The organism is Rufibacter radiotolerans, from assembly GCF_001078055.1.
Taxonomy (GTDB): domain Bacteria; phylum Bacteroidota; class Bacteroidia; order Cytophagales; family Hymenobacteraceae; genus Nibribacter; species Nibribacter radiotolerans.
Genome location: NZ_CP010777.1, coordinates 3,790,753 through 4,021,438 on the forward strand (window position 1 = coordinate 3,790,753; position 230,686 = coordinate 4,021,438).

Sequence of the window (230,686 nt, forward strand, 5' to 3'; positions counted from 1 at the left end):
GCGTAGCCTTTTTTGCCCGGCAGTTCGGTTTCTCCTACCAGCAGGTCACCATCAAGAACGCCAAGACCCGCTGGGGAAGCTGCTCCGCCACCAACAACATCAACCTGAACCTGCACCTCATGCGCCTTCCCGCGCACCTCTCTGACTATGTGATCCTGCATGAACTGGCCCACACCGTAGAGAAGAACCACGGCCCCCGCTTCTGGGCCCTGCTAGACAAGATCAGCGGCGACGCCAAGGGACTTGATAAGCAATTGAAGGCGTATCGGTTGCAGGTGATTTAGGGTGAGAGGCTTTTTAGGCCTGTTTTGGAAAAAAGGGGCAATAAACGGAATTGATCTGCAGGAGTGTGTCATCCCCCTACCCCCTTCAAAGGGGGACGAGGAAGAGGTTCTCCTGTGTAAACACCCCTCTTCAGAGCTTCGCTCGCTGCCTCAAACTCTCGTTTGGGCAATCCTCAAGGGGAGAGTCTGTGCTTAGTAGGCGGCTCTGCGTTTTGAGGCTGTTTTGATGAAAACGTGCCCAAAACATAAAACCCTCATTCCCCTGCATTCCCCGATTCCAGTCTTTACTCCGAGCGCCTCGCTTGTGGCCCTGCAATAGCTCTAGCTAAGAGAAGAAGGCAAGTCTAGGCCGCAAGGGCAGTGCGAGGGGGAAAGACGGGGCCTCGCGGCCGTGAGCGCTCGGAGGGAAGAGATGGAACAAGACAGCATAAGGACTCAGGCATAGACGGTTATTTCAAGGCGAAAGCAAATTCTTTATCCTAAGACTCTCGCCGCTAAGGTAAAAGCAATCATAATTCAGTTTTCAGTCTCTTTCCCAAAAAACACCCTCAAAACGCACATCCCTGCCTTCGCCCAAAAAGGCAAAAAGAAAGGCAGGAGGAAAATCCCCCTGCCTTTCTAAGAAAAAATGAGCAATCGTTAAGAAAGGGTTAACTCGCCTGACGCATGGTATGGGTAGAGACATACTCCACAAAGTCACCCACGGTGTTTAAGGGCACCTCGTCTGGAATCACAATTTTGAAGCTCTTTTCCAGCTCCAGGATAATGTCCACCACGTCTACGGTATCAAACCCAAACTCTTTGCTAAGATTAGCGGAAGCCCGAAGCCGGGAGGCTTTGATCTCCTTAGTCTTGCTGATTATTTTAACTACCTCTTTGGTGATGGAGGGGGTATATACAGGTATCATATGTGTAAAAAATAAAATTCCAATCTCAAACTAACCTACCAAAACAGCCCCTTTGCGGCGTTTGGCGAGTACCCGGTCTTTGATTTTCTCATTGATCAGGTACATCATAGGCACTACCAGCAAGGTCAGGAACGTGGCAAAGCTCAACCCGAAGATGATGGTCCAGGCCAGGGGTCCCCAGAAGGTCACGTTCTCGCCCCCTAAAAAGAAATGCGGATCAAACTCCGTGAAAAGGGTGAAAAAGTTGAAATTCAAGCCAATGGCCAGCGGGATCAAGCCCAGGATGGTGGCCGTGGCGGTGAGCAGCACCGGGTTCAGACGTGTCTTCCCGGCCATCACAATCGCCTCTTTCAGCTCCATTCCCTCTCCCATGAGCACATCGGTGAATTCCACCAGCAGAATGCCGTTCTTCACCACAATCCCGGCCAGGGCAACCACCCCAATACCGGTCATCACAATGGACATGTCCATATTGAAGACAGAGAACCCGAGCAATACCCCTATCACCGAGAAAATAACTTCTGATAAAATTATCAAGGGCTTGGAAACCGAGTTAAACTGCATTACTAAGATCAAGAAGATCAAACACATAGCCGCCAGGCCGGCCAGGGAAAGAAAATCCATGGTTTCTTTCTGGTCTTCCTGCTCGCCACCCATTTTAATCTCATAGCCCTCTGGCGCAGGAAATCTGTTGAGCGCCGTCTGGATGTTGGCCACCACTTCATTGGGGTTGTAGCCGCCCAGCACGTTAGAGGAAAGGGAGATCACCCGCTTGAGGTTCTTGCGCTTGATGCCGCCGTAGGTGGTGGAGTATTTGATGGTAGCCACCGAGGAAACCGGCACCTGCCGTACCCTACCGGAAGCATCTCTAAAGGTGAGCACCATGCCCATAAGCTGGTCAATGTTCTTGCGGTACTGCTCAGAAAGCCGTACCTGGATAGGGTATTCCTCTTCGTCCTTCTTGAACTTGGAGGCTTCCTTACCATAAATGGCCGTGCGGAGTTCTGAACCAATCTGAGCAGTGCTCAGGCCTTCGCGGTTGGCCCGCACCCGGTCAATCTCCACGGTGATCTCGGGGTTCTTGTCTTCCAGGTCGGTGCGCAGGTCTTCAATGCCAGCAATCTGCGCCGAGTCCAGGTAGCGCTGCACTTGTTTGGAAACCTGAATCAGGCCTTCAAAGTCTTCGCCGGCAATCTCCACCAGAATAGGCTTGCCCACCGGCGGACCGTTCTGCTCCTGCTCCACAGTGATCTCGGCGCCCGGAATCCCTTTCACCGCCTCCCGGATATCATCCAGGTACTTGGCGGTTTTAATGCCGGGCTCGCGGTCCTGGTACTCCACAAATGCCACCGTCACGCGGCCTTTGTTAGACTCAGCCTGCTGGCTACCCGACTGCGGGTCGCCGGCCCCAACGGCCACGTTGGAGATAACAGATTCCACGTTGGGGTTCTTCTCGCCTACCACCTTAAAGACCCGCTTCTCTACCACTTGCGTGATGGAGTCGGTCACGGACTGGTCGGTGCCTACGGGCATGGTGATATAGGTGTAAATGAAGTTAGGGTCGCCGCTCGGGAAAAACACCACTTTGGGGGACCTAAGCGCGGTAAGCACCACCGAAAGAATCAAGAGCCCTACCACAGAAGCCAACACGCCATATGGCCGCTTGCCTACCAGCATCCAGCGCAGCAGGCGCTCATACCGGCTCATGAAAGCCGGCAGCACCTTGCGTTGGAACTTGTTGATCCAGCCGGTGAACACAAACTTGTTCAGGGCCACAAAGGCCATGAGCACCAGCACCAGATTGCCTATTCCAATCCAGCCGCCGGCAAAGCTCACCATGGCAATTCCGCCCATGATGAATATGGCCCGCCGGAAGTTCTTGCGGTCTTTGACCGGGTCGCCCTCGCGGCGCATAAAGGAAACCGCAAACACCGGGTTAATAATAAAGGCCACCACCAAAGACGCCAGCAGGGTTAAGATAAGCGTGATAGGCAGGTAGAACATAAACTCGCCCACAATGCCCGGCCAGAAGGCCAGCGGCAGGAAAGGCGCCACCGTGGTGAGCGTACCGGCCAGCACCGGCAAAAACACCTCACCGGCGGCTATCTTGGCAGATTTGAAGATGTTCCAATTGGTGTCATGGTAAATACGGTGAGTGTTCTCAATCACCACAATGGCGTCATCTACCACAATGCCCAAGGCCAGCAGAAAAGAGAACAGCACAATCATGTTCAGAGAGAAGCCGATCATAGGCATGATCAGGAACGCGATGAACATGGAAATAGGCACCGACAGCCCCACGAACAAGGCGTTGGTGGTGCCCATGAAGAACATCAGAATAAGCGTTACCAGAATAAACCCGATGATGATGGTGTTGATGAGGTCATTGAGGGTGTGGCGGGTGCTGGTGGATTGGTCACCGGTCACGGTGATCTTCAGGCTTTCGGGCAGTTGGGTGCCGTGGGCCTCCTCAATAATGGCGTTGATTTTGTCTGAGGCCTCAATCAGGTTTTCGCCGGCCCGCTTGACAACATTAAGGGTGATCACCGGCTGGTTGTCTAGCCGTGCAAAGCTTTCTCTTTCCTCAAACGTGTCTAGCACCTGGGCTATGTCTCTGAGGTAGATGTTGGCTCCGTTCAAAGACTTCACCACAATGTCTCCTATGGCTGTGGGGTCTGTGTACTGGCCTACCACGCGCACCGCCCGTTTCATGTCCCCTACCCGCACGGTACCCCCGGAAAGGGTCATGTTCTCGGTGGCGATGGCGCGAGCCACGTCATCAAAGGTCACCTGGGCCACCTGCATCTTGTACATGTCCAGGTTGATCTGCACCTCTTGCTCCAGGGCGCCCACAATATCCACGCGGGTAATCTCGGGCAGGGCTTCCATGCGGTCCTGCAGGTCCTCGGCAAACTGTTTCAGTTTCTCGGCGCTGAAGTTACCGGAGAGGTTCACGTACATGATGGGCATCTCAGAGAAAGAGATCTCTTGCACGTTGGGGGCCTGGTCCAGGTCGGTGGGCAGGTCGGTTTTGGCTTTGTCTACGGCGTCTTTCACGCGCTGCTTGCCCACTTCCACGTCCACATCGGTGTTGAACTCCACGTTGATCATGGCAAAGTCCTGCATGGAGGTAGAGGTCACCTTTTTTACCCCGTTCAGGGACTTGATCTGCTTCTCAATGGGCCGCGTCACCAGGTTTTCCATGTCTGAGGGCGAGGTGCCGGGGTACACCGTGGTCACGATCATGGTAGGGATCACAATATCCGGGAAGTTCTCTTTCTGCAGCTTATTAAAGGCCAGAATGCCCGCAATGGTGATGAGCAGCGTGATAAAATAAATACTGGTACGGTTATCTATGGCCCAACTGGTGGGCTTGAAATCATGTACTTTCTCTGACTGTTCCATAAAATGTGCTGTTTGGGCCAGGCCCGATAAATGGAGGAGCTTAGCGTGAGAGGATGGCCGCTCCAGGAAACGTCCTTAGAAATTCACCGGCTGCCCCTCGGTCAGGTTCTGGGCACCGGTTTTGATCACCTGGTCATTGGCCTGCAGCCCCGTGAGGACTTCCACCTGGCCGTTGTAGGAGGTACCGGTAGTGATGTTGCGCTTGACGGCTATGCGTTGGTTTCCCTTCTGCTCTACCACGTAGATAAAGTTGCCCTGCTCGTCTTTCTGCACAATGTCCAGCGGCAGGGTAAGGGCATTCTCCTTCACGTAGTCCTGAATGCGCACCACCGCCACCATGTTGGGCCGCAGGTTTACCTTACCTTGCTCAGACGGCTTCACGCCCAGCTCCACGGTAAAGGAGCGGTTAGATGGGTCAATGTTACTGCCTACCACGCGCACAGTGGTCATGATCTCCTGGTTCAGGTCTGGGAACAGCACCAGGGCGTCATCGCCTTTCTTGATGTTGCTGGCGTAGGCCTCAGAGACCTGGGCCACAATCTTGCCGCTGCTGGCGTTCACGATCCTGATAATGCCCACACCCGGCGCCACGGCTTCCCCTGATTTAGGAAGAACCTCGTCTACTTCCCCGGAAATAGGGGCCTTGATGATGTACTGGGCCCGGGTTTCCTGCAGGGTGGCCAACTGGCGCTCCAGGCTCTCCACATTGTTCTTGGCCTGCAGGAACTGAATCTCTGTGCCTATTTTCTGGTCCCAGAGGTTTTTCTGCTTTTGGTACACGGTGCGGGCCAGGGCCAGGTTGGGCCGAAGGGCCGCTATCTGCTGGTCCAGCACCCCGGCATCAATAGTGGCCAGGGTCTGACCCCTGCTCACGCGGTCGCCGGCATTCACGCGCATGCTGGTCAATACCCCTGGCACTTTGGCGCTCACCATCACGTTCTGGTCAAAGTCCACGTGGCCCTGCACCTCCAGGTAATGCCGGAAGATTTGCGGCTGCATTTTCATGACCGTTACCGGTACCGCCGCCACCTTAGGGCCTTTGCCTTCTTTCTCCAACTCTTTCTCCAGTTTGGCTATTTCAGCGGACAGCTCGGTTTGTTTAGTTCTGAGGTCAGCCAGCTGCGTGGTTTTATCTTTCTCCCCGCAGGCCGATGCCAGCAGCGCCAGCGCCAGGGCCGGAAGGAGTAATTGCTTTTTCATAGAAAAGATGCGTGAGGTTTTCATTCTTCTGGTTATTTCAAGAGTAAGGCGCCGGAGGCCCGGTCTGCGTCTACCTGGGCAATAAGGGCATCATACAGGGCGCTGTAGTAATTGGTCTGGGCGGCCCGCAGGTCAGTTTCGGCGGTGATCACCTCTAGGTTGGAGCCCACGCCTTCCTGGTATTTGATGCGGGAGATCCGGGCAATTTCGGCGGCCAGGTCCAGGTTTTGCCGCTGAGCCCTGAGCACACTTAAGGTATTGGCCACGGTGGCGTCAGACTGCTGCAGTTCCAGGTCAATGGACTGCTTCAGTTGCTCAAAGCCCAGTTTCACGTTCTCCAGCTCAATTCTGGACTGCTGTATCTGGTAGCGCTTGCGCAGGCCATCAAAAATGGGCACCTGCAGGCCAACGCCCACCACGCCAAAGTCAAACCAGTTGCGGGTAGTAGTGTTGTTGGCCCCGGCCCGCACGTCCAGCAATCTGGCTAGGGAGTTACCCACCCCGTTGTAGCCGTAATTTGCGCTTAACACCAGGCGCGGCAAGAAGCCGGCCTTGATGTTGCGCTGGTCCAGTTGGGCCAACTCGCGCTGCGTCTCCAGAATAGAGAATTCTATGCGTCTGGCGTATTGGAATCCCTGGTAATTGAGTTTAGGAGTGGTATTCTCCAGGGAGCTTTCGTTGAGAGGATCTGTGAGCACGATGGCCTGTTGCTGGGGCATGCCCATCTGGAACTTGAGTAGTTGTTCGCTCAACACCAATAGCCGCTGGGCTTTGTCTTTGTCAATTTTGAGGTTATTGTAGCTTACCCGCAGGCGGTCCACGTCCAGCTTCTCCACAAACCCGTTTTGGTTCATGATGGTGGTCTGGCGCAATAAGGTATCTAAGCGGGCCAGGTTCTGGTCCAGTAGTTTCATCTGCTCGCGGGCCACCAACACGCTGTAGTAGGCCTTGCTCACCTGCTCTGCCGCCTCAATCTCGCTCTGCTGGGTGTTCTTGCGCGAAAGCTGGGTATAGGTAGAGGCCGCCTTAAGGCCAATCAGGTAAGAGCCGTCAAACAGAAGCTGTGAACCGGAAAGCGCCGCAGACCCGGTCCAGGGCTGCACAAACGTGATGGCCTGGGGCCCAGACATGCCCTCGGGTACCGTATAGGTAGGGTTGAGTACAATGTCCTGCCCGGAGTTCAGCTGCTGCTGGGTAATGGTGAAGGGGTCCAGGGTGCCGCCGCCGCCAAACGCACTAAAGTCCACGATGGACTTCTGCTGAATGAAGTTGTTGTTGATGTCTACCCCGGCATTTACCTGCGGCAACCCGATGGCTCGTATCTCTCCTACCCTGGCCTTGGCAATCTGCTCCTGGTTGCGCAGCACTTTCAGGCTGGGCCGGTTTTCCAGGGCGTACTGAATGGCTTGCTGCAAGGAAAAGGCCTGCTCCTGCGCCAAGGCGGGCGTGGAAGCCACTAGTGAAAGGAACAGCCCGCCCAACAGAAGCCAACTGACCGTGATTTGCTTTTTCATAGGTACTTACTCTTCTTCGGTGATCTGTTTGTATTGATTGATGAGCTTATGCCCCTTTAGGGTGGCCAAGCCCAGCACAAAATGCTCCAGCAGGGCTATCTGCACCTTCTGCAGGTCAAACTGGGTGGCGGGGTAAATCTCTGAATTGAAGCCTAACTCCACTTCGGCCAGCCGCAAACGGGCTACAATCTCCACGTCAATATCTTCTCTGAACAGTTTTTCCCTTATCCCCCGCTGAATGTGGTCTTTGGTCTGCTTTAAGAAGAAACTGTCCTTATGTTCTTTCCAGAGCTGCCAGGTCTGCGGATGGTATTTCTGAAGGTCGTAGAAAATAGTAGGGTGTACCTGCCGCATCAAGCCACGTACCATCTCTACTATCTGAAACATGGCTTCCATGGCATTGTTTGCCGTATCCAGGGCCACACAGCAGGTGCTCTCCATGCCCGTGATGTGCTGGTGCATGCCTTCGTACACCAACTCATCCTTATTAGCGAACCACTTGTAAATGGTCTTTTTAGACACACCCAGGTGCGCGGCTACATCATCCATAGATACGGCCTTAATTCCCCGCTGGAAGAAAAGCACCAAGGCCTCCTGCAATATTCTCTCTCTTATTTCCATGCTAACTGCTACTCCGTGGCAAACCTACTGGAAACTATTTTTGTTTCCAAAGTTTCCATTGATCTTTATTGAGGCTCAATTAATCTTGACTGAGTACCGGATGGATTTTTAAAGCGGAAAGCTACTGAAGCAATGACAGCACTGCGCAGGGAATCTGACCAGGGACGGTATTCCCATTCTGAACAGGTCAAAATACTGGATGAACCCAAAAGCGTTTTTGGCTTGATTTTGAGAAAACAGGCCAAAAACGGAAATCAAATACCCAACACGCTTTTCAGACGGGCGTAGCCGCTTTTGCTGAGCGGGACGCGGGTGCCGCTTTTGAGCAGGGCCACGTGCGTGTCCTTCTCCAGAGGCTCAATGCGGGTGAGCTGGGGCAGGGCAATCATATACGACCTATGCACGCGCACAAACTGCGCCGCGTCCAGGGTGTTCTCATAATAGCCCATGGTCTTTTTCTTTAGAAAGCACCCGGCGGCGGTGTGGATCTTGACATAGTCATCATAGGCCTCCAGGTACTGAATCTCCTGCACCGGAATGATCCTGATGTCACTGTTTACCTTCACTACTATGCGCAGTTGCTCCTCAGGCTGTTTTTGGGTGACTTCCTGCAGTTGTGTAGTAGTCTTCTCTGCGGCTGGCTGGCCCTGTTTCTGGCGCCATTTCTGGATGGCGGTGTCAAACCGCTCCTGCGTGAAGGGTTTGAGCAGATAGTCTATGGCGTTGGCCTCAAAGGCCTTGATAGCGTACTCGTCAAAGGCGGTGGTGAAGATGACGCCGGGCGCGTGCTCCACCAGTTCCAGCATCTCAAACCCGTTGATCTTGGGCATCTGTATGTCCAGGAAAATCAGGTCAGGTTGGTGCTGCATGATGGCTTTCACGCCCTCAAAGCCGTTACCGCATTCCTGCACCAGGGTAATGTCTGGGTGATTAAGCAGGTACTCACAAACAATGGTGCGGGCCAGGGGCTCATCATCAATAACCAGACAGGTAATCATATACTTTGCGGAATTTTAACGGTGGTGATAAATCTGCCTTCGTGTTGCTGGGTGCTCACTAAATCCTGCCGGCCAAAAAGCAGATACAGGCGGCGGCGCACTGAGTCCAGCCCGAAGCCCGTGCCCTGTTTAGGCGATAAAAGGCTGGCCTCAAACGGGTTCTCCGTGGAGACAATCAATTGCCCATCCTCGCAGCGGGCCGTGATTTTGATGAGCGTGTCGCCCAGCGTGTCATAGAGGCCAAACTTGATGGCGTTCTCCACAATGGGCTGCAGCAACAGGTACGGCAGTTGCAGATGCTTGCATATTTCTGGGCATTCTACCTGGGTCTGCAGCCTATGCCCGAACCTCACTTTTTCAATCTCCAGGTAAATCTGCAGGTGGTGCAGCTCATCTGCCAGGGGAATGAGCGTCTGGCCGTCTTTGCGCAGCGTGCCCCGCAGGAAGTCTGATAATTGCTGCACCATCTGCTTGGCCTGGTCCGGCTTGGTTTTCACCAGCGCACTGATGGAGTTGAGGCTGTTGAACAGGAAGTGCGGCTGCAGTTGCTGCCTTAGCGTGAACAGTTCGGCTTCGCGGGCCATTTTCTCGGTGGCGGTTTTGCGCTCTTCGGCCTGCCGTTTCTCTTTGGTGTAGTACCAGAGCCAGTTCTGCAGCACAATGAACAGGATCATGAGCCAGGCAAACGCCACCCGCACCGGGTAGGACTGGTGTACAAAGGCCTGGTACTCTACTTGCCCCTCCAAGAGCCCATCTACGCCCATCTGGCAAAACCATACCATGATGGCGGCCAGGGCTGCGCTCCAACCCAACAAATAGGCAATCTGCCGGGGCTCTGGCTGGTAATACTTAAGCGACGTGGCCATGACGTAGCCGCTGCCCAGCAACAGCCCATTGGTCAAAAGCGCGTCTACCACCACCGGCTGGCCCCTAAACCCGAACTGGTAGAGCACCAGCGTCTGCACCACCGCCCATAGAAGGCCCCAGCCCAGGTACAGCAGAATGATTTTAAACGAAGGCATGGCGTCTGTTCGGGTAATAGTTAGCGGCGGCAAGTTGACGGACAGGTCCATAGGGCGCAACCGGGCTGCAATTAATAACTTTTGATGTCAATTCCACCAAAGATGACGGTTCCTTTCAAGATGAGCACCTTGTCCCCCTGCATGGAAGGGCGTATCATGGAGCGTTTCTCGTCAATCCCGCCAAAAATGCAGGCTACCTCTGAGCGCACTTTCCAATCGGCCGGAATCACCAGGGTGGTGCCGCCAAACATTATGGTCACGTCTATCACCACTTCGCCCTGCAGGTCGGCGTGGGCCAGGTTATACTCGGCGCCGCCGAAAAACGTGGTGATCTGGCCGCCCCTAAAGCTTTTGGTGATAATGCTCTTCTTGATGCCGCCAAACACCGCGGTGCCATTGATGTAATCGTCTTTTGACACCGTGGCGGGGTCCATCACCCCTTCTGAGGCAGGTGTGGCATAAGAGGAGGTATAGGTATTGCCAGGGTAGGCCTCCGGCAAGGGCTGGCTTGGGCTTTTCCAGCCTTTGCCCGGCGAATGGTGCCGCGGGCGCAACATCATGAACAATCCAAACCCGATCAACAGAACGGGCCAGAAATACGGCTTTATGTTGAAGGCAGGGAAAATATCTTCCATCAGAAAGAGTGACCCAATGGCGAAAGGAAAAATCCAGCCGATGTTGCGGAAATTATGCTTAAAGCCGGTGTATAAGCCTATCACAATCAACAGCATCTTCCAGGAGAAAAGCCAGTAAGGCACATTTAACACATAGAACTCCCGGGCCAACAGGGCCAAGCCCACAATGACAATGAGCAATCCTGCCATTACCCGGCCGCCGTTGTTCCTGGATGGCTCGTAGCCACTGTAGTTTGGTGAGGTGTTTTCGTTGTTCGTTTCCATAGTTGTACTTGATTGATAGACCAAATGTAGAGGGTTGGTGCCGCGGCCGCAACGGCTATTAGGCTAACTCTGGAAGAAAGTAGGTGAATGGAGGGTTTTGGTAGGTGAATGGCGAAAAGGTTTTTAACCGACGCAGGGGAAGGCAAATTAAAAACCGTTTTGGGCCTGTTTTCCGGAAAATAGCCCTAAAACGCCACCCTGGATTCTGCGCGCAGCGGGACTCTCCTGGCAAGACGCAGAACTATGCTGTCATTCACGGTTAATCTTTATCTTTGCGCTATGCTATTGGAGAACATTAAACGGCTGACCCAAGAGGTGGAAGCCTATGCTATAGAGAACAAGGAACACCTGGAGGCCTTCCGGAATACGTTTGTAAGCCGCAAGGGCCAGATTGCTGCCCTGTTTGACGAGATGAAAACCGTGGCGCCCGAGCAGCGCAAGCTGGTGGGCCAGGAACTGAACCAGCTCAAACAGCTGGCGCAGCAGAAAATGGACACCGCCCAGGAGGCCCTGGAGCAGAACGCCACGCCAGATGCCCTGGCCGGCCTGGATTTCACGCTGCCGCCGGTACCTAACGCCCTGGGTACGCGCCACCCGCTTTCCCGCGTGCGCGAAGACATTATCCGGATTTTTGAGCGGATTGGCTTCAACGTGTCAGAAGGCCCCGAGATGGAGGACGACTGGCACAACTTCTCGGCCCTCAACTTCCCTGAGAACCACCCTGCCCGCGACATGCAGGACACGTTTTTCCTGAGCAAGAACCCCGACATGCTGCTGCGCACGCACACCAGCAGCGTGCAGGTGCGCGTGATGGAGCACCAGAAACCGCCCATCCGCACACTATCTCCGGGCCGCGTGTTCCGCAACGAGGCCATCTCGGCCCGGGCGCACTGCGTGTTCCACCAGGTGGAAGGCCTGTTTGTGGACCGGGGCGTGAGCTTCAAAGACCTGAAAGACACCTTGTATTACTTTGTGCAGGAGTTGTTTGGTGCAGACACCCAGATCAGGTTCCGCCCGTCTTTCTTCCCGTTCACCGAGCCCTCTGCCGAAATTGACATCACCTGCCTTATCTGCAAGGGCAAGGGCTGCAATATCTGCAAGCACAGCGGCTGGGTAGAGATTGGCGGCTCAGGCATGGTAGACCCGCAGGTACTGGAGAACTGCGGCATTGACTCCAAGGAATTCTCGGGCTTTGCGTTCGGGATGGGCATTGAGCGCATTACCATGCTCAAGTACCAGATCAAGGACCTGCGCCTCTTCACTGAGAATGATGCCCGCTTCCTGCGCCAGTTTGAGGCGGTGTAACAAGGCTACGGCGGAATAGAATTCCGTTTTGGGGCCGTTTTCTGTAAAACGGCCCCAAAACGGAATTTTTTATTTTCATTCTCAAGCACTTACTAACTTTTTATAAATTTTTCTGCACCAATGCTTGCGTAATGTCGCATTAGCCCCTACTTTTGCATCATCATTCAAGACCACCCGGTCTAGATGGTAAACTCCTCCTTAGCTCAGTCGGTTAGAGCACATGACTGTTAATCATGGGGTCCTTGGTTCGAGCCCAAGAGGGGGAGCTTCTTAATCAGCCACTTACGAGATAAAACTTGTAAGTGGCTTTTTTGTTTGCATACATTTTGCACCCGCTGTCCTGGAATGAGCCTTGGACAAGAGGCTCCCGTTTCCTAATCCATTGAACCCTTGCCCGAAGAAGCTTAAAGGGTAATACCAGCCTCCTGGGGCCGTCGCCTTTGGCCTTGCTTGCCCCTCTGTGGGTACACACATCCCCCATGATAGCCCTGGGTCTGCCCCAAGCGCTTCCATCTTTTTCACCTTCAGCCACGCGTGTGGGTTCCTTCTATGGCAAAACCAAGGCTGGTGTCCCCCATCTGTTTATCCAGGGCACCTACCAGCCACCCGGAAACGACGGTTACAGGTAGTGTTTCCCGTGCCCACCAATGACTTACCATGCAAGCTTTTCCAAACAGGTTGCTAAACTGAATCAATAAAGCAGCAACTAAATCAAAACCTCCCCGGTATTCTAAAAGGACCTGCAGCCCTTACCTACAGGCTTCATTTTAACACGGTTATCAATTTGAGGGGTGCCTTGCTACCCTGGTTGACTTAATACAGGAGTTATGGAGAGACCGATTTTACCATATCCAGAACTTTAAATCCAAAGAAGGTGCGTGGGGTATTCACAAAGCTGTGGGCAGTTATTGTTCTTATACTATTCCCCCTGGCAAAACTGTGTGCCCAGGAAAAACGCGACCTTGATTTTTACTTGAACGCCGGCCTGGCCAACAGCCCGATGCTCTTGGACAGCGCCAACCAACACAGCTCTAATCTACTGGACAGCCTTAGAATATTAGCTGGCTTCCGGCCGCAGGTTACCTCCACGGGCAATATCATGGTGGCGCCGGTGGCCGGGAAATTTGGGTATGACAGTGCCATTACCAACGGAGCCAACTATTCTGGCGTGGTCACGGTGGAACAGCCCCTGTTTAACGGCCGGCCGCGGCGGGTGCAGTTCCAGAATATCACGTTACTGAACCAGGCCTTGCGGCTGAATGTACAGCTCTCGGAAATGGACCTGCGGAAAAGCATCACGGCCCAGTATATTACCACTTACGCTGACTACAGCCAACTGGAATTTAACCGGGATTTGCTGAAGATCCTGCAGAGGGAGCAACCGGCTTTAAAGAAACTGGTGCAGAACGGCGTGTACCTGCAAACCGATTACCTGAACCTGAACGTGAGCATTCACACCCAGATGATAGCCATAAAGAAAGCCGCCCTTCTGTACCGCGACGATTTGCATGCGCTGAACCTTTTGTGCGGCATAAACGACCGGTCAGAAGTTATTCTGCTTAAACCGCAACTGCCCGTGAGGAATACCTTTCTGGTGAGCCGGTCGCCGCAAATGCTGCGTTTGAGAATAGATAGTTTAAGGCTGCAGAATGCCCGCGAGCTGCTTGACCTGAATTACCGGCCCCGGCTGAGCGCTTTTGTGGATGGAGGGGTGAATGCCATAAACCCGCGCAACATCCCGCACAATTTCGGGACCAGCTTTGGGCTTAGTTTCATGGCCGTTATCTATGATGGCCGCCAGCGGCGCCTGGAATACAGCCGCCTTAGGCTCAGGGAAATCACCCGCCAGAAGTACCGCGATTTTTATGTAAGCCAATACCAGACCCAGGTTAACCAGTTGCTGGACCGCCTGAAAGCGACCGATGACCTTTTAAACGAAATACGCGCACAGATTGACGCCCAGCAACGCCTGATCAATATATACAAGGTGGAAATAGCAAATGGCCTGGTCAGGTTCACAGACTTCATCCTTAATGTGACCAACTATACTACCACCCGCAATGACCTGGTGCAGGCTGAGAACGACCGGCTGCAGATCTTAAACGAACTCAATTACCTGAAATGAAAAACCACCTCCCTTTTTTCGCGTTTCTGCTTCCGTCTCTGCTGGCCGGCTGCACCCAGACTTCGCCTGAAGAGGAAGGCGCCGATAAAGAAGTAAAAACACCCGTACAGGTCATAAGGGTGGAGCATTTGCCTATCTCCGAAACCTTTACCTTGTCGGCCACCTCGGTTTACCAGAGAAAAAACATCATAAAATCAAATGCGCAGGGGTATCTCAAGAAAATTTACGTGGGCCTGGGTGATTTTGTGAATGCCGGGAAACCGATGTTCTTGCTGCGCACCAAAGAGGCTGAAGTATTGGGAGAACTCGCTAGCAAAGACCCCATGCTGGCTTCTTTCAGGGGCGGCATAACGGTGAAAGCGCCGGTTTCTGGCCACGTGCGCGAAATCAATTTCCAGGTGAACGATTATGTGAACGACGGCGACCAGTTAGCGGTAATTGCCGACGGAAGCAGTTTCGTCTTTATCCTGGACGTGCCTTTTGAGTACAACCAATTTGTAAAGCCCGGCACCAGTTGCACCATCCTTTTGCCTGACTCCACTAAAATGCCCGGAAAAATCACCTCCAGCCTGGGTTTGGTAGACCCCGGTTCGCAAACCCAAAGCTTTGTAGTGGTGCCGCAAACCAACCGCCGCCTACCAGAAAATTTACTGGTGAACGTGCGGCTTACCAGGCAGGAAAAAAAACGAGGCCAGATAGTAGACAAGACCGCTGTGCTTTCAGATGAGACCATGGAGAATTTCTGGGTAATGAAACTTATAAATGACTCTACGGCCGTAAAGACCCCGGTGAAAAAAGGCATCGTTTCAGGGAATAAAATAGAGATCCTTTCGCCCATATTCAAACCCACAGACCGCTTGGTATCCACCGGAAATTATGGGCTGCCTGACACCGCCCTGATAACCGTACTCAAGCAGCCATGAAAGATTTCTTCCTTAGGTATAAAAACCCGGTAACGGTTATCCTGACGATTGTTCTGGCCGGGGGCGTCTTTGCGTACACCCGCATGCAGACCTCGCTTTTCCCGGAGGTTACGTTCCCCAAAATAAAGGTCATTGCCGACAGCGGTTTGCAGCCGGTCAGCAAGATGATGATCACCGTCACCAAGCCCCTTGAAAACACCATCAAGCAAGTGCCAGACCTACACCTTATCCGTAGCGTCACCAGCCGGGGCAGCTGTGAGATCTCTGCCTTTATGGACTGGAACGTAAACGTGGACCTGAGCAAACAACAGGTAGAATCGGCTATTGCCGACGTGAAAGCGGCCTTGCCCCCCGGCACAGATATCACGGTTGCCAAAATGAACCCAAGCATTCTTCCGGTAATGGGTTACGTGATTGACGGGCCTGGCCGCAGCCCCATAGAACTGAACCTGATTGCTAACTATACCGTGAAACCGTTTATTTCACAGGTAGAGGGCGTTTCTGAGGTACGGGTCACGGGCGGCAAGACCAAGGAATTTGTGGTGGAGTTGGAGCAACAGAAAATGAGTTCCCTAGGGCTTACGCCCACCGCCATCTCAGACGCCTTAAGCCATACCAATTTCCTGACCAGCAACGGGTACCTATCAGATTACGACCGGCTTTACCTTTCCACCACCAACGCGGCCATTGAAAACCTGGACGACCTGCAAAACCTGGTGATCAGCAATGACGGCAAACGCATAGTCAGGCTCAAGGATATTGCCCAGGTAAAAGTGGAGGAGCAGGTAGAATACATCAGGATAAATGCGAACGGCAAGAAAGCGATCCTCATTGCGGTCTTAAAGCAGCCGAACTCCAACCTGATCGCCATTTCCAATTCAGTAGAAGCCAAGGTAAAGACCCTGAATAACCGCATTCTACCCAAGGGCGTCAGGCTTACGCCCTATTATATTCAGGCAGATTTCGTGCATGACTCCATCAGGAGCGTTACTGACAGTTTGCTCATTGGCTTGCTGCTGGCCATTTTGGTGACGGTAATTTTCCTGCGCTCGCTCAAATCCAGCATTGTTATACTAGTCACCATCCCGCTCACGCTTTCGCTTACCCTTATCATAATGTACGTGCTGGGGTATACCTTCAACATCATGACCCTGGGGGCCATTGCGGCAGCTATAGGCCTGATCATAGATGATGCCATTGTGGTGGTGGAACAGATCCACAGAACGCATGAAGAGCATCCAGAAACCCCCACGCGTGACCTGCTCTCTAAAAGCGTCCGTTACCTGTTGCCTGCTATGGTTGGTTCTTCCATGACCACCATTGTCATCTTTTTCCCATTCGTTTTACTTTCTGGCGTGGCCGGGGCCTACTTCAAGATCCTGACGAATACCATGATCATTACCCTGGTTTGCTCCTTTCTGGTTACCTGGCTGGGGTTGCCTGTGGTTTACCTGCTTTTATCCGGAAAGAGTAATAAAGTCAAACCCGCCGAAACCCAGAAGCCGGGCAAATGGATCGCGTTTTTTATGCACCATTCCATATTGAGCATCAGTTTTACCATTGTCCTAATTGGGGTGGTGGTGTTGGTGGCCCCCTTGTTGGAAACGGGCTTTTTGCCCGAAATGGACGAAGGATCCATCGTGATGGATTACACGTCGCCGCCCGGCACTTCCCTAGACGAAACGGACCGGATGCTCCGCCAGGCGGAGAAGATCATCGTAAAAGTGCCGGAAGTAGAGAGCTATTCCCGGCGCACCGGCACCCAGATGGGCTTTTTCATCACTGAACCCAACAGCGGCGATTACCTGATCCAGCTCAAAAAAGACCGGCAGCGCTCTACCAATGACGTAATAGATGAGATCAGGAAGGGCATAGAAACCACGCAGCCCGCCCTGGTGATTGACTTTGGTCAGGTGATAGGCGACATGTTGGGAGATTTGATGAGCTCCACCCAGCCAATAGAGGTAAAGGTCTACGGAGACAATCAGCAACTGCTGCAGAAAATTGCCAGACAGGTAGCATCCATCACCGAACACGTAAAAGGTACCGCTGACGTTTTTGACGGAATCGTGATCGCCGGTCCCTCGGTGAACATCCGTCCCGATAACCAACTGCTGGCCAGGTACCAGTTAACCCCCGCTGATTTTCAGTTTCAGCTACAGGCCCAGCTGGAAGGCAACGTTATAGGCAATATCTTTGAAAAAGAGCAGCAAACCAATGTCCGCCTGAAATACCCATATCCCACTAAAACCTCGCTGAATACCCTGGAGAACGGCCAGATTTTCCTTCCCAACGGCAAGCTTAAACCCATTTCAGAGCTAGCCACCATCCAAATTGAAACCGGCAGCGCAGAGATAGAGCGGGAAAACCTGCAATCCATGATCCCCGTTACGGCCCGCCTGGATAACAGGGACCTAGGAAGCACCATTGCCGAAATTCAGCAAAAAATCAACGAGCAGGTCCATTTGCCCAAGGGCTACCATATTGACTATGGCGGTGCTTACCAGGAGCAGCAACAATCTTTCTCTGAGCTCCTCATGATCCTGGTTGCGGCCGCCTTATTGGTTTTTGCCACTATCCTATTTCTTTTCCGCGAAGTTAAAGTTGCCTTTCTGATCATTTGCATTGCCATTTTAGGCATTGCCGGAAGTTTGTTGGCGCTCTACCTTACCGGCACCGCCTTGAATGTGGGCAGCTATACCGGCCTCATTATGATCATCGGGATTATTGCCGAAAACGCCATTTTCACGTTCCTTCAATTCCAGGAATCGCGGCAAACCAGCAGTATGCATGATGCTATTGTATATGCCATTTCCACGCGGCTCCGGCCTAAACTAATGACTGCCTTCGGAGCCATTATTGCCCTGATGCCCATTGCCCTCGGCATTGGAACTGGCGCTCAGTTGCACCAACCTTTAGCCATTGCCGTAATTGGTGGTTTTATCATTGCGTTGCCGTTGCTGCTAATTGTGTACCCCACCTACTTACTTCTGCTTTTCAGGGAAAAAGAGGAAGACCAAGAAAATATCCCTCTCTAAAACACCACATGGGGAAAGCCCTATGCAAAGCTTCCGTTTTAAGGGTATTTTCCTGAAAACACCCTTAAAACGGAAGCTACTTACGGGGCTCCCGCCTCAGGAATCGCATAAGACAGCCCTTGGGAAAAACCTAAACTACCTATTCTGTGAAACAGGAAGGCCAAGCCCCTCTAGGGCCTGAAACTCCAGCGTTTTTCACGCCACGGTAATCGTCTCGTCTATATACACATCCTGCACCAGGTTAAGCAAATCCACGCCCTCTTCAAACGGCCGTTGGAACGCCCTGCGCCCTAAGATTAAACCAGTGCCGCCAGCCCGTTTGTTGATCACCGCCGTCCTAACGGATTGCTGCAGGTCAGAGGCGCCCTGCGATTCACCGCCGGAGTTGATGAGGCCGGCGCGGCCCATGTAGCAGTTCAGGACTTGGTAGCGGCAGAGGTCAATGGGGTGGTCTGTAGTAAGTTTATCATACATGGCGGGGCTCCACTTGGAGAAATTAAGCGCCTTAAAGCCGCCGTTGTTCTCGGGTAGCTTCTGCTTGATGATATCTGCCTGCAGGGTTACGCCCAGGTGGTTGGCCTGACCGGTTATGTCGGCGGCTACGTGGTAGTCTTTTTCTGCGGTTTTAAAGGCATTGTTGCGGGTGTAGCACCACAAGATAGTGGCCATACCCAATTGGTGCGCCCGCTCAAAGGCTTCGGCTACCTCTACAATCTGCCGGTTAGAGTCTTCAGACCCAAAATAAATAGTAGCCCCTACCGCCACGGCGCCCAGGTTCCAGGCCTCCTCCACCGACCCGAACATGATCTGGCTGTATTTGGTGGGATAGGTGAGTAACTCGTTGTGGTTGATCTTGACAATGAACGGGATTTTATGCGCGTACTTGCGGGCCACCATGCCTAGATTCCCGAAGGTGGTGGCCACCGCGTTGCAGCCCCCTTCCATGGCCAGTCTGATCACATTCTCCGGGTCAAAATACATAGGGTTGGGCGCGAAGGAGGCCCCGGCCGTATGCTCTATGCCCTGGTCAATGGGAAGAATGGACAGATACCCGGTTCCGGCCAGGCGGCCATGGTTGAAAAGCGTGGCCAGACTTCGGAGTACCGGTACTGGCCGGTTAGATTGCTGAAAGATCCGGTCAATAAAATCGGGCCCGGGCAAGTGGAGCTGCTCTTTGGGAATAGCCGTGGCGGTGTACTCCAGCAAATCCTCGGCCTCTTTGCCTAATAACTCATCAATGGTATAGTGTAGCATGGCGACTGGTGGTTAGGTGGTTGTATGTAATTCCCTGAGAATGCTCTATTGTTAGGTCTTGATCTGTTTCCGGAGCAACTGGGCGTTAATGGCCACTACCACGGTGCTCATGCTCATAAGAGCCGCCCCCACGGCCGGCGACACCATAATGCCCTGTTTGTAAAGCACCCCCGCCGCCAACGGAAGCGCCACCACGTTATAGGCGGTGGCCCAGATAATATTCTGGATCATTTTGCGGTAGGTGGCCTTGCCGAAGAGAATGAGCGAGGCGATGTCCTGGGGGTTGCTGTTTACCAGAATGATGTCGGCGGTCTCGGCGGCTACGTCTGTGCCGGAGCCTACGGCGATGCCCACGTCTGCCTGCGCCAAGGCTGGCGCGTCATTCACGCCGTCGCCGGTCATGGCCACAAATTCGCCCTGGGCCTGCAGTTCCTTGATCTTGTCCTGCTTCTGGTGGGGCAGCACGTTGGCCAGGTACCCATCCATCTGCAGGGCCTCACTCACGCTTTGTGCCACGCGGGCATTATCCCCGGTCAATAGCAGGTTCTTGATGCCATTCTCTTTCAACACCTGAATCGCCTCCGCAGACTCCGGCCTGATTTGGTCCCTCAGACTTATAAAACCAGTTACTACACCGTCTATCAGCACATACACCACCGTCTCTACTCCTTCTTCAGCGTTACTCACCGGCACCTCAATGCCCATTTCCTGAATGTAGTTAGGGCCTACCACCTTTAGCTCTTTTCCTTCCACCTGCCCCTCCAGCCCTTTGCCGGGCAGATAGTTGAATTGTTCTGAGGCGGGAATCGTGATACCATCCGCCTTGGCCCGTTTTAAAATACCCTGCGAGATGTAGTGCTCTGAATTCTGCTCCACCCCTGCCGCCAGCCGCAGCAACTCCTGTTCAGGGACCGCAGGCAGAAAGGAAACCACGCGGGCTACTTCATGCGCGCCCTGGGTGAGCGTACCGGTTTTATCAAAGATGATGGTCGTGATCTTGCGGGAATTTTCAAAGGCTGTGCGGTTCCGGATGAGTAACCCGTTCTTAGCTGAAATAGCCGTGGAGATGGCCACCACCAAAGGCACGGCCAGGCCCAGGGCATGGGGGCAGGAAATGACCATTACAGTTACCATGCGTTCCAAGGCGAAAGCCAGTTCGGCACCCAGAAAGAGCCAGATGGCAAAGGTAGAAAAGCCCGCCAGCAGGGCGATATAGGTAAGCCAACGGGCGGCCTTGTCGGCCAGGTGTTGCGTAGCCGACTTGGTTTTCTGGGCGTCTTGTACCAGATGGATAACCTTGTTCAGGTAGCTTTCCTCGCCGGTGTTCTGGACCCTCACCCGCAGCGCCCCGTTACCGTTCAGGGAACCGCCTATCACTTTCAGGCCCTGGCCTTTCTGTACTGGTTTGCTCTCCCCGGTGAGCATGCTTTCATTTAGGTAGCTTTCCCCTTCTTCAATTAGACCGTCGGCGGGCACTTTCTCGCCGGGCTTCACCAGAATCAAGTCATCTCTTTTCAGGCTTCCCAGAGGCACGTCCATAGTTTGGTCGCCCTGCACCAGGTGGGCAGTGGAAGGCATCAGGCTCACCAACAGCTCCAGGGCGCGGGAGGCGCCCAGCACCGATTTCATCTCAATCCAGTGCCCCAGCAGCATGATCACAATAAGCGTGGCCAGTTCCCAGAAGAAGTCCATGCCCGGCAACCCGAACACAACGGCCGTACTGTACAGATAGGCCACCGTAATGGCAATGCCAATGAGGGTCATCATGCCGGGGGCGCCTTTTTTCACCTCGTCTTTTAACCCGGTCAAAAAAGGCCAGCCCCCATAGAAGAAGATGATGGAGGACAGCGCAAAGGCAATGTACATGTGGTACGGCACGTCTAGCCTATACCCCAGAATATCCTGCACCATGGGGCTGATTACTATCACGGGCAAAGACAGAACAAGTGAGACCCAGAACCTTTTCCGGAAATCGGCAATCATCATGGCGTGGTGGTCGTGTCCCTGGTCACCGTGCCCCGGCGCTTCCTTCGCTTCCGGCGGAATGGCCTGATCATGTGCATGCAAGGTTTTTTCGGCCAGATATTGTTTCTCCTGGTCAGGAGCTTCTTTCCCCGAGGGCTGCGCTGACGCATGGGTATGATGGGAATGCTCCATGGGGTACTATGTTTTGTGGGCTTCTTTGCGTTCGGGCACTGTTTTAAACCGTCTAACCTTTGGGAAAGACCCAAGTAAGGCCAAGCGTTTTGGGCACGTTTTGGCCAAAACAGCCCTGAAACGCCATTTCATCTGCTCCTTCTTTTACGGCGGCACGCGCAATTGGTGCGTGCATTTTGCCGGTATTGCACCATTTGTGAGGCGCCTTTGCTGCAGCCTTTGTTAGCAAGTGCCGGGCCAAGGTATAAAATCAATAAGGCTAGCAAGAACTACCGTTAGCAGGGACCGTATAAATTTATAACTGCTTAAAATTTAAGCACCTACACACTTTATCAAGCAACTATACACCTTATACTTAACCAACTATGAAAAACTACCTTTTAGATTTAAAGCTTCCCGCAATTCTGCTGGGGGCCAGTCTGGTTTTTGGGGCCTGTAGTAAAGAAAAGACCACCGAAACCACCACTACTAAAACTACCGAAGAAACCATGGATGACGACATGGGCATGGACATGGACAGGGACAGCATGAAAATGGGCTCTAATGAGATCATGGACAAGATGCATGACCACATGGAGTCTATGCGTAAGCTTAAACTGACCGGAGACCCAGACAATGACTTTGCCCTGATCATGGCCGAGCACCATAAAGGCGGCATTGAAATGGCCGAAGAGGAAGTGGATGAAGGGAAAGACACCATGCTGGTGAACATGGCCAAAAGAAGCATTACTATGCAGAAAGACGAGCGGGAAAAACTGGAGGACTTCGCCGATGATCATAAACCCGCTTCCCGGGATACCTCTGCTACTATGAAACTCATGCAGCCCATGAAAGACATGATGGGCAAAATGGACCATAGCAAAACTGGCACCACCGACTACCACTTTGCCAGTCTGATGAGCATGCACCACCAAAGCGGCATTGACCTGGTAGACGCTTACCTGAAACAGGCCAAAGTGCCCGCCATGAAAACCATGGCCCAGAAAATAAAAGATGAACAGCAGAAGGAAAAGAAAAAACTGGATGCCTGGCTGGCCAAACAGCCTAAGTAGAACTTACCTCTTTCCTGAAAACGGGCTTGCCCGGAAGAAAACGCATAAAGCATTTCTTCCGGGCAGGCCCGTTTCTATTTTGGCATCCTGCTCTAAAGGCAGGGTGTAAGAACAGGTTTCTACAGACTAACCGGCACGGAGATTTTCACCTTCTCCCAGGTCATGTCTATAGAGCCCTTGGTATCGCTTTCCGGGGTGATCTCATACCGCAAGCGTTCCTGTTTCTGAGCCGTTTTGGTGGGTTTAACCGAAATCCGGACCAGGTCTTCTTTTTCAGAATACTTATCTGCCAGGTGCTGTTCCCAGTTCTTATTGATAATTACCGTCCATTGGTCTCTGCCGGGTATGGTAAACAAAGCGTATTTGCCGGCCGGAATCTGCACGCCACCAATGGTGATGGGGCCATCGATCTGGAGGCTGGTAGCGGAGTGGGCCCCAGTTACCCAAACGCGGTCATAGGCCACCAAGCCGCCCCAGATCATACGGTTACGGACCGCCGGTGAGTGGTAATTCACCTGTAGGTTGGTAGTACCGATTTTTCCCGTGGCTACGGCTTTCAGGCTGCCTTTGAGCGTATCTGCCTCTGGCTGCACCTGAATGACTACCGCACCAGAATCTACCGGAAAGGCCTGGGTAGTAGTTACAGAATCTGCTGTCTGGGATTGGGGAACCGTGGCAGGCACCTGGTTGGCGGCAGGTTTCTGCTCACAAGACAGAAACGCAAGGCTTAACGCCGTGAGCAAAACAGGGAAAGTGGTTTTAGAATACATCATTTCAGGTAGAAGGAGTGGAAGATATAGAATAAGGTAAAAGGAAAAATGCTTCTGAAAAAATTAGTGGCCATGGCCTGCCATGGGGTCGGTGCCTTTCTTTAAAATATATTCGCTGTTCAATAGATACGTACCGCGCACCACCACCTTTTCATTGGTATAGAGGCCGTCCAGCACTTCTACCCATTGTTTGTTTTCGGTGCCCAGTTCCACCATGCGTGACTCAAAACCGCCCTTCTTGTTCTCTATCCAGACCATGGGTTTCTCCCCGGGCACAACAGCAGACTTGGGTACCATGAGCACGGCGTCCGCCTGATTCCGGAGAAGCACGTAGGCCAGCATGCCGGGCTTCAATTTACCGGTTGTGTTAGCAACTTTAAAGGTAACCAGATTTAGCTGTTGGTTCTGCTCCAGCACCGGGTTATTCTGCACCAGTTTCCCGGTGAGCGTGTCCTGCGGGAACGCCTCAGGCACAATGCGTACCTGGGCCTCTTTACCCAGCGTGGCTCCCTCACCTGGGTAGAGCTGGGCCTGCACCCACACCGAGGTCAGATTTGCCACTTGCAGCACCGGCGTTCCCTCGGCCACGTAGCTGCCCTCTGCCTGTAAGATTTTCAGTACCGTGCCTGCCACCGGGCTGTAAAACGTAATGCGGGGGCTGGCTTTGCCCCTTTTGGCCAGTTGGTTGATTTGGGCGCTGGTCATGCCCCAGAGCTGGAGCTTTTGACGTGAGGCCGCCGCCAGTTGCTGGCGCATGCCGCCCAAGGCGATTCCTTCCTGCCGAAGGGCCAGCAAATATTCCTGCTGCGCGGCCAGCAACTGCTCACTGTACAGTTCATAGAGCGGTTGACCTTTCTGCACCCGCTCCCCGGTAGTTCGCACCAACAGACGGTCCAGCCGCCCTGCCACCCGCGCCGTCACAGACTCCACGGCGTTTTCATCCATCACCACCTTGGCGGTAAACGTAGACATACCGCCTATCTGGCCGCCCTTGATCTGGTATACCTCAATATTGGCCAGTTTGCGTTGCTGGTCGGTGAGCATAAGGCCTTCGTCTGAGTTGCTTTGCGCGCCGCTCACCTTTATAAGGGTCATGTTACAGACGGGGCAGACGCCCGGCTTGGCCGACCTTACTTGCGGGTGCATAGGGCAGGTATAGTATTCATCACTAGAGGCGTGCTCTTCTCCATTTTCCCCTTTGGTACACATGGAGAACATAAACACCCCCGCCAACATGATCATTAAATATCTCAGCTGCTTCATCCTTACTGCGGTTTAATAAAAGATTCACTGTCTGTCATATAGCCCGCCTCTTTGGCCACGCGGGCATTCTCAGGCAAACCGGAAAGAATCTGGACAAAGCCTCCGCTCTCCTGCCCCACTTGTACTTCCTGGGCCTGAAAGGTAAAGGAGTGGGAACCCACCGGATCTTTCCTGACCCACACAATAGACCGTCGGCCCAGGCTCCAGACCGCCGAGGCGGGCACCACCATCATGTCCTTTCCCTTGCCCGGTGCAATGGTAGCCTGCACCAAGGCATTAGGTTTGAGCTTCGGCCCCGGATTCTCCAGGTACACCCGCACCGATACCTGGCTCTGCCCCTCCCTCACCACGGGTTCCAGAAAGTTCACCTTGCCCGTAAGCGTCTGCCCAGGCAATAGTAGTGAGGTAAGCGTTACGGCATCTGCTACCCCTATTTCGGCGGTGGCATTGGCCGGAATGGTTAAAATGGCCCACACGGTTTTCAGGTCATTTACTGTAAACAAGGCCTGCCCTTTGGTGAGATACTGCCCTTCGCGCAGCGCATTTTCAGAGGCCCCGGCAGAAGCGGAGGAAGTGGTTGCGGGACCTGCTCCTCCACCCATGCCGCCCATCCCGCCGGCTTCTGCAGTAGGAGCCGGCCCGCCGGTAGCTTGCGCATTGGCCGTGGTTTGACCAAACTGCAGGTAGCCCTCAAAAGGGCTGAACACCGTGATCTTGGTCTGCGGCTTGCGGGTTCTTTCCAGGGTACTGAGCTGGGCGGCGGTTAAGCCCAGCAACCTAAGCCGCTTGCGGGCCTGTTCTGCCAGGCCTCGGTCACCGGCGTTCAGCACAAACAGAAACTCCTCTTGGGCAGTCAGCAACTCCGGGCTGTAAAGCGTAAGAATGGGTTGCCCTTTCTTGACCAAGGTATAGTTGTATTTCACGAACAGCTCCTCAATGCGGCCCGGAAAATAAGCCGACACCACGTTGTTGCGGCGCTCATCAAAGGCAATGGTTCCCTGCACCTGCACCGGTTTATCCAGGGCGTTGCGGCTGGCCTTTACCGTGGCCTGCGAGGAAACCACCACGCCATTGGGGTCGGCGGTGAGCTGCTCCAGCACCTTGTCTTTGGGTTCCAGGTTCATGTGGCAGATAGGGCACTGGCCGGGTTTATCACTGATGACCTCGGGGTGCATGGGGCAGGTGTAGGCATCGGCGGCGGCCGCTTGGGTACTGCCGGCGTGGTCTTCGTGACCGCTTTCCTGCTTTTGGGTGCAGCTGAAAGCTGTTAATAGCACCAAAGCCAGCAGCAGATGTATTCCTCTATTTCTCCAGTTCGCGCGCATATTCCACCTCCAGTCTTAATGCTTTGTCAAGCAGTGTGTAATAGTCCATTTCCTTCATCTGCCACATTTCCCAGGCCTCCAGCACCACAAACAAATTAGCGGTGTTCTGTCGGTAGGCCAGCAGGTTCACGTCCAGGGCCTTGCGGTAAGCGGGCAGCACCTTTTGCCGGTAGTTCTGTAACCGCTCCCGCTCCAGTTTCCACATGGCCTGTTTTTCCGTGGCCATCCGGCGCTGCATCACCTGCATGGTTTCTTTTTCCCGCTGCATGGCCAGAATGTCCAGTTCCATGCCTTTCACCTCGGCCTTGTTCATTTTATTAGCCCAGGGCATGAACGGCAAAGACACCATGACCATGGCCGAATACATAGACTCCATGTTGAACATTGGCATGTGCTCAAACCGCACGCCAAACTCTGGCCGTAGCTCAGAGCGCATGACCTCCTGGTTGGCCCGCATGGCTTGAATGGAAGCTTCCATCACGGCTATGTCACTGCGCGAGGTAGTGGTATCTGCCAGCAGAAAGGCAGCCAGCCCCAGGCTGGGCTCCTGGAGCGTATCTACCACAAACTCCTGGTCTACCGGGCGCCCCATGAGCGTGTTCAGGCCCAAGGTGCTTTCTATAATCATTTGCTTTTGCGCCAGCCGAAGGTTCTGTAGTTCCTGCAAGCGGGCGCGGGCGCTGTAAATGTTATTGAGTTGCGCCTGGTTGTAGGCATACTGGGCTTCTGAACTCTTAATGAGTAAGTTTAACACCCGTTCACTCTTACCAATCACCTGCAGCATTTTCTCACTTACATAGCGGGTAAAATACAGCTGCCGCACTTCGGCGCGCAGTTCATTCTGGGTCCATTTCTGCTGTTGCGCAATGGCCGGCACCTGCGCCTGCAGGTACCGTTCCTTGGCCCGCTGCTTGGCCCGGCTGGGGATCATCTGCTCTACCCCAATCATTAAGCCAGACTGGTTTTCCATAATGGGCATGTCAATCATTTTGGGGTCATAGGGCAGGCGACTCAACCCAACGGTAACCTGGGGCGGCATCCAGCTGCGGGCCCCGGCCACGCGGGCTTCAACAGCCTGGCGGCGGTAGTCATACTGCTTTAACTGCGGATAATTCTGTTCCATTTGCAACAGGGCTTCCTCAAGGGTAAGCACTGGTTTCTCTGTTATCTGGGCCATGGCGCTGGTGGTAACCAGCAAGAGCAGCCACAGCAGAAGGTTTTTGAGTAGATACTTCATTTCTGGTAATTTGAATGTTTTGGTTCCCATGGCGTGGTTATTCTTTAATGTCCAGGAACTCTACCCTTCCGGTTTTCTTCAGTTCATATTCCTTTACCCACAAATAAATGACGGGCAGCACAATAAGCACGTAAATAGTGGATGTAATCAGACCGAAGACAAACGGAATGGTGATAGGCCTGATCACGTCTGCCCCCACCCCGGTAGTCATCAAGACAGGCATTAACCCAATCATGTCGGCCATCACGGTCATGAGTTTAGGCCGTACCCGCAGCACAGAGCCCTCATACACAGATTCGCGCAGGTCTTGCGGCGTGATGGGCTGCGTCTTTTTGCGCTCATTCAGCCGGAGAATAGACTCATTTAGGTACACCAGCATGAGCACCCCCGTCTCCACGGCCACCCCAAACAAGGCAATAAAGCCCACGGCCACCGCCACCGAGAAGTTCACCTCAAAGAAGTACAGCGAGTACACCCCGCCAATAAGCGCCAGCGGCATACTGGACAACACAATCAGCATTTCTTTCCAAGAGTGGAAGGTCATGTAGAGAATAAGGCAAATAATGAGCAGCACCCCCGGGATAATGAGTTGCAGGCGTTTTTCGGCGCGTATCTTGTTCTCGTATTGGCCGCTCCACTCCAGGTAATAGCCCTTGGGCAGCTTCTTGATGTGGTCTGCCACCCGTTGCCGCGCGTCTTCCACCACGTTGCCCATGTCCCGGCCCCGCACGTTGAACAGCACCGTTCCGCGCAGCATGGCATTCTCAGAGCTGATCATGGCCGGCCCGTCGGTCATCTTGATATCGGCTACCGCCGATAAAGGAACGGGGCCAGCCTGGCGGGTCTGGATGAGCGTGCGCTGGATCTCAGAAATATCATTCCGGAAATCCTGGGCCAGGCGCACGTTAATGGAAAACCGCTCGCGGCCTTCAATGGTGTTGGTGAGGCTCATGCCCCCCAGGGCGGTTTCAATCACCTGGTTCACCTCGTCCAGGCTTAAGCCGTAGCGGCCCAGCTGGTCCCGCTTTACCTGAATGTCCAGGTACTTGCCGCCGGTCAGGCGCTCGGTGTACAGGTCGGTGAGGCCTTCCACGCCTTTAAGGGCTTTTTCAATGTCTACGGAAAGCCGGTAGAGCGTGTCAAGGTTGTTGCCGTACACCTTCACGCCCACGTCTGTCCGGATGCCGGTGGCCAGCATGTTAATGCGGTTAATGATGGGCATGGTCCAACCATTGGTCACCCCGGGTATGCGCACCTTTTCGTCCAGCTCAGCAATCAGTTTTTCCTGGGTCATGCCTTCGCGCCATTCAGCCCTTGGCTTCAGCAGAATAATGCTTTCAATCATGCTGATGGGCGCGTTGTCTGTGGCAGTATTGGCCCGGCCGGCTTTGCCCAGCACGTTCTTTACCTCCGGCACAGATTTGATGAGGCGGTCCTGCACCTGCAGAATGCGCTTGGCCTCGGCATTGGACACGTCGGGCAAGGTGACCGGCATGAACAGCAAGGACCCTTCATCCAGGGGCGGCATAAACTCACTGCCAATGTTAATGATCACCGGGATACTGCCCAGCACCACCAGAAGGGAAACAGCCAGCACGGTTTTCTTCCAGCGTAGCGCCCACCTGATCACCGGGCCATAGAGCCGGATGAAGAAACGGGAAAGCGGGTTCTGGCTTTCGGGGCGCAGGCGGCCTTTCATGAGCAGGCGCATAAGCAGCGGTACCACAAAAATGGCCGTGATGGCAGAGCCGATCATGACAAAGGTCTTGGTTAAGACCAGCGGCGTAAACAGCTTTTCTTCCTGCCCGGTCAGAAACAGCAGTGGCGCGAACGACACCAGCGTGACCAGGATGGAGAAAAACACGGCGCGGCCTACCCGGCGGGCGGAGGCTTCAATGATTCGTACCCGTTCGCCTTCCGGCATGTCACGGGTGTGTCTGGGTTGGTAGTTTTTTGGTTCAGTCTCCATTAGCTTACCCCCTCCCCTTCAGATAAATTACGGTAGGCGTTTTCCACCATCACAATGCCCGCGTCTACCAGGTCACCAATGGCCAGGGCCACCCCGCCCAGAGACATGATATTGGACTCCACGTTAAACAGATTCATTAAAATAAAGCCTATTAATACTGACAGCGGAATGGTGATAATGGCTACCAGCGCGCTTCTGAAATGGAACAGGAAAACCAGGATGACAAAAGACACCACCAGGATCTCCTCAATCAGGGCTTCGCGCAGGGTAGCCACCGCCGCCTCAATCAGGTCACTGCGGTCATAGACCACTTTGAATTTTACGCCCTTGGGCAGCCCTTTCTCTACCTCGGTCATTTTGGTTTTCACCCTGTCAATCATGGCCCGGGCATTTTCGCCGTAGCGCATGACCACAATGCCGCCCACTACCTCGCCCTCGCCGTTTTCTTCAGTGATGCCCAGCCGAAGTTCGCCACCCGTCTGTACCGCAGCCACGTCTTGCATGGTCACCGGCACGGAATTAAAGGTGCCCAACGGGATCTTTTTGATGTCTTCAATGCTCTGGATGTAGCCCAGCCCCCGGATGAGGTAACTGGCCCCGTTCACCTCAAAGGTGCGGCCGCCCACGTCATTGTTGTTGGTTTGCACCGCCTGCAGCACCGTAGAAAGCGGAATGTTGTAGAAATTGAGCTTATGGGGGTCTATGGCAATCTGGTACTGCTTCTGGAAACCGCCAAAGGAGGCTACCTCGCTTACCCCTTGCACGTTCTGCAGCGCAAACCTGATGTACCAGTCCTGCAGGGTGCGCAGCTCGGCTAAGTCATAGCCGGGGGCGTCCAGGGTGTACCAGAAAATATGCCCTACCCCGGTGCCGTCGGGGCCCAGGGTGGGCACCACCTGCTCGGGCAGCAGGCGCTGCGCGTAGTTCAGGCGTTCCATGACGCGGGTGCGGGCCCAGTAGATGTCAGTATCATCATTGAAGATCACAAACACAAAGCTCATCCCGAACATGGAGTTGGCCCGGATGCTCTTCACCTCCGGAATACCCTGCAGGTTAGACACCAGCGGATAGGTGACCTGCGCCTCTACCAGCTGCGGGCTGCGGCCCATCCACTCGGTGTAGACAATCACCTGGTTCTCAGAAAGGTCCGGAATGGCGTCTACCGAGTTGGTTTCCAGGGAATAAAGTCCCCAGCCAAACAACACAGCCGCCACCGCCAGCACAGTCAACCGGCTCCGGATGGAAAACGAAATTATTTTTTCAATCATAAAAGACTTCCTTACCCAGCTGGGAGGCGGCAGGCCGCGGCGCTGGAGTGTTCTGAAAATGAAAAATGCAGGCTTTGCTTCTCCTTCATCGGCGGGGCCGTCACCTTTTTAGGGAAACCGGACAACTGGAAATAGAGGAAAGGGGCAAAAGCGCGCCTGGGCCGTGGAGGACCCAGGCAGCAGATTACCAAAAGCAGCAGCAGAGGAATATAGGCCCGGGCCAGGTTAGCCAGGTAGAGCTAAACCAGAAATGTCAGGGCGTACAGAAGCGGCCGCTTCAGGCGAGAAGCGGAAATTAGATAAGGAAGTTCTGATAGAGAATGCCCAGGGTTCTGCCGGAGACGGGCGGCGGCAAGGAACTATGGGGCAGTTTTTCCAGGAGAGCGGGCCAGATGTGCTCTGGGAAGGTGGCCAGCACCAGGGGCTGTTTCACGGCCTTCTGGGCCAGCTGTTGGGCAGGCGCGTACTGGTGGCTTGCCTGGGTGAACACGGCTTGCGGCAAGGCGCAGGTCATGTCTTTGCAGGGTTTCTTAGGGGTTTTGGCGGCCTTTCCGCAGCAGCAATCAGAAGAGGCCAGCAGCGAGAAAGAAGCATCCTTTTCGCCGGCGCAATGCGACAGGTCCACACGGAAGCCGAAAGAGGCCCACAAGAAGGCCACTATCAAACTCAGGTGCATACTTTTTCGCAGCGTCTGCATATAGATGTGGTTCACTGTCAAAACGTTTCCGATGGGGCAGGGTTGCACCTACCGGATTTTGCGCTTACAAAAGTAGCTTTCTTCTCTGGGCTGGCTGTTATAAAATTAAGGTTAAATTTTACACAACTCTGTTCTTTTCAGCAGGAGCCTGCGGGCCTTTGGTCTGGCCCGCTGTTTTACGCCTGTTTTTCTGAAAACAGCTCTAAAACGGGTTTCGCCTTGGCCTTGCCCCATAAACCGCTGGCTCGCGTTTTAGCCCTGCTTTCAGGAAAACGGCCTCTAAACGCACAGGCGTTTCTGAGGCTTGCGGCGGACCAGATGCGTTAAAAAAATCTGCTTCGGGCTTTTAGCCCTGCTAGCCTCCCTTTCCCAACCAGGCCACCATAAGGTGAAGCACCCGGCGCCTGCTCTGTCTAAATTTTTGATGGCTGCTTTGAAAACAGATGCGTAAAAACTCTAAGGATTTCGCATTCCATTCTATACGTTCACTAACCAATATTTTTATGGCAATTACACTTAAACCTCTCAAAGACCAAGTGATTGTGATTACGGGCGCCTCCAGCGGCATTGGGCTGGCCACGGCCCGGGCGGCCGCTAAAAAGGGCGCTAAACTGGTGCTGGCTTCCCGCAACCGTGAGGCGCTGGAAGAAATTGTAGAGCAGATTACGCAGAAAGGCGGCGAGGCCATTCATGTGACCGCAGACGTAGGAAAGCAGGAAGATGTGCAGCGCATTGCTGATGCCGCCATCACCTACTTCGGGGGCTTTGATACGTGGGTGAATGATGCCGGGGTTTCCATTTACGGCCGCCTGCAAGAGGTCACCGACGAGGACAACCGCCGCCTGTTTGACACCAACTTCTGGGGCCTGGTATACGGCTCCCTGGCCGCGGCCAAGCACCTGAAAGCCCGCGGCGGCGCCATCATCAACATAGGCAGCGTGCTCTCAGATGTGTCTATCCCGCTGCAGGGTATGTATGCCTCCAGTAAACATGCCGTGAAAGGCTTCACCGATGCCCTGCGCCAGGAGCTGGGCGAAGAAGACGCGCCTATCTCGGTGACGCTCATCAAACCTACCGGCATCAACACGCCTTACCCGCAGCACGCCCGCAACTACACCGACCATGAGCTCACCCTGCCGGCCCCGGTCTATGCCCCCGAAGAGGTAGCCAATGCCATTTTGCACGCCGCCACCCACCCAGAACGCGACATCCTGATTGGCGGCAGCGCCAAGATTATGAGCTCCCTGAACAAGTACGCCCCCGGCGTGATGGACTGGGTGAATGAGAAAACCATGACCGAGCAGCAGATGCGTAATGAACCGGCCCGCCACAAGGAAGGCTCCCTGCACCAACCCGGCCACGACGGACGCGTGCACGGCAACTATGAAGGCCACGTCATGAAAACCAGTCTCTATACCCGAGCCTCTATGCACCCACTGCTCACGGGCGCCGTACTGGCCGTGGCCGGAGCGGTGACCGCCGTAGCCCTGCGTGACAATACCCGCCTGAAAAAGAACGGGAACGGCAATTACGTAATCTAAACATGCTCTATCTGGGCAGTCTCCCTTTTAAAGGTCTGCCGCTGAAGCTTCTATAACCACAAAGACATAAGTTTCTTTTTGGTTATAGAAGCTTTTTTCATGATGTACACGTATAGCAATAATCTAACATTTCATAAAAATAATTTAGTCTTGCCTACCCGATAGGGCATGACCTCTTTTTAATATATACAAAATAGAATATTAACCAACGGCTCACCGGTTTACCCGGTATGGCCTGTTTTAAAAAAACGGTACATGGAGCTGAGGAAGAAAATGAATGACAAAATTTCAACCATAGCCGCCGTTGCAGATCAATTGCCGGGGGTGGTTGTCATCCATAATATACAGGATAACCTCAAAGTGGAATACATGTCTCCCTTAGGGCTTCGCCAGATAGGCGTGACCCTGGAAGAGCTGCAACAAATGGGCCCTGAGTTTCATACCCGTTTTTTCAACCCCGTAGAATCTGCGGAGTATGTCCCTAAGCTCATCCATGGCCTGCTGGAGCGGAACAGCGAGCATGAAATCATTTCTTTCTTTCAGCAGGTGCGCTTTCACGAACAGGAAGACTGGATGCTGCACCTGAGCACCATCAAGATCTTCATGCGCGATGACGCCGGAAGGCCCTTGCTCACCATCACCATTGCCATGTGCATAGACCCCATGCACCACCTCACCGCCAAGGTAAACCGAATACTGGAAGAGAACACCTTCCTGCGCCAGCACTACCAGCGGTTTTCGCACCTGGGCCCCAGGGAGCGCGAAGTATTGAAGCTGGTAGCCCTGGGCAAAAGCTCCCTGGAGATTGCCCAGGACATGTTTATCTCAGAGAAAACCGTGAACACCCACCGCCGCAACATCAAAGTAAAACTAAACGCCCACACCTCCTTTGAACTCTCGCAATACGCCCGAGCTTTTGATTTGATTTGATGGTTGTGGGAGTGGGCCAAGTGGTGCGTTTGAAAAGCGGGAGCCACGCGTGTTCCGTTTTAGGCCCGTTTTACGGAAAACAGGCTTAAAACGGAATATAGATTACCAAGCCCATTACAGCCTACTAAGCGCAGACTTTCCCCTTGAGGATTGCCCAAACGAGAGTTTGAGGCAGCGAGCGAAGCTCTGAAGAGGGGTGTTAACACAGGTGAGGTTGTTTAGAAGAGTGAGTCTCCTGATATATGAAATTCGAAAGTCACGGAAGTAAATCCGCGCCAAGGAAGAGGGGCCATTGGCACAGACACTCGCAGGAGCTGCGCGCACTACAAGGCAAGATCTGAGGCGGCAGGGCAGTTCTAACTTTAACCTAACCTCATTTTTAGAATACAGGTTGAACCCAATTGTGGTTGTCGGTGAGAACACCAAAAACGGCGGGCGGTATTGGGCCTCAAAGGCAGGAAGCACGAAGAACGCTCTTCCGGATTTGCAATCCGGAAGTTCCGAAAGGGGGATTTGTAATCCCCCTGGGTACAGGTTCCCGGTTTCCGGCAGGCGGATTACAAATCCGCTTTTCAATCATTCGGGATTGCAAATCCCGAACAGCGAGGGCTGAGAGAAGCAGAATAACATAGATAGTTGTGGGCCAGCAAGTGCCAATACGCCTCTCAAGTGCCAATACGCCTCTGCTGCACTCGCTGCCTCAAACTCCCGTTTGGGCAATCCTCAAGGGGAGAGTCTGCGTTTAGTAGGCGGCTTTACGTTTTGAGCCTGTTTTCTCAAAAATAGGCCAAAAACGCACTTTCAACACCCAGTGATTTCCTTCTTACAACAACCCTCTTGCTTTAAACTCCAGGTACTTGTTCACGGCGTTGACGGTGAGTTTTTCTGGGGGTGTGAGGATGGAGTGAATGCCGTGCATGGTGAACTCCTTTACAATCTGGCGCTTCTCGTAGGCGAATTTCTCGGCGGCGGCTTTCAGGTAGATGTCCTCCAGGTTGGAGGCGGGTTGCTGGAGCAGGTCCTGGGTCTCGGTGTTCTCAAAGAAGATGACCAGCACCAGGTGGTGGCGGGCCAGTTTGCGCAGGTAGGGCAATTGGCGCTGAGCGCCGTTCAAAGTTTCAAAATTGGTGAATAGCAGAAGAAGGCTGCGCTGTTTAATCTTGGAACGCACGGTGAGGTACAGCCGCTCAAAGTCGGTTTCCTGGAACTTGGTTTGCTGGTTGTAGAGCAGTTCCAGGATCTTCTGTAGTTGGGTGCTTCGGCGCTCTGCTGGTAGCATAGAGCCGATGTGGCTGGAGAAGGTAATCAGGCCGGCCTTGTCTTCTTTCCGGAGCGCCACGTTGGACAACACCAGCGACGCGTTAATGGCGTAGTCCAGCAAACTCAGGCCCGCGAAGGGCATTTCCATGACCCGGCCTTTGTCTATGAGGCAATACACCTGCTGTGATTTTTCGTCCTGGTAGTGGTTCACCATGAGTTCATCGCGGCGGGCCGAGGCTTTCCAGTTAATGGTGCGCTGGTCATCGCCGGAGACGTAAGACCTGATCTGCTCAAACTCGGCGCTGTGGCCTACCTTGCGCAGTTTCTTAATACCAAAAGCCGACAACTGCTGACTGGCTGCCAGCAGCTCATACTGCCGCATCTGAATAAATGACGGGTACACCGGCACCTCCTGCCCCTGCCCAAATTTGTAGCGCCGGCGGGCCAGCCGCAGCGGTCCGTCCACCAGCACGTTGGTGGCGCCAAAGGAATACACACCCCGCTGCGTGGGCCGCAGGTGGTATTCTATCACGTGGGTTTCATTGGTGGGCACCTGCACCTTAAAGCTGGCATCGCGCTTCTGGAACTGGAAAGGTAGCTCCTCAATTACCTCCAGGTGCACTGCAAAGCCATAGCGGTTCTCCACGTACAGGTACACTGGGTTTTCGCTGCCGTTGGAGAGCTTGCTCTGCATGCTTCTAGAGGAGACCACGCCCTGCGGCTGCCGGAAAAGCGCCACTAGGTCTACCCCCACAAACAGCACCAGCACCCCAAACAGCACCTTCACCAAAAACAGCAGCGCCGGGAAAAAGAAGGCCAGCACAAACAAGCCTATCGCCGCCAGGGCCGCATAGAAAAAGTAGCGGGTAAAATACAGGCCTTTGAGAAACGACACTATCTGGGCACCTCTGTTTTCTGAATGATCTGTTTCACCACGTCATCGGGCGTAGCCCCTTCCATTTCGCGCTCAGGCGTAAGCAGAATGCGGTGCCTAAGCACTGAGGGTGCCAGTTCCTGCACATCCTCGGGGGTCACGAAGGAGCGGTTCCGGATGGCGGCCAGGGCCTTGGCGCTGTTGAGCAAAGCCAGCGAGGCGCGCGGCGAAGCACCCAGGTACAGTGATTTGTTGGCGCGGGTCTGCACCACCAGGTGAGCAATATACTCCAGCACCTTCTGGTCTACGTGCACGCTTTTCACCTGCCGCCGGAGCTCCGATATCTGCGCGGCGTTCAGGACCGGCTGTATCTCTTCCAGGTCGCGGGCCAGGGCGGGGCGATGGTGATGGACGCCTAAGATGGCCACCTCCTCCTCTAGCGTTGGGTACTGCACCAGAATCTTGAACATAAACCGGTCCAGTTGGGCCTCGGGCAGGCGGTAGGTTCCCTCCTGCTCAATGGGGTTCTGGGTTGCCAGCACAATAAAGGGATCAGCCATGGCGTACTGGGTGCCGTCATGGGTGATCTGCTGCTCTTCCATCACCTCAAACAAAGAGGCCTGGGTTTTGGCGGGAGCCCGGTTGATCTCGTCAATCAGGATGATGTTGGAGAACACCGGGCCCTGCTTGAACTGGAACGTGGCCGTACCCGGATGAAATACCGAGGTTCCCAGCACGTCTGAGGGCATTAAATCTGGGGTGAACTGAATGCGGTTGAACCCTACGTCAATGGTGCGGGCCAGCAGTTTGGCGGTGAGCGTTTTGGCAATACCGGGTACGCCTTCAATAAGCACGTGCCCATCGGCCAGAATGGCCACCAGCAACAGGTCAATAAACGGCTCCTGGCCGATGATGCGCTTGCCTAGTTCTTCTTTGATCTGCTGCACGGCCTGCTGTAACGCAGAAAAATCTGCCTGGGGGGCCAGGGCTATGGCGGTTTCTTCTAATGGTTCCATCATGTTGGGTTAGCGGCTGGCTTGCCGGTAAAAGCTTTCTAATTTTTTATTCAATTGCCACAGGATCTGCTCCTGAAGGCTGTCTGAGGACTTCACGTGCCGGATGATCCGGAACAACTCGGCTATTTCCTTTTCTTCTACCCCAGATTTGTGGGCGATGCGGGTCTCCAGGTCCTGGTCCAGGGTGCTGGTGGCCTCAAAGTAGTGCAGGCGCAGGTACTCCAGAAAGTAGTTCACCTTCTTCTCGGCTATGACGTGGTGGTCACGGTGGTTGAAGTAGAGGCTGCCAATGACCTTCACAAATTCCAGGGTGGTGTTTCTGGGTTTCTCCAGAATAGGGATGATGCGCTGGGTGCGCTTGCTTTCAAACAAGACAAACAGTAGCAGGCTGCCCAGGGCAATGTAATATGCCCAAGTCAAGGCCTCATGCTCCAGCAGCACCCGGAACACTGAATTTTCACCCACGGGGCCCTGCTTCTGGTACTCGTCCCACCAGACGGGGGCCACCGGCAAATGCGACAAGGCCTGGGCGGCATAGGTGCTTTCCTGCGGAGAGATGACGTAGTAATTGGTAAAGGCCAGCGGCACCGAGCTCAAATAGAAACTGCCTTTGCCGTAATGAACTTGCACAAAATTGGTATCGCCGGCAGTGTTGCGGCCCAGCACGGTGGTTTTGAAGGCCGAAGAATCCAAAGTAATAGTGTTGTCTACTTTCTCCCAGGCGTAATACACCGGTTTATTGTTCGCCAGCTGCGGGTGCGTGAACACCAGGCCCAGGGAGTCTTGCTTTGTTTTTTTAGAGAACCTGGTCTTCACCCCCAGCGCTTTCTCCAGCCGCGACGGAAAACGGTGCGCACTAATGAATACTTGGCCTCCCCTACCCGCGAAACGCAGCAAGGCCTGCAGGTCCTGGCTCCCTAGTTTCATCTCTGAGTTGACGAACACGTAGTTGACCTTGGTGGCGCCGCTGTCCTTTTTCTGCGCTTCTTTCTCTTCTACCTGGTTCACTACCGGCAGGCGCACCATGCTCACCGGCTGGTTTTTGAAAAGGTCTGGCAGCACCTCATACAGCACATAGGTGCCATAAGGGATCTTGTCTTTGTTGGAGAAGGTCTCTTGCCAGCTGATGGGTTTGGGCCGGTAATACTCCACCGCCACAAAAGCCGCAAACAGCACCCCTAAGGCCAGCGCGTAGGTTCTATAGCTCTTCATGCGGCCACGGGTAATGAGCGATTGAACTCCTGAAACGCCTGGCGCACCACCTGGAACCGCTGCTCACTGAGCGCCGAGCCACCGTACCACACATACTCAAACAACTGCGTGATGTGCTCAAAGGGCCGACGCAAGGCTGGGTTCCTGAGTTCAGAGACGTAGCTGCGGTTGGTTTTGCCCGGGTTCCATTGGATCAGTTCCTGGTCGGTGAGGATCTTGAGGGTGCTCAGGTAATGTAACCTAATGGCACGGCGGTAATCTCCCTGGGCCTCGGCTTCTTCTATGAGGGCCTTGAAATCTATCTCATGAATATTCTCGCGGTAGGTTTCAAAAGCAATAGCGGCGGCCGGGGCCTTGCGGGAGAACAAACCCACAAAGTCTACTTTAAACAGCTTAAGCACCACATATAAGGTAATGCCAATGGCGAAGGCGTAGATCACGTATTTCCAGAAAGATTGAAACGACCGGGCCTCCAGCACCCGGTTAATGAACTGGCCTATGCGCTGTAGCCAACGCTGCCAAAAGGAAAGATCGGGCCGCAGATCCTGCTGGTACTGAAAGTCCCGGCTTTCGCGCAGCTCCTTCAGTTTGGCTGCGTCTGGATACCGCAGTTGCAGGGGCGCAGGCGTAGTAGTTACTGTCTGGGCAGGCGCCGCCACGGCGGTTCCCGCCCAAAGGGAACCACTCAATACCAGCATCAGAAAAAACAGGGGAAAAGAAAACCGCACAAACGTCATCATTAATGGTACTCGGCGCCAGCCACGGCCTCGGGGCGGGCCCCAATCTGGTTGACCTTTTCCAGATAGCCCAGGCCTTCTTTTTTCTCTACCAGGTCATAGTACAAAAATGCAATGGCGGTAATGTAGATGACGTAGAGCAGCAAACTGAGAACGGTGGTAAAGGAGCTGGCAATGATCAACAGCAGATCACTGTCGCCGCCCGGAAAGGGCAGGTGCAGAATCCGGAACACGTACACCACAATGGCCGGCAAAGAGGCCACAAATCCTATGACTCCCTGGATAATCAACACCAGCATCAGAAACCCGAAGGAGGCCCACCAGTTGCCTTTGATCAGGTGAAAGCAGCGCTCCACGGCTTCCATCAGGTTTACCTCTTCGCGCAGCATCACCAGGGCGTACATGCTCAGGGCCACCGACACGTAAATGCCGGGCAAAACCAGCAACAGCGTAGCCAGCAGCACCAGCACCAGCAACCCTATGGAAGAATACAGCAAGGAGATGAAATGCGTTTTGATATCATCCCACACCTCCTGGGTTTCTACCTGACCGTCCTGGTCCTGGTACCGGATCATGTAAGAATACACGGTAAGCATGAGCAGCACCACCCCTACCAAAGAGAAGAAAATGCTCACCCAGTAATGCAGAGAATTAATGCTGTTGGCAAATGACCAGGCCCCCAAAGAGTCATGCCGTACCGCCCCGGTCACCTCGGCCAGTTGGCGGCTCTGGTAGATACCCGAGAAGATACCGGCCAGCAGGGCGAACGGCACTACAAACACCAGCATCAGGCGCAACAGTGGTTTCAGGTTCTGCCGCAGAAACCCAAAAGTGGCGTTTATCTTCTGCCCCAGATCCCGCTCCTCTCTAAACTCAATCAAGTGGTTTCTCATAGATGGCTTTGGCTTGCAGCCGATACGGATAGTAAATAAAATAGAACACGATAAAGGCCGCGGAGCCCAGGATAATACAAAGGCTGGCGTACAGCGGCATGCCGGTGTGGCGGGTCACAAAGCCTTCCAGAAAACCGGCGGTAATAAAGATAGGAACCAGCCCCACCACCAGCTTTAGGCCCTGTTTGGCCCCGCGCCGGAACGACTCCAGCCGGGAGAAGGTCTTGGGAAACAGCAGGCTGTTGCCCATCACAAAGCCGGCGCACCCGGCAATGACAATAGCGGAGATCTCCAGGGTGCCATGAATCCAGATGGTGAGCGCCGAGGTGAGCAGCAGGCCGTGCTTGTAGAAAAAGTACTGGAACGCCCCCAGCATGATGCCGTTCTGCAGGAGAATCCAGAACGTACCCACGGAGAACAGCGCGCCCAGCACAAAGGCGGTAAAGGCCACCTTTATGTTATTGATGGTGATGTACAGGAACATGCTGGTCTCCTCCTGTTTCTTGTACACCGCCATGGGGTCGCCTTTCCTGATGTTGGCCAGCGTTTTGTTCACGTAGTCATCGCCCATGATGAGGCGCACAAAGGTGTCATCATAGGCCGCCGAGAGGGCGCCCAGGGCGCAGGCCACGGCAAAAATGAGGAAGGCATAGAACAGCTGCCGGTGGTGCATTTTCATAAGCAGGGGCAGTTCCTGTTTCCAGAAAAGTACAAAGCGGTTGGTCTTCTCTTTCTTGTTGCGGTAAATGGCCTGGTGAATCTTGCCCGTGAGGCTGTTGAGGTACTCGGTGTTGTCTGAGTCTGGGTAGAAGGTGCGCGCGAAGGAAAGGTCGTCGGTGAGCTCTATGAACCGGTGGGCCAGTTCATCTGGGTTGGACGTGGGCTCTGTGGCGTACCGTTTCCATTTAGCAGTATTCTGTTTAATAAAAGCGGCCTCGCGCATGTACCTGGTTTTGTTTCCTTCCAAATATATCTAACTTAGGCTATTTATTAAAGCCCCTTGCTTACAATTTATTAAAGCGCACTGCTTACAATTTCTGATGGATACCATTAAAATAAGAACCACCCAGAACGTAGAGGTGGAATATGCCATTGCCAGCATTGGCGACCGCATTCTGGCCTATCTGGTAGACGGCGCCATTTACCTGGGCTGGATCATTGTCTTCGCGCTGGCCAACGTCTACCTGGGGCTATCTGGGGTTTGGTATCTGGCGGTTCTTATCCCTATCATGTTTTACCACCTGCTCTGCGAGATCTTTATGAACGGCCAGAGCCTGGGCAAACGCGCCATCGACCTGAAGGTGGTCAAGCTCTCGGGCCATGCCCCCTCGGTGGGGGATTACCTGCTGCGCTGGGTGTTCCGGTTACTGGACATCTCCTTGCTCAGTGGCTTTGTGGCCATTATCACCATTGCGGTGAACGGCAAAGGCCAGCGCCTGGGCGACATTGCCGCCGGTACCAGCGTAATCAAAACCACACCCGTACGCCGCCGCAACGCCTTTCAGGTGCAACTGGAAGACAACTACACCATAGTGTTCCCAGAGGTAGCCGTGCTTTCAGACAAAGACATGGCCCTGCTGCGCAAACTCCTCTTCAAAGCCATCCAGTACAAGAACGAGACCCTGCTGCACCGCATTGCCGAACGCGCCAAAGAAGTGATGGAGGTAAGACCAGAGATGAGCGACCGGGATTTTTTAAAGACGGTGATCAAAGATTACCACCATTTGACGGCAGGGGTGGAGGCGTGAATTAGTTGTTAGTGGTTAGTTATTAGTTGTTAGGGGGAGGTGTTTTGGGTGAGTTTTTAGAAAAACGGGCTTAAAACGCCAAATGGTTTTCAAACATATCCATGTAGGGACAGGGCTTGACCTGTCCGTGTCTCCCGATGCAATACCGCCCCTTCCCTCCTACACCCAACCAAACGCCACTGTCAAAACCCGCAAACTATTTTCAAATAACCGGTACCGAAATTTGGGGATTGGAATGTGTGGAATCTGGAACGCCGGTTACATCCAAAAAGCCAAATGCGTTTTGGGCCTGTTTTTCAGAAAACAAGGCCAAAACCCACGCATTTCAGATCGTAGGGACAGGGCTTGACCTGTCCGTGGTTCTCGCCGTAGCACCGCCAGCTCTGCCACTATCAGTAAAATGAACTCGGGAATGCGCGGATCAGGAACGCGTGCGGACAGGTCAAGCCCTGTCCCTACAATCGGGAATTTTGGGAAAATGTTGGAATCCGGAATGCGCAGATCAGGCATGCGTCACGGACAGGTCAAGCCCTGTCCCTACATGGGTGCGTTTCGGGGCTGTTTTTGCCAAAACAGGCCCGAAACAACTTGCTCTAACAACTAATCACTAACAACCAACCCCTACCTATTTCAGGGTATATTTTCAACAGCCCCCTCCTTCTTACCCGGTTCTCCTAAACTTTCAATATCTTCGGATTCTTATATTACCCCTGTTACCTCCCGCTTACCGATGGCCAAAAAGAACACCCCCAATACCCCGCCCAAAGGCGATATAGATTTTGAGAAAGAACTATGGGACGTAGCCAACGAGCTGCGCGGCGCCGTAGCCGAGAACCAGTACAAAGACTACGTACTCTCCCTGCTATTTGTGAAGCACCTCTCTGAGCGCTTTGAGATACGCAAGCAGGAAATACAACTTTCCTTCTTTGAGCCCGAATCTGAGTACTACAACATTGAAGCGCACCAACAGTCTGAGGTGCTGGAAGATGAGCTGGAGTACCAGGTCAAGAACGCCTACCGCCTGCCCACCCACGCCACCTGGGACTACCTGCGCGAGAACGCCGAGCAGGACGACATCAAGGTAAAGGTAGACCAGGCCTTCGTGCTGATTGATGAGCTGCTGGCCAAGCGCAACCCCGACTACAAAGGCGTGCTGGAGCCTATCTTCGTGAAGAGCCAGCTCTCGCCTACGCAGGTGGCGGGGCTCATTAACCTGTTCTCCAAAGAGAAGTTCTCTGAAATTAACAACCCCGAGAGCGACATCTACGGCCGCGTGTATGAATACTACATAGGTAAGTTTGCCATGGCCGAAGGCTCCGGTGCGGGGCAGTTCTTCACGCCGGGCAGCGTGGTGCGTTTGCTGGTAGAGATGCTGGAACCGCTCAAGGGCCGCATCATGGATCTGGCCTGCGGCAGCGGCGGCATGTTTGTGCAGAGCCTCAAGTTCCTGCAGGCGCACGGCGGCGACAAGAACGACATCTCCATTTACGGGCAGGAGCGCTACGAGGGCACCCTGCGCCTCTGCAAGATGAACCTGCTGCTGCGCAACCTCTCCTTTGACGTAAAGCTGGGCGACTCCTTGCTGCACGACCGCTTCTCCGGCCTGAAGGCCGACTACGCCCTCATGAACCCGCCGTTTAACATCTCTAACTGGCACCCCGAGCTGCTGCCCGACAACGACCCGCGCCTCTTCGGGGCCAAAGACACGTTTACCACCCCCGGCAACGCCAATTACATGTGGTTCCAGACGCTGTGGCACCACCTCTCTGCCCGCGGCACTGCGGGTGTGGTGATGGCCAACGGCGCCATGACCACCGGTAGCGCCGGCGAGAAGAACGTGCGCGAGCACATGATTACCCAAGGCATGGTAGACTGCATCGTGCAGATGCCAGACAAGCTGTTCCTGACCACCGGCATACCCGCCTGTATCTTTCTATTGAGCAAGAACCGCGACGGCCACGACGGCGAACACCGCCAACGTAAAAACGAAATCCTGTTCATAGACGCCCGCAAACTGGGCACCATGGCCAGCCGCCGCCTGCGCGTATTTGAAGACGCAGACGTAGCCCGCATTGCCGAGACCTACCACCAATGGCGCAACTTGGGCGGAAACTACACAAATATAGAAGGCTTCTGCAAGGCCGCTACCTTAGACGAGGTGGCCGCCAACAACTACGTGCTCTCGCCGGGCCGCTACGTGGGCTCCGAAGCCGAGGAAGATGATGGTGTTCCGCTTGAGGAGAAGATGCAGAAGTTGACGGAAGAGTTAATGATGCAGTTTGATGAGGGTACTATTTTAGAAGAAAGAATCAAAAGGAATTTAGCAACGATTAGATTTAATAATTAATTTAATTAAAAAATATTAATAATGATACCACCCCATGATAATGCTGCTTATGCGCTAGAAGGAAAAGTATTGAATGGCAGATGGAAAGTTCTTAAACGTATAGAACCTAAGCCAGGTGCTACAGGAGGAAATTTTAGTGTTTGTTATCTAGTTAATGACGGTGAAAATGACGCATTTTTAAAAGCATTAAATTTTAAAGGATTTTTTAATGGGCCTAATATTAATATAATAGATGTAATACAACAACAAACACAAGCTTTCCAATTTGAAAAAGATTTATTATTAAGGTGTAAGAAAAACCGTTTATCTAAAGTTTCGACAATTCTTGATGAAGGTCAAGAATATGTCAGCGGCTTTACAATTGGACAGGTTCCATATTTAATATTTGACTTAGCTGATGGTGATATAAGATCAAGAATAAATTTTAACAACAACCTTGAGATAGCTTGGAAATTAAAGTCTTTAAGAAATGTAGCAACAGGCTTAAAGCAATTACACCAAGTTGAAATTGGCCATCAAGATTTAAAGCCTTCAAATATACTTTTATACGACAATGGAATAACATCTAAGATTGGTGATTTAGGCAGATCGCTTTGCGCTGACATAGTTGCACCACATGATAATGGAGGGCATTTTACGGGAGATTACTCATATGCGCCACCAGAATTTTTGTATAGATACATTGAGCCAGATTGGAAAAAACGCACTCAAGCTACAGATATATATTTATTTGGAAGTCTTATTGTTTTTTATTTTACAGGAACCAATATGACAGCCTTAATTGGAAATAATATTGATAGGCAATTTTTATGGACATTCTGGGGAGGAACTTTTGACCAAGTTAAAGATTATTTGAAAGAGGGTTTTTATAATGCGTTAAAAGAATTTCGTTTATCTATTCCTGATCCAGAATTAAGTACAGAACTTTCTAAAATAGTAGAGTATTGTTGTTTTCCAATTCCAAGTGAAAGAGGGCATCCAAAAGCTATTACAGAAAGAGGTAATCAATACGATTTTCATAGATTTATATCTAGACTTGATTATTTATCTAAAAAGGCTGAATTTAAACTATAGAAATGGCAATAATTTACGAATATGAAGAACGTAGAGTTATACCTAACTGGCGTGACTTTAAAAGAACATTGCCTTTAGGGGAATTAGAAAACAGAAACAATCCGAATCCGATAAATATTGATATTTCGAGAGCAATTAATGACTGGAGATTAGAACCAAATTTAGGAATTGCGGCTGACTTAATAAACGCTTCATTTATATCTGGTAAAACAAATTTTCCTGAGATAAACGAAGCAATAAAATTTATTACGGAAAATAAAAGTAAGTCTTCAAATTCTTTAACAAGTCTAGCAAACAGAATTAATAATATTCAAACTAATTCTATAGAAAGAGAGGGTTTTGATAGTAAACTAGACAGTAAAGCAAATTCAATAATAGATCTTCAAACATACACTAACAATGATGCTCTTTACAAATTAATACACAATACTAAACTAAGAGCTCAAAAAAATTTAAAAAATCCCATAACTTGGGTAGAACTTTCAAGGTTATATTCATTCTTCAGCAAAGAAATACAAGCTGAAAAAGCAATGGTGATTGCTTTAAATTTAGCACCAAATAATAGATATGTTTTAAGATCGGCAACGAGATTATTTGTGCATTTTGGAAAATACGAAAAAGCTCTTTATTATTTAAGAAAAAGTGAAGCAACAAAGCATGACCCATGGCTAGCATCAGCACATATAGCAACTTCTTCATATCTTAATAGATACTCACCTTTAATAAAACCTGGCATTGGGTTAATCAATTCCAAAAATTTTTCAAATTATGAAATCACGGAATTAGCTAGTGCATTAGGCACATTAGAATTTGGAGAAGGTTCCTATAAGAAATCAAAAGCCTTTTTTGATATATCACTAAAATCACCAAACGATAATTCACTCGCTCAATTTGAGTGGGTTTCTAAAGAGGATACTAGATTTAGTTTCAATCCACTCCACTATTCTAATGTAGCTAATCCTTTTGAGGCTTTTGCATATGAAAATTTTGAAAGAGGAAATTGGCAGGAAGCATTTGATGATAGTATCAAATGGTTCTTAGATATGCCTTATTCCAAAGGCCCTGTTTTGCTCGGTTCATATTTAACTTCTACATTTTTAAAGGATATTGATGCGACAATAATGCTTTGTGAAGCTGGGTTAAAGGCCAATCCAAATGATCCTTCAATTTTAAACAATTTGATATATGCGCTTATTGGAGCAAATAAAATTGAGGAAGCTGTTCCACATGTTCTTAATTTACATAAAGCAAAAATAGATGATTTACCAGATGAGACTAAAATTACATTACAGGCAACATTTGGGTTAGTATATATAAGTTTCGGTGATATCGAACTTGGTAGTAAGTATTATGAAACTGCAATCAATAATGCTGAAAGGATAAATAGCAAATACTTGAAAGACTCAGCAATACTTAATTTCACTAAAGCTTTGATAGTTAACGATTTACCTCAAAAAGACTTCTACTTTAATTTGGCATCAGAAATTAAACCTGATCCAAAACATACAGATTTAAAAAGCATGAAAGAAGAAGTAATAAGATTATATAATCTCTTTAGGTTTAAATTATAGAATGACCACCTGGAAAAAATATAAACTTGGCGATTTAGTAACCTTTCAAAGAGGTCATGATTTACCTGTTAGCAAATTTGAAAATGGAAATTATCCTGTTGCTGGGTCTAATGGTATTATTGGCTATCACAATTCTTATACAGCTAAAGGTCCAAGCCTAACATTAGGTAGGAGCGGTAAAATTGGAGGTGCACACTATTACGAATCAGACTTTTGGGCTCATAATACAACATTGTATGTAAAGGCTTTTCATAACTCTGACCCAAAGTTTATGTATTACTTGCTTAAGTCAATAGACTTAACAGGGCATAATTCAGGTAGTGCTGTTCCAAGTTTAAACCGCAATTTTATAAATCCTATTGAAGTCTTAGCCCCAGATCTTCCTACTCAACGTCTCGTTTCAGAAACCTTATCTTCCCTTGATGACAAAATAGAGCTGAACCGCCGCATGAACCAAACTCTGGAACAAATGGCACTAACGCTCTTCCGACATTATTTCATGGTTAATATTAATGAAGAAAATTTGCCAGAGGGATGGAAATTGGGGAAAATAATAGACCTTTTTGAGCTTCAAAGAGGCTATGATTTACCTGCACCTAAGAGAACTGCAGGCTCTGTACCTGTATTTGCTGCTGGTGGTTTAAATGGATTTCATAACGAAGCCATGGTGAAAGGGCCAGGAATAACAACAGGCCGAAGTGGTGTCATCGGCAACGTATATTATATCTCAGAAGATTTCTGGCCTCTGAATACTTCTCTTTTCATCAAAAGATATAACGCTTCTACTCCTTTACATGCTTTTTATGTATTGAAGTTTACAGACCTTAAGGGTTTAAATACTGGATCTGCAGTACCAACACTAAACAGAAACGAAGTTCACTCTTTAGAAGCCATTGTTCCTTCTAAAGAAGCAATCATCAAATTTGAAGAAGAAGCAAAATTGGTCTTTCAGAAAATCAGACATAACGAGAAGGAAATAGATAAACTTACCCAACTCCGTGACACCCTCCTTCCCAAACTCATGTCGGGAGAAATTGATGTAATGCGAACCCAACCGGAAGCCCTGCATGAGCCAGTACTTAGCTGAGAGTGACATAGAGGAGGCGGCCATCGCCTGGCTGCTGGAGCAGGCGCCCTACACCTACCAACACGGCGCCGAGATAAAGCGCGACCAGAGCAAGGTGGTGCTGGAAGACGCGTTTGCCGCCTACCTGCAACGCCGCTACCCGCAGGTGCCCGAGAAGGTGCGCCAGGAGCTGAAGCAGGAGTTCCTCTACAACCCCGGCGCAGACCTGCCCCAGCGCAACCACGCCTTCCACCTCAAGCTCAGCAAAGGCCTCAGCAAAACCTGGAAAGACGAGCACGGCCAACCCCAGTTCGGCCACTTCTACCCCGTTGACTATGACACCCTGGAGAACAATGACTTCAGGGTAGTGAACCAGCTCACCACTGTAGGCAAAGGCAAACGCCGCCCAGACCTTATCATCTTTGTGAACGGCCTGCCGCTGGTGCTCTTTGAGTTCAAAAACCTGTTCAACCAGGACGCCACCGTAGAGGCCGCCTTCAACCAGGTGCAGCATTATACCCTAGAGATTCCGGCAGTGTTTGAGTACAACGCCCTCACCGTGGTCTCTGACGGCCAAACTACCCTGCACGGCATGTTCAGCAGCGGTCTGGAGTGGTACGCCGCCTGGAAAAGCATAGACGGCCGTGCCGTGGTAGACAACGGCTTCGCGCTGGAAACGCTCATCAAAGGCCTGCTGGTGCCGCAACGCCTGCTCCAGTACGTGCGCCACTACATCTTCCATGAGCTGGACAAAGGCGAGCTCATAAAGAAAGGCGCCAAGTACCACCAGTTCTACGGCATCCAGTACGCGCTGCAGGAAACCCTCAAGAGCGTGCGCCCCAACGGCGACGGGCGCATTGGCGTCATCTGGCACACCACCCGCTCGGGCAAGAGCATCACCATGGCCATTTACACCGGCATTCTGCGCCAGCTGCCCCAGCTCCGGAACCCTACCATTGTGGTGCAGGTAGACCGCTTTGACCTGAACCGCCAGCTCTTCGAAGATTTTGTGGCCGCCAAAGACCTGGTAGGCGACGTAAGCATCGCCAACACCACCGATGAGCTGCGCACCCTGCTCAGCGGCGAGGGCGGCGGCGTGGTGTTCAGCACCGTGCAGAAGTTCAACCTCAAAGACACGGCCACTGGCCGCGAGCTGGAGCACCCCGTCCTGAGTTCCCGCGACAACATCATTGTCATTGCCGATGAGTGCCACCGCACCCAGTACGGCCTGGTGCAGGGCTTTGCCAACAACCTGCGCCGCGCCCTGCCGCAGGCCAGTTTCATTGGCTTCACGGGCACGCCTGTAGACAGCAAAGACGCCGACACCGTGGCCGTGTTCGGCGACATCATCCATACCTATGACATCCGGCAGGCCACCGAAGACAAAGCCGTGGTGCCCATTTACTACGAGCCGCGCCTGGCCAAGCTGCACCTGGGCAACGCCCAACTAGAGGAAGAAGCCGAGGAAATCACCGGCGGTCTGGAAGAAAACGACAAGAACAAGATTCTATGGGCCGCCATGGAAGACGCCGCCGGTTCTCAGGAGCGCGTGGCCGCCATTGCCCGAGACATTCTGCAGCATTACACGGCCCGCAACGCCAGCCTGAGCGGCAAGGCCATGGTGGTGTGCATGAGCCGCCGCAACTGCGTGAAACTCTATGACGCCCTCACCGCCCTGCCCGGCTGTCCCGAAGTAGCCGTCATCATGACCACCAACATTGCCAAAGACCCCATTGCCTGGAACCCGCACGTGCGCACCAAAGAAGCCATGGAAGGCATCAAGACCCGCTTCAAAGACCCCGATGATAAACTGCAACTGGTGATTGTGCGCGATATGTGGCTCACCGGCTTTGACAACCCCGCCATGCACACGCTCTACGTAGACAAAGTGATGACCGGCCACAACCTCATCCAGGCCGTGAACCGCGTAGCCACCGTCTTCCGGGACAAACCCAGCGGCCTCATCGTGGACTACATCGGGATAGGTGACCGCCTGCGCGATGCCACCAAGAAATACACCGGTGCCGGCGGTTCGGGTGCCGTGGCCTTAGAGATAGAAGAAGCCTTCTCCTTCACCCAGGAAATCATTGAACTGCTGCGCGAGCAACTGCCCCCTGATTTCACCTACCATACCTGGCTGGCCTTGACCACTCAGGAGAAATTTAAATTAGTAGCGCTGGCGACTAACTTTCTGGTCTCTGATGATGAACTCTGCAAGGCATTTATGCTGAACGAGAAGAAACTCAGCAGCCTCGCCTCTATCGTGAAAAACCATGCGGCCATTAATGACATTGCGGTAGACATCCTCTTCTTCCAGCACGTGGGCGCCGCGGTGCGCAAGGTAAAGTACCCCACCACCAACATCAAGAAAAGCCAGGAGCAGATTAAAAACCTCATTCACCGCAGCATTGAATCTGAAGACGTGGTAGACGTGTTCCAGATGGCCGGCATAGAGCGCTTTGACATCTCCATCATCAATGACGAGTTCCTGGCCACCGCCAAGGAACAGAAGACCGGCAACGAACTCAAGCTTGAACTCCTGCGCCAGATCATGAACGACGAGATCAAGGTCCGGTCCTCCAATAACCTTATCAAGTACCGCAGGCTCAAGGAAGAGGTAGAGAAGATCATCGCCGACTACCACGCCCACTTCTTTGACAGCCTGGTGGCCATGGAAAAGATACGGGCCGTTGCCAAACAATTGCAGGAAGAAGACCAGCGCCGCACCCAACTGGGCCTCACCCAGGAAGAAGAGGCCTTCTACGAGATCCTGGCCAACCACCCTAACGCCGTGCAGGACTTCGAACTCATCAAAGAGCTTGTGAAAAAAATCCTGGCCGAGGTCAAGAAAAGCGCCTCCCAACCAGACTGGTACAAGAAGGATGACACTAAAGCCCAGTTAATGCTGGCCGTGAAAAAGGTACTGCGCTTTAAAGTACACGCAGACCTGCAGGAGATCCTGGATGAGATCATGGAGCAGGCCGAGGAGCGGTATAAGGTGTGGGCGTTTGGGGTAGCGTAAAAGCCAGGAGGAACAAGTTACGACCTTTCCTCCCTACTTGATCAGATAAACCGCTCAATTCATGGGGCCGGCCTCCGGTTAGTGATCCCCAATTGGGGCCTTGCCAGGGAATACAGAGAATAGAAAGCAGTCAGGGAAGGCGGGCGGTTAAGTAAAGTAAGCAATGTGGTTCTAAAGTAGGCCGTTGGTGGTGAGCAACGGAAGGCCGTGCAGGCTTTTTGTCTACTGGTAAATGAAAAAGGTAACCGCTTTTCTTCCGGCATTGGTTTGTTTTGATATAGAGGCATTTGCCATCATTAATTCCCTTATTTTTAGCTGATAATCCTGGAGAACTCGAAGTCACTTACTAAATGACAACACCTGTACGCGCAGTAAAACAAACCATAAAGAAAGGCCCGTTCTGGTTCATCCTTTTTCTGTTAGTACTAGGCACCGTGCTAAACGCCCACGCCCAGGAGGCCCCCTTCAGGAAAGGGGTGAATCTTACGGGCTGGTTTCAGGCCAACAGTGCGAAGGAGATTTCCTTTTCACGCTACACCAGGCAAGACTTTGAGCAAATCAAAAGCCTTGGGGTTGATGTAATCCGGTTGCCCATTAACCTACACGGCATGACCAAAGGGGCGCCAAATTACACCCTGGACCCGCTGTTCCTCACTTTCCTGGATGAGGCCATTGGCTGGGCCGAGGCCCTGGATCTGCATCTCATTCTGGACAACCACTCCTTTGATCCCCTTGATAACACGCAGCCTGATATAGAGTTGATACTGGAGAAGGTCTGGCCCCAGATGGCGCGGCGCTACAGAGACCGGTCAGACAAGATCTATTACGAGATTCTGAATGAACCCCATGGCATTGCCGATGCCACCTGGGGCGCCATCCAGGGCCGTATTATCCAGGCCATCCGGAAGGAAGACACCAGGCACACGCTTATTGTAGGCCCTTCTAATTTTAACAGCTACGCCAACCTGGCCCAGCTGCCCGCGTACCCAGACAACAAGCTTATCTACACGTTCCACTTTTATGACCCGTTTCTCTTCACCCACCAGGGAGCCAGTTGGGTAGCGCCCTCTATGGTGCCGCTGGCCAACATGCCCTTCCCCTACCGCGCCCCGGACATGCCCGGCCTACCGGCTAACTTCAGGGGTTCCTGGATGGAAAGTGCCTATAACAACTATGCCCAGGACGGCACGGTGGCCAAGGTGAAACAACTTTTAGACATTGCCGCCCAGTTTAAGCAAACCCGGAAAGTACCCCTTTTCTGCGGCGAGTTTGGCGTGTTCATGCCCAACAGTCGGCCCACCGACCGCGTGTTCTGGTATGACACCGTGCGCCGCTACCTGGAGGAAAAGGGCATTGCATGGACTAGTTGGGATTACCACGGCGAGTTCGGGTTGTTTTCCCCCGGCGGCTCAGACCAGTTCCAGCATGATTTGAACGTGCCCCTGCTCCAGGCCCTGGGCTTTACCGTTCCAACCCAAACACCCTTCGTGAAGCAGCCCGAAACTGCCGGCTTCGCCCTCTACTCAGATTACCTGGGCCGGGGAATCATGAATGCCAGCTACGGAAATGGCCCGATAGACTTTTACTTTGACCAGAAACCCAACAATGGCCGTTACAGCCTGCTCTGGACCGGCGCCGACCAATACAGCAGCATCGTCTTTGACTTTAAACCAGACAAAGATCTGTCCACCTTAAAGCAGCAAGGATACGCCCTGGATTTCATGTTCCGGGGCACGGCGCCGGCCACCAGCGTAGACATCCGGTTCATTGACACCAAAACCACGGCGGCCAACGACCACCCCTGGCGCTCCCGCGTGACCCTCAATGCCCAGTCTGTTCCCTTTGACGGCCGCTGGCACCATGTACGCCTGCCTCTGAGTTCTTTCACAGAACAAGGTTCCTGGGACAACAACGCTTGGCATAACCCCGAGGGTAAGTTTGACTGGGCTAACATTGACAAAATGGAGATTACCGCCGAACACGGCGCCCTGGGCCAGGCCAAACTCTGGTTTGACAACATTTACCTTTCCAACCAGGACACGGCCCAGGTCCATGACCCTACGGTATTGGGGGTGGAAAACCTTAGGTCTTCGGTATCTCCGGTGAAAGTGCACCCCAACCCTGCTTCCGGGTACCTGCTCCTAGAAACTTCCTTGCCGGGCAACCTGGCGGTAGAGATGAGCAATGGCGTAGGCGCCGTGATATACCAAAACCGGTTTCAGCAGCCGCTTAAAATTTCAACTGCTTCTTTTCCTGCCGGGACCTACCTGCTCAAGGTGACCCAGCCCAACGGGCAATACGCTATCCATAAAGTGCTGGTGCAGCGGTAGGGAAACTGTCTTTTTTGGGGCTGTTTTTGAGAAATCAGCCCCAAAACGCCTTTCAAAAATTAAGTTATGCTTATTTCTGGCTTGTACGCCGGCTGTTTTTTTGATCAGGTCCACTTCTTTCTGGTGGCAAGGGGGAAGACTTTCTGAAAAATTTCATGGGCATTTCCTGCGCTTCGCCCAGATAACCCAAGCCTTTTCGAACTTTCCTGGCTGCTGGACGTTCTAGAGAGGCACACCCACTGGGCAGCGCGCCACCTTTGCGCTTTAAGACAAGTTTTATCCCTTTCATCGTCTTTTCGGCAGACCCAGCTTCTCTCTTTTTCCATCTTTCTTGCGGCTTTCGGCCTGTTTCAGGCTACAGCCTACCTGCAGGCTATCCTGGGCCGCGGTTCTTTTGAATCCTTTTATGAATTATACCCTCATCCTTGACAGTGCTACCACGGTAGACGAAATTCCCGAATATTGGACACCCCAGGACTACATTCAGCTGTTGGAGAAATTCAATTTCCCTGATGCCGCCTCGGCAAGCCCAGAATCACTGCCCGAACTGCTGGCCATGGCCATCACGGACTTTGAGCCCAATGTGGCTGCGGCCCTGGTGCTGGAATACAAACTGTCTGAGCAGCTGAACGAAGGGCAGATCCACCAGATCTCCAACGACATGCTGCTGGACAAAATCTCAGAGGAGTACCCGGATATTAGCCTGCATGCCCCTTTGTTCCACATTAACCAGTTGCTGTACAAGGCGTTCAACGGCAAATTCCCCAACGCCAAAGCCACGCTTATCCAGTTCACGGCCACGCCCGAAGACCCTGCCCATGACGCCCCGCTCTCCAAAGAGGGCGCGTTGCGGCTATTTGGCCAAGGGCTGTCTGAGAGTAACTTAATCAAGCGGTTGTTTGGCGAGCAGATGGCAGGCACGGTAGCTTTCACAGAGGCGGAAGACATTGTCTGGGAGTTGCAGAACACCGGCAACAACACCTATTCCCTGCTTACCTCGGCATACTGGCTCAGCAAAGATGACCTGGTGGCCAATGAGTTTAAGGGCGCTTATGACCCAGCCCCGGTTCCGGAAGAAACCGTTTAAAATCACTTTTACCGGGGCGATGCCTCTCTCTTTACATACAACACATCAGGCTGAAAGCAAGCTTTGCCCGCGGCCTGGTACCATTCATTATATTTAAAACAAAAGACGATGTCAACACAAAACAATAAGCAATTCGGCGTGTGGTTAGATTCAGTTCAGGCCACTGTAGTAGGTAGAAAAGACGTAGACTCTGGTGAGTTTGTAGTGCTGGGCCATGCCAAGAACCAAGGCCAGGGCAGCAATTCTAACGAGAACACGGCCCACAATGCCGAGCAAGGATTACAGCAGAAGTTCTTCAAGGAGATTACGGCTCTCATGCAAAACGCCGAGGCCATTCACGTAACGGGCACCGGCATCACGCAGGAGCAATTCATTAAGTACCTGGCAGAGCAGGCCCAATTCAAAAACACCCAAGCCCAGGAAAGCACGTCTAACCACATGTCTGACGAAAACCTTTTAAAATATGTGACCGAGCAGTTCAACTAGGACTGTTCACGTAACGTTATAAAAAAGCGGCTTCCTGAAAAGGGAGCCGCTTTTTTTCGTGATGCGAGTGTAGGGACAGGGCTTGACCTGTCCGTGCCTCCCGAAGGACTGCAGCCCCTTTGCCACTATAATAAAATGATCTCGGGAATGCGGGATTCAGCAATGCGATGACCAGGAATGCGTGCGGACAGGTCAAGCCCTGTCCCTACGGTCGTGTGATGCGGGAACCGTGTTGATCAGGAATGCAGGGATCAGGAATGCGTGCGGACAGGTCAAGCCCTGTCCCTACTTTATCTATAGAAACGGTCTGCCAGCCAATTGGCGGGGTTGTTCTCTATGTATTCTTTGATGTTGTGAAATCCTTTTTCATCTCTGATGATATGGTCATGAAACGATCTTTGCCAGGCAAATTCTATCAATCCAGCCAACCGTATTAATCTAGACGAGTTACTTTTATACGCCCCCATTATCTGGGAAATAGATTTAGTTTTAGTGCCACGTAGGGACAGGGCTTGACCTGTCCGCACGCATGCCCGGTCCTCGCATTCCCGGATCCCCGCATTGCTGGTCCACGCCTGCCCGGCAAACACATTCCCAGTCTTCATCTACCCCTCTGTCAATATCACTTCTTAATTCCTCCCTACTCAAAATATCCCTATTTACCCCTATCTCCTCGTTTGCCGGGAGGTCATTTTTTATTTCCAGGAGACCGTGCATATGATTGGGCATGACCACGAAGGCATGTGACCGCAGGTAGGGAAATTTATGCAACATTTCCAGCCATTGGCGCTCTGCTATCTTCCCATAGGGATTTAGGTTTATCTGTTCATTTAAAATGTTGCCAAAGGAACAGGCCATGGTCTGCACGCAGGACGTCACAAAGTAGAAGGCGTTGGTGCTGTAATTAAAGCCAGTGAGTCTGTTCTTTTTCCTGTGTGGCAGCATGGGAGACTGAATCATGTAAGAAAGTTTTCCATACGGGAAATAGGCCAGGGAGATGGAAGTGCCAGTGCGTGGAATGCGGGATTTATAATGCGATGGTTCGGGAATGCGTGGACCAGGAATGCGAGAATTAGGAATGCGTGCGGACAGGTCAAGCCCTGTCCCTACAGGAGCGCCGTTCACACCAAAAACCAGAAAAGCGTTCCAGAGCCGTTTTTAGAAAAACAGCTCTGAAACGCTTTTTCAATCAATTCCCTGCCGGGTTACTTCTTCGCTTGTACGCCGGCTACGCTTTTAATGAGGTCTACTTCTTCCTGGCGGTAAGGGGTGCCGTCTTTCCGGAAGATGTCATGGAACCAGACAGTGGGCTCAGCGGTGTAGTTCTTGTCCCAGCTGTCCCAGGGGTAGATAGTCTGGGTTTTACCGTCCACAAAGCCCCAGTTAATCATGCCTACGTTGTGCTTTTTGGCGATGGGCAGGGCGCCCTGGAAGGTGCTGCCGTTCGGGCGGGCCATGTACTCGGTGCAGATCATGGGGCGGCCGTAGCGCTTGAGCCAGTTAATGCGTTGCTCCAGTTCCTCGGGGCCGTCATAGTTATGGAAGGTGATGATGTCAGACTCGGCTACCATCAGTTTTTGCATGGCGGTTAAGGAGTCATGGGTGGCCCAGTTGCCCATCCAGACGCCAGAGGTCACGGGCTGCGAGGGGTTCATGGCGCGGGCCCAGGTAAAGGATTTTTTGAGGAGCGGCAACACGTAGTCCAGTTTGTTGGGCAGTTCCTGCTTGCCGTAGGCCGAGCCTTTGTTGAGGTTGTAGGGTTCGTTCCAGATGTCCCAGGCCAGCACGCGCTTATCGTTGGCAAACTTACCCATTACCCCTTTCACGTAGCGCTCCAGGCGCGGGTACTGGGTAGAATCCTGCAGGCCGGCCGACCCCGGGCTCTGCACCCATCCCGAGTTATGCACGTGCGGCCGGGGTTCGCGCTGCTTGCCTATTTGGGGGTTAGGGTCCCACACGGAGTCAAAGATCACCAGCATAGGTTTTATGTTGTGGCGCTGCGCGATGTTCAGGAACGTGTCCAGGCGCCGCAAAAAGCCCACCGAATCCTGCTCCCAGAGCAGGTCATGCAGGTACACGCGGGCGGTGTTCATACCAATAGACTCGGCCCAGCCCAGCTCGCGGGCAATGGTGGCTGTGTCAAAGGTTTCGGCCTGCCACATCTCCAGCTGGTTAATGGCGGTGCTCGGTGAGAAGTTAGGCCCAATCAAGTAGTCCTGCTGGCCATACCACTCGTTGGCTTTCTCTTTGGTCCAGATAGCGCGGGGTTTTACTACCTCTTTCTCGGTGCCGGTCTTGAAACAGCTTTGGGTGAGCAGGCAGCAAAGCGCGGCCCACAAATACAGGTTCTTCAGGTTCATAGGGAATGGGTTGCGTGGTAAGGTATTGTTTTGGTATAAAGGCTGATGGGTAAGGTAACTGATGTAGCGGCTCACCTTGGGTTTCCGTTTTAGGGTTGTTTTGGGGAAAACGGCCCTAAAACAGGTTTCCAGGATCTGCTCTGTTACATAATTACAAAGGCGGCCCAAAACTTCCTACCGCTGGCGCCGGCCAACCCGTTCTCCCCTCCAAAAATCAACAATAGTTACAGCTTTTTACAACCTCGTTATATGGTTTGCGGCCCCTCTTAAGCGATTCGGCTACTTTCCTTCCATCGCTTCTATTACATTTGCCACCGGAGAATAAACAAGGAACAGACGCATTTCTGCCGGCGCACCGCCTGACACCTCTGTGTTTTTGACGTAATCGATTACGTTCCTTTTCCGGGGAATCATCGCCTCTGCCCCTCTTTCTGTGGCTATGCCTGTGCTCCTTCCCTTTTAAAGAAAGCAAAACGCAAGGCCTTGTATTGGGTAAATTTGGCAGCGAAGGGCCTTCACAAGCCCACATTGTTACCATTCCTGAAACCAATGAATAAAATTCAGGCTATTTGCACCATTGATCAATAAAATTCTATATTTACGTAATCGATTACGTTACATGGCCCGAACCACTATCCATGATATAGCCAAAGAGCTGCATACTACGGCAGCCACGGTTTCGCGCGCCTTAAATGACCACCCCTCCATTAGCGCCGCCACCAAGGAGACGGTGAAAGCCACCGCCCTGCGCCTGAACTACCAGCACAACCGGGCCGCCTCTTCGCTGCGCTCCGGCAAAACCTATGTGATTGGGGTGTTGATTCCCAGCGCCGAGGTCAGCTTTTTCGGGTCGGTGATACACGGCATTGAGAAGATTGCCAAAAGCCAGGGGTATAACGTGCTCCTGTTCCAGACCAATGAGCAGTATGAAGACGAGGTACAGGGGGTGCAGACCCTGCTGCAGTCTAACGTAGACGGTATCATTGCCTCCATCTCCAAAGAGACTATTCAGTATGACCATTTTCTGGAGGTAAAGCGGCGCGATATCCCCTTGATCTTGTTTGACCGCTCCCTTGAGGGTTTGGACGTACCGAGTGTGATGATCAATGACTACAAGGGGGCCTTCATGGCCACCGAGCATTTGATTGAACAGGGGTTTACCCGCATTGCCCATATCTCGGGGCCGCAGCACATCAGTATTTTTCATGAGCGCCTGAAAGGCTACGTAGACGCCCTGGCCGCGCACGGCATGAAAATAGACGGCGACCTGATCATGTACGGCAAGGTGACCATAGACTCGGGCCGCACCTGCGCCGAGCAGTTGCTGCAGTTGCCCTCGCCGCCAGATGCTATTTTCGCCGCCGAGGACTTTACTGCCCTGGGGGCTTTGCAGGCTATTAAGGAAAGCAAGTGGCCCAAACCCGGCCAGATAGGGCTGGTGGGCTTCGCGAACGAGGCTTTTAGCGCCTACATCACGCCCAGCCTCACCACCATTGACCAGCAGACGGCCTTAATGGGCGAGGAGGCCGCCAAAATTTTCATGGACCTGAGCCAGAAAGGCAAGAAACCCGATCTTCCGCCCCAGAAGATAGTACTGGAGCCGCTTCTGGTCCAGCGGGAATCTTCTATAAAGAGGAAACCAAAAAAGAAGAGTATACCCTAAGTTTTTTATCTTTCACGGTCATTACCATCACCTACTTACCCTCAACCTTTTTTTAGAACTTAAACTAACAAACCAACTCGTCACACCTTTACATTTTTATGGGACTAACTTATCTTGATTACATCATTTTCCTGGCCTATTTCTTTATAGTGTCGGGGTACGGGTACTGGATCTACCGGCAGAAGAAAGCCGACCACATGGACTCCAAGGAGTACTTCCTGGCCGAGGGCTCCCTTACTTGGTGGGCCATTGGCGCCTCTTTGATCGCCTCTAACATTTCTGCCGAGCAGTTCATTGGTATGTCCGGTTCGGGGTTTGCCATGGGTCTGGCTATCTCCACGTATGAGTGGATGGCCGCCGCCACCCTTATTGTGGTAGCCGTGTTCTTCATTCCTATCTACCTGAAGAACAAGATCTACACCATGCCCCAGTTCCTGTCGCACCGCTACAATGACTCAGTGGCCACCATCATGGCGGTGTTCTGGCTGTTGGTGTACGTATTCGTGAACCTTTCCTCTATCCTGTATCTGGGGGCATTGGCCATTCAGACCATCTCGGGAATTGACTTCTATTATTGTATGTACGGTTGCGCCATCTTCGCTATTTTCATTACCCTGGGCGGGATGAAGGTGATTGGCTACACAGACGTAATTCAGGTATTCGTGCTGGTATTGGGTGGTTTGGCCACAACCTACCTGGCCCTGGACCTTGTGTCTGACCAAATGGGCGGTTCCGGTGCCTGGGACGGCCTGGTGTACCTGCGCCAACAGGCCGGTGACCACTTCTCCATGATTCTTTCTGAAGGCGAGATCATGATCCCGAATGGCGAAGGCGGCACCCGCGATGCCTACATGGACTTACCTGGTCTTTCTGTACTGATTGGCGGTATGTGGATTGTGAACCTGAACTACTGGGGCTGTAACCAGTACATTACCCAGCGTGCCCTGGGAGCCGACCTGAAAACCGCCCGTAGCGGTCTCTTGTTTGCCGCTTTCTTAAAGCTGATGATGCCTATCATTGTGGTATTACCCGGCATTGCCGCGTATGTGTTGCACAAGAACGGAATGTTCCAGGCTGAAATGGCCAACGAACTGGGTCATGTGAAACCTGACCACGCTTACCCTGTGCTGTTGAACCTGTTACCTACAGGCTTGAAAGGTCTTTCCTTTGCCGCCCTTACCGCTGCTATTGTGGCGTCTCTGGCCGGTAAAGCCAACAGTATCTCTACTATCTTCACTCTGGATATCTACCGGAAGTTCTTCAACAAGAATGCCTCTGAGAGACGTCTGGTGGGCTTCGGGAAAATCACCGTGGTGGTAGCCTTTATCATTGCCGTGTTGGTGGCCCCGGTGTTGCGTAACCTGGACCAGGCGTTCCAGTACATTCAGGAATACACCGGCTTTATCTCTCCGGGCGTGTTTGCCATCTTTATTCTGGGCTTCTTCTGGAAGCGTACCACTTCTCCAGCGGCTTTGGTAGCGGCGGTGATTACTATTCCGCTTTCCACGTTCCTGAAATTCGCTTTCCCAGAAATTCCGTTCCTGGACCGTATGGGTATTGTGTTTGTGGTGTGTATTCTCCTTATGGTGATCATCACCCTGCTGGATCCTAAGAGCAAGAACAACCCTAAAGGCCTGGAAATTGATTCTTCCATGTTCAAGACTACCACCGGGTTTGCCATTGGCTCTATTATCATCTGCGGTATTCTTGCGGCCCTTTACATCATTTTCTGGTAGGTGCCTCCGCTAAAAGAAATTATATAACGTTTACGCTAAAGGCACCGCATTTACCCAAGTGCTGTGCCTTTAGCGCTTAAAAGAGAAATTATGGTCCAAGACATTGTTACAAAATTCAAGGAAATATACCGTCAGGAACCGGTGGTGGTGCGCTCACCCGGCCGGGTGAACCTCATTGGCGAACACACAGACTACAACATGGGCTTTGTGCTGCCGGCCGCCATCAATAAAGAGATTTACTTCGCGCTGGCGCCAAACGGCACCAACACCATGCGGGCCCATGCCTATGACCTGGAAGAAACCGCTGAGTTTGACCTGAACCACGTGCAGCGTTCTGAGATTGGCTGGGCCAACTACCTGCTGGGCGTGGTGGCTCAGCTGCAGAAAGCGGGCCATGACGTGCCGGGCTTTGACGTGGTGTTTGGCGGCAACATTCCCATTGGGGCCGGCCTTTCCTCGTCGGCGGCGGTGGAGTGCGGGCTGGCTTACGGGCTTAACTACCTTTTCGCCTATGGCATTGAGAAGTTTGACCTGGTCAAAATGGCCCAGAAGGCCGAGCACGAGTACGCGCTGGTGATGTGCGGCATCATGGACCAGTTCGCCAGCATGTTTGGCAAGCACAACCACGTGGTAAAGCTGGATTGCCGCTCTTTGGAGTATAAGTATTACCCCCTGGAGATTGACGACTACCGCATTGTGCTCTGTGACACCCAGGTGAAGCACTCCCTGGCCTCTTCTGAGTACAACACCCGTCGCCAGGAATGTGAAACCGGCGTGGCCATCCTGCAGAAGCATTACCCAGAAGTACACAGCCTCCGTGACGTGACCCTGGAGATGCTGGCCCAACACCAGGCCGAGTTTGACCCTACCGTGTACAAACGCTGCACCTACGTGGTGCAAGAGAACCTGCGCGTAGAGGAAGGCTGCAACGACCTGGAGCGCGGTGACCTGGAAGCCTTCGGGCAGAAGATGTACGCCTCCCACCAAGGCCTACAGCATGACTATGAGGTAAGCTGCCCTGAGCTGGATTTTCTGGCCGACCTGGCCAAGGAATCTGACGCCGTGCTGGGTGCGCGCATGATGGGCGGCGGTTTTGGCGGCTGTACCATCAACATCGTGAAACTAACCCACCTGGATGCCTTCACCCAAGACATGACCAAAGCCTACAAAGAGAAGTTCGGGATTGACCTGAAAACCTACGTGGCCGAGATTGTGAACGGCAGCAGTCTGGTGCCCATTGACTTCTCCAAAGCCAGCGCTTAAACCTATTTTTAAAAGCCCTCCCCGCTTGGCAGGGAGGGCTAAAACTCTATTCACGCTTATGAGCGCATTTGACATCAACGAACACTCGCACCGCCGGTTCAACCCCTTGTTGGGCGAGTGGGTGCTGGTATCGCCGCACCGTTCCAAACGCCCTTGGCAGGGCCAGCAGGAGGCCGCCGAGAAAGACACCCGCCCGGCCTATGACCCTGGCTGTTACCTCTGCCCCACCAACGTGCGCGCCAACGGTGAGACCAACCCAGATTACCCGTCTACTTTTGTGTTCGTGAACGACTTCGCGGCCCTGCAAACCGACAGCCATACCGGTGAATTCACCAAACCAGGTTCTCTGTTACAGGCCCACAGCGAGCGCGGCCTCTGCAAGGTGATCTGCTTCTCGCCTCGCCATGACCTCACGCTCTCAGACATGGAGGTTTCTGAGATCAGGAAAGTGGTGGACCTCTGGCAGCAGGAATACCTGGAACTGGGCGCCCTGGACTACATCAGTTACGTGCAGATCTTTGAGAACAAGGGCAGCGTGATGGGCAGCAGCAACCCGCACCCGCACGGCCAGATCTGGGCCCAAAGCTCGGTGCCCGGCGAACCCGCCAAGGAAACCGATCAGCAGGAAGCCTACTTTAAACAGAACGGCCGCAGCCTTTTGGCAGACTACCTTAAAGAAGAGCTAGAGGCCAAAGCCCGCATTGTGGTGGTGAACGAGCATTGGGTGGCACTGGTGCCTTTCTGGGCCATCTGGCCCTTTGAGACCATCATCATCCCGCGCCGGCATTTTCAGCACCTGGGCCAGATCACAGACGCAGAGAAAGACGGCTACGCCGATATCATGAAAAAGCTTTCGTCTGTTTATGACCGCCTATTTGACACCTCGTTCCCGTACTCGGCGGGCATCCACCAAAGCCCGACGGATGGGCAGGACTACCCCGGCTGGCACCTGCACATGCACTTCTACCCACCCCTGCTCCGGTCGGCCACGGTTAAGAAATTCATGGTAGGCTACGAACTCCTGGGCGACCCGCAACGTGACATTACCCCAGAAAGTGCCGCCGAGCGCCTGTGGGCTTTGCTGTAAACCTGTTTTGGGCCTGTTTTGAGAAAAACGGCTCTGAAAACGGTTACGTGGTTCCTGTAGGGGCACTCCCTTGTGGTTGCCCTTGCACCAGAGCACCGCATTAGGGCAACCACAAGGGAGTGCCCCTACTTTTCCATAACTATCGCTCTACAAATAAGCAAGCGCAGAAATACCTGAGACTCAAACACTCAGGCGTTTCTGCGTTTGGCGTTTCAGGGGCGTTTTCAAAAAACTGGGCGTAAAACAGAATTTCTCTGCATCTGAAAGAGATGGTGGCCGTACATATCCCTCCAATTCAGACACACCCTCTTGTATGACCATATCTTTTTACGGCGCGGCCCAGGCCGTGACCGGAAGCAAGCATTTAGTTACCCTTGAAAACGGCAAACGCATTCTGCTGGACTGCGGTCTTACCCAGGGCATGGGCGACAAAACCGAGGAACGCAACCGCTCCTTTGACTTTGAGCCCGAGAACCTTTCCTGCTTAATTCTTTCCCACGCGCACATTGACCACTCCGGCCTTATCCCGCGGCTGGTGCGAGAAGGGTACACTGGCCCGGTATACTGCACCCCACCTACTCTGGAGCTTTGCGAACTGCTTCTGAGAGACAGCGCCCGCATTCAACAAAGTAACTGCAACAGCGCCAATGAACCGTTGTACACCGAGGAAGACACCGAGAAGGCCCTGCAACAGTTCGTGACCGTGCCCTATGACCAGCCTTTTACCATAGACGAAGACATTGAACTGCTCTTCACCGATACCGGCCACGTGCTGGGCAGCGCCGCCATCAACCTGAAACTTCAGGACGACGGCCGCGAGCGCACCCTCTGCTTCAGCGGGGACATTGGTCGGTTCGCTAACCGTATTCTAAATCCGCCGCAGGCGTTCCCGCAAGCGGAGATCATTATCTGCGAGTCTACCTACGGCAACCGGGTGCATGACAGCCTGGAGAACACCGAGGAGCGCCTGCAGAAGATTGTGCAGGAGGTGTGCGTGGAGCGGCAAGGCAAACTGTTGATCCCGGCGTTCAGCATTGGTCGCACGCAGGAGCTGATCTACTCGTTGAACTACTTAGCGGAGGAAGGCCGCCTGCCCGAAGTGAAAGTGTTTGTGGACAGTCCGCTCTCTGTATACGCTACAGATATCATGCGCGAGAACCCGCAGTACTTCAGGGAGACCATGCAAGAGTATCTCAAGGAAGACCCAGACCCCTTCGGGTTTCCGCAGCTGACCTATATTACAGAGGTAGATGACTCTAAGGAACTGAACAAGATAGAGGAACCCTGCGTGATCATCTCCTCCTCGGGCATGATGGAGGCGGGCCGCATCCAGCACCACCTCAGAACCAACCTCCCCGATGCCAACAGCGCCGTGCTCATCACCGGTTACTGCGAGCCCTCCACCTTGGGCGGCAAGCTCATGAACGGCGCTGAGAAGGTCTACATTATGGGCGATGAGGTAGACGTGAAAGCCGAGATGCTCATCATGAAGGAATACAGCGCCCACGCTGACTACGGCGACATTGCCAAGTTCCTCCACTGCCAGGACAAAGAGCAGATCCAGCGTATCTTCCTGGTACACGGTGAGACCTCTGTGATGGGCCAACTCAAGGAGGATTTGTCTGAATTGGGCTACCGGAACATTGAGATCCCGGAGTTCAGGTTGTCTTACGTGGTGTAGGATTTTTTTACCATGGATTCTCCCTGCTGCTTCTATATAATAAGAAGTGTTAGTAACTCTATATATAAGGAGTGCATTTTGAGGCTGTTTTCAAGAAAAGGGTTTAAAACGATTAGTCAGTAACAATGCTGTAATGCGGGTCTTTGAAGGCATAAAAATCAATGGTACCCATGGTAATTAAATTAGGGCCAGCCACAAGTCTTGGCTGACTAAGATGCATTTACTTGCCTACCTTTCGTTAGGGCCCCAGTGAGTTTGTAAGGGCTTCTATACTCTAACATATCGGCTAAGCGAATGTCCTAGAAACCAATTATTACTTTATGCCGCTCAAAAAAGACAAAGGCCACCTCACTAAAGGTGGCCTTTGTTACTCCTATATAAGAAGGCACTTATTTCTTTACAATACGGGTAGTGGCTTTGCTGGTGGCGGTTTGTACCTGCAGATAATAGATACCTGCGTGCTGACCGGCCAAGTCTAACTCAATGCCTTTGCCAGCGGCCAGTTGTACCTCTTGCTTCAGGACCACACGTCCGCTGCTATGGAACAATGTTACTGCCGCTGTGCCAGTAGTTTCAGTTATGTTCACGGTCACTTTGCTGGTAGTTGGGTTAGGATATACTTCCAGCGCCGTTTTTACGCTTGTTTTAGTATCTGCCGCTTTTACAGCAATTACTTTTGAGTATTCAAATTTTCCGTCAAAGTCTACTTGCTTCAGGCGGAAGTAAAGTGTTTTAGTGGCTGCAGCTGTAACAGCGGCTTTGTAAGACTGAACAACAGAAGTAGTTCCGTGGCCTTTTACTCTCTCACCTACTGCCTGGAAAGCTTTTCCGTCTTCGCTCTGCTGCACTTCAAAGTAATCATTGTCTTTTTCAGAAGCAGTGGCCCAGGCCAGGTTCACTACGTCACCAGCTCTTTTGGCGGAGAAGGAGGTTAGGGTAACGGGGAGGGGAACAGGAGTCGATGAGCCAGTAACTGAAACTGTAAAGTTATCTATGGCAAGATCATCTTCATTTCCTGAGCTGTTTGTGTGAGCATCTACAACTCTTATGAAGAGTTCTTGACCAACAAGTAATTTAAAGTTGCTGATGGAGGTTGAAATATTAGGTTGGGCCAACACAAATGCTGTGGTTCCGTTAGAATTATTAATTGAGGTCCATGATAAGGCAGTATTCTCAGGATTAGTCAAATCTTTGCCTATTGCATAACTAAGAGTTAAGGTTTGAGGGGTAGGGTTAGATTTAGTAAAAATAGCTTTAATCAAAAAATTTAAACTTAACCCGGTTATATCTTTAGTGGTATTGTTTTTAAAACGCACCCCATAAGTAGTTGTACCTCCCTTTGCTCTAAATCCTATTGCTTTATCAGTATTTATATCTAAGCAGGCAAATGTATTTGTTCCGCTGCCACTTAATTTACCACTTTGTGTAGTCATCCCCACTATTGTAGCTGGAATTGCTGTATCCATTCTAGCATACCAGCCTTGAAGAGTAACACCATCAGACCAATTTGCTGAAACGCCTGATGCAGGCAGAGCATCAAAATTCTGGGTATAACTTCCAGTAAGAGGTAAATCAACCTGTGCATTTGCAACCATCTGCAGAGAAAGCAAACACACTACCAACACCAGAACCTTACAAGATGAGTACAAGTTTTTCATAAGAGAGTTTAGTTAAGTTATTCCTTTTTGTATTAACCAATTATTTACTTGAAATAACCTTACAAAGATGAGGAAGAAAAAACGTCAATTCACATTAAGAAAGCATGTAACTATTTCAATTATTAAAATTGACGAATATTAATAACATAAATTATAAATCGAAATATTCACATTCAGTATATCTACTAAAACCTTAAAAATTAACTGTATGTATATATCCAAAGGCCATTAATATAGAATTTTCATATTAAATAATACAAAGAAACAATATGTATTCCATAGCAAGGACACTAAAAATTATTGAAATATTGCATATAAATTCTTTTAATAATGCATAACCTTTTTCAAAGAACCTATTTTATATACAATCCTATAGTTAACTTTATCTATAAATTATCCATATTTTAACAAGCCATACAAGAAACTCTTGTTGGAAGAGGAGCAAGAAGTCCATCTTTAAAGGTCAGATTATAGAAGGAACCAGCTCATCAGCGATCTCACTTCTACCCAGAAGCAACTACTCCAAACCTAGCTCCCTACTATTTTGACTGGCGCTGAACAAAAAAAGCGGGGACTGCTTTTCACGCAGTCCCCGCTTTAATCTTGACTAATAACTATTGCTTTACCACGCGAGTAGTAGCTTTAGAAGTAGCCGTCTGAATCTGAAGGTAATAAACACCAGGCGCTAGGTTTCCTAAGGAGAAATTAACTGGCTGACCAGCCTCTACTTGTATTGATTTTTGGAGCACTGCTTTGCCGCTGCTATGAAATAAGGTCAAAGAGGCTGCGCCGCTTAAATCTGTAGAGGTTACCACCGAAACATCACCAACCGTTGGGTTAGGGTACACTGCTAAGGTCGCTTGGGCCTCTTTGTGGGCAGTGGCCTTTACCGCTATTACTTTAGAGTATTCAAACTTGCTATCAAAGTCTACTTGCTTGAGGCGGTAGTAGATAGTGCCTGATCCAGAGGCCGCGTCTAAGAAGCTGTAGTCAAGGCGAAGGCTGCTTGTCCCATTGCCAGCCACCTTGCCAATGGCATGGAAGTTCTTACCATCCTTGCTCCGCTCCACTTGGAAGTACTCGTTGTCCTTCTCAGAGGCCGTAGACCAGGAAAGCTTAACAGAACCATCAGCTTGCTTTCCGGTGAAGGAGATCAATGAAACAGGGAGAGGAGTAACAGGTTTTGTGATGGCAGCAGTTGCAGTAGCTACAGAGTTCAGGAAATAATTCCCTGCATCATTACCCGCCAATGAAGCACCACTTAATGTAACAACTTTGTTAGTACCTATTTCAGGAGTATCAAAGGTGGCAGTTCCGCCAAATAAGCTAACATTATCTCCTTCAAGTTGTCCGGCAACAGATCTAGAAACAACTTCTGCTGCTGTTGTTCCATTATACTCTTTGTCTTTTGCTATAAAGAAGCCCACAATTCCTTTGGGGGTGATGGCGGCAGAGGCACTAGGCACAGTTGTACCAGCAAGTGTGTAATTACCTAGATCATTGTTTCTTAAAGAGATGCCATTGATATTAATAGTTTTGTTCGAACCCGCGTTTTTGTCTGAAAATTCTGCCACAGAGTAAACTACAGATAAATTATCTGCAGGGTATTTGTCAGACGATAGAGTGACGGCGGCGATTCTTGAACCATCATACTCCTTGTTAATACCAACAGCTGTCAAAGTAAGAGACTTAGGGTTAATAGCCGCACTTAAACCCGTTGGCTGAACAAGGGTATAATTATCTTTTGCATCACCCTTAAGTGTGCAATTGGAGGCGCAGCTGATACCAATTCCTACATTCACAGAGCCAAATACGCCTGTTCCTATAAAGGCTACATCATCTCCAGTTAAGGCGTTTTGCAAAGTACCTGTGATAGTGGTAGCATTTGTGCCATCATACGTTTTGGATACAGCAGCAGGGCTAGAAATGGTGAGTAACCTTTTATTGATAGTAAGGCTTGCAGGAGTTCTTGTTCCGCTAACGCAACCTAATTCATTTATAGCTTCTGCATAATAAGTGAAGGTTCCAGCAGTGGTTTGGTTTACTAGAAAGGAGGTAGAGTTGGTCGCAACTCTATTGGTGCCTGTAGCATCACTATACCAGTTAACAGTATAACCTGCAGGCACTGTTACTTGCAGCGTTTTATTTGGATTAACTTCTCCATACGTGAAAGATCTGTTAGTTGGATTTGTAGGAGCAGCTGTCGTGCCATAAACTGTAAAGGCAGGTGATGCCCCTGTCCCAATTGCACCAATAGAAGTAGGGTTAACAGATACAAGAGCGATAGTATAAGAACCACTTAAGTTATTTGGAAGCGTTATTGTCCCAGATAACTGGTTTGCATATCCGCCCGTCCCAACAGAAAAACCACTGTAAGGATTTCTATTCAAAGTACCAACTAACGTGTAAGGAGCTGCCCCGCCCGCAGCACTTACATATACTTGAAAGGAAGATGTTTCTGAATAATGGGATGAAGAATTTCCGTTTCCGTTTTGATTGGTGGCTGTAAATGCAATAGTAACAACTGATCCTGCACAAACTGGATTTGGCGTAACCCCATTAACCTGAATGGTTTGAGCTTCTGAGTTAAAGCTAGCTGTCAAAGACAATCCTACTATTATAAAAGTAGCAAGAATCTGGTTTGAAAAAGAGTTTTTAGCAAAAGAGGAAGTTCCTGATTTTGCTTGGCGCACTATCTCCAAAGCAAGCAAACACACTACCAGCAAAAGATCTTTAAAAGATGAGTACAAGTTTTTCATTGGTTTTTTCTTTAAATAATTTTGATTTTGTATTTAGTTCTTATTTTTTAGAAACTACTTTACAAAATTGAAGATTATTCTAAATCAATTCCCAACTTCTACTTGTATAAACATTCTTATATCAATAGACATTCTAGTTATTTTACATTATATTTAACTTAAAATATTTATAATTAATATTTACCCTTATCCTTCCCATAGACGCCTTTTACGCGTTTCTACTTATTGCTTAACATAAAATTTTACATCTTAATTTTCTAATAACCACCAGTTCTAAATCGATAGAAAATTAATAATTAATTATTTTTTGACAATTTTTTATTTTATTATTTATATACATATTTATAGTTTTATAAATATTGTCATATTAAATTTATCTTTAAAAATATAAATTGTCCTAACCTATGGCAACTTCTCTAGTATATGCTGATTATCAAACTTGATTATCGAACTTGATTATCGAACTGAAGTCAGTCCTACCATAACTGTGAAGGTCATGGTTACCTTGAGGAAGAAAAAGGTGCTACTCTAAATATCTCGCTATAATTAAGGGTCCTTTGTATACTGGACAGCTTTATTCCCCTTGGAAAGTCAAGCGCTTAATTATGAATGCTATATCATAGGCATCTAAGTTCTCTCTAGGATCTGGTTGCATTAACTGTTAAAGCTCTTTGTTCAGCCTTACTCCACTTAATCTCTCTTATAGCCTATTTCATTTTAAGGTAGTATGAGCTACCCTTTAAAGGAACGCACCAAGAGTATTCAAAGGATTCAATAGATGAAGGGCACAAATAGGCCAAATAGTTTTTACGCCCTACTTGAAGTTATTCAGAATAGCCATAGAGCATAAAATTCTGGCATACATCAAGAAATTCATATATTCATACTTTTATATATCTAATTCATTATCAAGGCGTAGTACCATCAAATTATCAAAAATATCATGTATTTTTTTGAAACCTTTTGAACCTTAAGGAAAAGTGGGAGGTTACGGATATGCACAGCACAAGGTTGCGCTTTCGTCTTCAACTAAAATTGAATGTCTATGAAAACATCTAATTTCAAAAAAGCAGTATCATTCTTTGCTCTTGCTTCCGCCTTCACCATGGCTGGTTGCCAAAAAGAAGAGATTTTAGAGGAAACTTCCGCTTCTCCAGCAGCTTCTGGAACTACTCAAGCTGTTTCCGGCAAATACATTGTTATTATGAAAAATGGCAATGCTACAAACGTCCAGGAGCAAAGAAACCGCTTATTACAGAAATTAGGTATTAATAGTGAGCGCATAAGTGACGTCTTTAATGGCGCATCAGATGGCTTTACGGGAAACCTCAGCAAAGAGGAAGTACAGCAATTGAAACAAGATGGCGATGTTGCTTACGTAGAGCAGGAGCAAGCCATTAATCTTGAAAAAACAACCGCTACCCTTTTCTCTACCACTTCCACTACTACTTCCACTTCGGGCCAAACCATTCCCTGGGGCGTTGCCCGCGTAGGCTACGGTGACGGTACTGGCAAGACAGTCTGGGTAATTGACTCAGGCGTGCAGTCTAACCACCCAGACCTGAACGTAGACAAAACCCGCAGCAAATCCTTTATCTCAGGCGATCTTTCTTATGAAGACGGCTATGGCCACGGCACCGCAGTAGCCGGTATTATTGGCGCCAAAAACAACAGTGAAGGCGTAGTAGGTGTAGCCGCCAATGCTTCTATTGTAGCGCTTAGAGTATTTGACAACACTGGTTACGGCACGTTAACCCGCATTTACTCTGCTTTGAACCACGTGTATAAATATGGCAAGGCTGGTGATGTAGTAAACATGAGCCTTGGAGTTGCTGCCTCTACCTTGCTAGATGACTTGGTGAAGAAAGTAGCCGCCCGTGGTATTTTTGTAGCTGTGGCCGCCGGTAACAGCTATACCAACTGCTCTAATATTTCTCCTGCCCGTGTGGTTGCCTCTAATGTGTATGTGGTTTCTAACATGACCTCACTCTCAGCTTTCAACCCTACTTCTAACTTTGGAGCTTCTGTAAACGTGGCAGCTCCTGGTACAGACGTACAGATGACCTGGAAAGGTAGCGGCTACGCAACTGGTAACGGTACTTCCTACGCAGCCCCTCACGTGGCCGGTATCCTGGCCATGACCGGCGGAAGAGTATCAAGCCAAGGATTGGTAACTGCAGACCCAGATGGCAAGCCAGATCCAATCGCGCTTAAATAACCTCTAAGGTGTTATATAAAAAGAAGGGCCCATCTCCAGTGAGATGGGCCCTTCTTTTTATATAACACCTTCACTAGCAACCTAGAGAGGGCTTAACAGGAGACCTGCCTTTACAAAAACGCAGGGAGCTTTTGGTTCTGTTTTTAACCTTTTTAGGCCAAATAGAGTATTCAAAATATACAATGGCTTTTGAATGACAGGAGCCTCCTTTGATTTTAACCTACTACTATGAAAAATTTACAAGCATATTTCGTCGCCCTAATGGCCGTCCTGACCATGACCCTCTCCAGCTGCGATATCGTGGGCGATATTTTTGAGGCTGGCATGTGGACCTCCGTGATCATTATTGTGCTGGTGATCTTATTGATCCTTTGGCTTTTCCGCAAAATAAGAAGATAGGTTTCAGACCTATTTTTGAAAAAACAGGCTTACAACAGAAAGGCCACCCTGGGAACAGGGTGGCCTTTCTGTTGTAAGGATTGGGCTTAACCTCTTATTGCTTTACTATCCTGATCACTTCTTTTGAAGTGGTGGTTTGCACCTGCAGCAAATAGAGACCCGGTTTTTGACCAGACAAATCCAGCTCTACAGGTAGGCCCTGGATCAATTCCAATTGCTTTTGAAAAACCGCTTTCCCTGCTCCCTGGTAGACTACTATGGTTGTGGGGCCAGAAACAAGATTGCTTACCAACTGTACTTTCCCATTTACGGTAGGGTTTGGCAAAGCCGAGAGTTGCTGCACTTGCTGAGTCTGAGTTTTGACCGGATTCACAGCTACTACTTTAGAGTACTCAAAACCGCCGTCATAATCTGTTTGCTTTAACCGGAAGTAAGTAGTCTGGCTATTGGTATTTGGCAAAAGGTAGCTATAGGTTAGGGCTACTGCGCTGGTGCCGCCGCCTTTTATGGGTTGGCCTACCGGCTGAAAGGACTTCCCGTTCAGGCTTTGCTCCAGGGTAAAGAACGCGTTGTCTTTCTCAGAGGCTGTCGCCCACAGGAACTGCACCTGCTGGCCTACCCGCTTGGCCTGGAAATAGGTAAGCTCCACTGGCAAAGGGGCAGGAGCGGTCTCGGTTAAGTTCGCGCTTGGCTCTGCTACGGCAAATGGGGAAAAGGAGGTAATACCAGATCTGGTAACAGAGTAGAGACCGTTTCTAAGCGCCACTTTCCCGGCGGTACCCTTGTCCCATTTTTGGTTGTAGTAGTGAAGCAGGTGCGCGCTATCAGCGGCAAAACCCAGTGCCATATCATCTGCGTTCCAGGTGAGGGTCATGGCCAGGTTGGTACCACCAGCGGTATGCTCATCAACTATCCAGGTTTTGCCTACTACTTTACTGTTAAGCAGGAACCCTCCAGGCAGGTTGTTCTCATAAGTGGTGTAGATACCTTCTATCACTTTCACACTAAAGGTATCTGCCACACTACTGGCATTAAGCTTCAGCTTCACGGGAAGCGCCTTTAGCAGACCCACCGGAAAAACTGCGCTATCCCCTGGGGCTAACTTCATTTTCAGGCGGCCTTTCCCGTTGGTCACCACAAAACTGTTCACATCATATTTCACAGCCTTCTTGCTATCCTGCAGTACCACATCAAAATCGCCGGCTTCCAGTCTGGCCCCGTTCCGTAGCTCTAACTCCCCTTGTACTACCACCCGTTGGCTTAGCTTTTTCACGTTTCCGCCAGCCCCGTCAATCAACAGGTTACCGTAAGAGCCCAGCTTTACCAGTTGGTTGCTCTTGGCATTGTAAATGACGGTACTGTTCAGGTTCACTTGCCCCAGCGTTGGGACTACTTCACTGGTAATGGTCACGGTAGCTGCCGCGGCAATATCCATCACCCCCGCCTCTAGCCTTACATTCTCAGGAATTGTAAACTGGATAGGCGAGCCCGTGCCAATCACCACTTTAGAAGAAGTTGGCAATACCAGATGGCTAGTGAGTACATGGCTTCCGGTAAGCGGTGCCTGCACCACAAAGGTTTGGTAAGGATCTGAAAAAGAAACCGGGGCCGTTCCGTTTCCGGTTACCTCTGAGTTCCAGGCCGAGATGTTGCTCAATTCACGGCCAGTAGAAGAACTGCTGTAAAAGAACTTTTCAAAAGAGGTAGTGGTAAGCTGGAAATTATCAATGGCAAGTAAGTCTTTGCCGTTTGTTTTGTCATCTATCCAACGGATGGCCAACTCCGCCTCAGGCGCCAACGTGATTCCGCTCAGCGCTAGGCTTACATTGGTTTTATTGGCAGAGGCTGTTCCATCAAGGGTAGCGTTAAGGTTAGCAGATACGGGGGAAACCAATGTGGAGAGTGACGTCCAGGCACCTGCGGCGGCTCCTTTAGGGGTAATGCGGTACTCTACCATTAAGCTGGAAGCAGAAGGCCCCGCATACCATTGCTGTAAATCAAACCCAATTCCTATCTGTACTAAAGGGCGGTTGGTGGCATTTAAAAAACGGACGCCATAGGTAATGGGCTCACTGCTGGAGGCATAGCTTCCCAAGGACCGTTCTGAGGAGTTGGCGGTGGCACCAACACTTTTAAGGCCTTTATCAGAAAGAGTGCCTTGATTAATTTCAATGATAGAAGCGTTAACCCCACTCACCATGGCGCTCCAGCCAGGTATGGTTATTTCATTCTGCCATGTCTTAGAGGTTACGGTTCCATTGTCAGTGGAAAGCAACCGGGGTAAGGCATTAAAGTTCTGCGTGTACGAAACTCCTGGGCTGGTGATAGAAATGGCCTGTGAAAAACCAAAGGGAACAAAGGAGAGAAAGGTAAAGGCACTTAATAAGGCCACCCGAAGGTAGCGGGAAAAGGTTGTCATCGGTAATCTTGTGTAATCGTTGTTTTTTTGCTGTCTTGTCCCTACAAAGGTAGACGGGACAATCCGTCCAATTCAATAGGCCAGCCCCTTGCACTCAGCAAAGCAAAATCCTACGGTTACCGTGTAAAGTTCAAACAAATTTAGAGGGTAAAAATACTGGAAGACGAACCGTATGATTTGGGAGATGAACAGGTCGGTTTCCCCGATGAACTAGATGGCTGATAGAAAATCTACTCAGGATTGAGGAATAAGAAATGTAGGTACATTTTTAAAAAATTTAATATTATGAGTTCTATCCAACATCTTTTTCCAACAATCCATATAATGATTTAACAATATTAGAATAATACAAACCATTTTACCTACAAATTCATATAAATAGTACTTATACGGAGGAATACTACGCGATTCTCTCCATACTGTATTCCTTGTTCTCACGCTTTCAGAGCCGTGCAATAACCCAATGAAAGTTCTGCCCAGGTTATTAAAGTGCATAAAAAAAAGGCCTCTGAATAGAGGCCCTTCTTCATGACTTTAAGACAATAGGTTATCGTTTGGATTTCTGCGGCATGGTACCCAGTAGCCAGTCCCACAGAGGCGAAGAAACGCCATAGGCTCTCTCCGGGTCTTTGTAGTGGTGAATACTATGGTGAATCCAGAGGGTTTTCAAGAAATTTTTAGGCGGGGCGTAAGCATGCACGGCGTAGTGCACAAACAGATACAGGGCATAACCAAACAAGAAACCTGCCACCAGGCCAAACACCATGCTCCCGAAGGCCAGTTTGAACACGAAAAAGAAAAAAGAGGCCAGAAACAGACTCACAATAGGAGGCATGGCTAACCGTGTCTTGTCTTTGGGGTAATCATGGTGGTTGCCATGGAACGTATACTGGATGTTTCTTTTCAGGTCATTGGTAGGCTCCATATGAAAGATGAACCGGTGCGCCAGGTACTCCACCAAAGAGAAAATCAACCAACCAGCCAGAAAAAGGCCCACCGCAGATAAGACGTCTAAAAAACCATACAGGAAGCCGTACGCCAGCAAACCGGTAGCAATAACCAGAAATATCGTGATAGGAATGGCAATGTGGGTATGCGTGAGCCGTTCCAGCACAGGATTTTGAAAAAGTGTTGCTGATCCTTTGTGATTCGGTTTCATAGGTAAAAGATTAAATGAAACGTTGCTTTGCTTCAGAACGCAAAATTAAACAAATATCTGATGTCTTCCGTCAGAATAATCAATGGAGGGTGTCTAGGTGTCGCTTAACGGCGCCTACTACCTCCATTACCGCCTTGTTTCCAGCTTCTACCGTAATGGGTGCCTGGCCATAAAACAACTCCCGCTGCGCCAGGGTTTCCGTCAAATATTCTTCCAGCGCCTCCGGCGATTTTTCCCGAAGCAAGGGGCGTGCTTCCAGGTCTTGCCGGGTCAGACGGGCCATCAGTTCTGAGGGCTGCACTTTTAGATAAACGGCGGTTCCGTGTTCTACCATGAAATCCATATTGCCATGAAAACAGGGTGCGCCGCCGCCGGTGGCCAGCACCACGCCCTTTTCCTGCTGCATTACCTGCCGTAGCGCAAGGGCCTCGGCCTGCCTGAAATAGACCTGCCCTTTGGCTTCAAACACCTGCGGCACCGTGGCTCCCTCCTGCTCTTCAATTAACGTGTCCAGATCTAAAAAGGTGTACTGTAATTCATGGGCCAGCGCCCGACCAACCGTAGATTTACCGCAGCCGGGCATACCCACTAAAAAGACCACCGGGGCCTTTGAAACCGAAACTGAAGACAGATCTGCCATTTCTGATTTTGTGAAATACTAGGTGTGAGAACCAGATTTAGGAAATAGCCAGCAAGCACAAAGACAAATTCCGTTTTAAGCCTGTTTTTCTGATTTCAGGCCTAAAACGGAATTCTTATTCTCTTTGGTTTAAGGTCATTTTAAAAGCGCCTGTACTTCAGTTGCCTGGGGCACATCATGGTAATGCCATTTACCCACCACAATGCCGTTCTTGAGCAATAACAGCCCGGGGTTAGCCCTGATCATGGTCTTGAGCACCGTGGCATCGGCAAAGAAGTACGGCGCCGACAGGTTAATCTCATGCCGGAACACGTCAAAGTCCTGGCTACTGCTGGAGGTGATCACCACCGGCACCACTTTAGGAGACTGCGTTTTCTCTAACCCAGCCAGCAGGGTGTTAATGGCCGCGAAGCTTTCGCGGTCTGCCTTATTCACGTCTTTCACCAGAATGAGCAAGCGGTTGCCAATGAACATCTCTTGGGTGAAATCGCCCTGGTCGTTCCAGATGTTGAAGTCGGTGATCTTGGGCCCGTCCTCGGGGTTAAGCGGCACCATCTGTTTGAACACATAGGTGGTGTCTGTGGGATAGCTTTCAAACTTGAACTGCTGGCCGCCCTTCTCCATCACGTACTGGTAGCGGAGCGGTGCCGACGGTTTCATTAGTTTAGGTAGGTTTGCCCCTACCCGGTAGGCCCTGAAATCAATGAACGGTTCATGCCGGTAGGCATACACGCCTATCCCTACGGAAAGTAACAGCGCCACCAACACAATAAACCCTGGTATCTTGTTTGTCACCCTACCAAGGGAGAGCAAATACCGTTGCGTGGCCAGCAACAGAAGTATCAAGACCAACAGAATCACGTCTTTGGTAAAGGACTGCCAGGGCGTAAGTTTCAGGGCATCACCAAAGCAGCCGCAGTCAGTTACCTTATTGAAGTACGCCGAGTAAAACGTGAGGGAGGTAAAAAACAGCGTCAGGAAGAACAGAAGCCAGAGCACCTGGTTCAACCGCCAGCGCACCAGCAACGCCACCCCTAACACCACTTCCAGGGTACTCAGGAAAATAGACAGGTACAGCGCGAAGGGTTTAATGCTCAGGAATACCTTGGAGAAGTCAACCGAGAAAACCTCAAAGTACTCCTCCAGTTTTATGGCGGTGCCTACCGGGTCATTGAGCTTGATGAGGCCAGAGAAAATGAACAGCCCTCCCACCAAGACCCAGGCAATTCTACTAAGCAGACGGAGCGCCATGGTTAGGGTAGTTTAGTTTAATGAGGCAGAATACGGCATAGTTGAGCATGTCGCGGTAATTGGCTTCCACGCCCTCAGAGACCAGGGTCTGGCCGTCATTGTCTTCTATCTGCTTGGTGCGGTAAATCTTCATGAGAATGAGGTCGGTCATAGACTCTATACGCATGCTGCGCCAGGCCTCGCCGTAGTCATGGTTTTTATCTTGCTGCAGGGCATAGGTTTTCCTGATCTCCTCCTCATACAAAGCCCGCACCCTATCCACGGGCAAGGCCTGCTCGGTCTCGCCCTGCCCCAGCAATTGCTCCTGTATGAGGGCAATCACGCAGTAGTTCACAATGGCTACAAACTCAGAGGTAATATCATCCTGAATCTTCTGGGTGCCTTTCTCCTGAATAGACCTGATGCGCTGCGCTTTGATAAAGATCTGGTCTGTGATGGAAGGCAAACGCAGAATGCGCCAGGCAGTACCATAATCCTGAGTTTTTTGCAAAAACAGGCGCTGGCAGGCCTCTATCACGCGGTTGTATTCCTGGGCGGTTTGGTGAATCAAGTTTTTAATTTTAACTTTATAGGAAATGATACTATAGGCCAATTGAACGCGAAAGATACACTTTTTTGCAAAAAAACCACCCTCAACTGTGGTGGGCGCTTGGTCTTGCTGCAGCAGCCCACGGTAATGGGTATCTTAAACCTCACCCCAGATTCCTTCTATCCTGAGAGCAGGATGCAGAGTGTGGAACAGACCCTGGCCCAGGCCGAGAAAATGCTGACAGAGGGAGCTACGTTCTTAGACATTGGCGGCTATTCTACGCGGCCCGGTGCCCCGGAGGTTTCAGAACAGGAAGAGCTTGACCGCGTATTGCCAATTATAGAGGCCCTGGCCAAAGATTTTCCGGAAGCACTGCTTTCTATAGATACCTTCCGGTCCAACGTAGCGGAAGAAGCCGTGCGCCGCGGCGCCCACATCATTAATGATGTTTCTGGCGGCACCCTGGATGAGAATATGTTTGCCGTGGCCGGAAAGCTGGGGGTCCCGTACCTTCTCATGCACATGCGTGGCACCCCGCAGACCATGGCTAACTTTACGCACTATGAAAAAGGCCTGCTGGAAGAAGTGATCTCGTTTTTCGCGGAACGCGTGGCCTTGCTGCGGGCGGCGGGCGTAAAAGATATTATCCTGGACCCGGGCTTTGGGTTCGCCAAAAACATAGAGCAGAATTACCAGCTGTTGCGCCACCTACGGGAACTAGAAATCTTCAAGCTGCCGCTCTTAATTGGCCTTTCCCGAAAGTCCATGACCTACAAGCCGCTGCATGTGGGTCCGGAGGAAGCGCTCACCGGCACAATTGTAGCCAACACCCTGGCGTTACTCAACGGAGCCGACATTTTGCGGGTACATGACGTAAAGGAGGCCATGCAGACCATAAAAATTGTAAAAAAGACATTAGCGCCGTGATTTCACTGTTTTCCATAGGGTTTTTAGACATAGAGTGGCTGGATATCATAGATATTCTGCTGGTAACGGTGCTGCTCTACCAGCTCTATAAACTCCTGACGGGAAGCGTGGCCCTGAAAATTTTCCTGGGGCTTTTGTCTGTCTACCTGCTGTACCTGGTAGTGAAGGCCGCGGGTATGGAGCTGCTCACCATTATTTTGGGACAGTTCATGGGCGTAGGCGTTCTGGCGGCTATTATCGTATTCCAGCCGGAGATCAGGCGGTTCCTGCTCATGATTGGCAAGACCACCGCCTTCAACAATGAGCGCCTGTTCAAAGGGTTCCCCTGGCGCCGCACCGTTACAGAAGACCGCCTTTCCATCACGCCTTTCATAGAGGCCGCCAAGTCACTGGCCGGCAAGAACACCGGCGCCCTGATTGTCTTCGCCCGCAGTTCAGAGCTGCGCTACTTCGCTGAGTCTGGTGACGCCATAGACGCCATTGTGAGCAAACGCCTGCTCATTTCCATCTTCAATAAAAATAGCCCTTTGCATGACGGCGCCGTCATCATCCACGGCAACCGTATCAAGGCCGCCCGCTGCATTCTACCCGTCACCGAGAGCAATGACGTACCCGCCTCCATGGGCCTCCGGCACCGCGCCGCCATTGGCTTAAGCGAGGTCACCGACAGCGTGGTACTGGTAGTCTCTGAAGAGACCGGCCAGATTGCCCTGGTCCGCAACGGCGAAGTCTACCGCAACCTCTCCGCCGCCGATCTGCGCTCCAAACTTAACCACTTCCTATTTGACATTGAGCCCAAAGTAGTAGAGAAGGTAGCCGCGGCGTAAAGGATTGTTAATTGCTGATTGTTGATTGCTTTTTTTCCTGGCAAGACCTTTTCCTGGCGCGAGTCTACAGACTCGTGACGGAGGATGTCAGGTAGTCTCCTGACTACCTTCGCTGTGACAACAGCGATCCCACGCATTCCTGATCTTCCTTGCCCTGCTAGTGGCTCCTAGTGAGTCTGGAGACTCACAACATCCTCCGTCACGAGACTAAAGTCTCGCGCCAGTAGATCAATTTGAACCTGTAAGTTTTAACACCTCTAAAGCTTTTTCCGTTTTAAGCCCGTTTTCCGGAAAACGGGCTTAAAACGGATCCTCCGCCACCAGGAAAGCGCTAGATGCCAGAGAAATGTTTATCTTTTGGGCATTAACCTAATCTATATGCGTCTGCTATTCCTTCTCCCCATTCTTCTCTTCCTACTTTCTCCTCCCTCCTTTGCTCAAAAAGCCAAAGAAAAAATTGATACCAAACTCATCCAGAAACTACAGGCGCTCACCCAGAGGTTTGAAGGAGACGTGGGCATTTACGTGCGGCATCTGAAAACCGGCAAGACCGTAGCCCTCAACGCAGACAGCCTCTTCCCTACGGCCAGCATGATTAAGGTGCCTATCATGGTGGGTATGTTTGACAAAATGGAACGCGGCGAGATAGACCCCAAAGCCATTCTCCGCTACCGCGATTCTCTCTTCTATGCCGGCGAAGACATTGTAGGCAATTTCAAAGACAGCAGTACGGTGGCCTTGAGCAAAGTGCAGATGCTCAGCATCACCACCTCAGATAACACGGGCAGTCTGTGGCTGCAGCAACTGGCCGGCGGCGGCGCAGCCATCAATGCCTGGCTGGAGAAAAATGGCTTTGCGCATACCCGCGTGAATTCCCGCACCGAAGGCCGCCGGCCCAACTGGCAGAAATACGGCTGGGGCCAAACCACGCCGCGCGAGATGGCCAACCTGGTGACCATGATACGCGAAGGCCAAGCCGTGAGCCCCGCCGCCAGCGAGCGCATGTACCGCAACCTGGGCCGAATTTACTTTGACAGTGAAGCCCTATCCCAGATTCCGCCCACGGTAAACACGGCCTCCAAATCTGGGGCGGTGAACCGTTCCCGCTCAGAGGTGGTGCTGGTAAACGCCCCGCACGGTGACTACGTTTTCTGCATCATCACCAAAAATCAGAAAGATGAAAGCTGGCAAGACAATAATGCCGGGTACGCCTTAATCAGGGCCGTTTCCAAAACCCTGTGGCAGCATTTTGAGCCGGGTTCTAAATGGCAACCGGCTCCCGGCGTGGAGAAATATTAATCCCTGGCCTTTCTAACCCAACGCCGGGGCCGGTAACCCAAACGCATCTTTCAAAGCGCGCCGGGCCGCGTGGTAGCCACACATGCCGTGCACACCTCCGCCGGGTGGCGTAGAGGAAGAACAGAGGTAAAGGCCTTTGGCCGAGGTCTGGTACGGCGACCAGCGCAAGGCCGGACGGGTGTACAACTGACCCAGGTCAATAATGCCGCCGTTGATATCGCCGCCAATGTAGTTGGGGTTGTAGGCTTGCATTTGGGCCGTGTTCATGGTGTGGCGGGCCAGAATCAGATCCTTAAACCCGGGCGCGAACCTTTCCACCTGTCCTTCAATGGCTGCCGTCATGTCTACAGTAGAGCCGTTGGGTACGTGGCAATACGCCCAGGCAGTGTGTTTCCCGGCGGGTGCCCGGGTGCCGTCGAACAGGCTTTGCTGCGCCAGTAGCACAAATGGCTTTCCTGGGTGCTGCCCGTTAGCAGTAGCCTGTTCAGAGGCGGCAATCTCTTCCAGCGTATTGCCCAGGTGCACGGTTCCCGCCTGCCGGCACTCCGGGGCGGTAAAAGGAATAGGCCCGTCCAGCGCCCAATCTACTTTGAACACGCCCATGCCGTAGCGGTAGCGCTGCAGCTGGTTTCTGTAAATAGGTGATAACTTCTCTCCCGCTATCTCTAGCAGCTGCTTAGGCGTTACGTCCAGGAGCACGGCCTTTCTGGAAGGCATCTGATCTAGGGAAGTAACGTAGAAACCGGTCTCTATCTTTCCGCCCAGGCGGGTAAAGTATGAGGCCAGCGCGTTAGCGATCTGCTGGGAACCGCCCTTCGGGATTGGCCAGCCCTGGAGATGCCCCACCGCCATCAATACTAGCCCAATGGCTGAAGTGGTGAGGTTGGAAAGAGGTTGGATGGAGTGCGCCGCCATGCCCGCCCACAGCCCACGGGCCTCAAGGGTCTTAAAGCTTTTAGCCAGGTGCGTGGCCGAGGTGAGGGCATTCAGTCCGAAAGCCGCCATATCCAGCGGGTGCTTCGGGAACCGCAACGGACCCAGCACATCAGCCGCCAGGCCAGGCCAGCTTTCCACCAGCGGCTTCATTAAATCCAGGTACACCTTCTTATCCAAGCCCAGTGCCTCAGCGGTGTCTTGCAGGGAAGGACGCAGGGCCGCGGCCGTGCCGTTGTCAAAGGGGTGCGCCGCCGAGAGCGGGGGCGATAAAAACTCTAGTCCGTGCTCCCGAAGGGGAAGCGTTTTAAAGAAAGGAGATCCTACCGCTAGCGGATGGATGGCAGAGCAGACGTCATGCACGAAACCGGGCAGGGTAAGTTCCTGGGACCGGAGGCCGCCGCCAATGGTATCTTTGCCTTCCAGCAGCAGCACCTGTAGGCCTGCCTGTTGCAGGGCAATGGCCGCTGCCAATCCGTTGGGCCCCGTACCTACCACTACTGCGTCATATTCTGCCATGCTTTACTGGTTTCTGTTTGTTTCACGCCTTATACTTTCAAATCTAGAAATAGGCTTATTGCTTTGGGCCTGTTTTTCAGAAAACAGGCCCAAAACAGATTTCCGTTCTTGCGTATAGGGGGTACAAGCTACTCATTTTTGCATGTCTGACGCGCCTTTTCTTCCGCTTTTCCCGCAGCTCACGCCGGTTCTCAGCAACGTGACCGCCCTTGACTTTGAAACGACGGGCGTAAGCGGCGGCAAAGGACGCGTGATTGAGATAGCCGCCCTCAAGAGCGCCAACGGCCAACTGACCGGCCGGTTCCAGACCCTGGTGAAACTGAAAGGCGAACTACCAGCTAAAATCACCCAGCTTACAGGCATCACGCCCCAGGACCTGGCCAACGGCATGGAGGAGCGCGCGGCCTTTGTTATCCTCAAGGAGTTTATTGGCGATAGCGTGGTGGTGGCGCACAACGCCCCTTTTGACTTGGGCTTTCTTTACAGCACCTACCGCCGCCTAAAGCTGGGACCGGTGCAGCACCCGTTCCTGGACACTTTGTCGGTTTGCCGGTTGCGCCAACCCTCGCCGCGCAGCCTACCCGACATGTGCAAGGCCTATGGCATTCCGTTGAGCCGCTGGCACCGGGCCTTACCAGACGCCACTGCCACCTGGCACCTGCTTCATCGCCTGCATGAGGAAAGCTCTCTGGAGGACATGCGCAACAAACTGGTGCTTAACCCCAAATACGGCACTCCTTTCTGGCTTCCGCCGCTGGCCGAGCTTTTGCCTTATAAAGATTCTTCCTCCTTTTCACAGGACACCTCATCACCCACTGAACAACCGTAGCGAACAGGTAATCAATATTTTATAACAAAACCAAGGACTCTTACTTTGAAACGCAGTAACAAGCACCGTATTTCTCTTTTGAAAACGCCGTATTTATTCACCCTACCCTTATACAGAAGCCTGCGTTTAAAGGCATAAAGAACTGATTCAACCACCAAGAAATTTAGCACTTTCCTGATATAGGGAAAAGCGAGTTCACCTTGCTTTCAGGCGCGTCTTTTAGCGTAGATTTCTCATGAAAGCGACCAGTATCACCCGGCAAGGAAACTACCTGTTTCCACAAAAAAGGGGGAGCTTTGCGGCTCCCCCTTTTGCTTTTTTTGTTGTTTTAATTTTTTGGCTGTTGCCAGATGCTACGGCAGAAGTTAGTCAGGCTTCTACAGCAGTTTTATACTCTTGGCCACGTCATTGCCTTCCTCATCTTTCTCAATGTCAAACTCCACGCGGTCACCCACGTGCAGCTCATTGAAATCTGTGTCTATCACGTTGGTGAAATGGAAGAACAGGTTGTTGGGCGGGAATTTGATAAAGCCATAGCCGTTCTTGAGGCTCATGATCTCGCCTTCGCCGTGGTCGGGTTGTTCATCGTCTTTCAAGACGGGCGTGGTGCGTTTCTGATCTGGCTGCACAAAGAAGCGCTGGATGGAAGCGTCATTGTTGGCAATGGCCTGGTCAATGATGCCGTGCATGGCCATGGGGTAGGTTACCTCTGCCAGCAGGTCTTGTGACGGGCGCGTGGTCATGCGCTGACCGTTGTCTGTAGTGTATTCAAACTCCCAGGTCATGGCCATTACGCGGGTACCCAGGGTGTTCACTTTACGCACCAGGGGTACGTAGTCTCCGTCTGAGGAGATGAGCACCAGCACATCAAAACGCTTGTAAAATGCCTGTTCAAAGGCCTCCAGGGCTAACCACACGTCTATTCCGCGCTCCTGCTTGTACCCTTCCGGCGTAGTGCGCACCGGCAGGTAATGGGTAGTAACGCCTTCAGACATGAGAATGTCATCAAACACGCGGTCCCAGTAAAGGGTGTCGCCGCGTTGGCTGGCCTCATAGGCGTTCAGCCTTCCCCTGAAATAATGGGCATCTACAATTCGGCAAAAACGCGGTTCCACGTTTTCCTCTTCGGCTACCTGATCTCTGATGAATTCATGTAGCCCCGAAATGCTGATGCGGCGCTTGCGCTGGTGGCCATACGCATAATAGTTACTAACCTGTAAGAAGTAATTGCCGTCATAGAAGACGCCAATCCTCACTAGTTTGTCCTGCATGTTGTTGTCGGTTTTTACGTTTGTCTGTTTATTCTTTTATCTGTTTCACTATTAAACTAGAAGAGAGGGAGAATTGGCAATAAGCAAGCGGAGAGGAAACAGAAATACTAAAGGAGATGGGGGAAGCAGGCATTAGAGTTAGTTACTAAGAAAGAACCTAAATTATTAAATCTGCTATATCTTATAGAATTCCTATAAACCAATCGGGGGAACCACATTCTTATTCAATTCTCACTTCCTGGTGAGCATAGGCACCTTCTTTTGATGCCGGTATTTGTTTACTGATAAGTTTGTTAACTATGCTACGGAAAAATAACAAGCACCTTTCCGCCAATGAATATTCTCCAAAAGTATACATTCATTGGTTAGGTGACAACCTAAATTATTAACGTTCTATTTCTCTGTTCTAGTACGTACGTATTTCCCTGGTTTCGCATCTAGCAGGAAAGGCAAAAACTACCATTATCCTGTTTAAAAAGAACGTCTCTAAACCGCTTCTCTGAAGACAGTTATTACCGTGAAAAATTCATCTGCAAGGTGCCTACGGTGGGTAGAAAGCAACTAAAAACCGCGAGGCCGGCGTACCAAAAAAGGCAACCTGGTTTTTCTCACCTTCCTTCTGTTATATAAAACTAGTTTTGCTCCATATTGTTGAAAATTTTTATAGTATTGCCCAGGATTCTATGTAGAGATAGTTTTCCCCCAAGCCAAACGCCCTACTAATCTCCGTTGATCAGTAGGGCGTTTTTGCGTTGTTTTCAGGAAAACAGGCCAGAAACGGGAATTAGCTTTTCAGCACGCCCAGTTCTCTGCCTACCTCGGTGAAGGCCTGAATGGCGCGGTCCAGGTGCTCCTGGGTATGCTCCGCGGAAAGCTGCACGCGAATACGGGCTGCTCCCTTGGCCACTACCGGGTAATAGAACCCAATCACGTAAATGCCTTTCTCCAGCATCTTGGCCGCAAACTCCTGCGCCAGCTTTGCCTCATACAGCATTACGGGCACAATAGGGTGCACACCCGGCTTAATGTCAAACCCGGCGGCGGTCATTTTCTCCCTGAAGTATTTGGTGTTCCACTCCAGGCGGTCCCGCAGCTCAGTGGTAGAGCTTAGCAGTTCCAGCACTGCCAATGAGCCACCTACAATGGCCGGGGCCAGGGAGTTGGAGAACAGGTACGGGCGCGAGCGCTGGCGAAGCATTTCCACAATCTCTTTCCGGCCGGAAGTGAATCCGCCCATGGCGCCACCCAGGGCTTTGCCCAGCGTACCCGTGATGATGTCCACGCGGCCCATCACGTTGTGGTGCTCATGCGTACCGCGGCCGGTCTTGCCAATAAAACCACTGGAGTGGCACTCATCTACCATTACCAGCGCCTTGTATTGGTCGGCTAGGTCACAGATCTTATCCAGCTGGGCAATGGTGCCGTCCATGGAGAAAGAGCCGTCGGTGACAATGATGCGGTGCTTGGCGCCCTGGCTTTCCTGCAGTTTGGCTTCCAGGTCTTGCATGTTGTTGTGCTCATAGCGGTAGCGCTGGGCCTTGCACAGGCGCACACCGTCAATGATAGAGGCATGGTTCAACGCATCTGAAATGATGGCGCTCTGTTCATCAAACAAAGGCTCAAATACCCCGCCGTTGGCGTCAAAGGCGGCGGCGTACAGAATGGTGTCCTCGGTGCCCAGGAACTCGGCCAGCTTGGCCTCCAGCTCTTTGTGGATGTCTTGGGTTCCGCAGATAAACCGCACCGAGCTCATCCCAAACCCGTGGGTGTCAATGGTGCGTTTAGCGGCCTCAATCACGGCCGGGTGTGACGACAGGCCCAGGTAATTGTTGGCGCAGAAATTAAGCACCGCGCCCGTCTGCTGGGTCTTGATCTCAGCGTGCTGCGGGGTGGTGATAATACGCTCTTCTTTATATAAGCCGTTGGCTTTGATCTCAAAAAGTTGCTGCTCTAAATCTGGTTTAAGCGTCTCGTACATAGTGGTTGCGTTTTAGGCGTTCGGGGTTATGGTGTGTTTACGTTCTAAGAAATTATTCAGGCTTCTCCGCCTCACTGCCCGAGGGCGAAGGCCGTTTGAAAACGGGCCGCGGCCGCGGAGGTTTGGCAAGTTCCTGGACTGGAGGTTCTGGAAAATCCGTTTCCGTTTTAGGGGTGTTTTCTGCCAAACTGCCTGAAACTAGCGGCTCTGCTGCTACAGGTTTTTCGCTCTCCCCGGGGGCAGGCCTTTTGAAAACCGGTCTGGGCCTGGGCGATTTGGGTTTGGTCTCTTCCGCCGGCGGCGCGGTTTCCGGCAAAGCGGTTTCCGGGGCTGGCGGCTCCGCCGAGGGTTCCGTGGAAGCAGCGGTTGCCTCAGGAGCAGAAGCGGGCCCTTTGAACACCGGGCGCGGGCGCGATGGCTTTGCTGCCAGGGTCTTCGGGGCCGTGGTTTCTTGAGTATAAGCTGGAAGATTGGTTTCCTTTTCTGCCTCGGCAGCAGCAGTATCAGCCTCCACAGCTGGTGCCTCTGGGGCCGGGCGTTTGAAGACCGGTCTGGCGCGGCCAGGTTTAGGCGTGGCTTTTTCAACATCTTCCGCAGAAGTAGGCGTGGGCACCGTTCGCTCTACAGAAGGCGTCTCTTCGTTGGAAAGCTGGGCAATGATCTCGGCCGGCGGCCGATTTACCGGAGTGGTCTCCGCAGATGGTTGCTCAGCAGATTCCTTGGTGGGTGCGGCCCGGCGGGCAACGGCTCTGGGCCGGGCCGGGGCTGCAGTAACTGCCTCCTTTTGCGCGCTGGCCAAGGTGGGTTCGGGGACCAACAGGTAGCGACGGCGTACGTCATTGAGCACCATCTTTACCGAGTTGTAAAAACTATTGGGGTGCATTTGGGCGTATAGGTCCTGCCAACGGGCATACCGCACCGGATCATCGGCCGAAAAGGCCGCTTCAGCAATGCGCCGTTTCATCAGAAACTCTGAAAAAGTCATAGAGGCAGTACGCTGGTTCCCACTTCCAAAGATACAAAACCTGTGCAGTCTCCCATATTTTTTGGAGCCACTTGAATAACGTACATTTGTTTTCCTATTCAGCACCTGCATGACAAGACAAAAAAATGCCATTTTAGTGATAGGCGCCTGCGGACAGTTGGGCTCTGAACTCACCCTGGAACTCAGGAAACTCTACGGCAACGCCAACGTGGTAGCCGCCGACATTCAATACCCCAAGCAAGCCGAGCTGCGCGAGACCGGGCCCTTTGAGATAGTGGACGTGCTCACGCCCCAACACCTGGCAGACCTGGCCGCCAAATACAAGTTCGACCAGATTTACCACCTGGCGGCTATCCTGTCGGCTACCGGCGAGAAGAACCCCAAGTTTGCCTGGCGCCTGAACATGGACGGCCTCTTCAACGTGCTGGACTTTGCCCTGGAGCAGAAGGTGGAGAAAGTGTATTGGCCGTCTTCCATCGCGGTTTTCGGCCCTAATACGCCCCGCCAGAACACGCCCCAGGACACCATCATGGACCCCAACACGGTCTACGGCATCAGTAAACAGGCCGGCGAGCGCTGGTGCGAGTACTATTTTCTGAAATACGGACTGGACGTGCGCAGCCTGCGCTACCCCGGCCTTATCGGGTACAAAGCCCTGCCCGGCGGCGGCACCACCGACTACGCCGTGGACATTTACCATCAGGCCCTGGCCAAAGGCACCTACAAGTGCTTCCTGAGCGAGAACACCCGCCTGCCCATGATGTACATGCCAGATGCCCTCAAAGGCACCCTGGATCTGATGCACGCGCCCCTGGAGCAGGTGAAAGTGCGGTCATCCTATAACCTGGCCGCCATGAGCTTTACCCCCCAGGAGATCACCGCCAGCATTCAGCGCCACTACCCAGACTTTACCATTACGTATGAGCCAGACGGCCGCCAACAAATTGCAGACAGCTGGCCGCAGAGCATCAATGACAGCGCTGCCCGCCAGGACTGGGGCTGGCAACCTAGCTTCACCCTGGACACCATGACCGATGACATGCTCCTGAACCTGAAACGCACCAATAACTAGCCCTTTGCCAGGAATTTGGGTTTGAACACCCCGCCGTTGCAGAAACGGCGGGGTGTTTTGTTTTAGGGCCGTTTTCTGAAAAACAGGCACAAAATAAGTGGTGCGCAAGGCAATAAATTTATCCTGTTCATTTCCACGGGCTTGCCTTTGAGGGGTGCTTCTTTGTAGCCAAAAGCTATTATTAATACGGAAGGCTTCTTTAATATTGCGGCTCGTTTAACCCCCTTATTAACCACTAGTACTATGTTGAAGAAATTTTTCTTTGCCGCCACCTTCTGCCTTTCCCTGAGTTTTGCCGCGTCTGCCCAGGATTCCGGAGCCATTAAACCTGCTGCCGGTGAGGTAACCGGCGAGGTACAGCTGAGCCTTTCAAGCGGCAACACCGTGGGTCTGAGCCTGAACCAGCTGCGCGGCCGCTACTTCCTGGCCCCAGACATGGCCGTGCGGGCGTCGTTCTCCCTTAGCCTGAACACCGAGGATTATGATGACAACTTCAACCGCAGCTCTTCCTATGTGTCTATTGCTCCCGGCATAGAGAAACACTTTGCGGGCACAGACCGCCTGTCGCCGTACGTGGGCGCTGAGCTGAGCATCTCCAAGTTTTCTGCCCATGAGGAAAGCTCCTTTGAGGAAATTGAGGGTGCCTGGTCTAACGGCAACGGCATTGCCAACCGCAACTACTTCGGGTTAGGCCTGGGGGCCGTGGCCGGCGCCGATTATTACTTTGCCAAGCATGTGTATTTAGGCGTGGAGTTTGGCCTGGGTTTCCAGTACAGAACCTACGGCGAGGTAGAGAGAGACCCTAAGAATTCTGGCAACACCATCACCTATGATGATGACCGCAACAACCTTTCCTTGAACCCAACCGTGAACACCGGCCTGCGCCTGGGCTTCGTGTTCTAGTCTCCGGAAGGTTTACATCTCAGGCCCGGCAGTACCCAAAACTGCCGGGCTTTTTTGTGACCTATACTTTTTTGTTTTGGGGCTGTTTTTGGTAAAACAGGCCCAAAACAGCATCTGCTCTTGCCTACAAAACCTTTGCGCGTGGTTCTCAGTTAAAAACGGCGGCGGCACCTTGGCGCCCACCACGCTATGATTGTAAATACGCATGAGAAAGGATGGGAAATTATCTACCAGCAGGCGCACGCGCTGTTGGCGGCTGAGATAGGCTTCGCCTGGATGCCTGAGAAACACCCGCTCCATTTCATGCAGACCCTGGCCGCCATTGCCCAGCATGACGACGGGCAGAAAGACTGGACCGGTCATTACGCCCTCACCGCCGCCGGCGCGCCCGCCAATTTCACGCAACTGCCCTTCGCGCTGCAGCAGGCGAGGCAGGTCATGAAAGAGGCCCGCTTCCAGGGCCGGTGGCGCAGCCTGCTCACCAGCATGCACCTATCTTTTTTGTATGAAGACCTGCGCGGGCAGAAAAAAGAGTGGGACGCGTTTCTGGACCACCAGCTGGCCTGCCAAAAGGACTGGCGCCGGCAACTAAAAGTGACCAAACCCCAGGCGCAGTACGCCTATGATTTTATGCAGTGGTGCGACCGCCTTTCGCTCATCCTATGCAGAAATGAGCTACCTGAGATGGAGCGCGCCCTGGAGGTAAGCCACGGCCCAGACCAGATCCGCTATGAGGTGAAGTTACTGAAATCAGGCGCCGTGCAGCTGGAGCCCTGGCCGTTTGAGGCCCTTGAGCTGAGCCTGCAGGTAGAAGCCCGCTGCCTTAGACAGCTCCAGTTTGCCACTGACCAGGAACTGGCCCAGGCCTTGAAACAGGCCCCTATCTACCTGAAGGAATGGCACCTGCAGAAACCCTGAGACCAGAACGCGTCTCGCTCCCCTGGGTAGCCCCTCCCTGGCCTATATCTATGATTGCTTGTCTTTTAAAACCGCACTCCTCTCAAAAAAATACCGTATAAACCGCTATACCTCATTAACCTAAGCCTCATTTTGCACGTTAGTAATAGCCTGAATTTATATTTCCTTTTATTCCCTAATGGCTATTCAAACTTCTTCAGATAACGAATTACGCTCCATTATTTTCGCTAAAGACCGGGTAATTGTCATGTTTGTGGATGACAACTGCCAGATTTGCAAAGCCCTGGCCCCGGCCTACAAAAAATTCTCTGAGAACCCCACCTACCAAGACATCACCTTTCTGCAACTGGACTCGTCTGAGAACCCCGTTTCCAGCCAGGAAGTAAAGCTTAGCGGCACCCCTTTCTTTGCTATTTACTACAAAGGCACTTTACGTGACTGCGCATTGTTGTCTACCGAAGAAAAGGTAAGAAAGTACCTGGACAAACTTTTGGTCTGCTGTGACTAGAGATTGTTTTAAGAGCTTGTTTAAATTTTGATTCTGCCAGCGAAAAATGCTAGTATAAGGTTCTGCGGAAGCGGTTTTTAAGCAGCGTAGCAGCGCTACGGTGCGAGAAAAACGCAAACGCAGGGTCTTGCAATGGCGTTTTACAGCGCAAAAGACAAAATTAAACATGCTCTAAGTTTGGGGTAACCAAAAAAAGCGTTTTCAGCCCGTTTTTCAGAAAACAGCCCCGAAACAGGAATGCCTTCTGCCTCCATCCTTCATTTCTGAAACGGCATGCCCCAGCGTTTTTTCGTCTTTCTGGTTTACTTTATTCCGGCCCTTATGGGGCTTTCTGGCTGTCAGCGCACCTCTTCTTTAGCAGAGAACGCCCCGGCGCCGGCCGTTGACTCGTACACCGCCCCGCCGCTCCAGCTTTCTACCATCACGCTGCCGGTCACCATACCCGTGCGGGTGCTGGAAGAGCGCCTGAACCAGGAAATGACCGGCGTGCTCTACCATGACAACAACCTGCAGGATGACAACCTGGAAGTAAAGGTCACCAAGGCCGGCCCCATTAAACTACGCGCCGGGTTCAGCAAACTGTCTATGGAGGTACCGCTTAAGATCTGGGCCCGGGGCCGATGGCAGTGGAACGCCTGCACGTTTTGCAAGCGTATTCAGAAGACGGAGGAAACTGAGTTTGACGTGACCGTACGCACCGATAGCCGCCTGCAGGTGCTCCCCGACTATTCCCTTAAAAGCTTTACCAGCGGCGACTTTGCCTGGGGTGACCGCAAGCCCACAGTCTCCTTCGGGCCGTTACGCTTCAACCTGGCGCCCTTCATTGAACCCAAGCTCAAGGCCCAGTTACTCCCCCTGCTGGCGCAGCTGGACCAGCAACTGCAGGAGAGAATTCCGTTGCAAACCTACCTGAGCCAGACCTGGCACCAGATCCAGAGCCCATTGCTGCTCAACCAACAATACCAGGCCTGGCTTTCCATTGATCCGCAGGCCATACGGCTTACCCCGCTGGAACTGCAGCAAGACCAGCTTAGCCTGCAGATTGGCATTGACGCCTTTGTGCACGTGGCCACCGGCAAGAAACCGGAGGCAAAGGCTTTGTCTGTCCTGCCCCGTTTCACCCCCGTACGCACCCTTCCGCAGGAGGCCCAGATTGCCCTGTCCAGCGAGGTCTCCTATGCCTCCCTCACGCAAATGGTGCAGCAAGGCATGAAAGGCCAGACCTTTACCTTTGAGGACGGCAAGCACCAACTCACCATTCACCAGGCCCAGGTGAGCGGCACCGGCACGCAGCTGCTCCTGGCCCTGGAGACCAGCGGCCAGACCAAGGCGGGCTTCCTGACCAAGAAGTTTTCCGGGAAGATTTACCTGCAGGGCGTACCGTATTATGACCCCGGCACCCAAAGCATAAAAGTGCGCCAGCTTAACTACACGCTTGACACCCAGGACCAACTCATCAACACCGCCCAGTGGCTGCTCAAAAACCGGCTTTTGGCCCAACTGCAGCAGAACCTTGACTTCCCGGTGAAAAGCCAGCTCACCACCATGCGGAATGCCCTGCAGACCGGCCTGGCCGAAAACCGTCTGCAGCAACAGGTCCTGCTGCGCGGCTCGGGCTTTACCCTGGAACCAGACACCTTGTTTGTGACTCCTACCGGCATACGCGCCCACTTTCAGGCGACCGGCAAGCTGGCGCTGTTTGTGGAATAAGCGCTAAAGTTCTGTTTTGAGGCCGTTTCCCCGGAAACAGGCCCAAAACAGAACTCTTTCAAAAAGAGAAGTCGGCAGAACTAACTTAGTTCTGCCGGCTTCTCTTTTGCGTTAATAGTTTGTTGTTAGGTGTATTTCTTATTTTATTGAAAAGCTTGATGATGTAAAGTTTTTTGACATAGCATCCTTGTGCTCTGCAAAACGAACCTCTATTCTAAATGTGCCTATATATTTCAGCCAATTAAAACAATACTGTTTATTTGCTTTCTTAGGGTGCCACATGACAGAAGCCGTTTCATTAGCCTTCAGTAAATTATAGACAATACCGACCTTTACTTGGCTATTGCAATTATAGTTTTTAAGGTCAGGGATTTGGTCAAACCATTCGCCTTCTTCTACAAGGGCTAATAGGCTGTATGAAATGTAGACGTCATGATTGGTATCATTCTTAATACTAAACTTTATAGGTTCTCCCTTTGCGTACGAAGACTTTAACCCTGAAATAATTACAGAGTCACTATTCATAGCCGGTGCTGGGATAGCCAGCAACAGCACAGCGTACAATTGCAAAATCTTTATCATCTCGGACAAAGTTCTTTGATTGATATGTCCTACAACTCACTCCTTACTTAAAAAGACTCCGGTTAATGGGCTTTGGGCTGCTGAATATCTCTGGGCTAACCGAGGCGGGAGCGGCAATGTCTTTAATGTTGAGTCGGTCATTGGGGTCGGTGCTGCGGCCCGAGGAAAGCAGGATGTTGCCGTAGCGCTGGTAGTTGGTCCAGGGGCGGGTGAAGGCTGGGTTAGGGTCTGTGTACTTGGCAAAGTAGCTCCACTCTGTGACCAAATGGCTTTTCTTGTCTACCGCCAGCAGGTACTTGTTGTCTGGGGTCACGCCTACTTTGGAGAATGTCATTTCCAGGATATCGGCGGGCGCGCCGGCCTGGGTCTGGCCCTCGCCTACGTATTTAAGTGTTACGCCGGCGTCCTGCAATTTGTAGGGCATCACAAACCAGTAGGAGTTATTGGCCCACATGGGGTACATGCGCCGCAGCCAGGGGTTGGCCTTGGTGGTATCTGTGACCTGCGTGCCCCGCAGATAAACCTGCCCTAGTTTGGTATCCAGGTTACTGATCACCACCAGAGAGTCGCCGCGCTCATAGCGCAGGTCATTGGTCTTGCGGTCCCAGAGGTGGTATTGGTTATTGAAGGTCCAGGCCAGAAACCGAGTGTCTTCCCAGGCTTTTCGGCCGCCCATGGCCTGCATCACTTCTTTGGCAATGGCAGCTGCTTTGGGGTCTGCGGTGCCCGTGGCTTGGGTTGGGGCGGTGGTGCTGCATTTCATCAGTAACATACTGCTGCTCAGGAACAGATACAGGAAGAACAATCTCATAGCTAGGTGGGTCTTAGGTGCCAGGCTAAGGTACGAAAAAGCAGCACTCCGCGGTTGCTTCCTCTTCTCCCTCGCCCAGGCTTTGTGCTTATAATTTCAACAATTGTATTGCTGCTCCCGTAGTTTGGCTAGACCCTCACTAAAAGACCCACGTCAATGGCTAAGTATGCTGCGAAAAGTATCATGTCCCTTATCAAGAATTCCGGGGTGGAGTTTATGGAGAACAACTCGCTGCGGTTAGCGGCGGCGCTCTCTTATAACACCATTTTCTCCCTGCCCCCGCTGTTGTTTATTGTGGTCACCGCCGCCGGCTATTTCTTCGGGGAGAAAGCCGTGAGCGGCCAGTTATACAGCCAGCTCAATGAAATGGTAGGGGCAGAGGCGGCTACCCAAATTCAGGAGATGCTGTCCCGGCAGCACCTTGAAGGCACCAGCACCGTGGCCACCTGGATTGGCATTGGCACCTTAATCTTTGCAGGCACTACCATTTTTGTGACCCTGCAGGAATCTTTGAACCAGGTCTGGAACCTGAAGACCAAGGCCAAGAACGGGGTCATGAAACTGGTCATGGACCGGGTGCTGTCTTTTGGTATGATCCTGAGCATTGCGTTTCTGCTGTTGGTGAGTTTGGTGGTGAGCGCCCTTATTGGCGTACTCACAGACTACATGAAGGAACTCATACCGGGCATTGCCATTGTCTTCATTTATATCCTGGATGTGGTGGTGTCTATGGGTTTTATTACGCTGCTGTTTGCGTTGATTTTCAAATACCTGCCAGACGCCGTTATCCGGTGGCGCGATGTCTGGGTGGGCGCCGCCATTACTGCCTTTCTGTTTCTGCTGGGCAAATACCTTATTGGCTGGTACATTGGCCGCAGCGATTTCAGCAGTTCTTACGGCGCCGCGGGCTCCCTGGTCATTCTGCTGGTCTGGGTGTACTACTCTTCGCTGATCATCTTCTTTGGGGCAGAAGTGACCCAGGAATATGCCGAGTGCTTCGGACAGCCCATTACCCCAGATGAGAACTCGGTACGCATTGAGGTGCGCGAGGTGCCGTTTGAAGAATCTAATGACGCCAAAGCCGGCCGGCCACCTGCACAAGGCCGCTTCAAGGAATAGCCGTCTAGAGCCTATTTTTTCTAAAACAGCCTGAAAACGTGTTTACCCCACACGGGGCCAGGCTGTTTCTCTTTGGTCTTATTCGCGCCCATTAGCTCCTCGGTTTGGTCAAGGATCTATGCCTGATTTCCGGTTTCCGGCACCAACAGAACGGAGCCTAGATGAGTATGAAAATAAGTAGATATTTTTGCTCTTGACTTAGGGGTAAAAGCGGGATTTCTGGTCCAAATAAAAGGGAAATAAATGTGGCTATTGCGTAGCTTTGCCCTACGTTTTCCCGTATACCTTCTACCATTCTGACAAAAATCTCTACTTCTGATACTGGTATGCGGCGGCTGATTGTGCTCTTATTGTTACTCCCGGTATGGGCTTATGCTGGCTGCCAGAGCAAGCAGGAACCTGATACCCCCCGGGTAGCCGCGACCGCCGCCCTCAAACCCAAAACCGTACCCGCTAAAACCGCCTTTCAGCGTAACTTCAACAACACGGCCAGCATGACCGCGTTCTACAAGCGCGTTGAACTGCAAGCCGATGAAAACCCTGAGGTACGCAAGGCCGCCGACTTCATCTCCAACCCGTTCCTGTCGGTGAATGAGCCTGTGCTCAAGCATTACACGGCGCAGGTGCGCACTAACTTTAAGGTGTTCAAAGACACCATCGCCAACCTGCACAACGCCCGCTACATAGACACCATCTTTCAGGTGAACTTTGATTCCAGCACCGTGGAACTGTATTACCCCCAGTACACCAAACAGTTCCTGCTTTCTTACGCAGATGTAAAGAGCCCCAACCTGGCCCTCAGGAACGGCATTAAGGTAGGCACCAGCCGCCAGGAGCTCCTGCAGAAACTACAAGGCTACAAGCTGTTCATCAAAGAGCAGAAAAACGTGGTGGAAGTCTGTGACTGGGAACGCAACTCCTGGCTCAAGTTCCACCTGTCCAAAGACAAGGTGGCCAGCTTTGAGTATGAAGGGTACATTGACTAAGTAATTAAGAATTAATAATTAGGAATTAAGAATGGGGGCGATGCAAATTGAGCCTGCGTAAATTCCTTACCCGTTTTCTTGGTTGGTAGCTTTCCTCACAGACCTCTTGCCCCTCTCCTGGTGGAAGCAGTTCTATTTTGAGCCTGTTTTCAGAAAAACACCTTTAAAACGGAGACGCAATTTCTTGCTTCCTCTACGGGAAGAACCACTGATGATGGTAGTAGGCTGGTTTCCGTTTTAAGCCTGTTTTCTGGGAAACACCTCTAAAACACCTCTCCACTTCCCGCCAATTCTTAATTCTGAATTCCTAATTCTTAATTCCTAATTTCACCCCATGAACCTGGAAGTAAGACAGACCAAAGACGGCTCCACCACGCTTTTCGTACCGGAGCTGAATGAGCATTACCATTCTGTGCACGGGGCTTTGCAGGAGTCGTTGCACGTGTTCATCAAGATGGGCCTGCAGGCTACGCTGGAGCGTCTGCCTTCCGTGCGCATTCTGGAAGTTGGTTTTGGCACCGGCTTAAATGCCTTGCTTACCCTCCAGCACACCCTGGCCACAGGCGCCACCGTGCATTATGATACCCTGGAAAAATACCCGCTGCCCATGGACGTGGTGGCCCAGCTGCACTTTGAGAAATTCATCCTAAATCCCGAACTGCTGGACTTTTTCACGCCGCTGCACGCTGCTCCCTGGGAGGAAGCCGTCACCATCACGCCCACCTTTACACTCCGCAAGCTAGAGACCGATCTGGAGACCTTCGCCCCGGCCCCGGAAAGCTATGACCTCATCTACTTTGACGCCTTCGCCCCGGAGAAACAACCCCACCTCTGGACCGATGCCGTTTTCCAGAAAATGCATGACTGCCTGGCCCCCGGCGGTACGCTGGTCACCTACTGCGCCAAAGGCAGCTTCAAACGCAGCCTGAAAGCCGCCGGCTTCACCGTAGAAGCCCTCCCCGGCCCCCCGGGCAAAAGGGAAATGACCCGCGGTGTGAAAGCCAGCTAGATTTTAGATTAGCCCAATCTCTGGTTCAAGTTTCCAACTTGGACCTACCATGGGCGGAAGTTTTCAACTTCCGTGAGGCACATCCTCAAAATGGGTTTCCAGGGTCATTGCAAGGGACAGGCCCCTAGCAGACAGGCCCCTAGCAGCTGGAACCACGGACAGGTCAAGCCCTGTCCCTACACCAACGCAGATTGCTTCCCATGGCATTTTGCGTAGACACTCGCAGGAGCTGCGCACACTACGAGGTCTTTGGATCCAAGGCAATTCTAACTGGGAAATCTTCCCGCCCGCAGGGCGATAAAGGCATTACAGCGGACCAAGCAGCAACCTATATCCTGCCCCGCACCTTGCGGAGGGCCGCCACGCGTAGCCCGAAGCATGGGCAGGGGCAAGTAGCGGCTACTCAATTGGTAGAGGCCTAAGCTCCCTACGAAGCAGATAGCTCTTGCCCGGTGGTACTGAAAAGAAGCCCCGCCTGTCTGAGCGGCAGCGAGTTCGGGGGTTCTTGATTCTTTTGGTTACTTTTCTCATCAAGGAGAAAAGTGACAAACGCCAGCCTGGCGCGACTCCCGCCCCAAGGCTTGGCAGGAAGTTAATAGAAAGCAAGGGCTTATTGGTAGATGGAAAGGCAGTTTTAGTCGTTGGCCCCTAGGAACACCAACAACGGCGAAGACGGCGAACAGCTGATAACACCACAAAAAGCCAAGGCTAAAAAAGGGTATCCCCACCCCTTTCCTCCTCCTATCTTATTATTCAAGAGCCGTTTCGTATCTTCAGGCTTCCAAACAAACACACTTCTTTTTACATGAGAATTCTTTCCTTCCTGGCTGCCTTTTTATGGGCGAGCCTGGGGCTGTACGCCCAGTCTGGGCAACCGGCCAAAGCCAATTATCAGTTGGCCGCCCGCTTCTCGCCAAAGAAACTGGAGAAGCTTATTTTCACCACCAGCCTGGACCCGCATTGGCTCAAGCAGACCGACAGGTTCTGGTACATGTATGAGACTTCCAACGGCAAGAACTGGTACGTGGTAGACCCGGTAGCCAAGTCAAAACAGGCTATCTTCAACACAGATAAACTGGCCGCTGATATCACCTTGGTCATACGCGACCCGTTTGACGCCCAACACCTACCCCTGGAGAACCTGAAGTTCACCGAGGACGAAAAAAACGTACAGTTTGAGGTAAAAAGCTCTATTGACCAGGTCAAGAAAGACCGCATAGACAAGAAAGCCGCCGACTCCCTGGAGAAGAAAACCTTCTATTTCCAGTACAATCTGGCTACCCGTAAACTCACTGAGTTGAAGGACTACAACAAGCCAAAGCGCAAGCCTATGTGGGCTTCTATTTCCCCAGACCAAAAGTTTGTGGTGTTCGCCAAAGAGCACAACCTCTACTGGATGGACCGTGCCAACTATGAGAAAGCCCTCAAGAACGAGAAAGACTCTACCATTGTGGAAACCAAGTTCACCAATGATGGCGTGGAGAATTACAGCTACGGCGACTCGCAGGGTGAAACCAACGTGGAGCGCGAGAAAAACAAAAAGAACCGCAAGCCGACCTTTATCATGTGGTCACCGGACTCTAAGTACTTCATCATGACCCGCACCGATGCCCGCAAGGTGAAAGACCTGTGGGTGCTGCACAACACCGCTACCGGTCGCCCGGCCCTAGAAACCTACAAGTACCAGATGCCCGGCGAGAAAGAGGCGCCTATCAGAGAGTTGCTGTTGTTCAACTTCGCAGACAAGACCGCCAGGAAAATAAACGCTGCCGCGTTCAAGGACCAGGAGCTTTCCGTGTGGCCAGCGCCCGCGAAGCAAAGCAGCCGCGATGACGAGTTCCGGGCCAACCTCTGGCACGGCACCAACAACAAGGTGTACTTTACCCGCACCAGCCGCGACCTGAAAAAGATTGACGTACTGTCTCTGGATGTTCCTTCGGGCACCGTGAAGCCCTTGATTGACGAGCGGTTCAACACCTACGTGGAAGTAAGTCGCGTGGGCCTGGTGAACGGTGGCAATGAACTCATTCATTGGTCTGAGCGCGACGGCTGGGGCCACTTCTACCTGTATGACGGCAACGGCAAGCTCAAAAACCAGATCACCTCGGGCGCTTACCACTGCGAGGAAATTGTAGGCATTGATGACAAAGCCCGCGTGCTGTACTTTACGGCCAACGGCCGCGAAGCCAAGGAAGACCCGTACTTCCTGCACCTGTACCGCGTGAACTTTGACGGCTCGGGTCTTAAGCTGCTCAACAGCGGCAACTTTGACCACCAAAGTAGCATGAATGACAGCCGCAAGTTCTTCGTAAACACGGCCTCCCGCGTGAACACGGTGCCGGTTTCTACCCTGTACAACAACAATGGCAAAAAAGTGATGGACCTGGAGAAGGCAGACCTGTCCCGCCTGATGACCACCGGCTACAAGTTCCCGGAGCCGTTCATGGTGAAAGCTGATGATGGCGTGACCGACCTGTACGGCGTCATGTACAAGCCCTTTGACTTTGACTCCACCAAGAAGTACCCTATCATTGAGTACATCTACCCAGGCCCGCAGACCGAGGCCGTGAACAAAGCCTTCGGGCGCAGCATGGACCGAATGGACCGCTTGGCGCAACTAGGCTTTATTGTAGTCACCGTGGGGAACCGCGGCGGGCACCCGGCCCGTTCCAAGTGGTACCACACTTTTGGGTACGGCAACCTGCGTGACTATGGTCTGGCAGACAAGAAAGCCGCCGTGGAGCAGCTGGCCGACCGGCATAAATTCATTGACGTTAACCGCGTGGGCATCACGGGCCACTCCGGTGGCGGGTTCATGTCTACTGCCGCCATGCTGGTATACCCAGACTTCTTTAAGGTGGCGGTCTCTGGCGCGGGTAACCATGAGAACAACATCTACAACCGCTGGTGGTCTGAGAAGCACCATGGCGTGAAAGAGGTGATCACGGCCAAAGGCGACACTACGTTCCAGTACACCATTGACAGAAACCCAGAACTGGCCAAAAACCTGAAAGGGCACCTTTTGCTCACCCATGGGGATGTAGACAATAACGTGCACCCGGCCAACAGCATCAGAATGGCCGATGCCCTTATCAAAGCCAACAAACGGTTTGACTTTGTGATGATGCCCGGCCAACGCCATGGCTACGGAGACATGACTGAGTACTCTTTCTGGATGACCGCCGACTACTTCTCTAAATACCTGCTGAGTGACTTTTCCCAGACCGTAGACATCACGGAAATCAACAGAGAAGCCGAACAGAACAACAAAAGACCTCAAACCAGGGCCACGACCCAACCTGAAGACGGGGAATAAACCCCTAGCGCTTCTACCTATAAAAAAGCCGCAGCCCGTAAGGACCTGCGGCTTTTTACGTTATGCCGTTTTGGGGCCGTTTTCCAGAAAACAGGCCTAAAACAGAGTTCCAGTGGCTGATGTAAAAGTTCTATCTTGCGCCTTGGCTCCGGCTGCCAATCCTTTACCCGCTTACTTTCCGTATAAGCCTTCTATGACAAAACTGTTTCCCGGCCTTTTGCTTTCGTTGCTGGTGTTTTCCTGTACCAGAGACAACACCGCCCAGTATGAGGCCAACCCCGTGGCCGAGCAGGTGATGGTAGAGACCCCCTCCCCTGTTTCCTTCGCCAGCTTCAGCAGTAGATTGCCCGTGTTGCCTTTACCCTTTAAGGCAGGCTGTTCCTATGCCTACGTGGTGGGTTCCAGGCCAGACACCGCCGTGGCCAGCACTTACCTCAAGCCAGAGGAGCAGCCTTACCGCCGCCTGACCGTGAATAAGGACGTAACGGCGCTGCTGGTGCTTTTCCCTACAGATGAGATACTGCCCCGGCTCAGGACGTATTCCAGAGAAGGGGTAATTATTGACGAACAAGACCTTAAATTTGCGGCCTGCGGCGAAGAACCGGGCTTCCGGCACCGTGAGCAGTTCACCATTAAAAAGGATCTCACCATTGAGCACATAGACAGTACCGCCCGCTGGAGGTCAGATGCCCAGGACAATGAACTGCCCGGCACCCGCAAGCTCACCGTGACCCGCAAGAAATTCAAAATAACGCCAAAAGGCGACATCCAGGAAATCAAATAAATGGCCTGAGACCACAAGGCCCGCCCTTTAGTATACCCGCATGAAAGACTTTAAGAAATACTACACCCTGCCGGCTACGCCCGAAGAAGTATATATTGCCCTCACCAACCCCATTACCCTGCAGATCTGGACCGGCGAGCCCGCCGAGATGTCCACGGAGCCCGGCTCGGAATTCTCCCTCTGGGAAGGCAGCATTGTAGGCAAGAACCTGGAGTTTGAGGAGAACAAGAAGATTGTGCAGCAATGGTACTTCGGGGACCAAACCGAGGAATCCATCGTGACCCTGAAACTGCACCCCCACAAGCAGGGCTGCTCCGTTGAGGTACGCCATACCAATATCCCCGACGAAGATTTCCAGGACATTACCGAAGGCTGGGATGAAGCCTACATGGGCCAGCTGACCTACTTCTTTGAAGAGCAATAGTCTTTCCGTTTTGGGGCTGTTTTCGGAAAAACGCCCTTAAAACGGAAAGGGCATAGAAACAGAAAAGGCCGGTAACGTACCGGCCTTTTCTGTTTCTATAGATTTACTAGCTGGCTAGTCTTTATCCCACCATACTTTCCCGTAAAGGGTATCGCCGCCGGGCAGTCTTTGCACCGCCGCCTTGTAGTTTTCGGCGTTCAGGAAAGCCTCGTCTGAGGGGTACATCTGGCGGGTGGGCACGGCGTTTCCAGCCGATGGCACCAGGTTGGCAGGGTAACCAGTTCTTCTCCATTCGGCCCAGGCCTCAAAGCCGTGCATGAACAGGTGCACGTAGCGCTGGTTGCCAATCTGCTGCAGGGCAGTGGCCGGGTCATAGGCAATGCCTGGTTTGGCCAACAGGGCGCTGGCGCCGGTGGTGCTCCCGGTCCATTGCAGGATGGAGTTCTGTACCGCCAGGTCATAGTTGGTTTTCGCCTCGGCGTCCCCGCCGGCAGTCCAGCCCAGTTTGGCGGCCTCGGCTTTGGCAAACAGGGCCTGGGCATAAGTCACCAGATAAACCGGAGCGTTCTGCGCAAAAATGGCCGTTCCTAACAGCGAGTAAGCAGACGTATTTGGCATGCCCGCCGTGGTTCCGAAGGGCAGGCCCACGTATTCTCTGGTGGTTTTGGTAGGCTGGCCAAACACGGGCAGGCGGGGATCGTCTACCGGTTTCAGGTAGTCTACCAGGGTTTTGGATAAGGCCCACCACTCACGGCCCCGGCTCACCTCGCCGTACCAGTAATTCTGGTTGTTGGCGTCCAGGAGGTGCTTAAACACGAAGCTATCGGCGTTGCTGGCCATGATCCCATCGGCTAAGGCCGCGTTGAATTCTGCCTTGCCTTTGGTAGGGTTCACGTTTGACAGGCGAAGCGCCATCAGTAACCTAATGGTGTTACCCAGCTTCTTCCACTTGGTCATGTCACCGTTGTAGATGATGTCATTGGTCACGTTTCCGGTCACAATCTGGTCGTTGGCCTCTTTCAGCAGTACAAACAGGCTGTTGTAGATAGACTCCTGGGTATCATAGGCGGGCGTGAAGTTGGCGTTCCCCTGAAGCGCCTGGGAATAAGGCACGTCTCCCCAGCGGTCTGTGATGTGCCAGTAGTAATAGGCTTTCAGGATCTTGGCTACCGCCAGTTGGTTGGCAATGGGGCCCTGGAGCGCGCTCAAATCTTTTGACTTGAGGGTTTCCTCTATGTTCATCAATGGCCCCTGGTACAGCCCGTAGTAGCTGGTGCCCCCGGTTGGGTACAAGGAAGCCGTTGGGTATTGGGTCTCAGAAAGGAACTGCGCCATAAACTCGCCCTGCGGCGAAGAACCCAGCCCTGGCAATGACAGCATGGCGTTGGCCAGCAGCTGCATGCCCGAGGCCGCGCTTGGTGAGTTAGGCGTAATGTTGATATCGTCGTCAAAATTATTGCAGCCCCCCAGCAGCACACCCGCCAGGAGTAAGATATATAACTTCTTCATGGTCATTCAAATTAAAAAGTAATGTTAAGGTTTACCCCGTAAGAGCGCACGGTGCTCAACTGCCCAGACTCATACCAGCTGATAGACTGGCCACCGCTGGAAAGTTCTGACGGGTCTAAGCCTTTAGGGGCTTTTTGCCAGAGCTGTGCCACGTTGCGCGAGATCAAGGCCAGGCCTACTCTCTCAAAAGGCAACTTGCCCAGCATGGCTTTGTCTAAGGTGTAGCCCAGGCGTACCTCTCTCAGTTTCACGTAAGAGGCATCATACAGCCAGTCGTCATAGATTCTTCTGGCGGTGGTACCGTACAGCGTCTGCGGATTCACATAGACCACCGCTTCCTGGCCGCTTACATCCACGCCGTTTACTTTCACGCCTGGCCCATACAAGCCTTCCACTCTCACTCCACCGCCTTCGGTCACAGGGTCACGCACGTTCTTGCCGCGGTCATTCATGGCAGCGGTTTCAGCGGCCTGACCGGTTCTCATGGCCAACATTTTAGACCGGCTAAAGAACTGGCCTCCAATCTGGTAGTCAATCATGGCCGAGACATCAAACTTCCAGACCCGGAACGAGTTCTGGAAACCGCCGGTATAGTCTGGCATTACGCTCCCGAAATTATGCGTGGCGGCGGTGAACAAGGGTACGCCGTTAGCGCCCAGCAATATTTTACCGGTGGCCGCATCACGCTGGTAAGACTGACCTATCAACACCCCAAAGGCCTGGCCTACATAGGAGTTCAGGTAGCTGGTGGTAGAAGAGTAGGTGGTAGAGTAATGGTTGTAGACATCGCTGCCTTCGGCCAGTTCCACTACCTGGCTTCTGTTTCTGGAGATGTTGAAGGTAGCGTCCCAGGCAAATTTCTCCATCTTAAGCGGGCTACCGGTCAAGGAAAGCTCAAAGCCTTTGTTCTCAATTAAACCGGCGTTCACGGTAGCCGTTCCGTAGCCGCTGGCGCCAGACACCCGCAGCGGAATGATCTGGTTCTTGTTCTTCTGCTGGTAATAGGTAAGGTCAAGGCCTAAACGGTTGTTAAAGAACTTGAAGTCTACCCCTGCCTCATAGGAATGGGCAAAAGACGGCTTGAGCAGTGGGTTGTTGAGGTTATCTGGTACAGACAGGGTATTCACGCTGGTGGTACCGGCGTATACGGTGCCCACGTTATAGAAGGCAGTGGTCTGGTAGGGCTGCAAGTCTGACCCGGCCTGGGCGTAGCTTACTCTAAGTTTACCCAGAGAAAGCGGGTTCCAGTCAATCAACTCACTGAACACAAACGACCCGGACAAGGAAGGATACCAGTACGAGTTATTTTTAGGCGGCAAGGCCGAGGAGTTGTCATTCCGGAGAGAGGCATCCAGGAAGTACGTGTCTTTATACCCCAGTGACACCATGCCGTACATACTCCTGATCTCTTTTTCACGCAGGTAAGAAGCCGTTACAGGGCGGTCAATAGAGGCTTCAATGTTGTAGAAACCGGGTGCGGAAAGGCCACCCACCGTAGCCAGTGACAGATAAGAATACCGGTCATTGAACAGGTTGGCGCCCAGGTTGGCGTTCACCGAGAAATCCCCCCACTCTTTGTCATACTGGGCCAGGAACTCATAGTTCATCTGGCGGCCCTGGTATTTGCCTACAGAGTACGCAGGCACCGCTTCCTGACCACCAAACCCAATCTGAGACTCTATGTTCTGGGTGTACATGTCTGATCGCACAAACCCGCTCAGTTTAATCTCAGGCAGCACTTGATACGTCAGGCCTACGTCCCCGAACAGACGCTCACGGCTGTCAGTGGTAGGGTTTTCATAGGCTTCAAAGTACGGGTTGTTCCAGTAAAGGGCCTTGAAATTGGTGACTACGCCGCTGGAGCCGGGCGTTGGGTTGCGCAGGTTCCACTGCAGGAAAGTACCATCATCATACTTATAGTTTTTCAGGCGGTTCATGTCTACGTTGCGTTGGAACCACTGCGTGGTGTACCGGGCCCCGAACTCAGAGCCTTGGGTAGGGCGCTGGGCGTTGTTGGTGGCAATGTTGAGGTTGGTAGAGACATTCAGTTTCTTGCTGATGTCTATGCCGGCGCTCACACCCACGTTGTTTCTTCTGAGAAAGGTGTTAGGCTCCACTCCCTGTATTCTGGTGTCATTGAAACTTAACCGGAAGTTGGTATTCTCGCCGCCGCCAGAAATGGTCACGCCGTTGTTCAGGTTAGTACCGGTCTCATAGTAATCTCTGATGTTGTCTGGGTGGGCCACAAAAGGCGTCTCCTTACCAAAGTCAGGGTCCTGCGGGTAGAAGCTGTAGAACTGGCGGGCCGGGGTGCCATCCATTTTAGGTCCCCAGCTTTCATCTACGTCCAGCTGCACGTATTTCTGCCCGTTGGCCAGTTGGTTCCAGGTTTGCTTTGACCCACCGCCGTACAGGTTCTGCAAGGGCATAAAGTTGCCCGCTTTCTCAATGGCGAAGGCAGAGTTCAGCTCCACGCTTACTTTCTTGGCTCCCTTGGCGCCTTTCTTGGTGGTGATCATGATCACGCCGTACTGGCCACGTATCCCGTACAGGGCAGATGCCGCCGGACCTTTAAGCACGTTGATAGACTCAATATCCTCTGGGTTCACGTCCTGCCCCAGGTTCCCGAAGTCGGCACCGGCGTCACCGGCAAAGTTGGTATTGGCGATGGGTGTACCGTCTATTACCAGCAAAGGCGGGCTTGACCCGTTAATAGAGTTCACCCCACGTATCACCAGTTTCTGGGTACCGCCCATGCTGGCCCCCGAAGAACCGGTTACCTGCACCCCGGCTACTTTACCCGCCAGGGAACCCAGCACGTTCTGCTCCTTGGTATAGGTAAGGTTTTCGCCCTGTACCTGCTGGGTGGAATAGCCCAGTGATCGCTCACTGCGTTCTATGCCCAAGGCGGTTACCACTACTTCATTCAGTTGTTTGCTATCTGGGGAAAGGGTCAAATTAAAAGAAGTTTGGCCAGCCACCGGAACCTCACGGGTCACATAGCCCAGGTAACTCAGCACCAATACCGCGGCATTATCTGCCACCCGCAGGCTGAAGTTTCCGTTAGCGTCGGTAGAGGTACCGGTGCTGGTTCCTTTTACCACCACGCTGACCCCGGGCAGGCCGGCGCCATCATCTGCGGCGGTCACTTTACCGCTGATCTCCCGTTGCTGCGCATAACTCATGCTCAGCGAGGAAACCAACGCCAATAAAAGAAGTAAGATTTTTTTCATGCTTGTAAGTAGTTAGGTAAGGGAAATAAGGTTAGTAGAGCTGATGTTAGTAGGGTTGACATTCAATTAAGCTCATATAATATTTATAATTTTCTATATCTCCTAGCCTAATCACCAATTAATTAGGTTTCTTTCGCTTTCAATCAATTTCTTTAGAAATGAATCGTACTTAAAAGCATGCTTCCCTAAAAGAGGCAAGGCCGCCAGGAAGGCTTTCAGCGTTTTTCCTGACTATTGACCGTCACCTAAAAAGAAAACACATGGGACTATTTGACGCCCTCATGGGCAATGCTTCAGAAATATCCACCGAAAACGTGGCCAAGGAATTCGCGCCAATCCTTATTGAGGGCGAGCGCATAGAGAAAGCCTTCCGGCTGATACGGGATATGTTTGTGTTCACCAACAAGCGCCTGATCCTGGTAGACAAGCAGGGACTCACCGGCTCCAAGGTAGATTTTATGACCATCCCCTACTCCAGCATCAAGAAGTTCTCAAAGGAGAGTGCCGGCATTCTGGACCTGGACGCCGAGCTCAAGATCTGGCTCACCGGCGATGATGTGCCTATTAAAAAGGAGTTTGGGAAGGGTGACCGGATTAATGAAGTGTACCAGCTACTGAGCACGCATATCCTTAACAAAGGGTAGCACCAGGCGTTGGGTCTGATTTTTAGGCAAAGGATTTTGGCGTGCGCTAAATTCAGGGCCAGATGTATCAAAGGCGCCTAACTTCTGCGCGCCTTTCTTTTGCTAATGGCCTTGTCTACCAGATGTGAGGTGAGCCCTACCATGTTTAACCCAATAAAATTGCGCCAGAAGACCGATGCCCCTGAGGTAGGTTTCACAAAATAATGGTGGGTGGCTAGGGCGTTCAGCATCCCAAAAGAAACCCAGCGCGTTTGGTCATTCTCGGCCCAATTGCCACCATTAAAAGAACCCAATGACATTACATGCTGGCTGGCTGCCGACCAGTAAGCCCCGTTTTTGGCAAACCCAGGCGTGCTTACCAAGGCAAACATAGCTTCCCCTAAGAGAAACCCCACTACTAAAGGCACCCTCTTCTCTTCATAGGTTTGTTCCCACCCCATTTTTCTGTTAACCGCAAGGCTGAACCCTTGCTGGGAAGAAGCAGGTGCCAAGGCATACCCCCCGGCGGGAGCCCTGGCAAGAAGATTTTCTCTTTGGAAAGGAAAGGCAGACCCTAATGAAACGTTATCCATTACCGCACTGGAATCAGGCGGAAAAGAAATGGGTTGCCCATAGCTTTTTAAGGCTATCAGCAACATTAGCAATAACAGAGTAGAGTTGCTTTTGGGCATACAATTAAAGGGAAAAGGAATTACATCATTTACCAATCAACAGCAGGCGCTATTTGCTTTGCTCTGGACCTGAGAGCCGCTTCTCCCTCAGGCCTCCTCTTGGATGTCTTCAGAATCTTGTTCAGAAGAAGGGCCCTTCTTTTCTACGTCAAATGTCCAGACCTTTTCTGGCGTAACAACGGCATCTAACACCAGGTCATTGGCGTGAACGTCATCAATACGATCAATAGGCGGCAAAAAAGAGATTCCTATCTTCTGGCTGTTCTGGGGCAGGAGCGCCAGAAACCGGTCATAGAATCCTTTGCCATAGCCTACCCGGTGGCCTTGCCGGTCAAACGCCAGCAGGGGTACCAGCACGGTGGTTATCTCAGATTCTGGCAGCGGCAAGGCGTTGACCGGCTCCGGAATTCCCAACCGGTTCTCCTGCAGTTCAGTATCTGGCATAAGGAGGAAATGAGACATGGATCCATCTTTCAGGTCTGAAATAGGCACCGACACCTGCACATCTGGGTAACGGTCCCAGATCTCCTGTATAATATACCAGGTATTGATCTCGCGGTGGTGCTGAATAGGCAGAAAGGTGTGAACCGTCTGACCGGCCTTCGGCTGGAAGTGGGTGAAAAACTGGCGTGCGATGTCCTGGCTAAGCGCCTCTGCCTCTTGCTCAGACATGCCGCGCCGCTGGACCAGGTATGCTTTTCTAAGATCAGCCTTGAGCGCCATGCCTAGTCCTCCTGTAAAATGGTGAAGCAATAGGCAAAGGGATTGAACGCCGCCACCAGTTCCTCTACAAACTGGGGGTTGTTGGTCTGGTAGGTGAGCAGATTATCTACCCGCTCCTGCAGCACGCCCCCGGGGAACAACTTTTCCTTTAGGTTGGCCAGTTGGTTGTAAGCGGTGTCATTCTTGCTTTCTACGGCCTTGTTCAGTTTTTTCTCCAGCAGTTGCAGGCTGTTCTGCGCTTTCTGGGCCTCGGCCCCCACGGCTTTCACCAGGGTGGAATCAATGCTTTGCGCCATTTCCTCTACCTGCCTGAAGGCCTCTGCCAGGGCCGTGCGTTGCGCCTCAAGGGTTACCTCTTCCTGGTTCAGGAGTTCCGCCAGCCGCTTTTTCAGTTCTGGCAGTTCCTTAAACAGCTCGGTTACGGTGAGGCCAAGCTTCTCCATGCGCTGGGCATTAGGCTTGGTGATGTACAGCGCTGAGTTGCGGAGCATCACCGCCGGATACGGTACTTTGAACGCCTCAAACATGCCCTTCAACTGGAACCAATAAGCCACTTCGGCCCCGCCGCCAATATAGGCCAGGTTTGGTAGCACCAGTTCCTGGTATAAAGGCCTCAAGACCACATTCGGGCTCATTTTCTCGGGCTGCTCCTGGGCTATTTTCAGGATCTGCTCCTGCGTGAACACCAGGTCTGTGTTGAGCACCTTGTACTGGTCGCCTTCTTTGACAATGCGCTCCCGCAGGTCTTGGTCCAGGTAAAACAAGTTGATCTCCCGCACCATTACCTGGGGCTTGAAGAGCTTTTCAAGTTCGGCATTGGTTTGGGTAACCGCCTTATAACTTACCTGCCCGGTTAACTCTTGCTGCGCTACCGCGCTGAAGGCCTGCTTAAGGGCCGGGTTATCGCCGTCTACGCACACCACGCCGTACTGCCCAAACAAGCCATTCACAATGCGGCGTGTGGCTTCGGCCAGGGTGGTACTGTCGGTGTAGGCTTCCTCAAAAAGCGGGTAATCTTCCGGCATCTCGTCCAGCAATTCATTGAGCCCGTCGGTGGAGAAACGGCCCACGGCCCCTTTGGCGTCAGTCTCCCAGGTATAGGTCTTCCCGAAGAGCGTGAAATGGTTCACCTCAGCGAAGTCATGGTCTTCTGTGGCCATCCAGTACACGGGCACAAACTTCTGCGTCGGGTAAGCTTTCTGCAGATCCTGGGCCGTTTTAATGGCCGTCACAATCTTATAGATAAAGTAAAGCGGACCGGTAAAAAGATTCAATTGGTGCCCGGTAGTAATGGTAAACGTCTGTTCCTGCGCCAGGGCGGCAATGTTCTGCTGCACAGCCTCTGGCATCTCTACGCCCTGGTATTGCCGCTGCAGCTCTTCTACCAGTACCTGCCGTTGCGCCGCCGGGAAGTGGCGTTCCTCCATCAATTCTGAAAAGGAGCCAATTTCCGGAAAACGGGCGTAAAACGGCTTCAGGTTATCGTTTTGGCTTAAATAGGCCAGCACTAAGGAAGAGAAGGCACCGGTGGCGCTATAGTCAATACAGGAAACTTTCATATATGGAGTGCAGGTCACATTAAGCGCACCTACCGCGCAAAGGTAAAATCTATTTTCAGAATTATACCGGTAGTACGTTTCTACGCAACAGGTAGATGGTGTTGTGCAGGAAACTACTCAAGTTTAGAAATGTTTGGTGGTTGTAGGGGTGTGTGAATACGCTGGTGTTTTCGTTTTGAGGCTGTTTTTGGGAAAAACGGGCTGGAAATAGAATCAATCTGCAGGAGTGGGTCATCCCCCTACCCCCTTCAAAGGGGGACGAGGAAGAGGGCAGCCGTTTTAGTTGTTTGACCCTGGGAACACCAACAACGGCGGGCAGTATAGAAGAAGAAGAGTTGCACCAATATGTGTTCTCCTGTGTAAACACCCCCCTTCGCCCCCCTCAAGGGGGGAGTCTGCGTTGAATAAGCGACTTCTCATTTAGAGACTGTTTTTCAGCAAAATGCCCTTAAACGCAAATCTTTAATCAAGCAGTCCCTCGCATTCCCCCGATTCCAGTCTTTACTCCGAGCGCCTCGCTTGTGGCCCTGCAAAATCGGTAGCTAAGAGAGAAATACAAGCTTAGGCCGCAAGGGCAGTGCGAGGGGGAAAGACGGGGCCCCGCGGCCGTGAGCGCTCGGAGGGCGAAGATGAAACTTTACAGCATAAGGACTCAGGCATCAGCGGCTAATCCAAGGCGAAAGCCAATTCTATATCGCAAAAAAGCCTCCGCAAGTAACACTTACGAAGGCTCTCCTATTCATTTCTATTCTAAGCCTGTTTTCCAAAAAACAAGCCCGAAACGGTTATATCACTACTTCCCCGTACAGGTCAAAGTCTGTAGAACCGGTGATTTTCACGTTGGCGAAATCGCCGAGGCGTACATAGGTATTATCTGCCGGCACCAACACTTCATTGTCCACTTCCGGGGAGTCATACTGGGTACGGCCCACGAAGTACCCGCTTTCTTTCCGGTCGAACAGCACTTTGTAGGTGTTGCCTACCTTGGCTTCGTTGAGTTCCATGGAGATGCCTTGCTGCAGTTCCATGATGGCATCGGCGCGCTCTTGCTTCACTTCCTCCGGCACGTTGTCTTCCAAGGTGTGGGCGTGGGTGTTTTCCTCATGCGAGTACGTGAAGATACCCAGGCGGTCAAACCGTGATTCCTCCACCCACTGGTACATCTCCTCAAAGTCCTTCTGCGTCTCACCGGGGTGACCGGCAATCAAAGTGGTTCTTAAAGCGATGTCTGGCACGCGCTGACGGATGGTGTCTACCAGTTCCAGGGTGCGACGCTTCGAGATACCACGACGCATGGTCTTGAGCATGTTGTCTGAGATGTGCTGCAACGGCATGTCCAGGTACTTGCAGATGTTGGAACGCTCGGCCATCACATCCAGGGCATCCATAGGGAACTGTGACGGATAGGCGTACTGCATCCTGATCCACTCTATGCCGTTTACGTCTGAGAGGCGCTGTAAGAGCTCGGCTAGCTTGCGCTCACCGTACTGCTGCAAACCGTAATAGGTAAGGTCCTGGGCTATCAAAATCAGTTCCTTGGTGCCCATGTTGGCCAGGCGAGTTGCTTCGCGCACCAAATCTTCCATGGGACGGTCTACGTGCTTACCGCGCATCAACGGGATGGCGCAGAACGAGCAGGGGCGGTTACAGCCCTCGGCAATCTTGAAGTAGGCGTAATGCTTGGGCGTAGTGATCAGGCGTTCGCCAATAAGCTCATGCTTGTAGTTAGCCTCCAGGGTCTTCAACAGCTGCGGCAATTCCAGGGTCCCGAAGTAGGCATCTACCTGCGGAATCTCGGCCTCCAGGGAGTCTTTGTAGCGCTGCGAGAGGCAGCCCGTCACGTAGAGTTTATCTATGGCGCCCGCCTCTTTGGCATCAGCGTAGCGCAGAATGGTGTCAATGGATTCCTGCTTGGCGTTGTCAATGAAGCCGCAGGTATTCACGATGATGATGTTGGCGTCGTCTTTCTCTGAGTCATGGACTACGTCAAACTCATTGGCCTGCAATTGGCCCATGAGCACCTCAGAGTCTACCAGGTTTTTGGAGCACCCTAGGGTGATCACGTTGTACTTGTCTTGTTTAAGGGATCTTACTTTCACGTGCCTTCTACTTTAGCCTGTTGTCTTTGCTGGAAGGGCAACAACCAAACAGGCTCTTTTGGTTTAGTCTGCGCCCAATTAAATGGGAATGCGTCTTCTTTTATCTACTGAAAGGAGGCTTTCTATCCTACCTTCTCAAGTTTTACTCTGGTTCAAGTTTTCAACTTGGACCTAGGGTAGTGGTAAGTTTTCAACTTACCTGAGGCGCAAGCCTCAAAAAATTAGTTCCTTGGGCCTTCTTACTCCGCAAGTTGAAAACGTGCTTCATGAGTAGCTCCAAGTTAAAACTTGAAGCAGAGGTTACCATTATAGGACCGTTTTCTAGAAAACAGGCTTAAAACAGTTTACTTATTTCTTGGAGAACAGAGAATCCACAAACTCGCGCTTGTCAAAAATCTGCAGGTCCTCTACGCGCTCACCCACGCCAATGTATTTCACCGGAATCTTGAACTCGTCTGAGATGCCAATGATCACGCCGCCTTTGGCAGTACCGTCCAGCTTGGTCACGGCCAGGGCCGTTACTTCGGTGGCTTTGGTGAATTCGCGGGCCTGGATCACGGCGTTCTGGCCAGTGCTGCCGTCTAATACCAACAACACCTCATGCGGTGCGGCGTCAATCACTTTCTGCATCACGCGCTTGATCTTGGTAAGTTCGTTCATGAGGCCCACCTTGGTGTGGAGACGGCCGGCGGTGTCAATGATCACCACATCGGCACCCATCTCCACGCCTTTCTTCACGGCGTCATAGGCCACCGAAGCCGGGTCTGTATTCATGCCGTGATCAATCACGGGAATGCCCACGCGATCGCCCCAAATCTTGAGTTGGTCTACGGCCGCCGCTCTAAACGTATCGCCCGCGCCCAACACTACCTTTTTACCGGCCTTGTGGAACTGCGAGGCCAGCTTGCCAATGGTGGTGGTCTTGCCCACGCCGTTCACCCCCACTACCATGATCACGTAAGGCTGTCCGCCAGTGTCTGGCAGAGTATAGTCAGCTGAGATGCCGCTTTTGTTCTCTTCCATGAGAGCCATGATTTCTTCGCGGAGGATCTTGTCCAGGTCAGAGGTGCCCACGTACTTGTCGCGGGCCACGCGCTTCTCAATGCGGTCAATAATCTTGACGGTGGTCCCAATCCCTACATCGGCGTGCACCAACACGGTCTCCAGCTCATCTAGTACCTCTTCGTCTACGGTAGACTTACCCACCACCGCTTTGCTGAGCTGTTCAAAAAAGCTGGTCTTGGTTTTCTCAAGGCCCTTGTCCAGAGATTCTTTTTTGTCTTTGCTGAAGAAGCCGAAAAGTGCCATGGCGGTTGGTCTGCGGTTTAGGGATAAGGGTGGGTAAAAGGGGGAAATACCAAAAAAGTCCCGCGTATGGAGGGACTTTTACAGGTATATCATGAATGCGATATCAGCAATTATTTTTTCAGGGCGTCCTGAACTTGGTCAATAGGCACCATCTCTTCTCTGAAGGTGTACGCGCCAGTCTTAGGAGACTTAACAGCTTTGATTACCTTCGCCCAGTCTTTACCAGTGGCGGTCTTCAGGGTTGCTACTACTTTCTTAGCCATGGTTATTTAATTTCTTTATGAACGGTAACTTTCTTCATGAAAGGATTGAACTTCTTCATCTCCAAACGCTCAGGAGTGTTCTTTCTGTTTTTGGTAGTGATATACCGAGACATGCCAGGAACATCGGAGTTTTTCTGCTCAGTGCACTCCAAAATCACCTGAACTCTATTGCCTTTAGCTTTCTTTGCCATCGCGAAGTTGATTTTTTATTTAGGACTGCAAATATACAAGACCAGTCCTGTAATTACAAATGGTTTTCAACAATTTTCTATTTGTAGCAAGTTGAGAAACACGCAGTGCGTCTCTGCCACCCCACTCCAAGCAACGGAAACCCAGTTTTGAAGCCGTTTCCCGGAAACCAGGCCCAAAACGCCATTCAGCGCCTTGTTTCTTAAACTATCCTTGCGGCTGCGCTTATTTCAGCTCCGGGAGCTTAAAGTTGTCCAGCGGGCTGGGCTTTGCCATGGTGGCCTCAATCTCCTTGACTGTGCGCGGCGCCCCGGCCGACAGGTTCTCCCAGCCTTTGTCGGTGATCAGGATATCGTCTTCAATCCTTACGCCTATGCCCCACCACTTCTTATCACATGGGCTACCGTCCGGGATGTAGATACCAGGCTCCACGGTTATCACGGAGTTGGCTTTTAAAGGCCCGTAGGTGCCCCGGTCATGCACATCTAACCCCAGGTAATGAGACACGCCGTGCATGGTGTAGCGGCGCGCGTCTTCGGGTTTCTGGATAATGCCCAGTTTCACCAGACCAGCGGCCAGCACGCTTTGGGCGGCCTCATTGGTGGCGTTGAAAGGGTTACCCACTTTACAGGCCTTGAAACCGGCTTCTTGGGCGGCATACACCAGCTCATAGATCTGCTTCTGCTCCGGAGTGAACTTTCCGTTGGCCGGAATGGTGCGGGTCACGTCGGCGGTATAACCGTGGTACTCGGCGCCCAGATCCATCAGAACCAGGTCTTTGCCAAGCCGGGGTTTCTCGTTCTCCACGTAATGCAGGATGCAGCCGTTGTTACCCGCCCCCACAATGGACGGATAACCCTCATATTCGGCGCCGTATTTTTTGTAGACAAACTCATGAATTCCCTGCACCTCAGTCTCAGACATGTTGGGGTGCATGGCTTTCATCACCTCTACCTGACCAATTGCCGACATGGCCACCGCCTTGCGGAGCAGTTTCAGTTCCTTCGGCGTTTTCACTTCCCGCATCTCCGCCAGGATTTCTTCCAGCGCAGACAGGTTTAGTTTCTCTTTGGGCAAGCTGGCAGCCACGGCAGCCCGGGCCGGCGCATCTTTGGCCGTCACATATTGCTTCAGGAATGTATTGCCAGCCAGCGCGGGGTTAGCTGCCATCTGCCGCTGTACTTCCTGCTGTACCTTGTCACCGGCCTGTGCATCATATAGCTTGATGATCTGGTATACCTGCTGGTGGTCAAAGCTTTGGTCTGGCGCCACGCCTACCTTCTGCCGAAACTGCGCTACAAGGTCATACAGATCGGCTTTGTCACGGGGGTCATTCCGGAGGTCATGGGGTAGGTCTAGGAGCAGGATCTGCTCAAAGGCCGCCGTATCCAGCTTAAAGCCGGCAAAGCTGGTGGCCGGCAGTGCGTGGGCAATGCCCAGATGCTGCTTTACCCCTTCCTCGCCCAGGCGCTTGCCTGTCCAGGACTCAGCCTGCGGATTGCGGGGCTGCGCAAACAGCACCTCCTCGGTGGCCACCCCATTGATCATGAGTTGGTCAGAGAAAAGCAGCAGCACGGCATTGGGTTCGCGGTAACCGGTGAGGTAGTAGAAGTCGGGGTCCTGGTGGAAATGGAAATCCACGTCATTGGCCCGATTGCGGAGGGGATTGGAAAACAAAACGGCAACGGAGTGAGCCGGCAGCTGTCGCCGCAGGGCCTCTCTCCGTTGCCGGTGAAATTCTTTATCCAGGAAATCCGCAGGTTTGTCCGGGCCTATAGATTGCGCGGCCACGCCTAGCGGCAGCGACACAAGCAATGTTAAACAGAGGTGTCGCAGAGCCTTCATGGCAGAAACTTAGTAAACGATATAACCGTCTGCTTTTGCTTTCTTCAAAACAGCAGAGATGCCGTTTTTGGTGATGTTACGAAGGGCAGAAGTAGAAACTTTAAGGGTTACCCATGCATCTTCTTCTGGGATGTAAAAGCGTTTCTTCTGCAAGTTAGGGAAGAACTTACGCTTCGTCTTATTGTTGGCGTGCGAAACGCGGTTACCCACCTGCACTCTTTTACCGGTTAAATCACAAACTCGTGCCATTGTATCGTTAGTATCGTTTATTACAAAAGGGATGCAAATATCCGCAAAAAGATGTGGAATGTCAACCCTCGCTCACAACTTTTTTCTTTAATGCGTTCTTAAAAAGCGATTTACCCGTTCTCAGGCCCATTTTTGCTTCCACTCGCGGGAGAAGAAGGGTCTGTTTTACGGAAACCAAAGGGACAATGCTTGCAGCCGCTCTGGCAACAGAAGCCTCTTCTCTGGTGGTACTGCGCCGTGAACACCATCAACCCCTGCTCATTAAAATAGAAGTCTCCGGGCTCCAGGGGCTGCGGTTTCGCTTTCATGGGGCAAAGGTAAGGGGGAATGGCGTAGCAGGAAAGTTTTGTTTCTATTTAGAGCGATGGAAGGAAGAATTTTAGGAATACGAATTTGCTTTCGCCTTGGAAGGGCGGTTTGTCTATGGCTTCATGGGCTTTGTTGTTTCATCTTTCCCCTCCGAGCGCTCACGGCCGCGGGGCCCCGCCTTCCGCCCTCGCGCTGTACCCTCTCGCCTGGCCCTGCAGGGTCAGGCGCACTCGCGGCACCGGGTCGAGTGCCAAGCGCTCAGACGAAAGGCTGGAATTGAGGAATGCGTCAAAGCTGTAATACAGCTTATTAGCGAGGACTCTCCCCTTGAGGGGAGCGCAGAGGGGTGTTTACACCAGCAGATTATTAACTTCCGCGCCATATAATAAAGCCAATGGCACCTTCTTCTTTGTCTTTAAGGTGCGGGTAGAGGATTACAAATCCCCCTTTCGTAACTTCCGGATTGCAAATCCGGAAGAGCGTTCTTTGGTTCTTTCTCCCTAAATGCCAATGCGGCCTGCTGTTGTTAGTGTTACCAGAGGGCAACCACCACTTCTGCCATCCTCTTCCTCGCCCACTCTGCCAACACCAGAAGCACAAACTGCCAGTAGTTTTTCCCTCAAAGAATTTAGTTACTTTTATCTCCGCCAACGGTTCCTGCGTATTAATTCAAATCTGGAAAGAGAGAATTGGTCGCGCTTTCCCTAACCTTAACCCTATTTCCTATGGAAACTTCCACCATCACTTCCAGCCAGGAGGCTATCGCTTTAGAAGACAAGTACGGCGCCCATAATTACCACCCACTGCCTGTGGTGCTGACCCGCGGCGAGGGAGTGTTCCTGTGGGACGTGGAAGGAAAGCAGTACTATGACTTCCTGAGTGCGTACAGTGCCGTGAACCAGGGGCATTGCCACCCGCATATCATCAATGCCCTCACCGAGCAGGCGCAGCAACTCACCCTTACCTCCCGCGCTTTCTATAACGACAAACTCGGTCCTGCCGAAAAATACCTCTGCGAACTGTTTGGCTATGACAAGGCCCTACTTATGAACTCCGGTGCCGAGGCCGTGGAGACTGCTATCAAACTGGCCCGCAAGTGGGGCTATAAAGAAAAACTGATTCCCCCGCACCACGCCGAGATTGTAGTAGTGGAGCATAACTTCCATGGCCGTACCACGGGTATTATCTCCTTTAGCACTGACCCCAGTAGCACCACCGGTTTTGGGCCGTACATGCCGGGCTACAAGGTAATTCCTTATGACAACATTGAGGCGTTGGAGCAGACGCTGCAGGAGAACCTGCACATTTGCGCGTTTCTGGTGGAGCCCATTCAGGGCGAGGCCGGCGTAATGGTGCCCTCAGAAGGCTACCTGGCCAAGGCCAAGGCGCTGTGCACCAAATACAACGTGCTCTTGATTGTAGATGAGATTCAGACCGGTATTGGCCGCACCGGCAAGATGCTGGCCTCTGACTATGACGGCATCAAGCCAGATATTTTGATTCTGGGCAAAGCGCTTTCCGGTGGCGTGCTGCCCGTGTCTGCGGCCCTCGCCGATGACCACATCATGCTCAGCATTCAGCCGGGTGAGCACGGCTCTACTTTTGGCGGGAATCCGTTGGCCTGCGCCGTGGCCGTGGCTGCCCTGGAGGTGATCCAAAAAGAGAAATTAACCGAGAATGCCATGCGCCTGGGCGAAATCTTCAGGGACCGCATGAACCAACTCAAGGCCCGCCACCCCGAACTGGTAAGCCTGGTGCGGGGCCGCGGACTGCTCAACGCCGTGGTCATCCAACCTACTTCAGACGGACGCACCGCCTGGGATGTCTGCGTGAAACTGATGGAGAACGGCCTGCTGGCCAAGCCTACCCACGGCGATATCATCCGGTTCGCGCCGCCGCTGGTAATCACTGAGGAGCAGCTGAATGAATGCTGCGATATTATTGAGAGAACCCTGGAGGAGTTTTAAATTCCTGTCCTAAATCCCATTACCAAGAGCTGCCCTGATTTTAAATTGGGGCAGCTCGTCTGTTTTAGGCCTGTTTTCCCAAAAACGGCCTTAAAACAGACAACGGCCTTTGCATCCATAAAAAGATAGGGCAATTTCACCTATTGCCGTACCTTTGCGCCCGGACCTGGGTAGCGTGGATTTTTACCTTCCCCTACACTTTTTCAGGCTCCTTTTTGTTATACCAGCGGCAAGCGGTCATACATACCCGCTCGCTCACCTAACCTAGCTGCTATGAACCACTTAACCCGTCGGCCCCGCCGCAACCGCAAGTCAGAAGTGATCAGGAACCTGGTACAGGAGAATCACCTGAGCCTGCATGACCTCATCTATCCTATATTTGTTACCGAAGGCCAGAACGTTTCCCAAGCTATTGCCTCTATGCCTGGCATCTCCCGCTTCAGCCTTGACCGGCTGGTGGATGAGGTAGGCCAGTGCGTGGAGCTGGGCATTAAGGCGTTTGCGCCATTCCCCAATATTGCCGAGGAGAAAAAAGACCGCTTCGCGCAGGAAAGCAAAAACCCCGAAGGCCTGTACCTGAAGACCATAGTGGAGCTCAAGCGCCAGTTCCCCGGCATCATGCTCGCCACCGACGTGGCCATGGACCCGTACAGCAGTGACGGCCATGACGGCATTGTAGACAACGGCGAAATTATCAACGACGCCTCCTTAGAGGTGCTGGGCCAGATGGCTTTGGCCCAGGCTCAGGCCGGCGCCGATATTGTGGCCCCTTCAGATATGATGGACGGCCGGGTGGCGCACATCCGTCAGATCCTGGACAAGCACGCCTTCGGGCACGTGGCCATCATGAGCTACACCGCCAAGTATGCCAGCGCATTCTATGGCCCGTTCCGGGATGCCCTGGAGTCCGCCCCTAAACACGGCGATAAGAAAACCTACCAGATGAACCCCGCCAACAGCCGCGAGGCCCTCATTGAGGCCGAGCTGGACACCCTGGAAGGAGCCGATTACCTGATGGTGAAACCGGCGCTTTCTTACCTGGACGTGATCAAACTCCTACGTGACAACTCCAGCCTGCCTATTGCCGCCTACAACGTAAGCGGTGAGTATGCCATGGTGAAGGCTGCCGCCCAGAACGGCTGGCTAGACGGCGAGAAAGTGATGCTGGAAACGCTGCTTAGCATGAAACGCGCCGGCGCCGATATCATCCTTACTTATTTCGCCAAGGAATACGCTCAATACCTGAAGCGGTAAAAAGTGCGTTTCAGGCCTGTTTTCAGCAAAATGGCCGTAAAACGCAAAGGCTTACCAAAGGTATTGGATCACTTATAAAAGAAAGGGGCTGGAAAGAATTCTCTCCAGCCCCTTTCTTTTATAAGAAGCCTTAGGGTTACCTGATAAAGGCCATCCGTTTGGTGTAGCGCTTGCCGTCCAGGGTCAGTTGGTAGAGGTAGGTGCCTGAAGGCATGGTTTGCCCGCCGGCTCCGCGCCCGCTCCAGGTAACCTGGTGCTGCCCGGCCGGTTTTTTGCCGCTTACCAGCGTGGTCACCAGTTTACCGCTCAGGTCATACACCACCAACTTCACGTCAGTGGCTTTTTCAAGGGTAAACGGAATAATGGTAGAACCTCCTTGCCGGAACGGGTTAGGGTAGTTCTGCTGCAAGCCCAGTTGCGCCACTTTCTCAATCTCGTCTTTGGTGGCCAGCGGGCCCGAGTAGCGACGGCTGAACACGCCATTGCCGTGGGTTCCTACCAAAACCAGGTTATCGGTGGTACGGCTGATGACCATGTCAATAGGCACCTGGCCAATACTGCTGCCCCCCTCCTGAAGCCAGTTGGTGGAAGAGCCGTCCAAAGAACCCGTGGAGTACAGGCCGGTGCTGGTGCCCACGAAGAACTTGGTACCGCCGCCTTCCTCGGGCAAGATAGACACCCAGCGGGTGGAAGGACCGTTCCCGATCGTGGCCGATTTGCCGGCTTCTTCCAGGTTACCGGAAACGGCGGTCCAGGAAGCGCCGCCGTTGGTGGTGTAGAAAAGGCTTTCCACGCGGTAGTTGGTAAAGGCCACTACGGCTTTGTTGGCATCACGGGGGTCTACGGCAATACAACCCACGTTGGCGCCGACCGGGAAGTTAGTTCCTGACACATCTACGTACCCCGGGGAGGCCTCCTGCAGTCTGTACACTTTCCCGTTGCGCGTGCCAAAGTACACCACGTCGGCCGGGGTCTTGCTCACCGACACCGCTGAAATAGTCTCTGCATCATTGATATCAGCGACTACTTCCCAGCCCAAGGATGAATGGGTAGTTCCCGTGGGCAGCAGGGCCACGTTTCGGTTCCGCCAGAGAGAATCGCCGGCCGGAATGTAGACCGTGTACTCATTGTTAGGGTCAATGGAATAAGGGTTAATGAAGAGATATCCTTTGCCGGTAGGCGGATCAATACGGGAATAGCCTTTGTAGGTGCCGGCATCATCAAAGATATAGCGGTACACGGTTCCGTTCTGCACAGACACGTAAAGGGAGTGCTTGGTCACGGCTGTAAAGGAGCCGTCGCCGCCCAGTTCTTCTTCCCACAGAGTTGTAGCGTCTATGTCACTCACAGACCAGGTTCCGTTGTCCTGCATGCCGCCCACCACAAAATCATCCTGGGTGTTCAGGTCCATGGCCACGCTGTAGAACTGGGTGGTCTGGTAGCCGCGGTTCAGAGATTCCCAGGCCACGGAAGAGGCCAGCACGTTACTGGTTCGGCTAATGCCGCCGTCATGGCTGGAAAGGGTCTTGGCCGGATTTGACGGGTAGAAGATGAACTCATGCTGGTCTGGGTGATGGTTGGGGTACAGCGCGTAGTTGGTGTTGGAAGGATTATACCCCCCAATCTTGCGCGTGGTGGCCGTAGAGGCAAACCCATCAATAGAGACATACAGATTAGTGCCGCCCAGCACCACCACATCTGAGTTGTCTGGCTTCACTTTCACCACCATGTTGTAACCGCCCTGCAGGTCTAAGTTACCCGAAGAACCGCCCAACATAGGCAGGTTAGCCGAAAGGTCCGTCCATTCGCCGCCAGAACCGCTCCCGTCGCCGGAAAGGTACTGGTACTTCCAGAGGTTAGCCTTGGCCGCCGCGTTGTTTTCTGTGTAAAGGAAAAAGTACACGGTGTTCTCATCAGACTTAGACACGTCCATGACAATGCGCCGGTACGTGGCAGGCCAATTGGCAGGCGTGATATTGGTCCAGTTTACCCCATCCAATGACCGGAACGCCCCTTTCACGGTAGAAGCACCTCCATTGGCGAACTGGCTCATGCCCGCGTACTTCACCCCGGCGGGGCTAACGGTAATATCTGTAAAATAGGAACTGGAGGAATAGGCCGCGGCTCCGCCGCCCAAAACAATACCCCAACTGGTACCACCGTCTACAGACCTCCAGATAGCAGAAGGCGTAGCAGCATATACCTCATCCTGGGTAGGGCTAGGCGCCGTGGCTACCCGGTACATGTATTGGAACACGTTATTGAACGTGGTAGGATTAATCGATTGTGTGGCAGGCAGCGGGTTCCAGGTGACGCCGTTGTCAATTGACTTAAAGACGCCATTGCCCAGGTAGGAGGCGCCGGTTTTCCCGGCCGAGTTGCCCAGGATCTCCCCGGTACCATAGTACCAGATATTGGTTTTGCCGGGGCGTTTGTCTTGCGTGATGGTGGTGACACTGTGCAACTGGTCTGGCCCGGTAACTTTCACCCAGGAGTTGCCGCCATTGGTGCTGCGCCACATTCCGCCAGACACGCCACCGGCCAGAATGTGGTCCTCATTGGTCACGTCAAGGGCCATGGCGCGGGTACGGCCACCCACGTTAAAGGGCCCGCGGCTGTTCCAGGCGGTGCTGGCAAACAACCCGTAGGGGTTCTTCATGCGCTCTACCTGCTCCACGGTGGGAATAGTGGCGGCCACGGCCAGTTCCAGTTCCCGTATGCCTTTGGGGATTACCCCGGTGGCCGGGTCTTTCAACCGGTCAAACTCATAGTCGGCGCGGGCTTCTGGTTTGTCTTTGGTGCCAATGGCGCCTTTCTTGTGCAGCCGCTCTGCCCGTGACAGTTTACCGGCGGCAGATAAGCCCTCTAACGAAAAATGGGAATCCTGCTTTTTTAAACCCGGAATAAAAGAAGCGAAGGACAATAAGGCCCCAAAAACCAGGAGCAAAAGGCCAGAAAGAACAAATTGGCGCTGCGGAGCAGTACGGTTCATGCACTAAAAGTAAAAGTGTCTACTATGGTTGGATACTAAAATTTGAATGTATGCTTTGATTACTCCTGTTTTAAAAACAGGGTCTGCCCAAGGCAGGTACTATTTTCTTCGGGAGAAGGAGTTGACGGTAAACCAACCATTTGCAGGCGTGGGGGCCATTAGGTTTACCTCTAGTAGGTCCTGTACTTCTATCTGCCGTTCACCCTTCTCTACCAACTTCATCCCCGCCGGGAAATACACCTTAATTATTTGCCCTTCGCCAAAGGCGTCCTGAAAACCGGCGCCGTAGCCCATCACCGCCTTTACCCTGGCTTCTGCCTGGCAGTTGCCTTGGGCGCATGCCGGGCCTCCGGGGGCAGACGCAGTTAAGATTTTTGAGACCTTAATAAGCACCTGGGCCGTGCCGGGAGCAAGGGGCGCCGGTACCTCAATGGCAGGTCTGGGCCGCCCAGCCTTCCCTTTAGACAAAACACCCCCCTGCGCATCTTGCGCCTGTTTTACAGACCCAGAATCTTTCATTTGCTTACATGCTGTATTGCATATAACAGACAAGAGAACAATTGAAATAGTGCGATGCAGAGCGGCCATTCTTTCACGTAAAAACAAATATATCTATATAAGTCAAAGCATTAGGCATTAAAAGACCTTTTATTTTGGTTTTTTCAGGTACTATTGTACCCTTTTAACACTTAGGCCACAACCCTTCTCGCCAGAAATGGTATAGGGGGATATTTATTACTTTTCATTTTTCCCATGAACGTTCCTATGCTTCGCTTGTTTGTCAGGCGAGTGGCCGTACTCTTTTTAGTGCTCCTCCTTTCCTCCTGTGACGCTTTTCAGAACCACCCGTATGAGGGTAAGCTTGAATTCAAAGACGTGACAGCCGAGAACGTATCCAGAATCAAAGCCCTGGAAGCCCGCTACGACGCCCAGACTCCTCTCCGGTTTGCCTTCACCTCAGATACTCAGGGATTTTTTGATGAGACCGAGGACATGGTCAAAGACATGAATACCCGTGACATTGCCTTTGTCCTGCACGGGGGAGATTTAACCAATTATGCCTTTACAGATGAGTTTGAGCGCATGCACCGGGTCCTGTCTAAACTGAAGGTGCCGTACGTGCCGGTTATAGGCAACCATGACTGCCTGGGCGACGGGGACAAGGTGTACAAAGAGATGTATGGGGCCCTTGACCATTCGTTTACCTTCGGGGCCAATAAATTCATTTTCCTGAACACCAATTTTCTGGAGTTTGATGAAAGCGTCCCAGACATTGGCTGGTTGGAGAAGGAACTGCAGACACCCGCGCATATCCTCAATAAGTTTGTGATTTCCCACATGGTGCCCAGCAACCAGGAAGCGAATAAGGCCAAAGAACACGCCTATGCCTACCTTATGCGCAAGTACGGCGTACGCCTTTCGCTACACGGCCATACCCATTATTATCGGGTGGACCAGCCTTACAATGACGGCATTACCTATGTAACCGCAGCGGCTTCGCAGAAACGGAGCTACGTGATTGTGACCGTAATAGGCTCCCAGGCTACCTTTGAGAAAATAGAGTTTTAGCCTGTATGCGCCATATCACCCACCTCTGTCTACTGCTTTGCCTTACCCTACCCTTGCAGGGCCTGGCGCAGGATGACACGCTTAAAACTGACAAAGTGGACCGCCCCAAGAACAGCCGCTGGGCCCCAGACTACCTGGTCATGCAGCACGCCGGGCTAATCGGTGTTCTATCGGCGGGCATCGGTTATGACTTTGGCAAGCATGACCGCACCAACGCTGAGCTCATGTATGGCTTCTCGCCCAACCATGGGTTCAAGAACACCACCCACACGTTTACCACCAGAATCTACTACCAATCGCACCCCAAGCCCCTGTACAAAGATTTCATGATCAGCTGGATAAAGGCGGGCGCCGGCATTAGCATGACCATTGGCGAACAGTTTGAGACCTTCTTCCCCAAGAAATACCCCAACGGCTACTACATCTGGCCCACGGCCACCCGTATACTTCCGTTTGTGGGCTCCTCTTTGGGCAGGAATTTCAAGGGCAGAAACCGGCCTATTTACGGAGAGTTTTACGGCGAGATTGGCAGCAGCGAGGTCATGATCATTGACAAGTACCGCAACAAAGGCATTTCCATCCCAGACATTCTCAACCTGGCCGTGGGCGTGCGCATGACTCTGTAACGCTGTTTTGGGCCTGTTTTCCAGAAAACGGGCCCGAAACAGGAATTTGCCCTTTGGCTAAACATCCTGTAGGTTTCTAAGAGACAACCTCCCATTTTTGCAGGAGAAAGCCCCGGCTTCTTTTCCTTAGCAGCTATTCTTATGAGTTACTCTTACCTGAAAGCCCTGCACATCATTTTCATTGTGACCTGGTTTGCCGGGCTCTTCTATATTGTGCGCCTGTTTGTGTACTACGCCGAGGCCGCCCAAAAACCCGAACCCGAGAAAAGCATTCTGCAGAAACAGTTTGCGCTTATGCAGCGGCGCCTGTGGTACGGCATCACGTGGCCCTCGGCCATTATCACTGTCATTTTAGGTTTGAGCCTATTGCGGTTTTACCTGCCTATTCCTGCGTGGCTCTGGATGAAACTGGGGTTTGTGGCCGGGTTGTTGGCCTACCAGTTTTACTGCCAGCGTATTTTCAGCCAACAGCAGCGCGGCGAGATACGGCAAAGCTCCACTGCCCTTCGGGTCTGGAATGAGGTGGCTACCCTCCTACTGGTAGCCATTGTATTTTTGGTGGTGCTTAAAAACGGCCTCAGCGCTACCTGGGGCGTACTGGGTTTCATAGCGCTCTCCGTGCTGCTCATGGCCGCCATTATGGTGTACAAAAGGCTCAGGAAAGATTAATTTCCTCCTGGTGAAGCACGAGTCCTTTCGTGTGTGGTTTCCAGGCAGTCACGGTTGTTGATGAGAACACCAACAATGGCGGTCAAGTAAGGAGAAGACCAGATAGGGGCATAAAAAAGTGTCAGGTGTTGCACCACCTGACACTGCTGGATGACTAAGACAAAATCCTCGCCTTCCCTCTCACCATTACTAACAAACAAAATATCTTTTCGGCGGGCACCGATTCATTCCTCTGATTTCTTTTGGCCCAGGCACGGCCTGATGGTTTCTGTTTTAGGCCCGTTTTTCAGAAAAAGGCCTTAAAACGCATTGATTAAACTGCCTTACTAAACATCGGCTTGGCTGGGCCTTCTGCCGGGGTAGCCTTCAGGTAAAGGTCAAAAGCGGCACACACGGAGCGCAGGAACCGGCGACCGGTAGTAGTTAATTTCAGTTCATTTTGGCCCAGTTCAATCAGGCCATCGGCGGCCAGGTCTTGCAGGGCGGGCACTACTTTCTCCTCGATAAGGGCTAGGGCCGGGCTGTCTTGCCAGTTGGTCTGGCCGTTGCAGGCAATGTCCAGGATATGGCGGCGCATCTGTACGTCCAACTCGGTTAACAGGTAGCCTTTCATGACAGGCCACTCGCCCATTGCCAGCAGGGCGTAATATTCTTCCACCGTTTTCACGTTCTGCACATACCCGCGGTACAGGTCACTGATAGCCGATACGCCCAGGCCGACCATCAACTGGGTCTGGTTGGTGGTGTAGCCCATAAAGTTGCGGTGCAGGCGGCCTTCGCGCTGGGCCACGCACAGTTCCTCCTCAGGAAACGCGAAGTGGTCCATGCCAACGTCTTCATAACCGGCTTCCAGCAGCATAGCTTGCCCTAGAGTATAGAGGGCCAGTTTCTCATCTTCCGCCGGAAGGTCTTCTTCTGAGTACGCCCGCTGCGATTTCTCTTTCCACGGCACGTGGGCGTAGCTGTAGTAGGCAATGCGATCTGGTTTCAAGGCGATGACCTGCCGGAACGTCTCCGCAATGCTTTCCTGGGTCTGGAACGGCAGTCCGTAGATCAAGTCATAGTTCACGGAGGTGTAGCCTATCTCCCGGGCCAACTCAGTGGCCTGCACAAGGTTCTTCAGGGGCTGAATACGGTTAATGGCTTTCTGCACTTTCTCTGAGAGGTCCTGCACGCCGTAGCTTACCCTTCTGAAACCAATGTCATACAGGGCCTGGAGGTGCTCAGCGGTAGTGTTGTTGGGGTGCCCTTCAAAGCTGAACTCATGCTGCGGGTGCACATCGGCGTTGGCCAGCAGCTTGGTCAGAAGATGGGTCAGGTTCTCGGGGCTGAAGAAGGTGGGTGTTCCGCCGCCCAGGTGTATTTCCCGGATGACCGGTTTCTCTGAGAACAGGGCCAAGTATTTGTCCCACTCCTGCAGAATGGCCTTGAGGTAAATGGGTTCTACACCGTGGTTTTTGGTGATGCGCTTGTTGCAACCGCAGTAGGTGCACAGGCTTTCGCAGAACGGCAGGTGCAGGTACAGGCTAATGCCCTCATCTTTGTTAGAAGCGGTAAACGTAGACAGCAGCGTTTCTTGCCAGGCCTGGGTAGCGGGCAAGGTATTGCCCCAAAAAGGCACGGTAGGGTAACTAGTGTACCGGGGCACCGGCACATTATATTTCCTGACTAAGTCTGAAGACGAAAGGGAAGAAGTACGTTGCAAATCCATGACACAAAGGTAGGCGCCCGCCTCCCCTTCTGCACTGGAGCCCCGTCACCGAAAAGGGTGATCTTCATCACTTTACTCGTTTATGCTATGCTGAGTGAATTAGAATTGAAGAGGTATTTTGGGGCTGTTTCCCAAAAAAAGGCAAGAAACCACTTCTCCCGCAAGTTTAGCGCCAGCGTAACTTGTGGGTAGCTAATTTGGAAGTTTATAAACTTCCTTCCTACTGCACTAACATTACCTCCACCAGCCCTTTCTGCCCGGCATAATCGCGGGCACTGCTATAGAGATAATGGTCCGGCTCCTCTACCCAACCTGCTTCTACCGGATTCTGGTGCAGATATTCCAGCCGCTGCTCCAGTAATAGATTAGTGCTTAATTCAATGGGGTGGTTGTGCTGTTGCCAGAATTGATACTTCGTATTGTTTGGGTTTTGGCTACCGGCCCGCTCAAACATCCAGAGCATCCAGGCCCGCCGGCTCTCGTGGATATTCCCTTCAATAGCTTTGGTCAGTTCTTTGGAGGTATGCCGCTTCAGGTCCCGCAAGATATACTCTAGTTTTTCTCCGGTTGACCCGATGATGAGGTGCGCGTGGTTGGACATGAGGCACCAGGCATACACCTCCAGACCCTTGTGCTTGATGCAGTACTTCAGGCTTTCCACAAAGATGTCTTTGTATTCCCTTCTTGTAAACACATCAATCCAGTTCACGGTGGCGAAGGAGACAAAGTACAGGTAATGCTGGTTTCTTACTTTGTAGCTGCGGCTCATAGGGGAAGAAGTAAGTTTATAAACTTACTGCACTAGATACCCACAAGTTACGCTGTCGCTAAACTTGTGGTGAATAAACGAGGAAGTTTATAAACTTCCTTTAAAACATAATTCTAGAAAAGGCAGAAGCCTCTCCTTTCGGAGAGGCTTCTGCCTTCAAATCCATTTCCAGCCTGTTTTCCCAAAAACAGCCTCAAAACGCTAATCCATCATATCGGCCGGTCTTGGCGCTCCTGGAGCTACGTCTGGGTTCCAGCTCATGGGGTAGTTCTGGTCCAGCAGTTCCAGGGCTTCTACCGTTAAATACAGCGGCTTAAAGGTGTCAATCATGACGGCCAGTTCATGGGTTTCTTTCTTGCCTATGCTGGCTTCAACGGTGCCGGGGTGCGGGCCGTGCGGAAGGCCGCTGGGGTGAATGGTGAACGACGCGATGTCAATGCCCTTTCTGCTCATGAAGTTACCGGCCACATAGTACAGAATCTCGTCTGAGTCTACGTTGGAGTGGTTGTAGGGCGCCGGGATGGCCTCAGGGTGGTAGTCAAACAGGCGGGGCACGAACGAGCAGACCACGAAGCCCTGCGTCTCAAAGGTTTGGTGCACGGGCGGTGGCTGATGAATGCGGCCGGTAATGGGCTCAAAGTCATGGATGGAAAAGGCATAGGGGTAAAAATAGCCGTCCCAGCCTACCACGTCCAGCGGAGAGAAATCATAGTGGTACTGGTGCAGAAAGCCTTCCTTCTTGATCTGGACCAGGTAATCGCCGGAGGCGTCATCAATCATCAGTTCATGGGGCGGACGGATGTCGCGCTCACAGTAGGGCGAGTGCTCCAGCAACTGCCCGAAGTGGTTGCGGTAGCGGCGAACGGTTTCCACGGGGCTATAGCTTTCGGTGATGAGCAGGCGCACGGGGCCTTCGTTCCACTTCCATTGGTGGATGATGGTTCTGGGGATGACCACGTAATCGCCGGGCTCCACTTCCAGGCGTCCCATCTGGGAGAGCAACACCCCGGAGCCTTCATGGATGAACACAATCTCATCGGCCAGGGCATTCTTATAGAAATAGGTCATCTCACGTTCCTGGGGCAGGCATATGGAGATGGTGCAGTCATTGTTCATGAGCACCGTCTTGCGGGCACTCAGATAATCCTGGCCCGTGCTCTCGCCTTTGAAGGGGCGCAGGTGGTAGGGCGCCAGGGGCACGTCTGACTTAACCGGACCGTAGGGCACCGGCTCCCCTATGCGCGTGATGCGGGTGGGCGGGTGGTTGTGGTAGAGCAACGAAGAGACGCCCGAGAAGCCGAGCGTGCCTACCAGTTGCTCATGGTACAGCGTGCCGTCTGGTTTCCGGAACTGCGTGTGCCGTTTGCGCGGGATGTTGCCTAACCTATGATAATATGCCATGTCTGTTCAATGAGGGTGGTTCCTGAAATACGTGGTCCATTGCTGGATTGGGTGAATAAGTTAGGAGTTCCTGCCCATAAACAAAAAAAGCGCCGCCGGAATAATTTCCGGCGGCGCTTTTGGTTACTTTTTGGCGGTGGTGGTCACTTTGCCAAGGCTTATCTGTTTGGCCTGTTCAAAAAGCCCCAGGGCCTTCTGGAAATCTGGGTCAATCTCGTTCAGGACCGGGTAGAAGCCTTCGGCCTCGTAGCGGCTGCGGGCAATGAACGCCTTGAGGTTATTCTGGATGGTTTTCTCTGACCGTTTCAGCTCTGCGTTGTCTATCTTGATATCGGCGCGCTTGGCCTGCTTCAGGAGAGAGGCCATCATAGCATCTGTCACCTGGAACGTCTCCCTGAAATCTGTGAGCGTAGTGGTTTCCAGTTGCTTGCGGTGCTCCCTGAAATAGTTGAGGGCGTATTCGCGCAGTACGTTCTTGCGGTACAGCTCGGTCAGCAGCTCCGTGTTATCTGTGGTGTCACGGGGCACGAACACGTCTGGCATGATACCGCCGCCGCCGTACACTACCCGCCCGCGGCTGGTTTTGTATTTAAGCGAATCATTGAACTTGATACTGTCCTGGCTGAAGAACTCGCCGTGCTTGTAGCGGTTGGCCATGTCCTGCTCATAGTCCTCAGTAGATTCTGGGTCATACGGTTTCTGGATGGAGCGCCCGCTGGGAGTGTAATACCTGGAGATGGTGAGGCGCAGCTCAGAGCCGTCTGACAATGGGATAGGCACCTGCACCAGCCCTTTCCCGAAGGAACGGCGGCCCACGATCAGGGCGCGGTCATGGTCCTGCAAGGCGCCGGCCAGAATCTCAGACGCCGAGGCGCTGCCTTCATTGATCAGCACGATCAGGTCGCCGGTCTCAAAATCGCCCTTCATCTTGGCATAATAGTCGGCGTCATATTTAGAGCCTTTGCCGTCTGTATACACCAGTTTTTTGTTTCCGGCAATGAACTCATCGGCCATGCGGGTGGCGTGGTCCAGATACCCGCCGGGGTTATCACGAAGGTCCAGGATGAGGCGCTGCAGGCCTTGCTTTTTCAGGCCGGCCAGTTTGGTTTTGAACTCCTCATAGGTTCCGTTAGAGAAACGGCTTACTTTAATATAACCGGTCTGCTTGTCAATCATGTAAGCGGCATCTACAGAAACAGACGGAATCTTACGCCGGATCACGGAGAATTGCACCGGCTTGGTTTCATTGGGGCGCAACACGGAAAGGTTCACCTTAGAACCCCGCGGGCCTCTCAGTTTCTTGAAAACCACATCATTGGAAATGTTCACCCCGGCAATGTTCTCACCGTTAACTTTAATGATCTTGTCTCCGGCCTGAATGCCCACCTGCTCAGACGGACCACCGCTCAGAGGGGCAATCACGTACAGGGTGTCTCTGAAGATGTTGAACTCCACGCCAATGCCATCAAAGTCGCTCTCTAAGTAAGAGCGCGCCATGGTCAGGTCTCTGGTAGGAATGTAAGAGGAGTGCGGGTCCAGTTTCTCCAGCATTTTGTTGATGGCGAACTCAGACAGGCGCTCGGTGTTCACGGTGTCTACGTACTCGCGGTCTATGTAACTCAGGATCTCCCTGAATTTAAGGTAGCCTCGGGCCGTGCCCTGCGGATTGTTGGTACTGGGTTGAAACAGGGTAGCCCCCAGTAGAATGCCCACTGCAACCGCCAGTCCTAAAAAAAACGGCAAACGCACCTGAAATAAAGAGTTCTTTATTTTCGGGTGATCAGTATTCTCGCTCATATTATTCATGTGGTCATGTTTCAATCTTTTCCCCTTCTTTAATGAATGCTTTTTTACCGTAGGCTAAAACAAACTCTGTAAAGAAGTCCTCTAATATAGTACAAATTTTTATTAATAATAGTTGCTTAAGTGCTTCAGCCTTTGCCGGATAGGCGCTGCGCCATTTTCTTAAGCTCGCGGGCATAAATCTGCCGGTAGCTGCCGTTGCGGGTGGTGGTATCTGCCGCAGACAGAATAGGCCGCGCCTGCACCCGTGTGGCGGTTACGCGGGCTACCTGGGCAATGCGGTCATCGTCCCAATACCCTTTTAAGGCGCGCAGGCATTTGTAGATCAGTTCAGAATCTTCAGACTTGGCCTCTACCAGTTGCTCGGTGTAATACCCTATATTTTTCAGCACCGAGGTGTTGCTCATGTCCTGGTAATAATGCGGGAACAGCTCATGCCGCAGCATCTCATTGGCCGCCTGCTGTTGCAAAACAAACAGGTAGTCTTTCTGTGCGTTCTGCAAAAGCACACCTTTGATGTCAGCGTGTTTATCGGCCCAGTTGCTGCTTTCTGCATAGTCAGCCGATATACGGGCTATCTCTTCAAACGGATTGGGCGTCACCCCGGCCGGGGGTGTCAGGTTTTGGTACTTAGACCCTTTGGGATAAGTGATCTCATATTCCGGCTCTTTGGGTTTGGCCGCGGCTGCCTGTACCGAGTCTGGTTCAGACGCCGCCACAGATGTAGAATCTGAGTTGGTTTTCTCTTTTGTGGCCATGTCTCTAAGCATCTTCTCACAGGAAGATAGGCCCAGAACCATCATAAAAGCGCCTAGAAAAGCGGCCCCTCGGGGAAATGAAAATACCATTTAAAGATTGTAATACGCTTGCTAAAGCAACGCGGGAGGAACAAAAAATTATATCTGTTGCGCCTAAAGTAATACTTTAACTCAGTTAGTGGAAGAAAGTAGGTTAGAATCTTTATCCACGGGTTTATACACCCTCTTATCCACCGTGTTATCCACGTTCTGGTTTTCTTGAAGCCTGTTGCTCAGCTTGGTGAGTTCGCGGGCATAGATCTGCCGGTAATAGCCCGCCACGGTGGTTGTATCGTTGGAGACCGATGCGGTTACGGTCTGCACCTGTTGGGCCGTGGCCTTCGCCAGGTGGGCAATCTGTTTCTTAGGCCAATGTCCTTTCAAGGCCTGCAAGCCCATGTACACCAGCTTGGCATCGGCGGAGCCGGCTTCTACCAGTTGCTGCGTGTAAAAGCCAATGGCTTCCAGCATGTCTGGCTGCGTGGGGTCCTGGTAATAGTGCGGGAACAGTTCACGGCGCAGCATCTCATTGGCCGCCTGCTGCTGTATCACGAAGTAATAGTCTTCCTTCTCATACTTAGCCAGGAGCAGCCGCATGTCTGTGTCTTTGCCCGAGTAGTCACGCACGGGGCCGGTCTCCCGCACCAGGCGGGGCACTGCCAGAAATGGATTAGGCGTGACGCCGGGCGGCGGAGTCAGGTTCTGGTAAGGAGAGTTCTCTGGGTAGGTGATTTCCCACTGCGGTGCGGAGTGCTGCAGAGTTGCGTTAGTCGTACTTGCAGCTTGCATGGATTGGGTAGGAATGGAGGAATAGGCCGCCGCTCTTTCCCTGGCCGGCTCTAACCAGAACCGCTGCCAGGCCAGCAAGGCTATCCCGAACCCAATCAAACCAATATCAACCTTCAGGCTACTTCTCATGCTAAGACCCTTCCAAGTTTACATATCCTTTCCCTGCGCGGCATCCTTACCCTAAGATACGTTTTTTACCTGATTTCCATAAAACGGCTCTAAAACACCTTTAGTGTTCCCGCTCGTCATGCTCACCGGTTTCATAGCGGGTCTTTTCCATTTCCAACTGCTCGCGCTGGGCGGCCGTGAGCGGGGCCAGGTTCTTGAGGTCGGGTTGGCCGGCGTTCACCCAGGCAGTGTACCAGTAACTGGCCACCATGTGCACCGCCAGCCGCATCTGCCGTTCCACCTGCCCGTGCAGCCCCTGGTGGTACCCTCGGCTGAAATCACGGGAATACACTTTAACGGTAGTGGCTCCGCGCTCTTCGATGCTGTATTTTTTATCCTGGGGCAGGGTCTGGGTGAGTTGGCGCTCCACAGAGAAAACGCTGTCCAGGGCGGCATGCGAGCGGGCCACAATTTCCCAGGCGGTGTTGCCAGGATTCTTGAGATACTGGGCCTGCCCTAGAAAGAAATCATAGTCTTGGCTCCAGAGTTCCGGCAACCTGCTTTCCCAGAGGCCATGGATGCCGCGCTGGTTGGTGAACTGGCCATTGTAGTTGCGGGTGGTATGCAAAGGCACGCAGGCATCTGCCAGGTAATGCCCCAGCTCCGCGGAGACTCTGAGAATGCGTTGCAGGTCATGTTGCTTGAAGGCCTCGGTGAGTTGGTATTGCATGAAGTTGATGTGCCAGGGCACGATGCCATGCCGCTGCAAGGTGTCTAAGGGTATTATTTTAAGCGCCTCTTCCCAGCGCCGGGGCAGTTTCTGCAGCGCACTGTCGCCGTACACATCTAAATCTATAAAGTGCCTCGCCCCTTCCTCAGGTACTGCGTAGCGCCGCTTATCCGGGGCCACGGCCTGCTCTGTGATGTAGGGCAGGTGCTGTTTGTAGAAGCCTATCATCTCCGGGGGCAACGTGAATACCGCCTGCCGGTTGATGCGCTGGTGCGCGTAGAAGCCCCAGGAGAAAGCGGTAGTAGTAGCCGCTAAGAGCAGAGAGAAGAGGAGCAGGGTTCTTCGCATGGAGCGTTATACGATTAGAGCCATCAGGAGATAGTCTTTTCTTCTCTCAAGAAAAGACTATAACCATTATTCCGGCCTATATTTAGAACATCGGAACCCTTTAATGTAAAATTGCATTCCTTTAAATCATCTTCCCCTTTTCATGAGAATTAAAATAGATGTACAACAATCAATCAAAAGCAGAAGATTAAAAGTTATTCATCGAGGATACTCATACTTATTCCATTCTTTTATATTCCTTCTTCTTACTACAGTTTTAATATTAACCGGAATACTTTTCCCGGTATCTCTCCTGGTTCAAAACAAAATAGAAGACAATGTTGCCTTTTTAATTGTCTTTTCACCTTTTATTTTCTTAGGGCTTACCTCTCTACATTCTCTCTTATTTGACAATTACCTAACCCGAATAAAAGGCCTTGACCAAGAAAGGAACCGGGAATTGATGAGAAGTATTTTAGAAGGTAGATTTCGTGTGCATATCAACCCTGACCACACCAGCATTCTTAGAATTCACAAGCCACCAACTTTCTGGAAATTCGGAATGCGGGTCATCGTTATTTTCCACGACACCAATATCTATATCAACATTTCCAGGTTCAATTATAGAGGCCTAAAGTCTATTTTTCATTTGTGGTACGATTACTTAAAGATTAGAAGCATTAGCAGAGAGTTTGATAAACAAACCTGGAAGAAGATATAAAGCTTCTGCCCTACTGGCGCGAGTCTTCAGACTCGTGACTTGGGATAATGGGTAGTCTGGAGACTACCCTCGCTGCGTAGCAGCGACCCCACGTCTGCTAGTCAATTGCCCTTTGCCAGTGGTTGCCCGTGAGTCTTCAGACTCACTTCATCCTTCGTCACGAGTCTGAAGACTCGCGCCAGTTAGTTTATTTAGAACCTCACTGGTGTTCCTGTATCAAGCCTCTTTTCCTCAAAACACCCCAAAAACAAAGAACCCTCCCGGAAGCATCAGTTCCAGAAGGGTTCTTTTATATTATATAACAGTAGGTACTCTGTCTAACGTATTTGCAGGCTTACCGTTTGCCTAAACCGGCGAATTTCATGCGGTAATCGGCGTCTACCTCACCTTTGGAAATTTTGGTGAGGCGGCCTTTGAGCAGGCGTTTTTTGAGGGCCGAGAGGTGGTCGGTGAAGAGGATGCCTTCAATGTGGTCATACTCGTGCTGGATCACGCGGGCGGTCACGTCATCAAAGTCATCTTCGCGCAGGGTCCAGGTCTCGTCATAGTACCGGATCTTGATGTTTTCCTGGCGCCACACTTCCTCGCGTACGCCGGGTATGCTCAGGCAGCCTTCGTCAAAGGCCCACTCGTCGCCGCTTTCCTCTACTATCACGGGGTTGATGAACGCCCGTTTTACACCTTTTTCTTCTTCGCCCTCGTCCATGAACGGCTTGGAGTCAATCACAAACAGCCGGATGCTTTTGCCAATCTGGGGGGCGGCCAGGCCTACGCCATGGGCGAAGTACATGGTCTCAAACATATCGGCAATGAGTTTGTCCAGCTCGGGGTAATCTTTGGCTATATCCTGGGCCTTGGTGCGCAGCACCGGATCGCCGTAGGCAACAATAGGGTAAATCATAGGTATTGCTTGCTCTCTAAATAACTCTGTAAAATAATGGTGGCGCTTATCTTGTCCACGGTGGCCTTGTTGGCCCGCGCTTTCTTGCCCAAGCCCATGTCTATCATGGTCTGGAAGGCCATGCGCGAGGTAAAGCGTTCATCATGAGTGGTCACCTTTAAACCCGGAAACAGCTTTTGAAGTTTCCTCACGAAGCCCACCACGTGCTGGGTGTTATTGGTGTCTGAGCTGTCCAAATGTTTGGGCATGCCAATGACCACCTCGTCTACCTCTTCCTTCTGGAAATAATTGGCCAAGAACGCCAGCACATCTTGGGCGTGCACCGTGTCCAGCGCCGAGGCAATGAGTTGTAGGGGGTCTGTCACCGCCAGCCCCACTCGCTTTACCCCGTAATCTATGGACAAAATTCGCCCCATGGTTTTTTCGTTTTAACACTGTTTTCAGGAAAATAGCCCAAAAACGGCGCCGGGGCCTGGGGCAGGTGATGGTACCTGCTTGTAAAGCCCTGACAAAGGTAGCTATTATTCTTAAAACCTGTCCGGCACCGGAGCCTGACCGCTTTTACCCAATTACTCTTTTGCCTACCTTAGTGGGTGAAACGAACTTCTCATCCATGTCCCTGACCTCTTCCCGCCGGTCAATCCGGCTTTCTTTGCTGGCTCTCTTTCTCTGGAGCCTCTCATTGCCCGCCTTTGCCCAGGCAGATTTACAGAAACTGGACGCTTATTACCAGAAGGCCCTTAAAGACTGGAACGTGCCGGGCATGGCCATCGCCATTGTCAAGAACGACTCGGTGGTATTTGCCAAAGGCTACGGCGTGCGCGACCAGGAAAAAGGAGGAACCGTAGACGCCAACACCCTCTTCGGGATTGCCTCCAACTCCAAGGCCTACACAGCCGCGGCGCTGGGCATGCTGGTAGACGAAGGCAAGCTGAGCTGGGACGACAAGGTGGTCAAATACCTTCCCTATCTGCAGCTCTATGACCCATACATGACGCAGAACCTGAACATACGTGACCTCCTGAGCCACCGCGTGGGCCTGCAGACTTTCTCCGGGGATCTGCTCTGGTACAACACCACCTACAGCCGCAAAGAGATTCTGCAGCGCGCCCGCTACCTGCAACCCACCTACCCATTCAGGGGCGGCTACGGGTACTCCAACCTCATGTTCATCGCCGCCGGCGAGGTGATAGAAGCCGTGTCGGGCAAGACCTGGGAGCAGTTTATCCAGGAGCGTTTCTTCAAACCGCTGGGCATGACCCGTTCTTATATTTCGGTGAATCAATTGAAGGGGCTAGACAATGTAGCTGCACCGCACGGCAACCCTGCCAAAGAAGGCGACACACCGGTACCCACCGTGCTTACCGCCTGGGACAACTGGAACCCGGCCGCCGGTATTTTCACCAGCGTAACCCAAGATGCCCAGTGGCTGAAACTGCAATTGAACCGGGGTACCTACAAAGGCCAGCGCCTGTTCTCTGAGGCCGTGAGCCACACCATGTGGACCATGCACAACGCTACCCCGGTCTCGCGGCAGGCCGAAGTCAGCAACCCTACCACCCACTTCAGCGGGGCGGGCCTGGGATGGATGCTCAACGACTACCAGGGGCGCAAGATAGTGTCACACAGCGGGGGCCATGAGGGTATGAACAGCCGCACGCTGCTGGTACCCGAAGAAAAGCTGGGCATTGTGATCCTGACCAACAGCATGAGCAGCATCACGGCCCCGCTCGCCAATTACACCGTGGACCAGTTCCTGGGCATTGCCAATGGCCGTGACTGGAGCCAGTACAGCCTGGACCTGGCCGCTAAAAACCGCGAAGCCCAGAAAACCGCCGAAGCCAAAAAGCCCAAAGTAAAACTGCCCAAAGCCAAACTTACCCGCGACCTGAGCGCCTACGCCGGCACCTATACCAGTCCACTTTACGGCAACGCCACGGTGGCGGTACAGAACGGTAAACTGGTGCTGAGCCTGGCCGCGGCGCCGGCGCTGGGCGGAGAACTTAGCCTTTGGCAACCAGACATCTTTGACCTGGCCTGGAAAAACAACTTCGCGCTGCTCACCCCCACCAAAGCCCGCTTTCTGCCCGGACCAGACGGCACCATTCAGGAACTGCGCCTGGACGCCAACAACCCAGACTTCCATTTCTCTGAACTGGAGTTCACGCGGGTGAAACTATAGAAGAAGCTTGCACTGTGCCCGCCAGGCTAACAGAACCCTGCTTTCCAGGCGGGGTTCTGTTTTAGGGCCGTTTTTTGAAAAACAGATTAAAAACGGGAAAGGCTGTAAGTTTTCACCTTTCCCCACGACTCATGCAGCGCCCCCTGGCTAACCGGCAGTTGCTGGCGCTTGCCTTTATTTCACTTAGGTAGAGGAACCTTTTATAGCTAAGAATTGTGCAAGCAATTCCTAGGTTAAGTCCTTACAATTCGGCTTTCAAACAACACAAACACTTTTAAGCATGTCAAAAAAGACTACTCTGGCCATTTTGCTGGCCGCCGCTATGCTTACCCAGGCACAGGCGCAGACGCAGAAAAAGGCCGTTCCGGCCAAAAAGGCCACTACTACCGCTGCCGCCTCCCAGAAAGGCACCCGCAAACTGGAGACCGTGACCCGCAAGCCCGGCGATCTGGTGATCCCGTACGAGAAATACCAGTTGCCTAACGGGCTTACCGTGGTGGTACATGAAGACCATTCAGACCCAATTGTGCACGTAGACGTGACCTACCACGTAGGCTCGGCCCGCGAAGAGGTAGGCAAGTCTGGCTTCGCGCACTTCTTTGAGCACATGATGTTCCAGGGCTCAGACAACGTGGCCGATGAGGAACACTTCAAGATTGTTTCTGAGGCCGGCGGAACCCTGAACGGATCTACCAACCGTGATCGCACCAACTACTATGAAACGGTTCCCAGCAATCAGTTAGAGACGGCCATATGGCTTGAGGCTGACCGCATGGGCTTCCTGCTGGACGCCGTAACCCAGAAGAAATTTGAGGTGCAGCGCGAGACCGTGAAAAACGAGCGTGGTCAGAATTATGACAACCGCCCTTACGGCCTCACTTATGAGAAAACCTCTGCCGCCCTTTACCCTTACGGCCACCCGTATTCCTGGACCACCATTGGGTACATTGAAGACCTGAACCGCGTAAACGTAAACGACCTCAAGAACTTCTTCCTGCGCTGGTACGGCCCCAACAACGCTACCCTTACCGTGGGTGGTGACGTGACCCCGGCCCAGGTGGTGAAATTGGCTGAGAAATACTTTGGGGCTATTCCTAAAGGACCAGAGGTGAAGAACATGAAACTGGCGGCGCCCGTTCTGGCCCAGGACCGTTACCTCTCTTACGAGGACAACGTGCGGTTCCCGATGGTGCAGATTACCATGCCTACCGTACCTGCCAATCACCCAGATGAGCCGGCCTTAGATGTGCTTTCTAACATCATTGGCGGTGGCAGAACCTCTATCATCTACCAGAACATGGTAAAAACGCAGAAGGCCAACCAGGCCGGCGCGTACCATTCTACCTCTGAGCTGGCTGGCGAATTTACGCTATCTGCCCGCGTGCTTCCTACCCAGAACCTGGCTGACGCTGAGGAACAACTGCGTGACGCCATTGCCGAGTTTGAGAAAAAAGGCGTCACCGATGAGGATATTGCCCGCTTCAAGGCTTCTTATGAGTCTGGTGTGATCAACAGAATGTCCAGCGTGTCTGGCAAGACCTCTACCCTGGCCGCCAACCAGTTCATGACCGGCAACCCTAACTTCCTGGTAAAGGAAAGACAGGCGGTAATGGCCGTGACCAAAGCCGATGTGCAGCGCGTGTACAACCAGTACATTAAAGGCAAGAAAGCGGTTATCCTGAGCGTAGTGCCTAAAGGAAAAGGCGAGTTAGTGGCCAAGGCCGATAACTTCAAGGTGAACCCAGCAGGTTACAAAGCCCCGGCAGACCAGTACTCCGGCCTGAAATACGTAAAAGCCCAGGACACCTTTGACCGCAGCAAGCGCCCAGGTGCTGGTGCTGTTCCTTCTATCACGGTTCCGCCGTTCTGGAAAGAAAGCCTGGCCAACGGCATTAAGGTGATAGGTGCTAAGAGTGACGAGGTACCAACCGTAACGTTACTGTTCACCCTGCAAGGCGGCCACAAGCTGGAGGCCAATGACCCTTCCAAAGCAGGTGTGGCTTCTTTGACAGCCTCTATGCTGAACGAGTCTTCCCAGAAAATGACGGCTGAGCAAATCAGCACCGAGCTGGAGAAATTGGGCTCTTCCATTGGGTTTGGCAGTGGTTCTGAAAGCATGACCGTGTCTGTGCAGTCACAGGTGAAAAACCTGGACGCCACCCTGGCCCTGCTGGAGGAGCGCATGTTCCGTCCTAAATTTGATGCCGCTGATTTTGACCGGTTGAAGAAACAAAGACTGGAAGCCATCAAGAGCCAGAGCACTCAGGCCACTACGGTAGCTGACAACGTGTACAACAAAATGCTCTACGGCGAAGGCAACATCCGCGCGATTCCGGTAACCGGCACCGTGCAAACCGTAGAGAACATCACCCTGGATGACGTGAAGAAATTCTACGCGAACTACTTCTCGCCAAGCGTGACCAACCTGGTGATTGTAGGTGATGTGGAGCAAAAGCAGATCATGCCTAAGCTGGCTTTCCTGAACAAGTGGGCGCCTAAGCCGGTGACCATGCCTTCAGACTTCAAGACAGCCGGTATAGACAAGACCAAGATCTTTATTGTAGACAAAGAGAAAGCCGCCCAGTCTGAGATCAGAATCGGGTACATGGCCTTGCCGTATGACGCCACCGGAGAATACTACAAAGCCGGTTTGATGAACTACGTGTTGGGTGGGGCTTTCAACAGCCGCATTAACCTGAACCTGCGCGAAGACAAAGGCTACACCTACGGCGCCCGCTCCGGCTTCTCCGGAACCGAGGAAGCTGGTCCGTTCACCGCTTCAGCAGGGGTTCGTTCCAATGCTTCAGATGCCTCTGTAGTGGAGTTCATGAAGGAGATCAAGCGTTTCAGAGAAGAAGGAATCACCGATGAGGAACTGGCATTCATGAAGAAGGCTATTGGCCAGTCAGATGCCCGCCGCTATGAGACCTCTTTCCAGAAGGCTGCGTTCCTGAACAACATCCTGCGCTATAACCTGACGCCAGACTACGTGGCTAAGCAGAACGAGATCCTGCAGAACATCACCAAAGAGGAAATCAACACCCTGGCCAAAAAGTACCTGCCCGTTGACAACATGAGCATCATGCTGGTAGGTGACAAAGCCGCTATCAAACCAGGCCTGGAGAAACTAGGCTATGAGGTGGTAGAAATGGACGCTGAAGGTAGCGTGATCATGGCCAAGGCCGACGCCCCGGCAGCAGCCCCAGAGGTGAAGAAAGAGGAGCCCAAGAAAGACCGCAAAGCCAAAGTACAGGGCAAGATCCTTTAGTGCTTAACACACTAGCCGGCTAACCCCGGCAGAGAATACGTTTTAAAGGCGTTTTCGGGAAAACACCCCGGAAACGCCTTTTTTCATGCCCTGTTTTTCCTGAATGTTAATACTGGTTATGAGCGGGTTACCTCTTCGCCCTGGCGGAATCAATAAGAAAAGGGACAACGCCATGAACAGATTCCTTTCCTTCTGTACCGCTATTTTCCTGTGGCTAGGTTTCACAGCCTGTTCCTCAGAGCCTGCTCTCCAGTTTGAAAACCCGCAGCCCCTTAACGCCCCGGAGTTGCAAGAATTCCCCGCAGCCCTGCAAGGTGAGTACCAAGACCCGAAAGACAGCACCATCCTTCTGGTCACCGCCACGGCTGTTATCCAAAAGGTACGGTTTGAGGTCCCTACCTCCATTCAGGAAATGGATAAAGATTCCATTCCTTATCAGGTGAAAAATGACACGTTCTACTCTTCTGACTCGCCGGAAGGGTTACCCGTTCTGCGCAGCACGCCCGATTCCCTTTTTCTGCTGGTCACCCTCACAGACACGCTCTTTGTGCAGAATGCCGCGCACCGGTTGCGCAAGTGGAAAGGAGCCTATTTCATGAACCAGCAACTGGCCCCAAACCGTTGGAAAGTCTTGTGCCTGAAACCTGTGGGCAGAAAGAAAATCCAGCTTTTATACCTGAATGATTCTGTGGATTTGGTCAAGATGCAGGAGATACTTACGCTGCGGAAAGAAGAGAAAATTTACCTGGCCAACCCATCGCAAAAAGAGCTGCGCAAGTTCTTACGCCAGGGCGGCTTCCGGAAACGGGAAACTTTTACCCGTGTGCCGCCAAGCCAAGTTCCCAAGGAAAAGTCTGGCATCTAAAGTCACATAAAGCATACTCCCCATCTTTGGTCAGGAATAGGATTTCTGTTTTAGGCCTGTTTTCTCAAAAACAGGCTTAAAACAGAAATACCAGAAACTTCCTTAGAAGCTTTTCCTTAGCTGCAGGCCGCCGTAGAAATTTCGGCCCGGGGCCGCCTGGAAATACCGCCCGCCGAAGCCGTTCAAATCATTACCCAGGCTGTAGTCTTTATCCGTGGCATTGTCCAGCCCACCGTACAGGTCCAGGTGCCAGGTCTGGTGGAACGTGCGCCTGAAGCCGGCCCGGGCACCCAGAATGAAATAGTCAGGGGCGTACACGGTATTGGCGTCGTTCAGGGGAATCTCAGCGGTGTAATTGGCGGTGGCGTTGAGGTAAAGGCCTAGTTTGCTTTCTACGTCAAGACCTGCCACGGCCACGTGCGAGGCGGTACCGGTGAGGCGGTTACCCGAGAAGTCATTCTCGTTTTGGCGGTAGTCCAGGAACCGGAAGCGGTTATAGGTATAGGTGCCCCACACCTTCACTAATGGCAGGGCGGCCTCAGGAGCTTTTACCACGTCATACCCCAGCGCCACCTCTACCCCCTGCTGCCGCGTGGCGCCGGCATTGGCGAATACCACCACCCCTGAGGAAGTGGTGCGGCTCACAATGGTTTCCTTCAGCTTAAAATGGAACCCTACCACATCAAAGGTTAGACGTTGGTTGAGCAGACTGCCCCGTACCCCGGCTTCATAGTTCAGCCCGCGCTCGGGCTGCAGGGCGGTGTTCAGGCTACCGTCAGAGGGGCGCACCTCTGCCTCCGTGGGCGGAGAGAAACCGGCACTCACGCTGGCATGCGCCGACAAGGCCGGCAAAATCACTTTTACTAACCCTACGCGTGGCGAGAACTGCGTGTCAAAACTCCGGCGCTGCCGATAGGCGTCAGGTCTTGTGGCGGCGTCCGAAACCCGGGTAATGTCATACTTCAGCGTGTTCAGGCTGGCTCCTAAGGTTAACAGAAATTCCAAAGGTAAATCAAGTTCGGCCTGCCCGAAGACAAATCCTTCGTTCACGGCCACCTCATCGTCATAATTCAGCTTGCCGGGCGTGCCTTTGGCGTTCACGTACTGCCGGGCATTCACAAACCTGTGCTGGGCCTCGGCACCCAGGGAAAACCGGGCGGGCAGGTTGGCTATTTGCGTGCGGTAGGTAGTGCGGGAGCGGCCTCCAAAACTCTGGTTCAGGTTGCGTTCATAATCCGTCACGAAGGGGTGGTTGAGGAAACTGAACACGCCAAACAATGAGGTGGTATTGCTCCAGCGGTCGTTGAACTGGTAGGTATACACCAAACCTAGGTTCAGGCCTTCCACGTTAAGCGACGCATTCTGGTCTTTGTTTAGTTGACGGGCCGCCCGTGGGTTGGCGTCAAACTGGGCCTGGGTCAGTGCGCCGGGCAATTCATAGAACAGGTCTGAGTACAGCGCATGAAAAGACAGAGTTTGCTTCTGGGTGGGGTAAAACTGGCCCGAGAGCAGGAGCGTCTCTCGGTCCATGGCGCTTTGCTCGCGGTAGCCATCCAGGGTCTGGCGGTCATAGCGCAACAGCAGGTTAGATTTCTCTGAGGCCACGCTGGCGGCGGCAAACCCGCGGCGCAAGCCATAAGAACCTACCAGGCCACCGGCCATCACGCTGCTCTCCTGGGGCTTTACCGTTTCCAGCAGAATGGTGCCCCCGGTCCCGGCCCCGTACACGCTGCCCGCCGGACCTTTCAATACTTCCACATGGCCAATGGTGGCGGCATCCAGCATGTTCAAAGGAATGGTTCCGTTGGCTTCTACCAACGGTATTTCATTGAGGTACACTTTCACGTTGCGCACGCCGTAAGGCGCCCGCAGGCTACTTCCCCTAATGGAAATGCGGTAGCTGGCCGTGGCCCTTTCTTCCATGCGCACGCCCGGCAAGGTATTGAGCGCCGGCACCAGCGTGGTCTGCGGAAACCGTTCCAGGTCGCGGGTGGTCAACAGCCCAATGGCCCCGGCGGTTTTCTGGAGCGGCCGGTTGGTTTCATAGCCTCGCACCACCACTTCCTGCAAGGCTACGGCCAGCGGCTCCAGCATTACCACCAGCTCGCTTTTGCCCGGCGGCGCGACCAGCCTTTGCGCCCGGTGCGAGGTGGTGCGCTGCACCAGCAGAGAGTCAAAGCGGGAGGCCAGCAAAAGTTGGAAAGCCCCTTCTGCATCAGCAAGCACCCGGTTCCCGGTTCGGATATCCGTTACCACGGCCCCGGCCAACGGCTGCTGCGAGCGGGCATCCAATACCCGACCAGTCACGGTGACCTGCGCGAAGGCGGGCAGAAAAGTAAGCAGGAACAGAAAGGTAAAAAGGTATTTCATAGGTGTGTTTGTCATAAGAAGGAAGCCCGGCCTTAGGTCGAAGACCATTAAAGCCATCCTGCAAAGCTAGAAAAAACGAAGGATGGGCTTGCGGCAACTACCGCTGAAAACGGATAGAAGCCCTGATTGTTTTAGCATCCATAAGCGAGGCAAGCATCATTTGAAAAGTGGTGGTGCTCACCTTGCCTAAACGCAGTTCTTCCCGCTAAAAAAGCCTGGCCTTAAAATGCACTTGGTTACCCCTATGATACCTACTCCGTCCAACTGACTTCCGTAAACAAATGACAATCAACACAAAACAACCAGAAACCATGGCCCGGCTGTTGCTTTCAGCCATTGACAGCGGGCAAGTCCTGGGTACACCAACCTAAAGGCCCTAACTTAGTATAATGGTAGCCCAGCCTTTTTCTTTACACCAGAAGCAGAGAGGGCTACCAAACCTTGTTTTACCCTTAAGAAGCGAATAACATGAAAGTAGAGATATGGTCAGATGTGGTTTGTCCCTTTTGTTACATTGGCAAACGCAGGTTTGAGAAAGCGCTGGAGAATTTCCAGGGCAAAGAAGAGGTAGAGGTCATCTGGCGAAGCTTCCAACTGGACCCAGACCTGAAACCGGTACCCGGGCAAACCTTGCATGAATACCTGGGCAAGCGCAAAGGCACCACCGCCGCCGAGGGCAAGAAAATGAACGATTACATGACCGGCATCGCCAAAGAAGTGGGCCTGGCCTATGACTTAGATAACGCCGTCATCAACAACACCTTCCTGGCTCACCGGCTCTTGCACCACGCCAAAAAGCAGGGGCTTCAAGATGCCATGAAAGAAAGACTGTTTGCGGCCTACTACACCCAAGGCAAAGACGTGGGAGACCTGGAAACGCTGGTCCAACTGGGCGAAGAAGTAGGCTTGGACGGTGCCGGTATACGGGAGGCGCTACAGTCTGAGGCCTATGCCCAGGAAGTGCGGCAAGACATGCAGGAGGCCCAGCAAATAGGCGTACAAGGCGTGCCGTTCTTCGTGTTCAACAGTAAATACGCGGTTTCTGGGGCCCAGCCTTCAGAACTTTTCCAGGAGGTACTGGAGAAAGTGTCAACTGAGGAGAAAGCGGGTTCTTAAAACCAGAGACGTAAGCAAATCAAAAATTCTGTTTTAGGCCTGTTTTCCAGAAAACAGGCCTAAAACAGAATTTCTTTTGCCAGAGAAAGATTCTGCCCTGGCAGGTGACCTCCATAGCATGGTTCTTCCGGTAGACTCTTATCTTGCGGGTTCTGGCCTTGGCTTCATTTCCAACGGCCGGTTTCAAGAGTTACCGCAGATATGACCTTAGGCGCTACCGTAGCAGCAGAACGAAAACGGAGAGGGATCTCCCAGGAGGAGCTAGCCGATCTGGCCCAGGTGAGCCTGCGCACCATCCAGCGGATTGAACGGGAGGAAAGCATGCCCCGCGGATTTACCCTCAAGGCCATTGCCCATGCCCTGGGCCAGTCTGTAGAGGACTTTTCAGCGCTTCCCGCCACCCCGGTAGCCTCAGAAATCCCGGAAGTACTGGTCCCTGAGCCTGTCCTGGCACCTTCTTTACCGGCCAGCGCCTATTTGCAACAGTTGAACCTGTCGGCCTTTTCTTTTCTGTTGTTCCCGTACCTGGGGTTTCTGGTGCCGCTCTGGCTCCGCAAAAAACAGAAGGAGGCCCAGTTGGAGCACCCGGCCGGGGCCCGCATCATCAACTTCCAACTCATGTGGTGCATAGGCATGCACCTGGCCTTATTGGGGGCTTTGCTGGTGCAATTGGCGGCGGCGCATTATTTCCAGCTCCGGTTTCCGTTTTTGGTGATGGGCTGCTTTTTTACGCTGTATTTAGTCAACATTTTCACCTTGACGCGGGCTTCTCTTCAACTCCGGCGGGGCAATACCCAGGTATACCAGAAATGGGGCCATCTTTTCCTCCACTAACACTTTCGCCTCATTAACAATAGGTTACTTTAAAGCCATCATCCCGCCAAGGCCATCTGGCTTAGAAATGGCGGCTGAATGGCGTAAGAACGGCGTGGCGCACCGGCACTTTCTTCCCTAGCATTGTGAACTCTAAACACACTGCTATAATGAAACTCTTAAAACGCATTCTTCTCTCCTTTCTGTTGCTCCTGGTAGTAATCTCTGCGGGCGGCTATGTCTATTTCAAAAACAAATTTGAGGTGGGTCCCAGCCAGTTGCGGCTGGTCTCCCAACCCCTTACCGTTCCCTTTCTCTGGAAAAGCAATGGGGCAGAGCCACACGCCTTCCAATTGATACCAGTTACCCTCCACGGCTGCCCCAAAACCTTTTACCTGCAGTTTGACACCGGCTCCCCCTATACTATTTTCTACCAGGCCAAGCTTGAGACCATCGAGAAAAAATACGGCCCCGCTACCGTTCCCCAAGTAGCAAACGGGCAGGTCTTACAAAACTTTTCCTTTCAGGTGGGCTCCCTACCTTTGACCGCCTCTGCATTACCCGTAAAGGCGATAGGCGATGGGGCTATAGATTGGGCAGATACCACCAGCATAGAAGTCATTGGCACCTTAGGTACAGATTTCATTCAGGACAAGGTGCTGGTGCTGGACTATAAAAAGAGCCTGTTCTCTGTGTATGACCAATTCCCGCCAAACCTGGCCCGCGGCATCCAACTCTTGGATTTCCAGTTCAACAGCCGCCGCATCTTGCTCCCCGGCCAGATCAACGGCAAAGAAACGGCGCTCATGTTTGATTCCGGCTCCAGTGCCTATGAACTCCTCACAGATAAAAGCACATGGCTGGAAATGCAGAGCCCCCACAGCCCGGTAGACACCGCGTATGTTAACTCCTGGGGGAAAACAATCACCGCCTTCACCACTACCACCACCGCAGAGGCCCGTTTTGGGCAGGTGCGTCTTCCGCTGCGCAAAGCCACGTACCTGGAAGGCATGAGCCTAGTGAACCAACTGCTCACAGCCTTCTCCGGGCTGGGTGGCATGACTGGCAACAAGCTTTTTCTAGGCCACACCCTTGTGCTGGATACCAGGCACCAGAAGTTTGCAGTGCTGCCTTAGGCCTTGCTGGTGGATGCCCGCTGCCCTGCCTACCTGTTAAGCGTTCTTCTCTTTTAGGCCTGTTTCCTGAAAAACAGGCCTAAAAGAGAAGAGTAATTTTATCTTTGCCAAAACGATTCCTGGTATCTGGTGGCTTTTCACAAACGTATGGCACAGCTAAAAAAACCTGTCTTTCTGGTCCTCCTTTTCTTATGCCTGTCTGCTAGCGCCTATTCCCAAACAAACGGGGTTGAAGAAGCCCAGCCCGCTGGCGGCGTGAGCACCCTGGCGCTTGAATATTTCAAAATACGGTTCACCCGTGAGCAGAAAAAACTGCTGCAAAACAGAGACCTGGAGTTTCTGTATTCCATTGCGGCAGATGGCACGGCCACACTGGAAAAGATAGACGGCGTCACAAATCCTACCATTCTGGACAGCCTTACCCTGGCCTCGGGCAGGCTGCACAAGTTTAAGCCAAGGAAAGTAAACGGAGTGGCTGAAAATGGGCTCTATGGCATGACTATTAGGTTCCCCTCTCCTATGGCGATGGGCATTCAAGGAGCCCAGGAGTACACCCAGACAGCGTATGAAGGCTTTGAGTACATTCACCGGTCCGGCCAACGGTTTGATATTATTTTTGGCGGGGTAGCCAATACCTTTTTAGGGAAGGCAGGTGACTACTTAGGAGCCGGCGGCGGCATGAAGCTAGAGATGCTGTACGCTGGCAAAAAAGGTGTGGGCGGTGGCATGCTCATGAGCTTTTATGGCAATGGCCTAACGCAAGACTTCCCTATTGCCTCTGACCGTAAACAGAATGCCGCGCCGCCTACCCTAATGCTGGGTCTGGCCGCCAATAAGATGCTGGCCAGCAAGGAAAGACGTGAGTTTTTGTTGCAGCTAGAGCTCAATTATGTGGTTCAGAACATTACGCCTAAGGAAAACGAGCAGGATGAAAACTGGACCCAGTTCCATGGGTTCAGCCCTGGCCTGGTGGCGCACTACGCCGTACAACTAGGCAAGCCGAAAGCCTATTATTACTACGGCACCCCTTCCCTGTACCACCATTATCTTAACTTTCATGTAGCCCTGCGGCCAATGTTCATGAACCACCGAAATGCGTCTGGTACCATGGCAGAAGCAGGTGTTTCTTACCGCTTGGGTGTACATCTGGTAGACGAGTACCGGATAAAATAATCCTCTATACACCCCTTTAAAATTGTAAACGCCACTGCCCTTCCTGAAAACGGAGGGCAGTGGCGTTTAAGAGAAAGGGTTGCCTAGAAAGGCTGGCTTCTATTTTAAGGCCAGCTTGCCTTCCACGGTCTTCTTGGTCTTTATGGTTTGGGCATCGGGCTGGCTTCCGCCCACGCTTATCTGCACAGTGCCGGGCACGTGTTTGGTGGTGCCGTCATTAGCGATTAGGGCCAGGTCCTGCGGACGAAGCTCAAAATCCACCACCTTGCTCTCGCCGCGTTTCAGGGCGATACGCTCAAATCCTTTCAGGGCCCTTACCGGGGTCCGGAAGCCATCTTGCTGGCGGGTCACGTACAGTTGCACTACTTCCTCGCCGTCCAGTTTACCGGTATTGGTCACGCGCACGCTTACCCGCACCTTGCTGTTGGGCTTGGCCTGGGCAGGCACGTCCAGTTTGTCATAGGCGAAGGTGGTGTAGCTCAGGCCGTGCCCAAAGCCATACAGCGGCTGACCTTTGAAATACCGGTAGGTGCGATTCTCCATGGAGTAATCCCTGAAGCCAGGCAAATCTTTATCACTCCTGTAGAAGGTCACAGGCAGTCGGCCGGCCGGGTTGTAGTCGCCGAACAGCACATCGGCAATGGCCGTACCCGCCGATTGGCCGCCGTACCAGGCGTTCACAATGGCCGGCACATTCTCGGCTTCCCAGGGCATGGCAATGGCGCTGCCGGTCATCATCACAAACACCACGGGCTTGCCAGTGCCTTTGAGCACCTTCATCACCTCGGTCTGCACCTGTGGGAGCAAAATGGAGGTGCGGTCGCCGCCATTGAAACCGGGCTCGTTCACCTTCATTTCCTCGCCTTCCAGTTGCGGTGAGATACCGCCCACGAAGATGATCGCGTCAGCGTCTTTCACGCGGTTGGCCAAAGCCTTGAAATCAGTCTTCGCAAAATTGCCGGCTCTCAGGTTCACCGAGGCCTTGCCTTCGGCCTGCACGTATTCCAGCACAATGCGGTATTTCTGGCCTTGTTTGGTATTCAGTTTGAAGCTGCGGGCGCCCCAGCGGTTACGCTCCCAGGCGTTGAGCATTTCCTTGCCGTCAATGGAGATTTTGTAGCCGTCATCGCCTTCCACTTCCAGCATGATGGAGCCAGTAGTAGCCGCGGTAAAGTCTGTGGTATAGCGGGCCGAGAAGTTATAGGCTTTCATGCTGCCCACCACGGTCTCGCCTTCCTGCCAGAAATTATTGATTTCAGTTTCCTGGCGGGTGGCCACGGGGGTTCCTTTCAGCTCTTTGTTGTTAAAGTACTCGGCTTTCACGCCGGGCTTGCCCTCAAAGCTCAGTTGCGGGGTAATGTTGGTGTAGACCAGCAGGGTGTCTTTGGTGAAGGTGGAGGCGTGTTCGTAAACAACTTCGGTCCCGGCGCCTACCTTGTCTTTGATGCCCTGCAGGGCCGTTACAATGGCAGAGGGCGTGCCATTGTAGTTGCCCAGCACGGCAATGGGATTATCGGCGTTGGGGCCCACCACGGCAATCTTTTTCAGGTTCTTCTTGAGGGGCAGCGTGTTCTTGTCGTTCTTGAGCAGCACCATGGACTGGCGGGCCATCTTAAGCGAGTGAGCCTTGTGCGGGGCGCTTTCCAGCACATCGGTCTTGGTCTGGGCGTACTTCACCATGGCCACCGGGTCAAACATGCCCAGCCGGAACCGGATGGTGAACAGCCGCTTCACCGACACGTCAATCATGCGCTCGGTGATCTTGCCGTCTTTCACGGCCTGCACCAGGGCCTTGTAGGCGTCGGTGCCGCAGTCAATGTCGGTGCCGTGCATCACCGCGTCGGCCGAGGCAGAGGCGGCGTCCGGGTGTGTTTTGTGGTTCTTGAAGAAGTCGTCGATGGCCCAGCAGTCGGAGGTGACGTAGCCGGTGAACTGCCACTGGTTGCGCAGGATGTCGTTCATGAGCTCGTCTGAGCCGCAGCAGGGCTGTCCCTTGTAGGCGTTGTAGGCGCACATCACGCCCGCCACCTTGGCGTTCACCACCAGCTCCTCGAAGGCGGGCAGGTAGGTGTCCCAGAGGTCATAGGGTGTGGCGGTGGCGTTGAAGACGTGGCGCTCGGGCTCCGGGCCGGAGTGCACGGCGTAGTGCTTGGCGCAGGCGGCCGCCTTCAGGTACTTGGGGTCATCGCCCTGCAGGCCGCGCACGAACGCCCGGCCCAGCATGGCCGTCAGGAACGGGTCCTCGCCGTAGGTCTCCTGCCCCCGGCCCCAGCGCGGGTCCCGGAAGATGTTGATGTTGGGGGTCCAGTAGGTCAGGCCCACGTAGCGCTGCCCGCTCTTTCCTTCGGCGATGGCCTTGTTGTAGATGGCCCTTCCCTCCAGGGCCGAGAAATCGGCCATCTGCTGCAGGGAGGTGGTGTCAAAGGTGGCGGCCATGCCGATGGCCTGCGGGTAGACGGTCACCTTGTAGGGCGTGCGGGCCACGCCGTGCAGCACCTCGTTCCACCAGTCGTAGGAAGGTATGCCCAGCCGGTCGATGGCCGGGGCGGCGTTGAGCATCTGGGCCACTTTTTCTTCCAGGGTGAGCCGTGACACCAGGTCATTGACGCGGGCCTCCATGGTGAGCGAGGGGTCTTGGAACGGGTAGGCGTATTTCTCTTCTTTGGCAAAGGTAAAGGCCGCTATGCCAACGATGGCACAAAGAGAGAATATAAAATAGATTTTCTTCATACAGCAGGAAAGTTAGTGCTTGGGTTTCTAAAATTGGGTATTACCTATCACTTATCCAAGAGGAGGTGCCAGAGATTCTCCAAAAGGATGGGAAACACCCCTACTGGCAGCCTTGGATAGCACCATTGCATTTTAAGCCTGTTTTCCTAAAAACGGGCCTAAAACAGGAACCGTCATAGCAGCGCTCTTACCCACACAAGGGATATCCCAATCAGCATAGCTTACTCTTCTTGGCCTCGCGCTTATACCCCTGTTAGAAAATTATTGCAAGGAATGACGGGCGTTTGCAGTAATAATGACAAATCCCCTTGACAATCTGGCTATTATCTCTTAAATCTGCTTATTCTAATATTGTGACATCACCTTAACCCCAATCCCTTGAAAGTAGCTGTACTAAAAGAAACCAAAGTCCCGGAGCGGCGGGTGGCGCTGACACCGGATGTGGTAAAGACCCTCACCAAGGCTGGCTTTAAATGCGGCATTGAAACCGGGGCCGGCGAGGCAACTGGCTTTTATGACGCCGCCTATGAGCAGGCCGGCGGCATCATCTTCCTGGACAAGGCCGCTATGCTCGCAGACACAGACGTGCTGTTGAAGGTGAACGCGCCTACAATAGAGGAAGCCCAACTGTTGCGCGAAGGCAGTGCCGTGATCTCTTTTCTGTACGCCTACACCGTGCCTGACCTGCTGGACGTACTGGTGCAGCGCAACATCTCGGCGTTTGCCATGGATGCAGTACCGCGTATCTCCAGGGCGCAGAAAATGGACGCGCTGAGTTCGCAGGCGAACCTGGCCGGTTATAAGTCTGTGTTGCTGGGGGCCAATGCGCTGGGCAAGATCTTCCCGCTCATGATGACGGCCGCCGGCACCATTACCCCCGCCCGGGTACTCATCTTCGGGGCCGGGGTGGCCGGGTTGCAGGCCGTGGCCACCGCCAAGCGCCTGGGCGCGGTGGTAGAGGTCACCGATGTGCGCGCTGAGACCAAGGAACAGGTAGAGTCTCTGGGTGGCCGGTTCCTGGAAGTGCAATCTGAAGGCGTGCAAACCGAGGGCGGCTACGCCAAGGAAGTCTCTACCGAGTACCTGCAAAAACAGAAAGAACTCATCTCTAAACATATTGCCGAGGCCGACATTGTGATTACCACCGCGTTGGTGATTGGCAAGAAAGCCCCACTACTGGTCACCGAGGAAATGGTCCAGAGCATGCGCCCGGGATCGGTGATTGTAGACATGGCCGTGGAGTCTGGCGGCAACTGCGCCTTAAGCGAGTTCAACCAGACTTTAGTGCGGCACGGGGTCACCATCATCGGCGAAGCCAACCTGCCTGCCATGGTTTCTGTGAACGCCAGCGAGCTCTACGCCAAGAACATCAGCACGCTCCTCCTGCACCTGGCCGACAAAGACGGCTTTAAGTGGGAACTGGACGAAGATGTGACCAAAGGCTCTATGATTACGCACCAGGGCGCGTTGGTACACCAGTTTACGCGTGACATTCTGGCGAAGACGGTGTAAGGTGGAAGTAGGGGCAATCCCTGAACGCCTGTCCGGCAGAAGTGAGTCATCCCCCTACCCCCTTCAAAGGGGGACGAAGAAGAAGGCAGACTTATGATCATTCAGGTGTTCCTGAACAATCAACAATTAACTATCAACAATCAACCATAAAACTATGAACGCAGAAGCTTTGATTGTCCTTCTCTACGTGCTGGTGCTGGCCAGCTTTGTGGGGTTTGAGCTGATTTCTAAGGTGCCGCCTACGCTGCACACGCCCTTAATGTCGGGGTCTAACGCGATATCAGGTATTACCATTGTGGGTGCCATTCTGGCGGCCGGGCCCATGGAGCATAGCGTGAGCAAATGGCTGGGGGTAGCGGCGCTGTTTCTGGCCACGCTCAACGTGGTGGGCGGCTACGTGGTCACCGACCGCATGTTGAAGATGTTTAAGAAAAAGCGATAACCCTACGGCTATGAATTTAGATCTACCTATCCAGATTGCCTATTTGGTGGCCTCGGTGCTGTTCATCATCGGCATAAAGATGCTGGGCAAGACCAGCACCGCCCGAAACGGGAACACGCTTTCGGCGGCGGCCATGTTACTAGCCATTGTGGCCACCCTGCTCCACCAGGATGTGCTGAGCTATACCGAGATTTTTGTGACCATTCTGCTTTCCTCGGCGGTAGGCTGGGTGGTGGCGCAGCGCGTGGAGATGACCTCTATGCCCGAAATGGTGGCTTTGTTCAATGGTTTTGGCGGCGCGGCCAGCGTGCTGGTGGCCGCCTCTGAGTACTGGCGCATGGCCCATGAGGCGAGCATCACCATGCCCATGATCGTGGGGATCACCGTGGTCATTTCCATTATTATTGGGGCGGTCACGTTTACGGGTTCCATGGTGGCGTTTGGCAAACTCAAGGGCTTGATTAACGGCAGGGCCATTACGTTTACGGGGCAGCATGCGCTCAATGCGTTGTTGTTTCTGGCGTCACTGGCGTTTAGCGTGCTGGTGGTCATTGACCCCAACACCGAGGTCTGGATGATGGCTGTCATGGCCCTGGCCTTGCTGCTGGGCGTGCTCACGGTTATTCCCATCGGCGGCGCCGATATGCCGGTGGTCATTTCCCTGCTCAACTCTTACTCTGGGATTGCGGCCTGCGCCACGGGCTTTGTGCTCAATAACCAGGTACTCATTATCACGGGGGCGCTGGTGGGGGCCTCAGGTATTATCCTTACCCAGATCATGTGCAAGGCCATGAACCGTTCCCTGGTGAATGTGCTGCTGGGAGGCTTCGGGCAGACGGCGGGCACGGCGGGTACCAGCGGCGGGGCCGAGGACATGGTAGTGAAAGAGGTAGGTGTGGAAGAAACGGCCATGCTATTTGACTCCGCCAGCAGCGTGATTATTGTGCCAGGCTACGGCATGGCGGTGGCGCAGGCCCAGCACGTGGTACGCGAACTCACCGACCTGCTGGAGAAACGCGGCACCAGCGTGAAATTCGCCATCCACCCGGTAGCGGGCCGCATGCCGGGCCACATGAACGTGCTTCTGGCAGAGGCTAACATCCCCTATGACAAGCTTGTGGAGATGGACCACATCAACGACGAGTTCGCCAGCACCGACATTGCCCTCATCATAGGGGCCAATGACGTGGTAAACCCCGCGGCCCGCTCCAACCCCAACAGCCCCATCTATGGCATGCCCATCCTCAACGCCGACAAGGCCCGCACGGTCATTGTCTGCAAGCGCGGAATGGCGGCCGGGTACGCCGGCATCGAGAACGAACTCTTCGGGTACCCCAACTGCCTCATGCTCTTCGGCGACGCCAAAGCCTCTATGACCAAAGTGGTGAGTGAGCTGAAGGAGATGGCGATGGCATGATAATTAAGAATTAGGAATTAGAGATGGTTGGAAAATGACACAGAGCTGTTTTTGACCTGTTTTTGAAAAAAGAGCCCGGAAATGAAAATTTTCGGGCTCTTTCTTTTTGGGCCTTGCTTAAAGCGAAAGAAAAGCCGAGGCTGGTTGGCGGTTCGTAAGAATTACTGCAACTTACCTTCGCCAAAAGCAACGCTAGCGGTTGGCAAGGGCCAGATGTTTAAAGGCAGGGTTATCTTCGCTCCTTTAAAACTGACTAGCCTTTAATTCCTTTAACCTAGAAGACCCATGATCTTAGATTCCTTACAGCACGCTTCGCGCTACTACTCACTGCATCCTTTATTTCAACAGGCCTTTGCGTTTCTGCAGGAGGCAGACATTGAGAACCTGCCAACAGGTAAAATAGAACTGGCCGGCGAGGACCTATTTGCCATGATCTCAGACGGTCCGGGTGTGGCCAAAGCCGAGGCCAAGATGGAGGCGCACCAGCGGTACATAGACATCCAGTACGTGGTGAGTGGCGTAGACCACATGGGCTGGCAAGACCTTTCTGCGTGCGGTACCTCCATAGAACCGTATTCCGCAGAGCGCGATGTGTATTTCTTTGAAGTGCGGCCTACCAGCTGGTTTGACGTGCCCGCCGGTTTCTTCACCGTCTTCTTCCCCAATGACGTGCATGCGCCGCTGGCTACGGAGGAGGTAGTACGCAAGGTGGTGTTGAAGATTGCTGTGGAAAGTAAAGGTTAATTAATTTCTTAGCTTGCATACCTATCTCCTATTCTTAACACCTACCTCTATGAAATCAAAACTGGCAGCATATCTCTTGTGGTTCTTTCTTGGCTGGTTGTCCTTGCACCGGTTTTACCTGGGCAAAGTAGGATCGGGTATTCTGTACCTGCTCACGGGGCAGTTGCTGGGCATTGGCTGGATAGTGGATTTGTTTCTGCTGAGCGGCATGGTAGACAACTACAACAACAAGGTGGAGATCCAGGACCTGCGCCGCGAAGTTCGCCGCCGTTAACCGAGGCGGTAGCCAATTATCTAGTTAATGTAACAGACAGGTGTTTTAAGCCTGCTTTCATAAAAAGAGCCCGGAAACGCTAGTTCCCGGGCTCTTTTGCTTTTACTCCAAAAACGCTTTTACTGCACCAGTAGCCGCTGCCTTATTTTCCCGCTGGGAGAAGACAGTTCTACAATGTAGAGGCCGGCGGGCATGCCATTGGTGGTGATGAGCGCCTCCAGCTGTCCGTCTACCTGGTATTGCACCTGGGTGAGCACACGCATGGTGAAATAGTCAAAAATGCGAAGCACCGCTTCGCCCTGGCCCAGGTTATTGGCTCTTACCGTAAAATTGATGGAGGCCGGGTTAGGGCACAGCAGCACAAAAGGTTTAGCCTCCAGATCCAGCTTTCGGTTATTGCGGCGCACCTCTTTTGATGGGGTCTTTTCCAGGGAATCGGTGGCGGCGGCCAGGGCTTGGGTGGGCTCCTCCTGCACGGGCACCGCTACCTGGGCGTAGGTGAAGGTTTTGGTGCGGCTCTCGTTGATGACGTATTGGGTAGGGTAGCCCAGCTCATTGTACTCATAGACCCGGTCTTCCAGAATCCGGCCCCGGTACCTTCTGCGGGTCACGTTGGTGAGGCCGCCGTTCTCCAGGTCAAACTGGTACCAGCGCTCCACAAACATATTCTGGATAGGGTTAGGCTTGTTGTCATGGTAATACAGATACACGGCCGGCTCCTCCAAAACCTTATATCCGTTGGCCAGAATAGTGGCTTGTTCAATGTTGTTGCTCTTGTCCAGATTGTAGTAGATTTCAGAGTATTTCTCTAACGCACTCATTTTCCCGGAAGGGAGCGGTGTGCTTTTATTCATAAGAAAGTGTACCCGTTTGCCTTTCCCGTTCGCATGCTCCTTTTCTGTGAGCAGCGTCTCCTCGCCTAGCACCCACTGGCCCTTATGGAGCACTTCCTGCGTGATTTTTACCAGCGTGCCCTTATCATCGTAAAAGCAGAAGTACTTACTGGCCTTCCCAATCTTGGACAGCAGCTTGCCATTAGCGTCATAGGCGTTCGCCATGTTCTCTGAGGACTTGAGCCGCCCCTCCAGGCGGTACTCCCGCAGGTGGGTAAGCGGTCGGCCCTTCTGGTCATAGGTGAAGGTGTGGTCGTACTGAACTTTGTTGAAAACGTCCCTGATGTGCGTGAGCCTTTGCACAAAAGTGGTTTCGGCCGCAGGAACGGGCCCGTTCCTAAAGCCCAGGCAGAGCACTGCCAATAGCCCTGCGCAGAACATTTTAAAAAGAGTGTTCATTCTATTCAATATGAGATATGGAATACAGTAAAGGATAAAATAAGGGATAGATATTTTCAAGCGGTTTGCAAGGTGACTTCGTGCTCCACTCAGTAGTGGCTATGGCACAAAGCAGACCCAAGCTACGGTTATTTCCCTAAGAAAACCACACGCCGTACCTCCCTGCAAATCCACCTCCCGCCCTTTTCCTTCCAGGTCGATTTTCTTGCCCCCGGCTAAAAAAAACCACCAAAAAATCATGGCCACCTGTTACTTTTACTTTTCAACCCTGGCCTTAGCACCTTCACCATGACCTCGCGCAAAGAACTGTTCCATCTTATCTGGGCCGCCGTGAAAGGCCAGGAGCAGGACTATACCCGCCTCAGCCTGAAGAAGTCTATTGTGCTGCTGGCCACGCCCATGATTCTGGAGATGCTCATGGAGTCTCTCTTCGCGGTGGTAGACATTTTTCTGGTGGGCAGGCTGGGGCCGTATGCCCTGGCCACGGTGGGCCTCACGGAGTCTATCCTCATGATTGTGTATTCGGTGGGCATGGGCCTGAGCATGGCGGGCACGGCCATGGTGGCCCGGCGGTTCGGGGAGAAGAATTACACCCAGGCCGGCACCACTACGTTCCAGATACTGGTCACCGGGGCTGTTCTGGCTTTGCTGGCCAGTTCGCTCACCTTCTTCTTCGCCCCAGAGATTCTGCAACTCATGGGCGCCGACCAGGAGGTGATTACCAGGGGCATAGGCTACACGCGCATTATCTTCGGGAGTAACCTCATCATCATTCTGCTGTTCCTCATCAACGGGGCGTTCAGGGGGGCGGGTCAGCCGCATTTGCCCATGCGGGCGCTCTGGCTTGCCAACGGCATTAACATTGTGTTGGCCCCGCTGCTTATTTTCGGGTGGGGACCCGTGCCTGCCTATGGCCTGGAAGGCGCCGCCTGGGCCACTACCATTGGCCGAAGCACGGGCGTAATCTACCAACTCTACCACCTGCTCAACGGCAAGCACCACCTCAAGATAGCGCGGGAGAATCTGGTGCTTAGCTACGCCGTGATCCTGAAGATTCTCAAAGTATCGGTGGGCGGTATGGGTCAGTTCCTGATTGATTCCGCCAGCTGGATTTTCCTGACCCGCATCATCGCGGAATTCGGGAGCAATGCGTTGGCGGGCTACACTATTTCATTCAGGGTGATCATGTTCACGCTGCTTCCGGCCTGGGGTTTGTCTTCGGCGGCGGCCACCCTGGTTGGGCAGAACCTGGGCGCCCATAAACCGCGGCGCGCCGAAGTCTCGGTGTTGCTCACGGCCCGCTATAACATGATTTTCCTGGGAGCCATTACGGTAATCTTCTTCTTTTTTGGCGAACACCTTTCCCGGCTTTTCACCCAGGAACCCGAAGTCATTGCTGTTGCCTCTGAGGGCCTCAAAATTATCACGCTGGGGTACATTTTCTTCGGGCTGGGCATGGTCATGGTGCAGGCCTTTAATGGCGCCGGTGATACCAGAACGCCCGCCTTCATCAACATCTTTGTGCTCTGGCTCCTGGAAATTCCCATGGCTTATCTGCTGGCCGTGTACTGGGGCCTGGGCGTGACCGGCATCTTCGTGACCATTGCTTGCTGCCACTCCTTTCATTCTTTGGTAAGCTGGTGGCTGTTTAGGAAAGGCCGCTGGAAAACCGTCAAGATCTAGAATGGAGCCCAAAGCTGTTTTGGAGCCGTTTTCGTGAAAACAGGCCTAGAACAGCTTTGGCAGGTTAAAATTTTTTCTATTTTTATACTGCATTCCCGCTTTCCAGCATCACCTTTCTCCGCGCCCCTGTTGCCAGTGTTTTATGGCTGGTCTTTAGTTTGCGCATGGCTGGTATCTTGAACACAACGCCTGCCAAAGGATTTCTTCTCTTTCCGTAAACCCTTGCCACGCTATGCACAGAATTTTTATACTACTATTTTGCCTGCTTAGCCTGCCTGGCTTGGGACAAACGTGCCCCAGAAAAGCACACAGGCGTATAGGGTGGTGGTCAAATTTACGGACGGCGAATCTGCAGAAGGGATTTTGTATACGGTGCAGGATTCTATGATCAGGGTAATGCCCAAGAGCCTGGTGAAAGCCAACAGAATTCCCACAGAGGGTGAACTGCTTAACTTCCCGGTCAGTGGCATCATGCTTCTGAAAATCAGAAAACTAAACGCCCTCAAGAAAGGATTGTGGAAGGGCGCTCTGGCAGGAGCGGTGTCCGGAGCGTTGTTGGGGTATGTACTGTACTCTCCCTGTCAGGAGCCCTTTTGCCTTGATTTTGGCAGGAGTTTCAGTATTTATGTAGGAGTCATAAATGGCTCAGTGGGGGGCACCGGCATTGGGATACTCCTCGGGTCATCTAATGAAAAATTCCAGATCAAGGGCCGGCAGGAAAACTATGAAGCCCTAAAAGCCCAGCTACTGCCTTTTGCCTTAAGTTCTTCGCCAGAGGCGGGTTCACGGGAACGCCCCTAAAACGACTACTCTTCTTACGCGCTCTGTTTCTTTGGCAGACAGCAGTTCTTATATTTCTCGGCGCTGCCGCAGGGACATGGTTCATTTCGGCCCAGGCGTTTGCCGTAGGGGTTCAGCAGCTCCCTGAAGTTAAGCTTAAAGCGGCGTTTGGGGTTCTGCTGAAAGATCTGGGTGAGCATTTTGTAGAGCCCGGGGTGGTTTTCGGCTAGCTGGCCCGGTTTCTCAAAGAAGTACTCGGTGGCCACGGCAAAGAACTCGGCCTCATTGGTGGCGCCGTACGGGTTGATGTCTGATTCGCCTTTCTTGATCTGCTTGATTTTGCGGTACATGAGCTCTTCCCAGGGCTGCACCAGGTCATCAGGTAAGTAAGCAGTGGGCCGACCGTTGATCTCGCCGTCGGCCTGGTCCAGCAGGTGCGCAAACTCATGGATGCCCACGTTCTGGCGGTCGGCCATGTCATTGAAGCCTTTTTCCAGGGCCGGTTTGGAGAGGGTCACGTAATGGTCATTCTGGAAGGGGTTCACGCGGCCCAGCACCTCAGAGACGGCCTCAGAATCTCCGTGCTTGAAACGTTCCAGGCTTCCCGGGAACACCAGCACCTCGCCCAGGTTGGGGTACTCCCAATCCTTGAACCCATAGATGGGAATAACGGCGCTGGCCGCCACCAGCACCTTGGTCAGGTCATCTACCACCACCTCAATGCCCGTAATGCGTTTCTCAGACAGAAACAGCTGGATCATCTTCTCAAATTGGTATTTTTCCTCCTCGGTCTTCAGGGTGTGGTAAAAACCCACCCGGTCAGAGAGAATCTTGCGCCACTCCGCCGGAAACTCCTGCGCCAGCACTTTTGTGCGCCGCCGGGTCTTGCGGGTCGCCCACCGGTAAAACAGCCCTACCACCACTACTACAAAAAACACAAATGCTAAAATGCCCATAGGCCTACCTTAACGTGTGGATACCCGGCAAAGGTTGCCCTCCCGGGGCCAGGCAACGCTACCCGGTACTTTTTTCTTTTTGAAAGTCCACTGCTTTTAGTAAACTGCAGCCCCTCCACTGCTTTCTTAAACTGCTATTTTGCCATGAGACAGGTAATCCTTTACATAGCCATGAGTCTGGACGGGTACATTGCCGGCCCAGAGGATAACCTTGATTTTCTGGCACTGGTAGAAAGGCCCGGCGAGGACTATGGGTACGTCGATTTCCAGCACAACATAGACACTGTGATCTGGGGCCGTCGCACCTATGAAAAGGTCTTGAATTTTATACCCGCGTATCTGCACCAAGACAAGAAAGTATATGTGCTCTCCAGAACCAAAACCGGCCAGGAGGGCCACGTGGAGTTTTACGGCGGAGACCTTAAACAGCTTATCACCACGCTCAAACAGCAACCCGGTCAACATATTTACTGTGACGGCGGCGCCGAAGCAGTTACTGCGCTGCTCCAGGAAAAGCTGCTGGACACCCTGGTCATCTCCGTGATTCCGCATTTGCTGGGCGGTGGCATCAGGCTTTTTAAAGACGGCCGGCCAGAACAGGGTATTACCCTCACCAAAAGCCTTACCTTCCCTTCGGGGCTGGTGCAGCTGTGGTATGCCTGCCAACCAGAAAACCCTAAAAACGAATAACTAGCAACTAACAATTAATCAATGGCCTCTATTCATCCATACCTCAATTTCAAAGGCAACACAGAAGAAGCCTTCAACTTTTACAAATCAGTTTTCGGGGGTGAGTTCCTGACCCTGCAACGCTTTAAAGACACGGACCAGGGTGCCAGCCTTCCGCCGCAGGACCAGGACAAGATCATGCATATTTCCCTGGCTATTGGGCAAGACTCGCTTCTTATGGCCAATGATGTGCTGGAATCTATGGGGCATACCCTCACCGTGGGCGACAACGTTTCCCTGTCCATTAACGCCGACAGCGAAGAAGAAGCCACCCGGCTTTTTAATGGTCTTTCAGCTGGCGGCACTGTGACCATGCCTTTGCAAAAAACCTTCTGGGGCGCCTACTTTGGCATGTTCACTGATCCATTTGGCATTAAGTGGATGGTGAACCATGACCTGGAACAACCTGAGTAGACAACCGGCAAGTACCAAACAGCATCCCTTACCACCAGAAACATGGAAAGAAAAAACGAAACAGCATCTACCACAGAAAAACAGGGCGAGTTGGTCTTAACCCTTGCCTTAGATGCACCGCTGGAATTGGTCTACAGCGCCTGGACCCAAGCCGACCATCTTGCCCAGTGGTGGGGAGCTGAAGGCTACCACCTGGAAGTGGCCCAGCTAGACGTACGCCCCGGCGGCACGTTCCTCTACAGCATGCAACGCGGGGACGGCCCCAAATTATGGGGTAAGTTTGTCTACCACGAGATCACCGCCCCAGATGGTTTGGTGTTTGTGAACGCCTTCTCAGATGAAGACGGAAACATCCTGCGCGCGCCCTTCAGCCCTACCTGGCCCCAGGAAATGCTTAATCGCGTGACCCTTACTGAGGCCGACGGCAAAACCACCGTTACCCTTAAGATTTCTGCCTATAACGCCTCCCCTGCCGAAGAGCAGACCTTTGCTGCCGGCTTTGACGCCATGCGCCAAGGCTTCAAGGGTACCTTTGATAAGTTAAAGGCAAATTTGAGGAAGCAGCAAGGCTAGAATTTCTGTTTTGGGCCTGTTTTTCAGGAAACAGCCGCAAAACGCAAATTAAGAGTTCCTTCTCCCTTCCTGGGGAGAAGAAATTTTGCTTTTGGAGTTTTAGGGGTGTTTTGGGGAAATGTTCTGAAAACGTGGATGAGTAGTCATCCCCCTACCCCCTTCAAAGTGGGACGAAATGCGCCGACCCAAGTGGTGGTTGGTAGCAGTAGTAGTTGTTGGCCCCTGGGAACACCAACAACGGCGGGCAGTGTTGGGCATAGAAGCACAAAGAACCTTAAAACGCTCTTCCGGATTTGCAATCCGGAAGTATCGAAAGGGGGATTTGTAATCCCCTTTGGTGCACCTTTCGAGTCTTCGTTATTTACCCTGCAGATGCGCCCTCCTGTGTAAACACCCCCCTTCGCCTCAATTCCAGTCTTTACTTTGAGCGCCTCGCTTGTGGCCTTGAAATAACTCTAACTAAGAGCAAATAACAAAACTAGGCCGCAAGGGCAGTGCGAGGGGGAAAGACGGGGCCCCGCGGCCGTGAGCGCTCGGAGGGAAACCATGCAACAATATTGCATAAGGACTCAGGCGACTACCGCCACCACGCCAGCATAGGCAGAACAAATCATGCAGGACAACAGGCGAAAGCAAACAAAAGCAAACAATAGAATAAATACCCTCACAAACACTCTATATCATCCCTTAAAAATAAACTTTCATTAAATACTGAAAGTTTAAAAACAATTTTTATCTTTGAGCCATGGAGTTACCGGAAGCAAAGCAGCGATTCATTGAGGCCTGGGGAAAACTAGGGTCTGAGTGGGGCATCAACCGCACCATGGCGCAGGTGCATGCCTTGCTGTTGATTTCGCCGGAGGCTTTGACCACAGAGCAAGTGATGAAGCAACTGCAGATTTCCAGGGGGAACGCCAACATGACCTTGCGGGACCTCATGAACTGGGGCCTGATTGAGAAACAGCACCGCAGCGGCGAGCGCAAAGAATATTTCTTCGCAGAGAAAGACGTCTGGACCATTGCCCGCCAGGTAGCCAAAGAACGGAAGCGCCGGGAGTTGGAACCGGTCCTGAAGCTCCTGAACCAATTGCAGGAAGTACAGGGCAATGACCAGGATCCTGAGTTCAACACCTTTAAGACCACCGTCACAGACATTAACAAACTGGCCGGAAACGTGGACAAAACCCTGGAGACCATGCTGAAGGCAGAGGAAAACTGGTTCTTCGGGTCCATCTTCAAACTGTTCAAATAATTTTTTTACCTATATATTTCATTTTTTACTGAAGGTTCAATATTTATCATTCACTCTTCAACCCTACTACTATGAATTACTTTATCCTCACCTACGCTGTTTACCTCACCGTCAGCATTGGCCTCACCATGTGGGTCGCCCGGGTTTTGTTCAACAATGGCCGCATCTTCCTAGTGGACATCTTTCAGGGGAACACCCATCTGGCCGACTCCGTCAATAAGCTGCTGGTAGTGGGCTTCTACCTCATTAACGTTGGCTACATGAGCCTGGCCTTAAAAGAGGCGGGCACCATTGGTTCTGTGCAGGCGGTGGTAGAAGTACTCAGCCAGAAACTGGGCTGGATCATCCTCATCCTGGGCGCTATGCACTTCCTCAACCTGATCATTTTCTTCAAGCTCCGGAACCGCGCCCTCAGCCAGTTGGCACCTAAAGCCGTCTAAAGTCATGGCCAGAATCATTTTAGCGGGTGGCAGCGGCTTTACCGGGCAGCTGCTCACCCGCCACTTCCTCGCCAGAGGCGATGAGGTGGTCATTCTAACCAGAACCCCAGACAAAGGCCCCACTGCAGCCCAACACGTTTACTGGGACGCCACCACCCTGGGGCCCTGGGCCCAGCACTTGGAAAACGCCGATGTGCTCCTTAACCTCACGGGCAAAAGCGTGAACTGCCGCTACCATGAAAAGAACAAACGGGCCATTCTCTCCTCCCGGGTCAATGCCACGCAGGTCTTGGGCCAGGCGCTCCGGCTCCTGAAGCACCCGCCCAAGGTGTGGCTCAACGCCGCCTCCGCCACCATTTACCGGCACGCGCAGGACCGCCCGCAAGATGAGCGCACCGGCGAGGTGGGCAAAGGTTTTTCTGTAGAGGTATGCCAGGCCTGGGAAAGCACGTTCTTTGGGCAAGAGACGCCCGGTACCCGGAAAGTGGCGCTCCGGATGGCGATTGTGCTGGACAAAGACGGCGGCGTGATGCCCTACTTCCTGAATCTGGCCCGCTTCGGGTTGGGCGGCCGCCAGGGGAACGGACTGCAGTGCTTCAGCTGGATCCACGCCCAGGACCTGGTGGAAAGCATTGATTTCCTGATAGCGCACCAGGAACTGGAAGGCGTTTTCAACCTGGCTTCCCCGCGGCCGGTGCCCAACCACCACTTCATGTGCGCCGTGCGGCAGGCCCTGAAAGCACCCTTCGGGTTGCCTGCCACCAAATGGATGCTGGAGATAGGCGCCCTGGTGCTGGGCACAGAAACAGAGCTGCTCCTGAAAAGCCGTTGGGTGGTACCCACCCGCCTGCTGGAAGCCGGTTACCGATTCAAGGTCAACACCATTGAGGAGGCGGTAAAGCTGTGCGTGGAATAAGGCCGTTTTGAGCCCGTTTTCCGGAAAACGGGCTCAAAACGCAGAATTGAGAATCACTGCGGGGATCAGAAGTATTGGTCAGTTGTCAGGACCCAAGACCCTTTATCAAAACATTGTTCCCCTATTTAGCTTCCCTTACTTTCCAGTAGCATGAAAAAGACATTTTTGAAGGCAGAGTGGCGAAAGCTGCTCATGGCCAACTACCAGATAGACCCACAAGTGCTGATGCCCTACCTGCCGCACGGCACGGAGCTGGACCTCTGGAACAACACCTGCTACGTGAGCCTGATTGGTTTTCTGTTTCTCAAGACCCGGGTGAAAGGGATTGCCGTGCCGTTCCATTCAGACTTTGAGGAGGTGAACCTGCGGTTTTACGTGAAGCATCTGGAGAACGGCGTCTACAAACGGGGCGTGGTCTTTTTAAAGGAAATTGTGCCTAAACCAGCCATCACGTTTGTGGCCAATACGCTGTACGGGGAGAAGTATGAAACCCGGCCCATGCGCCATAGCTGGCAAACGCAGCCAGATTCCCAGACCGTGGAGTATGCTTGGAAACAGAAAGAGTGGCATTCTTTAAGCGCTTCCGCCGACTTACGCTCCTACCCTATCACCGTAGGCAGCGAGGAAGAATTCATTACCGAGCATTTCTGGGGCTACACCAGAATCAACGCAAACACTACTTCCATGTATGAGGTGGCGCACCCGCGGTGGGAGGTATACCCGGTGCAAGACTATGCCATTAACGTTGATTTCAGGGCGGTATACGGACCAGAATTCGCGTTTCTGGGCCAGGCGGTGCCCCGGTCTGTGTTTCTGGCCGAAGGCTCAGAGATTCTGGTCATGGACGGCGGGAAACTACAAGGTCTTTAGCGCTTAAAGTACACCTTGAACGTGGTGCCTTCCCCTATAGCGGTTTCTACCTCTATGTAGCCGCCGGCATTCTCCACAATCCGTTTGACAATGTAAAGGCCAATGCCGGTACCCTCCACGTGGTCATGCAGACGCTTGAACATGTAGAAAATCTTGTCTTTGTCAGCCTCATTCATCCCCAAGCCGTTGTCTGAAACGGTTAGGATCACCTGCTGGGGCGTGACCTCGGTTTTAACCTTGATCTGGGGCACCCGGTCCGGGGCCTGGTACTTAAGGGCGTTGCTGAAGAGGTTGTAGAAAATGCTCCGTGCGTTTTTAGCCGAGAACCGGATGACGGAGTTAGGTGTGAAATCCAGCTCTACCTGGGCCTTTGTGTCTCTGATGATGTTCTCAAAGTCCAGCATTACCTCCTCTACTACCTGGGGCAAGTGAATGGAGGAGATCTCCTCCTCGTCTTCGCGCTGAATTCTGGCTACGTCTGTCAGGTCAGACACGGCCCGCTTGAACCGGTCCACCGAAGATTGCATGAGTGCCAGAATACGTTGCACCACGTCTTCCTGCAGGGTTTTTTCCGGTAGGTATTCCACCAGGGTGCTTAGGAGGCCTTCAATGTTAGAGATGGGGGCTTTGAGGTCATGCGAGGCCGAGTACACAAAGTTGTCAAGGTCGGCGTTGACGGCCAGCAGCTCACGGTTCATGGCTTCCATTTCCTGGCGAGCCTCTACCTGTTCATTTATCTCAATGGCCACCGCCACCACGCCGGTAATCACGCCATTGGCATTACGCAACGGGTGGTAGACAAAACTGACATAGGCGGTCTCCAGCTTTCCTTCATTCTCCAGCACCACTGGCAACTCATTGTTCACATAGGGCACCCCGGTAGTGTAAACGTTTTCCAGTAAGGTGACAATGCCCTGATCACTGATTTCAGGCAGCGCCTCCAGAATGGGTTTACCTATCACGTCTTCATGCTTCTTGCGCCAGATCCGGCAGATACCGGGGTTGGCTAGTTCCACTATAAATTGGGGGCCCCGCATAATACAAACGGCCACGGGCGCCTGTTCAAACAGATCCACCAGATCGGCTTGCTGGCGGGCAGCTTCCTCGCGGGCACGCACCCCGGCAATGGAGGTGGCAATCTGATTGGCTACCAACTCATGGAAATTCTGATAATTCTGGTCATAGGGCAACTCTTTACTGATGCCCGAAACCAGAAACCCTAATTGTTGGTCTTGTCCTTGCCTAAAGAGCGGCAGCACCACGGCCCTACTCACCTGATCTGGCGCCCCAGCCAATGGTTGCAACCGCGAATAACTGCTCAGTTGCTCGGCAATAACGGCCTGCCTGGTGCGCAGCGCCTGTACCAAGGGCCAGTGCGCCAGTTCGCCATCTTCCTGCAGTTGCACCAACTGAGCGGTCTCTGAGGTTTCATCGCCGGCGGCGCCGCATAGCCTGGCCTCGGTTTCAAGGAGGTTCAGGAGGTAAATCTGGCAGAACGGAATATCACTGGGGTTCTGGGCCAGGATCTGGCAGGCGGTATGGCAGGCCTCTTCCAGGGTTTTCAAGGGCGAGATGCCATCTGAGATGTCTTTCAGGGTCTTGAGGCGGCGCTGGCCCAGCACCGTGCTGGTGACCTCAAAGCAGGCGCAGAAAACACCCTCCACCTGGCCCTGGTCATTGAAGGCCGGGCTATAGGAAAAGGTCCAGTAGGTTTCCTCAGAGAAGCCTTTGCGTTCCAGAAACAGTTTCAGCTCCTCGGCATAGAAAGACTTGCCGCCCTGTAAAATCTCTTCGGCCACATTGCCAATGTCTTTCCAGATTTCGGCCCAGAGTGTACGGGCAGAGGTGCCCAGCGCCCCCGGGTGCTTGTCACCCAGGGCAGGCAGGTAGGCGTCATTGTGGAACGCGTACAGGTCTTTTGACCACCAGATGAACATGGGGAAATCTGAGTTGAGGAGCAGCCGGATGTTAGTTTTCAGGCTTTGGGGCCAGTGATCTGGGGTACCCAGGGGGTGCTCCTCCCAGTTATAGCCCCGCATGAGGGCACCCATTTCGCCACCTCCCTGGAACAGATGAAGGCCATTTTCTGTGGGAGTGGTCTGGGCGGTAGAGGGCATAACGAGGGGCTTTGAATTGGGAATTATAACGTATACGATAAACTCGCCCGCAGGAACAGCTACCGCACCAGGTATCCGCAGAAAACCGGGGCCAGACTAAAAGGTACTTGGCCGCCGGGCCAATAGAAACCGGTGCGTTTTGGGCCTGTTTTTCTGAAAACAGGCCCAAAACGCACCGGCAAGGCTTTTCCAGGTCTGGTTACTCCTGGCTAAGATAGGTATCTTTTACGTTAGAATCTGATAATTGAGTTGGTGCCGCCCACTTTGCCCCCAAAGTTGCGGATGTTGTAGGTGAAGGTGAGCAGCCCATAGCGGCGCAGCACCACCGTCTGGTAATCTTCAATGAGGTTTTCCCTAATGGTGCGGTACGTGCTTATGTTCTGGTCCAGCAGGTCAAAGACGGACAGTTTCAGCTGTGCCCGGTCGTTTTTCATGAAAAGGAAGGTGACCCCGGCATTTAAGCGGCCCACGTCTTTCCGGATGCCCGGCGCCACGTTGGAGTTATAGGAGTAATCAAAGGTAGCCTCCCACACCAGTTTCTTGGGCACCCGCAGCACCAGACCGGTTCTGGAACTGCGGGTAAAATAGCTCAGGTTCTGGAACAAGCCGTTTTCATACCTGCTGTTGCGGGTACCTATGGAGAAGCTCTCATTGAACTCAAACTTGTCATTGAGGTTCACCCGCGCCTCCAGCCGTGGGTTCACGTTCAAGGTCTGGCCGTAGCCCCTAAGGTTATTGAGCAGGATTAAGGTACGCACGTAAGAAAAGAACATAGACATGCCCAGGCTAAACTGCTTTTTGCCGTCAAACTTAAAGTCTCTGTTCACGCTGGCGTTGCCGTTCAGGTCCCAGTTGCCGTCTGTGTTGACGGGGCGCGTGGTTTGCACGCCCGTAGTTCTGTCCAGGGTTCTGGCGCGGGTCACGGCGTCTTGGCTGATGCTACCCGAAAGGTAGGCCCAGTACGTGACAGACCGCTTGGCGTCTGTGTGCCTGAAATTAAGGTTTACGCTATTGGAGATGGTAGGCGACAGGCTGGGGTTTCCCTGCTGAATGAAAAGGGGGTTGGACTGGTCGGTGACCGGCTGCAAATCTGCCACTGATGGTTCCCGCACGTTCACGTTATAGCTCATGGAAAACTGTTTCCAGTTGACGTTCAATGACGGGAACACATAAAAGTAATTCTGCTGGATGGGCTGCACTTTCTGAAAGGTGTTGTTAATGTCCAGCAAGGTAAGCCGCACGCCGGGCTGCAGGGTCAGGTCCTTCACTTTCCATTTCATGCTGCTGGTAAGGTAGTGGCGCATTCCCTCTCTTTCCACCTCATCTGACAGCCCAGGCACCAGTTGGGTATACTGGCCGCTTTCTGTGGCGGCATTGTAGGTGGCTATCTGGTTGTTGTCCTGAAAGTATTCTGCGTTGTACCTGAACACCGCGCTCAGGCTTTTGCTGAAGGGCTCTGTATAGGAGAAGGACGTGTTCACAGATTTGTTGGCCACCTCATTGTCGCGCAACTGGTCCAGCTCACTGGTGTAAAACTGCGGCCGGTAAAACTCATTGAAGACCTGGTAGTATTGCTCCTGGTCTCCGTTGTTGAAGTTATAGGTACCGTAGAAATTGAAAACGCGGCCTTTCTTCCTGCGGGAGCTCCGGTCAAAGGAAAGATTACCGGAGAAGGTGTTGGTGCCGTTGTTTACCCGCTGGTCATTGCTGCTTCTGTTCAACAGCTCATTGGCGCTCTGCACGGTACGGATGTTGGAGGTTATCCCGGCGAAGCTGTTGGCCAACGTGACGCTGGGCGAGAAGCTCAGGTTGGTCACCGAGTCTATCTTCCAGTCTATCCGGCCTCCAATCTTGTGGTTGCGGCTTTCCCGGCCCTGGTCCCAGACCCGGCGGGTGTTGATGGTATCCTTATCCAGGCTTTGCGCCGAGTTCACTATCTGGTTCAGGTCTGCGTCTATGCCGCCGTAGAAGTACTGCAGGTTAAGTTTCACGCCGCCCTTGAGCAGGGTATTGAAGTTACCCCCCGCCCCTGAGGATTGCTGGATCCCTTCCTCGGTGGCGCCAAAGGAGATCCCGTTCACGGCAATGCCGCCGTCACTGCGCATCATGATCATGTTCATGCCACTGCGGTTAAAGCCGCCAATACGCGAGATGTCTTCAAACCCGAAGCCGGGGCGGTTGAGGTTATTGGAGTAGCCCAGTAGACTCACCTGGGTGGTGTCCCGGAAGATGTTGAGAATACCGCCGCCTTCATACCGGTCATTGTTGCCTTTACCGGCGTACAGTTTCCCAAACGCGCCCTGCTTAATGCCTTTCTTCAGCTTGAGGTTGATCACCTGCGGAATCTCATTCACAGACATGTCCGGGTCTTTCCGCAGGGCATCTGGGTCATTGACTACCTGCACCTTGGCAATCATGTCGGCGGGCAGGTTGCGCGAGGCCACTTTGGGGTCATTCCCGAAGAACTCCTTCCCGTCTACCAGAATCTTGTTCACCGCCTTTCCGTTGACTGCTATGTTGCCAGACCCGTCTACAGACACGCCGGGCAGCTTTTTAAGAAGGTCTTCCAGCAAGGCGGTAGGCAGGGTTTTAAAGGAATTGGCATTGAACTCCAGGGTATCTTTTCTTACCACAATTGGGGGCGCCTCTGACTCAATCACCACTTCGCCCAGCAGGTTATCTGCCTGGGTCATGTCAATCTGCCCCAGGTCCCGCACCGGGTCACTGGTCGTCAAGACAAATTCTTTCCGGAAAACTTTGAACCCGGTCATGGTCACCACAATTCTGAGCGGCTGGTCCAGGGCCAGACCCGGCACCTTAAAATTCCCCTTTTCGTCACTTACCCTAAAGGTCACCAGCGTGGTGTCCTGGGCGGTGTACACGGCAATAGTGGCATAAGAGAGCACTTCTTTGTGGGTGGCGTCCCATAGCTTGCCTTTTACTTCACCCTTTCGGATCTGTGCGAAAACAGAGGTTGATCCCACACCAAAAAGCAGCAGGGCTAAGACAAAGTAGAAAGATTTCATAAAGGGGTGTAAGGGGTGTTTTGCGGTACAATTCCGGGTAATGATAAGATATTTTCTAATCTGGTAAAAGCCCCTCGCCTCCCCTTCCGGCCCTATAAGCTCTTTTTTAAGTACCAGACGGGGTGGTGGCTCGTTTTTTAAGAAATATTTAACTTCCAGGCACTACGGGTGGCCTTTGGCAGAAATAGGCTGACCGGCTTAGGCCCCCTCCGCCTGAACCTATCTGTCTTTATCCCGTTATATAGCGGAATACCTATCCTTAGTTGGTGTAGGTACATTCTTTAGGTTTACTAATCCTCTTATCATGAAATTACACAGCATTATCCTGGCATTGGCATTGGGCACGGCCCTCGCCTCCTGCAACCAGGCCCCCACCGGCGACAAAGCCACCATTGGTGACAAACAGCAGGCCGCCGATGCCTCTGGGCAGACCTTTGTGGTAGACACTACCTCATCGGTGGTGCAGTTCACGGGGAACGGGGTAGGCAAAAACCACCCGGGCACTTTCAAGCTCCTTTCAGGAGAGGTAGCCGTGGCTAACAACCAGATTACCGGCGGCAAGTTTGTCATTGACATTAAATCTCTGGAGCTCAAGCAGCAGGAAGAGATGTTCCAGACCAAACTTAAGCCCCACCTTCTGAGCGGCGATTTCTTTGACGCCGAGAAATTTGGCACCGCCCAGTTTGAGATCACCAAGGTGGAACCCTTCAAAGCAGATGGGAAAGATACCTCTCTGGTAGCCGGCGCCAACTTCAGCGTGAGCGGAAACTTCACCCTCAAGGGCGTGACCAAGAACATTACCTTTCCGGCCCGCATTGAACTGAACGGCAATGACATGGAGACCGAAGCCAACTTTAACATTGACCGCCGCCAGTGGCAGATGAACTACGGCAATGACAAAACCCTGGGAGACAAGTTCATCTCAGAGACCGTGAACATTGAGCTGGACCTGGAAGCGAAGAAGAAATAACCCTTCCTATTCCCCATGAAAGAAGAGCCCGGATACGCCATGCGTTTCCGGGCTCTTTTGGTGAAAACAGGCTCAAAACAGCCCACAGGAAAAGAAGGCACTTTTATTTGACCAGGCCTTCCTGCTGCATTCTGGTCACGGTCATCTCGGCGTATTTTTCTGCCACGCGGTGCAGACTGGTGGGGTTATAGGACTGTGTTTGCGCAGACCAAATCAATTTCTCGGTGGCCGCGTCATACAGGTTGGTCTCCAGGTAATAGACTTTATCCTCACGATAGTAGCCGGGGTCATACATCATGGGGGCCCAATAGGTGTAGTATCCTCTAAAGGTACCGTACCAGGCAAACCGGGTCATGGGCATATACACCATGTTGCCGGGCACGTACCGGGTTTCAGTCTCGGTGTCCACCAGCGCTACCGTTAAGATAGCGTCCTGCCCCTCTCCCTTGATCTTGGAAAGCAGGTCATCTGCAGAGACCTTTCCTTCCCGCCTGAGTGTGGGCGGGTACAGATCCATACTTTTGGTGACGGTGACCCCATGTTGCTGTAAGTAGGTCTGCAGGTGCTCTTCCACGGTCTGCCGTACCCGGGCGTGGTCTGTAAGGGCTGCCACCAAGATTCGGTTATAGGTTTTGGCGGTGGCCTGTGGGCTCTTCCAAGTACCGGTAATCCGGGTGGAAGGGGCGCAACCCGCCAGTACAAACAGGAGCAGGACCAATAGCCTCGCCCCCCTGTTTAAGGGTCTAAAAAAACGCTCTAACGTATTCATATCCAATCGGTTTAAAATACACCGCCTCTATAAGTAGAAAACGAAGTTAAACCGAAAACGGATGTTAATTTCATGAGAATCAGTGGCCTTGCCCGCAGCCCCACCAGAAGGTTCGTTCGTACTTCCTCTTGGACACGGAAAGGCGTTTTGAGGCCGTTTTCAGGAAAACAGCCCTAAAACAGCAAATGCCTCTCAGGGTATATTTTTCTTAGGGGAAATCACCCCAAGGTTGAAACGCCCTGGGCAGAAGAGGTAAGGCGGCTATTTCTTTCCCAGCGCTTCTTTCACCGCCTGCGCTACCGTGGGCCATACCGGAGAGGCCGGTGACACCAGATCAAAATGACCCGACTGGGGCAGCAACACTGTTTTTATGCCGTGGCCTCTGGCCGAAGATTTTTCTGTAAAGTTATTCGCCTGGCTGACCGGCACAATAGGGTCCAATGCGCCTTGCACCATTCTGACCGTAGCCTTGCGGGCCAGTTTAGGCGATGGCGAGCCCTGCTGGTAGCGCTGGGGAACGGTGGTCGGCAAACCGCCCATCAGTTTCTCCACCGCGGAGTTGCAGCTTCCCTTGGCGGCACTATAGGTAGCCAGATCCGGAATTCCGGCCAAGGAAACCACGCCCCTTACTTTTAACGGACTGCGGGTATAGACCTCGCTGGAGCGGGGCAGATCTTTACGGCCCGCCACCCACAGCGCCAGATGCCCTCCCGCCGAGTGGCCCATCACCACCACTTCCTTGGCAGACACCGGGTATTTTTTGGCCAATTCCCGCACGTAATCCACGCCTTGGGCTACGTCTTGAAACGTGCCCGGCCATCCGCCACCCGGGTTGCCCACGCGGCGGAACTCAATATTCCAGGTAGCATAGCCGGCGTTGGCGAGCGCTTCGCTGAGGTGGTTCATGTACTGGTAATTGTACTGGGCCAGCCAGCACCCGCCATGGATCACTACCACCACCGGGAACGGTCCCTTGCCCGCCGGTACCCGTAGCTCGCCAAACTGCAGGGAGTCTGCGCCGTAGGCAATCTTCTCGCCTTTGGCCGGGGTGGGCAGCTGCATCAGGTCTTGCCAGGTGACCAGTTTAGGCACCGGGCTTTGGGCGTGCCCCACAAAACTGCCTAAGAAGAAAAGACCAAGCAGCAGCGCGAAGAAAATGTATTTCATGCTCAAATATACAAGCCGGCGGCTAGAGCGTCACTTCTTTCTGGCCCTGGTCAATGCCTTTCAGGAAGGAGATAAGGCCTTTCATGTAGGTCTGCTGGTCATCATAGAAAGCCATGTGGCTACCGTTGGGGCAATGGAGGTAGCTGCCGTTCTGCACCTGGGTGGCCATCCAGCGCATGTGGGCAGGGTCCATGGTGTCATGCTGCGCGCCAATAGACAAGGTGGGTACGGAAAGGTTTTTCAGGTCTGCCTTGCGGTCCCATTTCTCCAGCTTGCCAGAGATCCCGAACTCGCTGGGCCCCTGCATGGTCACGTAGAAGGACAGGTTCATCTTCCCGAAGGAGCGGTTCACGGGCTCGGGCCATTCTTCCAGCGGAAGGCGCAGCACGTGCTTGGCGTAAAAGTGCGGCATGAGCAGCTCCATGTATTTGGGGTTCTGGAAATCCTTTTTGGCTTCAATGGCTCTTACCTGCGCCAGCACTTTGGGGTCCATTTGCTTGGAGAGCACGTCCTGGGCATATTTTCCGTAGTCAATGGCGCTGGCCATCATGTTGGAGATCACCAGGCCTTTCATGTTCTGCTGGTATTTGAGGGCGTACTCCATGGCCAGGATACCGCCCCAGGAATGGCCAAGCAGATAGAAATTATCCGGTCCCAGGTTCAGCGCCTGCCGCACCTGCTCTACTTCCTCTACGTACCGGGGCAGGTCCCAGAAGGTGGTGTCTTTGGGGTTGTCTGAATTGCCGCAGCCTAGTTGGTCATAGTAAATGAACTCAATGCCTTCACTGGGCAGGAAATTCTCCAGGCACTCAAAATACTCATGCGTAGCGCCGGGCCCACCGTTCAATAGCAGCAATTTGATTTTAGGATTGTTGCCCACGCGCTTGGTCCAGACGTTGAACGTGCCTTTGGCAGTCTGCACGGGCACCATCTGCACCCCACCGTCCTGCACACCTTTCTCGGTGGGGGCAAAGTACGCCGCCGCCGGGGCCTGGGCTTCCTCTGTTTTCTTCTGCTGGGTGCAGGAAGCCAGAACCGTTAAGAGTACTACACCGGCAATTTTCATAAGTGCGTTCATGAGATAGGTGATAAGGTATGGATAGTATATGGGCTGGCATTTTCTCAGTCCAGGACCTGTCTGGCTTGATTTGTTTCTACTTTCTTCTCTAAAGCTACACATCTGCCCTGGTCTTCGCAACGGGTCATGCCGGGGTTTCTGGCCTGGAGCACCCAATGAGCCCGACAGACAAAACCGCCCCAGGCGTTTTAGGGCCATTTTTGCCAAAACAGAGGCAAATCAGCCCTATTCTCCTCTTCCCTGAAAGCACCGTAGCACTTGCGATTCTCCGCCTGCTTCTAAATATAGTAAACATTGAATAGTTACAAAATCGCGGCCAAAATACCGACAACTTGGTATTCTTTACTATAAGATTTAGGCCTTCCTTTACATAAAATTAAACAAGGGGAAATTCAGGGTGTTTTGACAGGTAATTAATCCCTGAACAAGATTTAATCCTTTGATTTGAACTTAGTTGGCCCTTTTGTAATTAAGAGAAGAAATCATACTATCATCAAATAAAATACACCCAAACACCCCAAAGTTGCTGCTTTAAACCACAGTTTTGGGAATTATAAATTAAATATAAAATTCAATATTTTTCCCCAAAGAAAGCAAGAGCCCGGCGACATCGTTTCCGGGCTCTTTTCATTTGGCCCTCTTTGCTAAGAACGTGTTATGAGATTCAGGTATTCTGGGAATAGAGTTAAATGGCAAAACCGGCGTGTACTGTTATAGAAATTCTCTGGCAGCTATTCCAAGCATCATAGAGCGGGGTTAGTTTAACCGCATTATTTTGAGAGTAGGAGCCGCAGATTTGGTTGTTGGTGAGAACACCAACAACGGCGAGGCCTTTTTAAGGGAGAACCACCCATCATGACTTCATTATATGAACTCCCTTAAGCCTGCAAAAGGATCAATAATGAATGAATATCTCAAGATTATAAGTTATACTTGCGGCAGATAACTAAAAAAGGTGCCCCTATGAGGCACCCTTTTGTTATTTGAACCACACTAGAAGCTTTGTTACAATGCTATCTAGGTGGGTTAGAATTTTGTCAAGAGATCCGAGTGCTAAGACGGCAATCAATAACCACTTAGGACCTCCATTTTCATAAGGCACCGGAAAAGCAGTAGCTTCTTTGGTGCCTTTTGCATTAGCTTTCATTTTCACGTCATGCTATATCTTTTGGTTTCTCAAATATAGAGACTATTAAACGGAGGCATCGAATTGGGTAGCCGAATTTATACAAACTTTATCCCAGACTTATTAACATTTACCGATCTGAATTATAACAACTTAACATGGTTATCAAGATCAGAAATATGTATATATCATTCTAACAATATAGTAATACACTAGGCTCCCACCCTTGCTGATGTTCTCACCAACAAGCATTACTGCGGTTCTTACAGCTAACCACTAGAGATGCATTCCTCCCCCAAAAAACCAAAACGGCCCGGAAACTTTCGTTTCCGGGCCGTTTTCTCTAAAACAGAGCCAAACCAGAATTAGCTCATCAGTTTTTTATAGCGAATACGCTTCGGCTCCACATCGCCCAGGCGTTTCTTCTTGGCTTCCTCGTAGTCTGAGAAGTTTCCTTCAAACCACACTACTTGGCTATCACCCTCGAAGGCCAGGATGTGGGTGGCGATACGGTCCAGGAACCAGCGGTCGTGGGAGATGACCACGGCGCAGCCCGAGAAGTTCTCCAAGGCGTCTTCCAAGGCCCGGATCGCGTTCACGTCCAGGTCGTTGGTAGGCTCATCCAGGAGCAGTAAGTTGGCGCCTTGCTTTAAGGTCATGGCCAGGTGCACGCGGTTGCGCTCTCCCCCAGACAATACCCCTACTTTCTTTTCCTGGTCACCGCCGGAGAAGTTGAACTTGCTCACGTAGGCGCGGGCGTTCACCTGACGGCCGGCCAGCATCATCATTTCGGTACCACCCGAGATGGTCTCAAACACAGATTTATTAGGGTCCAGGCTTTCATGCTGTTGGTCTACGTAGGCAATCTCTACGGTTGGCCCTACGGTGATGGTCCCGGCGTCGGGCGTTTCACGGCCCGTGATCAACCTAAACAACGTGGATTTACCGGCGCCGTTCGGGCCGATGATGCCCACAATACCCGCCGGCGGCAGGCTGAAGGTGAGGTTCTCAAACAGGAGTTTATCGCCGTAGGCTTTGGTGAGCCCTTCGGCTTCAATAACCACGTTGCCCAAACGCGGACCGTCTGGGATGAAGAGCTCCAGTTTCTGTTCTTTCTCTTTGGCGTCCTCAGAGGCCATTTTCTCATAGTTGCCTAAACGGGCTTTGGACTTAGCCTGACGGGCCTTGGGGCTCATGCGGGCCCATTCCAATTCACGTTGCAGGGTTTTCTGGCGCTTGCTCTCGGTTTTCTCTTCTTTGGCTAAGCGCTCAGCCTTCTGCTCCAGCCAGCTGGTGTAATTTCCTTTCCAGGGAATACCCTCGCCGCGGTCCAGCTCCAGAATCCAGCCGGCCACTTTGTCCAGGAAGTACCTGTCGTGGGTAACGGCTATCACGGTGCCTTTGTATTGCTGCAGGTGTTGCTCCAGCCACAGCACAGACTCAGCGTCTAAGTGGTTGGTAGGCTCATCCAGCAAAAGCACGTCTGGCTCTTGTAACAAAAGGCGGCAAAGGGCCACGCGGCGCTTCTCACCCCCAGACAAGTTGCCAATTATAGCTTCAGAGGGCGGAGTGCGCAGGGCATCCATGGCGCGCTCCAGCTTGCTGTCCAGGTCCCAGGCGCCCAGGTGGTCCAGTTTCTCCTGCACCTCGCCCTGGCGGGCCATCAGCTTGTCAAAGTCTGCGTTCTCGTCTGCGAAGGCTTCGTTGATTTCCTCGTATTCCTTCAGAAGGGCCACGGTTTCGGCGGCGCCCTCCTGCACAATCTCCATCACGGTTTTGGTAGGGTCCAGCTGCGGTTCCTGCTCCAGGTAACCCACAGAGTAACCCGGCGAGAACGCCACCTCGCCCTGGTATTGTTTGTCTACGCCGGCAATCACTTTCAACAAAGAGGATTTACCAGAGCCGTTAAGGCCCAGCACACCAATTTTGGCACCGTAGAAAAAAGAAAGATAAATGTTTTTGAGAACCTGCTTTTGCGGAGGGTAAATCTTACTTACCCCCGCCATGGAGAAGATAATGGTTTCGCTGCTCATAAGGAACGTTTGGTATAAGTTCAGGTCAAGTACCTGGCCCCGAAGCGTTTTACGCTTGTTTTCCCAAAAACAGCCCTAAAACAAAGGCATAACTTTGTGGGCTGTAAATCAGTATGCAATCAGACGCCAAAACGCATGATTTCTGGGCCAGAAGGTGCAAATATCGTAAAATTTGGCAGGGGCGGGTTATGAAAATTGCCGGTAATTCATAAACTTGTAAAAAAATAGACTTTCATATTTTCAGTTAATAATCCATTTGATGGAAACCAAAGATTTGTCTGAGGAGGCCCATAAGTACGGCTACATTGAGGGTAACCAGGTGTGGTTGAAACCATTTATGCACTTTCCTGCCCGCCAGGTAGGTGACGTAAAAGAGGTCCCCGAAGAATCATTGCAGTACTTTGCCCTTCGGTTTGAGAACTTCAAGCAGAAGGTGAATGCCCTGTTAGAGAAGATTGAAACGTCTGAGAACAAGGGTTCTTTTTTGATGAAGGTCCTTCACCTGAAAGAACAGATAGAAAAATATGACGCCATAGGCGATTTTGAGGCCCTGCACCACCGCCTCTCCGCCGCCGAGGCCGAGATCAAGGACGCCATTTCCAAGAACCGCGACAAGAACCTCTCCACCAAAGTAACCCTTATTCAGCAAGCCGAGGCCCTGGCAGACAGCATTGACTGGCAGGAAACCACCGACAAACTGAAGGAGCTTCGCCAGAACTGGATCAAGACCGGCCCGGTAGACAAAACCCTCACCGAAGAACTGGAAGAACGTTTCAAGGCCGCCGTTGAGGTGTTCTTCACGCGCAAGAAAGACTTCTTCCAGGATAAGAAGGACATGCTCTCCCGCACGGTAGACAAATACAAGGCCCTCATTGCCCAGTCTGAGTCCGTGAAAAACTCTGAGGAGTGGGAAGAGACCAGCAAGAAACTCAAAGACCTGCAGAACCAGTGGAAAGAGATTGGCGGCACCCTGCCCCGCAAGATGTCCAATGACCTCTGGAACAGCTTCAGGGCGGCCAACAACCATTTCTTTGAGCGCCTCAAAAAACACATCAACAGCCAGAAAACAGAGTCTAAAGACAAGTACTTAGAAGACAACCTGGCAAAGAAAAAATCGCTGGTGGCCCAGGCCGAGGCCCTCTTGGAGGAACCCGTGCAGCAGGCCGTGCCCAAAGCAAAAGAACTACAAGCCGCCTGGAAAAAAGTAGGTCCGGTAAAGCAGGAAGAATCTGACATTGTCTGGGAAAGCTTTCTGGTAGCCTGCGACAAGATATTTGAACTCAGCAGCCTGGAGCACTTCATGCGCAAGCGCCCCTTGCCAGACGGCAAGAACTCTGACCATGATCAGGTACAGGCCCGCATCAACGCCCTGCGTGATTTCATTAAGTATGACAAGCAAGAGCTGGAAGTGCTGGAAACCAACCTGGGCCGCCTGAGTCCTAACCCGGGCAATGAAACGTTCAGGGCCATGCTGGAAGGAAAAATCAAAAACTTTAACCGGAAAATCAGGACCAAGACCGAATTAATTGACCTGCTCCGTAAAAAGACTGAGGCAACAAGCAACAAATCAGCCTAAGTTCTCCGTAAGCCGTTAGTAACTTAAACCAAGTTACTAACGGCTTTTTTATGAAAAAATACTATTTACTCCCCCTCCTCTTTTTGCCCCTGCTGGCACAGTCTCAAAACATTAAAGGTCCGTACGTGGGGCTCACCACCCAGCTCCAGAACACGTGGGTAATTAATGATGAGCAGTACGAGAACGTCAACTACCGCCACAACTTCACCACCAAATGGGCTCCTATAGGCGGGGTGTTGGGTTACAAGTTCAATGAAAATCATAATCTGCAGATAGAGGCCATCCGGTCGCACCAGGGCGAGACCTTTGACCTGCATGACATTGATGACCAGAAAACCGGCGAAAAAGAGGTGGATCTGGTGTACTGGAACATTCCGCTGCTTTTCAAATACACCACTACCGGCACGTTGCGCTTCAACTTCCAGATGGGTCCGCAGGTAAGCATTCTGCAGGAGGGCCGCGAGGAGAACCGCTTTACCCGCACCGCCAATTACCTACGGGACAAAGAGCCTATCACCATTCCGCAGGGCACTTATTTACTGGCCTCTACAGACCATGACGGGCATGACGGCAGCGGGATAGGTGGTTTCAACAAATATGACCTGGGCCTTGCCCTGGGCGCCGGGGTGGAATACAGCTTCACAGACAACCTGTACCTGAGCGCCAACGTGCGCTACAGCTATAACTTTGTAGACATCAGGGACAAGGAGTACATAAGAACCAACAATGACCCAGACTACTATGTGCTGCGCCAGAACATGGTGATAGGTGTGCAACTGGGTATCAATTACCTCTTTAACACCGGCGACGGCGAATCCAGCGCCCGGCATCAGTAAAAATACCCGCAGAATCTAAACATTTTGCCTACCTACCCGTTCTGTTTTAACGTTACCACAGCCCGTATTAATAAGAAACCTTTGATTTGTCAATCATTTTTCTATTTTTGCAGCCCGTTGAAACAAGTGCAACTATTTGTATAGCTATACTACTTTAAAGAAATTACTATGTATTGGACATTAGAACTTGCCTCTTACCTGGAAGATGCCCCTTGGCCAGCCACCAAAGACGAACTGATCGACTATTCTATCCGCTCTGGCGCTCCCATGGAAGTGGTAGAAAACCTGCAGGCCCTGGAAGATGATGGGCAGCCCTACGAGAGCATTGAAGAAGTTTGGCCGGATTATCCTACCAAAGAAGACTTCATGTTCAACGAGGACGAATATTAATATAATTAAGAATTAATAATTAAGAATTGCTCATTTGTGATTCCTAATTCTTAATTATTAATTCTTAATTATAAACTCCCTTGGGCGTTTTAGAAATAAGAGAACTGGTTGCGGGGTACGACGAGCGCGTACTTATCCGCAACCTTTCTTTTTTAGTGCCCCAGCCGACTTTCATTGCCATTATTGGCCACAACGGAAGCGGCAAATCTACGTTCCTCAAAACCCTTACCGGTCACGTGCCCTACCGCGGCCAGATTCTGGTGCAAGGGCAACCCCTTCCAGCCAAATCAGGCGCACTGTCCCGCTCCCTCTCCTATCTTCCGCAGAAAAACAACGTGGCCTTTCCGGTGGAGGTGCGGGAACTGGTGGTCATGGGGCTTTTCAGGCACAAACGCCTGCTGGAGAACTATACCGCGGCAGACTACGCCCGCGTAGACGAGACCCTGGCCCACCTGCACATTTCGCACCTGAGCCACCGGGCCTTTACCCAACTGTCTGGGGGCGAGCAGCAATTGGTCTGGCTGGCACAGCTCATGCTCCAGAACGCGCCCATCGCGTTGCTAGACGAGCCCACGCAGCAGCTGGATGTCTACCACAAAAGAAAGGTATTTGATTTAATGACCCATTGGGTAGAAACCGAAGGAAAAACCGTGCTCTGCATTACCCATGACCTCCTGAACCTCATGCCCCTGCAGGGCTTACTGCTCAACCTTTCCCAGCCGCATCCCGCCTTGGAAAGAATCTCACCAGAGACGGTTCTGGCGCACCAGCGTTACCTGGAAGAAACCGGCGGACCCCACGCGGGCCTCAGCGAGTCGCCTGCGGGTCACCGGTATTAACTGGCGTCAGCTTTTCCTCCGTGAGGTGAAAGACATACACCTTGTTCACATCCTTCTCGTCAAACTTGCCGTCTCTGTTAGAATCTGCCTTGGTGATAAACGTAAGCGCGTTGGTGGTTTTCTGCATTTTCCAATGCACCAGGTGCTCACCTTTGGGGGAAACCTGCTGCAGACCCTGACCCGTGGAAGTGGTGATAAAAAGGGCCCTTAGGTCATTGGAGTCCAGCTTATCATTCTGGTTCCAGGCTTTATCGCCGCCAATGATGATCACGGGCCGCTCTTTCCGGTACCTTCCACTCTCTTTTAACGCCGTGGCATCAATCTGAAACGGGGGCGGTAATTCCACTCTCACCGATTGCCCGGTTCTGGTGTTGATAAAAAGAAGCCCCACCTCTTCTCCCAGCCCCAGGCTTATTTTGGACGCGGAGTAAATGGAGGCCACCACCATGTCCGTAGAATCAAGAACGGTGAGTTGGTTGTACTGCGGGGAATACTTGCCCTGGCCCTGCGCCTTCCCTGCAGCAGCCCATAGAAACGCAAGAAGCAAAAGCGCAGTAAGCGGGCGCAGAGGGAAGCAGAGGGGTGGCTTCATGATAGAGGACTTTAGGTAGAAGTAAATCCTGTTTTAAGCTCATTTTCCAGAAAACAGGCCCAAAACAGGGAAAGGCGTTATTTTTTAAGCGGCTCCGCCGATGGCTGGTTTTTCTCCTGTTGCAGAAAGGCCTCGGCCAGAAGCAGATCCTCAGGGGTAGTTAGTTTGATGTTTTTGAAACTGCCTTCCACCAGGTGGATCTTATGCCCGAACCGCTCCACTACCGAGGCATCATCGGTGAACAGCGGACTTTCAGGTTGGGCATAGGCGCGGCGCAACAGCGGCAACCTAAAGCATTGCGGGGTCTGCACCAGCCGGTAGGCCGAGCGGTCCACGGCTTTGGAACTGCCGCCCCGCACCCGTCTAATGGAGTCTTTCAAGGAAACCGCCACCACGGCCGTGCCCTGCGCGAAAGCCTTGTTATAGGCGGCCTGCAAAATGGCGTTGTCTACAAAAGGGCGCACCCCGTCATGCACGGCCACCACCCCATCTTGCTCCTGGTCTAGCGCAGCCAACCCATTCTTCACCGACTGAAACCTGCTGGTACCCCCCACCACCACCTGGTGCGGAAGGGTGAACGAATAGTCACCGCATAGGCCTTGCCAGGTTTTTACCTCGGCCTGCGGCAGCACCAATACCAGGGGCATAGTGGGGTCAAAGGCATGGAAGCGGCGCAGGGTATGCATGAGCACCGGCTCCCCGCCTATAGGCAGGAACTGCTTGGGCTGCGCGGCCTGCATGCGGCTACCAGACCCACCGGCCACAATAATGGCGTATTTTTTTAACTCAGACGAGGACATGGAGGCAAGATACACATTCAGACCCGCTCGTGGCAAACCCGTTTTAGGCCTGTTTTGGCGAAAACAGGCCTAAAACGCAAAACCAAATGCGCGTAGCCTGAAAGCCGTGCCTGTAATTAGAACTGCAGGGTAAAAGTAGTTCCCTGGTCTACCTCACTGGCCACGGTAAGGTTCCCACCCATGGCTTTGGCCTGCGAATGGGCAATGTAGAGTCCCATGCCCTTGCTGTCTTTGCGTTGGTGGAACCGCTGGTACAAACCAAAAATGCGCTCGCCGTACCGTTTCAGGTCTATGCCCAGGCCGTTGTCTTTGAAATGCAGGAACTGATGTCCGTCTACCGCCTCGGTGGTGACCTCAATGTGCAGCACCCGGTCCGGCGATTGGTATTTGATGGCGTTGGAGAGCAGGTTGAGCAAGATGCTGTACAGGTACCCGCCGTTGTAGTAGACCTCGGGCACCTGCGAGAAATCTGCGGTGACCTGGGCGCCAATCTCCGTGAGAAGCCCGTCCACGGAGAGGCGTACCCGCTCAAAGGCCTCGGGTAGGCTGATCTGTTCCTTTTGGGTGAGGGGTTTGTTTCTGATGACCAGGATCTCCAGCAGGTCATCAATAATGGTGTTGAGCTGCACGGTAGACTCCTTGAACTTCTGGATCAAAAGCTTGTTGCGGCCTTCGGGCACGGCGTCCAGGTCCAGCAGGTTAATGATGCCCGTTAGGTTAGACAACGGGGCCCGCAGGTTATGGGAGGTGATAAAGGTGAACTGCTTGAGATCGGCGTTGTTCTGGGTAAGCTCTGAGATAAGCAACTCGCGTTCCTGGGCATAGCTCTTGCGCAGGGTAATATCGCGCAGCATGGAGATCCAGTGCGTGAGCTGGTTCTTGTGGTTGAACATGGGAATGAGCAGCAGTTGGGCCCAGAAGCGGCTTCCGTCTTTGCGGTAGCTTTCCAGTTCGCCCTCGCAGGCCAGGCCGGCCTGCATCTGCCGAATGATCTCCTCCATGACCTGCGGATCGGTGTCGGGACCGTTCAGGAAAGAGGGGTCCTTGCCCAGCACCTCTTCCTGGGTATACCCCGTCATGGCAAAGAACGCGTTGTTGAAGTAGATAGACTCCAGGGAATGGAGGTCATCAGGTTTCACCTCACTGATGATGATGGCATCCTGGGCATTGGTGATGACAGATTCCAACAAACGCAGTTGCTGCTCCTCGGCTTTCTGCTGGGTAATATCGGTGAGTAGGGCAAACACCCTTTCTACCTGGCCGTGTTCATCCAGCAGCGGCTGCACCTGTAGTTTTATCCAGCGCTTTCCATGGGTTTTGGAGTACTGGAGCAGGTCACACTCCAGGGACTGCACCTTGCTCAGCCGTTCATCAATGTAAGCCAGGGTGCCCAGGTCTGTTTCCGCTCCACTCAGAAAGGAACCCAGGGTTTTTCCGGCAATCTCTTCCAGGGTATAGCCCAACATTCTGGTAAACGACGGGTTTACCCAGTGTACGGTCAGGTCTGGGTGCATGATCAGAACGCCGTTCACGGTCTCGCGGGCCACCACCGAAAGCTTCCGAAGCTCTTCCTCGGCCTGTTTCTGGGCCGTGATGTCCTGCATGGCCCCTACAATGCGCACCGGCTTCCCGACGTCATCCCTGATCAGGGAGCCTTGGTCCACCACGTAGGCATATTCGCCGTTGGCTTTCATGAACCGGTACTCCTCGCGCCAGAAGTCTTTGTTGGCATGGGTAATGACTTCCTCCAGGGAGGCATTGACGCGGTCCAGGTCCTCGGGGTGCACCTGGTGGGCCCAGAGGTCAAACTCCAGCCCGAACTCCTGCACCTTAAACCCGAACAGTTTCTCAAAGCCCAGCCCCCAGGCAATGGTACCGGTATGCAGGTCAAAGTCCCAGATGGCGTCGTTGGTCGCCAGGGTGGCGTAATAGAAGCGCTCATTGCTTTCTCTGAGTTCTTTTTCGGCCAGCTTGCTTTCCATGATCAACTGGAGCAGGTTACGCACGCTCTCCAAGGATGTCTCTTCTTCGCTCGTAGGCGCTTTGGCTTCCTGCAAATACACCACAAACGCCCCCAGCACTTTCTGCCCGGTGCTTACCACCGGGAATGACCAGCACGCGTTTATATCAAAGGAGCGCGCCAGTTCCTGCAGCAGCTCATTTTTTGATTCCTGTACAATGTGTTTGATGATCACTTTCTCCCCGGAGGATGCGTCTTTGAGAAAAGCTTCTTTGGCTTGCTCCAGCAAAATACCGTTCAAGGCCCTGGAGAAATCTGAGGGCAGGCTGGGCGCCGCCACAGGATAGAGCCGTTCACGCTGCAGTTGCAGGGCAGAGCACCGCATGTCCGGGTAAATCTTCTCTACCCCGGCCAGGTAAAAGGCCACTACGTCTTCCAGGCTGGTGCCGGGGGTCGCGTTCTTTTCCAGTACCCGCTTACCCAGCTGTTCCAGGGCAATGACGCGGCGGTACCTGGTGAACCTGCCCACGGGCAAAGAGGCAGCTGCCGCCGCGGCCGCGGTGGCGGACTGGTCTGGGAGTACGCCCGCCGCAATGAGGGCCTGGGCCTGCGCCAATTCCTGCTGCGTGCTTTCCAGTTCCAGGCGCAGACTCTCCAGCTTTTTCTGGGTCTGCTGCAAAGCCTCTTCCAGGGCCAGCAACTGGCTTCCGTCTGGGCTCTCTGAATTCTGAAAAACTAGCATGTCCTTTTCTTTCTGCTTCATCATGGCTTTACAGCTGAAACTCTATCATCCTGGCGGCGCCGGATGTTGGTGGCTCCTATATTTTTTCCTGGCACTGGCAAATATTCCTGCTTTTCTGGCTCGTTTGGTTGGGTCAGGCGTTTTAGGCCTGTTTTCAAGAAAACGCCCTTAAAACGCCTGGCCTTTATGTTGGTGTCCGGGTCTCCGGCTGCTGGCAAAAGCTGGTTTGGCCAGGCAGGGCCTAAGCGTGGTAACACTTAAAGCTACAGGGCTTAACGGCAACAGACACGACTGCAAACGGAGGAGCTAATCTACTAAAACAGAAACACGTAGCCTAGAACCCATTCTGCTTTTAGCCTATTATTCATGGAAAAAGTTAAAAAAGAAAGCCCCACCGGTTTCTAAACCAATGGGGCTTTCTTTTTTAAGAAGTGTATTCTTTACAGAATTAACATCACGTCTCCGTAGCTAAAGAACTTATATTCTTCTTTGATTGCGGTGCGGTAGGCTTCCATGACCAGGTCATACCCCCCAAAGGCGGCAGCCATCATCAGGAGCGTAGACTCCGGCATGTGGAAATTGGTGATCAGGGCGTTCGCGATTTTGAAATCATACGGCGGAAAGATGAACCGGTCCGTCCAGCCTTCGTTGGGCTTCAGGCGGTTGTTCGCCGACACCGATGACTCCAGGGCGCGCATGGTGGTGGTACCCACCGCGCACACGCGCTTCTTGGCATCCAGAGCCTTGTTCACAATTTTGGCGGTTTCCTCAGTCACAAAGAACTGCTCAGAGTCCATTTTGTGCTTGGTCAGGTCCTCTACGTCTACCGGCCGGAACGTGCCCAGGCCTACGTGAAGGGTTACCGGGGCCACATCCACACCTTTCAGTTCCAGGCGCTTCAGTACCTCTTTGGTAAAGTGAAGACCCGCGGTGGGGGCAGCCACGGCGCCAGTCACCTCGGCGTAGACCGTCTGGTAACGCTCTTCGTCTTCGGGCTCTGGCTCGCGCTTGATGTATTTAGGCAGCGGGGTCTCGCCCAGGCTATGCACAATCTTGTAGAAATCCTCATCCGGGCCGTCATACAAAAACTTGATGGTACGTCCGCGGGAGGTGGTGTTGTCAATAACCTCGGCTACCAGGTCGCTATCCCCGAAGTAGAGCTTGTTGCCCACCCGTATCTTACGGGCCGGGTCTACCAGCACATCCCAGAGGTGAATGCGCTTGTCCAGTTCTCTTAGCAAGAATACCTCAATCTTGGCGCCGGTCTTCTCTTTATTGCCGTACAAACGGGCCGGGAACACTTTGGTGTTGTTGGTCACTAGCACGTCACCCTCATCAAAATAGGTGATAATATCTTTAAAGATTTTATGCTCTATCTTGCCGCTGTCACGGTGCAGGACCATCATGCGGGCCTCATCACGGTGGGCTGCCGGGTGAGTGGCCATTAACTCATTGGGCAGGTCAAATTTGAACTCAGATAACTTCATATTTAATATTACGGTATTAAAATATTACGCAAAAACAGACCGCAAAGGTAGGCAGTTTGCCTTAATTTATATTACTTTCAGATAAATAAGTATCTTTACCCGCTTTGGTTGTCTCTAATGCCTAAACATAACACCCGCTGCTATGTTATCCATTAGCTGCCACCGCTGCGCCGGTTACCCCCTTTAACCTTTTCATTATTAACGCATTCCTTTTCACCCCATAATTCTGTAATTTCCCATATGATCTACTTCCGGCTGGTGTTAGAGAGTTTTAGGTTCGCGTGGCAGGCCCTGCGGGCTAACCTCCTGCGCACCATTCTCTCGTTGCTGGGGGTGACCATTGGTATCTTCGCCATTATCTCAGTATTCACCATTGTAGACTCTTTGGAGCGCAGCATCAGAGAGAGCATGAGCTTTGTGGGCGAGCGTATCATCTACGTGGAGAAATTCCCCTGGATCTTTAAAGGCGGCCAGGACATACCCTGGTGGAAATACATGCAGCGCCCACCGGCCAACAGCCGGGAGTTCAAGTACCTGGAAGGCACGCTGGAGAACGCCGAGGGCGTGGCCATGGTGTCACGGCGGGGCGGCAACACCTTTAAGCACCGCAACAACAGCATGAGCGGGCTTATGCTGCAGGGCGTCTCTAAAGACTTTAACAAAGTAGCCGAGGTACCTATTGAAGAGGGACGCTTTTTCACCCAACAGGAGGTAGAAGGCGCCCGCAACGTGATCATCATCGGCGCCGAGGTGGCCGAGAACCTCTTCCCTTACGGCGGTGCCCTGGGGGGCGACATTAAGATAAAAGGCCAGAAGTTCACGGTGGTGGGCGTCATGGAAAAACAAGGGGCCGGTCTGTTTGAGGGCCTGCCCACCAATGACAAAAACGCGTACGTGCCCTTTGGGGCCTTCGGGAAGATGTTTGCAGGCGGCCCGCGGGGCATTCAGCCGGTGCTCATGATCAAGGGCAAGGCAGAGGATGCGGGGCTGCAGAACCTGGAGTATGAGGTAAAAGGCAAGATGCGCACCGTGCGGGGCCTCAAACCCTATGAGGAAGATAACTTTGCCGTGAACCGCTCAGAGATGATGGCCGACGCCATTGGCGAGATGTTCTCCATCATCGGCATAGCCGGCTGGGTGATTGGCGGGTTCTCTATCTTGGTGGGCGGCTTTGGTATTGCCAACATCATGTTTGTGTCTGTGAAAGAGCGCACCAATATCATAGGCATTCAGAAATCACTGGGGGCCAAGAACTTCTTTATTCTGTTCCAGTTCCTGTTTGAGTCTGTGTTCCTGAGCCTGATTGGCGGGGGCGTGGGCATTCTGCTAGTGTCTTTGATAACCTTAATCCCCATGGGCACGTTGGATATTATCCTTACGCCCGGAAACATCCTGCTGGGGTTGGGCGTATCGGTCGTGATTGGCGTTCTCTCCGGCATTATCCCGGCCGTGATCGCCTCCCATCTGGACCCGGTTATTGCCATCAGGTCAAAATAATTCAGTTTTTATTTTCAGATGAATGCCATGGGACTTCCCTCCACCCTGCGCGCGTTGCTGCCTGCGCCTTTTCCAGACCCCAACCACCGGCAGCCCTGAACTCATGCAAGCGTACCTAGGGGGCTTCCACCCGACTAATAACAATAATATAATTTTTGACGTGCCCGTTTCCGGCTTGTTTTCCGTAGAATGGGCTTAATACATGATTGATCTATGACGAAGTTGAGAAAGACGAGTAAAACAAAGTTGCATGATGAAGTGCAGAATGCCGGCAGCGGCACCACCATCATTCAGCCAGATGTAAATGATAACAAAGTTGGTTCCCTGCAGGAAGCCAAGAAAATAGCCAAGCGCGAAACCCCCATCATCAGTGATGATGACAAGCGCATTAGAGAGGCGTTTACAGACAAGAACTGGAACGAGATCAAGATCGCGGACTCCTGGCAGATCTTTAAGGTGATGTCTGAGTTTGTGGAAGGCTTTGAGAAAATGGCCAAGATTGGACCTTGCGTGTCTATCTTCGGCTCGGCCAGAACCAAACCGGAGAATCCCTACTATAAAATGGCCGAGGAAATTGCCGCCAAACTGGTGCGCCACGGCTACGGCGTGATCACGGGCGGTGGCCCGGGTATCATGGAAGCCGGTAACAAAGGCGCCCACTCAGAGGGAGGCCGCTCGGTGGGCCTGAACATTCAGTTGCCTTTTGAGCAGTTCAACAACATCTACATAGATCCAGACAAGATCATCAACTTTGACTACTTCTTTGTACGCAAAGTGATGTTCGTGAAATACGCCCAGGGCTTTATTGGCATGCCCGGCGGCTTTGGTACCTTGGACGAACTGTTTGAGGCCATCACGTTAATCCAGACCAAGAAGATTGGCAAGTTCCCGATTGTACTGGTGGGCAAAGCCTACTGGGGCGGGATGTTTGACTGGATCAAGGACGTAATGCTGGCCCAGGAAAGCAACATCAGCCCCGAGGATCTGGACCTGGTGCACCTGGTAGACAACGCCACCGATGCCGTGACCGTCATTGATGAGTTCTACAGCAAATACCTGCTGTCTCCCAACTTCTAAGAGAAAAGCGAACGGCCTGTTTTGGGCCTGTTTTCAGAAAAAGAGCCCGGAAACGTTTCCGGGCTCTTTTGGTTTTAGCCCTGCCTGTAATACACTAACTTTGCTTAAACTGAGTTTATAGAGTAACCCCGCCCCCGCGTCATGACCCCAGATAGCACCAAAAGACAGAGACAGGCCCGCGTGCTCCGCGATTTCCGGAAAGTGCACCGGATCACGGGCGCCCTGCTGTTCGTCTTTTTCTTTGTGTTGGCCCTTACGGGGCTTCTGCTGGGCTGGAAGAAACACACGGGCGGCGTGATCCTGGCCAAGACCTACACCGGCTCCTCTACCAACCTCAAAGACTGGCTCCCTGTGGACAGCCTCACCGCCAACGCCTTTCAAGCCATTAGAGATTCCCTGGGCCAGGAAACGCCCCTCACCCTGGACCGCATAGACCTTCGCCCGGACAAGGGCACCGCCAAGTTCACGTTTGTGGAAGGCTACCTGGGCGTGCAGCTGGACGGGGCCACCGGCCAAACCCTGCACCTGGAAAGCCGCCGCGCCGATTTTATTGAGCACCTGCATGACGGCACCGTACTGGACCGGTTATTTGGAGTAGAGAGCGGCATTTTGAAAGTCATCTACAGCACCATCATGGGCGTGGCTTTGCTCATCTTCACCATTACCGGTTTCTGGCTTTGGTACGGGCCCAAGCGCATGAAACAGGAGAAGCCCACCCTTGTGGCCCAGCCAAACCGTCCGCGCACCGGCAGGCCCCTCCACGGCGAGTAATCAGGATTTCCTTTTCCGGCACCGGGATCCTGCCTGTCTTTTCATTTCCGTTTTAAGGGTGTTTTCCGGGAAACAGGGCCAAAACGTAACGCCCTGAGGCTGTGGTGTGAATAGCTGCTTTCTGCTATTTTAAATTCGCGGCGGCTTTCTTAGATTTGTTTCCCCTTTTTTCTTCACCCATACTTTTCAGCTGTGCGCCCCTTTGCTTGTTCCCGGCTCTGGCCCCTGGCCCTGTGCCTTGTTTTTCCCTGCTCCTGCCTTATGACCCAGGTATTTGCCCAAAGCCAAAGGCAAAGCACCATCTGGTATTTTGGCAATAACGCCGGGCTTGATTTCACTTCCGGAACGCCTATCCCCCTTCTCAACGGTGCCATGCAAACCAGTGAGGGCTGCGCCTCCATTGCAGACCAGCAGGGCAACCTTTTATTTTACACAGACGGGCTCACGGTCTTTAACCGCCACCACCAACCCATGCCCAACGGCACCGGTTTGCTGGGCAACAGCTCCACGGCGCAGGCCGCGGTCATAGTGCCGGCGCCCGCCAACCCGCAGTGGTATTATGTCTTTACCAACACCAATAATGCCCGCCCCAACGGGTTAACCTATAGCCTGGTAGACATGACCCAGGATTCTGGCGCCGGCAATGTCATCCAGAAAAACACCTTCCTTTTTGCCCCCACCTCAGAGATGGTGACCGCGGTACGCCACCAGAACCAGCAGGCTTATTGGGTGATGACCCATGAAAACGGCAGCAACGCCTTCAGGGCCTACCTGGTTACCTCTGCCGGCGTAAGCCCCACGGCGGTCATCAGCCGGATAGGCACCACCCATGCCCCAGAGCCTACCGGTAACACAGCCATTGGGTGCATGAAATTCTCGCCGGACGGCAAAAAACTGGCGGTGGCTTCTTTTGGCGTGGGCGCCGAGGTCTATGATTTTAACGCCGCCACCGGCGAGGTCTCTAACCCCATCAGGATACCGGGCTTTTCGCAGGGCTACGGGGTGGAGTTCTCGCCAGACGGGTCATTGCTCTACATCACTACCGGCGGAAACACCCAACTGCTGCAGGTAGACCTCAAAGCCGGTTCTCCCGCCAGCGTGGCCGCCTCAAAGATGGTCATCGCCAACATTGGCCAGGACGGATCTACGCGCTACGTGGGCGGAAGCCTGCAACTAGGCCCAGACGGGAAACTGTACGTGGCCCGACCCACCAGTGCCCACCTGGGAGTGGTGCAGAAGCCTAACCTGCGCGGCGCGGCCTGCACCTATGTAGACCAGGGGCTTTACCTGGGCGGAAAAACAAGCATGTGCGGCCTGCCGGTGTTCCTGCAAAGCCTGTTTTACTATGACGGGCAACTGCACCTGGCCAACACCTGCTTCGGGGACGTGACCCAATTTACCTTAGATGCGCCCCTGCCGCCGTCTCCGGTGACTACCCTCTGGAACTTCGGAGATCCGGCGTCGGGCGCAGCCAACACGTCTAGTGAGGTAGCACCTTCGCACCGCTTCACCGCCCCCGGCACCTACACCGTGAAACTGACCCGCACCTACGGTACCACCTTTGAGGAATACACCATCACGTTTGTGGTCAACCCCTTGCCGGCCGTGAACCTGGGCCCTGACCGTAACATCTGCCCTGGCTCATCTACCGTGCTGGACGCCACCCTGCCCAATGCCACGGCTTACCGCTGGAGCAACGGCAATACCCAAGCCAAGTTAACGGTCAACCAGCCCGGCACCTACTGGGTAGACGTGACCGTGAACGGCTGCACCACCCGTGATGAGGTTACCATCGGTTCGTTCCCGGTACCTGCCGTGGAATTGGGCCCAGACCGCCAGCTGTGTCAGGGCGAGACCCTACTCCTGGACGTGGCGCTACCCAACACCACCTACCGCTGGCAAGACGGTTCCACTAATTCCTCCTTCCTGGTGACCGCCCCCGGCCGGTATGAAGTCACCCTTACTAACGCCCAAGGCTGCTCTACCACAGATGCCGTCACCATTGGCTACAAACCTCTGCCCATTGTCAACCTGGGCCCCGACCGCGTGCTGTGCGCCGGTGACCCGCTGGTGCTGGGGGCTGCCCAGGCCAATGCTACCTACAAGTGGCAGGATGGCTCCACTTCCGCTACCTTCTCCCCTACCCGCACCGGCACGTATTGGCAGGAGGTGACCATCAATGGCTGCACCAGCCGTGACGAAGTAAACGTGCTCTTTAACCCCGTGCCGCAGGTGAACCTGGGCCGTGACACCACCCTTTGTGACGGGCAGACGCTGCTGCTCAACATGGCCCGCGCCAACGCCACCTTTAAATGGCAGAACGGGTCTACCCAGCCTACCTTTACCGTTTCACAGGCCGGTACCTACTGGGTAGACGTCACCAATGAGCTGAACTGCACCACCCGTGATGAGATAAAGGTGCACTACCTCACGCCACCCGCCATTGAACTGGGCAATGACACCACCCTTTGCTACGGCGACACGCTTACCATTGGACAGATCCTGCCTAACGTGACCTATCTCTGGCAAGACGGCTCCACCAAACCCACCTTTGCCGTAACCCGGCCCGGCACCTACCGCGTGACCGCCTCTCTGCAGCACTGTAGCCAGACAGATGTGATTACCGTGAAGTTTAAAGACTGCGTAGGCGGCTTGTTCATTCCTAACATTATCACGCCCAACCATGACGGGGTTAATGACAACTTCTACATTATGGGCCTCCAGAACTCTACCAATCCTGCCCGTGAGGAGCAGTGGGAACTGTCAGTCTATGATCGCTGGGGCAAGCGGCTCTACCATACCCGTCACTACCAGAATGACTGGCAAGGCGAAGGTCTGATGGACGGCGTGTACTTCTATCACCTGGTGCATAGCAAAGACGGCAGGCTTTTTAAAGGATGGGTTGAGATTGTGCGGTAAAGGTGTATCTTTCGTACACTGCAACTCTACGGCTATGTCTTATCTTGACCAGATTTCAGAACCTACGCTATTGTTGAACGAGCAGATAGCGCGCGCCAACATCCGCCGCATGGCGGAGAAAGCCCGCCGGGCCGGGGTGCGTTTCCGGCCCCACTTCAAGACCCACCAGTCTAAACAGGTAGGTGAGTGGTTCAAAGAGGAAGGAGTGAAAGAAATCACCGTTTCCTCAGTGAAGATGGCCGCGTATTTCGCCCATCACGGCTGGACCGATATCACTATCGCCTTCCCGCTCAACCGGCGGCAGTTGCCCCAGATAGCCAAGCTGGCTCCTCAAATCACCTTAAACCTGCTGGTTACCTCCGCTGATGACGTGGCCTTTTTGCGGGAAAATTTGCGCCCCCCGGTCCATATCTGGGTAAAGATTGATACCGGCTACGGCCGCACGGGCATCATGCCCAAAGACACCGTCGCCCTGGATGCGGTCATGACCGAACTGGCCAGTACCCCGCAACATTCCTTTTGCGGCTTCCTGGCCCATGCCGGACACACCTACAAGACCCGCCATTTGGGCACCATCGCCTCTATTCATGAGCAGACCCTGGAAAAACTGCAGGCCCTGAAAGCCAGATACGCCCCGGCCTGGTCTGAGCTGGAGCTTTCTGTAGGAGACACGCCCAGTTGCAGTGTCATGGATGATTTTACCGGCATAGATGAGATACGCCCCGGCAACTTTGTGTTCTATGACCTAACCCAGAACCAGATTGGGTCCTGTACCCTGCCCGATATTGCCGTGGCCATGGCCTGCCCCGTAGTAGCCCTGCACCCCGAACGCAACGAAGTCATTCTTTACGGCGGCTCGGTGCACTTCTCCAAAGACGCGCTTTCGTTGCCTAACGGCAGCACCATCTTCGGGCTGGTAGTCCCGCTCAATGAAAAAGGGTGGGGAGAACCATTGCCCCAAACCTCAGTCATTTCCCTGTCTCAGGAACATGGCGTGGTGCACACTACTCATGATTTGATGAAGCATTTCGAATTGGGGGGCTTGGTGGGTGTGCTGCCAGTGCACGCCTGCCTGACCGCGGATTTAATGAAAGGGTATTTGACGCTGGATGGTAAGCGATTGGAGCATTTGAGTGGGGTGGTGTAGGAATGGGAGATTGCGCTCTGGGTATCTTTTCTCTTTTTGTCGTCCTGAAAGATTCTTCCCCTTCTATGTCATCCTGAAAGGATCTTGGTGGCGAACGGTAATAGCACCTACTACAAGGCTTTTCTAGTTTGCCCACAAGATCTTTCCAAGATGACAGAAGGAAAGTAATCGTTTTTGACTTGTTTTATGGAAAATAAGCTCAAAACGCATCTATTCACTATACCTTCACTACCCGTCTACTCACATGATGCGCATCAGAATCTTACTTTGCTTCTGTTTCCTCTGCCTTACCTTAGGTTGTGAAAATAATGTTCAGAGAACAACAGAAAATAGCCTTGAGCAAAGTATTACGCTCATCACTCTAGGGATTGCAGATTCAGCCACAAAGGAAAACAATGGGCATGGAATCATGCGCTGTCTGTACATTGACATTAGCAATGAAAGGTTCATACTGTACACTAAATTCCCTGAATCTGGCTCAGTTAATTATTTTAAAAGAAGCCAAACCTCTGGCTCCATCAAAGGCATAAAAAAAAGCTCAGCGGCAAGGCACTATCTCAAAAATATAAAAGCATTGCCAAATGGCAATTTAATTCCCAATTACACAGACGGCGCTCTTCATTGTGGCCCTACTAGACTCACCATTATCAAAGCAGGAAACATTGAGAAAGGATTTGCTACAGATGGTGACCAATATGCCTTTGAGCTTTTTAATGAGGTGGAAACCTTACGTGAGTTACCTATCAACAAGAAATCAATTTCTACCAGAATCACCCTTAACGAGGATAGTATTCTAGTCCCAGTCCTTACACACACAGAATTTTCAACGCTTCACAAAGGCATTCCTCTTGCAACCCCACCGCCTATTAGAAATGACATTAAGTTTTTCCCATCGCCCAGCAAAAACTAACCAACCCGTTTTGGGGTGTTTCGCGAAAAACACCCCAAAACGCTTTAACTGAAAAACTCCCCTCTCTACGGGAGAGGGGCCGGGGGTGACGCTAAAAACTCCCGGCTCCAACTAAACTATTCCGGGCTTATTTCGGTTAAGAAGAGATGCACGGCCCGCTCCTATTCTAGCGCGGGAATGTCTACCTTTGCCCTTTAAACCGAAACCGATCGGATGACGCCAAAAGAATCTGCCGCTACGTCTGTAGCCAAACATAAAACCACCACCGTGGATGTACCTTTCATTGAAGTGTACGGCGCCCGGGAACACAACCTCAAGAACATCAGCCTTAAGATACCGCGCAACGAGTTGGTGGTTTTCACGGGCATCAGCGGCAGCGGAAAGTCGTCGCTGGCCTTTGACACCATCTACGCCGAGGGGCAGCGCCGCTACATGGAGACCTTCTCGGCCTACGCGCGCTCTTTCCTGGGAGGTCTGGAACGGCCCAACGTAGACAAGATTGAAGGGCTTTCGCCAGTGATTTCTATTGAGCAGAAAACCACCTCGCGCAACCCCCGCTCCACCGTGGGCACCATCACCGAGATCTACGATTTCCTGCGTCTGCTCTACGCCCGCACCGCCGAGGCCTACAGTTACGTGACCGGTGAGAAGATGATCAAGCAGTCTGATGACCAGATTGTGCAGCATATTCTGGAGCATTTCAATGGCAAGCGAACCATCATTCTAGCCCCGGTGGTGAAAGGCCGCAAAGGCCATTACCGCGAGCTGTTTGAGCAAATAAGAAAGATGGGCTTCATTAGGGCCCGCATTGACGGTGAGTTGATAGAGCTCACGCCCAAGATGCAGCTGGATCGCTACAAGATCCACGACATTGAGATTGTGATTGACAAGCTGGTACCCAGTGCCGAGGACCGTTACCGCCTGTCTACCTCTATCCAAAACGCATTGCAGCACGGCAAAGGCACCGCCCTGGCCATGGACGCTGACACCAACGAGACGCAGTTCTACTCCCGCCATTTAATGGACCCGGCCACCGGCATTGCCTATGATGATCCGGCGCCTAACACCTTCTCCTTCAACTCGCCGTACGGGGCCTGCCCGGTGTGTAACGGTCTGGGCGAAATCCAGGAACTGACCGAGGAATCCATTGTACCAAGCAAGAGCGTAAGCATCAGCCGCGGCGGTATTGCGCCTTTGGGTGAGTACCGCGACATCTGGATTTTCTCCCAGATACAGGCTTTGCTCAAGCGCCATAAGCTTTCGTTGATGGCTCCTATTGAGGACATCCCCGAAGAAGCCTGGCATCAATTGATGTATGGTTTTGAAGAGGAAGACCCGAAGGGCAAGAAAGAGCCGTTTGTGTTTGAGGGGGTCATCAACTTCCTGAAGAAACAACTGGAGTCTGACTCTGACAACGTGCGCGCTTGGATTCAGGAATACACCCAACAAAGCACCTGCCCCGAGTGCCATGGCTACCGCCTGAAAAAGGAATCGCTTCACTTCAAACTGGACAACAAACACATTGGGCAACTGTCTGAAATGGACATCCAACAGCTCGCTGATTGGATTGCCAACCTGGAGGAGCGCCTGAACGAGCGCCAGAATATGATTGCCCGTGAGCTCCTGAAAGAGATTCGTAAGCGGATTGGCTTCCTGGTAGACGTAGGGCTGGAGTACCTGCATTTGCACCGCTCCGTGCGCACCTTGTCCGGCGGCGAGAGCCAACGGATTAGACTGGCCACGCAGATTGGAACGCAGTTAGTAGGCGTGCTCTACATCATGGATGAGCCTAGCATTGGCCTGCACCAGCGCGACAATGAGAAACTGATCAAAGCGTTGCAGGACCTGCGTGATTTGGGCAACTCAGTGGTAGTGGTGGAGCACGACAAGGACATGATTCTGGCCGCCGATTACGTGGTGGATATCGGTCCGGGGGCGGGTATTCATGGCGGGCAGGTGGTAACGGCCGGTACGCCTAAAGAAATGATGGAAAGCGGCACGATCACCGCTGACTATCTGAGCTACCGCCGCGGTATACCCGTGCGCAAGCAGAAACGCGCCGGCAACGGCAAAAGCCTGATCTTGCATGGCGCCACCGGCCACAACCTGAAGGACGTGACCCTGGAGCTGCCGCTGGGTAAATTGATCTGCGTGACGGGCGTGTCGGGCAGTGGGAAATCGTCGTTGATCCATGACACCCTCTACCCTATCCTGAACAAGCATTTCTTCCATGCCAAGCGGGAGCCGCTTCCGTTTAAAAACATTGAAGGGCTAAACCAGATTGACAAGGTGATTGAGGTAGACCAAAGCCCTATTGGCCGGACGCCCCGCTCTAACCCCGCCACCTACACGGGGGTGTTCACGGAGATCAGAAGCCTGTTCGCATCTATGCCGGAGGCCAAGATCAGAGGGTACGCCGCAGGCAGGTTCTCCTTCAACGTGAAAGGCGGCCGCTGCGAGACCTGTGAGGGCGCCGGCATGCGCACCATTGAGATGAACTTCATGCCAGACGTGTATGTGCCCTGCGAGACCTGCAAAGGCAAACGATACAACCGTGAGACCCTGGAAGTACGGTTCAAAGGCAAGTCGGTGACTGATATACTAGACATGACGGTGGAGATGGCTACTGAGTTCTTTGAGCACCAACCCCGTATCCTGCGCAAAATAAAGACCTTGAATGATGTAGGCTTAGGCTATATCACCCTCGGCCAACAGGCCACCACCTTATCTGGCGGCGAGGCCCAGCGCGTGAAACTGGCTACCGAGCTCTCTAAGAAAGATACCGGCCGTACGCTCTACATTCTGGATGAGCCTACTACTGGTCTGCACTTCCAGGATATTGAGCACCTCTCAGATGTGTTGAACCGCCTGGTGGACAAAGGCAACTCGGTACTCATTATTGAGCACAACATGGACCTGATCAAGGTAGCTGATCACGTGATTGACATAGGCCCCGAAGGCGGTGCCAAAGGTGGTTTCATTGTGGCGCAGGGTACCCCAGAGGAGGTAGCCGCCCTGAACCTTGGCTACACCGCCCGTTTCTTAGGCGATGAACTACGGACCAGCCCCTATGTAGACGCTCCGGCCTTTATAGAGGATGAGCCGGAAGCTGAGGAGGAAGCGCCCGTTGCGGAGAAGAAAACCCGCGGCCGCAAGAAGAAAGAAGTCTCCGCTGAAACTGCCCCGGTACCGGCCGTCAAAGAAAAGAAAACCCCGGGCCGGAAGAAGAAAACAGAATAGCGTTTCGGGGCTGTTTTACAGAAAACAGCCCCGAAACAGAAAACTTCACAAACAGAAAAGCCTTGCTCCCAGAGCAAGGCTTTTCTGTTTGTGGCACTGTAATTCTTCCTTCGGTTTGCCTCAGCAAGTCAATTGTGGAACGCTGGCGCGAAGGCAGAAAGACCTTTTATTTCTAGTGGGCAGCTTCGGCAGCAGGCGCAGCTTTCTCTGTAACTGAATCAGCGGGTGCAGCGGCGGAAGTAGTGTCAGCGGTGGTGGCAGCAGCCGGGGCGTGCGCCTCTGCTGAGTGAGCCGTGGTAATTACTTCTTCTCCCAGGGCCGTTCCAGAACCTGTGTCATTGGGGTCTGTGGAAGACGTATAGGTAGAGCACGCAGAACCTACTAACAGAGCGCAGGCCGCGAAAAAGGGCATTATATGTTTCATGGGTTTAGTAAAGTTTTGCCCAAAGGTACTCTCCGGTTTCCAAAAAACAATTTCCATTTTCCGGAGCTTGGCATCAGGTCTGTCAGATGTTCCGTTTTCAGATCACGCAATGCGTATTGGGTGGATTCTCCCCGGAAAGCAATAACCAAACGTTAGAGGAAGGCTTGTTCTTGTAAGGTCATTCCATGGCGCAAGCGTCTCCTGGGGTCCGTACGTTTTAAAGATAAACATGAACTCAATGAATGAGCCATCCTGTCTGCCTGGGGTAAGATGCCTTTCAAGATGCAGACTCTCCCCTCAAGGGGAGAGTCCATTTTTTGTTACCGAGTTCTCGTTAAGTATCAGTAGTCTTGGGCCATTAGTAAATGAATTTATAGGCCAAAGCAAAATTAAGCCTCTACCAGAAGCCAGGCCTCCAAAACCGTTTTAGGTAAAGCTGTTTCAGGCCCATTTTCCTAAAAACAGCCCTAAAACAGAACGCTCCTCTTCAAAAGAAAGAGGAGCGTTCTGTTTACGCTATAGAAAGAAGCTTACTTCTTCAGCTTGTCAAAAATGGGTTGGGCCGCTTTGCGGTGGTCACGGAGCACGGGAAGCGTTTTGGCCGCGAAGGCTTTCACCTCGGCATCTTGGCCGGAAGCGGACTGGCGCTCAAACTCCATAATGTCTTTGTCATGGGCCTGCACCATGTGCTGCATGTATACCTGGTCAAACTCAGCGCCGGCAGTGGCTTTGGAGAGCATGTCCAGGTGGGACTGGTGTTCTGCCATTAGGCCGGCCGGGAGCGTGATGCCCTTTTTGGCGGCCAGCGCCTTCAGCTCTGTATTGGCTTTGGTGTGGTCAGTGACCATGCGTTGGCCAAACTGTTTCACGGCGGCATCTTTGGCTTTGGTGCTGGCCAGCTTACCGGCCTCTACCTCCATCATGCCGCCGCTGGCCGCTTTCATCAGGAAGGCCTGGTCCTGGTTCTGGATGGCCGCGGCGCTGTCTGGGGTGGCCCCGGTGGCCGGGTTATCAAAGGTGGCGTTGTTATTGGCTTCTGCCACGGCCTTGCTGCTGGTGTGGGTGGTAGGCACTGCAGAAGGCGTCATGCTATAGCCGGTGGCCAGGTCAGCGGGGTCTGTGGTAGCGGTATAGGTATTGCAGGCGGCGCCGGTCAGCAAAGCTCCCACCGCAAATAAAGGCATCAGTTTTTTCATAGTTTTTTTAGAGGTAAGGCGAAGAATGTAGTTTCTGTTGTCTGACCCTTATACGGCGCAAGGGTGCAGTGGTTAAGCGCCGACCGTTCATAGAAAAGCCAGTCAGCTGGGCCACTGACTGGCTTCTGCCAATTGGGTAAAAGCGGTTAATCTACGGTGTCTTCAATTTGGTTGGCCATCTCCAGGTGAGACCGTAAAACGGGCAGGGTCCTGACCGCGAAGTCTTTGACGGCACTGTTTTCAGCACTGGTGGTTTTGGCTACAAACATGTCAATGTCCCGTTTATGGGCTTTCTCCATCAGGTCCATGTACGCTTCATCAAAGCTTTTGCCAGTTTTCACTTTCAGTTTGTCAGCCATCTCGCGGTGCATCTGGTTTAAGACGGTGGGCAGTTCTACGTTCATGGCGGCGGCCACGGCGTTGAGTTCCTCGTTGGCTTTGGTGTGGTGGTCTACCATCATCTGCCCGAATTTCTTCACTTCCGGGTCCATAGCGGTTTTGGCGGCCAGTTCGCCCAGCTCCACTTCCATTAGACCGCTGCTGGCGGCCTCTATCAGAAAGGCAGCATCAGACATGTCAGTAGAAGAGATGCCGGTGCCCCGTGCGCCGGCCGCCGTGCTCACAGGGGCCGCCGTGGTATCAGAGGCAGAAGTTTCAGCGGTAGAAGTAGTAGTGGTGTCAGAGGAGGTGTCGGTGCTGCTACAGCCCATGGTCATGGCCAAGGCAGAAGCCAAGATAATAGATGGTATTTTTTTCATAGTGTATGGTATTTGTTATAGTAAGCTATACGCCCTCTCTGCTTTGTGGTTGAAATAGAAAAAGAAAGGCCAGCCTCCCTTTGAGAAGCTGGCCTTTTGTACCGGTATATGTCTATGCTTACTGTCTTTCCACCTTGTCTTCCAGTTCATCTGCCTGGTGTTCATGGGTGCGCAAGATGGGCAGGGTCCTGATGGCGAAGGCCCTGATGGACGTAGTAGGCGCTTTGTTGCTGATTACCTCATACAAGGCAATATCCTGTTCATGCACGTCCTCTAGGTCATCCATGTATTTCTTGTCAAACTCGCGGCCGGTCAGCTTGGAGAGCTTGTCTACTATTTTCTGGTGTTCTGGCAGCATTGAATTTGAGAGCGTCACGTTCATGCCCGCCGCCAGGGTCATGAGTTCTTTGTTGGCCTTGGTGTGGTGTTCTAGCAGCATACGGGCGAAGGCCTTTACCTCTGAGTGCGCAGAACGGTCCAGGGCCAGTTGGGCCAGTTGCATTTCCAGCATGCCGCTGCTGGCCGCCTCCGCTAAGAAAGAAGCTTCGGTGATGACGCGGGCCCCGTGCATCATGCCGCCGGGTACGGTAGTGGTGCCGGTCTGCACCACGGCGTCTGCCGGGGTGGCGGCGGTTCCGCCGGCGGCGCTGGCAGCGGTCACAGAAGCGGCGTAGGCATCAGTTGTAGGTACGTTATTAGACGTGTTGGCGTCTATTTTACTGCAGGCGGCGCCAGCGGCCAGGGTAGTCAAGGCAAATATATATGCTATCTTTTTCATAGTGCTCGGGTTAAGGTTGTTTGTTCTGTAGCGGGGGACCAATGCCTGGTCCATGCGGCTACGGCAAAATATTCTTGAGCTGGGTAGCCAGCCTCAGCTGCCCCTGAAGCACAGGCGTGGTTTTGATGATGAAGCCGCGCAGCGCCAGGTTGCCGGCCGCCGTGGCCGAATTCTGGTAGAGCGCAATATCCTGCTGGTAGGCCAGTTCCATTTCACGGGCAAAGGCCCGGTCAAAGTCTGAGCCCGTTAGTTGGGTTACCCGGTCATAGACCGCCTGGCGGCCCGAAGGCAGTGCCATGGGGTAGGTGACGCGCAGTTGCTGGGCAATGCCCTTCAGTTCTGCCACGCTTTTGGTATGGTTGGTCACCACCGCCTTCGCGAATTCACGGGCCTCCAGGTTGGCGGTTTTCTGTACGGCCACCTCACTCAGGCGTAGCCGAAGCTGCTGTCCGCCGGCGGCGGTTTCAATAAAGGCCTGGTCTGCCTGCGCCGTGGAAGTGGCGCCCGTTCCGGTGCCGGAACCGCCGGTGCTGCCCCCCATGTCTGTGGTGGCACAGCTGGTAACTGCCCACACAAGGCAAGCCAGGAGCAAAGCCTTGCCTGCCCTGGCGGTACGTAGCATGTTCTTTTTCACCGGTGGCGCTTAGTTGGCTTGAAGTTCTTCTAACTGCTCCTCCAGTTGTTCGGCCTGGGTGAGATGCGCCCGCAGGGTGGGCAGCGTTTTCGTGACGAAATTCTTGATCTCCATGTCTTTTCCCTCTTCGGCCATCTCTTCAAACTCATGGATGACGTCTTTGTGGTCTTTCACCATGGCCTCTATGTACGCTTTGTCAAAGGCAGCGCCCGACTTGCTCATGATCTCATTGTAGGTTTCCTGGTGGTCTTTGCCCATTGTGGTAGGTACCATGAGATTTTTAAGGTCTGCGGTCTGCTTGAGCTGCGCGTTGGTCTGGGTGTGGTGGTCCAGCATCATTTGCCCATACTTTTTTACCCGGGGGTCTACCGCTTTGCTGCTGGCCAGGCGACCCAGTTCTACCTCAAAGAGCCCGGCGCTGGCGGCCTTGGCCACAAACCAACCGGCTTTCTCGTCTTTGCCTGTACTCTCCAGCAGGTTTTCATTGTGTTTCCCGGCGGCGTCTACAGAGGTAGAGTCAGACGAGTTTCCGCACCCAGCGGCCAATGAGGCACCTGCTGCAAAAAGCAGGTAGAACAGGTAGTTTTTCATAGTTAGATCTTGTACGTATGGCTCACAGGAATGCCCTGTCTCGTTCATTTTACGGCATGAATCGTGTAGGGTTGATATAGGCCAGTTTTGCCCCACTGTTTTATCCTGCAGTACCCCAAGAAAAGGAAAGGAAACAGTTGGTTTTGCCAGGTGCCACCAAAGCAAAAAGGCCTAAAAAGAAAAAGGTGTTTTGAGCCTGTTTTCAGAAAAACAGGCTCAAAACACCCTGGTATCGACGTACGCCGAAATGGATTCTATTGTATTACAGACTTACTCCTTTTCGCTTGCCGGCTTGCCGGATGGCTTCGCGCACGGTGTCTTCATATTCCTCAGGAATGGAGTCAAAGGTGACCTCGCCGCCCTGCCCGGAAACCAGGCGATACATGAGCCGGTCTGGCAGTACCCGTAGCAGGCTTATCTCACTCCAGAGCAGGGTAAGCGGTGCTTGCCGGGGTTGCAGCTTGAGCTCCAGGTGGTCTTCGGTGACCTGCACATACCGCTTGCCGGCGGGCTTGCTGCGCCGCCAGGCCACTATGCCGTAGGCAATAGCCAGCGCCAATTGGAGCAGGGGCAGAAAATAGACGCTAAGCACCGTTTCTTCTGCTGTATATTGTTTGTACACCCCAACGCCACCTACTACCAAAAACACCAGCGCCATGAAAAGATACAGCCAGGAAATGGTAGAGGCATTCTGTTTAGACGGCGAAAGATTTAAAAAGAAAGTCTCCATAAGCGTACTATTTTGATGGGTTACTTTTCCTGTGCCTAAGCACCAGCACAATTTTAAAGCCAACAAAGGTGATAAACCCTATAAAAGACAACAGGGGCACCAGAATGTTAGGGTGCTCCAGGTTGTACATGAGAATAAGAAAAGAGATCACTAACATGCCGTTCAGCAGCATGTTGGCGGTGACGTTACGGTTATTCATAAAACACGAAAGGGTATTCAGTAAAGGTAATCACTTGCGCCCAGTCCCCCAATCACCATAAGCAGGTATACGCACGGCCCGTCATCCGTTTTTTTTATAACGCCGTGGAAGCCAGAATAGTATCTACTTAGCTAACATCGGGGAAGGCATTTATTTGTCTGCCACGGTCCACTGCTCAAAGTCTTTAAAGTAGCCGCTGCCCCAGAACGCATACCGGGGCAAGATAAAACCCTTGAGCCTTCTTTTAAAGTCTGCATAGTCTTTCTTGGCTGGGTCTGTCCAGAGCACCTCACTGAGGGCGGTCATGCGCGGGAAGACCATGTACTCCACCTTAGACGGGGTTTCCATGTACTCGGTCCAGACGTTGCCCTGGGCGCCTAGAATATACTTGTCCAGGCGGGCTTTCTTCAGTTCTGCCGGTACCGGGTTGTAATTATACACGGCATCCAGCGGGTTATAGCCATGAATGGCCAGGCTGTCATTGGGGTCTTTGGATTGGTAGGCGTCAAAATACAGCGGGCTGCCCGGGGTCATGATGACTTGGTGGTGCCGTTTGGCAGCCGTAATCGCTTCCTGGTCACTGCGCCAGTTCATGATGACCGCTGTGGTGTCCAAGTCGCCCTCCAGAATCTCATGCCAGCCAATGGTTTTCTTGTTTTTAGCGGCCAGGTACCCAGATACTTTTTTGATGAAATAGGTCTGCAGTTCTTTTTCGTCTTTTAGCCCGTTGGCCTTCATGAATTCTTGGGTGCTGGGGCTGGCTTTCCACCAGATCTTGCTGCACTCATCGCCGCCCAGGTGAATGTACTCAGAGGGAAAAAGGTCTGCCACCTCGCCAAACACGGTCTCCAGGAACTTAAAGGTAGCGGGGTTGGGCGCCAGCACATTGTTCTGCCGGTTGTACATGCCCCAGGTGTTGGCCACCTGCCACGCCGAGTCCGGCTTAGTGCTGAACTCGGGGTACGCGGCAATGATGGCCCGGCTGTGCCCCGGAATATCAATCTCCGGGATGACGTTGATGCCCCGCACGGCGGCGTATTTGATGATTTCCCGCACCTGATCCTGGGTGTAGAAGCCGCCGTAGCGGGTGGAGTCATAGCGGGCGGGCTCGGCCTTGAAGTGCCCAATAAGCGTGGAGTTTCGCCAGGCGCCTACGCTGGTGAGTTTGGGGTAGCTTTTGATCTCCAAGCGCCAGCCCTGGTCATCTGTTAAGTGCCAATGGAAGTTGTTGAACTTATGGAACGCCAGGTAGTCAATGTATTTCTTGAGGAACGCCATGGGGAAGATATGCCGGCTCACATCCAGGTGCATGCCGCGGTACGCAAACCTGGGGTAGTCTTTGATCTCCACTGTGGGCAAATGCACTTCTTTCACTTGCTTGAGCGGCAGCAACTGCAACAGCGTCTGGATGCCGTGCACCATGCCCGGCACGTCACGGGCCTTGAGCCTGATGTAATGTGCCCCGGCCTCCAGCCAGTACATCTCGGGGCGGTTGGCTTCAATGGGGTCATGCAAGAGCATGATTCTGGTGTGCCGGCCCAGTTTGGTCTGGGGTGTGGCAATCTCTAACCTGAGGCCAATCTGGTGCTGCAGCAACTCCTGCAGATACACGGCCTGCTCCTGGTAGTTAGCATCGGCTATGATGAAGGTGTGCTTGTCAATCTCCACCGGTTTTTCACCGGTAGCGGTAAAGGAGACCGGTTTGGGCACAATGTTATTGACCAGCAGGTTCTGCGCATCACACCCCAGGGCGAGGAACACAAACGCCGGCAACAGAAGAAAGGACCAGAGGTTTTTCATAGGAAAGCTAGTTTGGGGCTGTTTTGGGTTTTTCAGGCTTAAAACAGAAGACACCGTGAAAGTAACGGCTAATCTCTGATAGTGTCAACATGAAAACGGCCTTTCCCCAGATTACCCGAAGAAAGGCCGATAAGATTCAAAATAAAAGCAGCTTATGACTGCGGCGGTCTAGGCGCTGGCAATGGCTTGCGGGGCAGCTTGTCCTTCCGGATGGCGGTTTGGTACACAAAGTTGGCCACAATCACGGAGGCTTGCTTCAGGTCATCGGCCTGCAGGCGGTCATAGGTGTCCATGTTGGTGTGGTGGGTACGGGTGTTGTACTCCAGGCCGTCCTGAATAAACTGGAAGCCGGGCAGACCCAGGCCGTCAAAAGAGAGGTGGTCGGTGCCGCCGGTGTTGCGGTTGGTCACGGTGGTGGCGCCCAAATCATTGAACGGTTTCATCCACTCATTGAATAACGGCGCTACCGCCTCATTGCCCTGGGTGTAAATGCCTCTGATCTTGCCAGAGCCGTTATCCAGGTTGAAGTAACCGGCAATTTTCTCATGCTCCGGTAGTAGTTTCATGGTAGCAGGGTCGCCCAGGTGTTTCTTGGCGTAGCCGCGGGAACCGTACAGGCCTTGCTCCTCGCCTCCCCAAAGGGCAATGCGAATGGTGCGTTTCGGTTGCAGGTTCAGGGCTTTGATAATGCGTACGGCTTCCATCATGACGGCAACCCCGGCGGCATTGTCCGTGGCCCCGGTGGCGGCATGCCAGGAGTCAATGTGGCCGCCCAGCATCACAATCTCAGACTTCAGTTTCTTGTCGGTGCCCGGAATTTCGGCTATCACGTTGTAGCCCTGCGGGTCTTCGGTAAGGAAACGGGTTTTGCTTTCCAGCTCCACCTCTACCGGAATGCCGGCGGCCAGTAGGCGGCTCATGCGGCCCAGGTCCTCGGCGGCCATCTCAAACTCAGGCAGCGCCGGTTGGGCATCTACCGCGTAAGAGGCGCCGTTGCTGGTGAAGAACGTACCATGCGAACCACTGCGTCCGCTAAACATGGCTACCGCCCCTTCTTTCTGGAACATCTCACTCATCTTGCCTACCAGGGCGCGGCGCGCGCGCATGGCGGTCATCTGCTCCTCGGTCATAGGCGTACGGCCGGCAGTAGACTGCGTGGGCTCAGCTAATTTCTGCAGTTGCTCGTCTGTGTAGCGGCTGGCATCTGCCGTGAAGGTGGTTTTGATAGGCGTGGTCACTTCCATCATCACCACTTTGCCTTTGAGTTTACCCGCGTATTGGGCAAGGTCTTCTTCCTTGGCGGCTTTCACCAGCACTACCTGCGCCTTTACCGGGCCGTTGGTGCTGGGAGTCCAGGCTTTGGGCGACCCGATCATGGGCTGGTAATACGGCTTGGTAAGCGCCAGGTAGGATTTCTCTACTTCCCAGCCTTTGCCGAACGTGCCCCAAGGCTCAATCACGGCGTTCTTCAATCCCCAGGAGGTTAGCTTGTCTTTGGCCCATTGGTTGGCCTTGGCCAGCCCGGTAGAGCCCGAAAGACGGGGCCCGTTCACGTCTGTGAGGTAGAAGGCAATGTCCATTACCTGAGACTTATTGAGGCCTTCCTGGCGGATTTTCTCCACCACGGCCGCATCTAAGGGCTCTACGGTTTGGGCAACCCCGGGCAAAGCCAGAAAGGACGCGCCCAGTAAAATTAAAAACGCTTTGTTCATGAGTGTGTTTGTTTGTAGTGGTGGAATGGGGAATGAAAAAGAGCACCGGCGCCCCGGTTCTCTCATTAGTAGCCTGATGGGGAAAAGAATTACTAACGGTCTGTTCTAAGGTAGCAATTTTCCAGTTGATAGTGCCCGGGCTTGGTGATGCGGTAGACTTCCAGGCAGGTCCAGCGGCTGCCGGATCGCTCTGAGTGGAAATGCCGTTTTACCAGCACCAGGTTTTTCTTGAGGAGCACAATGGGGTAAGAATAGGCGTAATAGGTGGCCGGGGCCAGGCTTAGCTGCTGAAGCACCATGATGTTCTCAGGGAAATCCTCTTGGGTCCATTCAAACTTATCTTGCTTTCTCAGGCGGTTTTTGATGTGCGCGAAGTCCTGCTTGGAGAGCTTGTAGTCAAGCCTCAGCATTGGGCCCGCCCCAAACCACCCTTGCCGGGCCATGATCCTGGACTCGTCTGAGAAATTCACCTTGGCCAGAAGCGAGTCATTTAAATAAACATCGGCCAGCGGAACCGGAAGAATAGTCTTGTCTACCCGGTTATGCTGCCCGGCCTGCTCAGACAGGTAGCGCAGGAAATCCTTTACCACCTGCGCTTCGGTTCTGGGGGCCTGCGCCCACGCGCCGGAAGTGGCACCAAACAAAAAGCAGAAGAAAAGGAAAAAAGATAAAAGCTTGAAGCGCATGGGGTTAGCAAAGGGGAATTTCATGTACAATATCTTAAAATCTGGCATCAATCACAAACCCGCCGCCCGTACCGTCTTGGGTACGTTTTAGGCCTGTTTTGGCAAAAACGGCCTTAAAACAGAATTACAGAGCCACGCCCCAAAGGCTGATGCCTAGCATAAACCCCAGAAAGAAACCGGTATAGACCTGCTTGGTGGTGTGGGCCCCCAGGGCCAGGCGCGCGGAGATGACGGCGCCACTAATGACCAGCACCGCAATGACCGGGTACAGCAGATAGGTCTCGGGGAGCCAGCTGTGCAGAAGCACCAGCAACCCCAGCACCCCTCCCAATCCCATGCTGTGCGCGCTTATTTTCCAGAACTGATTAATCACCAAGGTAAGATATACCGAGGCCGTGATCACGCCCATGATCATCCAGAAGAGGTAATCAAAGAAAGACATCCTGAAGAACAGCACCGTGAGCACTGTGTAGCAGACGGCGGCCACGGCCAGGGGCCAGCGGCGGTCGGTGCGGGCGTCCAGGGTGAGCGAGGCCACAAATCCGGCCTGCTGCAGGATAAGCGTACCAAACACCGGCAAGAGAAATGTGAGAATGAACACCAGCACCACAATCAGCCGCCGGCCTGCGGGCGGGTAGGCAAACACCTCCGGCGGCAGGTAGTACAGCAGCAGCACAAACAGGTAGGTGGGCAGCAGCAACGGGTGAAAAAGCACGGAAAGCACCGTTGCGAGACGAGGATTCACTTATTAATTAAGAATTAAGAATTAATAATTAAGATTTGGCGCTCAGTTGGGCTGACTCCAGTTATCTACAGGCACTCTTACGTTGATCATACTTATATAAAATTCTTAATTCCTGATTCTTAATTGCTCGCTTCGCGAGCTATAGTTCTTTGCGAAGGCGGGCCACGGGGATATTGAGCTGCTCACGGTACTTGGCCACGGTGCGGCGGGCAATGTTATAGCCTTTCTCATTGAGCATCTTTTCAATCTTGTCATCAGAGAGGGGCTTGCGCTTGTTCTCGGCCTCAATAATGTCTTTGAGAATGGATTTCACCTCGCGGCTGCTGGCGTCCTCGCCGGCATCGGTGGCAATGCCCTCAGAGAAGAAGAACTTTAAGGGAATGATCCCGAACTCAGTCTGCACACTTTTGCTGTTGGCCACCCGGCTCACCGTGGAGATATCCATGCCAATGTCCTCGGCGATATCCTTGAGGATCATGGGCTTGAGCTTGCTCTCATCGCCTTCCAGGAAATAGTCATACTGGCGGCGTAGAATGGCTTCCATGGTACGCAGCAAGGTGTTCTGGCGCTGCTTGATGGCATCAATAAACCATTTGGCGGCATCCAGTTTCTGCTTGACAAACGTGACCGTCTCCTTGAGTTTCTTGTCGGTTTTGGCGCTTTTGTCATAGGCGTCAAACATATCGGCGTAGGAGCGGGAAATGCGCAGGTCTGGGGCGTTACGCGCATTCAAAGAAAGCTGCAGTTGCCCGTCTTCATTGGTGATGATGAAGTCTGGGATCACGTACTGGATGCGGGTGGCACCGCCGGTTCCGCCGGGCTTGGGGTTGAGCTTGAGAATCAGGTCAATGGCGGCCTTTAGCTCATGGTCTTCCAGTTCCAGCTTCTGCTGTATCTTGCTGTAGTGTTTCTTGGTGAACTCGTCAAAGGTCTCCTGAATGATTTGCTCGGCTACCTCGGTCACCTCATCGGGCTCGCGGCGCTCCAGTTGCAGCAAGAGGCACTCCTGCAGGTCACGGGCGGCAATGCCGGGCGGGTCAAAGGCCTGTATGCGGCGCAGCACGTCTTCTATCTCCTGCTCAGAGGCTTCTATGTTCTGGGAAAAGGCCAGGTCATTGGAGATGGCCTGCAGGTCACGGCGTATGTAGCCGTCCTGGTCAATGGAGCCAATGAGCTGCTCGCCAATGGCCAATTGCTTCTCGTTGAGGTTCAGGAACCCCAGCTGGTCCATGAGGGCATCGGTGAGGGAGCCGGTGAACGCGATGGGCATTTCGCGGTCCTCTTCCTCGCCGGGACCATCGCCCTGCATTTTGTAGCCGGCAATCTCGTCGTCGTTGAGGTAGTCCTCTATGTTCACGTCATCGTCGTCGCGGCGGGCCTCCTCCTCGGCAAAGTCATCCTCGGTGTTGTCGAAATCGTCATCGGCATCACTGCTGGAATCATCGTTGTCGGTAGGCTCATCGGCGGTATCGCCTTCCTCCAGGGCAGGGTTTACCTCCAGCTCTTCTTTGATGCGGGCCTCCAATTCTGCGGTAGGCACCTGCAACAGTTTAATGAACTGAATCTGCTGCGGCGACAGCTTCTGCGATAAAAGTTGTTTTAAGTCAAGTCTCTGCATAGGTCAAAGCACCGGGTCCTATAAGCGCGGACTAGGCCAAAGTTATGGTTTTTTACTACCGCTTTGCAAAAAAGGTTAATCGCGGCGGGGCGCGAGGCAGCAAGTAGCAGGTATCAGGTAGCAAGACTCTTCTTTTAAATTAATTTTTTGCTACTTGCTGCTTACTTTTGCAAAGGCGAAAAGTACGTGCAACCTGGTACGTGCTACCAGATACGAGAAACAACATGAAACGAATTAAAGTAAACGCATTGCTCAAGACGCCCGCCAGCGGGCAGGAAGTGTTGGTAAAAGGTTGGGTGCGCACCAAGCGCGGCAACAAGTACGTCACCTTTATTGCCGTGAATGACGGCTCTACCATCAACAACATACAGGTGGTGGCAGACATGACCCTGTTCACAGATGAGGGGTTGCGTGACGTTACCACCGGGGCAAGCGTTTCTGTGCTGGGTACGTTGGTGGAAAGCCAGGGCAAAGGCCAGACCGTAGAGATTCAGGCCAAAGCCATTGAAGTATTAGGCACCGCCGACCCGGAGACCTACCCTCTGCAGAAGAAAGGCCACTCGCTGGAGTTCCTGCGTGAGATTGCCCACCTGCGCCCCCGCACCAACACGTTTGGCGCGGTCCTGCGCATTCGGCATGCCATGGCCTACGCCATTCACCGCTATTTCAACCACAACGGGTTCTTTTACATTCATACGCCCATCATCACAGCCTCAGACGCCGAGGGTGCGGGCCAGATGTTCAGGGTAACCACCCTGGACCCCATCAACCCACCGCGTACCGACGAAGGTACCCCTGACTTCTCTGAGGATTTCTTTGGCCGCTCCACTAACCTGACCGTCTCTGGTCAGCTGGAGGGTGAGGTTTGCGCCATGGCCCTGTCTGAGATCTATACCTTCGGCCCTACCTTTAGGGCAGAGAACTCCAACACCAGCCGCCACCTGGCGGAATTCTGGATGGTGGAGCCGGAGATGGCTTTCTATGAGTTAGAAGATAACATGGACCTGGCCGAGGATTTCCTGCGTTACCTGGTGCGCTACGCCCTGGACCACTGCCCGGATGACCTCCAGTTCCTGAACGACATGTATGACAAGGAGCTGCTGGACCGCCTGGCCTTTGTGGTGGAGAACGATTTCCAGCGCCTGACCTACTCAGAGGCCGTGGCCATTCTCATTGACGCCAAGCAGAAGTTTGAGTACAAAGTGGAATGGGGCACCGACCTGCAGAGTGAGCACGAGCGCTACCTGGTAGAGAAGCACTTCAAGAAACCGGTGATTTTGACCAACTACCCTAAAGACATCAAGTCTTTCTACATGAAGCTCAATGATGACAACCAGACCGTGCGCGCCATGGACGTGTTGTTCCCGGGTATTGGCGAGATCATTGGCGGCTCGCAGCGCGAGGACAACTATGAGAAGCTGGTGAAACGCATGCAGGAAATGCACATCCCTGAAAAGGAGATGTCGTGGTACCTGGATACCCGCCGCTTTGGTTCTGTGCCGCACAGCGGCTTCGGGTTGGGTTTTGAGCGTCTGCTTTTGTTTGTGACCGGTATGGGCAATATCAGAGACGTGATTCCTTTCCCACGCTACCCTAAGAGTGCAGACTTTTAAGGAGGTATTAGTAGTACCTATTAGTTCATACACTGCCTCGCTGCCAACCGCAACGGGGCAGTTCTGTTTTAGGCTTGTTTTATAGAAATCAGGCTTAAAACGCAGGTGAGGGCCTAAGCCAAACAGACTGCATTCTAGATTTCTCTCTTCTGGCTTATTCTGCCCTCAGCACCTTTCATGATCCCCTGAAGTGCCTGCCTTATTTATTCGGAAATAATCCTAATTTTCCTGCCTGTTTTCAGGAAGGAAGATCCTGCGCAAATATCTTAACATTACAATATAACTATGTTGTAATATTATTTGCTTTTTCTCTCACTTAAATCATTGACGGCACCGCCAGAAAATATTCACTTGCAAAGGGTTAGCTCATAAAACTTGGCAAAACCACAGGTGCTTATAAATTTTTTCATAAAAACCCACTTTAAACCCAATCAAAGGCTAAAAACTACCGTATAGATTGGCTACGGCCTTCCTGATTCTGAGGATATTAACCCCTTAGAACGAATTAGCAGACCTTAAATTTTACAAATTCTTAACTTTAAAATTATTTTTTTTCTTAACATTTTGGATTGTTCCAAAAATGTCTTTTAATTTACAACACCAAACAAACAAACTAACATCAAAATAACTCAAATCCTATGCTAACACGTCTACTTCTTTTAGTGTTTATGTTTGCCATGTTATCAGGCACTTCCTTTGCTCAAAGTGCAACTCAAACTCAGAAAGAGCGCATTGCTCAGATGAAAGAGAAAGAAAAAGAACGCAAAGAACTGGCTAAGCAAAAAGAGAAAGAGCGTAATGAACTGGCCAAGCAAAAGCAAATAGCCCGCGAAGCGGAACTGGATGCTAAATATGCCGCCCTTGATGAGGCTATGTTCCAGAAAGAAAGCGCCAGAAAAGAAGCTGAGAAAGCAAGAGCCATTGCTTTGAAAGAGAAAGAGCAAGAGAAAAAAGCGGCCATGAAAGAGAAAGCCATGGCCATGAAAGAGAAAGAGAAAATGGCTAAGTTGGCCATGAAAGAAAAAGAAGAAGCTAGAAAGCTGGCCGCCGAAGAGCGTGCCCTGGCTTTGAAAGAGAAAGCAGAAGCCCGTAAAATATCTAACGTAAGGGTTGCCTCTAACATCAAGTAGTCCTTCTACTATATTTTGACAACAGGAAGAGCCCGCAATTGCGGGCTCTTCCTGTTTCAGGCCCGTTTTCCTAAAAACAGGCTTGACTTTTACTGCTGCATTTGCAGGGGTTTTAAGAGCCAGAAAAGCCGTGGCTCACCGCTATGGCCGTTCGTCACCAAGCTGCTTTCACAAGGGCAAAGCATACGTTGAAAGCTGTCTGGATAAGCAGTATTTCCCCAGGCTCTTTTTTTCAGGTTCATTAGTTGTCATACAAGTTCTGTTTCAAAGGCGAGCAAGCGTTTCAAGGCTGTTTTCCGTAAAACAGGGGAAAAACAGAATTTTTATGCACTACCTTCCTTCCCGCTTCTCCCCTAAAGCTATTCTACCTGGTTGGGCGCTTGCCTTGGTCATGGCTGTTTTATATGTGCTACCAAGCTGCAGCACCACCAGCAACCTGCCGCCGGCCCAAACCACGGTAGACTTTTACCAGAAATATAAAAATGAGGCAGGTTTTAAAGGCACCACGCTACCCGTGGGGTTGGTGACCCGCTACCTCCTGCCCAAAGACGCGGATACCACCGTGCGGGCCGCCCTGGCCAACATCACCTCTATGCGGGTGCTGTCGTTCACGCCCACCAACCGAAAGGCACAGCGGCTGCTGGACCACGGCCTTACCCAGGAACTGGACCAGGTATTGACCAAAGAAAACTACGAGAACCTGCCGGTGGTTCTGGATAACCCGGGCGCCTTGCAGTTCAGGATGCGCACCGCCCAGGAGCAGGTGCAGGAAATAGTGGGCTACCGCAAATACGGCAACTCCTTTCTCATGCTGCAGATCAATGGCCGCTTTACCCGCCGGCAGGTGGAACAGATGCTCCAGAAGATAGACCCCGAGATTTTCCTGCCGCTACTGGGATAAGAAAGCCAAGATAACCTGAAGAAAGCCCTTTACATGCGAAACCCGTTTTGGGCCTGTTTTCCGGAAAACAGGCCCAAAACGGGTTTCGCCTTTTCTTGGTTGTTCCTTCCTCAGGAAGCTACCTCTTTAAAGTAAACCGTGAACTTACTGCCGCGGCCGGGCTCGCTGCTTACCTCTATGCGGCCACCGTTGTTTTCAATAATGCGCTTGACAATGTACAGGCCAATGCCGGTGCCTTCTACGTGCGAGTGGAAACGCCGGAACATGGTGAACAATTTTTCCTGCTGGTCTACGCGTATGCCCAAACCATTGTCTTCTACGGTGAGCACCACAAACCCATTATCGCGGTAGGTATGCACAGACACCTTTAGCGGGGCCTCTGGGTTGCGGTACTTAACGGCGTTAGACACCAGGTTGTAGAGAATACTGCGCAGGTTCTTGCGGGCATAGCGCAGCTGAGGAACTTCAAAGGAAGTATCCAGCACTACGCCGGCCTCCTTGATCATAGGGGCAATGTCCTCCTCTACTCCTTCCAGCACCTCGGCAAAAGAAAGTACCTCTGCTTGCGAGTCCAGGTCTTTCTGCACCTTGGTGATCTCGGTGAGGTCATGGATGGTACCCTTGAGCTTGGTAATGGAAGAGGCTACCATCTGCAGCAGCAACTGCTCTTCGGTCTTCTCTTCCTTCTCCTCATAGCTTTCCAGCAGGGCGGCGGTGAGCCCCTCCAGGTTGGCCAGCGGCGAGCGCAGATCATGTGAAGCCGTGTACACGAAGCTGTCCAGGTCATTGTTGATCCTGATGAGCTCGTTGTTTTTGTTGTTCAGCTCCTCATTGATGTAAGAGAGCTGCTCGCGGCTTTTCACCTGCTCGGTTACCTCCACGGCAAACGTCAGGACAGACTCCACTTTGCCGCTGCCGCTAAAGATGGGCTCATACACCATATTGAAATACCGCACTTCTTCCTGGCCCCCAGGTTGCTCAAACGGGATGGGCACTTCCTGGCCAATATACGGCTTTCCGGTTTCCACTATGCGCGCAATGGCCTGCCTGAACTTCTCACGCCGTGACGGGTGCAGTGACTCCGTGGCGACGGTGCCTACCTGCGCCTTGCCCCCATAGAGGTTGCTTAAGTAGGCGTTCACCAGGGTGTAGGTGAGGTCCTTGGTCCTCACCAGCCCCACGATGGCGGGCACCTGCATGAAGATCTTCTGCAGGGTATCAGCGCTTTGCTTCAGTTTCCGCTCCATTTTAATGCGGTCACTAATGTCAATGGCAGAGCCGATGTAGCCCATAAAATCACCCTCGGCGCTGAAGCGCGGAATACCGGAGGCCATGACGCCCCGGTAGGTGCCGTCTTCGCGGCGCAGGCGGTACTCTATCTTGAATTCTTCCCGGGCCTCATGCGCCCGCTGGTACACCTGGGCTATGCGCGGCGCGTCTTCGGGGTGGAAAAACTTCTCCCAGCCCTTGCCCAGGTTATCATCCAGGGTAGAGCCGGTGAATTTGAGCCACTGGCGGTTAATGTAGAGGCAGTTGTTTTCCTGGTCTGTGATCCAGATCATCACCGGGGCGCTGTCGGCCATGTTCCGGAAACGGGCCTCGCTTTCCAGCATCGCTTTTTGGGCGCGTTTCTCCTCGGTCACGTCGCGCACCTCCAGAATATGGCCCACTACCTCGCCGCCCTGCTTCACAAAACGGGTGGCGCAGGAAACCGGAATGCTGGTGCCGTCACGGCGCAGGAAAGAATCCTCAAAAGAGAAGGCCCGCTGTGACACCAGTTCGGGGGCCAGGTTGCCCGGTTCGTGCCCTTGGTGCACCAGCTCATACAACGGTTTTTCCTTGAGCTCCTCCATGGAGTAGCCCAGCAGGCGCTCTGCTCCGGGATTCTGGAAGGTGCAGTAGCCGCGGTCATCCAGCATGAAAATACCGGCCGTGGTGTTTCTGGTGATCAGGTTGGTGAGTTTGTTAGAGAGCAGGTACCGCTGCAAAGACCAGATCACAAAGAAGATCAGCAAGCTGATGATCCCGCCACCCAGCAGGATAAGGTTGTGCTCGTCCAGGCCCGGTTGGTTGGAGAAGGTGCGGTTGGCCTGGTAATGGACGGTCCAGGTACGGCCGGCTATGCGCACAACGTCTTTGGCTACCAGCAGTTTTCCGCTGCTGTCCAGCTTCTCGGTGCTTGTGGCTTCGTTGCTATACAGCAGGGCCTCTGGTTTTATGTCTTTGCCGTCATAGATAGCGACGCTTACATCTGAAAAGTCTTTGCCTATGGTGTTATTGAAAAGGTCCAGGGCCCTGAAGGGCGCGTACACAAACCCTTTCAGCCGTTTTCTGCGCTCCGTTAGGTCTACCGGGTCTACGCCCCCAAAGTACACGGGCATGTAGATCAATAACCCCGGCTGCACATTGGTCTTGCCTTCCTGCTCCAGTTTCACCATGCCAGTCATGGCGGGCAGGTTAAAGTCGCGGGCGGCCTCCATGGCCTCGCGCCTGATGGGCTCATTGAACATGTCAAACCCGAAGGCGCGCTTGTTCTGCGCGTTCATGGGCTCTATGAAAATAATGGAGGAATATTCTACGCGGGGACCCGCTGGCCGCACCTGGAAATCCGGGAAGCCTTCGGCGCGTATGCGTCTCTCTAAAGAGGGCAAGTTCTCAGGGGCCACCATCACGGCAAAGCCGATGCCCTGCACGCCCGGGTAATTGGCCGTTACCTGCAGGGTGCTCAGGTACTGCTGAAAATCACGGCGGGTAACGGTGTCTGAGGCGGCAAAAAGCCCGTTCACCCCTTTCAGGATCTGCAGGTAATAGCCCATGCGCCGTTCCAGCGTGCCCTTTATCTGCACCTTTCTAATCTCAAAAAGTTGCTTGTCCTCGGCCTGGTCATTGGCCCTGGAGATATAGTAGGCGTACAGGGTAATGCCCAACACCAAGATGAAGGACCCCAGCGCCAGGTAATAATCTTTTAAGCGGGAAAATATCATGTATCGTTTCTTCTCTTCAGCTACAATCCGTCAAAGGACTTCCAAGGGCGGCAATGGCGTTTTGGGTCTCTTTTCCGGAAAACGGGCCAGAAACAGGAAAGCGCTAGGCAAGGTTTTCCTGCAGGAAGGCCTGCACCTCGGGCCGGTCATAATCTTCCTCCGTCTGGATATATTCCATTAACTGACGCATCATCTCTTCCTGCCGCTGCCCGTTGGCCAGTGCCTGGGAATACGGTAAATCTGGGGAAAAGGTGACCATGGAATACAAAGGTAACCAGGCATCTGGGTATTGAGCGGTTATTTTAGACTCTATTTTCTTCTGGAGCAGAAACCGTGGGTCGGCTACTTTGTCCCGCATCTCAATAAAGTTATAGACGGCCAGGTCCGCGATGGCGTCTGTGTTGGGTTTGCGCACTTCCTGAAACGTCTTGAAAATGGTTTCCCACTCGCCCTGGTGCTCTTCCAGCAGGCCGCGCAGCACGGTACAGTCTTCAAAGCCGGCGTTCATGCCCTGGCCATAGAAGGGCACAATGGCGTGGGCGGCATCGCCTAAGAGCAGGATCTTGCCGGCATTGCTCCACGGGAAGCATTTCACCGTGACTAAGGAGCCGGTGGGGTTCTCAAAGAACTCCTGCGCCAGCTCGGGCATGAGCGCCGTCACATCGGGGAAAATCTCCTGGAAAAAACCATGCACCTGGGCCTCGGTCTTAAGCGACTGGAAAGAGGGATCTCCTTCAAAGGGAAAGAACAGCGTGCAGGTAAAGGAGCCGTCTATGTTGGGCAGGGCAATCATCATGTACTGGCCGCGGGGCCAGATGTGCAGTGCGTTTTTCTCCAGCTGCCAGCTGCCATCGGCCGCGGCCGGAATGGAGAGCTCTTTGTAGCCGTAGTCCAAGTAGCTTTGCTCATAGTTGAACCGGTCTGTCTTCTGGAGCGAGAGCCGCACCATAGAGAACGCGCCGTCTGCGGCAAAGATCACATCTGGCGTGATCTGGTACTCCTGGCCGGCGCTGTTGTCCAGCATGGTTACTTTATTAGACGCCACCTCTACCTCCAATACCTGCTGCTGAAAATGGAGCGAGATGGTTGGCTGGGCCTCGGCTAGGTCTAATAGGGCCTGGTTCAGGCCGCCGCGTGACACGGAGTAGATGGCCTGCCCCTCTTGCCCGTACGGCTGAAAGGAAAGGTGCCCGCTTTTGTCATGCATGACCCGGCGGTACATGGGAATAGCCACTTTCTTGATGTCTTCCGAAATACCGATGGTTTCCAGCGCGCGCCAGCCGCGGTCACTCAGGGCCAGGTTGATGGAGCGCCCGGCGGGGATGTCGGTGCGCCGCAGGTCGGGCCGCCGCTCATACACATCTACCCGGTAGCCCTGCTTGGCCAGATACAAAGAAAGCAGGCAGCCTACCAAGCCACCGCCCATGACACTTAACTGGGTGTTTTTTTCCATGAATATGCGGTTATGATCCTGCTTCTGGCGCAGTAGCTACCAAAAAATACTGCGTTTTACGGTTACAAGCGGTAAACTTGGTTAAATTTCGTGAAAAACCCGCACCATGGCCGCTCCTTTGCCTCTCTTTGTCCATCACCTGGTCTCGCCGCTTGGCACCCTACGACTAACCTCTACGGAAAGCCACCTGGTTTCGGCCTGTTTTCCGGAAAATGAGCTTGAAACGGACACCGCGCACCTGCCGCCTTGCCTGCAACTGGCGGCTACCCAATTAGAGGAATATTTTGCCGGTACCCGCCAGACCTTTGATGTACCCTTGCACCCGCAGGGAACACCCTTCCAGCAGCAGGTGTGGCAGGCGTTGCAGCAGATTGCTCCCGGCAAAACGGAAACCTACCTAGGGCTGGCCAAACGCTTTGATAACCCCGGGGCGGTTAGGGCCGTGGGGGTGGCCAACGGTGCTAATCCCTGGCTGGTGCTGGTGCCCTGCCACCGCGTGATAGGCGCCAAAGGGGAACTGGTAGGCTACGCCGGCGGGCTCTGGCGCAAGAAATGGCTTCTGGAGCATGAGGCCAAGATGAGCGGGGTGTACCAGACTTTTTTAGAATTTTGATTGAATGATTGAGTGAATGTGCTAAAGTGAACCTTCTATGGGGCGGAAGTTTTTTCTCCCTTCTAAACCTCTATTCAAACGTCATTACAGTTCGCCCACAAGGTCCTTTCAGGATGACAGAAGAGTGGCGAGTCACTTTATTCTCTCAATCATTCAATCACTCATTAAATCTCATTCACTCATTAAATCTCACTCAATAAACCTAAACGTGAGGTTAATCCTTGGCTCCAGAGGCTTAGCTGATTTGGGGACTTGGTGTTGCCAATGATGCTGTGTCTCACTGGCCATCAACAAGAGACTTCCTGAAGGTAAGATGAGTTTGTGTTTAAGCTCTGGTTGGGTGCGGTGCCGGAAATGGAAGCTTCGTTCCTGGCCTAGAGTCAAAGACGCAATGGTGGGGTTTTGGCCTAGTTCTGGTTCGTCATCTGAATGCCAGCCCATGCTGTCTTGGCCGTGGCGGTAGAGGTTGAGCAGGACGCTGTTAAAGAAGGTGCCGGTCAAGCTTTCCAAATTCTTTCTTACCTCACTTAGTTCAGGCAGCCAGGGCAATGGCTCCCAGGTGAGCCCCGAGTAGGTGTAGGCTTTGCCCGCATCTGCGTACCAGACCGTGAGCCGGGGTTGGTCTATCTGTTTGCCAAACAGCTTTATCTTTTCCTGCTTCCAGGCCGCCTTGGCTTCTAACACTGCAAAAAGCGCCTCGGCAGCGGGGCCGGAAAGAAATTCTTTGAGCAAGTACACCTCTGCGTCTGGCATGCGCAACCGTTGTGCACTGTGCTGTTGCCGGAAATCAGAAGAAAGATCCATAGGGAAACTGGTTTGGGGCAGGTTTCAGGAAAACGGGCTTAAAACGCAAAACCTGGTAACGGCCTTCTTTTCTAAGGTTACTTCACTTTCAGATCGCTGGGGGTGCGCCGCTTGTCAATGTAGTTCATGGCAGGAGTAGCCAGAATGCCGTGCACAAGCACAGACAGCAAGATGATAAAACCAGCAATAGACCAGATCTGGTCCGGCTCCGCAAATTTTGCTTCCTGCAGGCCAAAGGACAGGTAAAAAATAGAGCCAATCCCCCGTATCCCGAAGAAGCTGATCACCCATTTCTCGCGTAGCGGTATTTTTGTCCCCCATAACCCCAGCATGCCGGCCACGGGCCGAATGACTAATACAAAAATGCCCCCGGCCACCGCACCCTGCCAGGTAAGGGAATCCAGGAGCCCGCGGGCCACGCTACCGCCAAACAAGAGCAGCACCACTACTAGCAAGATACGCTCTATCTGGTCTGTGAAATCATGCAGCTCGCGGTGGTATTCATAGTCGCGCTCAATATTCTTGATGGTAAGCCCGGTTATGAACACGGCAATAAACCCGTAGCCATGGATCATCTCAGAGAGGCCGTACACCAGCAGCGTGGCCGCAATGGCCACAAAGCCGTCATGGGTCTCTGGGAAGCGGGTTTGCTTGGGCAGTCTAAAGAGCAGGTACGCCAGCAGCCTCCCCATGAGATACCCCATGGCTACGCCGGCCACAATGCGGTACAAGAGGTCATAGGCCAACCACCTGCCCAGCCACTCAGTGGGCTCTACCCCATGAATTGCCAAGGCGATCGCCAGCCAGGTAAACGGGAACGCCATGCCGTCATTCAGGCCCGCCTCGGCGGTAAGGGAAAAGCGGGCGTGGTCCTCCACCTCATCACTGGGCGGACCTACCTGCACATCGGCGGCCAGTACGGGGTCTGTGGGGGCCATGGCCGCGCCCAGTAGCAACGCCGAGGCCAGTGATAGACCCAGCCACCACCACCCCATGAACGCCATAGCCGCAATACACAGTAACATGGTCCAGCTCACCAACCTGAACGGTACCGCCCAGTTCTTAAGCGTGAACCGGCGGTTGATCTTGATGCCGGTACCCATGAGGGTGATAATGACGCAGATCTCTGAGAGCCTGAGGGCCGCCTCATTCTCCCGCAGGGGGTCGGGCTCGGGCAGACCCAGCGGCAGCATGTACAGCAGATACCCCAGCGCCACAAACACAATGCTATAGGAGAAAGAGAACCTTTCCAGCCACTTTGGTAACCAGGCCATGGCCAGGGCCGAAGCCCCAATCACCACAAAAACGATTAGATATAAACTCATAAAAAGACAGAAACCATCGCCAGAGGCGAGGGCTTTCTAGTATAAATACGAAGGGTCATACGGAAACAAGTTTCTCTTGGCCATCTTTTCGGCTATCCTTAATTGCTGTATTACAGCTACTTTCCGGGCCTATGCTTATCTCTGCGCCTAATAGAGACGTATATTCCCCCTCAAAACCGCTACCTAATTACTTTCGGAAAGCAAAAAGGCCACTCTCTTAGAAGCGGCCTTTTGTAAAACGAAAACTATCTCTTTTAGCTGATCTGCTACTGTTACTTCTGAAAATGCGCCGTCAGAAACTGCCCGAACCGGTACACGTCTTCAAAGGTATTGTAGAGCGGCGTGGGCGCCACCCGAATCACGTTGGGCTCGCGCCAGTCCAGGATAAAGCCATTGGCCATGAGCGTGTCAAACAGTTGCCGGCCGTTCTGGTTCACCAGCAAGGAAAGCTGGCAGCCACGGGCCGCCGGGTCTGCCGGGGTAATGATTTCCAGCAGCTCTTTGGGCTGATTCAGCTCTTTAATCAGGAACTCCAGGTAGCCAGTCAGTTTCTCGCTTTTGGCCCGCAGCTTTTCTATTCCGGCATCGGCGAAGATCTGTAACGAAGCCTTGTGCACGGCCATGGGCAAAATCTGTCCATTGGATACTTGCCAGCCTTCGGCCCCGGCCATGGGAATGAACCCCTTTTTCATCTGGAACCGCTGAGCCTGGTCATGGCCCCACCAGCCTGCAAAACGGGGCAGGTCATTATTTTGGGCGTGACGCTCATGCACAAATACGCCAGAGGTGCCGCCCGGTCCCGAGTTCAGGTATTTATAGGTACACCACACGGCAAAGTCCACGTCCCAGTCATGCAGTTGCATAGGCACGTTACCGGCGGCGTGGGCCAGGTCAAAGCCGCAGGGCACGCCGGCTGCGTGGGCCGCCTGGGTAATGGCGGCCATGTCAAACACCTGGCCGGTATAGTAATGCACGCCACTCAACATGACCAGCGCCAACTCGTCTTTGTGCTCGGCAATGGCGGCCAGGATATCCTCGGTGCGCCAGGTGCTTTCGCCTTCGCGCGGGGCTATCTCTAGAATGGCCTCGTCTGGGTGGTAACCATGGAACTTCGCCTGGGTTTCCAGGGCGTACTGGTCTGAAGGAAAAGCACCGGCCTCGGTTAAAATCTTAAACCGCTTGCCCTCCGGCCGATAAAAAGACACCAGCATGAGGTGCAAGTTCACGGTGAGTTGGTTCATGATCACCACTTCTTCGGGCTTGGCGCCTACCAAGGCGGCAGACAGCTCAGACAGCGGCTTGTGGTACGTAAACCAGGGATTATCGCCCTTGAAATGGCCTTCCACGCCCAACTCGGCCCATTTGGTCATTTCCTCTTCCAGGGCCGCTCTAGCCGACTTAGGCTGCAGCCCCAACGAGTTGCCGCACAGGTACACGGTGTCTTTGCCGTTGTGCTGCGGAATATGGAAATGCTCTTTGAAATAGCGTAGCGGGTCAGCGTGGTCTTGCTCCTGGGCGTAGGCGAGAGTATTTTGAAAAGACATGAAGGCGAAGTAAAAGAATGCGTTAAGATGAATTCAGTTGGCTAATTTACCTAACAGGCGTTAGAGAACCATATTATTAGATGGCTTCTTTTCTGCAATTACTGTTTTGGGCCTGTTTTCTGAAAAACGGCCCTAAAACGCTTTTATCTAAGCACGGACAATTCTTCTAACTATTTTAAGCAATTCCCAAAATCAAACTTGCGTGTCTTGAGGCTCTCGCCTCACAGAAGTTGAAAATTTGAACCAGGGAAAGGTAGGTGCGGCCCGCTGGGTTTGCTTGGGATAACCGCTTCTTACGCCTTTTTGTTTACCGCTTGCAGGAAGCGTTCTTTCTCCAGCCCCAGCCATTGCAGGGCCGCACCGCCTAGCAGCAGTTCTTTGGTGGCGTCTGGGTAGGGCATGGATTCAATGAGCTTACCGGGTTCCAGTTCTCCTAGCGGGAAGGGGTAGTCGGTGCCCAGGGCTACTTTGTCGGCGCCGAATTGCTTGACCACATAGTCCAGGGTATTGGGGCAGTGCACCAGCGAGTCAATCCAGAATTTACCAATGTAGTTCTTGGGGGGCACAGGGTTGTCTACGGCGCAAAGATCGGGGCGCACGTCAAAGCCGTGTTGTATGCGGCCAATGGTAAACGGGAAAGAACCTCCGCCGTGGGCGAACGCCAACCGCAGGTGCGGCAGGCGCTCCAGCACGCCCCCGAAGATAAGAGAGCAGATAGCGCGGGAGGTTTCGGCGGGCATGCTCACCAGCCAGGGCAACCAGTACTTGCGCATCTTCTTCTCGCCCATCATGTCCCAGGGGTGCACAAACACGGCGGCACCCAAGTCAGCGGCGGCTTCAAAAATGGGGAAGAGCGAGGGGTCGTCCAGGTTGGTGTTGTTCACGTTAGAGCCAATCTGCACGCCAACCAGACCCAGCTCCTTTACGCAGCGCTCCAGTTCCTTAATGGCCAGTTCGGTGTCCTGCATGGGCAGCGTGCCCAGCCCCACAAAGCGCGTGGGGTAACGGGCCACTACGCCGGCAATATGGTCGTTCAGGATTTTAGAGAGGTCCCAGGTGTGTTCGGGCTTGGCCCAGTAACTGAACATGACCGGCACCGTGCTCAGCACCTGCACGTGCACGCCGTGGTGGCCGCACTCCTTGAGCCGCACCTCGGGGTCCCAGCTGTTGTCCTGGATCTCCCGGAAGAAGCGGTCATCTTTCATCATGCGGGCACAGCAGGGCTTGTGGTGCTCCAGCCGCACAAAACCGCCGTAGCCGTACCGCTCGCGCAGGTCTGGCCATTTCTCGGGCAGAATATGCGTGTGGATGTCAATCTTGAGCGGGGCGTGCAACATGGCAGAAATAGGAACAAACATTTGTAACCGATGCTCAAAATAAGAAATCTCCTGCACATTGCGGAATACAACCTTTGTGCTGCCTCTGTTTTTGGCCTGTTTTCCGGAAAACAGCCGCAAAACGGTTTTTTATTGTGGATTGTTTTTGTTGATTGTTGTGTAAAACCTTTGTAGGGGCAACCACAAGGGATTGCCCCTACGGTGAACTTGCACCTTAAAACCTCAACCTATGTCTACCAAAACAACTCGTGAATTATTCTCCTCGGGGGCGCCCTGGGAAAGCACGGTGGGCTACTCACGCGCCGTTCGGGTGGGGCCGCTTATTGAGGTGGCCGGCACCACCGCCGTGGAAAACGGGCAGGTCATCGCCCCCGGCGATGCTTATGGCCAGACCAAACACATCTTGCAGAAGATTGAGCGGGTGTTGCAGGAGGCGGGTGCCTCTTTGGAAGATGTGGTGCGCACCCGCCTGTTTGTGACAGATATCAGTCAGTGGGAAGCCATTGGCCGGGCGCATGGTGAGTTTTTCCATAGCATCAGGCCGGCTACTTCTATGGTGGAGGTGAAAGCGCTCATTGACCCGGCTATGCTGGTGGAAATTGAGGCGACCGCCTACTGCGGCTGACGTTTCCGTTTTAGAGGCGTTTTAAGGAAAACAGGCCTAAAACGCACTTTTCTCAAGGAGGTAGGCACAGAAAAAAGGCCTCGCCGGAACGCGTTTCCCCTTGGCTGACCGGGCTTTTCCAGAGCTTTACCTAAACGTTAAAAACTGGTTTCTTTTGGTGGAGATTCTGTAGTTTTCAAGATGAGTGGTTGACAAAAAGGCAAAAATCTTTTACATTACAGGAGCTTAGGCTATGTCTTGTCCTTAAAAACAGCTTGCCCATGGAAACAGTCTTAGTATTAGGAGGCACCGGAAGCCTGGGCTCCTGCATCATTGAAGTACTGAAAAAGCAGCAATACCGCGTGCGTGCCACCGCCCGAACGCCGCTCAAGGCAGAACAGCTGAAACCATCGGTGGATGAAGTAGTGGTCTGTGACCCCACCCAGCCTGGCTCTTTGTTGGCCGAACTGGTAGAAGGCATAGATTACATTATTTCGGCGCTGGGCAAAAGCCTGAACTTAGCAGACCGTAGCCGCACGTCGTTTCACCAGGTAGATTTCCAGGGAAACCTGAACGTGCTTCGCCTGGCCCAGGCCCACGGACAGGTGAAGAAGTTTGTGTACGTGGGAGCCTTTAGCGGCGAGAAACACCCTGAGGTAGCCTATTTCAAAGCCCACGAAGATTTTGCCCGGGAACTGCGCCACAGCGGACTGGCCCATACCATTGTAAAACCCCCTGCCCTGTTCTCGGCGTTCCTGGACCTGCTGCCCATGGCCCGCAAAGGCCGCCTCCCTTCCATTGGCCCCGGCGACTGCGTGACCAATCCCATTCATGAGCAGGAGGTAGCCGAGATCTGCGTACAAGCCCTCACCCAACCGTCCCAAACCATAGAACTGGGCGGGCCGGTCACCTACTCACGGGTAGAGTTGGTAAAGCTGGTGGGCAAATCTATTGGCAAAACGTTACCGGTTCCTTCCATCCCCTACTGGGTGGCGAATTCGGTGCTGCCGCTGGTGCGTTTGGTCAACCGCTCTCTGTATGAAAAAGCCGCGTTCCTGATAGAAGTGGCCAAAACCGATTGTGTGGCGCCCGTGAAGGGTAGGCTCAGGCTGGAGGATTATCTGGCGGAACATGTATGACTAAGCCTTCTGACTCAACAGTCAGTCTCTCCTTTTATAACCCCTCCTCCGCTTTCCGGTGGGTTTCAGGGCCCTGGTCTGTCTGCCAAAACAAAACGTAAACATGCCCTTAACCCGCTTGGGCTATCCGCCGTTTTTACCGATATTTGCCCGTACTTCGTTTTAGACTAACCGCAATGGGAAGAGCATTTGAGTTCCGGAAAGCCCGGAAAATGAAACGCTGGGACATGATGTCCAAGCAGTTCACCCGCATAGGGAAAGAGATTGTGATGGCCGTGAAAGCCGGAGGCCCAGACCCAGACACCAACTCGCGGCTGCGCGTGTGCATCCAGAACGCCAAAGGCGTGAACATGCCCAAAGACCGTGTAGAGGCTGCCATTAAGCGCGCCCAGGGCAAGGAAGAAAATGATTATTCTGAAGTAGTATATGAGGGCTACGGTCCGCATGGCGTGGCCGTGCTGGTAGAAACCGCCACTGATAACGTGAACCGTACCGTGGCCAACGTGCGCATGCACTTTAACCGCACCGGCGGTGAGTTGGGCCGCACCGGCCAGTTTGACTTCATCTTTGAGCGCAAAGGCGTGTTCCATTTAGAGGGCGAAGGCCTGGACATGGAAGAACTGGAACTGGACCTGATTGACTTCGGGCTGGAGAGCATTGACAAAGACGAAGAGGAAAACGAGATCATCATCCAAACCTCTTTCCCTGATTTTGGCGCCATGCAGAAAGCCCTGGAAGAGCGCGGCCTGCCCGTGAAAAGCTCTGAGCTGCAGCGTTACCCCACGGTATTGAAGGAACTTTCCCCTGAGCAGCAGGAAGACATGAATAAGTTACTGGACCGTCTGGAAGAAGACGAAGACGTACAGGCCGTTTACCACAACATGAAAGAAGACGCCGGAGACGACGAATAGAAACGTTTTAGGCCTGTTTTGAGGAAAACGGGCTTGAAATGGGAGGTATAGCGAAGGCCCGCTTTCTGGAGAGAAGGCGGGCCTTTGTGGTTATTATAGGATGACTTACAGTTTATAAACGATTACGTTCATTTCTCACATTTCTATTTCTTTCTTCCAGACACGGGTAACCAGCCTTTCAATTATAAAAGCATATAAAGCAACGTTCAGCAAAAGCGCAGGTAAATAAAGGGCCCAATGTTCTAAAATGAATTCCCAAAACAAAGTATGAATCGGAAATCTGAATATGTAAAATAAGCCTACCAAAGCTTCAGAAATCAAACCTCCACTTGAAGTTCCCTCATCTTCCGCCGCAGCAAATATGAACGACGCAAACATCAGAAAGGTCAGAATGGTACCTGTCAGAATAAATAAAAAAGGGTTGAATTTCTGTAGCAGGTTTTTCATATTCCTATAATCTTTTATCAAAAGCTAATCGCTCTATCTATTCATAGCCCCTTTTATTTTGTCCCGAAGTAGATTTCATGCTCATGATAAAACAGTAAGGCCCAGTTTAAGCTTTCGTCAATCACAGTTAAGTCGTCAGAAATTGGGTAGTAGAAACTGTCAAAATATTTAACCAATAGTTTCCAAGGTACAATCATCACCTCTGCTGGTCCCCATGAAAGAATGACCTCCTTGGCAAAAGGCAGCCCTCTCTCATAAAGCCATTTCCTTACGTCCTTTTGATTTTCTTCATCTATTTGGGCTTTATCTACATTCCTAAAAAAACCTTTTTTGAACGGGATATCATCATGAAGCTGACTATTCTGTATAAAATTCCATATAAACTCAGAAGCGTTTCTGTTAAGTGGCTTCAGTTGCTCAAGATGTAAATCCGGCAGCTTATCATACTTCTCATCTATAAACCGCCAATTCAATGAAAACTCCTCTAAAGGGATTACGAACGCATTAATATTGTCAAAACCGACTTTCATTTACAAATGCGTTCTATACTTGCCCTCTAATTTATTCCGCATGCCTAAAGCCTTTCTAGTTCGCCCACAAAATCCGTTCAGGATGACAGAGGAGGGATAAGCGTATTGACAAAGAAAAAGTACCCTCCTGTGTAAACACCCCTCTGGGCTCCCCTCAAGGGGAGAGTCTGCGTTGAGTTGGCGGTTATGGTTCTGCTTCTTACCTGTCTTTCCTTATTGCACCGGAGCTGGCTTTTGCATCACCTCCCCGCAGTTCTTGCAGGTGCGTTTTTCCTCTGAGGCCCAGAAGGCGTCCATGACCACGGGCAGCTGTCCTACAATGTCTGAGACCGGAATAAACTCCTCGTAGAGCTTGGTGTTGCAGTTCTCACAGTACCACTGGAAACCATCCAGTTCTTTTTTATCGCGGTAACGCTCCATAACCAGGCCAACGGTATTGGGGCCGCGGCGCGGGGAGTGCGGCACGTTGGGCGGAAGCAGGAAAATATCGCCTTCGTTGATGGGTATGTCTTTGAACTCGCCGTTGTCAATGACCTTGAGGATAATGTTACCCTCCAGCTGGAAGAAGAACTCCTCGCCATTGTTGATATGGTAGTCTTTGCGCGAGTTAGGCCCGCCTACCACCATCACAATAAAGTCTTTATTGTCTTTATAGACCTGCTGGTTACCCACCGGCGGCTTGAGCAGGTGACGGTGTTCGTCTATCCATTTCTTGAAATTGAAGGCAGGTTGCAAGGCCATGGCGGTAGGGTTAAATAAGTGAATACTAAAATCGACCCCTGGTGAGAGAAGGTGTTCCAAGGTACGAAACCGCCTGCAAAAAAGATAAACCCGTTTAAGAGCCGTTTTCCGGAAAAGAGGCTTAAAACGCCTTCCCGCCCTTTTTCTCCTTCTTCCGCTACCGCCCGGGTTTAGCTGTCTTCCAAAGCCTGTATTTAGTATACTTAAAAGAGGCACAGACCACCCTTGGCTTCTTCCTTTCCGTCCCCTCTTTGGCCTTTCCTTCGCTTCTCCGTTCCTCTTATTTTGTCATCCTGAAAGGATCTCGGGGGCGAACGGTAATGACTTTGAATACACGCTACTGCCGTTCGCTACCAAGTACTTTCCAAAATGACGGGAGGAGAGGAATGGCAGCAGGACAAAAGTTGTAGATGGCAGGGTTACAAAATCTGAAAGAAGCAGCACTTCCCCGCAATATTTCCTATTTTGTTCCCTCAGAACTAAGAACTCCAGACTCAGAACTCTTTTCAAATGGACTTAAACCTTAAAGATAAATACGCTATTGTCTGCGGAAGCACCCAAGGCATCGGGAAAGCCGTCGCGCTGGAACTGGCCCAAATGGGCGCTACCGTCACATTGGTGGCCCGCAACGAGACCAGCCTGCAGCAAACGTTGCAGGAGCTTTCTACCCAGGCCGGACAAGGGCACAATTACGTGGTGGCAGACTTCACCAAACCCCAGGAAGTGCAGGAACGGATGGCGGCGCACCTGGCCCAAACCGGCCAGGCGCATATCCTGGTCAATAATACCGGTGGCCCGGCCGGCGGCCCGGCTCTGGATGCCGCTGTGGAAGAGTTTGAGAAAGCCTTCGCGGCGCACCTCATCTGTAACCACGTGCTGGTGCAGGCGGTGGCCCCGCTCATGAAAGAGGCGCAGTACGGGCGCATCATCAACATCATCTCCACCTCGGTGAAGCAGCCAATCAAAGGCCTGGGTGTGTCAAACACCATACGTGGCGCCGTGGCTAACTGGGCGAAGACGCTTTCCTTTGAGCTGGCTCCCTTCGGGATTACCGTCAACAACGTGCTGCCCGGCGCCACCCTCACCGCCCGCCATCATTCGCTCATTGAAACCAAAATGCTGAAAACCGGCCTCTCCCGCGAAGAGATTGAGAAGGAAATGAAAGCAGGCATTCCGGCCAACCGCTTCGGGGAAGCCGCTGAAGTAGCCGCGGCGGCGGCGTTTCTGGCCTCACCCGCTGCTGGGTACATTAACGGCATCAACCTACCGGTAGATGGGGGTAGGTTGGGAAATCTGTAGCGGCGTTACCCTGTAACGCCGTGCCTCCATGAGGCAACGCCGCATCCTCCGGTTTAATGCTATTCTTCATGTCAGAAGCAAGAATTTGTTCCATAGAGAAAATCCTGCCGGTTTCCGCCCTATTGCTGCGTAGAACCACGGCGTTACAGGGTAACGCCGCTACATTTACCTTACATCTAGCGTCCCACCCATGCTGCATCTACAGAACTTCATCAACGGCACCTTTGTCCCTATGGCTTCTGGCAACTACTTGCCTAACCTGAACCCAGCCACGGCCGAGGTATTTTCACAGCTTCCGGATTCTGATGAGCGGGATGTGCAGGCAGCGGTAGAGGCGGCGGAAGCGGCGTTCCCGGCCTGGTCTATGTTATCAGCCGAAAAGCGGGGGCGGTATCTGATCAAGCTCTCAGAGCTGATTGACCAAAACCTGGAGCGGCTGGCTGAGGCGGAGACGACGGATAATGGCAAACCCCTGAAGCTTTCCAGAACGGTAGATATTCCCAGGGCCAGCAGCAACCTGTACTTCTTCGGGACGGGCGTGCAGCACTTTGCGTCTGAGTCGCATTTCATGGAGGGCGTGGCGGTGAATTACACCGTGCGGCGTCCGCTGGGTGTGGTGGCCTGTATTTCCCCGTGGAACCTCCCGTTGTACCTCTTCACCTGGAAGATTGCCCCGGCCCTGGCCGCCGGAAATACCGTGGTCGCCAAACCCTCAGAGATCACACCTTACACCGCCCATCTGCTGGCCGAACTTTGCTTGGAGGCCGGTCTCCCGGCGGGTGTCCTCAACATCGTGCACGGCACTGGTCCCAAAGTGGGCGCGCCTTTATGCGAGCATCCACTGGTGAAAGCCATCTCCTTTACCGGAGGCACCCAGACCGGCAAAACTATCGCCCGGACGGCGGCCCCGCTTTTTAAGAAACTGTCATTGGAACTGGGCGGCAAGAACGCCACCGTCATCTTCGCGGACTGTGACTTTGAGAAAACCGTGGCCACCGCCGTGCAGGCCGCCTTTGCCAACCAGGGCCAAATCTGCCTTTGCGGCTCTCGTATTCTAGTAGAAGGTCCGCTGTATGAGAAATTCAAAGAAGCTTTTCTGGCCAAAGTAAAGACCCTTACCGTAGGCGACCCCATACAGGAAGGCACGAACCTAGGCGCTTTAGTATCCGAAGCGCATCTACAGAAAGTGCAGCAGTACATTTCTCTGGCCAAGGAAGAAGGCGGCACCTTGCTGGCGGGCGGCGAACGGGTACACCTGGAAGGCCGCTGCTCCAAGGGCTATTTCCTGCAACCCACCGTCTTTGAGAACCTCCCCCACACCTGCCGCACCAACACTGAGGAAATCTTCGGGCCAGTGGTAACCCTGCAGCCCTTTGAAACCGAGGAGGAAGCTCTGCATTCTGCCAACTTCACTCCCTACGGCCTGGCCGCCTCCGTCTGGACCCAGGACCTCACCCGGGCCCACCGTGTAGCCCATGCCCTGCAAGCGGGTATTGTTTGGGTGAACACCTGGCTCCTGCGGGACCTGCGCACTCCATTTGGCGGCATGAAACAAAGCGGCGTGGGCCGCGAAGGCGGTTGGGAAGCCTTACGGTTTTTCACCGAGGCTCAAAACGTGTGTATTAAGCTTTAATGATTGAGAGAGTGAATGAGTGATTGGGAGAATGATTTAAATTTTCCCATTCTCTCACATCATTGAGGAAGTGACTTTCCAATACCATTACCTAAA

At 52.7% G+C, this 230,686-nt stretch carries 185 protein-coding genes and 1 tRNA gene (1 of these 186 cut by a window edge); 88 read left to right on the plus strand and 98 right to left on the minus strand.

All coding sequences use genetic code 11. The annotated features are described in order from the left end of the window. Window positions 1-284 carry the 3' portion of a M48 family metallopeptidase gene (locus TH63_RS15365; protein ID WP_231583485.1) on the plus strand. Its footprint begins 466 nt before the window's first position, so the window shows 284 of its 750 coding nt (coding positions 467-750); the start codon falls outside the window, past its left edge; its stop codon occupies window positions 282-284. A 650-nt stretch (window positions 285-934) separates the two neighbouring features. Here TH63_RS15365 and TH63_RS15370 read toward each other — a convergent pair. From TH63_RS15370 to TH63_RS15405, 8 genes are all read right to left on the minus strand, one after another. Further along, complete coding sequence (locus tag TH63_RS15370) at window positions 935-1,192, minus strand: acyl carrier protein (protein ID WP_048921720.1); 258 nt, start codon at window positions 1,190-1,192, stop codon at window positions 935-937. 30 nt (window positions 1,193-1,222) lie between these two features. Then, a complete protein-coding gene (locus TH63_RS15375) occupies window positions 1,223-4,597 on the minus strand; it encodes an efflux RND transporter permease subunit (RefSeq protein ID WP_048921721.1) in 3,375 nt (1,124 codons plus the stop codon). A 75-nt stretch (window positions 4,598-4,672) separates the two neighbouring features. Beyond that, window positions 4,673-5,797 (minus strand): efflux RND transporter periplasmic adaptor subunit, encoded by a 1,125-nt coding sequence (locus TH63_RS15380; protein ID WP_048922891.1) that lies wholly within the window; start codon window positions 5,795-5,797, stop codon window positions 4,673-4,675. Window positions 5,798-5,829: 32 nt separating this feature from the next. Beyond that, window positions 5,830-7,311: a TolC family protein gene (locus TH63_RS15385; protein WP_048921722.1), complete on the minus strand. Its 1,482-nt coding sequence runs from the start codon at window positions 7,309-7,311 to the stop codon at window positions 5,830-5,832. 6 nt (window positions 7,312-7,317) lie between these two features. Next, window positions 7,318-7,932, minus strand: a complete 615-nt coding sequence (locus TH63_RS15390) for a TetR/AcrR family transcriptional regulator (protein WP_048921723.1) — start codon at window positions 7,930-7,932, stop codon at window positions 7,318-7,320. Window positions 7,933-8,186: 254 nt separating this feature from the next. After that, a complete protein-coding gene (locus tag TH63_RS15395; RefSeq protein WP_048921724.1) occupies window positions 8,187-8,930 on the minus strand; it encodes a LytR/AlgR family response regulator transcription factor in 744 nt (247 codons plus the stop codon). Next, window positions 8,927-9,952, minus strand: coding sequence for a sensor histidine kinase (locus TH63_RS15400; RefSeq protein ID WP_048922892.1), 1,026 nt, complete (start codon window positions 9,950-9,952; stop codon window positions 8,927-8,929). The genes TH63_RS15395 and TH63_RS15400 overlap by 4 nt, the downstream gene beginning before the upstream one ends. 71 nt (window positions 9,953-10,023) lie before the next feature. Continuing rightward, window positions 10,024-10,851 (minus strand): LiaF transmembrane domain-containing protein, encoded by an 828-nt coding sequence (locus TH63_RS15405; protein WP_048921725.1) that lies wholly within the window; start codon window positions 10,849-10,851, stop codon window positions 10,024-10,026. Between the two features lie 279 nt (window positions 10,852-11,130). On the opposite strand from TH63_RS15405, the gene pheS reads away from it, so the two are divergent. The 5 genes from pheS to TH63_RS15435 all read left to right on the plus strand — a co-directional run bounded on the left by pheS (window position 11,131) and on the right by TH63_RS15435 (window position 18,242). Further along, on the plus strand, window positions 11,131-12,156 hold the full coding sequence (gene pheS, locus TH63_RS15410) for a phenylalanine--tRNA ligase subunit alpha (protein WP_048921726.1): 1,026 nt from the start codon (window positions 11,131-11,133) through the stop codon (window positions 12,154-12,156). A 192-nt stretch (window positions 12,157-12,348) separates the two neighbouring features. Further along, window positions 12,349-12,422: transfer RNA gene (locus TH63_RS15415), tRNA-Asn, on the plus strand. A 707-nt stretch (window positions 12,423-13,129) separates the two neighbouring features. Continuing rightward, entirely contained in the window at window positions 13,130-14,281 is a 1,152-nt protein-coding gene (locus tag TH63_RS15425) for a TolC family protein (protein ID WP_048921728.1), read from the plus strand. Then, complete coding sequence (locus TH63_RS15430) at window positions 14,278-15,204, plus strand: efflux RND transporter periplasmic adaptor subunit (protein WP_048921729.1); 927 nt, start codon at window positions 14,278-14,280, stop codon at window positions 15,202-15,204. The genes TH63_RS15425 and TH63_RS15430 overlap by 4 nt, the downstream gene beginning before the upstream one ends. Beyond that, a complete protein-coding gene (locus TH63_RS15435; RefSeq protein WP_048921730.1) occupies window positions 15,201-18,242 on the plus strand; it encodes an efflux RND transporter permease subunit in 3,042 nt (1,013 codons plus the stop codon). Before TH63_RS15430 ends, TH63_RS15435 begins: the two co-directional genes overlap by 4 nt. Before the next feature lie 195 nt (window positions 18,243-18,437). Here the strand turns inward: TH63_RS15435 and TH63_RS15440 are convergent, their stop codons facing one another. Both TH63_RS15440 and TH63_RS15445 read right to left on the minus strand, forming a co-directional pair. Beyond that, on the minus strand, window positions 18,438-19,496 hold the full coding sequence (locus TH63_RS15440; protein WP_048921731.1) for a class I fructose-bisphosphate aldolase: 1,059 nt from the start codon (window positions 19,494-19,496) through the stop codon (window positions 18,438-18,440). A 51-nt stretch (window positions 19,497-19,547) separates the two neighbouring features. Continuing rightward, window positions 19,548-21,653, minus strand: coding sequence for a copper-translocating P-type ATPase (locus TH63_RS15445; protein WP_048921732.1), 2,106 nt, complete (start codon window positions 21,651-21,653; stop codon window positions 19,548-19,550). A 365-nt stretch (window positions 21,654-22,018) separates the two neighbouring features. On the opposite strand from TH63_RS15445, the gene TH63_RS15450 reads away from it, so the two are divergent. Continuing rightward, window positions 22,019-22,705 carry a DUF305 domain-containing protein gene (locus tag TH63_RS15450; RefSeq protein WP_048921733.1) on the plus strand — a complete coding sequence of 229 codons (687 nt, stop codon included), beginning with the start codon at window positions 22,019-22,021 and terminating at the stop codon, window positions 22,703-22,705. A 119-nt stretch (window positions 22,706-22,824) separates the two neighbouring features. Here the strand turns inward: TH63_RS15450 and TH63_RS15455 are convergent, their stop codons facing one another. From TH63_RS15455 to TH63_RS15490, 7 genes are all read right to left on the minus strand, one after another. Continuing rightward, window positions 22,825-23,478 (minus strand): DUF2911 domain-containing protein, encoded by a 654-nt coding sequence (locus tag TH63_RS15455; protein WP_048921734.1) that lies wholly within the window; start codon window positions 23,476-23,478, stop codon window positions 22,825-22,827. 60 nt (window positions 23,479-23,538) lie between these two features. Continuing rightward, window positions 23,539-24,738: an efflux RND transporter periplasmic adaptor subunit gene (locus TH63_RS15460; RefSeq protein ID WP_048921735.1), complete on the minus strand. Its 1,200-nt coding sequence runs from the start codon at window positions 24,736-24,738 to the stop codon at window positions 23,539-23,541. 2 nt (window positions 24,739-24,740) lie between these two features. After that, a complete protein-coding gene (locus tag TH63_RS15465) occupies window positions 24,741-26,063 on the minus strand; it encodes an efflux RND transporter periplasmic adaptor subunit (protein ID WP_082161735.1) in 1,323 nt (440 codons plus the stop codon). Beyond that, complete coding sequence (locus tag TH63_RS15470) at window positions 26,041-27,300, minus strand: TolC family protein (RefSeq protein WP_197088573.1); 1,260 nt, start codon at window positions 27,298-27,300, stop codon at window positions 26,041-26,043. The genes TH63_RS15465 and TH63_RS15470 overlap by 23 nt, the downstream gene beginning before the upstream one ends. Before the next feature lie 37 nt (window positions 27,301-27,337). Beyond that, window positions 27,338-29,269, minus strand: a complete 1,932-nt coding sequence (locus TH63_RS20800; RefSeq protein ID WP_262506173.1) for an efflux RND transporter permease subunit — start codon at window positions 29,267-29,269, stop codon at window positions 27,338-27,340. After that, entirely contained in the window at window positions 29,269-30,537 is a 1,269-nt protein-coding gene (locus tag TH63_RS20805; protein ID WP_048921738.1) for an efflux RND transporter permease subunit, read from the minus strand. Before TH63_RS20805 ends, TH63_RS20800 begins: the two co-directional genes overlap by 1 nt. A gap of 295 nt (window positions 30,538-30,832) precedes the next feature. After that, a complete protein-coding gene (locus tag TH63_RS15490) occupies window positions 30,833-31,234 on the minus strand; it encodes a hypothetical protein (protein WP_156180648.1) in 402 nt (133 codons plus the stop codon). A gap of 503 nt (window positions 31,235-31,737) precedes the next feature. Here TH63_RS15490 and TH63_RS15500 point away from each other — a divergent pair. After that, on the plus strand, window positions 31,738-32,775 hold the full coding sequence (locus tag TH63_RS15500) for an SDR family oxidoreductase (protein WP_048921742.1): 1,038 nt from the start codon (window positions 31,738-31,740) through the stop codon (window positions 32,773-32,775). A 255-nt stretch (window positions 32,776-33,030) separates the two neighbouring features. Next, on the plus strand, window positions 33,031-33,705 hold the full coding sequence (locus TH63_RS15505) for a helix-turn-helix transcriptional regulator (RefSeq protein WP_048921743.1): 675 nt from the start codon (window positions 33,031-33,033) through the stop codon (window positions 33,703-33,705). Between the two features lie 823 nt (window positions 33,706-34,528). Here TH63_RS15505 and TH63_RS15510 read toward each other — a convergent pair. From TH63_RS15510 to TH63_RS15535, 6 genes are read right to left on the minus strand one after another with little or no spacing between them, the layout of a single operon-like run. Next, a complete protein-coding gene (locus TH63_RS15510; protein ID WP_048921744.1) occupies window positions 34,529-35,860 on the minus strand; it encodes a DUF58 domain-containing protein in 1,332 nt (443 codons plus the stop codon). Continuing rightward, window positions 35,860-36,858 carry an AAA family ATPase gene (locus TH63_RS15515; RefSeq protein ID WP_048921745.1) on the minus strand — a complete coding sequence of 333 codons (999 nt, stop codon included), beginning with the start codon at window positions 36,856-36,858 and terminating at the stop codon, window positions 35,860-35,862. The genes TH63_RS15510 and TH63_RS15515 overlap by 1 nt, the downstream gene beginning before the upstream one ends. Before the next feature lie 6 nt (window positions 36,859-36,864). Beyond that, a complete protein-coding gene (locus TH63_RS15520) occupies window positions 36,865-38,067 on the minus strand; it encodes a DUF4350 domain-containing protein (RefSeq protein WP_048921746.1) in 1,203 nt (400 codons plus the stop codon). After that, entirely contained in the window at window positions 38,064-38,795 is a 732-nt protein-coding gene (locus tag TH63_RS15525) for a DUF4129 domain-containing protein (protein WP_197088574.1), read from the minus strand. Before TH63_RS15525 ends, TH63_RS15520 begins: the two co-directional genes overlap by 4 nt. Before the next feature lie 11 nt (window positions 38,796-38,806). Next, window positions 38,807-39,697 (minus strand): hypothetical protein, encoded by an 891-nt coding sequence (locus TH63_RS15530; RefSeq protein WP_048921748.1) that lies wholly within the window; start codon window positions 39,695-39,697, stop codon window positions 38,807-38,809. Continuing rightward, a complete protein-coding gene (locus tag TH63_RS15535) occupies window positions 39,678-40,640 on the minus strand; it encodes a stage II sporulation protein M (RefSeq protein ID WP_048922894.1) in 963 nt (320 codons plus the stop codon). Before TH63_RS15535 ends, TH63_RS15530 begins: the two co-directional genes overlap by 20 nt. A gap of 97 nt (window positions 40,641-40,737) precedes the next feature. Between TH63_RS15535 and TH63_RS15540 the strand changes: the two genes are divergently transcribed. The 9 genes from TH63_RS15540 to TH63_RS15580 all read left to right on the plus strand — a co-directional run bounded on the left by TH63_RS15540 (window position 40,738) and on the right by TH63_RS15580 (window position 54,428). Next, on the plus strand, window positions 40,738-41,445 hold the full coding sequence (locus tag TH63_RS15540; protein ID WP_048921749.1) for an RDD family protein: 708 nt from the start codon (window positions 40,738-40,740) through the stop codon (window positions 41,443-41,445). Window positions 41,446-42,175: 730 nt separating this feature from the next. After that, on the plus strand, window positions 42,176-43,792 hold the full coding sequence (locus TH63_RS15545; protein ID WP_048921750.1) for a type I restriction-modification system subunit M: 1,617 nt from the start codon (window positions 42,176-42,178) through the stop codon (window positions 43,790-43,792). Window positions 43,793-43,813: 21 nt separating this feature from the next. Then, a complete protein-coding gene (locus tag TH63_RS15550; RefSeq protein WP_048921751.1) occupies window positions 43,814-44,866 on the plus strand; it encodes a protein kinase domain-containing protein in 1,053 nt (350 codons plus the stop codon). Window positions 44,867-44,868: 2 nt separating this feature from the next. Next, a complete protein-coding gene (locus TH63_RS15555; protein WP_048921752.1) occupies window positions 44,869-46,437 on the plus strand; it encodes a tetratricopeptide repeat protein in 1,569 nt (522 codons plus the stop codon). Between the two features lies 1 nt (window position 46,438). After that, window positions 46,439-47,524, plus strand: coding sequence for a restriction endonuclease subunit S (locus TH63_RS15560; protein ID WP_076606506.1), 1,086 nt, complete (start codon window positions 46,439-46,441; stop codon window positions 47,522-47,524). Beyond that, window positions 47,505-50,525, plus strand: coding sequence for a type I restriction endonuclease subunit R (locus TH63_RS15565; protein WP_048921753.1), 3,021 nt, complete (start codon window positions 47,505-47,507; stop codon window positions 50,523-50,525). The genes TH63_RS15560 and TH63_RS15565 overlap by 20 nt, the downstream gene beginning before the upstream one ends. A gap of 350 nt (window positions 50,526-50,875) precedes the next feature. Next, complete coding sequence (locus TH63_RS15570; RefSeq protein WP_048921754.1) at window positions 50,876-52,855, plus strand: cellulase family glycosylhydrolase; 1,980 nt, start codon at window positions 50,876-50,878, stop codon at window positions 52,853-52,855. A 406-nt stretch (window positions 52,856-53,261) separates the two neighbouring features. Continuing rightward, complete coding sequence (locus TH63_RS15575) at window positions 53,262-53,942, plus strand: hypothetical protein (protein ID WP_048921755.1); 681 nt, start codon at window positions 53,262-53,264, stop codon at window positions 53,940-53,942. Window positions 53,943-54,050: 108 nt separating this feature from the next. Then, window positions 54,051-54,428, plus strand: a complete 378-nt coding sequence (locus TH63_RS15580) for a hypothetical protein (RefSeq protein WP_048921756.1) — start codon at window positions 54,051-54,053, stop codon at window positions 54,426-54,428. 290 nt (window positions 54,429-54,718) lie between these two features. On the opposite strand, the gene TH63_RS20935 is transcribed toward TH63_RS15580, so the two are convergent. The 3 genes from TH63_RS20935 to TH63_RS15590 all read right to left on the minus strand — a co-directional run bounded on the left by TH63_RS20935 (window position 54,719) and on the right by TH63_RS15590 (window position 56,788). Beyond that, window positions 54,719-54,895: a transposase gene (locus tag TH63_RS20935; protein WP_231583486.1), complete on the minus strand. Its 177-nt coding sequence runs from the start codon at window positions 54,893-54,895 to the stop codon at window positions 54,719-54,721. Window positions 54,896-54,917: 22 nt separating this feature from the next. Further along, window positions 54,918-55,388, minus strand: coding sequence for a hypothetical protein (locus TH63_RS20600; RefSeq protein WP_053093833.1), 471 nt, complete (start codon window positions 55,386-55,388; stop codon window positions 54,918-54,920). Window positions 55,389-55,633: 245 nt separating this feature from the next. After that, window positions 55,634-56,788, minus strand: coding sequence for a cellulase family glycosylhydrolase (locus TH63_RS15590; protein ID WP_048921757.1), 1,155 nt, complete (start codon window positions 56,786-56,788; stop codon window positions 55,634-55,636). A 619-nt stretch (window positions 56,789-57,407) separates the two neighbouring features. Here TH63_RS15590 and TH63_RS15595 point away from each other — a divergent pair. The 5 genes from TH63_RS15595 (at window position 57,408) to TH63_RS15615 (ending at window position 64,218) form a co-directional block, all read left to right on the plus strand. Further along, window positions 57,408-58,451, plus strand: a complete 1,044-nt coding sequence (locus TH63_RS15595) for a LacI family DNA-binding transcriptional regulator (RefSeq protein ID WP_048921758.1) — start codon at window positions 57,408-57,410, stop codon at window positions 58,449-58,451. 98 nt (window positions 58,452-58,549) lie between these two features. Continuing rightward, complete coding sequence (locus TH63_RS15600; protein WP_048921759.1) at window positions 58,550-60,187, plus strand: sodium/sugar symporter; 1,638 nt, start codon at window positions 58,550-58,552, stop codon at window positions 60,185-60,187. 90 nt (window positions 60,188-60,277) lie between these two features. After that, a complete protein-coding gene (locus tag TH63_RS15605) occupies window positions 60,278-61,450 on the plus strand; it encodes a galactokinase (protein ID WP_048921760.1) in 1,173 nt (390 codons plus the stop codon). 58 nt (window positions 61,451-61,508) lie between these two features. Beyond that, a complete protein-coding gene (locus TH63_RS15610; RefSeq protein ID WP_048921761.1) occupies window positions 61,509-62,537 on the plus strand; it encodes a UDP-glucose--hexose-1-phosphate uridylyltransferase in 1,029 nt (342 codons plus the stop codon). Between the two features lie 313 nt (window positions 62,538-62,850). Continuing rightward, complete coding sequence (locus TH63_RS15615) at window positions 62,851-64,218, plus strand: MBL fold metallo-hydrolase (protein ID WP_048921762.1); 1,368 nt, start codon at window positions 62,851-62,853, stop codon at window positions 64,216-64,218. 389 nt (window positions 64,219-64,607) lie between these two features. Here the strand turns inward: TH63_RS15615 and TH63_RS20180 are convergent, their stop codons facing one another. Together TH63_RS20180 and TH63_RS20185 are read right to left on the minus strand one after the other, a co-directional pair. After that, a complete protein-coding gene (locus tag TH63_RS20180) occupies window positions 64,608-65,876 on the minus strand; it encodes a T9SS type A sorting domain-containing protein (protein WP_082161755.1) in 1,269 nt (422 codons plus the stop codon). 614 nt (window positions 65,877-66,490) lie between these two features. Continuing rightward, complete coding sequence (locus tag TH63_RS20185) at window positions 66,491-68,635, minus strand: YDG domain-containing protein (RefSeq protein WP_082161756.1); 2,145 nt, start codon at window positions 68,633-68,635, stop codon at window positions 66,491-66,493. Between the two features lie 1,105 nt (window positions 68,636-69,740). On the opposite strand from TH63_RS20185, the gene TH63_RS15630 reads away from it, so the two are divergent. Together TH63_RS15630 and TH63_RS20605 are read left to right on the plus strand one after the other, a co-directional pair. Next, window positions 69,741-70,853: a S8 family serine peptidase gene (locus tag TH63_RS15630; RefSeq protein ID WP_262506198.1), complete on the plus strand. Its 1,113-nt coding sequence runs from the start codon at window positions 69,741-69,743 to the stop codon at window positions 70,851-70,853. Between the two features lie 228 nt (window positions 70,854-71,081). Then, complete coding sequence (locus TH63_RS20605) at window positions 71,082-71,252, plus strand: hypothetical protein (protein WP_197088575.1); 171 nt, start codon at window positions 71,082-71,084, stop codon at window positions 71,250-71,252. A 94-nt stretch (window positions 71,253-71,346) separates the two neighbouring features. On the opposite strand, the gene TH63_RS15635 is transcribed toward TH63_RS20605, so the two are convergent. The 5 genes from TH63_RS15635 to TH63_RS15655 all read right to left on the minus strand — a co-directional run bounded on the left by TH63_RS15635 (window position 71,347) and on the right by TH63_RS15655 (window position 77,271). After that, window positions 71,347-73,671, minus strand: coding sequence for a T9SS type A sorting domain-containing protein (locus TH63_RS15635; RefSeq protein ID WP_082161757.1), 2,325 nt, complete (start codon window positions 73,669-73,671; stop codon window positions 71,347-71,349). 547 nt (window positions 73,672-74,218) lie between these two features. Continuing rightward, window positions 74,219-74,830, minus strand: coding sequence for a sterol desaturase family protein (locus tag TH63_RS15640; protein ID WP_048921767.1), 612 nt, complete (start codon window positions 74,828-74,830; stop codon window positions 74,219-74,221). A 79-nt stretch (window positions 74,831-74,909) separates the two neighbouring features. Further along, window positions 74,910-75,470 (minus strand): shikimate kinase, encoded by a 561-nt coding sequence (locus tag TH63_RS15645; RefSeq protein ID WP_076606507.1) that lies wholly within the window; start codon window positions 75,468-75,470, stop codon window positions 74,910-74,912. A gap of 135 nt (window positions 75,471-75,605) precedes the next feature. Further along, window positions 75,606-76,721 carry a BT_3928 family protein gene (locus tag TH63_RS15650; protein ID WP_048921769.1) on the minus strand — a complete coding sequence of 372 codons (1,116 nt, stop codon included), beginning with the start codon at window positions 76,719-76,721 and terminating at the stop codon, window positions 75,606-75,608. After that, window positions 76,702-77,271, minus strand: a complete 570-nt coding sequence (locus TH63_RS15655; protein WP_048922897.1) for a DUF1599 domain-containing protein — start codon at window positions 77,269-77,271, stop codon at window positions 76,702-76,704. The genes TH63_RS15650 and TH63_RS15655 overlap by 20 nt, the downstream gene beginning before the upstream one ends. 99 nt (window positions 77,272-77,370) lie before the next feature. Here TH63_RS15655 and folP point away from each other — a divergent pair, with 99 nt between their 5' ends. The 3 genes from folP to TH63_RS15670 all read left to right on the plus strand — a co-directional run bounded on the left by folP (window position 77,371) and on the right by TH63_RS15670 (window position 80,303). Further along, window positions 77,371-78,177, plus strand: a complete 807-nt coding sequence (gene folP / locus TH63_RS15660) for a dihydropteroate synthase (protein ID WP_231583488.1) — start codon at window positions 77,371-77,373, stop codon at window positions 78,175-78,177. Further along, a complete protein-coding gene (gene cdaA / locus TH63_RS15665) occupies window positions 78,174-79,004 on the plus strand; it encodes a diadenylate cyclase CdaA (RefSeq protein ID WP_048921771.1) in 831 nt (276 codons plus the stop codon). Before folP ends, cdaA begins: the two co-directional genes overlap by 4 nt. 378 nt (window positions 79,005-79,382) lie before the next feature. Continuing rightward, complete coding sequence (locus TH63_RS15670) at window positions 79,383-80,303, plus strand: serine hydrolase (protein WP_048921772.1); 921 nt, start codon at window positions 79,383-79,385, stop codon at window positions 80,301-80,303. A 12-nt stretch (window positions 80,304-80,315) separates the two neighbouring features. Here the strand turns inward: TH63_RS15670 and TH63_RS15675 are convergent, their stop codons facing one another. Next, the gene (locus tag TH63_RS15675; RefSeq protein WP_048921773.1) at window positions 80,316-81,755 is read right to left on the minus strand and encodes a phytoene desaturase family protein; all 1,440 of its coding nucleotides are present in this window, start codon (window positions 81,753-81,755) and stop codon (window positions 80,316-80,318) included. 142 nt (window positions 81,756-81,897) lie between these two features. On the opposite strand from TH63_RS15675, the gene TH63_RS15680 reads away from it, so the two are divergent. After that, the gene (locus tag TH63_RS15680) at window positions 81,898-82,584 is read left to right on the plus strand and encodes a 3'-5' exonuclease (protein WP_048921774.1); all 687 of its coding nucleotides are present in this window, start codon (window positions 81,898-81,900) and stop codon (window positions 82,582-82,584) included. Between the two features lie 377 nt (window positions 82,585-82,961). On the opposite strand, the gene TH63_RS15685 is transcribed toward TH63_RS15680, so the two are convergent. The 3 genes from TH63_RS15685 to TH63_RS15695 form a co-directional block, all read right to left on the minus strand. Further along, window positions 82,962-83,855, minus strand: coding sequence for an NYN domain-containing protein (locus TH63_RS15685; protein ID WP_048921775.1), 894 nt, complete (start codon window positions 83,853-83,855; stop codon window positions 82,962-82,964). Between the two features lie 784 nt (window positions 83,856-84,639). Beyond that, entirely contained in the window at window positions 84,640-85,833 is a 1,194-nt protein-coding gene (gene kbl / locus TH63_RS15690; protein WP_048921776.1) for a glycine C-acetyltransferase, read from the minus strand. Window positions 85,834-85,885: 52 nt separating this feature from the next. Continuing rightward, window positions 85,886-86,818, minus strand: a complete 933-nt coding sequence (locus tag TH63_RS15695; protein ID WP_048921777.1) for a hypothetical protein — start codon at window positions 86,816-86,818, stop codon at window positions 85,886-85,888. Window positions 86,819-86,927: 109 nt separating this feature from the next. Here TH63_RS15695 and TH63_RS15700 point away from each other — a divergent pair, with 109 nt between their 5' ends. The 5 genes from TH63_RS15700 to TH63_RS15725 all read left to right on the plus strand — a co-directional run bounded on the left by TH63_RS15700 (window position 86,928) and on the right by TH63_RS15725 (window position 91,929). Next, a complete protein-coding gene (locus TH63_RS15700) occupies window positions 86,928-87,890 on the plus strand; it encodes an NAD-dependent epimerase/dehydratase family protein (protein ID WP_048921778.1) in 963 nt (320 codons plus the stop codon). 243 nt (window positions 87,891-88,133) lie between these two features. Further along, complete coding sequence (locus TH63_RS15705; RefSeq protein WP_048921779.1) at window positions 88,134-88,793, plus strand: outer membrane beta-barrel protein; 660 nt, start codon at window positions 88,134-88,136, stop codon at window positions 88,791-88,793. Between the two features lie 189 nt (window positions 88,794-88,982). Further along, a complete protein-coding gene (locus TH63_RS15715; protein WP_048921781.1) occupies window positions 88,983-89,711 on the plus strand; it encodes a DUF3891 family protein in 729 nt (242 codons plus the stop codon). A 178-nt stretch (window positions 89,712-89,889) separates the two neighbouring features. Then, window positions 89,890-90,219 carry a thioredoxin family protein gene (locus tag TH63_RS15720; protein ID WP_048921782.1) on the plus strand — a complete coding sequence of 110 codons (330 nt, stop codon included), beginning with the start codon at window positions 89,890-89,892 and terminating at the stop codon, window positions 90,217-90,219. Between the two features lie 273 nt (window positions 90,220-90,492). After that, window positions 90,493-91,929, plus strand: a complete 1,437-nt coding sequence (locus TH63_RS15725) for a DUF4403 family protein (RefSeq protein WP_048921783.1) — start codon at window positions 90,493-90,495, stop codon at window positions 91,927-91,929. Window positions 91,930-92,067: 138 nt separating this feature from the next. Here TH63_RS15725 and TH63_RS15730 read toward each other — a convergent pair whose 3' ends face one another. Together TH63_RS15730 and TH63_RS15735 are read right to left on the minus strand one after the other, a co-directional pair. Further along, the gene (locus tag TH63_RS15730; RefSeq protein ID WP_197088576.1) at window positions 92,068-92,520 is read right to left on the minus strand and encodes a hypothetical protein; all 453 of its coding nucleotides are present in this window, start codon (window positions 92,518-92,520) and stop codon (window positions 92,068-92,070) included. Window positions 92,521-92,554: 34 nt separating this feature from the next. Further along, on the minus strand, window positions 92,555-93,322 hold the full coding sequence (locus TH63_RS15735; RefSeq protein WP_076606508.1) for a hypothetical protein: 768 nt from the start codon (window positions 93,320-93,322) through the stop codon (window positions 92,555-92,557). Window positions 93,323-93,478: 156 nt separating this feature from the next. On the opposite strand from TH63_RS15735, the gene TH63_RS15740 reads away from it, so the two are divergent. The 6 genes from TH63_RS15740 to TH63_RS15770 all read left to right on the plus strand — a co-directional run bounded on the left by TH63_RS15740 (window position 93,479) and on the right by TH63_RS15770 (window position 100,960). Continuing rightward, window positions 93,479-94,441, plus strand: coding sequence for a YihY/virulence factor BrkB family protein (locus tag TH63_RS15740; RefSeq protein WP_048921785.1), 963 nt, complete (start codon window positions 93,479-93,481; stop codon window positions 94,439-94,441). Between the two features lie 326 nt (window positions 94,442-94,767). Continuing rightward, window positions 94,768-95,427: a hypothetical protein gene (locus tag TH63_RS15745; protein ID WP_048921786.1), complete on the plus strand. Its 660-nt coding sequence runs from the start codon at window positions 94,768-94,770 to the stop codon at window positions 95,425-95,427. A 334-nt stretch (window positions 95,428-95,761) separates the two neighbouring features. Next, complete coding sequence (gene mnmD / locus TH63_RS15750) at window positions 95,762-96,436, plus strand: tRNA (5-methylaminomethyl-2-thiouridine)(34)-methyltransferase MnmD (RefSeq protein WP_048921787.1); 675 nt, start codon at window positions 95,762-95,764, stop codon at window positions 96,434-96,436. An 805-nt stretch (window positions 96,437-97,241) separates the two neighbouring features. Continuing rightward, window positions 97,242-99,752 (plus strand): S9 family peptidase, encoded by a 2,511-nt coding sequence (locus TH63_RS15760; protein ID WP_048921789.1) that lies wholly within the window; start codon window positions 97,242-97,244, stop codon window positions 99,750-99,752. Between the two features lie 193 nt (window positions 99,753-99,945). Next, window positions 99,946-100,536, plus strand: a complete 591-nt coding sequence (locus TH63_RS15765) for a hypothetical protein (protein WP_048921790.1) — start codon at window positions 99,946-99,948, stop codon at window positions 100,534-100,536. A 40-nt stretch (window positions 100,537-100,576) separates the two neighbouring features. Beyond that, the gene (locus TH63_RS15770) at window positions 100,577-100,960 is read left to right on the plus strand and encodes an SRPBCC domain-containing protein (RefSeq protein WP_048921791.1); all 384 of its coding nucleotides are present in this window, start codon (window positions 100,577-100,579) and stop codon (window positions 100,958-100,960) included. Between the two features lie 114 nt (window positions 100,961-101,074). Here TH63_RS15770 and TH63_RS15775 read toward each other — a convergent pair whose 3' ends face one another. Further along, window positions 101,075-102,469 (minus strand): SusD/RagB family nutrient-binding outer membrane lipoprotein, encoded by a 1,395-nt coding sequence (locus TH63_RS15775; protein ID WP_048922899.1) that lies wholly within the window; start codon window positions 102,467-102,469, stop codon window positions 101,075-101,077. 11 nt (window positions 102,470-102,480) lie between these two features. Then, entirely contained in the window at window positions 102,481-105,702 is a 3,222-nt protein-coding gene (locus tag TH63_RS15780) for a SusC/RagA family TonB-linked outer membrane protein (RefSeq protein WP_048921792.1), read from the minus strand. A 260-nt stretch (window positions 105,703-105,962) separates the two neighbouring features. On the opposite strand from TH63_RS15780, the gene TH63_RS15785 reads away from it, so the two are divergent. Then, window positions 105,963-106,346 (plus strand): PH domain-containing protein, encoded by a 384-nt coding sequence (locus TH63_RS15785; protein ID WP_076606509.1) that lies wholly within the window; start codon window positions 105,963-105,965, stop codon window positions 106,344-106,346. A 77-nt stretch (window positions 106,347-106,423) separates the two neighbouring features. Here the strand turns inward: TH63_RS15785 and TH63_RS20385 are convergent, their stop codons facing one another. The 10 genes from TH63_RS20385 to TH63_RS15830 all read right to left on the minus strand — a co-directional run bounded on the left by TH63_RS20385 (window position 106,424) and on the right by TH63_RS15830 (window position 115,560). Further along, complete coding sequence (locus tag TH63_RS20385) at window positions 106,424-106,786, minus strand: hypothetical protein (protein ID WP_156180650.1); 363 nt, start codon at window positions 106,784-106,786, stop codon at window positions 106,424-106,426. A 318-nt stretch (window positions 106,787-107,104) separates the two neighbouring features. After that, the gene (locus tag TH63_RS15795; RefSeq protein WP_076606510.1) at window positions 107,105-107,740 is read right to left on the minus strand and encodes a 5-formyltetrahydrofolate cyclo-ligase; all 636 of its coding nucleotides are present in this window, start codon (window positions 107,738-107,740) and stop codon (window positions 107,105-107,107) included. 2 nt (window positions 107,741-107,742) lie between these two features. Beyond that, window positions 107,743-109,299, minus strand: coding sequence for a bacillithiol biosynthesis cysteine-adding enzyme BshC (gene bshC / locus TH63_RS15800; RefSeq protein WP_048921794.1), 1,557 nt, complete (start codon window positions 109,297-109,299; stop codon window positions 107,743-107,745). A gap of 785 nt (window positions 109,300-110,084) precedes the next feature. After that, window positions 110,085-111,398: a 30S ribosomal protein S12 methylthiotransferase RimO gene (gene rimO, locus TH63_RS15805; RefSeq protein ID WP_048921795.1), complete on the minus strand. Its 1,314-nt coding sequence runs from the start codon at window positions 111,396-111,398 to the stop codon at window positions 110,085-110,087. Window positions 111,399-111,746: 348 nt separating this feature from the next. Next, complete coding sequence (gene ftsY, locus TH63_RS15810; protein WP_048921796.1) at window positions 111,747-112,706, minus strand: signal recognition particle-docking protein FtsY; 960 nt, start codon at window positions 112,704-112,706, stop codon at window positions 111,747-111,749. A gap of 110 nt (window positions 112,707-112,816) precedes the next feature. Beyond that, window positions 112,817-112,969, minus strand: coding sequence for a DUF4295 domain-containing protein (locus TH63_RS20025; RefSeq protein WP_071887815.1), 153 nt, complete (start codon window positions 112,967-112,969; stop codon window positions 112,817-112,819). A gap of 2 nt (window positions 112,970-112,971) precedes the next feature. Then, window positions 112,972-113,160 carry a 50S ribosomal protein L33 gene (gene rpmG, locus TH63_RS15815; RefSeq protein WP_048921797.1) on the minus strand — a complete coding sequence of 63 codons (189 nt, stop codon included), beginning with the start codon at window positions 113,158-113,160 and terminating at the stop codon, window positions 112,972-112,974. 223 nt (window positions 113,161-113,383) lie between these two features. Further along, window positions 113,384-114,967: an aminopeptidase P N-terminal domain-containing protein gene (locus TH63_RS15820; RefSeq protein WP_231583489.1), complete on the minus strand. Its 1,584-nt coding sequence runs from the start codon at window positions 114,965-114,967 to the stop codon at window positions 113,384-113,386. A 45-nt stretch (window positions 114,968-115,012) separates the two neighbouring features. Further along, window positions 115,013-115,252, minus strand: coding sequence for a 50S ribosomal protein L28 (rpmB, locus tag TH63_RS15825; protein ID WP_048921799.1), 240 nt, complete (start codon window positions 115,250-115,252; stop codon window positions 115,013-115,015). A gap of 110 nt (window positions 115,253-115,362) precedes the next feature. Further along, the gene (locus tag TH63_RS15830) at window positions 115,363-115,560 is read right to left on the minus strand and encodes a DUF5522 domain-containing protein (RefSeq protein WP_048921800.1); all 198 of its coding nucleotides are present in this window, start codon (window positions 115,558-115,560) and stop codon (window positions 115,363-115,365) included. Between the two features lie 726 nt (window positions 115,561-116,286). Here TH63_RS15830 and rocD point away from each other — a divergent pair. Further along, window positions 116,287-117,528: an ornithine--oxo-acid transaminase gene (rocD, locus tag TH63_RS15840; protein ID WP_048921802.1), complete on the plus strand. Its 1,242-nt coding sequence runs from the start codon at window positions 116,287-116,289 to the stop codon at window positions 117,526-117,528. 273 nt (window positions 117,529-117,801) lie between these two features. Beyond that, window positions 117,802-118,782: a porphobilinogen synthase gene (gene hemB, locus TH63_RS15845; RefSeq protein ID WP_048921803.1), complete on the plus strand. Its 981-nt coding sequence runs from the start codon at window positions 117,802-117,804 to the stop codon at window positions 118,780-118,782. A gap of 136 nt (window positions 118,783-118,918) precedes the next feature. On the opposite strand, the gene TH63_RS15850 is transcribed toward hemB, so the two are convergent. Together TH63_RS15850 and TH63_RS15855 are read right to left on the minus strand one after the other, a co-directional pair. After that, window positions 118,919-121,774 (minus strand): FlgD immunoglobulin-like domain containing protein, encoded by a 2,856-nt coding sequence (locus TH63_RS15850; RefSeq protein ID WP_048921804.1) that lies wholly within the window; start codon window positions 121,772-121,774, stop codon window positions 118,919-118,921. Window positions 121,775-121,873: 99 nt separating this feature from the next. Continuing rightward, entirely contained in the window at window positions 121,874-122,293 is a 420-nt protein-coding gene (locus TH63_RS15855; RefSeq protein ID WP_048921805.1) for a hypothetical protein, read from the minus strand. A 234-nt stretch (window positions 122,294-122,527) separates the two neighbouring features. Between TH63_RS15855 and TH63_RS15860 the strand changes: the two genes are divergently transcribed. The 3 genes from TH63_RS15860 to TH63_RS15870 all read left to right on the plus strand — a co-directional run bounded on the left by TH63_RS15860 (window position 122,528) and on the right by TH63_RS15870 (window position 124,638). Continuing rightward, entirely contained in the window at window positions 122,528-123,343 is an 816-nt protein-coding gene (locus TH63_RS15860) for a metallophosphoesterase family protein (RefSeq protein WP_082161758.1), read from the plus strand. 5 nt (window positions 123,344-123,348) lie between these two features. Continuing rightward, window positions 123,349-123,969 (plus strand): hypothetical protein, encoded by a 621-nt coding sequence (locus TH63_RS15865; RefSeq protein WP_048921807.1) that lies wholly within the window; start codon window positions 123,349-123,351, stop codon window positions 123,967-123,969. Between the two features lie 141 nt (window positions 123,970-124,110). Continuing rightward, the gene (locus TH63_RS15870) at window positions 124,111-124,638 is read left to right on the plus strand and encodes a CopD family protein (protein WP_048921808.1); all 528 of its coding nucleotides are present in this window, start codon (window positions 124,111-124,113) and stop codon (window positions 124,636-124,638) included. Window positions 124,639-124,951: 313 nt separating this feature from the next. On the opposite strand, the gene hemN is transcribed toward TH63_RS15870, so the two are convergent. The 9 genes from hemN to ruvX form a co-directional block, all read right to left on the minus strand. Beyond that, window positions 124,952-126,349, minus strand: coding sequence for an oxygen-independent coproporphyrinogen III oxidase (hemN, locus tag TH63_RS15875; protein WP_048921809.1), 1,398 nt, complete (start codon window positions 126,347-126,349; stop codon window positions 124,952-124,954). A gap of 220 nt (window positions 126,350-126,569) precedes the next feature. After that, window positions 126,570-127,118: an REP-associated tyrosine transposase gene (locus TH63_RS15880; protein ID WP_048921810.1), complete on the minus strand. Its 549-nt coding sequence runs from the start codon at window positions 127,116-127,118 to the stop codon at window positions 126,570-126,572. 201 nt (window positions 127,119-127,319) lie between these two features. Further along, window positions 127,320-128,519 carry a homogentisate 1,2-dioxygenase gene (locus tag TH63_RS15885; RefSeq protein ID WP_048921811.1) on the minus strand — a complete coding sequence of 400 codons (1,200 nt, stop codon included), beginning with the start codon at window positions 128,517-128,519 and terminating at the stop codon, window positions 127,320-127,322. 123 nt (window positions 128,520-128,642) lie between these two features. Further along, window positions 128,643-130,316 carry a S41 family peptidase gene (locus TH63_RS15890; RefSeq protein WP_048922902.1) on the minus strand — a complete coding sequence of 558 codons (1,674 nt, stop codon included), beginning with the start codon at window positions 130,314-130,316 and terminating at the stop codon, window positions 128,643-128,645. A gap of 134 nt (window positions 130,317-130,450) precedes the next feature. Continuing rightward, complete coding sequence (locus TH63_RS15895) at window positions 130,451-131,080, minus strand: hypothetical protein (protein WP_156180652.1); 630 nt, start codon at window positions 131,078-131,080, stop codon at window positions 130,451-130,453. A gap of 171 nt (window positions 131,081-131,251) precedes the next feature. After that, window positions 131,252-132,037 carry a hypothetical protein gene (locus TH63_RS15900; RefSeq protein WP_048921813.1) on the minus strand — a complete coding sequence of 262 codons (786 nt, stop codon included), beginning with the start codon at window positions 132,035-132,037 and terminating at the stop codon, window positions 131,252-131,254. 100 nt (window positions 132,038-132,137) lie between these two features. Further along, window positions 132,138-133,094 carry a zinc dependent phospholipase C family protein gene (locus TH63_RS15905; RefSeq protein ID WP_048921814.1) on the minus strand — a complete coding sequence of 319 codons (957 nt, stop codon included), beginning with the start codon at window positions 133,092-133,094 and terminating at the stop codon, window positions 132,138-132,140. A 1,034-nt stretch (window positions 133,095-134,128) separates the two neighbouring features. Continuing rightward, the gene (def, locus tag TH63_RS15915; RefSeq protein ID WP_048921816.1) at window positions 134,129-134,695 is read right to left on the minus strand and encodes a peptide deformylase; all 567 of its coding nucleotides are present in this window, start codon (window positions 134,693-134,695) and stop codon (window positions 134,129-134,131) included. Then, entirely contained in the window at window positions 134,692-135,111 is a 420-nt protein-coding gene (ruvX, locus tag TH63_RS15920) for a Holliday junction resolvase RuvX (RefSeq protein ID WP_048921817.1), read from the minus strand. The genes def and ruvX overlap by 4 nt, the downstream gene beginning before the upstream one ends. A gap of 197 nt (window positions 135,112-135,308) precedes the next feature. On the opposite strand from ruvX, the gene TH63_RS15925 reads away from it, so the two are divergent. From TH63_RS15925 to TH63_RS15935, 3 genes are all read left to right on the plus strand, one after another. After that, window positions 135,309-136,877 (plus strand): serine hydrolase, encoded by a 1,569-nt coding sequence (locus TH63_RS15925; RefSeq protein ID WP_048921818.1) that lies wholly within the window; start codon window positions 135,309-135,311, stop codon window positions 136,875-136,877. Window positions 136,878-137,157: 280 nt separating this feature from the next. After that, the gene (locus tag TH63_RS15930) at window positions 137,158-140,145 is read left to right on the plus strand and encodes a M16 family metallopeptidase (protein WP_082161759.1); all 2,988 of its coding nucleotides are present in this window, start codon (window positions 137,158-137,160) and stop codon (window positions 140,143-140,145) included. A gap of 172 nt (window positions 140,146-140,317) precedes the next feature. Continuing rightward, window positions 140,318-141,010 (plus strand): class I SAM-dependent methyltransferase, encoded by a 693-nt coding sequence (locus tag TH63_RS15935; RefSeq protein WP_156180654.1) that lies wholly within the window; start codon window positions 140,318-140,320, stop codon window positions 141,008-141,010. Window positions 141,011-141,112: 102 nt separating this feature from the next. On the opposite strand, the gene TH63_RS15940 is transcribed toward TH63_RS15935, so the two are convergent. Continuing rightward, on the minus strand, window positions 141,113-143,380 hold the full coding sequence (locus tag TH63_RS15940; protein ID WP_048921820.1) for a TonB-dependent receptor: 2,268 nt from the start codon (window positions 143,378-143,380) through the stop codon (window positions 141,113-141,115). A gap of 468 nt (window positions 143,381-143,848) precedes the next feature. Between TH63_RS15940 and TH63_RS15945 the strand changes: the two genes are divergently transcribed. The 4 genes from TH63_RS15945 (at window position 143,849) to TH63_RS15960 (ending at window position 147,618) form a co-directional block, all read left to right on the plus strand. Continuing rightward, the gene (locus TH63_RS15945) at window positions 143,849-144,496 is read left to right on the plus strand and encodes a DsbA family oxidoreductase (RefSeq protein WP_048921821.1); all 648 of its coding nucleotides are present in this window, start codon (window positions 143,849-143,851) and stop codon (window positions 144,494-144,496) included. A 201-nt stretch (window positions 144,497-144,697) separates the two neighbouring features. Then, window positions 144,698-145,330 carry a helix-turn-helix domain-containing protein gene (locus TH63_RS20390; RefSeq protein WP_048921822.1) on the plus strand — a complete coding sequence of 211 codons (633 nt, stop codon included), beginning with the start codon at window positions 144,698-144,700 and terminating at the stop codon, window positions 145,328-145,330. Between the two features lie 149 nt (window positions 145,331-145,479). Continuing rightward, window positions 145,480-146,445: a hypothetical protein gene (locus tag TH63_RS15955; RefSeq protein WP_048921823.1), complete on the plus strand. Its 966-nt coding sequence runs from the start codon at window positions 145,480-145,482 to the stop codon at window positions 146,443-146,445. A gap of 147 nt (window positions 146,446-146,592) precedes the next feature. After that, window positions 146,593-147,618 carry a hypothetical protein gene (locus TH63_RS15960; protein WP_048921824.1) on the plus strand — a complete coding sequence of 342 codons (1,026 nt, stop codon included), beginning with the start codon at window positions 146,593-146,595 and terminating at the stop codon, window positions 147,616-147,618. A 99-nt stretch (window positions 147,619-147,717) separates the two neighbouring features. Here the strand turns inward: TH63_RS15960 and TH63_RS15965 are convergent, their stop codons facing one another. After that, window positions 147,718-150,348 (minus strand): glycoside hydrolase family 3 protein, encoded by a 2,631-nt coding sequence (locus TH63_RS15965; RefSeq protein WP_053093835.1) that lies wholly within the window; start codon window positions 150,346-150,348, stop codon window positions 147,718-147,720. A 378-nt stretch (window positions 150,349-150,726) separates the two neighbouring features. On the opposite strand from TH63_RS15965, the gene TH63_RS15970 reads away from it, so the two are divergent. The 5 genes from TH63_RS15970 to TH63_RS20875 all read left to right on the plus strand — a co-directional run bounded on the left by TH63_RS15970 (window position 150,727) and on the right by TH63_RS20875 (window position 154,737). Next, on the plus strand, window positions 150,727-151,860 hold the full coding sequence (locus TH63_RS15970; RefSeq protein ID WP_048921825.1) for a Re/Si-specific NAD(P)(+) transhydrogenase subunit alpha: 1,134 nt from the start codon (window positions 150,727-150,729) through the stop codon (window positions 151,858-151,860). Between the two features lie 154 nt (window positions 151,861-152,014). Further along, window positions 152,015-152,302 (plus strand): NAD(P) transhydrogenase subunit alpha, encoded by a 288-nt coding sequence (locus TH63_RS15975; protein ID WP_048921826.1) that lies wholly within the window; start codon window positions 152,015-152,017, stop codon window positions 152,300-152,302. Window positions 152,303-152,312: 10 nt separating this feature from the next. After that, window positions 152,313-153,719 (plus strand): NAD(P)(+) transhydrogenase (Re/Si-specific) subunit beta, encoded by a 1,407-nt coding sequence (locus TH63_RS15980; protein ID WP_048921827.1) that lies wholly within the window; start codon window positions 152,313-152,315, stop codon window positions 153,717-153,719. A 285-nt stretch (window positions 153,720-154,004) separates the two neighbouring features. Next, complete coding sequence (locus TH63_RS15990) at window positions 154,005-154,463, plus strand: YhcH/YjgK/YiaL family protein (protein ID WP_048921829.1); 459 nt, start codon at window positions 154,005-154,007, stop codon at window positions 154,461-154,463. Between the two features lie 49 nt (window positions 154,464-154,512). Continuing rightward, complete coding sequence (locus TH63_RS20875; RefSeq protein WP_048921830.1) at window positions 154,513-154,737, plus strand: TM2 domain-containing protein; 225 nt, start codon at window positions 154,513-154,515, stop codon at window positions 154,735-154,737. A 119-nt stretch (window positions 154,738-154,856) separates the two neighbouring features. Here the strand turns inward: TH63_RS20875 and TH63_RS20940 are convergent, their stop codons facing one another. After that, window positions 154,857-155,591 (minus strand): T9SS type A sorting domain-containing protein, encoded by a 735-nt coding sequence (locus TH63_RS20940; protein WP_394331429.1) that lies wholly within the window; start codon window positions 155,589-155,591, stop codon window positions 154,857-154,859. Between the two features lie 726 nt (window positions 155,592-156,317). Here TH63_RS20940 and TH63_RS16005 point away from each other — a divergent pair. Then, window positions 156,318-157,712 (plus strand): MATE family efflux transporter, encoded by a 1,395-nt coding sequence (locus TH63_RS16005; RefSeq protein WP_048921832.1) that lies wholly within the window; start codon window positions 156,318-156,320, stop codon window positions 157,710-157,712. Window positions 157,713-158,036: 324 nt separating this feature from the next. After that, entirely contained in the window at window positions 158,037-158,513 is a 477-nt protein-coding gene (locus TH63_RS16010) for a hypothetical protein (protein WP_156180656.1), read from the plus strand. 14 nt (window positions 158,514-158,527) lie between these two features. Here TH63_RS16010 and TH63_RS16015 read toward each other — a convergent pair whose 3' ends face one another. Beyond that, window positions 158,528-159,448, minus strand: coding sequence for a M90 family metallopeptidase (locus tag TH63_RS16015; protein ID WP_048921834.1), 921 nt, complete (start codon window positions 159,446-159,448; stop codon window positions 158,528-158,530). A 144-nt stretch (window positions 159,449-159,592) separates the two neighbouring features. On the opposite strand from TH63_RS16015, the gene TH63_RS16020 reads away from it, so the two are divergent. The 7 genes from TH63_RS16020 to TH63_RS16050 all read left to right on the plus strand — a co-directional run bounded on the left by TH63_RS16020 (window position 159,593) and on the right by TH63_RS16050 (window position 164,642). Further along, complete coding sequence (locus tag TH63_RS16020) at window positions 159,593-160,138, plus strand: dihydrofolate reductase family protein (protein ID WP_048921835.1); 546 nt, start codon at window positions 159,593-159,595, stop codon at window positions 160,136-160,138. Window positions 160,139-160,159: 21 nt separating this feature from the next. After that, complete coding sequence (locus TH63_RS16025; protein ID WP_048921836.1) at window positions 160,160-160,591, plus strand: VOC family protein; 432 nt, start codon at window positions 160,160-160,162, stop codon at window positions 160,589-160,591. 42 nt (window positions 160,592-160,633) lie between these two features. Next, window positions 160,634-161,164, plus strand: coding sequence for an SRPBCC family protein (locus tag TH63_RS16030; protein WP_048921837.1), 531 nt, complete (start codon window positions 160,634-160,636; stop codon window positions 161,162-161,164). A gap of 745 nt (window positions 161,165-161,909) precedes the next feature. Then, window positions 161,910-162,416: a GbsR/MarR family transcriptional regulator gene (locus TH63_RS16035; RefSeq protein ID WP_048921838.1), complete on the plus strand. Its 507-nt coding sequence runs from the start codon at window positions 161,910-161,912 to the stop codon at window positions 162,414-162,416. 71 nt (window positions 162,417-162,487) lie between these two features. Further along, entirely contained in the window at window positions 162,488-162,856 is a 369-nt protein-coding gene (locus TH63_RS16040) for a hypothetical protein (protein ID WP_048921839.1), read from the plus strand. Window positions 162,857-162,860: 4 nt separating this feature from the next. Then, the gene (locus TH63_RS16045) at window positions 162,861-163,772 is read left to right on the plus strand and encodes a TIGR01777 family oxidoreductase (RefSeq protein WP_048921840.1); all 912 of its coding nucleotides are present in this window, start codon (window positions 162,861-162,863) and stop codon (window positions 163,770-163,772) included. 150 nt (window positions 163,773-163,922) lie between these two features. Further along, window positions 163,923-164,642, plus strand: a complete 720-nt coding sequence (locus TH63_RS16050) for a YqjF family protein (protein WP_048921841.1) — start codon at window positions 163,923-163,925, stop codon at window positions 164,640-164,642. Here TH63_RS16050 and TH63_RS16055 read toward each other — a convergent pair. Then, window positions 164,639-166,759: a sensor histidine kinase gene (locus TH63_RS16055; RefSeq protein ID WP_231583490.1), complete on the minus strand. Its 2,121-nt coding sequence runs from the start codon at window positions 166,757-166,759 to the stop codon at window positions 164,639-164,641. The genes TH63_RS16050 and TH63_RS16055 overlap by 4 nt on opposite strands. 230 nt (window positions 166,760-166,989) lie before the next feature. Next, entirely contained in the window at window positions 166,990-169,785 is a 2,796-nt protein-coding gene (locus TH63_RS16060) for an outer membrane beta-barrel protein (RefSeq protein WP_048921842.1), read from the minus strand. A gap of 304 nt (window positions 169,786-170,089) precedes the next feature. On the opposite strand from TH63_RS16060, the gene TH63_RS16065 reads away from it, so the two are divergent. Beyond that, entirely contained in the window at window positions 170,090-170,755 is a 666-nt protein-coding gene (locus TH63_RS16065; protein ID WP_048921843.1) for a YceI family protein, read from the plus strand. Window positions 170,756-170,858: 103 nt separating this feature from the next. Here the strand turns inward: TH63_RS16065 and TH63_RS16070 are convergent, their stop codons facing one another. The 4 genes from TH63_RS16070 to ettA form a co-directional block, all read right to left on the minus strand. Beyond that, window positions 170,859-171,524 carry a hypothetical protein gene (locus TH63_RS16070; protein WP_053093836.1) on the minus strand — a complete coding sequence of 222 codons (666 nt, stop codon included), beginning with the start codon at window positions 171,522-171,524 and terminating at the stop codon, window positions 170,859-170,861. A gap of 261 nt (window positions 171,525-171,785) precedes the next feature. Continuing rightward, entirely contained in the window at window positions 171,786-172,691 is a 906-nt protein-coding gene (locus tag TH63_RS16075) for an alpha/beta hydrolase family protein (protein WP_053093837.1), read from the minus strand. Window positions 172,692-172,713: 22 nt separating this feature from the next. Then, the gene (locus tag TH63_RS16080) at window positions 172,714-173,769 is read right to left on the minus strand and encodes a proline iminopeptidase-family hydrolase (RefSeq protein WP_231583491.1); all 1,056 of its coding nucleotides are present in this window, start codon (window positions 173,767-173,769) and stop codon (window positions 172,714-172,716) included. Between the two features lie 1,491 nt (window positions 173,770-175,260). Further along, entirely contained in the window at window positions 175,261-176,928 is a 1,668-nt protein-coding gene (ettA, locus tag TH63_RS16085) for an energy-dependent translational throttle protein EttA (protein ID WP_048921846.1), read from the minus strand. Window positions 176,929-177,187: 259 nt separating this feature from the next. On the opposite strand from ettA, the gene TH63_RS16090 reads away from it, so the two are divergent. From TH63_RS16090 to TH63_RS16105, 4 genes are all read left to right on the plus strand, one after another. Continuing rightward, window positions 177,188-178,504 carry a DUF349 domain-containing protein gene (locus tag TH63_RS16090; RefSeq protein ID WP_048921847.1) on the plus strand — a complete coding sequence of 439 codons (1,317 nt, stop codon included), beginning with the start codon at window positions 177,188-177,190 and terminating at the stop codon, window positions 178,502-178,504. Between the two features lie 50 nt (window positions 178,505-178,554). After that, on the plus strand, window positions 178,555-179,340 hold the full coding sequence (locus tag TH63_RS16095; protein ID WP_048921848.1) for an outer membrane beta-barrel protein: 786 nt from the start codon (window positions 178,555-178,557) through the stop codon (window positions 179,338-179,340). A gap of 168 nt (window positions 179,341-179,508) precedes the next feature. After that, window positions 179,509-179,730 carry a DUF2795 domain-containing protein gene (locus tag TH63_RS16100; RefSeq protein ID WP_022821757.1) on the plus strand — a complete coding sequence of 74 codons (222 nt, stop codon included), beginning with the start codon at window positions 179,509-179,511 and terminating at the stop codon, window positions 179,728-179,730. Window positions 179,731-179,810: 80 nt separating this feature from the next. Next, on the plus strand, window positions 179,811-180,569 hold the full coding sequence (locus tag TH63_RS16105) for an ABC transporter ATP-binding protein (RefSeq protein ID WP_082161760.1): 759 nt from the start codon (window positions 179,811-179,813) through the stop codon (window positions 180,567-180,569). Here the strand turns inward: TH63_RS16105 and TH63_RS16110 are convergent. The 4 genes from TH63_RS16110 to queA form a co-directional block, all read right to left on the minus strand. Further along, window positions 180,538-181,161, minus strand: coding sequence for a hypothetical protein (locus TH63_RS16110; protein WP_048921849.1), 624 nt, complete (start codon window positions 181,159-181,161; stop codon window positions 180,538-180,540). The genes TH63_RS16105 and TH63_RS16110 overlap by 32 nt on opposite strands. Before the next feature lie 77 nt (window positions 181,162-181,238). Continuing rightward, entirely contained in the window at window positions 181,239-181,961 is a 723-nt protein-coding gene (locus TH63_RS16115) for a 2-C-methyl-D-erythritol 4-phosphate cytidylyltransferase (RefSeq protein WP_048921850.1), read from the minus strand. Window positions 181,962-182,077: 116 nt separating this feature from the next. Then, window positions 182,078-184,687 (minus strand): PAS domain-containing sensor histidine kinase, encoded by a 2,610-nt coding sequence (locus tag TH63_RS16120; RefSeq protein WP_082161761.1) that lies wholly within the window; start codon window positions 184,685-184,687, stop codon window positions 182,078-182,080. Window positions 184,688-185,103: 416 nt separating this feature from the next. Continuing rightward, window positions 185,104-186,150, minus strand: a complete 1,047-nt coding sequence (queA, locus tag TH63_RS16130; RefSeq protein ID WP_048921853.1) for a tRNA preQ1(34) S-adenosylmethionine ribosyltransferase-isomerase QueA — start codon at window positions 186,148-186,150, stop codon at window positions 185,104-185,106. 240 nt (window positions 186,151-186,390) lie between these two features. Here queA and TH63_RS16135 point away from each other — a divergent pair, with 240 nt between their 5' ends. The 7 genes from TH63_RS16135 to uvrA all read left to right on the plus strand — a co-directional run bounded on the left by TH63_RS16135 (window position 186,391) and on the right by uvrA (window position 197,711). Beyond that, the gene (locus tag TH63_RS16135; protein ID WP_048921854.1) at window positions 186,391-187,647 is read left to right on the plus strand and encodes an ABC transporter permease; all 1,257 of its coding nucleotides are present in this window, start codon (window positions 186,391-186,393) and stop codon (window positions 187,645-187,647) included. A 213-nt stretch (window positions 187,648-187,860) separates the two neighbouring features. Then, complete coding sequence (locus tag TH63_RS16140; protein WP_082161762.1) at window positions 187,861-188,724, plus strand: LOG family protein; 864 nt, start codon at window positions 187,861-187,863, stop codon at window positions 188,722-188,724. Window positions 188,725-188,865: 141 nt separating this feature from the next. Next, entirely contained in the window at window positions 188,866-189,495 is a 630-nt protein-coding gene (locus TH63_RS16145) for a PepSY-associated TM helix domain-containing protein (protein WP_048921855.1), read from the plus strand. A 261-nt stretch (window positions 189,496-189,756) separates the two neighbouring features. Then, window positions 189,757-192,414 carry a T9SS C-terminal target domain-containing protein gene (locus tag TH63_RS16150; RefSeq protein WP_048921856.1) on the plus strand — a complete coding sequence of 886 codons (2,658 nt, stop codon included), beginning with the start codon at window positions 189,757-189,759 and terminating at the stop codon, window positions 192,412-192,414. Between the two features lie 34 nt (window positions 192,415-192,448). After that, on the plus strand, window positions 192,449-193,561 hold the full coding sequence (locus tag TH63_RS16155) for an alanine racemase (RefSeq protein ID WP_048921857.1): 1,113 nt from the start codon (window positions 192,449-192,451) through the stop codon (window positions 193,559-193,561). A gap of 244 nt (window positions 193,562-193,805) precedes the next feature. Next, window positions 193,806-194,471 (plus strand): hypothetical protein, encoded by a 666-nt coding sequence (locus TH63_RS16160; protein WP_048921858.1) that lies wholly within the window; start codon window positions 193,806-193,808, stop codon window positions 194,469-194,471. Between the two features lie 213 nt (window positions 194,472-194,684). After that, window positions 194,685-197,711, plus strand: a complete 3,027-nt coding sequence (uvrA, locus tag TH63_RS16165; protein ID WP_082161763.1) for an excinuclease ABC subunit UvrA — start codon at window positions 194,685-194,687, stop codon at window positions 197,709-197,711. 172 nt (window positions 197,712-197,883) lie between these two features. Here uvrA and TH63_RS16170 read toward each other — a convergent pair whose 3' ends face one another. From TH63_RS16170 to rpoN, 13 genes are all read right to left on the minus strand, one after another. Next, window positions 197,884-198,135, minus strand: a complete 252-nt coding sequence (locus tag TH63_RS16170) for a hypothetical protein (protein ID WP_156180658.1) — start codon at window positions 198,133-198,135, stop codon at window positions 197,884-197,886. Between the two features lie 530 nt (window positions 198,136-198,665). Then, entirely contained in the window at window positions 198,666-199,331 is a 666-nt protein-coding gene (locus tag TH63_RS16175; protein ID WP_053093838.1) for a DUF4142 domain-containing protein, read from the minus strand. A 146-nt stretch (window positions 199,332-199,477) separates the two neighbouring features. Then, window positions 199,478-200,089 (minus strand): DUF4142 domain-containing protein, encoded by a 612-nt coding sequence (locus TH63_RS16180; RefSeq protein ID WP_048921860.1) that lies wholly within the window; start codon window positions 200,087-200,089, stop codon window positions 199,478-199,480. A 118-nt stretch (window positions 200,090-200,207) separates the two neighbouring features. After that, on the minus strand, window positions 200,208-200,867 hold the full coding sequence (locus TH63_RS16185) for a DUF4142 domain-containing protein (RefSeq protein WP_048921861.1): 660 nt from the start codon (window positions 200,865-200,867) through the stop codon (window positions 200,208-200,210). Window positions 200,868-200,925: 58 nt separating this feature from the next. Next, window positions 200,926-201,489, minus strand: a complete 564-nt coding sequence (locus tag TH63_RS16190; protein ID WP_156180660.1) for a DUF4142 domain-containing protein — start codon at window positions 201,487-201,489, stop codon at window positions 200,926-200,928. A 21-nt stretch (window positions 201,490-201,510) separates the two neighbouring features. After that, window positions 201,511-202,092: a DUF4142 domain-containing protein gene (locus tag TH63_RS16195; protein WP_048921863.1), complete on the minus strand. Its 582-nt coding sequence runs from the start codon at window positions 202,090-202,092 to the stop codon at window positions 201,511-201,513. A gap of 262 nt (window positions 202,093-202,354) precedes the next feature. After that, entirely contained in the window at window positions 202,355-202,822 is a 468-nt protein-coding gene (locus tag TH63_RS16200; protein ID WP_048921864.1) for a hypothetical protein, read from the minus strand. A 7-nt stretch (window positions 202,823-202,829) separates the two neighbouring features. Next, on the minus strand, window positions 202,830-203,021 hold the full coding sequence (locus TH63_RS16205) for a hypothetical protein (protein ID WP_048921865.1): 192 nt from the start codon (window positions 203,019-203,021) through the stop codon (window positions 202,830-202,832). 150 nt (window positions 203,022-203,171) lie between these two features. Further along, window positions 203,172-204,821, minus strand: coding sequence for a beta-N-acetylhexosaminidase (locus TH63_RS16210; protein WP_048921866.1), 1,650 nt, complete (start codon window positions 204,819-204,821; stop codon window positions 203,172-203,174). A gap of 152 nt (window positions 204,822-204,973) precedes the next feature. Further along, window positions 204,974-206,533 (minus strand): M28 family metallopeptidase, encoded by a 1,560-nt coding sequence (locus TH63_RS16215; protein ID WP_048921867.1) that lies wholly within the window; start codon window positions 206,531-206,533, stop codon window positions 204,974-204,976. 92 nt (window positions 206,534-206,625) lie between these two features. Next, window positions 206,626-207,243, minus strand: a complete 618-nt coding sequence (locus tag TH63_RS16220; RefSeq protein ID WP_048921868.1) for a hypothetical protein — start codon at window positions 207,241-207,243, stop codon at window positions 206,626-206,628. A gap of 100 nt (window positions 207,244-207,343) precedes the next feature. Continuing rightward, a complete protein-coding gene (locus TH63_RS16225) occupies window positions 207,344-207,964 on the minus strand; it encodes a hypothetical protein (protein WP_076606512.1) in 621 nt (206 codons plus the stop codon). Window positions 207,965-208,103: 139 nt separating this feature from the next. After that, a complete protein-coding gene (gene rpoN, locus TH63_RS16230; RefSeq protein WP_048921870.1) occupies window positions 208,104-209,582 on the minus strand; it encodes an RNA polymerase factor sigma-54 in 1,479 nt (492 codons plus the stop codon). Between the two features lie 224 nt (window positions 209,583-209,806). Here rpoN and asnS point away from each other — a divergent pair, with 224 nt between their 5' ends. The 3 genes from asnS to TH63_RS16245 all read left to right on the plus strand — a co-directional run bounded on the left by asnS (window position 209,807) and on the right by TH63_RS16245 (window position 213,226). Beyond that, complete coding sequence (asnS, locus tag TH63_RS16235; protein WP_048921871.1) at window positions 209,807-211,195, plus strand: asparagine--tRNA ligase; 1,389 nt, start codon at window positions 209,807-209,809, stop codon at window positions 211,193-211,195. Window positions 211,196-211,935: 740 nt separating this feature from the next. Next, window positions 211,936-212,325: a cell envelope integrity protein TolA gene (locus TH63_RS16240; RefSeq protein ID WP_156180662.1), complete on the plus strand. Its 390-nt coding sequence runs from the start codon at window positions 211,936-211,938 to the stop codon at window positions 212,323-212,325. 325 nt (window positions 212,326-212,650) lie between these two features. Beyond that, window positions 212,651-213,226: a DUF4252 domain-containing protein gene (locus TH63_RS16245; RefSeq protein ID WP_048921873.1), complete on the plus strand. Its 576-nt coding sequence runs from the start codon at window positions 212,651-212,653 to the stop codon at window positions 213,224-213,226. A 110-nt stretch (window positions 213,227-213,336) separates the two neighbouring features. On the opposite strand, the gene TH63_RS16250 is transcribed toward TH63_RS16245, so the two are convergent. Next, on the minus strand, window positions 213,337-216,210 hold the full coding sequence (locus TH63_RS16250) for a CHASE domain-containing protein (RefSeq protein ID WP_048921874.1): 2,874 nt from the start codon (window positions 216,208-216,210) through the stop codon (window positions 213,337-213,339). A 103-nt stretch (window positions 216,211-216,313) separates the two neighbouring features. Further along, complete coding sequence (locus tag TH63_RS16255) at window positions 216,314-217,663, minus strand: FAD-dependent oxidoreductase (protein ID WP_048921875.1); 1,350 nt, start codon at window positions 217,661-217,663, stop codon at window positions 216,314-216,316. A 106-nt stretch (window positions 217,664-217,769) separates the two neighbouring features. Here TH63_RS16255 and TH63_RS16260 point away from each other — a divergent pair, with 106 nt between their 5' ends. Beyond that, window positions 217,770-218,276 (plus strand): methylated-DNA--[protein]-cysteine S-methyltransferase, encoded by a 507-nt coding sequence (locus TH63_RS16260; protein ID WP_048921876.1) that lies wholly within the window; start codon window positions 217,770-217,772, stop codon window positions 218,274-218,276. A 189-nt stretch (window positions 218,277-218,465) separates the two neighbouring features. Here TH63_RS16260 and TH63_RS16265 read toward each other — a convergent pair whose 3' ends face one another. The 4 genes from TH63_RS16265 to TH63_RS16280 all read right to left on the minus strand — a co-directional run bounded on the left by TH63_RS16265 (window position 218,466) and on the right by TH63_RS16280 (window position 223,307). Then, complete coding sequence (locus TH63_RS16265) at window positions 218,466-219,080, minus strand: alpha-ketoglutarate-dependent dioxygenase AlkB family protein (RefSeq protein ID WP_048921877.1); 615 nt, start codon at window positions 219,078-219,080, stop codon at window positions 218,466-218,468. A 77-nt stretch (window positions 219,081-219,157) separates the two neighbouring features. After that, the gene (locus tag TH63_RS16270; RefSeq protein WP_048921878.1) at window positions 219,158-220,405 is read right to left on the minus strand and encodes a cation:proton antiporter; all 1,248 of its coding nucleotides are present in this window, start codon (window positions 220,403-220,405) and stop codon (window positions 219,158-219,160) included. Between the two features lie 272 nt (window positions 220,406-220,677). Then, complete coding sequence (gene kynU / locus TH63_RS16275) at window positions 220,678-221,949, minus strand: kynureninase (protein WP_048921879.1); 1,272 nt, start codon at window positions 221,947-221,949, stop codon at window positions 220,678-220,680. Window positions 221,950-222,242: 293 nt separating this feature from the next. Next, entirely contained in the window at window positions 222,243-223,307 is a 1,065-nt protein-coding gene (locus TH63_RS16280; protein ID WP_197088577.1) for an amidohydrolase family protein, read from the minus strand. 208 nt (window positions 223,308-223,515) lie between these two features. Here TH63_RS16280 and TH63_RS16285 point away from each other — a divergent pair, with 208 nt between their 5' ends. The 3 genes from TH63_RS16285 (at window position 223,516) to TH63_RS16295 (ending at window position 225,940) form a co-directional block, all read left to right on the plus strand. Beyond that, window positions 223,516-223,911 carry a RidA family protein gene (locus TH63_RS16285; protein WP_048921880.1) on the plus strand — a complete coding sequence of 132 codons (396 nt, stop codon included), beginning with the start codon at window positions 223,516-223,518 and terminating at the stop codon, window positions 223,909-223,911. Between the two features lie 260 nt (window positions 223,912-224,171). Further along, entirely contained in the window at window positions 224,172-225,029 is an 858-nt protein-coding gene (locus tag TH63_RS16290) for an SDR family oxidoreductase (protein WP_048921881.1), read from the plus strand. A gap of 176 nt (window positions 225,030-225,205) precedes the next feature. Beyond that, window positions 225,206-225,940 carry a YebC/PmpR family DNA-binding transcriptional regulator gene (locus TH63_RS16295; protein ID WP_048921882.1) on the plus strand — a complete coding sequence of 245 codons (735 nt, stop codon included), beginning with the start codon at window positions 225,206-225,208 and terminating at the stop codon, window positions 225,938-225,940. A 135-nt stretch (window positions 225,941-226,075) separates the two neighbouring features. Here the strand turns inward: TH63_RS16295 and TH63_RS16300 are convergent, their stop codons facing one another. The 3 genes from TH63_RS16300 to TH63_RS16310 all read right to left on the minus strand — a co-directional run bounded on the left by TH63_RS16300 (window position 226,076) and on the right by TH63_RS16310 (window position 227,658). Next, on the minus strand, window positions 226,076-226,387 hold the full coding sequence (locus tag TH63_RS16300; RefSeq protein ID WP_048921883.1) for a hypothetical protein: 312 nt from the start codon (window positions 226,385-226,387) through the stop codon (window positions 226,076-226,078). A gap of 53 nt (window positions 226,388-226,440) precedes the next feature. Beyond that, window positions 226,441-226,917 (minus strand): hypothetical protein, encoded by a 477-nt coding sequence (locus TH63_RS16305; protein ID WP_048921884.1) that lies wholly within the window; start codon window positions 226,915-226,917, stop codon window positions 226,441-226,443. A 213-nt stretch (window positions 226,918-227,130) separates the two neighbouring features. Next, window positions 227,131-227,658 carry a 3-hydroxyanthranilate 3,4-dioxygenase gene (locus tag TH63_RS16310; RefSeq protein ID WP_048921885.1) on the minus strand — a complete coding sequence of 176 codons (528 nt, stop codon included), beginning with the start codon at window positions 227,656-227,658 and terminating at the stop codon, window positions 227,131-227,133. Window positions 227,659-228,168: 510 nt separating this feature from the next. Here TH63_RS16310 and TH63_RS16315 point away from each other — a divergent pair. Further along, window positions 228,169-228,957 (plus strand): SDR family oxidoreductase, encoded by a 789-nt coding sequence (locus tag TH63_RS16315; protein WP_048921886.1) that lies wholly within the window; start codon window positions 228,169-228,171, stop codon window positions 228,955-228,957. A gap of 190 nt (window positions 228,958-229,147) precedes the next feature. After that, a complete protein-coding gene (locus TH63_RS16320; protein WP_048921887.1) occupies window positions 229,148-230,590 on the plus strand; it encodes an aldehyde dehydrogenase in 1,443 nt (480 codons plus the stop codon). Window positions 230,591-230,686 lie beyond the last annotated feature (96 nt).

Coding starts and splice junctions, on each gene's coding strand:
- TH63_RS16025 (WP_048921836.1), top strand. CDS start 160,160: ATGGCCTCTATTCATCCATACCTCAATTTCAAAGGCAACACAGAAGAA.
- TH63_RS15635 (WP_082161757.1), bottom strand. CDS start 73,671: ATGACAACCTTTTCCCGCTACCTTCGGGTGGCCTTATTAAGTGCCTTT.
- TH63_RS16080 (WP_231583491.1), bottom strand. CDS start 173,769: ATGAACGCACTTATGAAAATTGCCGGTGTAGTACTCTTAACGGTTCTG.
- TH63_RS15440 (WP_048921731.1), bottom strand. CDS start 19,496: ATGCTACACTATACCATTGATGAGTTATTAGGCAAAGAGGCCGAGGAT.
- TH63_RS16090 (WP_048921847.1), top strand. CDS start 177,188: ATGGAAACCAAAGATTTGTCTGAGGAGGCCCATAAGTACGGCTACATT.
- TH63_RS20935 (WP_231583486.1), bottom strand. CDS start 54,895: ATGGGGGCGTATAAAAGTAACTCGTCTAGATTAATACGGTTGGCTGGA.
- TH63_RS16320 (WP_048921887.1), top strand. CDS start 229,148: ATGCTGCATCTACAGAACTTCATCAACGGCACCTTTGTCCCTATGGCT.
- TH63_RS15400 (WP_048922892.1), bottom strand. CDS start 9,952: ATGCCTTCGTTTAAAATCATTCTGCTGTACCTGGGCTGGGGCCTTCTA.
- bshC (WP_048921794.1), bottom strand. CDS start 109,299: ATGAAAGTTTCCTGTATTGACTATAGCGCCACCGGTGCCTTCTCTTCC.
- TH63_RS15925 (WP_048921818.1), top strand. CDS start 135,309: ATGTCCCTGACCTCTTCCCGCCGGTCAATCCGGCTTTCTTTGCTGGCT.
- TH63_RS15680 (WP_048921774.1), top strand. CDS start 81,898: ATGTCTGACGCGCCTTTTCTTCCGCTTTTCCCGCAGCTCACGCCGGTT.
- asnS (WP_048921871.1), top strand. CDS start 209,807: ATGAAACGAATTAAAGTAAACGCATTGCTCAAGACGCCCGCCAGCGGG.
- TH63_RS15990 (WP_048921829.1), top strand. CDS start 154,005: ATGATCTTAGATTCCTTACAGCACGCTTCGCGCTACTACTCACTGCAT.
- TH63_RS15550 (WP_048921751.1), top strand. CDS start 43,814: ATGATACCACCCCATGATAATGCTGCTTATGCGCTAGAAGGAAAAGTA.
- TH63_RS16295 (WP_048921882.1), top strand. CDS start 225,206: ATGGGAAGAGCATTTGAGTTCCGGAAAGCCCGGAAAATGAAACGCTGG.
- TH63_RS15505 (WP_048921743.1), top strand. CDS start 33,031: ATGGAGCTGAGGAAGAAAATGAATGACAAAATTTCAACCATAGCCGCC.
- TH63_RS16205 (WP_048921865.1), bottom strand. CDS start 203,021: ATGAATAACCGTAACGTCACCGCCAACATGCTGCTGAACGGCATGTTA.
- TH63_RS16190 (WP_156180660.1), bottom strand. CDS start 201,489: ATGCTACGTACCGCCAGGGCAGGCAAGGCTTTGCTCCTGGCTTGCCTT.
- TH63_RS20180 (WP_082161755.1), bottom strand. CDS start 65,876: ATGAAAAACTTGTACTCATCTTGTAAGGTTCTGGTGTTGGTAGTGTGT.
- TH63_RS16315 (WP_048921886.1), top strand. CDS start 228,169: ATGGACTTAAACCTTAAAGATAAATACGCTATTGTCTGCGGAAGCACC.
- hemN (WP_048921809.1), bottom strand. CDS start 126,349: ATGGATTTGCAACGTACTTCTTCCCTTTCGTCTTCAGACTTAGTCAGG.
- TH63_RS15725 (WP_048921783.1), top strand. CDS start 90,493: ATGCCCCAGCGTTTTTTCGTCTTTCTGGTTTACTTTATTCCGGCCCTT.
- TH63_RS15640 (WP_048921767.1), bottom strand. CDS start 74,830: ATGAAACCGAATCACAAAGGATCAGCAACACTTTTTCAAAATCCTGTG.
- TH63_RS15775 (WP_048922899.1), bottom strand. CDS start 102,469: ATGAAGAAGTTATATATCTTACTCCTGGCGGGTGTGCTGCTGGGGGGC.
- TH63_RS20875 (WP_048921830.1), top strand. CDS start 154,513: ATGAAATCAAAACTGGCAGCATATCTCTTGTGGTTCTTTCTTGGCTGG.
- TH63_RS15930 (WP_082161759.1), top strand. CDS start 137,158: ATGTCAAAAAAGACTACTCTGGCCATTTTGCTGGCCGCCGCTATGCTT.
- TH63_RS15605 (WP_048921760.1), top strand. CDS start 60,278: ATGGTCCAAGACATTGTTACAAAATTCAAGGAAATATACCGTCAGGAA.
- TH63_RS16210 (WP_048921866.1), bottom strand. CDS start 204,821: ATGAAAAACCTCTGGTCCTTTCTTCTGTTGCCGGCGTTTGTGTTCCTC.
- TH63_RS15435 (WP_048921730.1), top strand. CDS start 15,201: ATGAAAGATTTCTTCCTTAGGTATAAAAACCCGGTAACGGTTATCCTG.
- TH63_RS16260 (WP_048921876.1), top strand. CDS start 217,770: ATGGCCGCTCCTTTGCCTCTCTTTGTCCATCACCTGGTCTCGCCGCTT.
- TH63_RS16285 (WP_048921880.1), top strand. CDS start 223,516: ATGTCTACCAAAACAACTCGTGAATTATTCTCCTCGGGGGCGCCCTGG.
- queA (WP_048921853.1), bottom strand. CDS start 186,150: ATGAAGTTATCTGAGTTCAAATTTGACCTGCCCAATGAGTTAATGGCC.
- TH63_RS16200 (WP_048921864.1), bottom strand. CDS start 202,822: ATGGAGACTTTCTTTTTAAATCTTTCGCCGTCTAAACAGAATGCCTCT.
- def (WP_048921816.1), bottom strand. CDS start 134,695: ATGATTTACCCTATTGTTGCCTACGGCGATCCGGTGCTGCGCACCAAG.
- TH63_RS16150 (WP_048921856.1), top strand. CDS start 189,757: ATGACCCAGGTATTTGCCCAAAGCCAAAGGCAAAGCACCATCTGGTAT.
- TH63_RS15630 (WP_262506198.1), top strand. CDS start 69,741: ATGGCTGGTTGCCAAAAAGAAGAGATTTTAGAGGAAACTTCCGCTTCT.
- TH63_RS20800 (WP_262506173.1), bottom strand. CDS start 29,269: ATGGAGACTGAACCAAAAAACTACCAACCCAGACACACCCGTGACATG.
- TH63_RS15490 (WP_156180648.1), bottom strand. CDS start 31,234: ATGCAGACGCTGCGAAAAAGTATGCACCTGAGTTTGATAGTGGCCTTC.
- TH63_RS15375 (WP_048921721.1), bottom strand. CDS start 4,597: ATGGAACAGTCAGAGAAAGTACATGATTTCAAGCCCACCAGTTGGGCC.
- rpmB (WP_048921799.1), bottom strand. CDS start 115,252: ATGGCACGAGTTTGTGATTTAACCGGTAAAAGAGTGCAGGTGGGTAAC.
- ettA (WP_048921846.1), bottom strand. CDS start 176,928: ATGAGCAGCGAAACCATTATCTTCTCCATGGCGGGGGTAAGTAAGATT.
- TH63_RS16005 (WP_048921832.1), top strand. CDS start 156,318: ATGACCTCGCGCAAAGAACTGTTCCATCTTATCTGGGCCGCCGTGAAA.
- TH63_RS16155 (WP_048921857.1), top strand. CDS start 192,449: ATGTCTTATCTTGACCAGATTTCAGAACCTACGCTATTGTTGAACGAG.
- TH63_RS16070 (WP_053093836.1), bottom strand. CDS start 171,524: ATGAATACGTTAGAGCGTTTTTTTAGACCCTTAAACAGGGGGGCGAGG.
- rpoN (WP_048921870.1), bottom strand. CDS start 209,582: ATGCAGAGACTTGACTTAAAACAACTTTTATCGCAGAAGCTGTCGCCG.
- TH63_RS15865 (WP_048921807.1), top strand. CDS start 123,349: ATGCGCCATATCACCCACCTCTGTCTACTGCTTTGCCTTACCCTACCC.
- TH63_RS15590 (WP_048921757.1), bottom strand. CDS start 56,788: ATGAACCTGAAGAACCTGTATTTGTGGGCCGCGCTTTGCTGCCTGCTC.
- TH63_RS16140 (WP_082161762.1), top strand. CDS start 187,861: ATGACGAAGTTGAGAAAGACGAGTAAAACAAAGTTGCATGATGAAGTG.
- TH63_RS15560 (WP_076606506.1), top strand. CDS start 46,439: ATGACCACCTGGAAAAAATATAAACTTGGCGATTTAGTAACCTTTCAA.
- TH63_RS15470 (WP_197088573.1), bottom strand. CDS start 27,300: ATGAAGTATCTACTCAAAAACCTTCTGCTGTGGCTGCTCTTGCTGGTT.
- TH63_RS15500 (WP_048921742.1), top strand. CDS start 31,738: ATGGCAATTACACTTAAACCTCTCAAAGACCAAGTGATTGTGATTACG.
- TH63_RS16095 (WP_048921848.1), top strand. CDS start 178,555: ATGAAAAAATACTATTTACTCCCCCTCCTCTTTTTGCCCCTGCTGGCA.
- TH63_RS16305 (WP_048921884.1), bottom strand. CDS start 226,917: ATGAAAGTCGGTTTTGACAATATTAATGCGTTCGTAATCCCTTTAGAG.
- TH63_RS15610 (WP_048921761.1), top strand. CDS start 61,509: ATGAGCGCATTTGACATCAACGAACACTCGCACCGCCGGTTCAACCCC.
- TH63_RS15445 (WP_048921732.1), bottom strand. CDS start 21,653: ATGGAGCATTCCCATCATACCCATGCGTCAGCGCAGCCCTCGGGGAAA.
- TH63_RS15600 (WP_048921759.1), top strand. CDS start 58,550: ATGGGACTAACTTATCTTGATTACATCATTTTCCTGGCCTATTTCTTT.
- TH63_RS15795 (WP_076606510.1), bottom strand. CDS start 107,740: ATGGCGCTCAAGGCTGATCTTAGAAAAGCATACCTGGTCCAGCGGCGC.
- TH63_RS16240 (WP_156180662.1), top strand. CDS start 211,936: ATGAAAGAGAAAGAAAAAGAACGCAAAGAACTGGCTAAGCAAAAAGAG.
- TH63_RS15905 (WP_048921814.1), bottom strand. CDS start 133,094: ATGCGAAGAACCCTGCTCCTCTTCTCTCTGCTCTTAGCGGCTACTACT.
- TH63_RS15885 (WP_048921811.1), bottom strand. CDS start 128,519: ATGGCATATTATCATAGGTTAGGCAACATCCCGCGCAAACGGCACACG.
- TH63_RS16100 (WP_022821757.1), top strand. CDS start 179,509: ATGTATTGGACATTAGAACTTGCCTCTTACCTGGAAGATGCCCCTTGG.
- pheS (WP_048921726.1), top strand. CDS start 11,131: ATGCTATTGGAGAACATTAAACGGCTGACCCAAGAGGTGGAAGCCTAT.
- TH63_RS16120 (WP_082161761.1), bottom strand. CDS start 184,687: ATGATGAAGCAGAAAGAAAAGGACATGCTAGTTTTTCAGAATTCAGAG.
- TH63_RS15935 (WP_156180654.1), top strand. CDS start 140,318: ATGAACAGATTCCTTTCCTTCTGTACCGCTATTTTCCTGTGGCTAGGT.
- TH63_RS15780 (WP_048921792.1), bottom strand. CDS start 105,702: ATGAAAAAAATCTTACTTCTTTTATTGGCGTTGGTTTCCTCGCTGAGC.
- ruvX (WP_048921817.1), bottom strand. CDS start 135,111: ATGGGGCGAATTTTGTCCATAGATTACGGGGTAAAGCGAGTGGGGCTG.
- TH63_RS15520 (WP_048921746.1), bottom strand. CDS start 38,067: ATGAAGAGCTATAGAACCTACGCGCTGGCCTTAGGGGTGCTGTTTGCG.
- TH63_RS16215 (WP_048921867.1), bottom strand. CDS start 206,533: ATGAACAAAGCGTTTTTAATTTTACTGGGCGCGTCCTTTCTGGCTTTG.
- kbl (WP_048921776.1), bottom strand. CDS start 85,833: ATGTACGAGACGCTTAAACCAGATTTAGAGCAGCAACTTTTTGAGATC.
- TH63_RS15895 (WP_156180652.1), bottom strand. CDS start 131,080: ATGGCCACAAAAGAGAAAACCAACTCAGATTCTACATCTGTGGCGGCG.
- TH63_RS16055 (WP_231583490.1), bottom strand. CDS start 166,759: ATGCCCTCTACCGCCCAGACCACTCCCACAGAAAATGGCCTTCATCTG.
- TH63_RS15855 (WP_048921805.1), bottom strand. CDS start 122,293: ATGAAAGATTCTGGGTCTGTAAAACAGGCGCAAGATGCGCAGGGGGGT.
- kynU (WP_048921879.1), bottom strand. CDS start 221,949: ATGTCTTTTCAAAATACTCTCGCCTACGCCCAGGAGCAAGACCACGCT.
- TH63_RS16020 (WP_048921835.1), top strand. CDS start 159,593: ATGAGACAGGTAATCCTTTACATAGCCATGAGTCTGGACGGGTACATT.
- TH63_RS15595 (WP_048921758.1), top strand. CDS start 57,408: ATGGCCCGAACCACTATCCATGATATAGCCAAAGAGCTGCATACTACG.
- TH63_RS15570 (WP_048921754.1), top strand. CDS start 50,876: ATGACAACACCTGTACGCGCAGTAAAACAAACCATAAAGAAAGGCCCG.
- TH63_RS15735 (WP_076606508.1), bottom strand. CDS start 93,322: ATGAGATTGTTCTTCCTGTATCTGTTCCTGAGCAGCAGTATGTTACTG.
- TH63_RS15705 (WP_048921779.1), top strand. CDS start 88,134: ATGTTGAAGAAATTTTTCTTTGCCGCCACCTTCTGCCTTTCCCTGAGT.
- TH63_RS16175 (WP_053093838.1), bottom strand. CDS start 199,331: ATGAAAAAACTGATGCCTTTATTTGCGGTGGGAGCTTTGCTGACCGGC.
- TH63_RS16270 (WP_048921878.1), bottom strand. CDS start 220,405: ATGAGTTTATATCTAATCGTTTTTGTGGTGATTGGGGCTTCGGCCCTG.
- TH63_RS15405 (WP_048921725.1), bottom strand. CDS start 10,851: ATGGAAACGAACAACGAAAACACCTCACCAAACTACAGTGGCTACGAG.
- TH63_RS15945 (WP_048921821.1), top strand. CDS start 143,849: ATGAAAGTAGAGATATGGTCAGATGTGGTTTGTCCCTTTTGTTACATT.
- TH63_RS15765 (WP_048921790.1), top strand. CDS start 99,946: ATGACAAAACTGTTTCCCGGCCTTTTGCTTTCGTTGCTGGTGTTTTCC.
- TH63_RS20805 (WP_048921738.1), bottom strand. CDS start 30,537: ATGATTGAAAAAATAATTTCGTTTTCCATCCGGAGCCGGTTGACTGTG.
- TH63_RS15940 (WP_048921820.1), bottom strand. CDS start 143,380: ATGAAATACCTTTTTACCTTTCTGTTCCTGCTTACTTTTCTGCCCGCC.
- TH63_RS15530 (WP_048921748.1), bottom strand. CDS start 39,697: ATGAGAAACCACTTGATTGAGTTTAGAGAGGAGCGGGATCTGGGGCAG.
- TH63_RS15980 (WP_048921827.1), top strand. CDS start 152,313: ATGAATTTAGATCTACCTATCCAGATTGCCTATTTGGTGGCCTCGGTG.
- TH63_RS15670 (WP_048921772.1), top strand. CDS start 79,383: ATGCGTCTGCTATTCCTTCTCCCCATTCTTCTCTTCCTACTTTCTCCT.
- TH63_RS16195 (WP_048921863.1), bottom strand. CDS start 202,092: ATGAAAAACTACCTGTTCTACCTGCTTTTTGCAGCAGGTGCCTCATTG.
- TH63_RS20940 (WP_394331429.1), bottom strand. CDS start 155,591: ATGAATAAAAGCACACCGCTCCCTTCCGGGAAAATGAGTGCGTTAGAG.
- TH63_RS16045 (WP_048921840.1), top strand. CDS start 162,861: ATGGCCAGAATCATTTTAGCGGGTGGCAGCGGCTTTACCGGGCAGCTG.
- TH63_RS16160 (WP_048921858.1), top strand. CDS start 193,806: ATGATGCGCATCAGAATCTTACTTTGCTTCTGTTTCCTCTGCCTTACC.
- TH63_RS16310 (WP_048921885.1), bottom strand. CDS start 227,658: ATGGCCTTGCAACCTGCCTTCAATTTCAAGAAATGGATAGACGAACAC.
- TH63_RS16030 (WP_048921837.1), top strand. CDS start 160,634: ATGGAAAGAAAAAACGAAACAGCATCTACCACAGAAAAACAGGGCGAG.
- TH63_RS15385 (WP_048921722.1), bottom strand. CDS start 7,311: ATGAAAAAGCAAATCACGGTCAGTTGGCTTCTGTTGGGCGGGCTGTTC.
- TH63_RS16185 (WP_048921861.1), bottom strand. CDS start 200,867: ATGAAAAAGATAGCATATATATTTGCCTTGACTACCCTGGCCGCTGGC.
- TH63_RS15370 (WP_048921720.1), bottom strand. CDS start 1,192: ATGATACCTGTATATACCCCCTCCATCACCAAAGAGGTAGTTAAAATA.
- TH63_RS16245 (WP_048921873.1), top strand. CDS start 212,651: ATGCACTACCTTCCTTCCCGCTTCTCCCCTAAAGCTATTCTACCTGGT.
- TH63_RS15390 (WP_048921723.1), bottom strand. CDS start 7,932: ATGGAAATAAGAGAGAGAATATTGCAGGAGGCCTTGGTGCTTTTCTTC.
- TH63_RS16250 (WP_048921874.1), bottom strand. CDS start 216,210: ATGATATTTTCCCGCTTAAAAGATTATTACCTGGCGCTGGGGTCCTTC.
- TH63_RS15965 (WP_053093835.1), bottom strand. CDS start 150,348: ATGAAGAAAATCTATTTTATATTCTCTCTTTGTGCCATCGTTGGCATA.
- TH63_RS20605 (WP_197088575.1), top strand. CDS start 71,082: ATGAAAAATTTACAAGCATATTTCGTCGCCCTAATGGCCGTCCTGACC.
- TH63_RS15745 (WP_048921786.1), top strand. CDS start 94,768: ATGCGGCGGCTGATTGTGCTCTTATTGTTACTCCCGGTATGGGCTTAT.
- TH63_RS16065 (WP_048921843.1), top strand. CDS start 170,090: ATGAAATTACACAGCATTATCCTGGCATTGGCATTGGGCACGGCCCTC.
- rocD (WP_048921802.1), top strand. CDS start 116,287: ATGGAAACTTCCACCATCACTTCCAGCCAGGAGGCTATCGCTTTAGAA.
- TH63_RS20600 (WP_053093833.1), bottom strand. CDS start 55,388: ATGATTCAGTCTCCCATGCTGCCACACAGGAAAAAGAACAGACTCACT.
- TH63_RS15650 (WP_048921769.1), bottom strand. CDS start 76,721: ATGGCGCTCCGTCTGCTTAGTAGAATTGCCTGGGTCTTGGTGGGAGGG.
- TH63_RS16255 (WP_048921875.1), bottom strand. CDS start 217,663: ATGGAAAAAAACACCCAGTTAAGTGTCATGGGCGGTGGCTTGGTAGGC.
- TH63_RS16135 (WP_048921854.1), top strand. CDS start 186,391: ATGATCTACTTCCGGCTGGTGTTAGAGAGTTTTAGGTTCGCGTGGCAG.
- TH63_RS15545 (WP_048921750.1), top strand. CDS start 42,176: ATGGCCAAAAAGAACACCCCCAATACCCCGCCCAAAGGCGATATAGAT.
- TH63_RS15715 (WP_048921781.1), top strand. CDS start 88,983: ATGATTGTAAATACGCATGAGAAAGGATGGGAAATTATCTACCAGCAG.
- TH63_RS15565 (WP_048921753.1), top strand. CDS start 47,505: ATGAGCCAGTACTTAGCTGAGAGTGACATAGAGGAGGCGGCCATCGCC.
- TH63_RS15960 (WP_048921824.1), top strand. CDS start 146,593: ATGGCACAGCTAAAAAAACCTGTCTTTCTGGTCCTCCTTTTCTTATGC.
- TH63_RS15675 (WP_048921773.1), bottom strand. CDS start 81,755: ATGGCAGAATATGACGCAGTAGTGGTAGGTACGGGGCCCAACGGATTG.
- TH63_RS16300 (WP_048921883.1), bottom strand. CDS start 226,387: ATGAAAAACCTGCTACAGAAATTCAACCCTTTTTTATTTATTCTGACA.
- TH63_RS15645 (WP_076606507.1), bottom strand. CDS start 75,470: ATGGCAGATCTGTCTTCAGTTTCGGTTTCAAAGGCCCCGGTGGTCTTT.
- TH63_RS15695 (WP_048921777.1), bottom strand. CDS start 86,818: ATGACTTTTTCAGAGTTTCTGATGAAACGGCGCATTGCTGAAGCGGCC.
- TH63_RS15860 (WP_082161758.1), top strand. CDS start 122,528: ATGAACGTTCCTATGCTTCGCTTGTTTGTCAGGCGAGTGGCCGTACTC.
- TH63_RS16060 (WP_048921842.1), bottom strand. CDS start 169,785: ATGAAATCTTTCTACTTTGTCTTAGCCCTGCTGCTTTTTGGTGTGGGA.
- TH63_RS15515 (WP_048921745.1), bottom strand. CDS start 36,858: ATGATGGAACCATTAGAAGAAACCGCCATAGCCCTGGCCCCCCAGGCA.
- TH63_RS20385 (WP_156180650.1), bottom strand. CDS start 106,786: ATGGGGTGGGAACAAACCTATGAAGAGAAGAGGGTGCCTTTAGTAGTG.
- TH63_RS16180 (WP_048921860.1), bottom strand. CDS start 200,089: ATGAAAAAAATACCATCTATTATCTTGGCTTCTGCCTTGGCCATGACC.
- TH63_RS15460 (WP_048921735.1), bottom strand. CDS start 24,738: ATGAAGCAGCTGAGATATTTAATGATCATGTTGGCGGGGGTGTTTATG.
- TH63_RS15785 (WP_076606509.1), top strand. CDS start 105,963: ATGGGACTATTTGACGCCCTCATGGGCAATGCTTCAGAAATATCCACC.
- TH63_RS16040 (WP_048921839.1), top strand. CDS start 162,488: ATGAATTACTTTATCCTCACCTACGCTGTTTACCTCACCGTCAGCATT.
- uvrA (WP_082161763.1), top strand. CDS start 194,685: ATGACGCCAAAAGAATCTGCCGCTACGTCTGTAGCCAAACATAAAACC.
- TH63_RS15770 (WP_048921791.1), top strand. CDS start 100,577: ATGAAAGACTTTAAGAAATACTACACCCTGCCGGCTACGCCCGAAGAA.
- TH63_RS15535 (WP_048922894.1), bottom strand. CDS start 40,640: ATGCGCGAGGCCGCTTTTATTAAACAGAATACTGCTAAATGGAAACGG.
- hemB (WP_048921803.1), top strand. CDS start 117,802: ATGAACCACTTAACCCGTCGGCCCCGCCGCAACCGCAAGTCAGAAGTG.
- TH63_RS20025 (WP_071887815.1), bottom strand. CDS start 112,969: ATGGCTAAGAAAGTAGTAGCAACCCTGAAGACCGCCACTGGTAAAGAC.
- TH63_RS16015 (WP_048921834.1), bottom strand. CDS start 159,448: ATGGGCATTTTAGCATTTGTGTTTTTTGTAGTAGTGGTGGTAGGGCTG.
- TH63_RS15580 (WP_048921756.1), top strand. CDS start 54,051: ATGTCAACACAAAACAATAAGCAATTCGGCGTGTGGTTAGATTCAGTT.
- TH63_RS15830 (WP_048921800.1), bottom strand. CDS start 115,560: ATGAAAGCGAAACCGCAGCCCCTGGAGCCCGGAGACTTCTATTTTAAT.
- TH63_RS15720 (WP_048921782.1), top strand. CDS start 89,890: ATGGCTATTCAAACTTCTTCAGATAACGAATTACGCTCCATTATTTTC.
- TH63_RS15890 (WP_048922902.1), bottom strand. CDS start 130,316: ATGAGCGAGAATACTGATCACCCGAAAATAAAGAACTCTTTATTTCAG.
- TH63_RS16220 (WP_048921868.1), bottom strand. CDS start 207,243: ATGAAATTCCCCTTTGCTAACCCCATGCGCTTCAAGCTTTTATCTTTT.
- TH63_RS16075 (WP_053093837.1), bottom strand. CDS start 172,691: ATGAAATACATTTTCTTCGCGCTGCTGCTTGGTCTTTTCTTCTTAGGC.
- TH63_RS15555 (WP_048921752.1), top strand. CDS start 44,869: ATGGCAATAATTTACGAATATGAAGAACGTAGAGTTATACCTAACTGG.
- TH63_RS16265 (WP_048921877.1), bottom strand. CDS start 219,080: ATGGATCTTTCTTCTGATTTCCGGCAACAGCACAGTGCACAACGGTTG.
- TH63_RS15685 (WP_048921775.1), bottom strand. CDS start 83,855: ATGCAGGACAAACTAGTGAGGATTGGCGTCTTCTATGACGGCAATTAC.
- TH63_RS15870 (WP_048921808.1), top strand. CDS start 124,111: ATGAGTTACTCTTACCTGAAAGCCCTGCACATCATTTTCATTGTGACC.
- TH63_RS16170 (WP_156180658.1), bottom strand. CDS start 198,135: ATGAAACATATAATGCCCTTTTTCGCGGCCTGCGCTCTGTTAGTAGGT.
- TH63_RS15850 (WP_048921804.1), bottom strand. CDS start 121,774: ATGAACCGTACTGCTCCGCAGCGCCAATTTGTTCTTTCTGGCCTTTTG.
- TH63_RS20390 (WP_048921822.1), top strand. CDS start 144,698: ATGACCTTAGGCGCTACCGTAGCAGCAGAACGAAAACGGAGAGGGATC.
- TH63_RS15430 (WP_048921729.1), top strand. CDS start 14,278: ATGAAAAACCACCTCCCTTTTTTCGCGTTTCTGCTTCCGTCTCTGCTG.
- TH63_RS16280 (WP_197088577.1), bottom strand. CDS start 223,307: ATGTTTGTTCCTATTTCTGCCATGTTGCACGCCCCGCTCAAGATTGAC.
- TH63_RS15450 (WP_048921733.1), top strand. CDS start 22,019: ATGAAAAACTACCTTTTAGATTTAAAGCTTCCCGCAATTCTGCTGGGG.
- TH63_RS15880 (WP_048921810.1), bottom strand. CDS start 127,118: ATGAGCCGCAGCTACAAAGTAAGAAACCAGCATTACCTGTACTTTGTC.
- TH63_RS16115 (WP_048921850.1), bottom strand. CDS start 181,961: ATGTCCTCGTCTGAGTTAAAAAAATACGCCATTATTGTGGCCGGTGGG.
- TH63_RS16050 (WP_048921841.1), top strand. CDS start 163,923: ATGAAAAAGACATTTTTGAAGGCAGAGTGGCGAAAGCTGCTCATGGCC.
- rpmG (WP_048921797.1), bottom strand. CDS start 113,160: ATGGCAAAGAAAGCTAAAGGCAATAGAGTTCAGGTGATTTTGGAGTGC.
- TH63_RS15380 (WP_048922891.1), bottom strand. CDS start 5,797: ATGAAAAAGCAATTACTCCTTCCGGCCCTGGCGCTGGCGCTGCTGGCA.
- TH63_RS15955 (WP_048921823.1), top strand. CDS start 145,480: ATGAAACTCTTAAAACGCATTCTTCTCTCCTTTCTGTTGCTCCTGGTA.
- TH63_RS20185 (WP_082161756.1), bottom strand. CDS start 68,635: ATGAAAAACTTGTACTCATCTTTTAAAGATCTTTTGCTGGTAGTGTGT.
- TH63_RS16110 (WP_048921849.1), bottom strand. CDS start 181,161: ATGAAGCCACCCCTCTGCTTCCCTCTGCGCCCGCTTACTGCGCTTTTG.
- TH63_RS15700 (WP_048921778.1), top strand. CDS start 86,928: ATGACAAGACAAAAAAATGCCATTTTAGTGATAGGCGCCTGCGGACAG.
- TH63_RS15760 (WP_048921789.1), top strand. CDS start 97,242: ATGAGAATTCTTTCCTTCCTGGCTGCCTTTTTATGGGCGAGCCTGGGG.
- TH63_RS15465 (WP_082161735.1), bottom strand. CDS start 26,063: ATGCGCGCGAACTGGAGAAATAGAGGAATACATCTGCTGCTGGCTTTG.
- TH63_RS15540 (WP_048921749.1), top strand. CDS start 40,738: ATGGATACCATTAAAATAAGAACCACCCAGAACGTAGAGGTGGAATAT.
- TH63_RS16145 (WP_048921855.1), top strand. CDS start 188,866: ATGACCCCAGATAGCACCAAAAGACAGAGACAGGCCCGCGTGCTCCGC.
- TH63_RS15615 (WP_048921762.1), top strand. CDS start 62,851: ATGACCATATCTTTTTACGGCGCGGCCCAGGCCGTGACCGGAAGCAAG.
- TH63_RS15975 (WP_048921826.1), top strand. CDS start 152,015: ATGAACGCAGAAGCTTTGATTGTCCTTCTCTACGTGCTGGTGCTGGCC.
- TH63_RS15455 (WP_048921734.1), bottom strand. CDS start 23,478: ATGATGTATTCTAAAACCACTTTCCCTGTTTTGCTCACGGCGTTAAGC.
- TH63_RS15900 (WP_048921813.1), bottom strand. CDS start 132,037: ATGAGAAGTAGCCTGAAGGTTGATATTGGTTTGATTGGGTTCGGGATA.
- TH63_RS16290 (WP_048921881.1), top strand. CDS start 224,172: ATGGAAACAGTCTTAGTATTAGGAGGCACCGGAAGCCTGGGCTCCTGC.
- TH63_RS15740 (WP_048921785.1), top strand. CDS start 93,479: ATGGCTAAGTATGCTGCGAAAAGTATCATGTCCCTTATCAAGAATTCC.
- ftsY (WP_048921796.1), bottom strand. CDS start 112,706: ATGGCACTTTTCGGCTTCTTCAGCAAAGACAAAAAAGAATCTCTGGAC.
- mnmD (WP_048921787.1), top strand. CDS start 95,762: ATGAACCTGGAAGTAAGACAGACCAAAGACGGCTCCACCACGCTTTTC.
- TH63_RS15395 (WP_048921724.1), bottom strand. CDS start 8,930: ATGATTACCTGTCTGGTTATTGATGATGAGCCCCTGGCCCGCACCATT.
- TH63_RS15575 (WP_048921755.1), top strand. CDS start 53,262: ATGAATTATACCCTCATCCTTGACAGTGCTACCACGGTAGACGAAATT.
- TH63_RS16035 (WP_048921838.1), top strand. CDS start 161,910: ATGGAGTTACCGGAAGCAAAGCAGCGATTCATTGAGGCCTGGGGAAAA.